The 230,686-nt window shown below is 29.6% G+C and carries 199 protein-coding genes, 1 tRNA gene, 1 pseudogene and 2 other annotated features (2 of these 203 cut by a window edge); of the genes and pseudogenes, 27 read left to right on the top strand and 174 right to left on the bottom strand.

All coding sequences use genetic code 11. The annotated features are described in order from the left end of the window. The 3 genes from ACTG45_RS04820 to ACTG45_RS04810 form a co-directional block, all read right to left on the bottom strand. Positions 1-1,307, bottom strand: partial view of a DUF6179 domain-containing protein gene (locus ACTG45_RS04820; RefSeq protein ID WP_479919935.1) — the 5' portion only. Its footprint begins 205 nt before the window's first position; only the first 1,307 of its 1,512 coding nucleotides appear in the window; its start codon is at positions 1,305-1,307; its stop codon lies beyond the left edge, outside the window. Between the two features lie 22 nt (positions 1,308-1,329). Continuing rightward, the gene (locus tag ACTG45_RS04815) at positions 1,330-1,764 is read right to left on the bottom strand and encodes a DUF6323 family protein (protein WP_021383637.1); all 435 of its coding nucleotides are present in this window, start codon (positions 1,762-1,764) and stop codon (positions 1,330-1,332) included. A 253-nt stretch (positions 1,765-2,017) separates the two neighbouring features. After that, a complete protein-coding gene (locus tag ACTG45_RS04810; protein WP_479918275.1) occupies positions 2,018-2,929 on the bottom strand; it encodes a CGNR zinc finger domain-containing protein in 912 nt (303 codons plus the stop codon). A gap of 278 nt (positions 2,930-3,207) precedes the next feature. Between ACTG45_RS04810 and ACTG45_RS04805 the strand changes: the two genes are divergently transcribed. Further along, a complete protein-coding gene (locus ACTG45_RS04805; RefSeq protein ID WP_021383576.1) occupies positions 3,208-3,561 on the top strand; it encodes a GIY-YIG nuclease family protein in 354 nt (117 codons plus the stop codon). Between the two features lie 220 nt (positions 3,562-3,781). On the opposite strand, the gene ACTG45_RS04800 is transcribed toward ACTG45_RS04805, so the two are convergent. From ACTG45_RS04800 to treC, 10 genes are all read right to left on the bottom strand, one after another. Continuing rightward, entirely contained in the window at positions 3,782-4,723 is a 942-nt protein-coding gene (locus tag ACTG45_RS04800) for a cell wall-binding protein Cwp25 (RefSeq protein WP_479919934.1), read from the bottom strand. Positions 4,724-4,823: 100 nt separating this feature from the next. Continuing rightward, on the bottom strand, positions 4,824-6,059 hold the full coding sequence (locus ACTG45_RS04795; RefSeq protein ID WP_479919933.1) for a glycosyltransferase family 4 protein: 1,236 nt from the start codon (positions 6,057-6,059) through the stop codon (positions 4,824-4,826). Positions 6,060-6,102: 43 nt separating this feature from the next. Next, positions 6,103-6,957, bottom strand: a complete 855-nt coding sequence (locus ACTG45_RS04790) for a hypothetical protein (protein ID WP_479919932.1) — start codon at positions 6,955-6,957, stop codon at positions 6,103-6,105. Positions 6,958-7,075: 118 nt separating this feature from the next. Further along, positions 7,076-8,251 carry a phosphoribosylaminoimidazolecarboxamide formyltransferase gene (locus tag ACTG45_RS04785; RefSeq protein ID WP_479919931.1) on the bottom strand — a complete coding sequence of 392 codons (1,176 nt, stop codon included), beginning with the start codon at positions 8,249-8,251 and terminating at the stop codon, positions 7,076-7,078. 98 nt (positions 8,252-8,349) lie between these two features. After that, complete coding sequence (locus ACTG45_RS04780; RefSeq protein WP_479919930.1) at positions 8,350-9,234, bottom strand: fumarylacetoacetate hydrolase family protein; 885 nt, start codon at positions 9,232-9,234, stop codon at positions 8,350-8,352. 231 nt (positions 9,235-9,465) lie between these two features. Then, the gene (locus tag ACTG45_RS04775) at positions 9,466-9,603 is read right to left on the bottom strand and encodes a PTS sugar transporter subunit IIA (protein WP_021383557.1); all 138 of its coding nucleotides are present in this window, start codon (positions 9,601-9,603) and stop codon (positions 9,466-9,468) included. Next, a complete protein-coding gene (locus tag ACTG45_RS04770) occupies positions 9,600-10,379 on the bottom strand; it encodes a sulfite exporter TauE/SafE family protein (RefSeq protein WP_479919929.1) in 780 nt (259 codons plus the stop codon). The genes ACTG45_RS04775 and ACTG45_RS04770 overlap by 4 nt, the downstream gene beginning before the upstream one ends. A gap of 90 nt (positions 10,380-10,469) precedes the next feature. Continuing rightward, positions 10,470-11,591, bottom strand: a complete 1,122-nt coding sequence (locus tag ACTG45_RS04765) for an SPASM domain-containing protein (protein ID WP_479919928.1) — start codon at positions 11,589-11,591, stop codon at positions 10,470-10,472. Between the two features lie 26 nt (positions 11,592-11,617). Next, positions 11,618-12,982, bottom strand: coding sequence for a sulfatase family protein (locus ACTG45_RS04760; protein ID WP_479919927.1), 1,365 nt, complete (start codon positions 12,980-12,982; stop codon positions 11,618-11,620). Positions 12,983-12,987: 5 nt separating this feature from the next. Next, the gene (treC, locus tag ACTG45_RS04755; protein ID WP_479919926.1) at positions 12,988-14,658 is read right to left on the bottom strand and encodes an alpha,alpha-phosphotrehalase; all 1,671 of its coding nucleotides are present in this window, start codon (positions 14,656-14,658) and stop codon (positions 12,988-12,990) included. A gap of 270 nt (positions 14,659-14,928) precedes the next feature. Between treC and treB the strand changes: the two genes are divergently transcribed. Beyond that, on the top strand, positions 14,929-16,368 hold the full coding sequence (gene treB, locus ACTG45_RS04750) for a PTS trehalose transporter subunit IIBC (RefSeq protein WP_479919925.1): 1,440 nt from the start codon (positions 14,929-14,931) through the stop codon (positions 16,366-16,368). 152 nt (positions 16,369-16,520) lie between these two features. Here the strand turns inward: treB and treR are convergent, their stop codons facing one another. From treR to nifV, 9 genes are all read right to left on the bottom strand, one after another. Beyond that, the gene (treR, locus tag ACTG45_RS04745) at positions 16,521-17,234 is read right to left on the bottom strand and encodes a trehalose operon repressor (RefSeq protein ID WP_479918266.1); all 714 of its coding nucleotides are present in this window, start codon (positions 17,232-17,234) and stop codon (positions 16,521-16,523) included. Between the two features lie 315 nt (positions 17,235-17,549). Next, entirely contained in the window at positions 17,550-18,245 is a 696-nt protein-coding gene (locus ACTG45_RS04740; protein ID WP_479918265.1) for a CPBP family intramembrane glutamic endopeptidase, read from the bottom strand. 27 nt (positions 18,246-18,272) lie between these two features. Next, positions 18,273-18,584: a helix-turn-helix domain-containing protein gene (locus ACTG45_RS04735; protein WP_021383670.1), complete on the bottom strand. Its 312-nt coding sequence runs from the start codon at positions 18,582-18,584 to the stop codon at positions 18,273-18,275. A 188-nt stretch (positions 18,585-18,772) separates the two neighbouring features. Next, positions 18,773-19,294, bottom strand: coding sequence for a nitroreductase family protein (locus ACTG45_RS04730; RefSeq protein ID WP_479918263.1), 522 nt, complete (start codon positions 19,292-19,294; stop codon positions 18,773-18,775). A 97-nt stretch (positions 19,295-19,391) separates the two neighbouring features. Further along, entirely contained in the window at positions 19,392-19,886 is a 495-nt protein-coding gene (locus ACTG45_RS04725; RefSeq protein WP_021383676.1) for a GNAT family N-acetyltransferase, read from the bottom strand. Between the two features lie 25 nt (positions 19,887-19,911). Next, positions 19,912-20,361 (bottom strand): MarR family winged helix-turn-helix transcriptional regulator, encoded by a 450-nt coding sequence (locus ACTG45_RS04720; protein ID WP_021383602.1) that lies wholly within the window; start codon positions 20,359-20,361, stop codon positions 19,912-19,914. Between the two features lie 213 nt (positions 20,362-20,574). After that, on the bottom strand, positions 20,575-21,570 hold the full coding sequence (locus tag ACTG45_RS04715) for an isocitrate/isopropylmalate dehydrogenase family protein (RefSeq protein WP_021383587.1): 996 nt from the start codon (positions 21,568-21,570) through the stop codon (positions 20,575-20,577). Between the two features lie 21 nt (positions 21,571-21,591). After that, on the bottom strand, positions 21,592-23,517 hold the full coding sequence (locus tag ACTG45_RS04710; RefSeq protein WP_479919924.1) for an aconitate hydratase: 1,926 nt from the start codon (positions 23,515-23,517) through the stop codon (positions 21,592-21,594). A 24-nt stretch (positions 23,518-23,541) separates the two neighbouring features. Next, complete coding sequence (gene nifV / locus ACTG45_RS04705) at positions 23,542-24,735, bottom strand: homocitrate synthase (RefSeq protein WP_021383551.1); 1,194 nt, start codon at positions 24,733-24,735, stop codon at positions 23,542-23,544. A gap of 445 nt (positions 24,736-25,180) precedes the next feature. Here nifV and ACTG45_RS04700 point away from each other — a divergent pair, with 445 nt between their 5' ends. Next, a complete protein-coding gene (locus ACTG45_RS04700; RefSeq protein ID WP_479919923.1) occupies positions 25,181-26,308 on the top strand; it encodes a DEAD/DEAH box helicase in 1,128 nt (375 codons plus the stop codon). Positions 26,309-26,669: 361 nt separating this feature from the next. Here the strand turns inward: ACTG45_RS04700 and ACTG45_RS04695 are convergent, their stop codons facing one another. From ACTG45_RS04695 to ACTG45_RS04630, 14 genes are all read right to left on the bottom strand, one after another. Then, entirely contained in the window at positions 26,670-27,860 is a 1,191-nt protein-coding gene (locus ACTG45_RS04695) for a YkvI family membrane protein (protein ID WP_021383591.1), read from the bottom strand. Between the two features lie 602 nt (positions 27,861-28,462). Next, positions 28,463-29,278: an MBL fold metallo-hydrolase gene (locus ACTG45_RS04690; RefSeq protein ID WP_021383566.1), complete on the bottom strand. Its 816-nt coding sequence runs from the start codon at positions 29,276-29,278 to the stop codon at positions 28,463-28,465. A gap of 183 nt (positions 29,279-29,461) precedes the next feature. Further along, the gene (locus ACTG45_RS04685; protein WP_021383583.1) at positions 29,462-30,904 is read right to left on the bottom strand and encodes a glutamate synthase-related protein; all 1,443 of its coding nucleotides are present in this window, start codon (positions 30,902-30,904) and stop codon (positions 29,462-29,464) included. Between the two features lie 125 nt (positions 30,905-31,029). Then, a complete protein-coding gene (locus tag ACTG45_RS04680; protein WP_021383667.1) occupies positions 31,030-31,416 on the bottom strand; it encodes a desulfoferrodoxin family protein in 387 nt (128 codons plus the stop codon). A 38-nt stretch (positions 31,417-31,454) separates the two neighbouring features. Continuing rightward, positions 31,455-31,844, bottom strand: a complete 390-nt coding sequence (locus ACTG45_RS04675; RefSeq protein ID WP_021383669.1) for a Fur family transcriptional regulator — start codon at positions 31,842-31,844, stop codon at positions 31,455-31,457. A 31-nt stretch (positions 31,845-31,875) separates the two neighbouring features. Further along, on the bottom strand, positions 31,876-32,412 hold the full coding sequence (rbr, locus tag ACTG45_RS04670) for a rubrerythrin (RefSeq protein ID WP_021383568.1): 537 nt from the start codon (positions 32,410-32,412) through the stop codon (positions 31,876-31,878). A gap of 373 nt (positions 32,413-32,785) precedes the next feature. Continuing rightward, positions 32,786-33,568 carry an ABC transporter permease gene (locus ACTG45_RS04665; RefSeq protein ID WP_479919922.1) on the bottom strand — a complete coding sequence of 261 codons (783 nt, stop codon included), beginning with the start codon at positions 33,566-33,568 and terminating at the stop codon, positions 32,786-32,788. A 9-nt stretch (positions 33,569-33,577) separates the two neighbouring features. Then, positions 33,578-34,348 (bottom strand): ABC transporter permease, encoded by a 771-nt coding sequence (locus ACTG45_RS04660; RefSeq protein ID WP_479919921.1) that lies wholly within the window; start codon positions 34,346-34,348, stop codon positions 33,578-33,580. Then, positions 34,332-35,255: an ABC transporter ATP-binding protein gene (locus ACTG45_RS04655; protein WP_479919920.1), complete on the bottom strand. Its 924-nt coding sequence runs from the start codon at positions 35,253-35,255 to the stop codon at positions 34,332-34,334. The genes ACTG45_RS04660 and ACTG45_RS04655 overlap by 17 nt, the downstream gene beginning before the upstream one ends. 146 nt (positions 35,256-35,401) lie before the next feature. After that, positions 35,402-36,331, bottom strand: coding sequence for a sensor histidine kinase (locus tag ACTG45_RS04650; protein WP_479919919.1), 930 nt, complete (start codon positions 36,329-36,331; stop codon positions 35,402-35,404). Positions 36,332-36,333: 2 nt separating this feature from the next. Then, positions 36,334-37,026, bottom strand: a complete 693-nt coding sequence (locus ACTG45_RS04645) for a response regulator transcription factor (RefSeq protein ID WP_479919918.1) — start codon at positions 37,024-37,026, stop codon at positions 36,334-36,336. A 454-nt stretch (positions 37,027-37,480) separates the two neighbouring features. Further along, entirely contained in the window at positions 37,481-38,329 is an 849-nt protein-coding gene (locus ACTG45_RS04640) for a PRD domain-containing protein (protein ID WP_021383556.1), read from the bottom strand. A 27-nt stretch (positions 38,330-38,356) separates the two neighbouring features. Beyond that, positions 38,357-39,763, bottom strand: coding sequence for a glycoside hydrolase family 1 protein (locus ACTG45_RS04635; protein ID WP_479919917.1), 1,407 nt, complete (start codon positions 39,761-39,763; stop codon positions 38,357-38,359). A gap of 114 nt (positions 39,764-39,877) precedes the next feature. Continuing rightward, complete coding sequence (locus ACTG45_RS04630) at positions 39,878-41,755, bottom strand: beta-glucoside-specific PTS transporter subunit IIABC (protein WP_021383656.1); 1,878 nt, start codon at positions 41,753-41,755, stop codon at positions 39,878-39,880. Between the two features lie 338 nt (positions 41,756-42,093). Between ACTG45_RS04630 and ACTG45_RS04625 the strand changes: the two genes are divergently transcribed. Together ACTG45_RS04625 and ACTG45_RS04620 are read left to right on the top strand one after the other, a co-directional pair. Continuing rightward, complete coding sequence (locus ACTG45_RS04625; RefSeq protein WP_479918257.1) at positions 42,094-43,281, top strand: MFS transporter; 1,188 nt, start codon at positions 42,094-42,096, stop codon at positions 43,279-43,281. A 25-nt stretch (positions 43,282-43,306) separates the two neighbouring features. Beyond that, complete coding sequence (locus ACTG45_RS04620; RefSeq protein WP_479918256.1) at positions 43,307-43,999, top strand: FadR/GntR family transcriptional regulator; 693 nt, start codon at positions 43,307-43,309, stop codon at positions 43,997-43,999. Between the two features lie 120 nt (positions 44,000-44,119). On the opposite strand, the gene ACTG45_RS04615 is transcribed toward ACTG45_RS04620, so the two are convergent. From ACTG45_RS04615 to ACTG45_RS04595, 5 genes are all read right to left on the bottom strand, one after another. Further along, complete coding sequence (locus ACTG45_RS04615) at positions 44,120-44,422, bottom strand: PTS Lactose/Cellobiose specific IIB subunit (protein WP_021383628.1); 303 nt, start codon at positions 44,420-44,422, stop codon at positions 44,120-44,122. 21 nt (positions 44,423-44,443) lie between these two features. Continuing rightward, positions 44,444-44,854, bottom strand: coding sequence for a universal stress protein (locus ACTG45_RS04610; protein WP_021383594.1), 411 nt, complete (start codon positions 44,852-44,854; stop codon positions 44,444-44,446). Positions 44,855-45,051: 197 nt separating this feature from the next. Continuing rightward, positions 45,052-46,980: an EAL domain-containing protein gene (locus tag ACTG45_RS04605; RefSeq protein WP_021383662.1), complete on the bottom strand. Its 1,929-nt coding sequence runs from the start codon at positions 46,978-46,980 to the stop codon at positions 45,052-45,054. 164 nt (positions 46,981-47,144) lie between these two features. Further along, positions 47,145-47,633, bottom strand: coding sequence for a flavodoxin family protein (locus ACTG45_RS04600; protein ID WP_021383614.1), 489 nt, complete (start codon positions 47,631-47,633; stop codon positions 47,145-47,147). Between the two features lie 135 nt (positions 47,634-47,768). Next, positions 47,769-48,779: a DUF4116 domain-containing protein gene (locus tag ACTG45_RS04595; protein WP_021383621.1), complete on the bottom strand. Its 1,011-nt coding sequence runs from the start codon at positions 48,777-48,779 to the stop codon at positions 47,769-47,771. A 490-nt stretch (positions 48,780-49,269) separates the two neighbouring features. On the opposite strand from ACTG45_RS04595, the gene ACTG45_RS04590 reads away from it, so the two are divergent. Further along, entirely contained in the window at positions 49,270-49,617 is a 348-nt protein-coding gene (locus ACTG45_RS04590; protein ID WP_234781094.1) for a hypothetical protein, read from the top strand. Between the two features lie 151 nt (positions 49,618-49,768). Here ACTG45_RS04590 and ACTG45_RS04585 read toward each other — a convergent pair whose 3' ends face one another. The 10 genes from ACTG45_RS04585 to ACTG45_RS04540 all read right to left on the bottom strand — a co-directional run bounded on the left by ACTG45_RS04585 (position 49,769) and on the right by ACTG45_RS04540 (position 61,912). Then, positions 49,769-51,145 carry a sigma-54 interaction domain-containing protein gene (locus ACTG45_RS04585; RefSeq protein ID WP_021383613.1) on the bottom strand — a complete coding sequence of 459 codons (1,377 nt, stop codon included), beginning with the start codon at positions 51,143-51,145 and terminating at the stop codon, positions 49,769-49,771. A 98-nt stretch (positions 51,146-51,243) separates the two neighbouring features. After that, positions 51,244-52,263, bottom strand: coding sequence for an electron transfer flavoprotein subunit alpha/FixB family protein (locus ACTG45_RS04580; RefSeq protein ID WP_479920281.1), 1,020 nt, complete (start codon positions 52,261-52,263; stop codon positions 51,244-51,246). Positions 52,264-52,276: 13 nt separating this feature from the next. Continuing rightward, positions 52,277-53,071: an electron transfer flavoprotein subunit beta/FixA family protein gene (locus ACTG45_RS04575; RefSeq protein WP_021383678.1), complete on the bottom strand. Its 795-nt coding sequence runs from the start codon at positions 53,069-53,071 to the stop codon at positions 52,277-52,279. 10 nt (positions 53,072-53,081) lie between these two features. Beyond that, positions 53,082-54,224, bottom strand: a complete 1,143-nt coding sequence (gene acrC / locus ACTG45_RS04570) for an acryloyl-CoA reductase (protein WP_479918254.1) — start codon at positions 54,222-54,224, stop codon at positions 53,082-53,084. A 15-nt stretch (positions 54,225-54,239) separates the two neighbouring features. Further along, positions 54,240-55,475 (bottom strand): CaiB/BaiF CoA transferase family protein, encoded by a 1,236-nt coding sequence (locus ACTG45_RS04565; RefSeq protein WP_021383553.1) that lies wholly within the window; start codon positions 55,473-55,475, stop codon positions 54,240-54,242. Positions 55,476-55,612: 137 nt separating this feature from the next. Then, positions 55,613-56,953 carry a GntP family permease gene (locus ACTG45_RS04560; protein WP_021383672.1) on the bottom strand — a complete coding sequence of 447 codons (1,341 nt, stop codon included), beginning with the start codon at positions 56,951-56,953 and terminating at the stop codon, positions 55,613-55,615. Between the two features lie 94 nt (positions 56,954-57,047). Then, positions 57,048-57,842 carry an enoyl-CoA hydratase-related protein gene (locus tag ACTG45_RS04555; protein ID WP_479918253.1) on the bottom strand — a complete coding sequence of 265 codons (795 nt, stop codon included), beginning with the start codon at positions 57,840-57,842 and terminating at the stop codon, positions 57,048-57,050. A gap of 600 nt (positions 57,843-58,442) precedes the next feature. Continuing rightward, positions 58,443-59,636 carry a CaiB/BaiF CoA transferase family protein gene (locus ACTG45_RS04550; protein WP_479918252.1) on the bottom strand — a complete coding sequence of 398 codons (1,194 nt, stop codon included), beginning with the start codon at positions 59,634-59,636 and terminating at the stop codon, positions 58,443-58,445. Positions 59,637-59,712: 76 nt separating this feature from the next. Further along, entirely contained in the window at positions 59,713-60,975 is a 1,263-nt protein-coding gene (locus tag ACTG45_RS04545) for an SLC13 family permease (protein ID WP_479919916.1), read from the bottom strand. Between the two features lie 31 nt (positions 60,976-61,006). Beyond that, on the bottom strand, positions 61,007-61,912 hold the full coding sequence (locus ACTG45_RS04540) for a hydroxymethylglutaryl-CoA lyase (protein ID WP_021383600.1): 906 nt from the start codon (positions 61,910-61,912) through the stop codon (positions 61,007-61,009). 270 nt (positions 61,913-62,182) lie between these two features. Here ACTG45_RS04540 and ACTG45_RS04535 point away from each other — a divergent pair, with 270 nt between their 5' ends. Further along, positions 62,183-63,187 (top strand): substrate-binding domain-containing protein, encoded by a 1,005-nt coding sequence (locus tag ACTG45_RS04535; RefSeq protein WP_479918250.1) that lies wholly within the window; start codon positions 62,183-62,185, stop codon positions 63,185-63,187. Between the two features lie 138 nt (positions 63,188-63,325). Here ACTG45_RS04535 and ACTG45_RS04530 read toward each other — a convergent pair whose 3' ends face one another. Together ACTG45_RS04530 and nadE are read right to left on the bottom strand one after the other, a co-directional pair. Next, positions 63,326-64,048 carry a YebC/PmpR family DNA-binding transcriptional regulator gene (locus ACTG45_RS04530; protein ID WP_021383652.1) on the bottom strand — a complete coding sequence of 241 codons (723 nt, stop codon included), beginning with the start codon at positions 64,046-64,048 and terminating at the stop codon, positions 63,326-63,328. An 82-nt stretch (positions 64,049-64,130) separates the two neighbouring features. Next, positions 64,131-64,886: an NAD(+) synthase gene (nadE, locus tag ACTG45_RS04525; RefSeq protein WP_021383617.1), complete on the bottom strand. Its 756-nt coding sequence runs from the start codon at positions 64,884-64,886 to the stop codon at positions 64,131-64,133. Positions 64,887-65,064: 178 nt separating this feature from the next. On the opposite strand from nadE, the gene ACTG45_RS04520 reads away from it, so the two are divergent. Together ACTG45_RS04520 and ACTG45_RS04515 are read left to right on the top strand one after the other, a co-directional pair. Next, positions 65,065-65,451, top strand: coding sequence for a sulfite exporter TauE/SafE family protein (locus ACTG45_RS04520; RefSeq protein ID WP_227821561.1), 387 nt, complete (start codon positions 65,065-65,067; stop codon positions 65,449-65,451). Continuing rightward, entirely contained in the window at positions 65,451-65,828 is a 378-nt protein-coding gene (locus ACTG45_RS04515) for a sulfite exporter TauE/SafE family protein (protein ID WP_021383663.1), read from the top strand. Before ACTG45_RS04520 ends, ACTG45_RS04515 begins: the two co-directional genes overlap by 1 nt. An 84-nt stretch (positions 65,829-65,912) precedes the next feature. Here the strand turns inward: ACTG45_RS04515 and ACTG45_RS04510 are convergent, their stop codons facing one another. From ACTG45_RS04510 to hflX, 4 genes are all read right to left on the bottom strand, one after another. After that, a complete protein-coding gene (locus ACTG45_RS04510; protein WP_479918249.1) occupies positions 65,913-66,557 on the bottom strand; it encodes a YigZ family protein in 645 nt (214 codons plus the stop codon). Between the two features lie 307 nt (positions 66,558-66,864). After that, on the bottom strand, positions 66,865-67,308 hold the full coding sequence (locus ACTG45_RS04505) for an NUDIX domain-containing protein (RefSeq protein WP_003437525.1): 444 nt from the start codon (positions 67,306-67,308) through the stop codon (positions 66,865-66,867). Between the two features lie 85 nt (positions 67,309-67,393). Next, positions 67,394-68,071, bottom strand: coding sequence for a HEAT repeat domain-containing protein (locus ACTG45_RS04500; RefSeq protein WP_479918248.1), 678 nt, complete (start codon positions 68,069-68,071; stop codon positions 67,394-67,396). Positions 68,072-68,078: 7 nt separating this feature from the next. Beyond that, positions 68,079-69,362, bottom strand: a complete 1,284-nt coding sequence (hflX, locus tag ACTG45_RS04495; protein ID WP_479918247.1) for a GTPase HflX — start codon at positions 69,360-69,362, stop codon at positions 68,079-68,081. 207 nt (positions 69,363-69,569) lie between these two features. Here hflX and ACTG45_RS04490 point away from each other — a divergent pair, with 207 nt between their 5' ends. After that, the gene (locus ACTG45_RS04490; protein WP_003418451.1) at positions 69,570-69,830 is read left to right on the top strand and encodes a cysteine-rich small domain-containing protein; all 261 of its coding nucleotides are present in this window, start codon (positions 69,570-69,572) and stop codon (positions 69,828-69,830) included. A gap of 91 nt (positions 69,831-69,921) precedes the next feature. Here ACTG45_RS04490 and ACTG45_RS04485 read toward each other — a convergent pair whose 3' ends face one another. The 5 genes from ACTG45_RS04485 to ACTG45_RS04465 all read right to left on the bottom strand — a co-directional run bounded on the left by ACTG45_RS04485 (position 69,922) and on the right by ACTG45_RS04465 (position 75,105). Further along, entirely contained in the window at positions 69,922-70,563 is a 642-nt protein-coding gene (locus tag ACTG45_RS04485; RefSeq protein WP_479919915.1) for a TIGR01906 family membrane protein, read from the bottom strand. Between the two features lie 28 nt (positions 70,564-70,591). Next, on the bottom strand, positions 70,592-72,142 hold the full coding sequence (locus ACTG45_RS04480) for an ABC-F family ATP-binding cassette domain-containing protein (protein ID WP_021383633.1): 1,551 nt from the start codon (positions 72,140-72,142) through the stop codon (positions 70,592-70,594). Between the two features lie 333 nt (positions 72,143-72,475). Next, positions 72,476-73,282: an alpha/beta fold hydrolase gene (locus tag ACTG45_RS04475; RefSeq protein ID WP_479919914.1), complete on the bottom strand. Its 807-nt coding sequence runs from the start codon at positions 73,280-73,282 to the stop codon at positions 72,476-72,478. Between the two features lie 15 nt (positions 73,283-73,297). Then, entirely contained in the window at positions 73,298-73,921 is a 624-nt protein-coding gene (locus ACTG45_RS04470) for a TetR/AcrR family transcriptional regulator (protein WP_479919913.1), read from the bottom strand. A 299-nt stretch (positions 73,922-74,220) separates the two neighbouring features. Beyond that, on the bottom strand, positions 74,221-75,105 hold the full coding sequence (locus tag ACTG45_RS04465; protein ID WP_021383605.1) for an N-acetylmuramoyl-L-alanine amidase: 885 nt from the start codon (positions 75,103-75,105) through the stop codon (positions 74,221-74,223). Positions 75,106-75,332: 227 nt separating this feature from the next. On the opposite strand from ACTG45_RS04465, the gene ACTG45_RS04460 reads away from it, so the two are divergent. After that, positions 75,333-76,340, top strand: coding sequence for a SpoIVB peptidase S55 domain-containing protein (locus ACTG45_RS04460; protein ID WP_479919912.1), 1,008 nt, complete (start codon positions 75,333-75,335; stop codon positions 76,338-76,340). 227 nt (positions 76,341-76,567) lie between these two features. On the opposite strand, the gene yunB is transcribed toward ACTG45_RS04460, so the two are convergent. Next, positions 76,568-77,266: a sporulation protein YunB gene (yunB, locus tag ACTG45_RS04455; protein ID WP_021383616.1), complete on the bottom strand. Its 699-nt coding sequence runs from the start codon at positions 77,264-77,266 to the stop codon at positions 76,568-76,570. 215 nt (positions 77,267-77,481) lie between these two features. Here yunB and ACTG45_RS04450 point away from each other — a divergent pair, with 215 nt between their 5' ends. Beyond that, complete coding sequence (locus ACTG45_RS04450; RefSeq protein ID WP_479919911.1) at positions 77,482-80,169, top strand: transglycosylase domain-containing protein; 2,688 nt, start codon at positions 77,482-77,484, stop codon at positions 80,167-80,169. A gap of 165 nt (positions 80,170-80,334) precedes the next feature. On the opposite strand, the gene ACTG45_RS04445 is transcribed toward ACTG45_RS04450, so the two are convergent. From ACTG45_RS04445 to ACTG45_RS04345, 21 genes and pseudogenes are all read right to left on the bottom strand, one after another. Beyond that, positions 80,335-81,270 carry a DUF1177 domain-containing protein gene (locus ACTG45_RS04445; RefSeq protein ID WP_479919910.1) on the bottom strand — a complete coding sequence of 312 codons (936 nt, stop codon included), beginning with the start codon at positions 81,268-81,270 and terminating at the stop codon, positions 80,335-80,337. A 27-nt stretch (positions 81,271-81,297) separates the two neighbouring features. Continuing rightward, on the bottom strand, positions 81,298-82,440 hold the full coding sequence (locus tag ACTG45_RS04440; protein WP_021383627.1) for a M20 family metallopeptidase: 1,143 nt from the start codon (positions 82,438-82,440) through the stop codon (positions 81,298-81,300). Between the two features lie 14 nt (positions 82,441-82,454). After that, complete coding sequence (locus ACTG45_RS04435) at positions 82,455-82,919, bottom strand: putative membrane protein (protein ID WP_021383661.1); 465 nt, start codon at positions 82,917-82,919, stop codon at positions 82,455-82,457. A 14-nt stretch (positions 82,920-82,933) separates the two neighbouring features. Beyond that, positions 82,934-83,773: a DUF3100 domain-containing protein gene (locus tag ACTG45_RS04430; protein WP_479919909.1), complete on the bottom strand. Its 840-nt coding sequence runs from the start codon at positions 83,771-83,773 to the stop codon at positions 82,934-82,936. A 375-nt stretch (positions 83,774-84,148) separates the two neighbouring features. Next, complete coding sequence (locus ACTG45_RS04425; RefSeq protein ID WP_021383596.1) at positions 84,149-85,165, bottom strand: LacI family DNA-binding transcriptional regulator; 1,017 nt, start codon at positions 85,163-85,165, stop codon at positions 84,149-84,151. A 181-nt stretch (positions 85,166-85,346) separates the two neighbouring features. Next, positions 85,347-85,709 (bottom strand): stage V sporulation protein AE, encoded by a 363-nt coding sequence (spoVAE, locus tag ACTG45_RS04420; RefSeq protein WP_021383580.1) that lies wholly within the window; start codon positions 85,707-85,709, stop codon positions 85,347-85,349. 12 nt (positions 85,710-85,721) lie between these two features. After that, entirely contained in the window at positions 85,722-86,735 is a 1,014-nt protein-coding gene (gene spoVAD / locus ACTG45_RS04415; RefSeq protein WP_479919908.1) for a stage V sporulation protein AD, read from the bottom strand. Positions 86,736-86,890: 155 nt separating this feature from the next. Further along, entirely contained in the window at positions 86,891-87,328 is a 438-nt protein-coding gene (gene spoVAC / locus ACTG45_RS04410) for a stage V sporulation protein AC (RefSeq protein ID WP_003418420.1), read from the bottom strand. Positions 87,329-87,600: 272 nt separating this feature from the next. Further along, complete coding sequence (sigF, locus tag ACTG45_RS04405; RefSeq protein WP_021383657.1) at positions 87,601-88,365, bottom strand: RNA polymerase sporulation sigma factor SigF; 765 nt, start codon at positions 88,363-88,365, stop codon at positions 87,601-87,603. 22 nt (positions 88,366-88,387) lie between these two features. Further along, the gene (gene spoIIAB / locus ACTG45_RS04400) at positions 88,388-88,816 is read right to left on the bottom strand and encodes an anti-sigma F factor (protein ID WP_021383646.1); all 429 of its coding nucleotides are present in this window, start codon (positions 88,814-88,816) and stop codon (positions 88,388-88,390) included. Between the two features lie 13 nt (positions 88,817-88,829). After that, positions 88,830-89,165: an anti-sigma F factor antagonist gene (spoIIAA, locus tag ACTG45_RS04395; RefSeq protein WP_021383577.1), complete on the bottom strand. Its 336-nt coding sequence runs from the start codon at positions 89,163-89,165 to the stop codon at positions 88,830-88,832. Positions 89,166-89,251: 86 nt separating this feature from the next. Then, complete coding sequence (locus tag ACTG45_RS04390) at positions 89,252-91,339, bottom strand: molybdopterin-dependent oxidoreductase (RefSeq protein WP_479919907.1); 2,088 nt, start codon at positions 91,337-91,339, stop codon at positions 89,252-89,254. A gap of 267 nt (positions 91,340-91,606) precedes the next feature. Continuing rightward, entirely contained in the window at positions 91,607-92,380 is a 774-nt protein-coding gene (gene srlD, locus ACTG45_RS04385) for a sorbitol-6-phosphate dehydrogenase (protein ID WP_479919906.1), read from the bottom strand. A gap of 100 nt (positions 92,381-92,480) precedes the next feature. Further along, positions 92,481-92,846 (bottom strand): PTS glucitol/sorbitol transporter subunit IIA, encoded by a 366-nt coding sequence (locus tag ACTG45_RS04380; RefSeq protein WP_021383629.1) that lies wholly within the window; start codon positions 92,844-92,846, stop codon positions 92,481-92,483. A gap of 40 nt (positions 92,847-92,886) precedes the next feature. Beyond that, a complete protein-coding gene (locus ACTG45_RS04375) occupies positions 92,887-93,306 on the bottom strand; it encodes a PTS glucitol/sorbitol transporter subunit IIB (RefSeq protein WP_407813854.1) in 420 nt (139 codons plus the stop codon). Positions 93,307-93,393: 87 nt separating this feature from the next. After that, positions 93,394-93,846, bottom strand: a pseudogene (locus ACTG45_RS04370) (PTS glucitol/sorbitol transporter subunit IIB); the annotation flags it as partial. A gap of 237 nt (positions 93,847-94,083) precedes the next feature. Beyond that, positions 94,084-94,644, bottom strand: a complete 561-nt coding sequence (gene srlA / locus ACTG45_RS04365; protein ID WP_021383626.1) for a PTS glucitol/sorbitol transporter subunit IIC — start codon at positions 94,642-94,644, stop codon at positions 94,084-94,086. Between the two features lie 28 nt (positions 94,645-94,672). Beyond that, positions 94,673-95,107 (bottom strand): transcriptional regulator GutM, encoded by a 435-nt coding sequence (locus ACTG45_RS04360; RefSeq protein ID WP_021383624.1) that lies wholly within the window; start codon positions 95,105-95,107, stop codon positions 94,673-94,675. A 4-nt stretch (positions 95,108-95,111) separates the two neighbouring features. Further along, positions 95,112-97,097 (bottom strand): BglG family transcription antiterminator, encoded by a 1,986-nt coding sequence (locus ACTG45_RS04355; RefSeq protein ID WP_479919905.1) that lies wholly within the window; start codon positions 97,095-97,097, stop codon positions 95,112-95,114. 402 nt (positions 97,098-97,499) lie between these two features. Then, the gene (locus ACTG45_RS04350) at positions 97,500-99,122 is read right to left on the bottom strand and encodes a DEAD/DEAH box helicase (protein ID WP_021383561.1); all 1,623 of its coding nucleotides are present in this window, start codon (positions 99,120-99,122) and stop codon (positions 97,500-97,502) included. Positions 99,123-99,212: 90 nt separating this feature from the next. Next, entirely contained in the window at positions 99,213-100,205 is a 993-nt protein-coding gene (locus ACTG45_RS04345) for a calcium/sodium antiporter (RefSeq protein WP_021383562.1), read from the bottom strand. A gap of 360 nt (positions 100,206-100,565) precedes the next feature. On the opposite strand from ACTG45_RS04345, the gene pflB reads away from it, so the two are divergent. Then, the gene (gene pflB / locus ACTG45_RS04340; protein ID WP_021383554.1) at positions 100,566-102,797 is read left to right on the top strand and encodes a formate C-acetyltransferase; all 2,232 of its coding nucleotides are present in this window, start codon (positions 100,566-100,568) and stop codon (positions 102,795-102,797) included. Between the two features lie 159 nt (positions 102,798-102,956). Next, positions 102,957-103,691 (top strand): pyruvate formate-lyase-activating protein, encoded by a 735-nt coding sequence (pflA, locus tag ACTG45_RS04335; protein ID WP_479919904.1) that lies wholly within the window; start codon positions 102,957-102,959, stop codon positions 103,689-103,691. Between the two features lie 108 nt (positions 103,692-103,799). Here pflA and ACTG45_RS04330 read toward each other — a convergent pair whose 3' ends face one another. The 16 genes from ACTG45_RS04330 to ACTG45_RS04255 form a co-directional block, all read right to left on the bottom strand. Next, positions 103,800-105,470 carry a bifunctional diguanylate cyclase/phosphodiesterase gene (locus ACTG45_RS04330; RefSeq protein WP_479918230.1) on the bottom strand — a complete coding sequence of 557 codons (1,671 nt, stop codon included), beginning with the start codon at positions 105,468-105,470 and terminating at the stop codon, positions 103,800-103,802. Between the two features lie 930 nt (positions 105,471-106,400). Then, on the bottom strand, positions 106,401-107,039 hold the full coding sequence (locus ACTG45_RS04325; protein WP_021383564.1) for a nitroreductase: 639 nt from the start codon (positions 107,037-107,039) through the stop codon (positions 106,401-106,403). 244 nt (positions 107,040-107,283) lie between these two features. After that, the gene (locus ACTG45_RS04320) at positions 107,284-108,066 is read right to left on the bottom strand and encodes a prepilin-type N-terminal cleavage/methylation domain-containing protein (protein ID WP_021383608.1); all 783 of its coding nucleotides are present in this window, start codon (positions 108,064-108,066) and stop codon (positions 107,284-107,286) included. Positions 108,067-108,112: 46 nt separating this feature from the next. Beyond that, the gene (gene crcB / locus ACTG45_RS04315; protein ID WP_479918228.1) at positions 108,113-108,487 is read right to left on the bottom strand and encodes a fluoride efflux transporter CrcB; all 375 of its coding nucleotides are present in this window, start codon (positions 108,485-108,487) and stop codon (positions 108,113-108,115) included. A gap of 36 nt (positions 108,488-108,523) precedes the next feature. Beyond that, a complete protein-coding gene (thiI, locus tag ACTG45_RS04310) occupies positions 108,524-109,696 on the bottom strand; it encodes a tRNA uracil 4-sulfurtransferase ThiI (protein WP_021383643.1) in 1,173 nt (390 codons plus the stop codon). Positions 109,697-109,744: 48 nt separating this feature from the next. Further along, complete coding sequence (locus ACTG45_RS04305; protein WP_479919903.1) at positions 109,745-110,896, bottom strand: cysteine desulfurase family protein; 1,152 nt, start codon at positions 110,894-110,896, stop codon at positions 109,745-109,747. A gap of 641 nt (positions 110,897-111,537) precedes the next feature. Then, positions 111,538-112,260: an amino acid ABC transporter ATP-binding protein gene (locus ACTG45_RS04300; RefSeq protein WP_479919902.1), complete on the bottom strand. Its 723-nt coding sequence runs from the start codon at positions 112,258-112,260 to the stop codon at positions 111,538-111,540. A gap of 58 nt (positions 112,261-112,318) precedes the next feature. Then, complete coding sequence (locus tag ACTG45_RS04295) at positions 112,319-112,996, bottom strand: amino acid ABC transporter permease (RefSeq protein ID WP_021383538.1); 678 nt, start codon at positions 112,994-112,996, stop codon at positions 112,319-112,321. 27 nt (positions 112,997-113,023) lie between these two features. After that, a complete protein-coding gene (locus ACTG45_RS04290) occupies positions 113,024-113,839 on the bottom strand; it encodes a transporter substrate-binding domain-containing protein (RefSeq protein ID WP_021383550.1) in 816 nt (271 codons plus the stop codon). Positions 113,840-114,064: 225 nt separating this feature from the next. Further along, positions 114,065-114,275 (bottom strand) — a binding site (T-box leader). Positions 114,276-114,599: 324 nt separating this feature from the next. Next, on the bottom strand, positions 114,600-116,666 hold the full coding sequence (locus ACTG45_RS04285; RefSeq protein ID WP_479919901.1) for an ATP-dependent helicase: 2,067 nt from the start codon (positions 116,664-116,666) through the stop codon (positions 114,600-114,602). A gap of 76 nt (positions 116,667-116,742) precedes the next feature. Then, positions 116,743-119,769, bottom strand: a complete 3,027-nt coding sequence (locus tag ACTG45_RS04280; protein WP_021383539.1) for an EAL domain-containing protein — start codon at positions 119,767-119,769, stop codon at positions 116,743-116,745. A gap of 53 nt (positions 119,770-119,822) precedes the next feature. Beyond that, on the bottom strand, positions 119,823-121,283 hold the full coding sequence (locus ACTG45_RS04275; protein ID WP_021383537.1) for an extracellular solute-binding protein: 1,461 nt from the start codon (positions 121,281-121,283) through the stop codon (positions 119,823-119,825). 91 nt (positions 121,284-121,374) lie between these two features. Then, positions 121,375-121,749 (bottom strand): hypothetical protein, encoded by a 375-nt coding sequence (locus tag ACTG45_RS04270; protein ID WP_021383549.1) that lies wholly within the window; start codon positions 121,747-121,749, stop codon positions 121,375-121,377. 178 nt (positions 121,750-121,927) lie between these two features. Next, positions 121,928-122,668, bottom strand: coding sequence for a flagellar motor protein MotB (locus tag ACTG45_RS04265; RefSeq protein WP_021383541.1), 741 nt, complete (start codon positions 122,666-122,668; stop codon positions 121,928-121,930). 20 nt (positions 122,669-122,688) lie between these two features. After that, complete coding sequence (locus tag ACTG45_RS04260) at positions 122,689-123,477, bottom strand: motility protein A (protein ID WP_479918224.1); 789 nt, start codon at positions 123,475-123,477, stop codon at positions 122,689-122,691. Between the two features lie 93 nt (positions 123,478-123,570). Beyond that, a tRNA-Ser gene (locus ACTG45_RS04255) sits at positions 123,571-123,661 on the bottom strand. Between the two features lie 260 nt (positions 123,662-123,921). Here ACTG45_RS04255 and ACTG45_RS04250 point away from each other — a divergent pair. Continuing rightward, positions 123,922-124,686 carry a DeoR/GlpR family DNA-binding transcription regulator gene (locus tag ACTG45_RS04250; protein WP_021383536.1) on the top strand — a complete coding sequence of 255 codons (765 nt, stop codon included), beginning with the start codon at positions 123,922-123,924 and terminating at the stop codon, positions 124,684-124,686. 254 nt (positions 124,687-124,940) lie between these two features. Here ACTG45_RS04250 and ACTG45_RS04245 read toward each other — a convergent pair whose 3' ends face one another. Continuing rightward, the gene (locus tag ACTG45_RS04245) at positions 124,941-126,056 is read right to left on the bottom strand and encodes an ethanolamine utilization protein EutH (RefSeq protein ID WP_021383547.1); all 1,116 of its coding nucleotides are present in this window, start codon (positions 126,054-126,056) and stop codon (positions 124,941-124,943) included. A gap of 40 nt (positions 126,057-126,096) precedes the next feature. After that, positions 126,097-127,623, bottom strand: a complete 1,527-nt coding sequence (glpK, locus tag ACTG45_RS04240; protein WP_021383544.1) for a glycerol kinase GlpK — start codon at positions 127,621-127,623, stop codon at positions 126,097-126,099. A 290-nt stretch (positions 127,624-127,913) separates the two neighbouring features. Between glpK and ACTG45_RS04235 the strand changes: the two genes are divergently transcribed. After that, positions 127,914-129,011 carry a pyridoxal-phosphate-dependent aminotransferase family protein gene (locus tag ACTG45_RS04235; RefSeq protein WP_479919900.1) on the top strand — a complete coding sequence of 366 codons (1,098 nt, stop codon included), beginning with the start codon at positions 127,914-127,916 and terminating at the stop codon, positions 129,009-129,011. Positions 129,012-129,489: 478 nt separating this feature from the next. Here ACTG45_RS04235 and ACTG45_RS04230 read toward each other — a convergent pair whose 3' ends face one another. Beyond that, positions 129,490-130,002, bottom strand: a complete 513-nt coding sequence (locus tag ACTG45_RS04230) for a hypothetical protein (RefSeq protein WP_479919899.1) — start codon at positions 130,000-130,002, stop codon at positions 129,490-129,492. 542 nt (positions 130,003-130,544) lie between these two features. Here ACTG45_RS04230 and ACTG45_RS04225 point away from each other — a divergent pair. Further along, complete coding sequence (locus ACTG45_RS04225; RefSeq protein WP_479919898.1) at positions 130,545-131,420, top strand: DUF4300 family protein; 876 nt, start codon at positions 130,545-130,547, stop codon at positions 131,418-131,420. Between the two features lie 170 nt (positions 131,421-131,590). Here ACTG45_RS04225 and hisJ read toward each other — a convergent pair whose 3' ends face one another. From hisJ to ACTG45_RS04105, 24 genes are all read right to left on the bottom strand, one after another. Next, a complete protein-coding gene (gene hisJ / locus ACTG45_RS04220) occupies positions 131,591-132,370 on the bottom strand; it encodes a histidinol-phosphatase HisJ (protein ID WP_479919897.1) in 780 nt (259 codons plus the stop codon). A gap of 320 nt (positions 132,371-132,690) precedes the next feature. Then, a complete protein-coding gene (locus ACTG45_RS04215; protein ID WP_479919896.1) occupies positions 132,691-133,041 on the bottom strand; it encodes a DUF8180 domain-containing protein in 351 nt (116 codons plus the stop codon). A gap of 15 nt (positions 133,042-133,056) precedes the next feature. Continuing rightward, positions 133,057-133,473 carry a DUF3842 family protein gene (locus ACTG45_RS04210; RefSeq protein ID WP_021383528.1) on the bottom strand — a complete coding sequence of 139 codons (417 nt, stop codon included), beginning with the start codon at positions 133,471-133,473 and terminating at the stop codon, positions 133,057-133,059. Between the two features lie 18 nt (positions 133,474-133,491). Further along, on the bottom strand, positions 133,492-133,683 hold the full coding sequence (locus ACTG45_RS04205) for a CooT family nickel-binding protein (RefSeq protein WP_003418375.1): 192 nt from the start codon (positions 133,681-133,683) through the stop codon (positions 133,492-133,494). 150 nt (positions 133,684-133,833) lie between these two features. Further along, positions 133,834-134,649, bottom strand: a complete 816-nt coding sequence (locus ACTG45_RS04200) for a lipoate--protein ligase family protein (RefSeq protein WP_479918220.1) — start codon at positions 134,647-134,649, stop codon at positions 133,834-133,836. A 46-nt stretch (positions 134,650-134,695) separates the two neighbouring features. Then, a complete protein-coding gene (gene lipS2, locus ACTG45_RS04195; protein ID WP_479919895.1) occupies positions 134,696-135,634 on the bottom strand; it encodes a LipS2 family lipoyl synthase in 939 nt (312 codons plus the stop codon). Beyond that, the gene (gene lipS1, locus ACTG45_RS04190; protein ID WP_479919894.1) at positions 135,631-136,503 is read right to left on the bottom strand and encodes a LipS1 family lipoyl synthase; all 873 of its coding nucleotides are present in this window, start codon (positions 136,501-136,503) and stop codon (positions 135,631-135,633) included. The genes lipS2 and lipS1 overlap by 4 nt, the downstream gene beginning before the upstream one ends. 24 nt (positions 136,504-136,527) lie before the next feature. Further along, positions 136,528-138,456, bottom strand: a complete 1,929-nt coding sequence (gene acsV / locus ACTG45_RS04185) for a corrinoid activation/regeneration protein AcsV (protein WP_021383466.1) — start codon at positions 138,454-138,456, stop codon at positions 136,528-136,530. A 111-nt stretch (positions 138,457-138,567) separates the two neighbouring features. After that, a complete protein-coding gene (gcvH, locus tag ACTG45_RS04180; protein WP_003418363.1) occupies positions 138,568-138,945 on the bottom strand; it encodes a glycine cleavage system protein GcvH in 378 nt (125 codons plus the stop codon). Positions 138,946-139,031: 86 nt separating this feature from the next. Further along, on the bottom strand, positions 139,032-141,158 hold the full coding sequence (acsB, locus tag ACTG45_RS04175; RefSeq protein ID WP_021383474.1) for an acetyl-CoA decarbonylase/synthase complex subunit alpha/beta: 2,127 nt from the start codon (positions 141,156-141,158) through the stop codon (positions 139,032-139,034). A gap of 56 nt (positions 141,159-141,214) precedes the next feature. Further along, positions 141,215-142,021 carry a carbon monoxide dehydrogenase/acetyl-CoA synthase methytransferase subunit gene (gene acsE, locus ACTG45_RS04170; protein WP_021383485.1) on the bottom strand — a complete coding sequence of 269 codons (807 nt, stop codon included), beginning with the start codon at positions 142,019-142,021 and terminating at the stop codon, positions 141,215-141,217. Between the two features lie 49 nt (positions 142,022-142,070). After that, a complete protein-coding gene (gene acsC / locus ACTG45_RS04165) occupies positions 142,071-143,438 on the bottom strand; it encodes an acetyl-CoA decarbonylase/synthase complex subunit gamma (protein ID WP_021383529.1) in 1,368 nt (455 codons plus the stop codon). 30 nt (positions 143,439-143,468) lie between these two features. After that, entirely contained in the window at positions 143,469-144,413 is a 945-nt protein-coding gene (gene acsD, locus ACTG45_RS04160) for an acetyl-CoA decarbonylase/synthase complex subunit delta (protein WP_021383503.1), read from the bottom strand. A gap of 19 nt (positions 144,414-144,432) precedes the next feature. Next, positions 144,433-145,203: a carbon monoxide dehydrogenase accessory protein CooC gene (locus ACTG45_RS04155; RefSeq protein WP_021383511.1), complete on the bottom strand. Its 771-nt coding sequence runs from the start codon at positions 145,201-145,203 to the stop codon at positions 144,433-144,435. A gap of 54 nt (positions 145,204-145,257) precedes the next feature. Then, positions 145,258-146,643 carry a dihydrolipoyl dehydrogenase gene (lpdA, locus tag ACTG45_RS04150; RefSeq protein ID WP_021383534.1) on the bottom strand — a complete coding sequence of 462 codons (1,386 nt, stop codon included), beginning with the start codon at positions 146,641-146,643 and terminating at the stop codon, positions 145,258-145,260. A 43-nt stretch (positions 146,644-146,686) separates the two neighbouring features. Then, positions 146,687-147,568: a methylenetetrahydrofolate reductase gene (locus ACTG45_RS04145; protein WP_021383473.1), complete on the bottom strand. Its 882-nt coding sequence runs from the start codon at positions 147,566-147,568 to the stop codon at positions 146,687-146,689. 35 nt (positions 147,569-147,603) lie between these two features. Next, on the bottom strand, positions 147,604-148,278 hold the full coding sequence (locus ACTG45_RS04140; RefSeq protein ID WP_021383443.1) for a methylenetetrahydrofolate reductase C-terminal domain-containing protein: 675 nt from the start codon (positions 148,276-148,278) through the stop codon (positions 147,604-147,606). Between the two features lie 36 nt (positions 148,279-148,314). Next, on the bottom strand, positions 148,315-149,187 hold the full coding sequence (locus ACTG45_RS04135) for a bifunctional 5,10-methylenetetrahydrofolate dehydrogenase/5,10-methenyltetrahydrofolate cyclohydrolase (RefSeq protein WP_021383453.1): 873 nt from the start codon (positions 149,185-149,187) through the stop codon (positions 148,315-148,317). Positions 149,188-149,278: 91 nt separating this feature from the next. Further along, complete coding sequence (locus ACTG45_RS04130; RefSeq protein ID WP_479919893.1) at positions 149,279-149,911, bottom strand: cyclodeaminase/cyclohydrolase family protein; 633 nt, start codon at positions 149,909-149,911, stop codon at positions 149,279-149,281. Positions 149,912-150,003: 92 nt separating this feature from the next. Beyond that, positions 150,004-151,680, bottom strand: coding sequence for a formate--tetrahydrofolate ligase (locus ACTG45_RS04125; RefSeq protein WP_021383446.1), 1,677 nt, complete (start codon positions 151,678-151,680; stop codon positions 150,004-150,006). 239 nt (positions 151,681-151,919) lie between these two features. Next, positions 151,920-152,699 (bottom strand): ATP-binding protein, encoded by a 780-nt coding sequence (locus ACTG45_RS04120; RefSeq protein ID WP_021383484.1) that lies wholly within the window; start codon positions 152,697-152,699, stop codon positions 151,920-151,922. A gap of 289 nt (positions 152,700-152,988) precedes the next feature. After that, on the bottom strand, positions 152,989-154,908 hold the full coding sequence (gene cooS, locus ACTG45_RS04115) for an anaerobic carbon-monoxide dehydrogenase catalytic subunit (RefSeq protein ID WP_021383498.1): 1,920 nt from the start codon (positions 154,906-154,908) through the stop codon (positions 152,989-152,991). A gap of 605 nt (positions 154,909-155,513) precedes the next feature. After that, positions 155,514-156,425, bottom strand: coding sequence for a bifunctional enoyl-CoA hydratase/phosphate acetyltransferase (locus tag ACTG45_RS04110; RefSeq protein WP_021383475.1), 912 nt, complete (start codon positions 156,423-156,425; stop codon positions 155,514-155,516). A 127-nt stretch (positions 156,426-156,552) separates the two neighbouring features. Beyond that, positions 156,553-157,119 (bottom strand): DapH/DapD/GlmU-related protein, encoded by a 567-nt coding sequence (locus ACTG45_RS04105; RefSeq protein ID WP_021383465.1) that lies wholly within the window; start codon positions 157,117-157,119, stop codon positions 156,553-156,555. Positions 157,120-157,343: 224 nt separating this feature from the next. On the opposite strand from ACTG45_RS04105, the gene ACTG45_RS04100 reads away from it, so the two are divergent. Beyond that, positions 157,344-158,252 (top strand): LysR family transcriptional regulator, encoded by a 909-nt coding sequence (locus ACTG45_RS04100; RefSeq protein WP_021383500.1) that lies wholly within the window; start codon positions 157,344-157,346, stop codon positions 158,250-158,252. Between the two features lie 79 nt (positions 158,253-158,331). Here the strand turns inward: ACTG45_RS04100 and ACTG45_RS04095 are convergent, their stop codons facing one another. Both ACTG45_RS04095 and ACTG45_RS04090 read right to left on the bottom strand, forming a co-directional pair. Continuing rightward, a complete protein-coding gene (locus ACTG45_RS04095) occupies positions 158,332-159,474 on the bottom strand; it encodes a tetratricopeptide repeat protein (RefSeq protein WP_021383467.1) in 1,143 nt (380 codons plus the stop codon). 17 nt (positions 159,475-159,491) lie between these two features. After that, on the bottom strand, positions 159,492-161,246 hold the full coding sequence (locus ACTG45_RS04090) for a B12-binding domain-containing radical SAM protein (protein WP_479919892.1): 1,755 nt from the start codon (positions 161,244-161,246) through the stop codon (positions 159,492-159,494). A gap of 135 nt (positions 161,247-161,381) precedes the next feature. Here ACTG45_RS04090 and ACTG45_RS04085 point away from each other — a divergent pair, with 135 nt between their 5' ends. Then, the gene (locus tag ACTG45_RS04085; RefSeq protein WP_003418305.1) at positions 161,382-161,588 is read left to right on the top strand and encodes a hypothetical protein; all 207 of its coding nucleotides are present in this window, start codon (positions 161,382-161,384) and stop codon (positions 161,586-161,588) included. A gap of 4 nt (positions 161,589-161,592) precedes the next feature. Here ACTG45_RS04085 and ACTG45_RS04080 read toward each other — a convergent pair whose 3' ends face one another. The 4 genes from ACTG45_RS04080 to ACTG45_RS04065 form a co-directional block, all read right to left on the bottom strand. Then, complete coding sequence (locus ACTG45_RS04080; protein WP_021383463.1) at positions 161,593-162,516, bottom strand: hypothetical protein; 924 nt, start codon at positions 162,514-162,516, stop codon at positions 161,593-161,595. 253 nt (positions 162,517-162,769) lie between these two features. Then, positions 162,770-164,470: an arginine--tRNA ligase gene (gene argS, locus ACTG45_RS04075; RefSeq protein WP_479919891.1), complete on the bottom strand. Its 1,701-nt coding sequence runs from the start codon at positions 164,468-164,470 to the stop codon at positions 162,770-162,772. A gap of 340 nt (positions 164,471-164,810) precedes the next feature. Further along, entirely contained in the window at positions 164,811-165,224 is a 414-nt protein-coding gene (locus tag ACTG45_RS04070) for a 2-thiouracil desulfurase family protein (protein WP_479919890.1), read from the bottom strand. A 21-nt stretch (positions 165,225-165,245) separates the two neighbouring features. After that, positions 165,246-167,624, bottom strand: coding sequence for an endonuclease MutS2 (locus ACTG45_RS04065; protein WP_479918212.1), 2,379 nt, complete (start codon positions 167,622-167,624; stop codon positions 165,246-165,248). A 320-nt stretch (positions 167,625-167,944) separates the two neighbouring features. Here ACTG45_RS04065 and ACTG45_RS04060 point away from each other — a divergent pair, with 320 nt between their 5' ends. Next, positions 167,945-169,396, top strand: coding sequence for an aminoacyl-histidine dipeptidase (locus ACTG45_RS04060; protein ID WP_021383476.1), 1,452 nt, complete (start codon positions 167,945-167,947; stop codon positions 169,394-169,396). A gap of 349 nt (positions 169,397-169,745) precedes the next feature. Here ACTG45_RS04060 and ACTG45_RS04055 read toward each other — a convergent pair whose 3' ends face one another. The 12 genes from ACTG45_RS04055 to ACTG45_RS04000 all read right to left on the bottom strand — a co-directional run bounded on the left by ACTG45_RS04055 (position 169,746) and on the right by ACTG45_RS04000 (position 186,178). Then, positions 169,746-172,220 (bottom strand): diguanylate cyclase domain-containing protein, encoded by a 2,475-nt coding sequence (locus ACTG45_RS04055; protein WP_479919889.1) that lies wholly within the window; start codon positions 172,218-172,220, stop codon positions 169,746-169,748. A 232-nt stretch (positions 172,221-172,452) separates the two neighbouring features. Then, the gene (locus ACTG45_RS04050) at positions 172,453-173,274 is read right to left on the bottom strand and encodes a nitroreductase family protein (RefSeq protein WP_021383532.1); all 822 of its coding nucleotides are present in this window, start codon (positions 173,272-173,274) and stop codon (positions 172,453-172,455) included. A 113-nt stretch (positions 173,275-173,387) separates the two neighbouring features. Further along, positions 173,388-173,864 (bottom strand): NUDIX hydrolase, encoded by a 477-nt coding sequence (locus tag ACTG45_RS04045; RefSeq protein ID WP_021383488.1) that lies wholly within the window; start codon positions 173,862-173,864, stop codon positions 173,388-173,390. A gap of 215 nt (positions 173,865-174,079) precedes the next feature. Beyond that, entirely contained in the window at positions 174,080-174,664 is a 585-nt protein-coding gene (locus ACTG45_RS04040) for an HD domain-containing protein (protein WP_044212816.1), read from the bottom strand. A gap of 97 nt (positions 174,665-174,761) precedes the next feature. Further along, positions 174,762-177,263, bottom strand: coding sequence for a U32 family peptidase (locus ACTG45_RS04035; RefSeq protein ID WP_479919888.1), 2,502 nt, complete (start codon positions 177,261-177,263; stop codon positions 174,762-174,764). Between the two features lie 294 nt (positions 177,264-177,557). Next, positions 177,558-178,238: a YoaK family protein gene (locus tag ACTG45_RS04030; RefSeq protein ID WP_044212786.1), complete on the bottom strand. Its 681-nt coding sequence runs from the start codon at positions 178,236-178,238 to the stop codon at positions 177,558-177,560. A 160-nt stretch (positions 178,239-178,398) separates the two neighbouring features. Then, positions 178,399-178,989: a cell division protein ZapA gene (locus tag ACTG45_RS04025; RefSeq protein WP_021383456.1), complete on the bottom strand. Its 591-nt coding sequence runs from the start codon at positions 178,987-178,989 to the stop codon at positions 178,399-178,401. Between the two features lie 24 nt (positions 178,990-179,013). Next, entirely contained in the window at positions 179,014-181,407 is a 2,394-nt protein-coding gene (gene pheT, locus ACTG45_RS04020) for a phenylalanine--tRNA ligase subunit beta (RefSeq protein ID WP_479919887.1), read from the bottom strand. A 16-nt stretch (positions 181,408-181,423) separates the two neighbouring features. After that, the gene (gene pheS / locus ACTG45_RS04015; RefSeq protein WP_021383457.1) at positions 181,424-182,443 is read right to left on the bottom strand and encodes a phenylalanine--tRNA ligase subunit alpha; all 1,020 of its coding nucleotides are present in this window, start codon (positions 182,441-182,443) and stop codon (positions 181,424-181,426) included. A gap of 49 nt (positions 182,444-182,492) precedes the next feature. Continuing rightward, positions 182,493-182,727: a binding site (T-box leader), on the bottom strand. A 174-nt stretch (positions 182,728-182,901) separates the two neighbouring features. Next, entirely contained in the window at positions 182,902-183,699 is a 798-nt protein-coding gene (locus ACTG45_RS04010) for a TrmH family RNA methyltransferase (RefSeq protein WP_479919886.1), read from the bottom strand. Between the two features lie 171 nt (positions 183,700-183,870). Continuing rightward, positions 183,871-184,542, bottom strand: coding sequence for a potassium channel family protein (locus tag ACTG45_RS04005; RefSeq protein WP_021383523.1), 672 nt, complete (start codon positions 184,540-184,542; stop codon positions 183,871-183,873). Between the two features lie 259 nt (positions 184,543-184,801). Next, the gene (locus ACTG45_RS04000; protein ID WP_479918211.1) at positions 184,802-186,178 is read right to left on the bottom strand and encodes a TrkH family potassium uptake protein; all 1,377 of its coding nucleotides are present in this window, start codon (positions 186,176-186,178) and stop codon (positions 184,802-184,804) included. Between the two features lie 428 nt (positions 186,179-186,606). Here ACTG45_RS04000 and ACTG45_RS03995 point away from each other — a divergent pair, with 428 nt between their 5' ends. Together ACTG45_RS03995 and ACTG45_RS03990 are read left to right on the top strand one after the other, a co-directional pair. Further along, positions 186,607-188,349, top strand: a complete 1,743-nt coding sequence (locus tag ACTG45_RS03995) for a gluzincin family metallopeptidase (RefSeq protein WP_479919885.1) — start codon at positions 186,607-186,609, stop codon at positions 188,347-188,349. 611 nt (positions 188,350-188,960) lie between these two features. After that, on the top strand, positions 188,961-189,779 hold the full coding sequence (locus ACTG45_RS03990; RefSeq protein ID WP_479919884.1) for a MerR family transcriptional regulator: 819 nt from the start codon (positions 188,961-188,963) through the stop codon (positions 189,777-189,779). Between the two features lie 140 nt (positions 189,780-189,919). On the opposite strand, the gene ACTG45_RS03985 is transcribed toward ACTG45_RS03990, so the two are convergent. Further along, positions 189,920-190,699: an SDR family NAD(P)-dependent oxidoreductase gene (locus ACTG45_RS03985; protein ID WP_479919883.1), complete on the bottom strand. Its 780-nt coding sequence runs from the start codon at positions 190,697-190,699 to the stop codon at positions 189,920-189,922. 577 nt (positions 190,700-191,276) lie between these two features. On the opposite strand from ACTG45_RS03985, the gene ACTG45_RS03980 reads away from it, so the two are divergent. Next, positions 191,277-191,510 (top strand): AbrB/MazE/SpoVT family DNA-binding domain-containing protein, encoded by a 234-nt coding sequence (locus ACTG45_RS03980; protein WP_479920280.1) that lies wholly within the window; start codon positions 191,277-191,279, stop codon positions 191,508-191,510. Further along, positions 191,497-192,114, top strand: coding sequence for a DUF998 domain-containing protein (locus tag ACTG45_RS03975; protein WP_479919882.1), 618 nt, complete (start codon positions 191,497-191,499; stop codon positions 192,112-192,114). The genes ACTG45_RS03980 and ACTG45_RS03975 overlap by 14 nt, the downstream gene beginning before the upstream one ends. A 153-nt stretch (positions 192,115-192,267) precedes the next feature. Here the strand turns inward: ACTG45_RS03975 and ACTG45_RS03970 are convergent, their stop codons facing one another. From ACTG45_RS03970 to ACTG45_RS03945, 6 genes are all read right to left on the bottom strand, one after another. Beyond that, a complete protein-coding gene (locus ACTG45_RS03970; RefSeq protein WP_479919881.1) occupies positions 192,268-192,852 on the bottom strand; it encodes a TetR/AcrR family transcriptional regulator in 585 nt (194 codons plus the stop codon). A 113-nt stretch (positions 192,853-192,965) separates the two neighbouring features. After that, positions 192,966-193,694 carry a DNA alkylation repair protein gene (locus tag ACTG45_RS03965; RefSeq protein WP_479919880.1) on the bottom strand — a complete coding sequence of 243 codons (729 nt, stop codon included), beginning with the start codon at positions 193,692-193,694 and terminating at the stop codon, positions 192,966-192,968. Between the two features lie 270 nt (positions 193,695-193,964). Next, positions 193,965-195,326, bottom strand: coding sequence for an MATE family efflux transporter (locus ACTG45_RS03960; RefSeq protein ID WP_479919879.1), 1,362 nt, complete (start codon positions 195,324-195,326; stop codon positions 193,965-193,967). Positions 195,327-195,347: 21 nt separating this feature from the next. Further along, positions 195,348-196,241, bottom strand: a complete 894-nt coding sequence (locus ACTG45_RS03955; RefSeq protein WP_479919878.1) for a helix-turn-helix domain-containing protein — start codon at positions 196,239-196,241, stop codon at positions 195,348-195,350. Positions 196,242-196,529: 288 nt separating this feature from the next. Further along, the gene (locus ACTG45_RS03950) at positions 196,530-198,392 is read right to left on the bottom strand and encodes a heavy metal translocating P-type ATPase (RefSeq protein ID WP_479919877.1); all 1,863 of its coding nucleotides are present in this window, start codon (positions 198,390-198,392) and stop codon (positions 196,530-196,532) included. 21 nt (positions 198,393-198,413) lie between these two features. Then, positions 198,414-198,635, bottom strand: coding sequence for a cation transporter (locus ACTG45_RS03945; protein ID WP_479919876.1), 222 nt, complete (start codon positions 198,633-198,635; stop codon positions 198,414-198,416). 183 nt (positions 198,636-198,818) lie between these two features. Between ACTG45_RS03945 and ACTG45_RS03940 the strand changes: the two genes are divergently transcribed. After that, positions 198,819-199,172: an ArsR/SmtB family transcription factor gene (locus ACTG45_RS03940; RefSeq protein ID WP_021383444.1), complete on the top strand. Its 354-nt coding sequence runs from the start codon at positions 198,819-198,821 to the stop codon at positions 199,170-199,172. Positions 199,173-199,432: 260 nt separating this feature from the next. Here the strand turns inward: ACTG45_RS03940 and ACTG45_RS03935 are convergent, their stop codons facing one another. The 3 genes from ACTG45_RS03935 to ACTG45_RS03925 all read right to left on the bottom strand — a co-directional run bounded on the left by ACTG45_RS03935 (position 199,433) and on the right by ACTG45_RS03925 (position 204,400). Further along, positions 199,433-200,521, bottom strand: a complete 1,089-nt coding sequence (locus ACTG45_RS03935) for a GGDEF domain-containing protein (RefSeq protein WP_021383495.1) — start codon at positions 200,519-200,521, stop codon at positions 199,433-199,435. A gap of 283 nt (positions 200,522-200,804) precedes the next feature. Continuing rightward, on the bottom strand, positions 200,805-202,664 hold the full coding sequence (locus ACTG45_RS03930) for an ABC transporter ATP-binding protein (RefSeq protein ID WP_479919875.1): 1,860 nt from the start codon (positions 202,662-202,664) through the stop codon (positions 200,805-200,807). After that, positions 202,664-204,400, bottom strand: coding sequence for an ABC transporter ATP-binding protein (locus tag ACTG45_RS03925; RefSeq protein ID WP_479918202.1), 1,737 nt, complete (start codon positions 204,398-204,400; stop codon positions 202,664-202,666). The genes ACTG45_RS03930 and ACTG45_RS03925 overlap by 1 nt, the downstream gene beginning before the upstream one ends. 268 nt (positions 204,401-204,668) lie before the next feature. On the opposite strand from ACTG45_RS03925, the gene ACTG45_RS03920 reads away from it, so the two are divergent. Next, on the top strand, positions 204,669-205,547 hold the full coding sequence (locus tag ACTG45_RS03920) for a LysR family transcriptional regulator (RefSeq protein ID WP_479919874.1): 879 nt from the start codon (positions 204,669-204,671) through the stop codon (positions 205,545-205,547). 113 nt (positions 205,548-205,660) lie between these two features. Here the strand turns inward: ACTG45_RS03920 and ACTG45_RS03915 are convergent, their stop codons facing one another. The 7 genes from ACTG45_RS03915 to infC form a co-directional block, all read right to left on the bottom strand. Further along, complete coding sequence (locus ACTG45_RS03915; protein ID WP_479919873.1) at positions 205,661-207,559, bottom strand: metallophosphoesterase; 1,899 nt, start codon at positions 207,557-207,559, stop codon at positions 205,661-205,663. Between the two features lie 308 nt (positions 207,560-207,867). Then, positions 207,868-209,793, bottom strand: a complete 1,926-nt coding sequence (locus ACTG45_RS03910; protein ID WP_479919872.1) for a metallophosphoesterase — start codon at positions 209,791-209,793, stop codon at positions 207,868-207,870. A gap of 441 nt (positions 209,794-210,234) precedes the next feature. Further along, positions 210,235-211,152, bottom strand: a complete 918-nt coding sequence (locus ACTG45_RS03905) for a DHH family phosphoesterase (protein WP_021383513.1) — start codon at positions 211,150-211,152, stop codon at positions 210,235-210,237. Between the two features lie 171 nt (positions 211,153-211,323). Further along, positions 211,324-211,860 carry a helix-turn-helix domain-containing protein gene (locus ACTG45_RS03900; protein ID WP_021383450.1) on the bottom strand — a complete coding sequence of 179 codons (537 nt, stop codon included), beginning with the start codon at positions 211,858-211,860 and terminating at the stop codon, positions 211,324-211,326. Positions 211,861-212,076: 216 nt separating this feature from the next. Then, positions 212,077-212,433, bottom strand: a complete 357-nt coding sequence (gene rplT, locus ACTG45_RS03895; RefSeq protein WP_021383519.1) for a 50S ribosomal protein L20 — start codon at positions 212,431-212,433, stop codon at positions 212,077-212,079. 55 nt (positions 212,434-212,488) lie between these two features. Beyond that, positions 212,489-212,683, bottom strand: coding sequence for a 50S ribosomal protein L35 (gene rpmI / locus ACTG45_RS03890; protein WP_003429729.1), 195 nt, complete (start codon positions 212,681-212,683; stop codon positions 212,489-212,491). Between the two features lie 27 nt (positions 212,684-212,710). Beyond that, entirely contained in the window at positions 212,711-213,202 is a 492-nt protein-coding gene (infC, locus tag ACTG45_RS03885) for a translation initiation factor IF-3 (RefSeq protein WP_479918773.1), read from the bottom strand. Positions 213,203-214,171: 969 nt separating this feature from the next. Between infC and ACTG45_RS03880 the strand changes: the two genes are divergently transcribed. Continuing rightward, positions 214,172-215,575 (top strand): ATP-dependent metallopeptidase FtsH/Yme1/Tma family protein, encoded by a 1,404-nt coding sequence (locus ACTG45_RS03880; protein ID WP_479919871.1) that lies wholly within the window; start codon positions 214,172-214,174, stop codon positions 215,573-215,575. Between the two features lie 204 nt (positions 215,576-215,779). Here ACTG45_RS03880 and ACTG45_RS03875 read toward each other — a convergent pair whose 3' ends face one another. The 12 genes from ACTG45_RS03875 to ACTG45_RS03820 form a co-directional block, all read right to left on the bottom strand. After that, on the bottom strand, positions 215,780-216,802 hold the full coding sequence (locus ACTG45_RS03875) for a LacI family DNA-binding transcriptional regulator (RefSeq protein WP_479919870.1): 1,023 nt from the start codon (positions 216,800-216,802) through the stop codon (positions 215,780-215,782). A 34-nt stretch (positions 216,803-216,836) separates the two neighbouring features. Next, on the bottom strand, positions 216,837-218,435 hold the full coding sequence (locus tag ACTG45_RS03870; RefSeq protein WP_479919869.1) for a sodium:solute symporter family protein: 1,599 nt from the start codon (positions 218,433-218,435) through the stop codon (positions 216,837-216,839). A 41-nt stretch (positions 218,436-218,476) separates the two neighbouring features. Beyond that, on the bottom strand, positions 218,477-219,742 hold the full coding sequence (locus tag ACTG45_RS03865; protein WP_479919868.1) for an MFS transporter: 1,266 nt from the start codon (positions 219,740-219,742) through the stop codon (positions 218,477-218,479). Positions 219,743-219,925: 183 nt separating this feature from the next. Further along, positions 219,926-221,641: an ester cyclase gene (locus ACTG45_RS03860; protein WP_479919867.1), complete on the bottom strand. Its 1,716-nt coding sequence runs from the start codon at positions 221,639-221,641 to the stop codon at positions 219,926-219,928. Between the two features lie 39 nt (positions 221,642-221,680). Then, a complete protein-coding gene (locus ACTG45_RS03855; protein ID WP_479918194.1) occupies positions 221,681-222,688 on the bottom strand; it encodes a nuclear transport factor 2 family protein in 1,008 nt (335 codons plus the stop codon). A gap of 598 nt (positions 222,689-223,286) precedes the next feature. After that, the gene (locus tag ACTG45_RS03850) at positions 223,287-223,850 is read right to left on the bottom strand and encodes a hypothetical protein (protein ID WP_479919866.1); all 564 of its coding nucleotides are present in this window, start codon (positions 223,848-223,850) and stop codon (positions 223,287-223,289) included. Positions 223,851-224,012: 162 nt separating this feature from the next. Next, positions 224,013-225,122 carry an IS200/IS605 family element RNA-guided endonuclease TnpB gene (gene tnpB, locus ACTG45_RS03845; RefSeq protein WP_479919865.1) on the bottom strand — a complete coding sequence of 370 codons (1,110 nt, stop codon included), beginning with the start codon at positions 225,120-225,122 and terminating at the stop codon, positions 224,013-224,015. 621 nt (positions 225,123-225,743) lie between these two features. Beyond that, on the bottom strand, positions 225,744-226,469 hold the full coding sequence (locus ACTG45_RS03840; RefSeq protein ID WP_479919864.1) for a hypothetical protein: 726 nt from the start codon (positions 226,467-226,469) through the stop codon (positions 225,744-225,746). A gap of 289 nt (positions 226,470-226,758) precedes the next feature. Then, the gene (locus ACTG45_RS03835; protein WP_479919863.1) at positions 226,759-228,399 is read right to left on the bottom strand and encodes an N-acyl-D-amino-acid deacylase family protein; all 1,641 of its coding nucleotides are present in this window, start codon (positions 228,397-228,399) and stop codon (positions 226,759-226,761) included. Between the two features lie 52 nt (positions 228,400-228,451). Further along, positions 228,452-229,108 (bottom strand): hypothetical protein, encoded by a 657-nt coding sequence (locus ACTG45_RS03830; protein WP_021383510.1) that lies wholly within the window; start codon positions 229,106-229,108, stop codon positions 228,452-228,454. A gap of 25 nt (positions 229,109-229,133) precedes the next feature. After that, on the bottom strand, positions 229,134-229,835 hold the full coding sequence (locus ACTG45_RS03825) for a DUF5058 family protein (RefSeq protein ID WP_479919862.1): 702 nt from the start codon (positions 229,833-229,835) through the stop codon (positions 229,134-229,136). A 751-nt stretch (positions 229,836-230,586) separates the two neighbouring features. Next, a protein-coding gene (locus ACTG45_RS03820; protein ID WP_479919861.1) for a hypothetical protein crosses the window boundary here: on the bottom strand, positions 230,587-230,686 show its end. It continues 776 nt past the right edge of the window; the window shows 100 of its 876 coding nt (coding positions 777-876); its start codon lies beyond the right edge, outside the window; its stop codon occupies positions 230,587-230,589.

The raw sequence follows: 230,686 nt of genomic DNA, 5'->3' as shown, positions 1-230,686 counted from the left end.
GCAAACAACATTAAATACTCTTCTCCGAATAAACATTCCGCTTCAAGAATATCAACAAAATCTTTTTTAGCATTGATATTTTCCTTTATTATTCTTATTTTTTCAACTATAGATGTACTATCTAATATTTGATTGAATATCTCTCTAAATGATTCATCGTCTAGTTTACGTTCATCATCAATAATGTAATTCTCTAAAGACTCATTTGCACTACTACTTACAGTTATCATACTTTTAAAAGTATCATTTTTTATTGAACTCAGCACAGATTCAATAAATATATTTTCATATCTTTTAATATATCTTATCATTACTTCATCTTCTATACTTAATCTTTTTATTAATACTTCAATTGCTTGCATAAGTAATGAGGTTATCTTTTTATTTCTTCTAATTTTTCTATTAACTTCTTCAAAATCACTATAATTTAAATTATTATCTGCATCAATCAATTCAACTATATTATTTTCCTCATAATCCCTAACTTCATCTTCAACATTATTATTGTATATGTTTTTAAACTGTTTTTCTAAAAACTCATATTCATATTCTGAGATTTCTAGATTAGTTACTTCATTTCCTAAAATCGTAGAAAAAATACAATTATTTATAATAAGTTCAAATAAATTTATAAGTATGACATCACAATCTATTTTATAAGTCACTCCATAATCATAAAATAATTTTTCTCTATCTTTCTTCTTAAATAAATTACAAAACCTATTTTCTATGTCTATACTCTCGATATAATTCTTTACATAATAGATACCTTGAACATCCATATCGTCTAATGCCAATGGATAATCTATACTCACTGGAATGTCATAAGCTTCAAATTTTATAACATAATTTTTAAAGAAGCTTGATAATTCTACCAAAGTATCATTATAGGCTATTGAGTTGGTATCTAACTTTCTATTTATCATTAATTTATAAAAACTCTCTAACTCAATTAAATCATTTTCTAATATTTTAATACCTTCTAGATACATGTTTTTTATATTTTTAGCAGTCAGCTCTACAACTCTCTTTTCTAAATTTTCTAGCTTATTTATATATGCATCAATAGCATACCATAATGAAATCAACAACTTTTCAGCAACTTCTGTCCTTACTGATGTACTTTGACCATTTGTATATTTTTTAATTAAATCTATGAGTATTAGAGATATTTCTTGCTGTATGCTATATACTTCTCTTTCATCTATTACTTTACAGTCTAGACATTCCTTGAGCAAAGATATTGAATATTGATTTTTTATTAAATTTTTTTCATTTATATTAATATTGCTTAGATTATTTGACATAGCTACTCTCTCCTATCATATATTAAACTTCTCCAAACTTAAACTTCTTTGCGAATTCATCTGCTTCTCCTCTTACATTATCGAGATTTCCTGAAAATTTTTCATAAAGTTCATCTAGCATTTCTATAATCTCATCATCACATATCTTATCATCCGTTTCATTTTTTAAATAATAAAAAAGTTCTTGCATATCATTAATAGTTTCTAAATAATCATCCATATTTGTAAACTGTGATGTATATATATATTCTATCAATTGTTTTGTAACTTTTATATCCAACTCTATCCTGCCATACCCCTTTAAAGTATAATTTCTTGAAGTTATTATATCTTTTACATCAGATTCTGAAAGGGTTAAACCATATGCCTTAGATTCTCTATTAGTATCAAGCAATTCATTCCTTTCTATTTCTTTTAAACCTTGATGCATAGAACTCAAAATAATAGGTGATATCATTTAAAATTCTCCTTTTTTTATTTTTTCTATTGACTTTTTTATATTTTTATGTTATATTTAAATTAGTATATTTATTTTTTTCTAACTACTTATAATAATATTATCATAAGTAGTTTTTGTCAACTCAAAATTAGTATCTTAATTAAATTTCTCAATAAAAAAATACCATCACCTAGACATATAATTTTATATAACTTCTTTTTATTCCACAGTTATTTACAATTAAAATCTAAACAATGATATCCTTATTAATTTATTTATCTTTTTTAGCTCTACTTCTACTTTTCTTTACATTTGAACAATTTCTACAAGAAGGTGAACAATATTGAGATTTGGAATTTGTAGGAATATAAATCTTACCACAATACTTACATTTATTTAAAGAAGGAGGTTCACTTGTAATTGCAAACGCATATATAGTCTCAATCGCTGTCTTTAGAGAGTCAAACTCCCATGCAATAGTTGGTTTATCCAATTGACTTATAGAAAAACCTATCTTTTGAGGATTAAACCCTCCAGACATAATAGTAACACTTTCAGTTAATAGATTTGATGTATTTTTATATACACAAACTTGATTAAAGTGTCTACACATATCCTTAGCAAAACTTACAATCCAGTCTAATTGTTCAGTATAAAATCTTGAAAACACTAAATCTAAAATTAATGGTCTTTTTCCAAAAAACTTAGGCGATTCCTCTCTTTTTGATACATCTATACCTCGTCTATATTTTTTAAAATACACATCGTCATCACTTGCAAATGGTATAAACATATTTACATATTCATCAGTACTCAATATATTATCTTTTGTAATATAGTTCTTTTCAATCATCAGCACTCTTTCTTCTCCAACTATGTCTCTATTATATACACTTGAATAAATTAAACCCAACAATCCATATTTTTTTACAAATTCAAGTACTTCTTTTTTTAATCTCATTTCTTTCGTCTCTTTTGGTATATCTTGCAATGCTTCTTGTCCTATACAGATTATATCTACTATTATATCATCTACAACATCAAATGGATTGTACATAGTGAATACAGCATCTTCAGTTGGTACTATATACAATTCATCGTCTTCAGTAATTTTATATTCATAATCACTATATCTAATCCAATCACTTGCAAAATTTCCTATTAATTCTATTTTTTTATTCATAATAATTGTGCGCTCCTCCCAATGTAATAATTAAATATTTTTTACTATTACATTTTTAGTTTATTCTATAATTTCTACCATGTCAACTATTCTTTTTATATTTATATCACATCAAAATATACTAAGTCTGTCAGCCTAATATTCTTATATTATAGATTAATTCATAATTAAATTTATAAAAACTATTTACATCTGAAATTAATCTCTTTATAATTAATATGTAATATATTTTTAATTTTACATATTACATACAAATTATGAAAAGAGGAATCTAAAACATGGATAGAAAACGTGAATTAAAACAACTATATAAAGAAATGAAATTTGACATTGGTGTATTTATAATAAAAAGTGATATTACCAAAAAGATTTACTTCGGAAAGAGCAACGATATAAAAAGCAAATTTAACTCCCTCAAATTCCAGCTTAGTGCTGGGTCCTGTATGATAAAAGATTTAAATAACGATTGGAAAAAACATGGAGAAAAAGCTTTTACATTCGAAATCTTAGAACTTATAAAACATGATGATAATAAAACTGAAAAAGACTACTTAGAAGAACTAGATATTTTAGAAATGGTTTGGTTGGAAAAGTTAAAAGAAGATAATTCTTATGAAATTTATTCTATATAAAAGTTGTGTAACATAAGTAAAGAAGAGGGTGTCTCAAAATGAACTGTTTAGTTAATGAGGCACTCTTTTTTGTATTAAATCAAATATATTTTTATCATTTCAACAACGAAAAAGAGGCCTATCTCTATTCTGAGACAGCCCCTTCTTATAGAATCTATGCCACTATAAATGAATATACTAATTTTTCAAGATGCATATTTATTTTGCTAATAACACTCTATTACTTTTTTACAGCATTCAAACACTGCTCTATAATATTCTTATCACTTATACCTATTGCTGTTACTTTATTAGCTCCCTCTAATATACTCTTATCACTTTTACTTGAAACTAAAGCAACAGGAGCATTTTTTGCAAGTGGTGATGCAACTAGAGCATAAACCAAATCATCTCCACTTGTTACATAAAATTCTTTTGCTCCATTATAGAACTTTTCAATCACGTTTTTATTAGTTTGGTATCTATCAACACCACCAATTCTAGTCGCTCTATATCTATTCACTATGTAATCGCTTAATGTAGACTCTCCTCCAATAGCATATACTGGAACAGGAGAAACACCGAATAATGGGTCTAAATCCGTATCTTCTTCCGCTGAAGCTATATCTTTTGTCAATATTATAGGAGACCCATCTCTATAGGCAACAGATGCAACACTTACTGCATCAGCTTCATCTTTAAATCCATTTACTAAAAACATCTTATCACTATTTTTAATTTTTTCTATTTCACCTGCAATCTTATAACTTGTATCTACTCTATCTACTCCATCAATTCTTATAACTTGCATTCTTCTCATAAGTAACATTTTTTCTACATCTTTACTTATAGTATTTTCTCCACCTATTACATATATCTTAGTAACTCTATTTAATCTTTGCAATGTTGCTTCTGGTATATCATTCTTATTAGTTAATAAAATAGCTGCATTATTTACTCCTGCAAGACCACTAGCCGCAATACCATCTACCATTGTAGAATCAGAGTTAATTAAAACTGCTGTTGTAAAATCTTGCTTATCTGAAATAAGCCCAGCTGTCTCATATTTATCTACCCCTTGAATATTTTCAATCTTATCTAGCGCATTTATTGATACTGGAAAACTAGCACTTAATAATAATGCTGAAATACCTAACGCTAATATCTTTTTACTAAACCTCATAAATTACCTCCCTAAAAACAAATATATTTAGTACTAGTATAATATAAAATCGCCTAAAAGTAGTATAAAAATAGTTACATTTTTTATAAATTAAATAATTTTAAACCAAGCATACTTCATCCATTAAAATAACTTCATTCATCCTATATACTAAACCATCCCAAGTTTTTTTAGACATATCTACAGATGTCCTTTCATTTGAGTTGTTTAATAAAGATTGTATTTTAGTATCTATGGAATTATACAAGTTCTTCTCAAAGGTATACAACTCTTCCTCTTTTGGAATACCTTCATTCTGCATAAAAGGTAGAGGTACGTACTCTATCTTTCCAGAGTTATTAATCTCGCTCCCAATCCATTCTTTAACACCAAGAATATCAGTAGTAATCACGTCTGTACCACAGGATAAAGCTTCTAAAACAACAACTGGTAATCCTTCATAGAATGATGGTAACACAAATATTTGTGACATATTAAACAACTCAGCTAAGTCTCTTTGCTCTAATTTCCCTAGAAAATTCATCTTAAATGGAGACTTGTTTGCAAGTTTAACTATCTCACTATATGATTCAATATCACTTCCAGTACCTGCAAAATTAACTTCTATTAAATCTTTATGATATTCTAACTTAGACATAGCTTTTATAAATGGAATTAGTCCCTTTGACTTGCATATCTTACCTGCAAATACTATTTTTATTTTATCATCTTTTCTTTTATAATGTTTGTTATAAAATATATCATCATTATAACCACTACCAATTACAACTACTTTACTTTCACTTACACCAAAAGTCTTTATAATATCATATTTTTGATTTTCATGAAGAGCAAATATTAAGTCTAGTTTCTTTATGTTTGATATTATGTACTCTTTCTCTAAATCAATAGTATTTAATTGTCTTAAACAAGTCCCATGGCAGATAGACATTACCTTTATACCTTTTACAATCTCTCTAACAAATGCAGTTAAGAGATATAAATGGTGGCATATTATAATGTCTGGCTTAAAATCATTCATAACCTTATCTATATTTACTCTAAATTGATGCTTTAATCTGTTTATCATATCTATATTTAAATCTCTATATCTTGTACTTTCATACGGCATAGAATCACTCATGCCTACAACAGGAAAATTTAATTCTCCACAATTATACTTTACTGGGTAAAAACTTACATCATTTGAGAAACAGTTTACATCGTCATTCACATCTATTCCTGCAATTACAACCTGCTCATAACCTACCTTTTCAAAACCTTTTATCATACCAGATAAATATATACCACTACCTGTACTATTTGGTTTTTGTGTTATTATATGAAGAATTTTCATTTTTTACTTACCTCCCTTCTAAATTTAAATAATTTCATACAGTCTAATCATTATATATGTCTAAATACAAACAAGACGAATCGTCTTTCACTTTAAATCTTGGAACTTTAACTGCTTTATAATCGTTATCCTCAAAATCTCTTACCTTATTGTGTATATATCCTATACCAAATTTTTCTGCTATATGTATTAATTCTTCTTCTTTTATGAGATTATATCTGTCACATGCACTTGTAAAACCATCACTTGTCAACATCAGTTGAAAATCTTTTTTTATTTCAAGATATCCATATATGGAATTTTTCACAGCTTCCTCATCAAAATCCAATATCCAATATCCATCTTTTGTATTTTTCTTCAATCTATTGCTCACTATTGTATCCATAACACTAGCTTTAATCTCATCAAATGTCATTTCTTCCAAATTAGAAAGTTTACTCATTTCATCAAATACAATATTATCAAATTTACAAATACTTCTATCCTTTATAATTTTTGAATCTCCATTTTTAATAAACAAAGCACAATCTCCTAATAAAAAATACTCCACTTTATTTTCATGAAATTTTACAATAACTATAGAACTCGATGGTAAATCTAATTTTTCTACTTTAATTCCATTTAGCCTTAGCTCATACTCTTTTTTCACTTCTACTATTCCACTATTAACAATACTTTTTAATGATTCTTCTCTATTTATATTTTTATATAGATACTTATTCCACCATTGAACATACCATCTAGCATCACTTTCATTTGATATTAAGTTTTTTCCATTAAGTCCTGTAGCACCATCTAAAACCCATGCGCCAAATGGATTTATACCAACCACATCTTCATTAAACTTAGCTGTTCCTTGACTACATAATAGGCTATAGTCTCTTATATTTAAAGCCATATCAACCTCCAAATTGAATATCTAAAAATAAAGTTCTATTTAAAATTATACAGTAAATAAAAAAATCTACAACAAAACTTGTTGTAGATTTTAACTTAATCTATATTTACTTTATATTTTAATGATGGAATAATCTATTTTTAGTAAAAGCCATAACTATATTATATTTATTACAAGTTAATATAACATTATCATCACGAATAGAACCACCTGGCTGTGCTATAAAGCTTACCCCACTTCTTTTTGCACGTTCTATATTGTCTCCAAATGGGAAAAATGCATCTGAACCAAGTGCTACTCCTGTTAAAGTTTTAAGCCACGCTCTTTTTCCTTCTCCAGTTAGAGGCTCTGGCTTTTCTTCAAATAAGTTTTGCCATATACCATCAGCAAGAACATCCATATAATCATCAGAAAGATATACATCAATAGTATTGTCTCTATCTGGACGACCTATATCTTTTTTAAATTTTAAGTTTAATACTTTAGGATGTTGACGAAGATACCAAATATCAGCTTTATTACCTGCAAGTCTAGTACAATGAATACGTGATTGTTGACCTGCACCTACTCCTATAACTTGTCCATCTTTAGCATAACAAACAGAATTTGATTGTGTATACTTTAATGTTATTAAGGCTATAATTAAATCACGTTTTGCATTATCTGTAAAAATTTTATTATCAGTTGGAATGTCTTTTAATAGGTCTTCATTTATTAGTATTTCATTTCTACCTTGTTCAAAAGTAATTCCATAAACATCCTTTGTCTCAATAGGCTCAGGAGTATAATTTTCATCTATTTTTACAATGTTATAGTTTCCTTTACGCTTTCCTTTTAATATTTCGAGAGCTTCATCTGTATACCCTGGAGCTATTACACCATCAGAGACTTCTCTTGCTATAATAGTTGCAGTCTCTTTATCACATATATCTGAAAGTGCTATAAAATCACCATAAGAAGACATTCTATCTGCTCCTCTTGCCATTGCATAAGCACAAGCTAATGGAGAAAGCTCTAAATCATCAACAAAATATATTTGCTTTAAAGTATCTGATAAAGGTACTCCTACTGCTGCACCTGCTGGACTAACATGTTTAAATGAAGTCGCCGCTGGAAGACCTGTGGCTTCTTTTAATTCTTTTACAAGTTGCCAACTATTAAATGCATCTAAAAAGTTTATGTATCCAGGTTTTCCATTTAATACTTCTATAGGAAGTTCTCCATTTTTCATATAAATCTTTGATGGTTTTTGATTTGGATTACAGCCATATTTTAGTTCTAGTTCTCTTGCCATATACTCATCCCTCTCTATAATAAATTAATCATAAATTTGATTAATTCCATATTAATTAAATTATTCGTACTAATAAAATTATATGGCATATTTATCCATTAATCAACTATATTTTTTAAAACTCCTATACCTTCAACTTTACATTCAACTACATCACCATGTTTTAAATATACTTGTGGATTCATCCCCATAGCTACACCAGCTGGAGTTCCAGTTGAAATTATATCTCCTGGCTTTAGAGTCATTCCTCTTGATAAGTCACTTATTACAGTAGGTATATCAAATATAAAGTATTGTGTATTAGAATTCTGTCTTACTTCTCCATTTACTACACTACTTATATCTAATTTTAAAGGATGTTCAAATTCTTCTTTATGTACTATGCAAGGTCCCATAGATGTATGTGTATCTAAACTTTTACCTCTAAACCATTGAACATGTTTATCTTGAAGTGCTCTTTCACTTATATCATTCACTATTGTATATCCAAATATATATTCATAAGCATCTTCTTTTGATATGTTTATGCCCTCCTTGCCTATAATTACTGCAAGTTCTGATTCATAATCTAACTTTTCAACCAAATCACCATGTAAGCTTATCTTATCATCCACTCCAATGATTTTATCTGCTCTCTTAGAAAAATAAATTGGATAATCAGGCATAACTACATTTTTTATAACTCCATCTGGGATTTCATTAACATGGTCTCTATAATTAAGACCTAAACATATTATATCTTTCTTAGGTCTTACAATTGGAGAACATAATTTAACTTCTTCTAATTTATAACACTTAGCACTTTCAAATGAATTCTTCTTTATTTTTTCTAACTCTTCTGTAGATATATTTTCAATAAAATCATTCATATCCATATAGATTCTACTTAACCCCAAACTATTTATTTCATATATACTATTTGTTTCTGAATTAAATACACCTATTTTTTCTTCACTACTACTACAAAAAGTCACAAATTTCATTTTTATTCCTCCATTCAATAAGTTGATTAATATTATTTTATTTTTATTAGTTTATATAAATTGTAATAGATAATATTTATATGTCAATATATATCTGTAAATAGAGTTCTAAAAAGTGTAATAATTCATAAATATTAGAATTTATAAAAGATAGTATAATTAATCAGTAGTAATTCTAATAGGCGTTATTATATAGATAGAATTTTATGAGAAATAAAATATAAAAATTATTTACATATAAACTTTAATTAAGTCTTCATTAGCATGGATATTACCTATTTTTAAAACTTCAATTTTATCTATATCATAAGAATTTGTTATAACTACAGGAGTTATAATAGATTTAGCATTCTCTTTAATCTTTTTCAAATCAAATACAACACTTGAAATATACTGTATATATTTATTCCAGTAATCACTATGGTCATATACGAAAACATATATTTAACTTTACTATCATCAACCATTTTACTAATAAAAGAACCTATAAATCCGCCCAAAACTGCTCCTATTATCATAAATGGTAATCCAGACAAATCATATACTCCAAATCCAGTATTCATCAAAACTGTAACCAACTTGGAAATATTAGAAAATAAAATAGTTATAATGGAATTAAAAGCAGCTTCTTTAGCTGATAAACCAAATAACATTGTAAATGCAACCACATTTATAGGTCCTCCCCCTATTCCTAAGAAAGAAGATATAATCCCTAAAAAAATGCCAATACTAAAATAAGTAATATTAGTATTGAGTTTTATATTTAAACTTTTATTTCTGTATAAATAAACCATTATCAACAAAATAATCATTATAATATTTTGAGTTATTTTTATTATAACTGGATTATTTACATATAAAATTGATAAATCTAGTAATCTTTGACCAATAGTCCCACCTAGTATTGATGCTCCAGCAATTAAAATAATTCTCAAATCTATTTTAAAAATTTTCAACTTAATTTGTTTATATGTAGAAATAACTGCCATTGATAACACAGTAAATGATGACAATACACTTATTGTAGACACATCAAATACTCCAATCAAGTCTAACACTGGTTTTATTATTACGCCTCCACCAATACCTGTTATTGCTCCTATAGTTGTTGCAAATATAGCTATTACAAATAAAATTATATTCATTTAAATCATCCTAACTAAATTTATTATATTTTAAATCCCTTAATCATACGTAATCCTCAATAACTTAATCTAGAATTCTCAATACTAAAATTATTTAGGCATTTGATTTTTATACATTAACTCTGCTATTTTTTTTAAATCATTAAAGTTATCCATTAGAAAATCTTTATATCCACAATAATTACTATTAGAATCAATATACATAAAGTTTTTCATTCTTTTACAACCACCACCACATATTCTATAGAAATCGCAGTTTATACAAATACTTTCTTTTTGTATATTTTCATGTAAAAATTTGTGCATTATAGGCTTTCTCAAAATATCCAATAAAGTATTGTCCTTTATATTACCTAAATTATAGTTATCTAGAACATAAAAGTCACATGGATATACACTTCCATCAGCCTCTATTACAAACTGTGGTTGACATTTTCCAATTATCCCACATGTACTTGGTGTTCCTGTAATTAAAAGAGATATAATATTGTCAAACAAATTAATACTTATGTAATTTCCATTATCTAACTCATCTTTCCAAAGTTTAAATACTATTTTATAAAAATTTGCAAAATGTTTAGGTTCCAAAGAATACTCTGATTTATTCTCACAATCTAAATCATCTAAGCAAGGAATAAACTGAATATACTTTATACCAGTTTCTTTTATAAAGTTAAAAACTTTATTGGGATTACATGCAATCTGATTTGTCAAAACACATAATATGTTAAACTCTATTTTATATTTTTCTAATAGCTTTTTTGTGTTTATTATATCTTCATAAGTTCCTTCATTACTTAAATATATACGATTCTCATCATGTAGGTCTTTTAATAAGTCTAATGATAATCCTACTAGAAAATTATTTTTCTTTATAAATTCACACCATTGATTATCTATAAGTGTTCCATTAGTTTGAATAGAGTAATTTACTATTATATTTTTTTTCGTTTTTTCAATGTACTCAATAAAATATTGAAAAAATTTTAAGCCTGCCAAAGTTGGTTCTCCACCTTGAAAAGCAAACATAACTCTATCTCCAACGTTCAAAACTTTAAATGTATTATCTACTATATTTTTTATAGTATCTTCTTGCATAATACCATATGATTTTATTTCTCTTAAATCACTTACATTAGCATAAAAACAGTATCTACATCTCAAATTACATAATGATGATACAGGTTTAATTAAAACTGATATACTCTTCATTATAAAACCTTCTTTTTTGATATTTTCTACTTATTAGATAAGAGTCTATAATACTCATCCCTTCCTGGATAAGCTCTACCTTCTTCTATTTCTGTTTTCCATCTACTTGAACCAATTCCTTTTACAGGACCTTTTAAGAGTGGGTCTTTTGTTTCTATCATCCAAGTATCCACTTTCTTTCTCAATTCATTTGCTATATCTTGATAGTTCAAATCATTTATTACATTATTTTCTTCTAATGGGTCTTTTCTTAAATCATAAAGTTCTTCTTTTTCATTAGGAACATAGAATTTATCTCTTACAGCTTTACCTGATAAACTTAAATGTGAATCGACTGTAATATATATTTTAGGTCCATCTTCAAAGTTTCTAACATAACTATATTCATTAGTTCTTATGCCTCTCATTGGTCTATACTGGTCATGCCATGTCATTTCTGTAAAGAATGAATCTCTTCCTATATCTTCATTTGTCTTTAATAACTTAACAAAACTTTCTCCATCTATATTTTTAGGTATTTCAGCTTCAATTAAATCTAGTATGGTTGGAAGTAAATCAATATTACATAACAGTGCTTCTTTTTTAATGTTTTTTTGAGAAGAATTAGGTAAGACAATTATAAATGCTGTCTCTAATCCCGCTTCTTTTAACATACCTTTAGCTCCTGGAAATGCAACACCATGGTCTGTTGTGAATATAACAATTGTGTTTTTATCTAGCCCTGTTTCTTCCAATTTATTATATATTTTTCCGATTGCATCATCTAATACTTTTGCTGAACCATTGTATAGAGCTATATCTCTCCTTACATCCTCTGTATCAGGTAAAAATTTAAATACCTCTACCTCATCTAATCCATCTGCATATGGTTCATATTCATCAAAATCTCTATGAGTCTCAAAAAATCCTACATTTAAATAAAATGGTTTTTCTTGATTTTTTTTATGCTCTTCCAAAAACTTAATCACTTCTTTAGCAACTTTTGGAGCCCTGTCCCCTGGCACAGATATGAAGTTATCATATCCTAAGTCATAAGTTGAAGAAAATACTCTATCTTCTATTGGTGGAGCTTCATTTATAGTTTCATGACTTAATCCTATTAAAGTTGTCTTATACCCATTTTTTTGTAACTCCATAGGAAGTGTTGTATGCTTAGAATCTATACAAAAACCTAGATGTGCAAGCCCAATTAATCCATTATTATGAGGGTACAATCCAGTTAATATGCTTCCTCTACTAGGACTACACTGAGGTGCTGCACAAAAATAATTATCAAATTGAATTCCTTTTTGAGCTAATTTATTTATACAAGGAGTATCTACATTATATCCATAGCTATTAAATTTTCTCCCACTATCATGAGAAATCATAAGTAAAATATTTGGTTTCATAAATATTACCTCTTTCTATTATTGTCTATTTCTTTACTATAAAATGATACCGTTTCATAAGGTTTTAATCTTAACTTAGGTTCTAAATCTCTTTCTGTATAATTTCCTATTAAATATGTAAATGGTTTTTCTAAAAATTCCTCACTAACATCAACTTCAACTTCATGGTCATAGAAATTATTAAATACTATTAGCTGTTCATTTTCTAAGTTTCTTACATAGGCATAAACTTTATCATTATCTAGTAAAATACCTCTATAACTTCCTTCAGATATAATGTCTAATTTTTTTCTTAAAGATATCAGCCTTTGATAGAATTTAAAAATCGACCCGTCTTTAAGTTCTTTTTCAACATTTATCTCTTTATAATTTTCAGCTATTTTAATCCATGGCGTTCCATTTGTAAATCCAGCATTTAACTCATTTGACCACTGCATAGGTGTACGACTATTATCTCTAGACTTAGATTTTACAATATTCATTATTTCTTCTTTTTTAATTTTATTTTTTAGCAATTCATTATACGCATTATGAGTCTCAACATCCAAATAATCATTGATTTCTTCAAACCTTGGATTTATCATACCAATTTCTTCACCTTGATATATATATGGTGTTCCTCTTAGTAAATGTATTGTAGCAGCTAACATTTTTGATGCTTCTACTCTATATTCTTCCTTACAAAATCTACTGACAGCTCTTGGCTGGTCATGATTATTCCAAAACAATGCATTCCATCCACCACCCTTTTCTACCTCTGTTTGCCATTCATTTAAAATATTTTTTAACATTATAAAATCAAAAGGTATGTCACTCCACTTTTCTCCATTTTCATAGTCTACTTTTAAATGATGAAAATTAAATGTCATTGAAAGTTCTTTTTCTTTTGGATTAGAATATAATATACAATTTTCAATAGTTGTTGAAGACATTTCTCCAACAGTTGTTATCCCTTTAAACTTTCCAAATGTTTCTTTGTTCATTTCTTTAATGAACTCATGAACAATAGGTTTATCTGTATACATTTCTTTTCCTACATTATTTGTAGAGTCCTTCAAATCTTCATCTTTACCAATTACATTTATTACATCAAATCTAAACCCTTTAACACCTTTATCCAGCCAAAAATTTATAACTTTATATAATTCTTCTCTAACTTCAGGGTTACGCCAATTTAAGTCAGCTTGGGTAATATCATATAAATGCAAGTAATATTTATCTGTATCTCCAAATTTATCCCAAGTACTCCCACCAAATTTAGATTTCCAATTTGTTGGTGGTAGATTATCTTCTTTTCCATCTCTAATAAAATAAAAATCTTGATATTTTTTATCTCCATCTAAAGCTTTTTTAAACCATTTATGTTCTGTTGATGTGTGATTTAATACCATATCTAGCATTAATTCTATATTATACCTTTTGGCTTCATTTACTAATCTTTCAAAATCTTCCATAGTACCAAACATAGGGTCTATTGATGTATAATCAGCGATATCATATCCATTATCTTTTTGAGGTGACACAAAAAATGGGTTAATCCAAATTATATCTACACCTAATTTATATAAATAAGACAATTTATCTATAATTCCCTTTAAATCCCCTATTCCATCATCATTGGAATCATTAAATGACTTTGGATATATCTGATAAATAACTTTTTTCTTAAAATCCATGTACAAATCTCCTTTTTGTCTAGACAAATTTTATATATTTATGATAAACCTTTTCGTTATCAAAATCAATATTTAGACTAAATAAAAAATGTAATCTCCATATTTTTTTATTAACTTGCTTATATTTCTGATTTTTCAAGGATATTCAATCTATATTATGATATTAATATTAAAAAACACTTAGGATAACGTTGACATTAAAAAATGTCTATGGTATATTAATTTCAAGATTTGTCTATACAACATTATATTTTAGAGGGAGGTAATTTTATGAGTACACAAAAAGAGAGTGCACACCATAAAGAGCAGGTTGAACAAATTCTTGAAGCAATTGGTGGAATAGAAAATATAATATCTGCAACACACTGTATTACTAGGTTAAGATTTGCTCTACATTCGGAAAGTAAAGTTGATGTAAAACAGTTAGAAAAAATAGATATAGTAAAGGGAAGTTTTACTTCAAATGGTCAATTTCAAGTTATTATAGGTCCAGGGCTTGTAAACAAAGTTTATTCTACACTATTAGAGATTACTGGACTTAAAGAAGCAACAAAGTCTGAGGTTAAAGAGATTTCTGCTAAAAAATTAAATCCAATTCAAAAAGCTATAAAGATACTGGCAGATATATTTATTCCTATACTTCCTGCTATAGTTGCCTCTGGTTTATTAATGGGTATAAACAATCTACTTGCAAACCCAGGAATTTTTTATAAGCAACCTTTTTTAGAGGTTCATAGTAATTGGGCTGGCATATCTAATATGATTAACCTTATAGCAAATACTTCATTTGCATTTTTATCAGCACTAATAGGTTGGTCAGCTGTCAAGAAGTTTGGAGGAAATCCTGTACTTGGTATTGTATTAGGTCTTATTTTAATTAATCCAGATTTAATGCCTGGTGCACAATACTCTAAAACACCTGAAGCTGTTACTTATTGGAATATATTAGGATTTAATATTGCTAAAATAGGTTATCAGGGACAAGTAATCCCTGTTCTATGTTCTTCTTATATTTTAGCAACAATAGAAAAGTTTCTGACTAAAAAAATTCCTGAGATGGTTCAACTTATTTTTGTTGCTCCTCTTACATTATTAATAACGGGTTTTTTAACTTTTTCTATTATAGGACCTATAACAATGTCTTTTGCTAACTTAATTACAAATGGAATCCTTGGATTATTTGAAATTAATGCGATACTTGCAGGTGCATTATTCGGATTTATATTATCTCCATTGGTTATAACAGGAATGCATCATTTATTCTTAGGTATAAACTTACAAATGATAGGTACCTTAGGATTTGCAACATTATGGCCAATACAAGTTATGGCTAGTCTTGGACAAGGTGCAGCAGCTTTAACTATGTTCTTCATATTAAAAAATAAGAAAATCAAGGGTGTTGCATTAACAGCTGCAATTTCAGCTTGGTTGGGTATTACTGAGCCAGCTATATTTGGTATAAACTTACGTTATCGTTTTCCTTTTATAGCATCTATGATAGGCGCAGGTATCTCTGGAGGAATTGTATCTTACTTTAATATTAAAGCAGGTTCTATAGGCATATCAGGACTTCCAGCATTCTTATCTATATTTACAGAACAATGGAGTGTCTATTTCTTAGCGATGGGCCTTTCTATAATGATTACTTGTATACTTACATACCTATTCTCAAAGAGTAAATATTTTAATAAAGAATATATAGAAAATTAAAAGAATATACAAATTAAATAAAAAAGAGGGTGTCTCAAAATGAACTATTTAGTTAATGAGGCACTCTTTTTTGTATTAAATCAAATATATTTTTATCATTTCGACAACGGAAAAGAGGCTTATCTCTATTCTGGGACAGCCCCTTTTTAGTATTAAAGATTTCTTCTTCTTGCAAAATCTACAAATCTAAATGTGTCAACTCTATGTCTAGATTCATGATATTGGAATAATCTTGTGTCTTCTAAATATACTTCACTTCGTATCACCACAACATGTGTATCTGCTCCAATATCTAGCAACAACTTATCCTCTTCTGTAACGGGGTTTACTGTTACCTCTTTATTTGCATAACCTATTTTTAATTCTAAGTTTTTCTCTATATAATTAAATATTGAACTTTGAACTGCCATTAATGGTATTTCTGGTATTATTTCAAACATAAAGTAATCTTTATCTAAAATAACAGCTTCTCCATTAATTTTTCTAAGTCGTTCAACTGATATAACCTTAGTTTTCGTGTCTATATCCAACTTTTTACAAATTTCTAAAGGCATAATTTCCTTTTTGTTTTTAAGTACATTTATTTCTGTATCCAAATTTTTATTTCTTTGTAATTCGTCAAAACTAATTAGCCCTGCCCCTTCTATTTCAAACTTATTTATATCTAAAACAATAGCACCTTTACCTTGCTTTTTTTGTATAAAACCCTTTTCTAACAAGAGAGCTTCTGCTTTTCTAATAGTTTCTCTTGATACTTGATATTTTTGAGCAAGCCTTACTTCTGTTGGCAAAAATTCTCCTATTGCATATACATTATTTCTTATATCTTTCTCTAAATCTAAATATATTTCATAAAATTTTTTCAAGTAAATCACTCTCATTCATAATTAGTTTTCATACTTATCCCATTTTATATAAATATCATATTATAGACTAAACTGTCAAATATTATTAAATTTCATAAAAATAAATTACTTCAATGAGATAATTGAGTTATTGGTTATTATGAAAAATATATTTATGTCTCATTTATTTTTACAATATTTTATTAAGTTTTTATATAGATTACTTAAAATAAGTATGTACAAAAAAATAAACTCCAAATATTAGAGTTTATTTTTTATTTATAACTATTCCTAATTATTTTGAAATACAGATTACAAAATAAACACTCTATTTAATTATATTATCTGCCTAATAAAAATAGAAAATAGACTCCTCAACAATATGCAAAAACCTACGTCTTTGAATCTTGATTTAACAATTCCAAGCACAATACCCAAAACAGTACCTATCATGATTTTTGAAATAATTACTTCAAATGTATAGCTAGAATTGTTATACAAAGTTATGTAATTTCTTATAACATCTATATATCCTATATTATAAATACCAGATAATATAGATGTTATACATATAATTTTACTCTTTGACTTTATAAAATTACTTAAATAGTTCCATAGATACTCTCTAAAAAATAACTCTTCAAATATAGGAACTATCAATGCAGACAAAATCATCATTGTTATGTTAAAAAATACATAACCTTCTCTGCAATAAGTTGAGACTATTGCTAAAGCTAAAACCACTATAAAAAGTATCAACTTACATTTTTTAGTAAGTATATTGTTTTTATTTTCTTTAAATGCTTCTGTGATTTTTCTATTTTTAACCCTGTTATACAAAGAATTATCTTTTAAAAATAAAATTAATGATAAGCCAACTAATGTAAAAGAAATTAAGTTTATAATATTAAAATTTTCAAGAGTAAATTCAAATTGACTTAGAAGTATATAATTCAAAATCATCCTCAAGATTTGAACTATAAGCATCAATAAAATAGAATCTATAATACATTTTTTATAACTATACTTCATCCCAATTTAAATCACCCCATGTATATGCTAATCGTAAAGTCCATTTAATACTCTACTTACAGTTGCCTTACTCCAACTTGTTTCATTCGAAATTTCTTTATAGCTTAAGCCATCTCTTCTTAAATTTTTTATATTGTTTATATCATCATCCGTAATTTGTTTTTCTTTTGGCTTAAGACTATTTTTATAACTTCTTAGTCTATCTAATTCTGATTTCAAACTATCTACTTCAAACTGCTTTTTTTGAAGCTTACTCTCATAAGAATCTCTCATTTCATTAAATTCTTTAATATAGTTTACTTTCCAGTCCTCATCAATTTTTGTTTTAAATATACCCATACTTTAACCTCCTTAAATTTTGTTACTCAAGTTATGTATCGATTATAAACATTAATTTCTATATTTATCTTTAAAACCCTTGTACATAACCACTAGATAAGTTAGTAAAATTCAGATATATTTTTACAATTTTAAGTATATATTAACAATATAAAAAAATATAATGTCTTAATACAACATATTATATATTAAAAGTTGTTAAAATGAACCTTTTCATATTCCAAATCAGAGTCACTATATGCTTTCTTTTCTTCATCAGGATATCCTATAGAAATTATACATTCTACACTGTACTTATCAGGTACTTTAAGCTCTTCTCTAATATACTTATCAGCTTCTATATCATCATTATGCATCCTGTTTCTAACTTGTACCCAACAAGAACCTAATCCTAGTTCATGAGCTTGAAGTTGTATATAGGAAGCAGCAATACTCGCATCCTCTATCCAAACATCATTTTTTTCTTTGTCTCCAATAATTACAATAGCTAAAGGTGCGTTTTTTAAGAAAAACCCACCCCCTTTAGTTCTACATTGAGATAAGTTAATAAGTTTTTCTTTATTATCTACCACTACAAATTCCCATGTTCTAAGCCCCTTTGATGATGGTGCCAAAAGAGCAGCTTTTAGTATTTTATCTAGTTTTTCTTTTTCTACTTCAATATTTTTATACTTCCTAATACTTCTTCTTTTCTTTAAAAATTCAATCATCTAAACCATCCCTTTCATAATATCATTCAATAAGTCTATATAACACGTCTACTAACATTAAAAATATATTATTTACCCTTTGTATGATAAATACCTTTTACAATATTTTATCATAACAATAAAAAGATTTCTCCTTTCCTAAAAAACTCATTTCTCCAATTTTGATAAAACCACATTTTGTAAGAAGTGCATTCATTTTTGAATTTATTGAATATGTATCACTCTTTAAATATGATACACTATTTTTTTCAGCCAATTTTTCCGCAAAATCAACTAACTTAGATGCTATTCCTTTCTTTCTAAAGTTTGGATTTACGGCCATTCTATGTATTACCATAGCTTTTTTATTAGAAGACCAATTTAGACCTACATATTCTTCTGGTTCTTCATAATTAAGACATATAAACCCAGCTATTTCTCCATCCATTTCTTCTACATATAAATCTTGTTTCTTAATATCTGAAACAAAGTCTTCGTCTGATGGATAATTCTCATCCCATTGTGTATTATTATAATCCTTCATTTCTTCTACTGTTGATTTTATAATTTTCATAATTTTTTCTAAATCATTCATATTGGCTTTTCTAATCATAAAAATATCTCCTTATATTAATTTACTATCTCTTCACTTTAAACCATTCTTTTTCAGCATTTTTGCTCATTTTTTCTAATACTTTAGTTGCAACCTGCTTTTCTTCATCTGTAAAATTCTCAAAACACATCTCTATACTTCTATTCTCTTCTTCAATTATCAACTCATAAACTTCTAAAGATTTATCAGTTGGAGTTAAATTATATCCTCTTTTATCAGACTCATCCTGCTTTTTATCTACATATCCTGCTTTTATTAATTTCTGTATGGCTTTGGTTGCTGTAGCCTTATCTACCTTCAACATATTTGATAATTCCACAAGGTTTATACCAGGATTTTCACAAACTCGTGTCAAAAATGTAAACTGTCCTTTTTGCAACTTTAACTCCTTGTACTTAATATCATTTATCGAATTTACTGCTCTAGATAAAGTACCGACTTCTCTTAATATATTACTGTCTAATGCCTTAATCAAACACACCTCCAATTAATATGTTGATTTTTAGTTGAAAGTTCAACTTTATTCAGATATTACCATATATTGGTTGAAAGTTCAATTAAAAAACAAAATTTTTAATATTACTCTTTCCCTTTACTAAATACTGTTAAAATTAAAAGCTGTTAATTGTATCTACAACAATTAACAGCTTTCCTTTAATATACATTATATTTTTACTATAAACACTATCTATACGATATATTTACATACTTCATCTGCAAACTCTGTAGTTGATGCTGAACCACCTAAATCCACAGTTAATTTACTTCCCTCAAGAAATACCTTCTCTAAAGCTGTTTCTATCTTTTGTGCATTTTCATACTCACCTAAGTATCTAAGCATCATTACTGATGATTGAATAAGTGCTGTAGGGTTAGCTTTATTTTGACCAGCTATTTGTGGCGCACTTCCATGAACAGCTTCAAATATAGCACAATCTTTACCAATATTTGCACTTGGAATTATACCTAGCCCTCCAACAAGACCAGCTCCTAAATCAGATAGTATATCCCCATAAAGATTTGGCATTACCATTACATCATAATTTTCTGGATTTAAAACTAAGTTCATAGCTGCTGCATCTACAATTAAATCATCATACTCTACATCATGTTTTGACGCTACTTCCCTAAATACATCTAAGAACAATCCATCAGACATTTTCATTATATTTGCCTTATGTATGGCTGTAACCTTTTTTCTCTTATTGTCTTTAACATAGTTACATGCAAAATCAACTATTCTTTCACTTGCACCTCTTGTTATTATCTTTATACTTTCAGCTGCATAGTCACCTATTTTATGCTCTATTCCAGCATACAAGTCTTCTGTATTTTCTCTTACAACTACTAAATCAACATCTTCATATCTTGATTTTATACCTTTAAAACTTTTAATCGGTCTTAAATTAACATACAAATCTAATGCCTGTCTTAAAGTTACATTTACACTTCTAAATCCTTTCCCTACAGGAGTAGTGATTGGACCTTTTATAGCTATTTTGTTCTTTTTTATACTATCTATAATATATTCAGGAAGAGGAGTACCATATTCTTCAATAACTGCCTCTCCTGCATTAACTTCTTCCCATTCTATCTCTACCCCAGTAGCTTCTACTACCTTTTTCATAGCTTTCGCAACTTCTGGTCCTATTCCATCTCCTGGTATAAGTGTCACTTTATACATTAAATATTCCCTCTTTTCATACTAATTAGCTTGATTTTTAGTGTAATTTAATTTTCCACCAGCTTTTAATACATCAACTTCTTTTGCTGATAATTCTACTTTAACTTTAAAAGAAGTTCCTTTAGTTGTGTTCTTAACTTCCAAGATTCCATTATCTAAATTATCCAAAATATTTGGTATCTCAAGATTATCTAAAAGAGATAAGTTTTCATAATCTTTCTCATCATAAAACTCCATTGGAATTATACCACTATTTATTAAATTAGCTTTATGGATTCTTGCAAAGCTCTTTACTATTACCCCTTTAACGCCTAAGTATAGTGGTGCTAAAGCTGCATGCTCTCTACTTGAACCTTGCCCATAATTATCTCCACCAACTATAAATCCACCACTATTGTCTTTTGCTCTTTGAGGAAACTCTGTATCTACAGTGTTGAAACAATAGTTTGCAAGATATGGTATATTACTTCTAAAAGGAAGTAACTTAGCATTTGATGGCATTATATGGTCAGTAGTTATATTATCTTCTGTCTTTAATATAATTTTTCCATCTATAGACTGACTTAGCTCTGTATTAAGAGGGAAAGGTTTTATATTAGGTCCTCTAACTACTTCTACATCACTACCTACATCAGCAGGTTTTATTATCATGCTATCATCTATCAAAAACTCATTTACATCTAAGTCTGTAAATTTAATATCAAATTCTCTTGGGTCTGTAAGTTCTCCTTTTATTGCACTTACTGCTGCTACTTCTGGGCTCACTAAGTACACTTGTGCTGATAGAGTTCCACTTCTTCCATAGAAGTTTCTATTGAAAGTTCTTAAAGACACAGAATCAGTACCTGGAGATTGCCCCATACCTATACATGGACCACAAGAATTTTCTAGTATTCTGGCTCCAGCACTTATTATATCTGCTAAAGCTCCATTTCTAGCAATCATCTCCATAACTTGTCTTGAACCTGGTGCTATTACCAAACTCACATTCTTATGCACCTTATTTCCTTTTAGAATTTGAGCAACTTTCATTAAGTCTTCATAAGAAGAATTTGTACAACTTCCTATCGCAACTTGGTCTATTTTAATTTTTCCTATATTTTCAACTTCATCTACATTGTCTGGACTATGAGGTTTCGCAGCTAATGGTTTTAATTCATCCAAGTTTATAGTAATCTCTTCATCATAAACTGCATCTTCATCTGATTTTAACTCTATCCATGCATCTTCTCTTCCTTGACTCTTGAAGAATTCTAGTGTTTTTTCATCACTTGGGAAGATTGAAGTAGTTGCTCCAAGTTCAGCTCCCATATTTGTTATTGTAGCTCTTTGTGGAACAGATAAACTTTTAACACCTTCTCCACCATACTCATAAACTTTACCTACTCCACCTTTTACAGTTTGTTTTCTTAACACTTCTAATATTATATCTTTTGAAGATACCATATTATTTAATTTTCCAACTAGATTTACTTTACAGACTTTTGGTGCTTTTATATAGTACGCTCCTCCTGCCATAGCTAAAGCAACATCTAATCCACCAGCTCCAATAGCCATCATGCCCACACCTCCAGCTGTAGGTGTGTGGCTATCAGAACCCAAAAGTGTATCTCCTGGTGTTGAAAATCTTTCTAAAAACACTTGGTGACAAATACCATTTCCTGGTTTAGAGAAATAAACTCCATATCTATCTGCCACTGTTTGTATATATTTATGGTCATCTGCATTTTCAAATCCTTGTTGTAACATATTATGGTCTACAAATGCTACACTTCTTTTAGTTTTTACTTTATCTATACCCATAGCTTCTAATTGAAGATATGTCATTGTTCCAGTAGAATCTTGTGTTAAAGTCTGGTCTATCTTTATACCAATTGAGTTTCCAGCAACAGCTTCTCCATCTACTATATGTTTTTTAATTATTTTATAAACTATATTATCTCCCATATTTTCCTCCTAAACAATTATACCTTAAATATATGAACCTCTAACTGCTTCTTCCTCTGTTGTTTCCTTCTCATGTGCTAGTATATCACAATATAATTGAAGAATTTCTTTATCCATTAAACTTCTTTTTAATCTTATTGATGTAGCTCTTATAGCATTTAATAGCTTGGTAGCGTTTTCTGGAGAAATATACATTTCATATTCACTCAACTTATTTATAACTGCAGCTCTTCCTGAATGTTTACCTATTACTATTTTTCTCTCAAGATTTACTTCACTTGGGTCAAATGGTTCATAGTTATGTGGGTCTTTTAAAGCTCCATCTGCATGTATACCAGATTCATGGATAAACATATTATCTCCAACTACTGGTTTCCATGTAGGAAGAATTCTTCCTGATGCTTGTGCAACATACTCACATATTCCTCTAAATTTTCTAGTATCTATATTATTTAAATCACATTTATAGACGCACTTAAGAGCCATTAAAACTTCTTCTAATGCTGCATTTCCTGCTCTTTCACCTAATCCATTTACTGTAACTCCAACATAATTTGCTCCTGCTGCTATTCCTGCAAGTGCATTTGCAGTTGCCATTCCAAAGTCATTATGTGTGTGCATTTCTATGTCAAAATTAGTTCTTTCATAAAGAGTCTCTATCGCATTCTTTATAGAAAAAGGATTCATAACTCCTACTGTATCACAATATCTAAATCTATCTGCCCCTGCTTGTTTTCCAACTTTTATAAATTCAGTTAAGAAGTCTATATCTGCTCTTGAAGCATCTTCTCCATTTACTGAAACATATAATCCATTTTGCTTTGCAAATTCAACTGTTTTAGCCATATTTTCTAAAACCCAACCTCTAGAAGTTCTCAATTTATTCTCTATATGAATGTCAGATACTGATATTGATATAGCTACTGCATCAACACCACAAGAAATAGATTCTTCTACATCTTTTATTACTGCTCTATTCCAAGCCATTATATCTGATTTTAAGTTTCTACTACATATGTGCTTTATTACGTTTTTTTCATCTCCACCCATAGTAGGTATACCAACTTCGATTTGGTCAACACCTAGGTCGCTTAACATTTCAGCAATCATTATTTTTTCTCTATTTGCAAATACAACCCCAGCTGTTTGCTCTCCATCTCTTAAAGTAGTATCTACTATTTTTATTTCCTTTGCTCTATCTTTTGATATAATGCACATATTAATGCCCCCCTTAGTATACTTTTAATTTTAAAAATATTCGATTTTATTTTTCATTGATACCTCTAACTTATGATTATTTTTTTATTTTTTATTCATTTTAATTTCATTTGCAATTTATTTTTTTGCCTTTTCATATCTTGTAATCTATTATATTACTTTATATCATTTATTGCACTATATTTTTTCTTTTTTGTGAAAACTTCTTAAAAATGAAAGTTATTATGTTTTTCTTGCATTTTAATTTAATCTTTAAATAGATTTATTTTCAAAAAACCTTTAAAAATAAACCTCTAAAATTCCTCCTAAAATTTAATTTAATCTACATTTTATTTTAAGGTATCTTCATATATTTCTAAACTATATAAATAATAATCAAAAAAATTACTAAAAATACTTACAAATATGATATTATTAATTGATTAATAAAAAAAGAAAATTTTTCATGAAAGGTAAGATAATAATGGATTTTAAAAGCTTAGGGATTAGTGAAAATACAATAAATATTCTAGGAAAATCAGGAATAATAACACCTACACCTATACAAAACGAAAGTATCAAATTGATAAAAGAAGGAAAAGATGTAATAGCAGAAGCTCAAACTGGTACAGGAAAAACACTTGCTTTTTTGCTTCCGATATTTGAAAACATATCATTAGATATAAATGATATACAAGTGCTTATACTTTCTCCTACAAGAGAACTAGCTATTCAAATAACAGAAGAAGCAATAAAACTTAAAGAGTCTAAAGATGTAAATATCCTAGCTGCATACGGAGGAAAGGATATTGGTTCTCAAATAAAGAAATTAAAAGGAAATATTCATATGATTATAGCTACACCAGGTAGACTTTTAGACCATCTAAATAGAAAAACGATTGACCTTAGTAAGTTAAAAACTTTTGTTTTAGATGAAGCAGACCAAATGTTACTTATGGGATTTAAAAATGAAGTTGAAGCTATTTTAAAAGATACTTCAAACAAAAAGCAAACATTATGTTTTTCTGCAACTATGAATTCTCAAGTAAAAAAATTAGCTTATAGATATACAAAAAATCCAGTTATAGTTTCTATCCAAAAAGAAGAAATTACTCTTAATAATATAAAACAAGAAGTAGTGGAAACTACAGATAGAAAAAAATTGGATGCCCTGTGTAAAGTTTTAGATGAAGATAATCCTTTTATGGCTATAATATTTTGTAGAACTAAAAGAAGAGTTGACAATCTTGAAGAAGCTCTCGCTATAAGAGGATACAATTGTCAAAAACTGCATAGTGATATTGCTCAGTCAAAACGAGAAAGAATAATGAAATCATTTAGAAATTTAGATATACAATACTTGATAGCTACAGATGTGGCTTCTCGTGGTCTTGATATATCTGGAGTAAGTCATATATATAATTACGACTTACCAGAAACATCTGAAGACTATATTCATCGTATTGGTAGAACTGGTAGAGCTGGTGAGGAAGGCTATACATGTGCTTTTATTGACCCTAAAAATGAACGAATGTTAAGTGAAATAGAGACAGCTATTGAATCTAAAATTAGTAGAAGAATTATAGAATTGTAATTTATAAACTAATTAAAATTCCAATAGTATATAAACACTATAATCTACAGAAAGTAGGTATTAACCTTTTCTTTATTATAATACTATTTTACATTGAATAAAAAAGCTGTAACCTTTATGATTACAGCTTTTTCTGTCTATTCTTAGTTTTATATTAACTGTTTCAAAGTTGTTTAATATTAAGCTTTGCAAATAATCTCAATAAATATATTATGTTCATTATATCTGCCAAATTTTAATTTATCAATTTATTTTTTAACCCTATTTTATCATATCTAAATAGTAATATACTCTATTTTTATTTGACTATATTTTCGTCTTATTAATTAAATTATCTCTTTTATTTAAAGTACTACTCATTTTATAAATTTTCAATATTTTCGTTTAATTCGGCTGGCCATTTAGCCTCTGGATGTTCCTTTGCAAATTTCTTATTCTTATAATGCCCTAATGTAAGGAAAGGAATTACTATAGTAAATAGACCAAGATAACCACAATATCCATATCCATATTTAACGATATTACTTAATCCTGTAAGTGATATAAGCATTGACACTACCATTATTGCACACGCCGTAAATACCCTTCTTTTCATTTTTGAGGAAAGGAAAGAAAGAGCTTTATGGTCTTCAAATCTATTTACAAGACCAAATATAGTAGTTACTCCTGTAGACATCAAACAAAGGAATAATGCCACATTATAAATTATATATATAGTATGATTTCCAGATTGACCTGCTACATAAAGAGTAGGAAGTGTTGTTTGCCCAGCAGCAATAATTTCTTTATACCAACCCATTAACATAGTTACAGCAAGCCCTAATGCAACTGCATTCATAATAAATGAAATTACCATTGCCTTAGTAGCCTCTTTTGAATTCTTAAGAAGTGGTCTTGAACATCCTGCAAGTGTAGGTATAACAACTGATTGAAATCCTGCATAAATAAAAGTATTTAGTATTGGCTTAATATAGCCAGGTGTAAAGCTCGTTCTATTTGATAATATTCCAGTTATTTCTGGCACCTTAGCTTTTATACCTACTATAAAAATAGTAAGTGTGCATACTAATATAGCTATGGTCATTGCTGTAGCAGCTTTAGATACAAGCATAGCTCCAAATATAGTAAATACAAGAAGTACAATCCCAATAATAAATACAGCTATAAAGTAATTCACCCCTATACTTTGGAATACTGCTGCTGCACCCGCTATTACAGCACTTACAGCTATTAAAACCATAAGATAATAATATATTTCCCATATTATTTCAAGTTTTGGATATGGACTCCAAAGCTCACAAAATAAATCCTTATAATTCCTACAATCATTATTATTATACATTATAATAACTTCTCTCATGGTAGCAGTAAGTATAATCATTGCTAAAACTGCCATGAATGGTGCTGTCCATCCATACTGCACATAATACTGAGTTTCTTGGTTACCGGTTGCAAATCCCCCTCCTGCATGCGAACTAAAAAGAACGCTTGCAACTCCAAAAATAGCTAGCATAGAGCCAGTTACTTTTGCTTTCTTTACATTTTTTTGCATGAAACCATCCTCCCCTAAAAATGATAATGAAAGTTTATATTTTAACACTTTCTTGATAAAACAATAACATTTTTGTTTGTTAAATTCAACCAGCTATTTTTAATAAAATTATATTTTTAACTCCTTTTTCCTTATATATTAAATATTTTAAACATATTCATTTTATTTTTTAGCTTTTTTTAAATCTATTTTGTTTTTTACTTTTATGAAATTTCTTTCTTAATGTTAAATTTTATACAAAATATTGTTTATTATTAAATAAGTATTATTAAATAATTATTTAATAATACTTATAATATATGAATTTTGCTATAGTATCATATTTATTGGAATTATTAAGCCTAATAATAATCAATGTAATTTTTTTAACAGTGCATGTATAAATAAATAAACTTGCTTTATTTATTCTATCATTATTAATACATGATAAAATTGTTTATTAATGAAAATATTTTCTCGTTAAAAATAATTTTTTTATAATATTTCATGTAATACTACATTAATTTTTTTTAAAATAAATATAATAAAAAGGAGTTATCTCAAAATTGATTTTTTTCTAATCAAATTTTAAGTTAAACTCCTTTTAAATATCATCTCAAAACTTATACACTTATAGTCAGCCCTACTCCAACTTCATTTACACTTAGTATTTCATTCATCTTAGCTTTTACCTTAAAAGAAACACAATGACAAGGGTACAACATTCTTATTCTTTCTTTATCTAAATATTTGATTGTGCTATCTAGTCTATTATCCAATTCAAAAAGATGAAAACCACCTAATATACCAATAATTCTGTCATCTTCACATACCTTTTTAGCATACTCCACTATATTACAAATTCCACTATGAGAACATCCTGTAATAATAAAAAGCCCTTTATCCGTTTTACAAGCTATGGCAGAATCATCTAAAACATAATCATCTTCCCATAAGTCTCCTGCTTTATATTTGCCCATTTTAGCTCTTTTTTCAAAATTATGTATAGAAGGTATTTCACCTAAAAATATACAGTTCTCACTTATATTAAAAGGTTTCTCTTGAGGATTATACATGAAAATTTGTTTAATTTCATCAACAGAAAACGGAGCACCTATATTCTCCTCGCCTTCTTTTTTAGTTATAAAACAATTAGGATGTGCGACAAGTTCAACCTTAGACAAATCATATTTATTTTTCAGATACTTTACACCTTTTGTATGGTCATTATGTCCATGAGAAAAAGCAATATGAGTTAAATTGCTTAAATCTATATCTAGTTTTTCGGCATTTGATATAAATATATCTGAATATCCCGCATCAAATAAAATCCTATTTCCATCAATTTCAATATAATAGCTTACTGCTGGTTCTCCAACAAAGTACCTATCAATATATGTATTATTATCAGCGAGAACTTGTATCTTTAACCTTTCCATGATAATCACTCCTTAAATTATTATTTAGTTTAATAGTACGATATTACAAAATATTTTACAATTTAATATCTTTAATTTTCACAATAAAAGGAGAACTTTACAAAGTAAAATTCTCCTTTCATAAACTGTCTTCACTATTTATTTTTACAAATATTTATCAATAAATAGCCCCAAACTTAAAATCTATACATGTTGTATATTTGTATAATTTGATATTTCAGAGTTAACTGTATACAAATCATCAATACTTAAATCATGTATATCCTTATGACCAGAAACTCTAGCAAAAGTCTTAAGTTCTTCTAAACTCACATTTAAGAAGTTTGCCACTCTGTTAGCACTATTTTCTATATGTAATCTTTTTCTTAATCCCTCATCTTGAGTAGCTACCCCCACAGGGCACTTACCAGAACCACATATACGATACTGTTGACATGCCGCTGCCATAAGAGCAGAACTTGCAATGGCAATTGCATCAGCTCCCATAGCTATTGCCTTAGCAAAATCAGTAGATATACGAAGTCCACCTGTTATAACTAAGTCTATATCTAATTCATGTGTATCTATATATTTTCTAGCACGGTGAAGAGCAAATATTGTTGGGATTGAAGTTGCATCTTTAAGCAATTTTGGACTTGCTCCAGTAGCTCCACCACGACCATCAATAGTCACAAAATCAGGCTTAGCATAAGCTATAAATTCCATATCTTTTTCAATATGTCCTGCTGAAATTTTAACACCAATTGGGCGACCTTCTGAAACTTCTCTAAGCTCATCTACAAGTTTCTTTAAATCTTCTTTAGACTGTATTTCTTCAAAACAAGATGGACTTATTACATCTTGACCTACAGGCTTATTTCTCACCTTTGCTATTTCTTCAGTAACTTTTTCACCAGGAAGATGGCCTCCCATACCAGGTTTTGTACCTTGACCAATTTTTATCTCTATGGCATCAGAATTTCTAAGGTTTTCTTCAGTAACACTGTACTTGTTCGGTACATATTCAAAAATATACTTGTATGAAGCTTCTTTTTCTTCTGGCAGTATACCACCTTCTCCACTACACATAGCTGTCTTATTTTTAGCTGCACCCTTTGCTAAAGCTATTTTTAACTCTTTAGATAAAGCTCCAAATGACATGTGAGAAATATAAACTGGATTTTCTATAACCATAGGTTTTTTTGCTCTTTTTCCTATTATTGTTGTTGTATTTACTTCATCATGTTCATTTAAAGGTAATGGATTTAATTGAGCACCCATAATTAAAATATCATCCCAAGAAATTACTGGAAGTTTAGTTCTCATAGGTTCTATTATAGACTTTCCTGTAACAGCCATTTCGTGAATTATGTCCATATGTTTCTCAACTTCATCATCTCTTCTTAAATATGTATTTAGGTAATTTAAATCACCTGCTTTTTCACTAGTTACTTTAGCTTCCTCATTGCTTTCATCTTCTGCTTCCTTTTCATCTTCCTCATAGTAAACAGTACTTATTTTTCCAAAATAACTGCGACCTTTTGTACATACAGGGCATTCCCAGTCTTCACTTAATTCATCCCATGTTTTATCATTTTTAGATTCATCGTAAATATATCCACAAACACTACATTTATAAATTGACATATTATTTTCTCCTTATGTTATATTGACATTAAATATAATTAAAACTTGAATTTATATAAATTTATAGGAGGCTATTTGTATAAAATACATTTATAGCCTCCTCTTTAATTCACTTTATTTAAATATTACAGTTCAGCCTTCCATAATCCATGTAAATTACAGTAAGCATATGCAGAAATTACTTTATCATCATCATTCAAAGCAAATTTAACTACAGGTTCTCCATCTACTGCTAGACATTTACGTTGACCACCTTGCTCAGTCATAAGATATACCCATGCTATATGATGCTCTTTAGTCATCGGATGAGCAACACTACTTATTTTAACAGTAACAATATTTCCTTCTACTTCAATAACAGGTACATGTTTTTCAACTGCTGCATCTGTTGTATTAGGAACAAGTTCCTTCATAGGCTTTCCACAACAGAAAACAGGTACACCACTATTTTGTATCATTCCTATAAGGTTTCCACAAGTCTCACATATAAAAAATTTTTGTTCACTACACATAAACTCACCTCATTAATTATTTTTTAGAATTTGAAAGCTTAGCCTACTTGACTACACTTTTCACAGTTATTACAAATCCCTTTAAAACTTATGTTATAAGATGTTATTTTTATGTCTGTTTCATCTGCTATTGATTCTTTTAAATTATTAAGAACTTCAGATTCTAAGTCGTACACCTCTCCACATACTTCACATATTATATGATAGTGATTATCCATTCTACCATCAAATCTATCTGGATTTCCTGGAATACTAACCTTTCTTATAAAGCCATGTTCTGTTAGCTGGGCTAAATTTCTATACACAGTTCCTAAGCTTAAATTTGGATTATCTTTTTTTAAATTTTCATATAGATAATCCGCAGTAGGGTGAACCGGATTATTTAATATTTCATTTAAAATCAGTTCTCTTTGTTTAGAAAATTTCATAGTTAACATTCCTTTTTAATTATAATAATTTTTAATAGTTTTCAGCTTTTATATTGAAGTATGCCTTTGGATGATCACATACTGGGCATTTTTCTGGTGCTTCAGTACCTACATACACATGACCACAGTTTTGACATTGCCAAACAACCTCTTCTTCTCTTTTAAAGATTTTTCCTTCATTTAAGTTTTCTAAAAGTTTTAAGTATCTTTCTTCATGCTCTTTTTCTATTTTTCCAACAGCTTCAAATAAATAAGCTATCTTATCAAATCCTTCTTCTTTAGCTTCTTTAGCAAATTTTGCATACATGTCAGTCCATTCATAGTTTTCACCTGCTGCTGCATCTTTTAAATTTTCCTCTGTTGAAGGCATTCCATCGTGTAAAAGTTTAAACCATAACTTAGCATGTTCTTTTTCATTGTTAGCAGTTTCCTCAAATATAGCAGCTATTTGATTATAACCTTCTTTTTTAGCTTTTGAAGCATAGTATGTATATTTGTTTCTTGCCTCTGATTCTCCTGCAAATCCTGCCATTAAATTTTTTTCTGTTTTAGTTCCTTTTAAGTTCATAATTAATTCCTCCCTTTTCAATAATAGTAATGATTACTATTTCTATATTTATATAATATATCAATTTCCACTTTTTGTCAACTATATATAATATTCTTTTTTTTATTTAAATATTCTTATTTTCAGATATTTTATTTAAAGCATGTATTTTAGAATATACTTAATATAATATATAAACACACATGACAGTCTCCTCTCTTGCTACTATACCTATCGCAAGTATTAAAATAATCGTGATTTAATAAATACAAAAAGAAACGACAGATTGAAAAATCAAAACTGTCGCTTCTTGGACACATGGATATATATACTGTACGACAGATTTTTTCTTTGTCACCATCTGTCAGCTTAAGTAAAAGAAATACCATTTATGTTATTTGTGAGAATTCTTTTTATGTTTTGTCCCTTTTTTCTTAGATATGGTCATAACTTTATCGTAATTGGGCGTAAATGCAAGTAGAATAGCTGTCAGAATTAGAATTACTGCCAAAGTTATAACGCCAATAAGAGGCTGATAAATAGTACTAGTACCATTGTCATATCCAATGAGACCAAGACCTGCCGTAATCGGATAAAAGTCTGTGAGATTTCTTCCTGCAACAAACACACCACAAAATCCATACACAAATGCAATCCCTACGCCTGTCATAAAGGCATTTTGTTTACGGCTAAAATAAACAATAATCGGCAAAACAGCAATATAACAACACAGATTAACAACTAAAATCTGAGCTAAGGATTTTACGACAAGTGTAATGGATATATCTATATTGCAAAATATTAATCCAAAAATAACTGTGCATAAGAAGCTGAAAAGACTTAGCAATACAGTAAGACTTCCAGCCATAATTAATTTTCCCACTAATAATTTGCGTAATGAAACGGGGGCAGTCAAGATGTTCTTTAAGGTTTGGTCTGTATATTCGCGGTTAATAAGATAGCCTCCAATGAGCGTAATTCCAAATGGAAAAGTAAGGCTGAAATTGTTCCAGATAACCCCATTTGCAAAACTCTCATACGTTAGAGAGTCGCTTCCGTTGGAACTAACAATTTGAAAAACCGCCAGTAATACTGAAAACAGAACAGCAACAACACCAACCCATAGAATATTATATCGCTTTATTTTTTGAAATTCCGTAGTAATTATATCAATCATAGATACCTCCTAATTCTCTTGCTTCTTATATATCACACAGATTAGCAGAGTTGCCATAATTGCTATTAAGCATAAAATGCCTACACATGCATGGGTTGATAGTAGATATGGCTGTCTAAGTGCTGTATATTCACCAGTTGGATCTCCCCAAGATGCCATCCACCAGCGCATAATAATGGGCGCAGGTAATATGCTTAATAGCGGGTTATTTGGTTCAAAATTAATAAGATTTAAGGATATACCAAAATTGAAAATAGTATATACAAAAGAAAGTATAATAGAAAAAATATAGCTACGATTGAAATATACAATGAGTACCACAACAGGAAGTGCAGTAATAAAAAACATAGCTCCAAAAGTAATGCTCATTCCTAATTTTATAGCAATCACCTCTACTGTTCCAACAATGAAACCTCCAACGATAGTAGCACCTAACCCGACAACAGAGTAGCAAAGTGATATCACCATAAGCACAGCCAATTTTGCCAGAGCCAGTTTTCCTCTTGGCACTGGCACTGTTGCGAGATTTTTTAATACGTCGTTATCTCTTTCTGTGAAAAATAGTTGACTGGCAACAATACTCAATACAATTGGTAGTAACAAAAAATATCCAAAATTGATAACTAATTTGAACAATTGCTCAAATGGCAAGTTGTCCTTTGCAATCAAGACAGTTGCAGGAATTGGGAATAAGCAAGCACCTAAAATAGAAGTCAAGATAAATTTTAATCGCTTGATTTTTGAAAATTCACATAAAATTAGATCAAGCAATTCCTTCACCCCCTGTTACTTTTTTAAAGTAATCTTCAAGAGTATCCTCACACAAATGAGATTCAGATACATCAATGTTGTTTTGAATAAAAGCACGATTTATTGATGCAACCGAAACATCTGTATCATAAAGCATAATATTGTGATTATCTGCTACTTTGAAATTTTTCATGTTAAGTTGAATTTCCAAAAGCCTTGCTGCCTGTGCTGCATCAGATACAGCAAAATGTATGTATTTATTGTTTTTTTCTTCCAGTTGGGCAATACTTTCTTCCTCCAACAAAATGCCATGGCCAATAATGCCTATGTCATCTGCCAACAAGGAAATTTCAGAAAGAATGTGACTGGATATCAAAATGGTTTTACCTCGTTCTGTGCAGAGGTCACGAATAAACTTTCTTACTTCTGCAATACCAATAGGGTCAAGTCCATTGATAGGCTCATCCAAAATCAGCAGTTCTGGGTCATGCATAATGGCGAGAGCAATCGCCAGCCTCTGTTTCATACCAAGAGAATATTGAGAAAATAACTTTTTATCATTGTTAGGTAAACCGACTACTTCCAGTGCTGATTCCACTGCATTTTTTTTTGGTATCCCCCTAAGCCTTGCAAAGATTTTGAGATTTTCTGTTCCTGTAAGATTAGGATAAAAACCTGGTGATTCAATCAAACATCCAATTCGAGGAAGAAGTTTCTTTTCGTTCTTCTGAATATATTGACCAAAGATTTTAATTTCGCCAGTGGTTGGTTTTGTTAGACCTAACAGCATTTTCATAGTGGTCGTTTTACCAGCACCGTTTCTTCCCAGCAAGCCGTAAATGCGACCTTTCTGAACGTGAATATTCAAATTAGAAACACTCTTTTGAGTGCCATACTGTTTAGTTAGATTTTTTGTTTCAACAATTAAATTATTCATAGATAATAAAAGCCTCCTTTGTTTATCAAAGTAATCATACCACTTCAATCTTGCATTAACCTTACAACAACCTTGTATTAACCTTGCAACTTTAGAACTTACAAAAAATCCCCATGTGGACACATGCCACATGGGGAAAAATAACGTTATATTAATGGTAGTCTCACTGTAAATACGGTGTACTTTCCAATTTCGCTTTCTACTGAAATCTTACCACTCATTCGCTCCACCATCTGACTGACGATAGATAAGCCAAGACCACTGCCTTTTTCTGAACGACCCTTGTCACACTTGTACAGTCTCTCAAAAATGTGATGTAAATTTTCTTTGGCAATCCCAACACCATTATCCTCAACACAGAATAATACCATTTTGGAATCCTCACTCATGGTAATCTTGATTTGACTAGCCTGACTGTGATCAAGAGCATTCTGAACCAGATTATTCACCACACGTGAATATCCATCTGAATCGAGATTTACCATGAGTTGCTTTTCTGGGATATCAATTTCAAAATCCAGTTTCTTTTCATAGAATATGGGAATCCAGTCTTTCAGAATATTCCGTGACAGCTCTGCAATTTCCACAGATTCTATTGATAGTGTAAATTCATCAGAGTTCAAGCGGAACCAGTCAAAAAGAACATCAATATAATCCTTGAGGTCGTAAGCTCTGCGCCGAGCAATTTCAATATATTCCTCACGTTCATTCCCGATGACGATGCCACTGTGTGCGGCATCCAGATAGCCAATCAAAGTTGTTAATGGTGTACGAACATCATGAGATAGACTGGTCATGAGTTGCTTACTAGCTTTATCCGCCTTTTTCAGAGAAATCAGCTTATTTTCATAGTCGTATACAATCTCATTAAACTGATAAACCAATGGAGCCATAACATCACGTGGCTTAACTAGTACCTTGCGATTTTCATTTCCACTTTGTACATCAGCAAGTGTTTCTTCTATATCTTTTAGTCGACGCCTAATATTCCCAAGCTTGGAAAAAGCGAATATAGAAAATAGAAGTAGACCAATTGACAACAAGAGCAATAGGAAAATTATCGTTTGCGAATCCATTTTCATACCTCCCCGTTGAATTGATACCCAATACCTTTTACTGTTTGTAAATATACGGGTGATGAGGGGTCTAGTTCAATTTTTTTTCGCAGACGACTTATAATAGCCATGATATTGCTGTCGTCATAGACATATGGTTCACCCCACACTGCTTCATAAATCTGCTGTTTCGTTAGAATCTTCCCCTGATGCCTTGCACAGAAAAGAAGTACACCAAACTCCTTCGGTGGAAGCAACATAGGTTCTCCATTGGTAATTACTGTATGCTGGTCAAGATTAATCAACAAGCCTTTAAAAGAGAGTTGCTGTGGTTCTTCATTATTTGGATTAAAACGGGTATAGCGTCGGATTAAAGACAGGACACGAGCAGTAAATTCGGCAATCTCAAATGGCTTGGTCAGATAGTCATCTGCACCAGCTCGCAAGCCATGCACTTTACTGTAATTATCGCTTTTTGATGTCAGCATTAAGATGGGAATACTGCTGTATTTTCGTATTTGTTCCATAGTTTCAAAACCATCCATACCTGGCATCATCACATCGAGAACCACTAACTGATAGTCTTGTTTTGAAAGTTCAGTAAGTCCATCTTTCCCAGAATGACAATAGTTAGCTTCAATCTGTTCAATGGAAATACTCTTTTTTAGCAAAATACAAAGATCTTTATCATCATCTATAATTAAAACTTTATTCATATAAATCCCCCTTTCTACATCTATTGGTAGGCTTTTTTATCTCTCTAGGGATTAGCCATACTGTAGCATTAGCACTTAGGATGCACCCCACAACATGGTATTAATCTATCCATATGAGGAGTTATACCTCATTTTTCACTCACTTATTTAAGTGTAATTCATATTTATACTTCTAACACCCATTAGTATATTTCATCATCTTGAAAAAATCAAGCGTATTATAAGTGTGTTTGAACAAAGCAAACACAATAATCCATCTACTATAAACATATAAAGCACAGACGTATAAATGTCGAAGATATAATGATATAAAAATTCAAAAAGGGAGTTGAGCTTAAAATTTGATTAGAAAAAAATCAATCTTGAGACAACTCCCTTAAATAATTCTATTATTCAGATTTAAAGTTTAGTTAATCTTTAGTTTTTTATAAAATTACTAACATATTAAGATATTCTAACTATTTTCATCTAATTCTCCTAAAATCTTATGAATATGAATCATCAAATACAATTCTTCTTGTCTTGGTAATTCTCTAGAGTACTCCTTATATATATAAGCTCCTATTTTTTTTACACATTCATATTCTTCCTTACAATTTTTTTGAACTTGCTCATATATAAAATCTATTTTTTCTTTTGATGGTTCATTAGCTAGAAATCTTTGTGAAAAAGCCTTTAGATGCATTACAAATCTCCTATAATAAAATGACTCTTTATTATATACAATAGAAAAGTGATAATGAACTATTTGTAAAATAGCATTTACAATTTTAGTACTTCTCTTATTTCTATCACTATAAGGATTATCTTGTTGTGCATTTATAAAATGACCTGCTATATTACCAATTTCCTCTTCTGGTAGCTCTAAGCCAAGAACCTCCTTAAAAGCAGTAATCGCATATCTTCCTATATCATATTCTTTTGGGTTAAACTCCTTAATTTCAAACAAATAGTGATTCTCAATCATTATACCTTCTTTAAAACGTCTCACTGCAAAGGCTATGTGGTCAGTTAAAGCCAAATATATATGGTTCATAAGTTTTAAGTTATATTTTTCTATTCCATATGTGATTATCATTTGAGCTATACCAAAATATTCTGCATCTATTTCTGATGCAAGTTGTATGATACTCTTTTTTATATTTTCATCATGAAGAACAAAAGTTTTTTCTATATCTTCTTTATTTAACTCAGACCCAACCTTATAATTGTGACCAATACCTTTCCCCATCAATATTATTTCTTCGTCATTATCATCCTTTGCAAGTAGCAATGAATTGTTCAATACCTTTGTAATATACATACTAAAACCCTCAATATATGTTTATGTTTATTTTGTTATTCCATTGTTCTCTATAACTTCTTTATACCAATAAAAACTATCTTTCTTTATTCTTTTTAAATCTAAAACTTCATGGTCTGTTCTGTTTATATAAACAAGTCCATAACGTTTATTGAAACCTTGTGAAGAACTTAAAAGGTCTGTAAATGACCATGGACAATATCCTATCATCTCTACACCATCTTCAATAGCTAATTTACATGCATTTATATGACTTCTTAGATAATCTATACGATAGTCATCATGAATTTGTCCTTCTTCTAGTATATCTTTTGCTCCAAGCCCATTTTCTGTTATTATAACAGGTAAGTGGTACCTTTGCCAATATTCGTTTAGAGCTACTCTAAGACCTGATGGGTCTATTGCTGCTCCATATTCTGAAGCATTTAGATTAGGATTCATCGACATTTTAAATAATCCATACATACTAAAATCAACAGTTCCTTCTCTTAATCCAAATGGATGTTGTGAATCCTCATATAAAGCTTCTGCACAGTTTGTTCTATAGTAATTTACAGCTATAAAATCCATTTTAGATTTTTTAAGTATTTCTTTATCCCCCTCTTCCATATGAGGAATTATATTTCTTTTTTCAAGATAATTCATATAATACCCTGGATATTCTCCATAATGATGCATATCAAGCATATAGTACACTTTGAAGTTATCATTCATTCTAGCGGCATACACATCTTCTGGTTTAGATGTAAGAGGATATGTTACAGATGATGATACAGCTGCTCCAATTTTACTTTCTTCTATCATTTCATGGCATGCATTAACTGCTAAGGCATGTGCTAAACAAAGATTATAATCCATCTGTGCTCGCATCTTATCTATCTTCCATGAGTCTGTTTCATCATATATATTAATTCTCTCCTCCACTCTAACAATTAGATTCTGTTCATTATGTGGTTGCCAATACTTTACTCTATCTCCAAAATACTTAAAACATATTTTAGCAAATCTTTCAAAAGCATAGACAGTCTCTCTGCTTTCCCACCCATTATATTTCTCTACTAGTACAAATGGAAGGTCAAAATGGTATAAAGTTACGAATGGCTCAATATCACATTCTATTAGTTTATCTATTATCTTGTTATAAAAATCTATACCTTTTTGATTTATCTCTCCCTCACCATCTGGAATTACTCTTGCCCATGAAATTGAAAAACGATAGGTCTTCATACCTAACTCTTTCATTAATTCAATATCTTCTTCATAATTATGATAAAAATCCGATGCTATTTTAGTATCTGCTTGTAAATGAGATTTTTTAAAAGAATTGTAGTCAGCTACTGTTCTTCCTTTATTGTCTTCATTCCAAGCCCCTTCTACTTGAAATGCAGAAGATGATGCTCCCCATAAAAAGTCCTTTGGAAATCCTGTATTCATAAATATTTCTCCTTTTACATTAATTATTTTCTTCATTAATTCATTGCCATAAGTTCACTTTTTGAATATACTTGCCTGATTATTTATTTTTTACTTATTTCTAGTTAAATTAACTTAGTTATTAGCTAATACCAATGAAATTATATTATCATTAGTTGAAACATAACTAGGCTTGCAAGAAATTACTTGTCCAAAATCAAACGTATTATTTACTATAACTGGTGTAGTTACATCATAACCAGCCTTTTTTATTTTATCTATATCGAAGGATATAAGTTTATCACCTTTCTTAACTAAATCTCCTTGATTAACGTGTTTTGTAAAATATTTACCATTTAATTCTACTGTATTAATTCCAACATGTATTAACATCTCTGCTCCATTATCCAGTTTTAATCCTATCGCATGTAATGTTGGAAATAAAGAGGCTACTTCACAGTCAGTAGGTGCTGTTATTACTCCTTTTTTAGGTAATACAGCTATCCCTTCTCCCATAGCTTTTGATGCAAATACATCATCCTTTACTTCTGACAACTCTATACATTCTCCCTCAACAGGTGAAGTTATATCAATAACGCCATCTTGTGTTTCTACTTTTATAACTGAATTTTCTTCTTTAGAAGATTCTTCTAAATCTTCAAACCCTACTAGATAAGTTGAAATAGCTGAACCAAAAAACGCTATAGCACAACCACCTAAATAACTTAAAAAACCTAGTGCCCCTGCCTCAGCATATACAGGTATAGTTAAAACACCTTGGTTTGCAAATGCATTACCATAAGCTCCACCCATTCCCATTATGGCACCTCCAATTGCACCACATATTACAGCACATACCATAGGTTTTTTCAATCTAAGATTAGCGCCATATATTGCAGGTTCAGTTATACCAAATAGAGCTGTTATAGTTGCAGACATAGAGATTGTTTTTAAACCTTGGTTTTTTGTTTTGAAAAATACCCCTAGAGCAGCTCCTGCTTGTGAAAAGTTAGCAGCTCCTGCAAATGCCAATAAATTTTGTCTTCCAGTCTGAGCCACATCACTTATACCTATTGGTAACAGTGCTCTATGTGCTCCAAATATAACTAAAACACACCATAATCCTCCTACAAATGCTCCACACAATGCAGGGCTTAGTTCATAAATATACTTGTAAGAAAAGTTTATGATATTTCCTATATAGATACCAATTGGTCCAAATAAAAATAATGTTGCAGGTAACATTATAACTAATGATAATGTAGGAACCATTATTATTTTTATTACTTCAGGAATATACTTTTCTAATACTTTTTCAACATATGAAAGAGCCCATATAGCAATAATTATTGGAATAACAGATGATGTATATGTAGCTTTGGTTACCACCAACCCTAAAAATCTAACAGTCTCTTCACCTGCCATCAAAGTCGTAAAAGCTGGATAGCAAAGTGTGGCTCCTAGTACCATTGATATTATTTTATTTGCATTGAACACTTTAGCCGCAGTATATCCTAGTATAATTGGCATAAAGTAGAATATAGAATCAGCCATAGCATTTAAAATGATATAACTTTGAGTTTCTTTTATATCTACCCCATGTTTATTCATATAATACATGGCAAGAACTGATAAAATACCTTTAATCATACCAACACCTGCTATAGCAGGTATTGTAGGTGTAAATATACCAGCTACTGCGGATAATATAGAATTCATTATACCTTGTTTTTCTTCATTTTCATTTTTTTTACTTACTTCATTTGATTGAGGCACCATTTTTATAACCTCATCATACACTTTTTTTACTTTATTACCAATTACAACTTGTATTTGACCCATACTCTCAACAACAGTTATTACTCCTTCAGTTTTGGATAACTTATCTTTATTCACTTTAGAAGAACTTTTAACCTTAAATCTGAGTCTTGTCATACAATGAGTCACTTCATTTATATTCTCTTTTCCTCCTACGTTTAGTAGAATTTCTTGAGCTATATTTTTATAATCCATAAAAAAATCCTCCATTTTCAATTATAGGCTTTTTGTTTTATGGCCATTTAAACAAAAAAAACGAACCAAATAAATAGATTATACCCATAGTACTCTATAGATAATCTATAAAAATTGATTCGATCTTGCCTGCATTACCAGTAACACGTCTACTGTTATAATATTCAAATTTGTTAATTTAATAGTAACACAAGCGTTTTCTTAATTCAACTATAAAATATAATTTTTTAGTAAATAATAATTATATATTTAATTTATTTTTTTCAATAGAAAGTACTTGATTAAAATTTTTAAATGGTATATTATTTGCATTATAAAAATACCATTCGGAGGATAATATGAAAAAAACATCTAATCAAGAACTACTTTTACTTACTATTGTTGCATTTTTCTGGTTTTCGCAATATGTATACATACCTTTCCAAAATCCATATTTAAGTGCCTGTAATGTATCTACAAATATGATTGGCATAATAATAGGTGCCTATGGAGTTTCACAATGTTTGCTAAGACTTCCTGTTGGAGTCTTTGCTGATAATATAAATAAACACAAAATATTTATATTATCAGGAATTTTTTTTGCTGGTTTAGCATCTCTTATAAGAATCTTTTCTCCTGGAGGCAATGGTTTTCTTATAGCTAATATTTTATCTGGAATATCATCATCAACTTGGATTTCTTACATGGTTCATTACACCAACTTTTTTTCTGTAGAACATCAACAAAAAGCTACGAGTATGATAATATTAGTAAACAATCTAGGAATGTTAATTGGATTTGTTATGAGTACTTTATTTTATGAAAGGTTAGGAATGACAACTTTATGTATCATGAGTGTCTTATCTTCAGTTATTGGCACAATTCTAGCTTTAAATATAAAAGAACATAATTTAAATAATATACACAAAAAAACATCAATTAAAAACCATTTATCTATATGTATGGATAAAAGACTTATATTTTTTTCTTTTATGGCATTGATTCAACAAGGTATTCAAATGTCCACAACAATGTCGTTTACTACTCAAATTCTTAAAAATTTAGGCTCTAGCTCTACCCTTATAGGCTTATCTTCCATATTTTACATGCTGTGTGCTGTTGCTTCTTCTGGCTTTGCTTCTACTAAATTTTGCACCAAATATGGACCAAAATTTTGGATTCCTTTAGTATTTCTTTTAATTTCAGCCTATTGCTTTTTAGTTCCAACAATAAAAAATATTACCATAGTATTTAGCTTACAATTGCTACCAGGTATATCTACAGGTATACTTCTTTCTTACCTTACTAGTGAGTCTATGAAAAACGTACCAAAACATCAGAAATCTACTGCAATGGGTTTTTTTCAAGCAATTTATGCTATAGGAATGTCTATATTTCCAATGCTAGTTGGTAAAATATCAGATTATATTTCAATTCAATATGGCTATTTTACCTTAGCTATTATAGCTATAATAGCTTCTATATTATCTTATACATATTATAAAAAAGTAGATTTAACTCTTAACTATGATATAATACAATCATAAAAAAATTATATGTTTAGGAGTTTTTATGAAAAACTTAAATGCCACTGAAAAAATTATTGATTATATTAAATTAAATATTCTAAATGGAACTTTTAAAATTAATAGTAAATTGCCCAGTGAGAGAAAGATTGCTGACCTGTTTAATATAAGCAGAATCCCTGTAAGAAATGCTATAGATATACTTTGTAAAGAAGGAATACTTAGGGCTGTACCTTACTCAAGTCCTGTAGTTGAAGGATTTAAAAAAATTGACCTGTTTGATGATAATGAAGTATATAAAAATCACAATATACAAGAATTTTACGTTGAATCTTTAAGAGCAAGACAACTTATAGAAAGTGAAGCTACAAGATTGGCAATTTTAAATGCTACTACTAAAGAACTTCAAAAAATAAGACATGCTTATTTGAAGTCAGTAGAAGAACTAGATAAGGTTTCTCAAGGTTTTATAGAAGAATGTTATGATGCTGACTTACAATTTCATAAGGAAATAATATTGGCTTCTCATAATCCAATTTTTATAAAATATTATGAGTTAATACCTAAAACAATTTCTTCTAACCAATACTTTGGGTTTAAATATAGAAATTCTCTACAGGATATGATTAGTCATCATAACGAGATAATGATGGCATTTGATAATAAAGACTCTGACTTAGGTTATACAGCAATGTACAATCATTTGGAAGATGTCATTCAGTTATTTCAACATGATTAAACTTCTACTTTATCTTAAATCTATTTATAATAAAAAAATCTCAAATTTAAATAAATTGGGATTTTTTTATTATAAAATACGTAAAAAGGCGTCGCCCTATTCTTAGCACGACACCCACGATTAATTTAAGTCTATTAAAATTTCACTTACTATAGATTTTGCATCTTCTATTATATACTTTGGGTCAACTTCATAAAATTCTCTATCTATAAATCTGTCAATCTTATCTATACTTTCTATAGAATCACTTGTAACAAATAATACAATAGATGCATCTTCTATATCATAAATTGAAAGTTCATTTTTTATATTATCATTCTCTTGAATTTCATAAACTAAATCAAATCCTAAATCATTTGCAGCTTCCTTAAGAGAATTTAAACTTCTTTCACTTTCACAAACTGCTACTATCTTTTTATTCATATTTCAAATACCTCACTAATTCTACTCCGGTACAATCATTACTATACATTTGGCTTGTTTAACCACACTTGCTGTTACTGAACCTATCATTCTTGTAAGACCTTTTTTAGTAGATTTTGTCATAACTATAATATCTACATTATCTTCTTTTGCTTTTCTAATTATCTCATCTCCTGGATATCCAAAAGTAAAGTGTACTTTAACATCATACTCACCCATTATCTCTGCTGCTTTATCCAGGATTCTTCTTCCTAAGTTCTCAGAATTCTTTATTTCTTCAGCCAGGGATATGCCATCAATAAATACTAGTTCTTTTACATTCATTATCTCTACTTCGACTTCATCTTTTTTGAATATTCCTTGTATAAATTCCAAAGAATGCATACTTCTCTCTGTCCCATCAATTGGTACTAATATTTTCTTTCTATTCATGTCACATCTTCCTTTCTTACTTTAGAATAATTAAGTAAAATATATATTCTAAGTTATAAAATATATAATAAATCTTTACTTTAGGAATTAATATTAATAATATGTATAATAATTTTAATATTTGTTATTGTGTTAATTTTATAATATATAACTAACAGTGTCAATGAACAAAATTGTAATTAAAAAAATAAAGGTTATTAGTCTACAAATACATTTCTTTTTAATAAATTTTTCAAAACGTCTTCTGGAACTGGTTTAGAAAAATAATAACCTTGTAAATATTCACACTCCATATCCGCTAATTCTTCAGCACATTCGGCAGTCTCAACACCTTCTGCTACAGCCTTCATATTCAATTTATTTATAAGAGCTATAATAGTTTCAACTGTAAGTTTGTGCCTACTATCTTCATTCATAGACCAAATCAAACTCTTATCCAACTTAATTATTGAAAATGGTAAAGAAAGCATATTAGTAACTCCAGAATAAGCAATTCCAAAGTCATCAAGTGAAAACTTAACCCCTAAATCAATTAATCTTTCCATTGTTTCTTTAATTATATTAAAAGAACCCAATGCCACAGTCTCTGTAATTTCAAGTTTAAACTTAGTTGGTGATACATTGTATTTATCCATAATGTAAAGTAAATCATCAGCCAAATTTTTTTGCATACATTGCACTACAGAAAGATTAACAGCTATATTATCTAATTTCAAATCCTCAAAATCATCACTAGCTATAAATTTACATACTTTCTCAAAAGCTACTAATCCAATTAAGTTAATCAACCCTGTTTGTTCTGCAATTGTTATAAATTCATCAGGAGGTATAAACCCTAAGTCTTTATGTTCCATCCTAAGTAATGCTTCAGCTGAGGTAAATCTACCTCTACTATTAGAAAATATTGGCTGATAATAAACTTCAAATCCATCATTTTCTAATGCCTCTTTTAAACAATTTTTAATCATATGTTTCTTCTTTATCTTTTCCCTTATAGATGCATCTGCATAAATAACATGTTTTGAGTCAGAACGCTTTGCTTCATGTATAGAGAAATCTATAGCAACTATAACATCTTCTGTTGTTTCAGCATTTTCTGGATAATAAACTACAGCAATACTAGTTGCTAAATTAAAGTTTATCTCTTCTACTAACCAAGGTTTTTTGAATCTTTCTTCTATTTTTTTAATAATCTCTTCTGGCTCTATACCTAGTTGACTATTTACAACAATAGAAAATATATCTCCTCCTATTCTGTATACATGATTTACATCATGTATATGAATCAAATATTTTCCAACTTCTTTTAATGCAATATCTCCATTTTTAGTCCCAAAAGTTTCATTCATAAATTTAAAGTCATCAAGTGCAATTGTGATGATAAATCCTGATTGTTCAGTATTGATATTCAAATCTAACTCTTGAATAAAAGATTGTCTATTGAGTACACCAGTAAGGTCATCAATAATAAGACCTCGATTCTGCATAGAAAGATATGTCAAAAGTAAACTACATGCACATGCAGCTCCTGTAAGAAGATATTGTAAAAAAACCGCCTGTAATATAATTGCTACAACTGAAACTATAAGAAAACCTCTAATAGCCCATATTTTTGATTCATGCATTGCTTTTCTATATTTAAAAGATAAAAATGCTGAATATATTGCATAAAAGAAAAAAGATGCAAAAGTTGCAACATATCCATAACCCCGTATATAACCTGTTTCTTTTGACAATCCAAATAGAATATTTGTAAAAGGATTTGTAATAGATAAGATTATACAAACTATGAGTGGTATAGATAAAAATAATAACCTTTTTTTCATATACCTTATATCTTGATAAATAATAGCCATCACATAAAACGATACAAGTGCTGCTGGTATTGGCAATAATAATAAATATACTTGATTCAATAAAATAGTAATAAAAATTGGAATTTCATCTACGTTGTTTAGACAAAATGAGCCTAAAATATTTGAAATTATAAATAAAAATGAGAATACTAAAAGTGCACAATATATTTTGTTTTGTAATGTAGGTATAAATTTACTTCTAAAAAAGTATACCATTAAAAAGATAACTATAACTGCAGAAAAAATCTCATATTCTATATGCCATACCATAAACTTCCCTCACTATTAATGTTTAATTTTAATTATTTTAATAATATAATTATTTTATAATTCATCTTGAGTAATTTTATGGAAAAATTTTTATTTTATAACTTTTACATCAAATCCCCACTAAAAATCTAAATTTATTATAATTCTTAATACACATATAGAAATTAAGCGAATAGCTCTTTTGCTTTAGTAGCAATTCTTTCACCAAATATTATAGCCTTCTCATTTTGTACTTCTGGTCCTTCAACTGAATGTACATGTCCCAAATGTATAAATGGCTTTCCTAAAGAGCCTCCTCCAGAGTAAACAAGCATACCTTTGACCATCAAGTGACCTACTATAGTAAGTATTGCAACATCTGGACCTCCACAGACATAGTCGCATGTAGCAAAAACAGCGCCTAATTTTCCAGCTAAGTTGATTTTCTTTGAATCTTCATCAAACCATTTTTTTACTTCCCAAGTTGTATTTGCTAAATAAGTTGGTGTTCCAAATATTACTGCCTTACTTTCACTTAAATACTCTGAATCAATATTGTCAAATCTCATAAGTTTAACATCTATTCCATCCACTTTTTTAGCCCCATCTTCTATCAGCTTAGCTACCTTTTCTGTGTTTCCACTTCTTGTTTGATATAATATCGTAATCTTCAACTTAAATTCCCCCTTATTTAATAAAAATAATTTATTATATGTAAAATTATAGCATTAATTTTGATATACTACAAAGAACTAGTCGATTATTTTTTTATTAACTATTCACTTAAAAAAATCCCTAAATTTATTACTTTAAAAGACTCCTAAACTCACTTTTAATTTGCTTATTTCAATTTCAACTATATCTGATATTTCTTCAAAAGACATTCCTCTGTCATAAAGTTTTCCTGCAATTTTGATTTTTGCATTTTCTTCACCCTTTTTAATCAATGCTCTGTTTTCTTTTTCTATTACATTTCTAACATAGCGTTTTGCAAATGGCTCATTATTATCATATAAAACTTTATATTTTTCCTTATTTTCTTTTACAAAACTAAGAGCTCTTTTATCTTGTTTTATAGCTTCTGTACAAATTTCTTCTGTCTGCTCTTTTACAAATTTTAATGCCATTCCATATTGTCTTACTGCCTTTAAGCATATACCAATAGTTTGTTCCTTTACAAATTCTAGTGCCATTCCATTTTGTCTTACTGCTCTTAAACAAATTGTTTCTGTTTGATTTTTTACAAACTTCAAATCAAGCCCATTCTGTCTCACTGCTTCCATACAGATTTCTTCTGTTTGATTTTCTACCCATTTTAGATTATAACTACAATGCTTAACTGCTTCCATGCATATTTTTTCTGTTTGTTTTTTTACCCTTGCTAACCCAAACTCGCTGTTTCTCACTGCTTCTATACAGATTTCTTCTGTCTGCTCTTTTACATATTCCAATGCAGCACCATTTTTTTCAACAGCTCTTAGGCATAATTCCTCTGTTTGATTTTCTATGTATTTTAATGCTGTTCCATCTTGATTAATGGCCACCATGCAAATTTCTTCTGTTGGCTCTTCCACAAATTCTAACATTCTCCAGTCTTGTTTAACTGCCTCTAGGCATATTTTTTCTGTTTGATTCTGAACACATTTTATTGCATTACAATTTTGTCTAACAGCTTCTAGACATATATCTTCCGTTTGATTTTTTATGTATATTAAATTTAATCCGTTTTTTCTTACTATTTCTAAATATTCATCTTCTGTCTTATTATCAAAATCATCATTATCTATTGATTCAAATATATCATTTTTATTTTCTTGCATATCTTATACTCACCCCTTATAAATTTTATAAAATTCAATAAATTTACTCTCATTTTTATTCTATCAAAGAATATAAAATTTTTTGAGTCTTGTTTTTTTTTACATAATCATTTGTATGTTAAAAAATAAATTAATTGCTCTAATTCCAGTATACAATACCCAAAATATGTGGTATATTTTAACTATAATATATTTTTATATATTATTGTCAGAATATTTAAAGTTAAATTTATATAGAATATTTTTATTTATATATCACTTATGTTTGGATATATTTTTCTTTTTTCTTTTTTAGTTTTCGGGTTAGTAAGGGGTTAGTAATTTAGGTTTTCATAGGATATTATTTTTACAATTAGTTTTAATCAATCTAATTTATATATCTTGTAATTAATAAAACTAAATATGATTTAAATAATTCCTTGAGATAAATTTAATAAAACTTAGAATCCTTGTCTAAGCTTAAAATACTAAAATTATTGGGAGGATGTAAATGATGGACCAAATTAAACGCTTACATGAATTGCAACAAAAATCATACTTGACTAAAGAAGAATTTGAGGAATTAAAAAACAGCACATATATTGAAAAATTTGAATTAAGAGATGAATGTGATAACTCTTATATTTATACATTTTATGCTAATGACAAATGTAATGATATAAAATTTATAAAGTCTCAATTTATTGTTACACTTATAAAAAGCGGTTTCTTATGTGAATGTGGTGGTGTATTTAGACAAAAGAAAATAGTTGATGAATATGATTACGGATATAATGCTATATATAAATGTGATTCTTGTGGAAAAGAACTTGATAAAGAAGTAGAAAATTATGACTAAATAACAGAAGAACTATTAAAACATTTTTGGCAAATGATAAGTAAAAGTAATTCTGAATTTGAACTATACCCCTCTTAGCAGACAGTTAAAATATGTAAAACTGTCTAAAAGCTAGGAGGGTTTTGTTATTTCCAATTAAATTCAATTCACCTTAATTATTTAATTCAATTTCATACTTTTTTATTTTCTTATATAAAAGACTTTTGTGTATTCCCATAACCTCTGCTGCTTTGGAACATTTCCAATTGTACTTCTTCAAAACATCAATAATTAAACTCTTCTCATAATTCTCAACCATTTCATGAATTGAACAATTACTATCCACATTACATTGAGCTACTCTGCTGATATTATCCATCTTAGATGGAAGGTCACACATCATAATGACCATATCATCACTTACAGCATAGGCGCTTTTTATTACGTTTTCTAGTTCTCTTATATTTCCTGGCCAAATATAGTTAATAAAACAATTTTTAACATTATCACTTAGAACTTTCAATTTCTTATATTCAACATTTAATTTATTTAGTATATAATTTGCTAGCAATAAAATATCATCTTGTCTGTCCTTTAATTCCATCATATGAATATTTATTACATTTAACCTATAGTATAAGTCTTCTCTAAACAATCCCTCTTCAACCATTTTACTTAAATTCTTTCTTGTAGCAGAGATTACCCTTACATCTATCTTTATAGTCTTAAGACCTCCAACTGGTTCTATCTCACTTTCCTGAAGAACTCTTAAAAGTTTTGCTTGCATGGTCAAAGGCATGTCGCCTATTTCATCTAAGAAGATTGTACCATTATTCGCAACTAAAAACTTACCTTTTTTACCTCCCTTTTTTGCTCCTGTAAAAGCTCCTTCATCATACCCAAATAGCTCTGATTCTAGTAGTTCTTCTGGTATTGCAGCACAGTTTATACTAACCATAGGTTTGTCTGCTCTACTGCTATTATTGTGAATTGCTCTAGCAAAGACTTCTTTCCCTGTACCTGTCTCACCCGTTAAAAGTACTGAGAAGTTGGTTTTAGAAGCTTTCATACCTGTTTTCTTAAGTTCTATGAAATCTCTATTTTCACCTATGAGCTTGTCAAAGCTACATTTATCCTTGAACTGTTCTTTATAATATTGTAGCTCCATATATTCTGACATTAACTTTTTAGCTACATCAAAGGATTGCAGTCTAAATTTAACTTGAGCTACCCCTGCAACTACTTCTCCATTCTCATTTTCCACATAAGATCTACTTACTATTACACTTTTTTCTTTTGTTTTTCCACCTAAATAATGATGTATGGCTCCTTCTTCACAATATTTATCTCTCATAATATCTAACATTTTTGTATTTGGTATAATACTTTGTATATTATGTTCTATTATATCTTCTCTTTCTTTCCCTAAGAAATCACAATATTTATCATTAATATCTATGATTACTCCATCTTTATTTACAACAATAAAGCCATCATCAGTCATGGATAACACTCTTGCAAATATATCCTTATACCAGTGCTCTTTCATTGTCTCATCCCTCCACTATCACCTTCAGCAAAAATAATAAGTCTTACAATACAATATTATAAGACTTACCATTCTATGTATTCAATGTTTTCTAGAAGTTACCTATTTAATGACTCTATCATCTCAGGTAGAATTTCATATAAATCCCCTACAATTCCATAGTCACATATATCGAAAATAGGAGCTTTGGAATCTTTATTTATAGCAACTATATATTTAGAATCACTCATCCCTGCTAGATGCTGTATTGCTCCAGATATTCCACATGCAATGTATAACTCTGGTCTAACAGTAGTTCCTGTTTGTCCAACTTGATGAGAATGTTCTATCCACCCTGAATCTACTGCCGCTCTTGAAGCACCAATTTCTGCCCCCAATTTATCTGCCAATTCTTTTATTAGTTCAAATCCTTCTGCTCTCTTTAATCCTCTTCCTGCTGATACTATTATTCTAGCATCAGTTAGATTTATGGATTTCTTTTCTTGTGGAAGCATTTCTACTAGTCTAGTTCTAATCATTTTTTCAGTAAGTTTTGGAGTAACAACCTCTAAAACTCCACTCTCTGATTCAGTTCTTACAGCTTTTGACATAACACCTGGACGAACTGTTGACATCTGTGGTCTATTTTTTGGACAAACAATAGTAGCCATTAAATTTCCACCAAATGCTGGTCTTGTTTGTAATAACTTATTATCTGTTGAATCTATTTCAAGTTTTGTACAATCAGCAGTTAGACCTGTCCCAACTTTTCCTGCAATTCTAGGTGCGATATCTCTTCCTATAGAAGTAGCTCCAACTAGTACAACCTCTGGCTTTTTCTCTTCAATTAAACCTGCAATTGAAATTGCATATCCATCAGTTGTGAAATCTTTAAGAAGAGGGTCATTGATATAATATGTTTTATCAACACTATAGTGAAGTAAATCCTTTACTTCTTTCTCTACTTCATATCCAGCTATTACAACTGCAAGTTCTTTCCCTAGTTGGTCAGCAAGCTTTCTTCCCTCACCAATAAGTTCTATAGTAACAGGATTAATTTTGCCTTCCCTTTGCTCTCCTATTACCCAAACTCCATTATAATCATTTAAATTTATACCTTGATTAACTTTTGCTCTCATCATCTTAACACTCCTATACTAGTTTCAAATCGAATAGTATTTCTATTAATTTATCAGCTTTTTCCTTTTTATTTATACCTTCGATTATTTCATTATGCTTGTCTTTAACTGGTACAAAAGACTTGTAAACATTTGTAGGTGAACCTTTTAATCCAATTTGAGTTGTATCAATATCTAAATCTGCAAGTGTTAACACAGTAATCTTTTCATCCCCATTATTGTAAGCTTCTAAGATTCCTTTGACACTTGGATATCTTGGACTATTCAACTCTTTTATAGCAGTTAGTAATACTGGCATCTTTGCTTCTATTAAATAATCTCCTGTTTCTGTATAACGAGTTACTAGTAATTTATCACCTTGAACCTTTACTTCTTTTGCATAGGTAACTTGTGCCACTCCCAAGAATTCTGCAACCTCTGGTCCAACCTGAGCTGTATCTCCGTCTATAGCTTGTCTTCCACAGAATATTACATCATACTTTCCAACCTTCTCTATAGCAGCAGCAATAATTGTTGATGTAGCCCAAGTATCTGAACCACCAAAAGCTCTATCTGAAATTAAATATGCTTCGTCAGCTCCCATTGCCAAAGCTTCTTTTAAAGCACTTTTAGCTTGAGGAGGTCCCATGCTTACAACCTTAATCACTGCTCCTAGTTCATCTTTTATTTTTAACGCTTCTTCTAAAGCATTTCTATCATCTGGATTAATTATACTTGGTACACCATCTCTTATTAGAGTACCTGTCTCTTTATTTATTTTAACTTCATTAGTATCTGGAACTTGCTTTAAGCAAACAACTATATTCATTCTCTTCCTCCTATCCTAGTACTGCTCTTGAAATAACAACCTTGTGTATTTCTGAAGTACCTTCGTAAATTTCTGTTATCTTGGCATCTCTGTACATTCTCTCTAATGGATAATCTTTCATATATCCATATCCTCCATGGATTTGAAGAGCTAGATTTGTAACTTCTCTTGCAGTGCGTGAGGCATTGTATTTTGCCATGGCAGCTTCTTTAGTGTGTTTTTCTCCTCTAGCTTTCAAGTCTGCCGCATAGTATACTAACAACTTTGCTGATTCTACCATAGTAGCCATATCTGCTATATACCATTGAATACCTTGCAAAGCTGAAATTGGCTTGCCAAACTGAACTCTTTCTTTAGAATATTTTATACTTTCTTCTAAGGCACCTTCAGCAATTCCTACAGCTTGAGCTCCAACTCCAATTCTTGCTCCATCTAGACAAGTCATAGCTATGTTAAAGCCTTTTCCTTCTTTTCCTAATAGATTAGATTTTGGAACTCTACAGTTATCAAAGATTAACTCTGCAGTTTCTGAACCATGGATACCCATTTTTTCTTCAATTTTTCCTATTGAAAAACCTGGAGTACCTTTGTCAACGATGATAGCAGACATTCCCTTTATCCCCTTTGATGGGTCTGTCAATGCAAATATTATTAACGATTCTGCTTGACCTCCACCAGAAATAAAGCACTTAGTCCCATTTAAAACATATTCATCAGTTGCTTCATCAATGATTGCAGTTGTTGCAGCTCTTGCTGCATCTGAACCAGCATTAGGTTCAGTTAATGCAAAAGCACCTACACACCCACCTTCAGCCATCATAGGAAGGTATTTTTTCTTCTGTTCCTCAGTACCAAATTTCAAAATAGCTTGAGCATATATTGTGTGTATTGATAGTATTGCTGCAGATGCTGCACATTTTTTTGCAACCTCAGTAACAACAATTACCTTTTCTATATCCGCTCCACCAGAGCCACCATACTCTACAGGCGTCCCAATACCATTAAATCCTATTTTAGCCATTTTGCTAAAAAGCTCTCTTGGGAAAATACCCGTTTTATCTGTTTCAGCAGCTATTGGTGCTATTTCATTCTCTGCAAATTCTTTTGCTACTCTTTGAAGCATTAATTGTGCTTCTGTTAATCTAAAATCCATAAAATTTCCTCCTATTTATTGACATACTTCACATGTTTCTTTATTCATTGCTACAATTCCAGACTCAATTAGAGCTTCTATATCAGAATCACTGTATCCAAGTTCTCTTAATATCTCATCTGAATGTTCTCCTATAAGTGGTGCATCACAGGTCATGTTAACTTCAATATTTCCAAACTTAACTGGAGTGGATGCAAGCATCGTCTTATTTCCATTTTTGCTTGTATGTTCATATATATAGTTATTAGCAATAGCCTGTTCATCAGTTACTACATCGTTAACATGTTGAATTCTTTCATGGGCTATATCCGCAGTAGTAAGCTTTTCGACCATCTCATTTTGAGTGAATTTTGCAAATTCACCATCCAAAATATTAATAAGTTCTGTAGCATTTTTCTTACTTTCTACTGAAGATGCAAATTTCTCTTCTTTTATTAAATCTTCTCTTCCAAATAATCTACAAAGTGCCTCAAAATATCTCTCATGCTCTAGGATACTTAAGAATATCCATTTTCCATCTTTACAACGATAAGAGTTTATTACTGGAGAAATAGCATTCTTTCTAGTTTTTGGGTACTCGTCGCTAAACTGTGTAGATGCTAATAAAGATGATGCATTCCATATTGCTTGTCCGAATAAAGAGGCCATTACTTTTTGCCCTTTTCCAGTCTTAGCTTGTTGGTATAAAGCTGCACATATACCTCCAGATAAACTACAAGAAGTTGTGGCATCTCCAAAAGCTATAGGTGGATTTATTGGACTTGTATCCTTCTCTGCGATATCAAGCATAGCTCCACTTCTTGCCCAAAATGCAACTGTATCAAAACCTGCATTATCCTTAGCAGGTCCAAAATCACCAAAACCATTTATTTGTCCCCAGATAAGATGTGGATGCTTTTCACTTAATGATTCATAGTCAAGACCTAGCCTTTTTAATGCTCCTGTTCTATAGCTTGAAACAAATACGTTGGCTTCACTTAAAAGCTTATCCATAATTTCAATTCCTGCTTCGCTCTTAAGATTTATAGACAAACCTCTTTTATTTGAATTATATGTACTGTAAAAAGGATTATTATCATCATCTATTGGCATTGTCATTGTTGCCCCTGTCTTTCTTCCTGGGTCTCCAAAACTCGGCTCTACCTTAATAACATCAGCACCCCAGTCAGCTAATATTTTAGAAGTACCTGGACCTGCTACAAAATATGTTAAGTCAATTACCTTAACTCCTTCTAATGGTTTATTTAACACTTTCAATTCCTCCTTATACTGTCAACTTGGTATTTTAAATATGGTATTCATGTTACTAAAACATAAAATTTATTATATATATTTTGAAAATTGATTTTACATATCAAAATATAATTTATACTTTTTTATCTTTTCTGTTATGGTAATCCTGGGAACATTGTAAAGAGAAGAACTGCTACTACAGTTCCAATAATTGGGGTTAAAACAGTTACCCAAAATATTGGCATATAGGCATCCTTATGTGATTCTTTACATAGACCATTTGTTACAGTAACTATATATCCGTTGTGTGGAAGTGAATCTAATGCTGCTGATGAAATTGCCATAGTTCTAGTTAACGCTGCAGCAGAAACACCTTTAGCTAAAAATACTGGTCCAAGAAGTGGAGCGGCAATTCCAAGTCCACCTGAAGCTGACCCACAGATACCTGCAATAACTGTAGTCCCAACCGCAGCCCCTGCAATAGGAGGTCCAGGAATATTAGTCATAGCATTAACTATAAAGTCAAAACCAACTGCTGATTTTACAACTGAACCAAACGCAACTACAGCACAAGTATTACATATTGCTACTACTGTAGTTTTACATGCATCACCAACATGTCCAACTATTTTGCTATTATCTTGATATTTATTTAACAATAAATACACTAATAAAGCTCCTATAAACACTCCCACCTCAATTGGTACTATTGCTTGTCCATTAATTTTTACATTGATTATTAGGATTGATACTATTAATGGAATTAATGCAATTAGACCATTAGGACCATTTTCTCTCTTAGAATTAGTTGTTGCTACTTCATCAAATATATCTGATTCATGTGCTATAAAATGTCCACCATTAGCCTTTTCCTTTGAAACCATTTTGTATAAAATGATACTTCCAACTACAAACATTACTGCACATGATATAAATCCATTTACTGCTCCAGCCATAATATCTGTCCCTAAGGTTGAAGCTGGAACAATATTATGAATCTGTGGTGCTCCTGGTGCAACCATAGCAAAAGTTGAACAGCCAAAAGTCAAAGCTGCTGGTATGAATCTTCGTGGTAAATCAGCTTCTTTAAAAATTTCTAAAGCTATCGGAAACACTGCAAAACTTACAACGAAAACACTCACTCCCCCATAGGCCAATATTCCACATGCTATTGGAATAGAAAGCAATGCTTTATCCTTACCAATCCATCTTACAATCATCTTAGCAATAGATTTTGCCCCGCCAGTAATCTCCATTATTTTTCCCATTAAAGTACCCGTTAGGAAAATAAAGAAATTTGCCTGAAGAAATCCAACAAATCCTGTCATATAATCCACCTTAAGTGCATTATATACATTTAAATTTCCTGTTATAGCAACTAGTAGTGAACATACAATTGCTATTATAAAAATATTTACTCCCTTCATAACCATTACAACTAGAAGGGATAGGGCTATGATAATTCCTACTAAACTTATAATTACTCCCGTATTCATAAATTAACTCCTTTTAAAATTAAACTATATGTATTTTTTCACGAAATTTAGATTTTTAATATGTTCTACATTTCTTCCAATTTAATTATAATAGCTACTTATTTTCAAAAATCGGTTTTCTCTTTTCTATAAATGCATCCATTCCTTCTTGTTTATCTCTTGTAGCAAAAGTTAAACCTGCAATATCTTTCTCTAGTTCAAGAGCATTTTTTAAATCCATATCTATTCCTTTATTAATAACTACTTTTGCATATCTTATTGCTATTGGTGCTTTTTCAACTATTTGATTCATCATCTTCATTGCCTCTTCTAAAAGCACATCACTTGGAACTACTTTATTAATAAGACCAATAGATTTAGCTTCTTCTGCATTTACTTGCCTTCCTGTAAAAATTAATTCTTTAGCTATCCCAGTTCCAACAAGTCTTGATAATCTTTGAGTTCCGCCAAAACATGGAATGACTCCTAAATTAACTTCAGGCTGTCCAAATATAGCCTTTTCTGATGCAATTCTAATGTCACAACTCATAGCAAGTTCACATCCACCACCTAATGCATATCCATTAACTGCTGCTATTACTGTTTTCTCAAGAGCTTCAATTTTATCAAAAATCCCTTGGGCATAACCTGCATATTTTCTTCCTTCTTCACTTTTATAGTTTTGCATCTGACGTATGTCAGCTCCAGCTACAAAAACTTTACCTTCTCCAGTAATAATAACTCCTAATATTTCCTCCCTTTCTGATACTACATCAACAACTTGAGATAATTCTCTAAGGGTGTCATTGTCAAGAGCATTTAAAGCTTTAGGTCTATTTATAGTAATAACACAGACTTTATCCTTAACTTCCACCTTAAGATTTTTTAAATTTTCCATTACAAATCCCATCATATTCCCCCCATTATTCATTGTTATTTTTTCTACACTTTCTTGTTAATATATATTAGCAAGTTCTAAGCCAACTTATATTTAATTTCTTTATTTTCATTAAAAAATTGTTTTTTTTTGATAAAATAAACAAAATATACATAAATTTCACTTAATTTCTAATAATTTTTAACTTTAGAATTGATTAAATTGTAATTCACTAAAGAATTTTTATCCAATAAAACCCATAAAACAATATTTTTGTCTCATTTTAGAGAAAATACTTAAAAAACACAGTCTCATTTTTGAGAATGCGGTCTCATTTTTGATATTTTCATTAAAATAATTTAAGTAACATGCCCATAAGCCTCTTTACAGTCTAATAAAGAATCTTTAGAACATATAGGTAACTTATTTTCTATCAATTTAAATTGTTAATACTTTAGTTTAGTATATCTATATATCTGTTCCAATAGTATAAATTTTTAACGAAAATAGGAAAATCCACAAAGACTTAATGTCTAAATAGATTTTCCTATCTTAAATGCTTATGATAATTTTAGATTTGATTTACAATTCTTAGGAGAGAATAAATATTATATTTATACTTTTTCTCTAAAATCAAATAACTCCATTTTCTTTTAAATCATTTATTTTATCACTATCAAAACCAAGCCAACTACTATAAATCTCCTCATTATTTTCTCCTAAAGATGGTGCTGGTACATTAATTTGGGCTTTTGTTGCCATCAACTTAACTGGATTTCCATTGACTCTCATATCTCCTATAATAGGATGTCTCATATCTACAATCATTTCCCTTGCTTTTGCAATGTGTTCATCTGTTGTAACACTACCAAGATTATAAATAGGTGCAGCAGGAACGCCAGCTTCTGATATTAAATCAACTGCTTCTTTTATTGTATGCTTAACAGACCATTTTTCTATTTCTGGTTTAAGAGCCTTATGATGTTCACAACGCTTAAGATTTGTTTTAAATCTTTCATCTTCTAAAAGTTCCTCTCTAAAAAGTACTTTTTTACACAATTTTTCAAACAATTTATCATTACCACAACCTATTACAAAATTACCATCACTTGCCTTAAAAGAGTCATAAGGGTAAGCAGAAGCGTATCTATTCCCCATAAGTTCAGGCTGACCAGAATCAAAATATCTTTGTATGCCAGTTTCAAGAGATGATACAACTGAATCAACGAGGGAAATATCTACTCTTTGTCCTTTTCCAAATATCTTTCTAGCATTAAGTGCCATAAGTATGCCAATAGTTAAATTCATACCTCCCAATACATCTCCCATAGCATTTCCTACTCTTGTTGGTTCTCCTCCTTCAGTTCCTGTTATACTCATAAGTCCACCCATTGCTTGTGCAATAATATCATATCCTGGACGCTCTGAATATGGTCCATAACAGCCAAAACCTGACACAGCTCCATAAATTATTTGATTATTAACTTTAGATAATTCATCATAACCAAGCCCTAACTTTTCCATTACACCTGGTCTATAATTTTCTACAACAACATCAGCCTCTTTTACCATTTCTAAGAATATGTTTTTACCTTCTTCTGATTTAAGATTTAAAGTTATACCTTTCTTATTTCTATTTATATTTGCATAGTATAAACTTTCTCCATTTACAAAAGGTCCAAATTTTCTTGTATCATCACCTTTTTCTGGCACTTCTATTTTTATAACCTGTGCCCCAAAATCAGCCAACATCATTGTGCAATATGGACCTGCAAGAACTCTAGTAAGGTCAAGTACTTTTATATCGCTTAATGCTCCTTTTTTCATATCTATACCTCCAATTTATATTATATTACTCAATATTAAAAGTTGAGTTTAATGACAAATTCCTCAATTATCGAAATTAATGCATTATATGTGCTATTCCATTAAAGAATAAAACTGATACTACTGCAATAACTAATAATCCAACTGCACTCATAATGAAAAGTTGAATAAATACCTTATTTTGTTCTTCTTTATTAAAGTCTTTCTTACTTGACCCCATAGCTGCCAAAATCAATGCACCACCAGTAGAAAGTGGACTTACACCAGCAAGAGAACCTCCTACACCAACTGCTGCAATAAGTGCTAGTGGGTCTACTCCTCCAACTGACTTAGCTATATCAACACACATAGGCATCATAGTTGGATACACTACTGCTAATGCCGAACTTACCATAGACATAAGTCCTGCTGAAATACTCATAATTGGAGTAGCAGTTTTACTATTCATTAGTGATGATAATGCATTACTCATCAAGTCAATCCCTCCTGCTGCATCCACAATTGTCATCATTGCTCCCACCCCAAGGACCATTACTATTGTACTCCATGGGATTGCCTTGATACATTCTCCATCTTCAGCAATATTGAAAAGAAGAAGTATAGCCGAAACTGAAAAGGCAGCAAGTCCAACATTCATATCGAAAAATATAATAAAAGCAATCATGACTAATATACTTATAAGAGAAATTATTTGCTTTACATTAAACTTTTCTATATTCTTACTATCTATAATATTTATAGGTTTTTTAAGTTTATATCCTTTAAAAATTATGAACAATACTATTGAAAATACAATCGTTGATAAGGTTTGACATGCTAAAATAGCAGGCATAACATTTTCAATCCCAACACTCTCTGCAACAGTTGTTATAATTTGACCTTCTGGAGTAATAGGTGTCATACGACCTGCCATTAATCCACATTCGCCTATAAGTGCAAGCATTACAGGATTATAACCAACAGTTATTGCTACGGGAACAGCCATTGCTGGAATTATCGCAAGTGCTGGAATTGCACCTGGACCAACACCTGCAACAATAAATCCTGCAATAAAAACTGCTATTGGAATAAGCCAAACTCGCTTACCAGAAACAGCTACTATTTTTTCTGCAACTAACTTTAATGCTCCAGTTGAATTTACTATTGCAAAAAGTAATGTTATTCCAACAAGTGTTGTAAACATTGAGTTACTTATAGCTCCATAAAGCTCTTTTTCATCCATGCCAAATATTCTAACTGCTATGACACCAACAGCTAAAGCTAAAATCCCTGCATTATTCTTACGTACAAAAGCTAGAACAATAACACCTAAAAATAAAATTAAAGCTATAATATCCATATTGACCTCCCCAAATCATTTATTTTTTTAATCAAGACAATTGACAACTAGAAATTTCAGATTTTATATTTACATGATGACCACTATATACACCCTCTATCAAACTCTTTTGGTATTTAGATAATTCGAGAAGTTTATTAAAATCTACTCCTGTATCATATCCCATACGTTCAAGCATATACACCAAATCCTCAGTCGCAGTATTACCAGATGCACCAGGTGCAAAAGGACACCCTCCTAAACCTCCAAGTGTAGATTGAACAGTAGTAATACCAGACTCAATAGCTACAAGAGTATTAACCATCCCCATATTTCTAGTATCATGTATATGTACCTGCCATCTACATTCTGGTAATGCTTCAACTAATGCACTAATAGTCTCTCTAACTTGTTTAGGGTCAGCAATACCTATTGTATCTGCTAAGTTAATCTCTCTGATACCGTTTTCCCAAAGGCATTTACTAAATGCTACCGCATCCTCTATCTTTGGTATCCCTTCAAAAGGACAGCCAAACACTGTGGCTATTCCAACACATATATTCATTTCAGGATAAGAATCTATTATTTTTTTTAGTTCAGTAATGGATTCTTCATGAGTTCTATTTATATTTTTCTTATTGTGAGTTTCACTTAAGGAAATAACATAAGATATATCTCTTATTCCACAATCCCATGCAAGCTTAGCACCGTATAAATTTGGAACTAATGCATAAAGCTTTACATCAGGATAATTTTTTACACAGTAGGTTGCTATTTCCTTTGCATCTTTCATCTGAGGAATGGCTTTTGGACTTACAAATGAACCAATTTCTAATTCTTTAATACCAGAATCAATAAGACCATCAATAATTTTTAGTTTTTTATCTGTATCTACGAATTCTTTTAGATTTTGAAATCCATCTCTTGGACCAACTTCAAGTATATTTATCTTACTCATCTCTTTGCCCCCTTTATTTACAGTGACATAACAAGCTAGCATTGTTATATTACTGCTTAATATTGCTTAATATTAACTTATTAATAAGCTTATTTAAGCACATTATAGTATTATCTGTTAAGTTTTGTCAACACAATAAATATATTTTAAGATTTATTTATTTTCACTCATTAGGATTTGCAGATTGTAGAATATTGTTCTTTGATTGGATATATGTTAAGATAATAAATGTAAGCAAGTTTAAGCAACTATTCAAGGAGGATTTTTATCATGGCAACAATCAAAGATATTGCAAAAGATTGTGGTCTTTCTTCAGCAACAGTCTCCTATGTTTTAAGTGGTAAGGGAAATGAACGAAGAATTCCACTACATACACAAGATATAGTTTTAAATTCAGCAGATAAGCTTGGATATAAACGCTCTACTCCTAGAGTACATAATCATATTCAAATAGCATTTTATTGGCAAGATTCTGGTTTTGAATTGGCATCAACCAACATATTTCAAGCAATAAACCATGTCATTTCTTTAGAGCATTTAGATATAAATATTATCATACGACCTTATACTGTTGGCCATTTATGCGATGATGAATATCTTTTTTCAAACAATTATTATGATGGTGTTGTTTTGACAGGTATTAATGCTGATGATATAGAGTACCTATTAAAAAATAAACCTAAAATTCCTGTAGTTGTTGTAAATCGTGAAATAGAAGGTTTTTCGAGTGTATCTATTGATAATGAAGAAACTGGTCGTATAGCAGCATTACATGCTATTCAAAATGGTAAAAATGACATAGCTGTTGTATTTAACCCGTCTTCATTTACATGTATGACTTTACGGGGCAAATCTTTTTTAAAGACATGTGAGGAACATGGAATATATTTACCAGATTCTATATATTATTGTTCTAACAAAATAGATAGTGGGTATGATATTGCTAAAAAAATGATTGCAAAGAACTCAATAAAAAAAGTAATCTTTTGTAACCATGATGTAGTAGCTCTTGGTATAATGAATGCATTTAATGAGTCAGGGATTTCAATTGGAAATGATGTTCAGATATTTGCAGCAAGTAATGGACCTTCAAGGCTAATGGCAAGAAGTACACCACCATTAACAGTTATAGACTTGAAAATGGAGGAAACAGCAGAACGTAGCCTTCGAATGATTATCGATATTGTTACTGGAAGAATGAGTGGTATTCAACGTCAAGTAATATACCCATCCATCATCTATAGACAATCGAGTCCTGTTCAAAACCTTTTATAATATTATTAGTTTTACAGGATATGTTTTTAGTATTTATAAAACAATTTTTACAAATATAAAAACACCTCTGAATCATATTTACATATTATTATGTAAACATGGTTTAGAGGTGTATACATTTCTAAGATATTAAAATATTTACTCTTCCATTTCCCAGTTATGATATATATCTTGAACATCATCATCTTCTTCAAGCATATCAACTAATTTATTCATCATTTTTAAATGAGCTTCTTCAGTTAGTACAGTTGTAGTTTGAGGTATCATCTTTACATCAGCAGATATAAACTCATACCCTTTAGCTTTCAACTCATCACGAACACTAGAAAAATCTTCTGGTGTAGTTATTATTTCATAACCATCTTCTTCTGTTATAAAATCTTCAGCTCCTGCTTCTAATGCAACATCCATCAATTCTTCTTCTGAAATTCCATCTCCTGAACCAACTAATATCTGTCCTTTTTTATCAAACATAAAAGAAACACATCCACTAGTTCCTAAGTTTCCTCCATTTTTATCGAAGTAGTATCTTACATTACCAGCAGTTCTGTTTTTGTTGTCAGTTAAAGTTTCTACTATAACTGCAACTCCGCCAGGTCCATAACCTTCATAAACTATAGTTTCATAGTCATCACCAGCACCTGCTCCAGCACCTTTAGCGATAGCTCTATCTATATTATCATTTGGCATATTATCTGCCTTAGCTTTTTCTATAGCTGTCTTTAAAGCTGCATTATATTCTGGGTCTGCTCCACCTTCTTTGGCAGCAACTGCTATTGCTCTAGCATGTTTAGTAAATATTTTTGCTCTTTGAGCATCTTGTTTACCTTTTCTATTAATTATATTACCTATACGTCCCATATTTCCACTCCTTAATACGTACAATTAGTTATTCTAATTTTTATCACTTGTAAATTTTATCACAAATCTTTAAAATAGTAAATTAGAACTTAGGAGGTTGCGCAGGCGTTTTTCTCTTATGCTCGCTTATTCTATGAAGTCTTTCAATTATCTCTTGGTCTCTTTGAGGAACTTCATCTAATCTACCTTGTAACACAGCATCTATCATATCGTAAGTAGTTCCCATTTCATTTTCATCTGTTTGACCTTCCCAAAGACCTGCAGAAGGAGCTTTGTTTATTAAATCTTCATGAACACCAAGTTCTTTTGCCCATTCATACACCTCTCCTTTAGTCAAATTTGCAATTGGTAAAATATCAACTCCACCATCACCAAATTTAGTAAAGTATCCTGTGTGTATTTCTGCAGCATTATCTGTACCAACAACTAGATATCCTAGATTGTTAGCAATTGTATAAATAGTACTCATTCTTACTCTTGCTCTTAAATTTGCATCTGTCATCTTTAAATATTCTGCTCTATATAAATGTTTCTCTTTTAAATTTCCTACTACCATGTCTAATATAGCACTTTGTGGCTCTATAAGGTCTAAATCAAGATATTCTATATCACATCCTTCTATAACCTTAAGTGCATCTTCTCTATCTTGAGGATTACTTTTTATGCTCATTATAACTCCCATAGAGTTTTCTGGAAATGCCTTTTTAATTAAATTAGCAACTACTGCTGAATCAATTCCCCCAGATACACCGACAATCAATCCTTTTGCATTTGCTTCATTAACCTTATTTATAAGCCATTCTACAGTTTTGTCTATTTGTATTTTTATATTTGACATTGTTATCTCCTCTCAAATTTGCTACTTTGTTTTAATATATTATACCATATATTAATATATTGTTTTAATATGTTTTTTTTTATGCAAAATTAAGTAAACATGAAAGATTATATTTAATCTTATTTTATATAAATATAATTTGCCTATTTTGGTAAAACTATTTCAGAAGGTGATTTTTATGAAAAAAACTGATGATTTGAAGAAAAAATATTTTGATTTTAATTTAAAAAATACGATAATTGGAGTTTTTACAGGATTTATAAATGGAGTTTTTGGGTCTGGAGGAGGTACTCTTTTAGTTCCGATATTAAATGACATCGTTAAGGTAGAAGAACATAAATCTCATGCAACTGCTCTTTCTATAATAATTTTCTTAACGACAGCAAGCTCTGTCTTATATGTATCTAAAGGTACTTACGACATTAATTTGACAATAAAAGTTGCAGTTGGAAGTATTCTTGGCGGTATCATAGGGGCTAAGCTACTAAATAAGGTTACTGGAAAGTTTCTTAGGATTTCTTTTGGAATAATCATGATAATTGCAGCATTAAGGATGGTGTTCTAATGTTATTTGCTTTAATTGGATTTTTTGCAGGGATTATCGGAGGAATGGGAATGGGTGGAGGAACCATCCTTATACCTGCACTCGTTTTACTTGCTGGTATCGACACTAAAATAGCTCAAAGTGTAAATTTACTTTCATCTATTCCTATGACACTTATAGCATTGGCTATACATATAAAAAATAAAAATGTAGTTTTTAAATTGGTTATACCCATAGCTGTATTTGGGGTTTTAGGTGCCATATTTGGTTCACTGTTAGCTAATTATCTATCTTCAGATATATTAAAAAAAATATTTGGGATATTTCTACTTTTAGTTGGTTTATTTGAAGTAAAAAAAGGATTCTGTGCAAAGTCTAATAAAAAGCCATTAAATTGATTTAGATTAAAACAATTTAATGGCTTTTCATTTTAAGATAAAATTTGACTGTTTAATATAATTAACTCTTTTAATCTTTTTAGATTACAATAATATTTCTCCGTTTTGTTCAGATAAATAGAATTCTTCTCCTAAAACTATTTTTCCTGTTCCATTTGTTATATCAATCATTTTTTCTGATACTTTTTCTACATCCTCTAACTTTGAATACACTATTATCTCGACATTATCTTCATATATGGTATCTTTTATGAAATACCCTAAATTCATTAATTCATTTTGTACTTTTCCAAGTTGAGTATAATCTATTTTAATCTTAACTTCTTGATACATTACCTTATAAATTATCTTACCTGCTTCCAATCCCAACTTAGCACCTTTTGTATAAGCTCTAACTAAACCACCTGCACCTAATTTTGTGCCTCCAAAATACCTAGTAACAACAACTGCTACATCTCTCAAATCTTCTTTTTTTATAACCTCTAATGTAGGTATACCTGCTGTTCCTTGTGGCTCTCCATCATCACTATATCTTTGTATATTCATATTTTGTCCAACTGTATAAGCCCATACATTATGAGTTGCATCTTTGTGCTTTTTCTTTATTTCATTTATAAATTCTAATGCTTCCTCTTCGCTCTTTATAGGTTTAGCATATCCAATAAAAACAGACTTTTCAATTGTTATTTCATCAGTTCCAAATTCATGTAATGTCCTGTAATTGCTCATTATATTTCCTCCTATTTTAATTATTTTTTAAGGTATACATCAAACATGTATTTATATATAAAATTATTCTACTAAAAAATAAATAGATTTTTATCATTTCTTTAATAACTGTTATAAAACAATTATATAATAAAATTGTATACTTTTTAATTTTTATTTCAAATATAAGTTACTAATTTTAGATATAAATCACTAAAAATTTAGATTTTTAAATCACAATCTAAATAAACTATATAATTTATGTTTAAAATATTTTCAATTAAAAAAGGAAGGGGCTACCCTTCCTCAGAATTCTCTAGATTCACTATTAATTTGCTGGAACATCATCGCCCTCTGAAACTAATTTCTTTAATTCTTTAAACTTTTTATAAGATACTTCTACTAAAGCTTGCTCTTTGTGATGTGACAACATTTCTAAAGCATCCTTAACTTTATAAAATCCACCTTCTTGGAATTCAGGAGCAAGTACACAATCAGTGTTACAAGCTTCCATAACATACCACATTATTGCATTACAAACTTCTTGTTGTCTACTTCTTGAGAAAAATTCATACATAGTGTCGCCAGCTACATCTATCATTTTAGCATCTATGCCAGTTTCTACTTTTACTCTTTGAACAGCACTCTCATATGGAAGTCCCCCTCCAAGTATCTTACCTTTTGGAAGTGTCCATTCACCTCTATCATTTTTTACAATAAGTACTTTATTAGCATAAAAAACTACTCCACCTGCACAACGTCTTACTATCATTTGAAACCCCTCCCATTAATTTATTTATTACCTTGTTAAACTCTAGAAATACATCATTAAGTAAACAAATTGCTTTAATAAAAAATTACTTTTTCAAATTTTTCGCATCTTCCAATGCTTTAATGGCTTCGTCATAAGCTCTAAGCACATACTCTTTTTCAAAATTCTTATTCTTGTCTTTCAACTGATGTAAAATCTTTAAACTGTTTTCATCTCCTAATTTTGAAAGAGCTTTTGCACAATACTGCCTAGTTTGTGCATTTTTATCGTAGAGACCTTTTTGTAATACTTCTCTACTAATTGGTGATTCAATCTTTCTTATTGCTGAATAAGTTATCCTTCTAATATCTGAGTGTCTGTGGTTTGTGAGCTGATGAAGTAATTTCAAGAATCTATCATCTTTTAGCTCACCTGTCGCCCAAATTAAAACAATTAAATCTTCAGCATTTTTTTCCACAAGGATTCTTTTGAAAACCTTTCTCTTAAAGTATACCATTTTTTCGTCATCTAAGCTATCCATAAAATCAAGTCTCTTGATTTTATCTAATTCTAAAAATTTATCCAAAATATCCTTAGATGCCTCAAAATCCTCTTTTTGCATTTCTTTTATTTTCAATTTTGCTTGTATAAGTTGCTCGCTTGCCTCAGTATTTGAAATATTTCTAATCTTACTAATTTGAGATACTGTTTTAGATTCTTTATAAAGAAGATAGGTTATAAAATAATCTTCAAGATTATCTATATTTTCCCAATTAATATCCATATTCAACCTATTTTTCTAATATGTACTCTCTATAGATATTAAAATCTTCTTCATCCAAGTTTACGTCTAATGCTATACCATTTTCCCCATACTCAAAATTCTCCACATTATATTTATCTTTTATTCTACTAAATATATCACCTCTCTCATAAGGTAACATCAAGCTTACCGAATAGGTATTTTCCATTAAAGCACTTTCTATCATATTTAATAGCTTATCCATATTTATGCCTTGTTTAGCAGAAATATACACAATATCTTCTTGACTTTTAGGATATATATCCAATTCTAGCTTATCGACCTTATTATATACAAGTATATGTTTTTTATCATTTACACCAAGTTCTTTTAACACACCTTCAGTTGTACTTTTTTGCAATTCATAACTAGTATTTGTTGCATCAATTACATGCAAAATTAAGTCTGCATATTGTACTTCTTCCAATGTTGCTTTAAATGCCTCTACTAAATCATGGGGAAGTTTGCTTACAAATCCAACAGTATCTACTACTAAAAATTCTTTTTTATTTGGCAAAAGTGCCTTTCTTAAAGTTACATCTAGAGTTGCAAAAAGCATATCTTTTACAAAAACTTCTTTTTCTTGTTCATAATCCTTGTGTGTCTTTATTAATTCGTTTAGTAGGGTAGATTTTCCTGCATTTGTATACCCAACAAGTGCTACAATCGGTATATTTGATTTTAAACGCTTAACTCTCTGTGTCTCTCTATTCTTTTTTACTTCTCTAAGTTCACGTCTTATGTCTGCTGCTTTATTAAGTATATGTCTTTTATCTATTTCTAGTTTTTGTTCTCCAGGACCTCTAGTTCCAATTCCTGCACCTGTTCTACTCATCTCACCACCCATTCCATAAAGTCGTGGTAATCTATATTTTAATTGTGCTAATTCAACCTGCAATTTTCCTTCTTTACTAAGTGCCCTTTGAGCAAATATATCTAGAATCAAGGTCGTTCTATCTATTACCTTTCTTCCAACAACATTTTCTATATTTCTGATTTGAGCACCAGATAATTCGTCATTGAAAATTACTAAAGTAGCATCCAATGAGTCACTATACGCTCTTATTTCTTCCACCTTGCCTTTTCCTATATAATAAGCTGCATCTATGGAGTGCTTATTTTGAATTAAGCTAGCCACAACCTCTGCACCAGCAGCTTTTGTTAATTCTTTTAATTCTTCCATGGATTCACTAGTGTCTATATCATCACTTTTTTTCACTATTGTTGTCAAATTCAGACCTACAAGAAGTGCTCTTTCTTGAATTTCTTTCACTTAATCACCTCATTTTTTGTTATAAAACATATTCTAATTACAAAATACATTTACATTATTTTTCTGTTGACTAATTATACCATTAATACTATGATTAATAGTACTATATTATCAACTATTAATAAAAATATTTAGTATAATTATATTATCACCAAAATCTTATATAGTTATAAAAGATTTAAATTTTATTTAATTTAGGAGGAAAATATGGGCGAAAATTATAAGTTTTTTAATCACAAAGATTGTGAATTTTTCCCTTGTCATAAAACTAATAAACCAGAGGAATTTAACTGTTTATTTTGCTATTGTCCTTTGTATGCTTTAGGAGAAAATTGTGGTGGAAACTTCAAGTATACAGATAAAGGTATCAAGGATTGCAGTAGTTGCATGCTACCTCATAAAAAAGATAATTATAATTATATTATGGGAAAATTTCAAGATTTAGTTAAAATTACTAGTAAAAAATAATTTTTCATTAGAAATAGCTATGCATAAATATTTATTAACTACTTTTAGTCTAAATATTATTACATAGCTATTTTTATTGTATACTTTTAATCTATCTTGTTTTTATTTTAGACGATTTGCATAACTTATATATTACAAGAAGCAATATGCTTACTAATAAAATCAACATTAAAATCATCACACCAGCATGAAAAAAGAACTCTTCTGGCAACATATTTATAACTGGGTCTAAATCTGGACTAAATATCCAATAATCGTTTCTAAATAATAATTTATGAAAAATAATAAATGATTTTTCAAAGTTCAATAAAACTGGAATGGCCAATAATAATGGCATAATTATAAGCGTTATTGATGTAGTTTTTAAAATTTTTATATTTTTATTTTTTGCATTCAATATAATTCCTACTAAAGATACTATCATTAGTACTTTAGCTAGTTTATTGATATTTTGAAATATATTTCTCACCTCTTCAAAATGTATCTTTCCTTCTGGAGAAGATTTTAATGTAGGCAACTTAAACTCAGACACATTCTTATTTAAATTATAATCAATCAGATAATCGTAGTTTAATTTTATATCATCTTTAGACAAACCAGACAAATCCGATATATTTAAATAATCAATGTCAAAATAATATAGTTGTTTAAACCCAACAGTAAAATTGATAACTCCTACGATTATAACCACACTTATACATGTTGAAAAAAGTATATTTAGAAACTTTTTCATGAAATCCCCCCAGTAATAAATTAAATCACTACACTATTTTAGTTGTAAAATCTTCTATATTCCATACATCATCAACAATGTCTGAATAGAATTCTGGTTCATGACATACCAAAAGAACTGTTCCCTTAAATTCTTTTATGGCTTTCTTCAATTCGTCTTTTGCTTCAACATCTAAGTGATTTGTAGGCTCATCTAGTACTAAGAAATTTATATTTTTTAGCATTACTTTACAAAGTCTAACCTTTGCAGCTTCTCCACCACTTAGCACTCTCATTTGACTAGTTATGTGTTCATTTGTAAGTCCACATTTTGCAAGAGCTTGTCTAACCTCAAAGTTTGTAAATCCTGGGAATTCACTCCAAATTTCATCCATAGGTGTGTTGCTATTTTCTCTTGAACTCTCTTGTTCAAAATATCCAACTTCCAGATAGTCACCTAACTTAACACTTCCTTCAAATGGTTTTATTATTCCAAGTAAAGTCTTTAATAAAGTAGATTTTCCAATACCATTCATTCCTTTTAAAGCTATCTTCTTCCCTCTTTCTAGATGGAAATTAAGTGGCTTTGTCAATGCTTCATCATATCCTAAAATTAAACTTTCTGTTTCAAAAATTATCTTACTTGCTGCTCTAGCATCTTTAAAAGAGAAAGTAGGCTTTATTTTTTCTTTTGGCCTTTCTAATATTTCCATCTTATCAAGTTGCTTTTGTCTACTGTTAGCCATTCCTCTAGTTGCTACTCTAGCCTTATTTCTAGCTACAAAGTCCTCTAGTCTCTTTCTTTCTTCAACTTGTTTGTCATAAGCTTGTTCTTCTTGACGTTTCTTTATATCGTTAAGTCTTACAAACTCATCATAGTTTCCTTTATATCTATTTAGTTCTCCATTTTCCATATGATATATTACATTACAAGTATTATTTATAAATTCAATATCATGAGAAACTAGGACAAAACTATTTTCATACTCTTGAAGATATCTAGTAAGCCATGTTATATGTTCTTCATCTAAATAGTTTGTAGGCTCATCCAATATAAGAATAGTTGGATTTTCAAGTAGAAGTTTAGTAAGAAGTACTTTCGTTCTCTGTCCCCCACTTAAGTCAGTTACATCTTTATCTAGACCAATCTCTCCAAGACCAAGACCATTTGCAACCTCTTGTATCTTCGCATCTATCATATAAAAACCACTATTTTCAAGTATAGTTTGTATTTCAGCTGTTTCTTCAAGAAGCTTACTCATCTCATCATCATCAGCTTCTCCCATCTTGTCGTACATAGCAATCATTTCTTGCTCTAAATCAAACATATGCTTAAAAGCTTCTCTAAGTACTTCTCTTATACTTTTACCTTTACTTAGTACTGTATGTTGGTCTAAGTAACCTACTGTAGCTCTTGAAGACCACTTTATATTTCCAGCATCTGGCATAAGCTTTTTTGTTATTATATTTAAAAAACTCGATTTTCCTTCTCCATTAGCGCCAACTAGTGCAATATGTTCACCTTTTCTAAGTCTAAAAGATACATTTTCTAATATTGTTCTTGCACCAAATCCGTGACTTACGTTTTCTACTACTAGCATTTTAACACCTCTCAAAAAAATTTTACACATTCTATACTATAATATATTCTTTTTAAACTTAAATCAAGTATTACCAATATTTTTAGTTATATTTACAGCAATTTAACTTAATGTAAATTTTATCATTATATTATTTATAATAAAAAGTAGTAGAAAAATCTATTCTAGTCAATCATGATTTTGAACAAGACACTTATTTATGAGGCATCTCTTTTCGTCTTTCGATGTAAGTTCTGAAAAAGTTGCCTTGCATAGTTGATGACGCTTTTTTCTCCCTGCTTTATTGTTACATACAGAACGGCATATCAACTCTATTTTCATAATACTTTATTTTTATTTTGATAAAAATGTTAAAACTCTATTATTAAAATCTTTTGCTTCCTCATATGCTGCATGCCCAAGACCTTTATATATAAACAATTCGTTGTCCTTAATTTTATCAGCTAATTCAAGCAAAGATGTCTCTCCAACAATTTTGTCGCTATTGCCCCCAATTATCAGAGTAGGACATACAATATTCTCCAACTCTACATATGCATCATGCTGAATACAAGAAGTCGCTTGTATGAGAAATCGACTAAAATCTTTAGGCTTACCTATTCTCCCAAGTAGATGGTAAAGTAAACGATATTTTCTTAAGTAGTTCTCTGAATAGGATTTTTCTGCTATATCAATCATTAGACCTTTGTAATTTTCTTGCTCTGCTAACTTAATCCAATTTTCAACCACTCCTTGAATATTTTCATTCTGCTTCGATAATGTAACAGCCAATACAAGTTTCTCAACTAAATCAGGGTAATCAATCGCAAGATATTGTGCTATCATTCCACCTTGAGAAATTCCTAAAACTTTAGCCTTATATATACCAAGTATTTTCATAGCTTCAGCTTGGTCTTTAGCCATATCTCTTGTAGAGTAGCCCTCTTTCAAATGATTTTTCCTGCTGAAAACATATACTTTGTAGTCTTTTGCATACATTCTGTATGTTATAGCCATAGTTACAGCCATTCTCTTAACTGTCTTTAATCCGTCTCCTAGACCGGGAAGCATGATTAAAATGTCACTTCCATTTCCAAAAGAGATATAGTCCATATCTGTATCATCAATACTGACACTTCCTTCTTTTGCTCTCCAAAACATAGCTGCCACCTCCTTTTATCTCAAAAGCCCAATTTTTAATATTTCCATGTAATCTGTTAGTCTCTTTATATACTCATTTTGTATATGTTCAAATGAATAATTATCAATTTCAACACTTCCTAAAAATTCTTCATTAAAACCTTTTAGAAACCACTTCAAAAGATTGATTGTTTTCTGCTTATCCCAACGTAGATTACTCAAATCAATATCTTCAAGTAGCTTGTAATACACATTTATCTCTTTGATTTTATATCGTTCCATAGTCTTTCGATAAATCACAGTATCATTTTTTTTGAAAGCTCCTATTACCAATTTTGCTTTTTCGAGATTATGAATATACCAAGTAAATTCTAAAATGGAATACTCGATTACTCTTTGAAATAACTCAGGTGGAAGGCTAGATGTCATTTTTTCTAGATTTTCAATAAGTTCTGCTGTAACAATATCAAGAATGAAGAAATACAATTCTTCTTTATTAGAAAAATATTTAAAAAGACTACCTTTACTGATGCCAGAGTTTTTAACCATTCTATTCGTGGAACTATTTGTGTAACCATATGTTGCAAATTCAGATGTTACCACATTAATGATTTTCATTTGTTTATCTTCATTAAGCTCAAAAAATAATTTTGTAGGCATAACCTGTTCTCCTCGCATAGTGACCACTCGGTCATTTTATTTGTTGAATAATAGTGACCATGTGGTCACTATTATTAGTATATCTATTAGCTTTATACTTGTCAATGGGATTCACAGAAAAGATACAAACAGCAACGCAAAATAATATTAGCTATTTTCATCAATACTATAATGTATGTACTTCACTTTGCGAGATACCTACAAAGACCTATAAGACTTTTTAGAGGCTTTTAATAAATAAAAAATAGAGATAAAAATCAGGAACATAATACCATCCCAACTTTTTCTCTATTTATACTTTATTTAAAATACTCATCTAATCCATCTGCTACACATTGCATCATTTTTCTTTGATACTCTGGATTTGACATCATTTGGTCTTCATTGTAGTTACTCATAAATCCCATTTCTACTAACACAGCTGGTACTTTTGACCAGTTAAATCCAGTCAAATCGCCTCTTTGAACGATTCCATTAATTTGTATTCCAGCTTGTTCCATATTCTGTTTAATAAATTCAGCACATTTATTACTATCTTCATATATAGGAGCTGTATATTTTCCATCCTTTTCAGGAATTAATATGGATGCACCAGTCTTTGAAGAATTATTTAAACTATCTGCATGTATTCTTACAACCATATCTGCATTTTTATCATTAGCAAGTATCGCTCTTTCTGAATTACTTATATTTATATCATGAGTCTCTCTAGTCATTATTACATTATAACCTTTAGATTCTAATATATGTTTTAAAACAAGAGATGCTTCTAAATTTAAAACATATTCTGGTTTTTTTGTGGCAATACCCTCTGTTCCTGAAGATACTCTCGCTTTTTGAGAGGAAGAACCTGGAGCTACTGGTTCTAGATTGCTATCTCCTTTTCCTTGATGTCCTGGGTCTATACAAATTAAAAACTTTTTATTTTTTTGAGTTTCGTTTTTATTATCTGATGATTTATTTTCTGATGACTTTTCTTTATTGCTTTTTGAATTTGATTTATCTTCATCTTTATCTTTTGTATTTTTATTTGAGTTTTTATCTTTATCTGCTTTTTCATTTGTAGTGTTTCCTGAACTAATCAAATTTGTAGTCTTGTAAAAATTGCTAACAGGATTTGATGTTCCTATAATTATAATTCCCATGGCAATTATACAAGTAACTAACAATCTATATTTTTTCATGTTTTGCTCCTTTCTAATGATATACAGTTATTATTTATTTTAACTTATATGAATATGTATCTATTTTATCATATACGCTCTTTATTTTATTTATTTTTATGAAAACTAAGGAGTTATTGCGTCAGTTTTCCAAGCATCAAAAACTAATTCTTGCACAACATAATACAGAAGCAGCGAGAAAACTTCAATTCTATTATTAAAATAATTTAATAAGAAAGAGGTGTTTTATGCAATTTAAAAATTTTTATTTTAAAGATAAAGCTTTAAATAAAAGAACCAACTTAGCTAAGTCTAAATTTACAATTGTTTTAACTTTTTTATTTTTATTATATTTTTTCTCAAATAATTTAATTTATGCACAAAATTTACAAAAAAGTGAACCTGAATATTTAATACCGATTGGAAACGTACTTCAAATCGATGCAGAACTAAAAAACATCATTGTTAGAAATCCTGGAGAAGCATCTCCACTTAGGTTAGGTGATGCAATAGTAAAGATAAATAATGCTGAAGTTGATGGATATAGCGACTTTGCAAACACATTAAATGCTTTACCAGAAGAAAAACCAGTATCTATTTTATTAAATAGAGGTGGTCAACTGATAACAATGAAAACTACTAAACACATATTAGAAAAAATTAGTTTTAATAACTTACTTTCTGGATTTGCTACTTTAACATATATTAATCCAGAAACATCAGAGTTTGGTGCTGTAGGTCACCCAATAAGTGTTGGTAATGCTAGAAAGATACTTATTAAATCAGGTTCAATTTCTACAACTAAACATCTTAATATAGAAAAATCTTATAAAGGTAGTGTTGGATGTATAAATGCAAAAAGAGAAAATATTATTGGTAGTTTTACAGACAATACTGATTTTGGAATAAGAGGTCAAATTAACAACTTTGATATTTCTAATTTAAAAAAATATAAAGTAGCTTCTTTAGATGAAGTTAAATTAGGAAAGGCTCAAATAATTCTACAAGATAATTGTAATGAATGTAAAAAATATAATATTGAAATTATAGATATAGAAAATCAAAAACATCCAGAAAGCAAAAGTTTTAAAATTAAAATTACAGATAAAAAACTTTTAGCTCAAACTGGTGGTATTGTACAAGGTATGAGTGGTACTCCAATAGTTCAGAATGATAAAATAATTGGAGCAGTATCTCATGCTATCGAAAATGACCCAGCTGTAGGCTATGCTGTATTTATTAAATGGATGTTGTAAATAATATAGTTTTAAATAATACAAATAAACAATAATTTAAATATTAAACAGATAATTAATAATATATTTGGTCTAAAGGTATCTCTACTTACCTTAAGAGACCAAATATATTAGATATTTTACATAGTATAAAATATAATTTTTATTGAAATTATATTAATATTATTTACAAAATTTTTATTTATAAACTACTTTTTCAAATTTATTTAAAAATATATAACTTTATATTACTTATTAGCATTTTTTCCAGTGTTAGGTAAAACATTTCCTAGATTTTTTTCTGGTATATTTACATAACTTTCTGGAACATCTCCTACTATTATAGTCTCACAAATAGGTATCTGTGCTTTAATTTGTTTTGTTGAAGTTATAAGTGGTATTACTACTTTAACTTGTGTTTGAGCTTCTAGATATATTCTGTGTCTTGTTTGATTTATACCAGACGACTCAAATTCTGTTTTAAAGTTTACTGATACTGTTCCTATAGGTTCAATAGAAACTTCAAGTCTAGGACCGTATTTGGCTAATATAGGACTTCCTAATGCTGTTCCTATAGGTATGTAAGAACTAGCTGTCTTAGCTTTTTTTAATTCATCTTGTATTTCTAAAGCTATTGCAGAGGCAATCTCATTCATCATTATAGTATTTGCTTGTATCATTGTTATTTTTCCATTATTATCAAGCTGTATATCCATTAAATCTTCATAATTTATTTTTCCTTCTACCATTTCAGCAACAGCTTTATTTATTGACCTATTTGCTAATTCAAGAGCTTTAGTTTCTGCCAATACTGTTATTGTTGGTCTTAAAGTTTTATCTATATATATAAAACTGCCTATAAATACAGACAAGAAAAGAATTAACAAAAAAATAGCTACAATTTTTCTAAATTCAGTTTTCTTTTTTCTATCTACTATTCTATTCAAAATTATCCCCTCCTATTTATTTATATGTAGCTTTAGCATAATTTTTATAATATTTGTCAAAAATAAATAAAATAAAAATATGGACTTTTTAATACATTATGTTTATACATATTTACAATGTACAGAATATTATAGCAAATTCATTTTTTCTATTAATTACAAAATTACTCCTATTTGTGTTATAATATTGCATTAAGTAAGGAGGTTAAAATCTTATGAATAACGATAATGATAAAAATGGAAATAAAATTAGAAGAAAAAAAGTTAGTTCCTCTAGTAATACAAACAAACCAATTAATAGAGGTTCATCTAACAAAACTCGTTCAACAAAAAACAAGAAAAAATCTAAAAAAAGCGATAAATTTAAAAAACTAAGAGTATTTGGGATAGTATTTTTAGTTTTACTAGTTGTTGGTACTGCTGGTACTGCTGGTTTAGTATTTGCATCACTAAGAGATGTTACTCCAGTTACAGAAGCCGTCTTGGATAAGCAAACAAACCAAACAACTACAATTAAATACGCTAATGGAAAAACATTATCTACAGCTCCAAGTGTAAATAAAAAGACACCTGTTCCATTAGATAAGATTTCAACACATCTTCAACATGCTGTAATTGCAATAGAAGATGAACGTTTTTATGAACATAAGGGTGTCGACATTAAAGGTTTATTTAGGTCAGTATTAAAGACCCTTACAGGTACTAAACAAGGTGGTAGTACTATTCCTATGCAGGTATCCAAAATGTTGTTAACAACTGAACAACAAACTCTGCCTCGTAAAATAAAGGATATTTACTATGCATATGAGATGAGTAAAACAGTAAGTAAAGATAAAATACTAGAAACTTATTTAAATAACTTTTTCGTTGGTAGAGGTCTAGCAGGTGCTGAGGCTGGTGCACGTGGTTATTTTGACAAGTCTGCCGCTGACCTTACTATAGCTGAGTCAGCACTTCTTGCTGGTTCAACTAAAAATCCATCAAAGTTTTCGGCCTATAAAACTTCTAAACTAGATGGAAGCGAAACTAAAGGTGATTTAGAAAATAAGTTATTATTTTTTGTTAACACAACTGATGATGATTTAGATGACCCTACAAAGGTAGACTTTGATATGATTGAAAAAATAAAGTCTTGGGAACTTATATCTAATGATACTTATAGACAATTAAAGGCAGGTACATTAGTTGTCAGAAAAGCTGTAAGTAACCCAGAAGCTAAAAAAAGACAAGAAGTTGTTCTAAAGAAAATGTTAGAATTAGGGTATATAAAGCAAAACGAATATGATGAAGCAATCAAAGCTAAAATAGAAATAAAATTACCTAAATCATCAGACAAAGTTTCTTCATCTGTAGAAGACCTTATTGAAAGCGAAGTTATAAATGCTTTAATGGAACAAGGACATACAAATGATGAAGCACAAAACTTATTCTACAATGGAGGTCTAATTGTAAATACAACTATAGACCCTAAAATGCAGGATGCTTTAGAAGAAGAATATGATAGAAATAGCAATTTCCCAGGACATATGGTTGGTCCTGATGGAGTTAGTCAACCGCAATCTGCAATGGTAATCTTAGATTATAAAAATGGTGAAATAAGGGCACTAGCTGGAGGAAGAAATATAAGTGGTAGAAAAACTTTAAACCGTGCTACTAACCCTCATCAGCCTGGTTCTGCTATAAAACCTCTAGCAATTTATACACCAGCTATTGATACTTTAAAACTTACACAAGCAACTTCTCTAAGTGATACCAGAGGAGGCTATAAGTTTGAAGAGAATACTAAGTGGAATCCAAGAACTACTACTGCTGGGCATGGTTCTATGAGTTTACGTAGAGCACTTGCTAAATCTTCAAATACAATAGCTGTCAAAACTGCTGAGATGCTTGGAGATTCTTATGATGAATGTATAGATATAATGATGGACTACTTAAAGAACTTTGGTATAACGACTGTAAAAAATAGTCAGTCAGGAGCAACTGATAGACAATTCCCATCATTAACACTAGGTGGTATGGCAAATGGTATTACTCCACTTCAAATGGCTGCTGCTTATGGTACATTGGCAAATCAAGGAGTTTATGTAGAACCATCAATTTTCACTACTATAACTACTTTTGATGGTCAATTATTAGTTAAAAATGCTCCTGAAGAACATAAAGTTGTAGAACCTGAAGTAGCTTATGTCGTTACAGACATGTTGGAAAGTGTAATTACTGAAGGTACTGGTAGCATAGCATCACTTTCAAATGGAATGCCTGTTGCAGGTAAAACAGGTACTACAAATAGTGCATATGATGCTTGGTTTGTTGGTTACACACCTTATTATGTTGGAGCAACTTATATTGGAGATGATGCTGGTAGAAAAGATGATTCTGGCAATACCATAAAGCGTAGAGAAGTTCCACATGGAAGTACTAGTACTGCAAAACTATGGGAAAAAGTTATGACAAAAATACATGCTAACTTAACAGTAACTGAATTTGAAGTTCCTAAAAACGTGTATTTTACAAAAATCAATTTAGAAGATGGAGGAAAGCAATCTTCTGGCTCTAAAGCAGCATTTATTGAAGGTACTGCTCCTACTAGAGTAAGCTCTCAACCATCATCTGAAGATACAAAGAAACCAGATAATAATCAACAAGATGAAAATGACAACAATAACAATAATTCAGGTGATAATGGTGGTGGCTCTACTCCTCCTAATAATAGTGGAAACAATAATGGTGGTGGCTCTACTACTCCTCCTGATAATGGTGGAAACAACAATGGTGGTGGCTCCACTCCTCCTGATAATGGTGGAAATAACAATGGTGGTGGCTCTACTCCTCCTGATAACGGCGGAAACAGTGATGGTGGCTCTACTGCTACTCCTGATGGTGGTGGCACTCCTGCAACTTAAGCTAACAAAAATTAAAATATAAATACAAAGAGTGTCTCATAGATGATTTTTTAAATTATCTATGAGACACTCTTTTTCTATAATTACATCATATTATTTATTCCTAGTTGTTTAAATATTCAAAACAGTTATATCATAAATTATATAAACCTAATATTATTCTAATTACTGTATACCAAATGTCTGAAATCTATTTAATTTACCATATCTTTTAATAAGCATTTCCCATTCTTCTTTATCATAAAACTCACACTTATTTCTGCCAAATAGCTTAGCCACTTCAATTGCAAATCTACCTGCTGAATCTAAATCAGCAAAATTAGTTGCACCTGTGGCACATCCAGCAACAGGCATCTCTGTAGTAATAGCTACTCCTACTACTGGTGCATCTATAGCAACTGCTGGCTGTAAAATACTATTTAAGTGATATAGATTATTTCCATATGGTGTTATATCTTGAATTGATAAAGGGAATACAAATGGAGCCTTTCCAGTAACAGTCTGCATAATATCCAAAAGATTATCACTAATTTTTAATATGTAACCTTCCTTAACAGTTGGTGATATTGCAAATCCTCTATTGTTGATTACTCTATTACCTTTGGTAGTATCTATTGAAAGTATTGCATCACAACTATTATCAACTTCATTTTCATTCATAGTCATCATATCTATTGGTGAATCCATAAAAGGTGTAGGATAATGCTCTCTAGTTGGTGCATCTGGACAAATATGAGTTGAGATTACAATATCACCATCTAATATATCTCCTTTTCGTTGCATATCCAACAGTCTTGCTGCAACTGCAATTGCTACTAATGCTCCATCACCATCTGATACAAAACCTGTTACTTCTGGTCTTGCTCCAATACCTCCTAATCTACCTAAAATTCCAAGAGTAGGGGCATCTCCACCATTTAGCTTTCCATTCTTACCAGGTATTGTAAGCTTAACTAAATCAGTTGAACCTTTACTTGAAGATAATTCTTTGACTGTTACATCTACTTCACCATAACTTTGTAAATAAGACTTTACTTCTTCTCCATTAGCATTTGCTTTATCTAAAATGTCATAAACCTCTATTACTTGTTTTAATATCATGTCTAATCTAATTTCCTTTCTTATATATTATTTACTATATAAAACATCTACTCCACACATTGCTAGCACCTTAATTGCTTTCATAAGTGCTATTTTACCTTCTTTACCACCAGCTGCAACAGCAAATTCATCAGTATGAGTTGCAGTGTCTTCTTTTAATTTAATATATGCTTGTATTGCAGGTATTTCATGAGTTAGATTTCCAGTATCAGTTGACCCAATACCTTGACTTAAATCTCTTTCAATATAGTCCTCACCTAACACTTCAAAATTACTTCTAACTATATTCACTAATTCTGAATCATTCTTAATTTCTTTGTATACTTCATCTAATTGAACTATTTCTACGCTAGTTCCAGTAGAAATTGCAGCTCCTTTAGCACAGTTTTTAAGCATATCACAAATCTCATTTAAGTACTCTATACTTAAAGCTCTTACATTAAATATTGCTGTAGATTTTTCAGGAATTATATTATGTATGCTACCTCCATCAGTTATAATTCCATGTACTCTTGCATAATCTTTAAGATGCAATCTCATACTATTTACACTGTTAAACAATGCTATTACTCCACTTAAGGCACTTTTTCCTTCCCAAGGATAGGCAGCTGCATGTGATGCCTTACCACTAAAGTCAAATTTTAAATTAACTTGAGCAAATGATATATCATCAGGCATTGAGGCATCACTTGGATGTAAAATTAATGCAGCATCTACATCTTTAAATACACCCTCTTTAATCATAGTTATTTTTCCGCCTACTCTTTCCTCTGCAGGTGTTCCAAAAACTTTTACAGTTCCTTCTATATTATGTTTTTCCATTATTTCTTTTAATATGATACCAGCACCAACAGAGCTTGTTCCTATAATATTATGACCACATGCATGTCCCATCCCTGGAAGGGCATCATATTCAGCTAAAAAAGCTACTGTTTTTCCAGTCCCATTTGAATAAATAGCCTCAAAAGATGTCTCCAATCCTCCTACACCTTTAGTTACATTAAATCCATTTTCTTCTAACAAATCACACAATGCTTTTTGTGACTTATATTCTTCAAATGCCAATTCTGGATTTGCAAATAAGTAATCAGATACATTTTCAAATGATGTCTTTTTTTCTTCAGATAATACCTTTATTTCCTCTTTGATTTTCACTTTTAATTCATTCATATTTACCTACCTCCTTAAAGCATTCCATTTAATCTTAAAACTGTTTGAGATATAAAAGCAGAACCAAAGTAAGTAGATGTCATAACTATAAATGATATAACCACTAACTTCCAGCTCAAAGTCTTTAATATATCCAATTGGTTACCTACAGAAATTCCTGCAAAAGCTAACAATGGTGTCACTGTAGACATAAAATTGATTTTTCCCACATTAGTTGCTATAATATCCCCCACTGGTGATATTGGAAGTGATAAAACGAATGCAACTAATGTAGCCCATGCAAAACCTGGCAAATTAGGTCTTTTAACAAAATTCTTGATTATAATAGCAACTATAACTAACAAGAAACCAAATATACTTCCTATTAATAAATCCTTAGCCTGAGTCTTAAGTGCTATCATTTGCCCAAAGCAAATAATAATATATATAAACAGTACTATTTTTATCTGTTCCATAATAGTCTTAAAAGTTTTTTCCATATAGACACCCTCCTTTATAAGTCATTACTTGTTTTTGTTTTTCTTCCTCTAAATCTTTCAATAATTGGAGCTACTTTACCATAATAATAATTGGCTACTGGCAAAGATAAAAATAACTCTATGTATATTCCAGTAACAGCTGTAATCAAACCACTAGTTGCTGAATATGCTAAAATCTGTTCCGACATCTGTGGAACCGTATTCATTAATGATGCTGTTGCAGCTCCCATCATTGAACCACTACCCATTCCTGATGCCATTGCTAAAGCATATGGATGAAATCCTAAAAGCACTCCTACTGGTGCTAAAAATGAGAATAATAATGTTCCAAATATACTACCACTTATGTAAGTTCCTAATGTACCTATACCTTCTGGTGAATTTAATCCATACTTATCTCCAATAATTCCTAGTGCTGTGTCACGACATAATGAAAAAGTACCTCCTAATGCACTTCTTCCAAGACCTAATGCAACTCCAACAGGTAATGCAATCAACATTGTACCCATATGACCAAATTCTTGTAATAAAAGTGCTGGCCCTGCTTGAAGTAATATACCAACTTTAGGACCTGCATTGATTCCAAACATTATTCCTAATGGATATAGTGTTAAAGATAGCAAATATGGAGATACATTTATTTCATTATCCCCTATAAACTTTTTTAGAGCTGGTATAACTCGTCCTAATAAATGAGGCGAAACAGCCATTCCTATAAAGATAGCCCATAGTATACTAAGTAAAGTTATATTAATGCCCATAACTTTAAATGAAATAGGACCGATTAATTCCGCCAATATTGTGATTATAAAGGCTGCTATTATGGCATTTCTAATCCCTGCTTTTTCTTTCATTTCTATACCTCCTTGTAATTTTTATAATTTTCTTATAATATAATTGTTAGTGATTTTATTATATAACCTATCATTGATAATGTATAATATATATTATTCATCATTTTTATATACTTTTAGTTATGAATCAAAATAAGGCATTACAAATTCATGATATAAAACACAAATAATTTATTAGATTACATTATATAGATAGTAAATTATTACCTAAGCTGACAAAATTATTTACTGATTTTATAAAAATTACCTAAATAAATAAAGGAGTACAATGTACTTATATACACTTACTCCTCTTAATCTCAATTCATATTATTTTTTAGATTAATTTATACAAAGTATAATACTTCTAATACATTTATTATACTTAAAAACTTACTACTTTATTCTTTTAACACTATTTCGTATTATTAACCTTGGATATAGTTTTCTTGGAATATGCTCTGTTCCCTTTTTATTTATTATATTTACTAAACTGTCTACTCCATTTTTTATAACTTGCTCTCTTGGGTCATCTATCGTTGATAAATGCGACCTAAAATATGATATTAATTCAATATTATTATATCCTATTATAGAAATATCTTCTGGTACATTTATACCATAAGTAGTTTTTAATTCTTGTATTATAGAAATTGCTGGTACATCTTGCTGTACAAATATGGCTGATGCTTTTTTTATTTTATCGATATGTTTTTCTAACAACTCAACTTGAGACTCAAAATCCATTTTAGATTCAATAACCTCAGTCTTTAAATTTGCCTCTTCCATAGCATTCAAATATCCCTTGGTTCTATCTTCATGCATTTTTGAGCTCTTATCATCTGAAGTTACTGTTATTATATCTTTATGACCATGGTCAATTAAATGCTTAGTAGCTATATAACCACCATACACATTATCATCCCAAAAGAAATTGTCTACTTCTCCTACAAAAGATGGTTTAAAATATATAAATACATGTGGAAAATTATTATCTTTTAAAAATTCATACTCTTCTTTTTTTATTGATTGAGACACAATTACTAATCCATCTACCATTTGTCCATTAACCATTTTATATACATTACTGTCACCACTAATGTTATTATTAGGTTGTATTATAAAATCGTATTTATTAGTCTCAATAGAATTTATAGAACTGTCCATTATATCACTAAAAAACTTTCTAGTATCTTGGTGATTAAAATTATTTGAAAAGATTACCCCGATTCTGCCTGTTTCTTTTTTGGCCAGATTTCTTGCATTTACATTAAAATGGAACCCTAGTCTATTAGCCTCTTCTACTACCTTCTTTTTTGTTTTTTCAGATACATTAGGATTATTATTTAAGCACCTAGAAACGGTTGAATAACTGATACCTAGATTCCTTGCAATATCTTTAATAGTTACCATCTTTATCCCCTACTTCACTTCATTTTATTTTGATAATATAATACTACACTATGTTGTAAATAATTGTCAACTTCAATTATGTAAACGCTTCTTTATATAAAAAATAGACAGAATCTAAAAGATATCTGCCTATTTTATAAAAAGTTATTATTTTAAAATTTATTATTCTCTTAAGTAATATTTATGGTTTCGCTTTTGGTGTAAACACTACTGACATAAGATATCCAAAGAATATAGCAGCTGCTATTCCACCAGCTGTAGCAGTTGTACCACCTAAAAAGATACCTAAAAAACCATCACTTTGAATTGATTTTATTACCCCTGTAGCAAGTGAATATCCAAATCCTATTATAGGAACTGTTGCACCTGCTGCTGCAAACTTAACCAATGGTTCATAAAGACCTAGAAAAGTTAAAACTACACCAGTTGTTACATATGTTACCATAACATATGGAGTTTGCATTTTAAAATAATCCATCATTACTTGGGCTATTAAACATATAATTCCACCTACAATAAATACTCTTACATAGTCCATTAACATATATATCACTTCCTACTCATTTACTATTACTACTGCATGTGCAACACATGGTATTGTCTGCTTTTGTAGTGTACTTGTTGGTGATAGTAATGCTCCTGTTGATACAAGCATTACTTTATTAAATTCTTTTTTTCTCAACTTCTCATATATATATCCTGCAAATACTGTAGCTGAACATCCACATCCACTTCCACCACAATGGACATCTTGTTCTTTAAGATTAAACATTTCTATACCACAGTCAGTGTAACATTTTGATATATCTACACCTTTTTCTTTCAAAAAGTCTTCTGTTATCTGTTTTCCAAGAGTACCTAAATCCCCAGTTGAAATTATATCAAAGCTATTTGGGTCATCATTAGTATCTTCAAAATAAGAATATATTGTATCTATTGCTGCTGGAGCCATAGCTGGTCCCATATTATTACCATCATCAATACCTTCATCTATTACTTTACCAACTGTAACGTATTTTACCTTAGGACCATCTCCATTAGGAGCTAATAATACACTTCCTGCTCCTGTAACTGTCCATTGAGCTGTCATTGGCTTTTGATTTCCAAGCTCTAGAGGAAATCTAAACTGTCTTTCTGCTGTACAATAATGACTTGATGTACCTGATAGTACTAAATCTGCAAAACCACCATCTATAAGCATAGAACCTATACAAAGACCTTCTGCCATTGTAGAACAAGCTCCATATATACCTAAAAATGGAATTGCTAATTCCCTTGCTGCGAATGATGCTGGGACTATTTGATTTATTAAATCTCCACCTAACATATAATTTACATCCGTTAGTTTTTTCCCTGCCTTTTGTATAGCTTTCTGAGATGCAGTCTCTACCATCTTACTTTCAGCTAATTCCCAAGTTTTTTCACCATACAAATCATCAGTCATAATCATATCAAAATAGTCCTTTAGCGGTCCTTCACCTTCTTTAGAGCCTACTATAGTTCCAGTTGATATTATTGTTGGTTTATTTTCTAATTTTACTGTTCTTTTTCCAATTCTTTTATTTTTCATATTTTCACACCTTTTTAATTTTGCATTTTAATATTTAATTTTTTAATATCAATTGAAATCTTCATAACTATTTTCTAACTAACAAGCTTCATAGTTAATTTTCAACTTTCATAGCTATTTTGCAATTAATAGAGTTTAAATTAAATAAAAACCATCTAAAACATCTTAAAGATATAATAAATAATCCCACATAAAATAGAAGAACCTATCCCATAAACTAGAACTGGCCCTGCAATTTTAAATAAGTTTGCACCTACACCTAATACATAACCTTCTCTTTTATATTCCATTGCTGGAGATACTATTGAGTTTGCAAAACCTGTTATTGGAATTATAGAACCAGCTCCAGCCCTTTTTCCTATTAGGTCATAAACTCCTAACCCAGTTAAAAATGCCCCTATAAATATTAGTGTTATTGATGTTGCAGAACTAGCACCTAATTTATCAAGACCTCCAACTTTCATGTATAAATCATTTATTGCTTGCCCTATCATACAAATAATTCCACCTACAATAAATGCAAGCGTATAGTTTTTTAAATATGTAGGTTTTGGGCTTATTTGGTCTACATATTTTTTATAATTTTTATCCATACTAAACACCTCTCTAAAGTATTATTTGTTAATTTTAAAAAAATAAACCTATTATTTATTTTGACAGCTTAAAGTTTCATCAAAAAATAAAAAAGATGCCTAATAAAGAAAATAATTTATTTTCTTTCATAAAGACACCTTATTTTTTAATATTTTTTATTGTAATTTAGAAACTTTTAATAATAGTTTAAAAGTTTAATATAACAATCTATTACAGTTTATTTTAGTAATATTCTTATTATATTTTATGGTTTTATATATCATAAATATTCTCATGATATATATTCTTTTAATTTAGACAACACCTTTTTCTCTATCCTAGACACTTGAACCTGTGATATATTAAGCATTTCTCCTATTTCACTTTGAGTCATATCTTCAAAATATCTGAGAACTATTATTTGACGTTCTCTCTTATCTAATTTTCCAAGTATGTCTTTTAATAGTATGTTATCTACTACTTTTTCTTCCTCACTTTCTCCTTTCATGCTTATTTTATCAATAAGACATATTGGAGAACCTTCCTCTTCATGAATAACACCTTGCAAATATTCAACGTTGAAATTAGCTTCCATAGCCATTACTAAATCTTCTTTTTCTACATCAATTGCTTTAGACAATTCTTCTATACTCGGTTCTCTACCCAACTTTTTGGTCAATGATTCACTTTCCATCTTAGCCTTTATAGCTATTTGCTTTAATGACCTTGATACTTTTATCATACCATCATCTCTTAAGTACCTCTTTATTTCACCTAAAATCATAGGTACCGCATAAGTAGAGAATTTTACATTAAATTTTGGGTCAAATTTATATATTGATTTTATTAAGCCTATAGAACCTAACTGAAATAAATCCTCTCTATCATATCCTATATTTAAAAATCTAGATACAACGCTCCTAACTAGACCTAAATTGCTTGATATTAATATTTCTTTTGCCTCTTCATCTCCATTTTGAACTTTGTCAATAAGTTCTAGAGTCTCCTCATGACTAAGAAGAGGTTTTTTTTCTTCTCTGGCAACAGTTACTTCCATAATAAAACCTCACTTTTGGACTTTATTTAGGCACATTTATTTTTTTAGTCATTTCAATTCTAGTACCATTATCTTTTACAGAACTTACCTCTACATCGTCCATAAAGCTTTTCATTACTGTGAATCCCATTCCTGATCTATCAAGTTCTGGTTTTGATGTATAAAGTGGTTCCATTGCCTTCTCCACATTTTCTATTCCATACCCTTCATCTTCAACTATAATTTTTATAATATTTCCTTCTATCTCACATCTTAAAAAAACAAACTTAGAACTATCTTCTTCATATCCATGTATTATAGCATTTGTAACAGCCTCAGAGACAGCAGTTTTTATATCCACTAATTCATCTACTGTTGGGTCTAATTTAGCTGCAAAGGATGCTACTATAACTCTTGCTAAACTTTCATTTTCAGATATTGCCGAAAATTTAACTTCCATAATATTATTCATCACATACTCCTCCCTACAAAGAACTTAGAGCTTCTTCATACGTATCATAAATGCCAATAATTTTATTTAACCCAGATAAATCAAAAATTTTCTTAACTCGTGAACCTATATTAATTACTGAAACTCGTCCCCCTTCATTAGAAATCTTTTTATATCTACCTATGATGACACCTATACCTGAAGAATCCATAAAATTAATATTTTCAAAATTAAATACAACATTTCTAACTTGATTTACACTTAATAAGTTATCTATTTCTTCCCTTATTTCATTGGCTACATGGTGGTCTAGTTCTGAGCACATAAATTCTATGTATAGATTCTTATGTTCTAAGGAATAATTTACCATCAAAATCCCTCCTTCAATAGTTTTGTAAAAATAGTAACTTTTAATCAATTCTATAATTCTATTTTTATTCCTTCAATGAAATTTAACTAGTTTTGTCGTATTATTTCTACCATGCTTTCATTATATGTTACCTGACCACCAAAGTCTGATATACCAGAGTCTGTCAAACTGTTTGGATTCCCATGTTTCTTCCACCAACCAACATACATTTTTACTATATAATTACCTACTCCATCATCTATATTTATTTGTACATCTATTTTTGCTTTTTTTGAGTTTAAAGTCACAATATCTCTATCCTTAATGCCTAATTGTTTAGCCATACTTTTATTTATATATGCTTGCGATATAGAAGTCTTGTCCATAAAGTGTTGACTAAACAAAGTATCTGCATGATGATTAGTCAATAATCTAAAATAAGTATTTTCATTTTTTTCTTTTATATTTTTAGATTTATGACTCATATACACAGGTATTGGGCTTATTCCTAAGCTTTTTATTCGTTCTGAATAAAGCTCATACTTTCCAGATGGAGTTTCAAATCTCTTATCTTCCCAAGCAACAGGTCTATGTATGGTAAAGTAACTGTTTTTAAGTTTTTCTATATCTATATTTTTATCGAATTGTTTGAGTGGTTCAATCACTTTCTCTAGATATTCTCTTTTTTTCACAAATGGATACTCTTTAAGTTCCATCTTTTTAGCTAACTCCATAAAGAAATAGTATTCATCCATCAGCTTATGTTTTGGCTTTACTGCCCTTTCATTATAAGTTATATATGGATTAGTCATTGAACTATAGATTATATCTTCACTTTCTAGTGTATTTGTACAAGGTATAAACAAGTCACATAACGTAGCTGTATCAGTCATAAACATGTCAAAGCATACTTTAAATTCAATCTTTGAAAACACTCTTTCTAATTCTACTAAATCTGGCAATTGATTTAACATATTACTTTTAGTTATAACAGCCATCTTTATAGGAATATTAGCTTTTATTGATTTACTCGACGAGTAATTTAATTCATTCGATATACAATTTGCTTTATATTGTGTATCATCAAGACCCTTAGATGTATCTTTTAAAGATTCTTCTATAAACTTACTAATGTTACTTACATAAAATTCTCTATCTTCTCCATATGATTGGCTATTATAAGGGTCAGAGTTTATAATGTTTGGATAAACCTTATTTGCATAGTTTATACCTCCACCACTAAAACCTATTTGACCTGTTATAGCTCCTAAAGCATCTATGGCTCTTATTGTATTTCCTCCATTTTTATATTTCTGAAGTCCATACCCAAGGTTTATAGTTGAATATTTGTTGGTATATAAATCAACTAGCTCTCTTATCTCATTCTCTTTAACTCCACATTCATTAATTAAAAAGCTTAATTCCAATGAATGTAAATATTTTTTGTACTCCTCAAAACCAATAACGTATGAGTTTATATATTCTTCATCGTATAATTTATCTTCTACTATAACTTTTGCCATAGCTATAGCTAAAGCTCCATCTGTTCCAGGATTTACTTTTATGTATTTATCTGCTATTTGAGCTGTTTTTGTATATATGGGGTCAATTACTACTATCTGTATTCCTTTATCTTTAACCTTTTTAATTATTTGCATAGTATGAATTGTAGTATATGCTGGATTTTTTCCCCATACAAATATGCTTTTACTATTTAACATATCTTCTATAGCGTGACTTTTAGCTTCTCCAAAATCATACTTTTGAGCATGCATTCCTGCACTCCAACATGGACCACCCTTGTGCCTACTAACTCCTCCATAAAAATTAAAAAATATATCTCCTATGTATTTTAGTACAGACCCACTTCCATATTGGTCATAATGCATAACAGACTTTGATGTGTACTTTTCTTTATAGTCTATAAGCTTTTCTGACATTATTTCTATAGCTTTATCAAAAGAAATTTCCTTCCATACTCCATTAACTTTAAGCATTGGTGTCTCTATCCTCTCTTTATGATTTAGTCTATCTAAATGAGCCAGTCCTTTTTTACATATAAATCCTTTTGTGTAAGGATGGTTTTTATCTCCTTCAATTTTTATTATGTTATTTCCTTTAATATAAACATTAAATTTACAACAATCATGGCAATCTAGTGTACATCCATGACTTAATTTCTTTACTATATCCATAAAATATCCTTCTTTCCTTATTAAAAACTATCCTATTTCCTATAATTTATTAAATTGTATATACTCAAAACTACTTTTATATGAAACATAAATACATTTTATCAAATTAAATTTAAAAATACTTCATAAATATAATATTATTGTAAAATTCTCTTTTAAAAACTTACTATCTTATAATTTTGATTGCATACTATAGTTGTTAAATATAAAAATAACCTCTCAATTAATATATCTTTGATATACATAAATTGAAAGGCTATAAAAATTTTACATAACTTGTCCACCAGTAATATTTATAGATTGACCTGTACAGTATTCAGCTTCCTTAGAAGCATAAAATGTAAGCATATTTGCAACATCTATAAATCTACAACCTCTTTTTAGAGGTACTTTATCTATATAAACTTGCTTAACTTCTGATTCAGGTATCCCCAATTTTACTGCATATTGAGGAATTAAACTTTCAAACATATCAGAATCAAGTAAATTTCCAAGCATCAATGCATTTACAGTTATCTTATACTCTGCCAAATCTAATGCTAAACTTTGAGTAAGACCTACTCCAGCAAATTTACCTGCTGAATATCCTGAATTATGCTTACTACCTACTCTACCTGATTTTGAATTTATCTGTATTATTCTACCTTCAATACCTTTTGATATCATGACTTTAGATGATTCCCTTGCAAATAGAAAATACCCATTTAAATTTACATCTACAATAAATTTAAAATCTCTATATCCAAAGTCGGTTATTTTTTTACTTACAGCTACTCCTGCATTGTATACCAATAAATCAATCCTATCAAAATCATTTTCAATCTTTTTAACAGTACTTATAACCTGTTCTTCATCAGTAGCATTACAGCCATATCCTATGGATTTACAATCAAATTCTTTTTCTATTTCTTCAGCTACTTTTTTTGCATTATCTTCATTTAAATCTGCAATAGCAACATTATAACCTACTTTAGCTAGATGTTTAGATAAAAATTCTCCTAAACTTCTTCCGCCTCCAACTACTAAAGCTACTTTTCTCATTTTAATTTCCCCTTTTATATCACATTAAAAGTTAACCCGATTAGCTAAATTGACTTTTATCTATAATTTACTTATAATATGATTAGATTAGTTTTAAATTTTATTTTCTAATTATTTTTAGTATAGTACCTACGCCAATAGGTGCTATTTCTTTTTCTTCAAGATATAAGGTCCCTCCAATTGCTCCTTCTTTCTCACCTGTAAACTTAAATGTTATATGACCTAATTCTGAAAGATTTTGATTTACTAACTCACCAACAGAAGTAATTTTATAATCAACATTATTTATTGATAACACATCATTCGTAAGTATTTCTTTTACTAAATTATTTTCAGAATGTATATAACAGTAATTTTCTAATTCTTGAGGAGCATTATCCTTGAAAGTTACAAACATATTATGTTCTAAAAATTCATTTGCATTGTCTCCTATTTTATTTATTCGGGTACTGTATATTAATTCCATATCAACTGAACCTCTCTCTAATTATTTATAAAGTATTCTTTTATTTATATAATCCAAAGCTTGCTAACCATGCCAGTAGAACAGTTGGCGCACCTGTTAAAAATCTAGAATATAAAACTGACGGAACTCCTACTTGAACTGTATCAGGTTCAGCTTCTGCAAGACCAAGCCCTACTGGTATAAAGTCACATGCTGCCTGCGAATTTATTGCAAACAATGCTGGTAATGCTAAACTTGGTGGAATATTTCCCTTTCCTATCTCTGTACCAACCAACACCCCTACTATCTGAGCTATAACGGCTCCTGGTCCAAGAAATGGTGATAGCAACGGAAATGAACATATTATTGATAAAACAACTAGTCCTCCAACATTTCCTATTAGTGGAGTAAGTAAGTTGGCCACCCAATTTCCTACACCTGATTGATTTATTATACCTATTAGTACGGCAACGAAAGCCATAAAAGGCAATATAGTATGTATTAATGTATCTATAGTATCTCTACCAGCTTGAAAAAGAGTGCTTGTCACATTACCTAGTGCTATACCTATTTTTGCGACAATTCCTTGACTCTGTTCACTTATCTTCTTTTTAGTATCATAAGCCATATTTTTTCCCTCCTACATCCACGATTATACTTGCTCTACATTGTTTGGTTTTACCCCTGAAACATATATATCTTCTTTTATAAACATTGCTAATGGTCCACTTTTACCTGTTTTCATTATGTTTATAGTTGGTATTTTCTTTTGAGGATATATACCACATCTCAATGTACCACCACAATTTATTATTACACATGCTATTTCATCATCTTTGACACCTTGTGAAAATCCATCTATTAATTCACACCCTGTAAGTTCAGCTATTCTTACTGCAGTTTCTGGTTTTGCTCCTCCAGTTACATACACTACCTTATTTTTCTTTTCTGTTGGCTCTATTATCAATGGTCCACCCCATCCTCCAGAACCTTTTACTATTTTAACTTTATTAAATGACATACAAATTCTCCTCCTATATACACTTATTTTTGTATTTAATTCATTCTCTTCATCTAAATTGTATCTATTTCTTTTTTAATGCCCTTATTTTAAATTCTTTAATACTATTATTTATTTTCTTCCACCTGATAATAATTTTCTTATCTTAATTAATTCAGTTACTACTCAAAATAGTTTGCTTGTTATATACGATAATTTACTTACCACTTAGAATAATTTAATTATTCCTTAAAATAATTATCCAATATTTATATCTGAATTTAGTGATATTCCTTGTTGCTTCTCTACAAATTTTGTTGTATAGTCAGTAACCACACCTTTAATAAAGTTTGCAATTATACCAACCAACAAATATCTAACTGCTAAATCTGCTGTTGAAAATCCTAAAGTTGTTATACCATTTGCAATTCCTAGATATATAAATAGCTCCCCTGGATTAATGTGTGGGAATAATCCATTCATTGTATGGCATGAAAAACTCGCTGCTGCAAAATAACTAGGTTTAAACTTCTCTGGTAAAAATCTTCCAAGTGATAATGTCATTGGATTTGCAAATACAAATGTACCAAGTACTGGTAATATTAAATATCTAGTAAATATATTTGCAGAACATTTTTTTGCAAGCTTCTCGACTCTATCTGTACCTATAAAGTTGATAATTGCATTCATTGTAACCAATAAAGCTACTAAAAGTGGAACTATATCTGTTACAAATCCTACAAATTGTTGACCACCTGCCCTAAATAAATTCATAAAACTGTCTGCACCACTTGCTAATACTTGAAAAAATTGTGTCATATTAACTCCTCCTTATAAATATATATTTTTAAACTACTTCCATCTTACATTCTTCATCAGTACTAATATTATTTGTGTTCTCACATCTATTTTTCTCAAATGTTGTGTACTGTTTGACTGCATCTAGTATTGCCTTTTTAAGTAGTTTATTATAATCAACTAAATCTGATTCCTTTAGGTCTCCTAAGTCTTTTCCTAAAAGTCCTTCAAATACTTTTACTCTTGCTAATACTGTAACACCTTGCATTTTTCTAGTTTCAACAATCACACCATCCTCATCTATGAGTATTAGTACAATTGTACCTGATGATATTCTTCCTTTTTTTCTTCCTATTGCAACTCTACCTCTTCTTTTTAGTTCAATATAATTTTTATTAAAATCTTTAAGCTGTAAGTATCCAAGAAAAATGTTTAATAAATAAACTGCAATAAGTGATACTATAATAAAAATTACTGGGTCCATATTATTACCTCCTCTTAGTAATTATTTTATAAAATTCATCAAATGATTTTACTTTAGCAAGAGCTTCTACCATTTTCTTGTCTCTCCCTATTTCAAGTACCTCTTCATAACTTTTTATTATCAAATCTGTACTTTCTACATTCCTATCTGGAATTATCATTAATATTATTATTCTAATTTCCTTTGTATCCCAAACTACTGGCTTTTCTAATATACCAAATGCCAGATAAAGATTTTCTCCATTAGAACTAACTGAATGAGGTAATGCTATGTAATTATCTAATGCTGTAGAAGACTTCTTTTCTCTTTTTAATACATTTTCCTTAAACTCCAAATCAATAATTCCTTTATGTACTAGCTTTACTAACATCTCTTCTAAATTTTCCATAAATGTGTCCTTATTCAGTATAAAAAACTTATCTTCTTCAACTAACTTACCTATAAAAGGAATGTTCTTTTCAATATGCTTTATAGATTTAAGATTTATACTATTTTTCAAGAGTATGGCATTCTCTATTTCTTTTTTTATACTTTCTTCATTAAATAAGGCATTTACTCTGAAAATTGGAACATTTAAGTCCGTCTTAAAATCTACTGTTGTAAATACTAGGTCATAGTACTTTAATAACTCCAGATTGGATTTAGCTTCTATGTCAGAAAAGGTATTTACTTCAACACTTTCTCCAAGAATTTTTCCTATTTTTATCCTAATAAGTTGTGCAGTTCCAAGACCTGTACCACAAACAACAGCTACTCTGTTTACATTCAAAATTTTCCTTGAATTTTTTTCAAAATAACTTCCAAAGTGTAATGCTATGTATCCTATTTCATGGTCACATATCTTTAAATCAAACTTTTCTTCAATTATCATTGCAGCTATCTTTGCAACACTATATGGAAATGTATATCTTTCCTTTATTTCTTGCAATAATGGATTTTTTACTCGTATGTTAAATCTCATTCTATTAAGTGCAAAATACAAATGATATTCTAAATTTTCTATAAGCTTCTTATCTTCTTTAAAATCAATTCCAGATGTCTCCAATAGAAAACTAGTTACTTCATCTACAACTTCTTTTACACTATCATTTATCTTTATGCTGCTAAGTGCTAACTTTGTACTAGGAGCTTTTCTACCTATTAATGGCATTGTTAAAAATATGGTTTCTTTTTCATTTAAAACTATATTAAATATATTTTCCAACAAAGATTTAAGTTTTAATCCTAAAATATATTCATCTGAACATCTTATGACTTCAAACCTCTTATCTATCTTTTCAAATTTATATCCATTTAGATTTCTTAATACAGATATTATTATGTATCTTTCAACATCCTTTAAGACCTGCTCTGTTATATAGAGTTCTTCTTGATTAAATAAATTTTTTAATCCATCTCTAAGACATTCAATATCACTATCTTTAATAACACTTATGTGATTAACGTTTTCCAGTATATCAATATAATTTTCATATAACCTATCAAGGACTAGTAACCTTATATCCATTTCTTCGCCAACTAAAATCATTCCTATATTGGGCTTTCTTTTTAGCTCCAAATCGTACTCAGCTAAAATCTTATCTGCCTTTTTTAAATCCTTTATTAATGTTGTTCTCCCTATACATATCTCTTCAGCCAAGTCATCTATAGTAATTGGATTGTTAGTCATAGTTAAAATATCAAGAACATAATTTATTCTTTCTTCAGGTGAATTTAAATTTATAAAATTTGATGCCTTTCCTCTATTGAAATTTACAATTTCAATTAATTTACTTTCATCTTCAATTCTTATACTATATGTACCTTTTTCATTTTTAACTATTTTAGCAATGCCATCTTTTAGTTCTCGATTAATCTGGTTTATATAATTTCTGATAGTCCTAGTACTAACACCTATAACATTTGAAAACTGTTCTAGAGTATTTGTATCTTCTTCCAACACCATTTCCAAAATCAAAAAAACCCTAGGGTCCATATAAGTCATTGACATCTTTTTCTCCCCTTTGTTATCTTACATTTTTTATTATAATCTAAACCATATAGATAATTAATATTCTCTTTTTCAAATAAGATTTGAAAAAGAGGAACTAATATACATTTTTTCACAACACTCTGGAAAAGTGTATATTAACATGTTAAATCTCATTCTCAAATGAAAATCATATATCAATTTTTATTTTGTTATAGATTTTATTTTTTTCTTATATCTATTAAGTTAAGTCATAAATTAATTTTAAAATGCTCCTCACAATAATATTATATAAAACAATAAAAGCCTTATGTTGTTAACTATCACAGATTCCACACATCTGTTTTGAAAACACATTAGGCTTTTTAAATATTCAATATATTATTTTATATATTTTCTAATTATATTTTTACATGCTATAAATTATTTTTTCTTTTTATTTGCTTTTTCTATATTAATCTTATTACCTTTTATCTTAATATCTTTCATCTTTTCAATTACTGTCTTAGCATCTTTTTTAGGTATTTCAACAAAAGTATACTTATCATATATATCTATAGTTCCTACTACTTTACCTGGTATTCCAACTTCTCCAGCTATAGCACCAACTATATCCTTAGCTTGTACTCTTTGATTTCTACCAATATTGATAAATAATCTAATCATACCATCTTTAGCTCCAGTACCACCTTTTCTATCTCCGCGTTCTCCACGCTCTCTTCTAGGTTTTTCTTCTATTATTTCTTCCTTCATTTCTTCACCTAGAGATAACTTAACAAGTGCAGCAGCTATATCAACCATTGCATAGTCTTCATCATTACAGAAGCTTTCTAACCATTGTAACTGTTTAGTTAAATGTCCTTCTTCGATAGTTTGTTTAACTTGTGCAAAGAAAGTACCTACTTTTTTCTCTTCAACATCAGTTATTGTTGGTATGTTATGCTTTATCAATTTAGATTTAGTATATCTTTCTATATCTTTCATCTTTCTCATTTCTTTTCCAAATACAAAAGTAAATGACATACCTTCTCTACCAGCACGACCAGTTCTACCAATTCTATGAACATAGTACTCTTCATCTTGTGGTAAATCATAATTGAATACACATTCAACATCATCAACATCTATACCTCTAGCTGCAACATCAGTAGCAACAAGTATATCTATTGTACCATTTCTAAACTTATCCATTACTATATCTCTTTGAGTCTGCTTTAAATCACCATGTAATGCATCTGCAAAATATCCTCTTGCTTGTAAATCTCCTACTAATTCATCTGCTTTTCTCTTAGTATTACAGAAAACAACAGATAATTTAGGGTCATATACATCAACTAATCTACATAATACTTCTAATTTATTTGATGACCTAGTTTCTATATAGTATTGTTTTGTATTTGAAACTGTAAGTTCTTTTCTAACAACTTTTATGTGTTCTGGGTCTTTTTGATATCTCTTAGTTAATTCCAAAATTCCTCTTGGCATAGTAGCTGAAAAGAAAGTTGTTTGTCTTTCTTCTGGAATCTTACTTAAAATCATTTCTATATCTTCTCTAAATCCCATATCTAGCATTTCATCTGCTTCATCTAATATAATCATTTTTACATTATCCATCTTTAATGTCTTACGATTGATATGGTCTATTGTACGTCCTGGTGTACCTATTACAACTTGTACTCCACTCTTTAGAGATTTTATTTGTCTATCTATTGGTTGTCCACCATATATAGGTAATGTCTTTATTCCGTGCGAATATTTAGCTAGTTTTCTTATTTCTGTTGATACTTGTATTGCAAGCTCTCTTGTTGGACAAAGTACTACAGCTTGTAAACTTCTATTATTTGGGTCTATTGTTTCTAGTATAGGTATACTAAAAGCTGCTGTTTTCCCCGTACCAGTTTGTGCTTGTCCTATAACGTCTTTACCTGACAAAATCGCAGGTATAGACTGTGCTTGTATAGGAGATGGCTCTTCAAACCCCATTTCAGCTATAGCTTTTTTTATTCCTTCACTTATTGGTAAATCTTCAAACTTTGTTATATTCATATATTATTCCTCTCCGTTATCAATTAATCTTAACCTATCCATTATATACTTTTTTAGGATATTCTGCAATTAATATTTTTAACAGTATTATTAAATAATATACATGAAATACAAAATTGATATGTATAGAAAATATGTAAATAACATCAATATCCCTTGTATTCTACTAAGTCTGTTTGATTTAAGCGTTGGTACTATTACTATTAATAATAACAATATCATAAATGGTATATCCAACTGCCTATTTTGAGATAATATTGGTATGTTATTTGGTATTGCTGATACAGCTATTACTGATACTATGTTCAATATGTTTGCACCTAAAATATTTCCTACTGATATTTCATGATGATTTTTTCTTATAGCAGTAATTGATGAAACTATCTCTGGCAGAGAAGTTCCAAGTGCTATTATAGTTAAACTTACTATACCTTGAGGTATATTTAAAAAACTAGCTATTCTTACTCCACTCTCTATAAGTATTTGTGAACCAATTATCATCATTATCAAACCAGTAGCAAAAACTAATAGTATTTTTACAATTTCTGCTACAGAAAAACCTCTAAAATTCTTACTCTTTTTAGCAGGTATATCTTTAATAGTATTATTTTTAATATTTCTATTTTTAGTAGATTTTCCAACTACACTTCTATAATTATTAACCATATAAAAGATTAATATTATTATAAGTAATAACGAATCACCTCTTGTTATAACTCCATCTAACCCCAATAAAATTAAAACTATTACAGATACTATTAATAGTAAAGACTTAGAAAAAAACATTTTTTTATCTACATTATATGGACTTATAAAAACAACCAATCCTAATGCTAACCCTGTATTACATATTATAGAACCAACTGCATTTCCTAAACTCATTGTAGTATGACCATCAATAGAAGCAAGTAAAGATACTGTAAACTCAGGTAATGTTGTTGCAAAACTAACGATAGTTGCTCCAAGTATAATTTCTGATATGTTCGTTTTTCTACCTATCTCTACAGTACAATTTATAAAGATATCTGCGCCTTTAGTAATTAATAGGAAACCTACTAAAAATAATATCACTGTGATAAACAATATATCACCTCCCCCTATTAAATAAATATTCAAATTGTGAAGATGTATGCTTTTCTTTTTTTCATAATAAAATTTATTTATTTCGAATTTGGAATTGGAAAAATATATTATTGTTAATTAGTCATTTATCTGTTTCATTTTATTTATATATGGGTATAATTTCATCACATTAATAACATATAATTTGTTTTATACTTTAAAACGACAATTTTTTATTTTTTTGTGTATACAGGATACGTATAATATGTTATTATTATATTAGAAAATATATTTTTTAAAAAATATATAAAATAAATTAAGTATATAAAAATTAATTTTAATAGTATTATTTATCATTTAAATCTAAGGAGGAAATACTTAATGAATGCATGGCAAGGATTTAAAACAGGAAGATGGACTAAAGAAGTAAATGTTAGAGAGTTTATACAATTAAACTATTCTCCATATGAAGGAAATGACTCTTTCTTAGCTGGCGCTACTGAAAACACTAAAAAGCTATGGGATAAAGCAATGGTTTTATTTAAAAAAGAAAGAGAAAATGGTGGTACTTTAGATGTTGATACAAAAACTGTTTCTGGAATAGCAGCATATGCTCCAGGATATTTAGATAAAGGATTAGAAACAATAGTTGGGTTACAAACGGATGCCCCTTTAAAAAGAGCTGTTATGCCATATGGTGGTATAAAAATGGTTGAGAATTCATGCGATGCTTTTGGATATGAATTAGACCCAGAAATAAAAGATATATTCACTAAATACAGAAAAACACACAATCAAGGAGTTTTTGATGTTTACACTCCAGAAATGAGAGCTGCTAGAAAATCTGGTATAATAACAGGTCTTCCAGATGCTTATGGTAGAGGTAGAATAATTGGTGACTATAGAAGAGTTGCTTTATACGGTATTGATGCCTTAATAGAAGATAAAAATAAGCAAAAGGAATCATTAGAAGTTTCTTGCATGGATGAGGAAGTTATCAGACTAAGAGAGGAAATAACTGAGCAAATATCAGCTTTAAATGAACTTAAAAAGATGGCTCAGTCTTATGGATTTGATATATCAAAACCAGCGACTAACTCAAAAGAAGCTGTACAATGGTTATACTTTGGTTATTTAGGTGCTGTTAAAGACCAAAATGGTGCTGCAATGTCTTTAGGTAGAACATCTACTTTCTTAGATATATATTTTGAAAGAGACTTAAAAGCTGGAATAGTAACAGAAGAAGAATTACAAGAATATATGGACCATTTTGTTATGAAATTAAGAATGGTTAAATTCCTAAGAACTCCTGATTACAATAATCTATTCTCTGGAGACCCAACTTGGGTAACTGAGTGTATAGGAGGTATGGGAATAGATGGTAGAACATTAGTTACTAAAAACTCATTTAGAATGTTAAATACTCTATATACATTAGGACCATCTCCAGAACCAAACTTAACAGTATTATGGTCAACTAAGTTGCCTCAAGGATTCAAAGATTTCTGTTCTAAAGTATCTATAGATACAAGTTCAGTACAGTATGAAAATGATGACTTAATGAGAGCATACTGGGGAGATGACTATGGTATAGCTTGTTGTGTATCTGCAATGAAAATTGGTAAACAAATGCAGTTCTTTGGAGCTAGAGTTAACTTAGCAAAAACTTTATTATATGCTATAAATGGTGGTATAGATGAGAAATCTGGTGCTCAAGTTGGACCAAGATTTGAGCCTATAACTTCTGAGTACTTAGATTATGATGAAGTTATAAGTAAATTTGAACCATTCACTGATTGGTTAGCAACATTATATGTAAATACTTTAAATGTAATACACTACATGCATGATAAATATTCTTATGAAGCATTAGAAATGGCATTACATGATAGAGATATATTTAGAACTATGGCTTGTGGTATGGCTGGATTATCAGTTTGTGCAGACTCATTATCTGCTATAAAACATGCTAAAGTTAAAACTATTAGAAATGAGCAAGGAATAGCTGTTGATTTTGAAATAGAAGGAGATTATCCAAAATACGGAAACAATGATGACAGAGTTGATAGTATAGCTGTAGAGTTAGTTGAAAGCTTTATGAACAAAATAAGAAAAAATAAAACTTATAGAAATTCTTATCCAACTCAATCTATACTTACAATAACTTCAAATGTTGTTTATGGTAAGAAAACTGGTAATACACCAGATGGTAGAAGAGCTGGTGCTCCATTTGCTCCTGGTGCTAACCCAATGCATGGTAGAGATACTAATGGTGCCTTAGCTTCATTATCTTCAGTTGCTAAATTGCCATATGAGCATGCTCAAGACGGTATATCTAATACTTTCTCTATAGTACCAGCTGCTTTAGGAAAAGATATGAATGAAAGAATAAACAATCTTTCTGCAATGATGGATGGATACTTCTCTCAAAATGCTCATCACTTAAATGTAAATGTATTTGATAGAGCTACTTTAGAAGATGCTATGGAACATCCAGAAGAATATCCACAGTTAACTATAAGAGTATCTGGATATGCTGTTAACTTCATAAAATTAACAAAAGAGCAACAATTAGATGTTATAAACAGAACATTCCACGGTAAAATGGCTTAGTCTTTAAATTTTTATACTTTAACTAAGATTACTACTGTGTAGAAAATAAAAATAAAAGGCCGTCTTATATTTGAATTATTTCTGGTATAGGATGGCCTTTTTTAGACAAATATTATAACTATTAATAAAGTCATTAAAATATATTGTGAGGTGAACTCTATGATTAAGGGAAAGATACACTCTATAGAAACGTTTGGTACTGTAGATGGACCAGGAATAAGATATATATTATTTTTTCAGGGATGTCCACTTAGATGCAAGTACTGCCATAACAGAGATACATGGGATACTAAATCAGGGAAAGAATATACAGTTGATGAGATAATAACTGATGCTCTTAAATATACTTCTTTTATGAAGTTTTCTGGTGGAGGTATAACTGCTTCTGGTGGAGAATCTACTCTTCAGCCAGAATTTTTGAGTGAATTATTTAAAAAAGCAAAAGAAAATGATATACACACTTGTTTGGATACATCTGGATTTGTAGATATAAAAACTATAGACCCAATTTTAGATAATACTGATTTAGTTTTACTTGATTTAAAACATATGGTTGAAGAAAAATCTATTGATTTGACTGGTGTTGGTATGGATAAAGCTCTAAAACTTGCTAGACACTTAGACTCAAGAAATATCCCTGTATGGATAAGACATGTTTTAGTTCCTGGTATTACTAATGATACAGATAACCTAGAAAAACTAGGTCAATTTGTAGCTACATTAAAAAATGTAGAAAGATTTGAATTACTACCATACCATTCTATGGGAATACACAAATGGGAAAATTTAGGCATTGATTATGAACTAAAAGATGTTCCTGATGCTACTAAGGAAGATATAAAAAAAGCAAGTGAGACAATCTCTAAATTTGGAGTAAAAGTATATAATAGTTAATATATATTAATATCTATAGATAACACAATAAAATAGGGTAAAGTATAAGTTTCTTAAGAATTTATACCTTATCCTATTTTAATATATTATTATATTGTTTTCTGTATACTACTTTAATAATTGAAGTCTATAAAATTCAGATGCACTTACAGGTCTTCCAAATAAAAATCCTTGAATAATATCTACACCTAGACCCTTTACTATATCATACTCTTCATAAGACTCTATACCCTCAACACAAACTTTTAAGTTGATTATATGAGCCAATTTAATAATATATTCAAGGAAAGTATGTTCATAACTATTATATGTAATATTCTTAACAAAACTTCTTTCAATCTTTATTATATTAACAGACAGTTCTTTAAGGTAATTTAAAGATGAATACCCAGTACCAAAATCATCAATTGCAATATGTACTCCTATGCTCTTTAAACTAATAAACTTATCATTTAGTAAATTTATATCTGGTATCCAACAATTCTCTGTCAATTCCAAAATTAAAAATTCAGGTCTTAATTGATACTCTATTAGACATTCAACTATAAAATCTCTAAAAAAATCTTCTTTTAATTGAATGTATGATACATTTACAGATATCTTGAAATCTGGATTTATTTTATGCCATTCTTTACACTGTTTTACAGCTTCTTTTATAATCCACTTCCCCACCGGTATAATCAAATTGCTTTGTTCCAAGATTGGTATAAATTCAATAGGAGATACTTCTCCATAAGTACTTGAATGCCATCTTAAAAGTGCTTCTGCTCCTATCACTTCTCTTGTAGTTGCATCTATTTGTGGCTGAAAAAATAGTTCAAGGTCATTAAAGTTATTTTCAATACATTCTCTTAGCTTATGTTGCATTGAAATTACTTTTAGTTTATTTTCATATAGTTCTGGTGAAAAAAACTTAATTCTGTTTTTACCATTTATTTTTGCTATATCTAGTGCGATATCAGCATGTTTAAATAAATCCAAATAATTATCTCCATCTTCTGGATACATAGCAACCCCCGCAGTTACTGTGCAATAATACTTATTTGATTCAATCTCATGTTGAGTATTCGTATACATCTGTATCTTTTCATAGATTTTATTTATAGTTTCTTTAGTACACATAGGGTAAAAAAATGCAAATTCATCTCCATCTAATCTATACAATCGAACATCTTTTGGTAGATATTCTAACACTTCAGTAGCAATTGCACGCAAGACCTTGTCACCATAAGAGTGTCCATATTTTTCATTTATATTTTTGAAATTATCTATATCCATAATAAATATAGCTCCACTTTCATAGGTCTTATCTTTTATGATATAATTCATCCAGTACTCAAACTGTTCTCTATTCCATGTCCCAGTGATAGAATCAAACTTATTTTTTTCACCAATATTCTTTATTCTTCCAACCAAAACTATAGTTTTTTTATCTTCTGATATGTAAGCCTTCCCTCTACAAGAAATCCATACTACTTCTTCATATTTATTAATTAATCTATATTCTAAATTATGTTCATCTTTTTTTCTATCTACTAAAGCTTGTATATCATCTTTCCACATTTGAACATCGTCTGGATAAACAATTTTACTCCAACAATTTACTACATCAGAATCTATATCTCTACTTAAGTTAAATTCATCAAAAACTGCTGAAGAAATTTTAAATTTATTTCTATTTATATCCCAAAAAAATATATAGTCTTCTGTACTTTGAGACAAAAGTTCAAAGAAAATTTCTATATGATTTAAATTTAAATAGTTCGATTCTTCACTCATCTTTTCCCCCTACAATATAAGTAATATAGTAATATTATAACCCTACTTATAATAAAAATAATTTTAAAGTAGGGTTATAGTTTACAGTTGGTGTAATTTATCAATAAAATATTATTATCTAAATTATTCTATTTTTCTATTTCTTTTATCTCATTGTTTCTATAGTAAATACATTCATAAGCTATCATAATAGTATTAACTTATATCAAAATATTTTTCTAAATAAGTCTAGTAAGAATATTATTTAAATCACATTTATATGTTCTAAGATACTTACTATTAATTATTATTTATTCTTACTGATTTAATAAAAAATAGCTTAGAATATGACTATAAAATATACTTAAAGCATCAATATTTTTTAATTAAAATCATATTTTTATTATAATTACCATTATTTTTTACTTCCAATAGTTTCCATTTGTTATAAAAGGGTTTTTTTTTATGCTTCGAAAAAACAAAAAATATTATATCTACAAACCAATCTAAAAAATTTTTCATTTCTAATAAATAAGTATAAATCAAAAAAATGAAATTAAACTTAAAAACAATAAAATATTTACAAATTTGATTGTTAATTAAGAACATTTTCTTTGAAAAATTCTGTATAAAATAGAAAAAAACTGCTAGTTTTTTCAATAGTAACTTTTTTATAACTAAGGGTTACTTTCATCTTATTTTAACATTCTTTTTTCTTCATTTCAATATTTTGCTATTTATTTCCAAAATATTATAAATCGTTTATTTACATTTTTCGTCTTTATAATTTTTATTTTATATGCTTAAACTAATAAATTTACATTACCATTTCTTCATTTATAAATATAAAATAATAAAAAATAAGACTAAAAATAATTTTTTTTATTTTCAGCCTTATGTTATCTTTTTTAATCATATAAATTTATATAGCTATTTAATTAATCAAATAGTCTAAACTCTAGAAACTTTATAAATTACATCTCTAGCCTTTGGTAGATTTCCATTTGGAACACCTACAGCAATAGCAAATGGTACAGAATATCCTTCTGGTATATCTAGTAATTCTCTATATTTTTTATTTGTATCAAACTTCATCTTTATTGAGTCTGATTCTTTTACATCATTGTCATCCAATACACTAACAAGACCTACAATATCCCCTTGTTCAACAGGTGTAAATAGTCCCCTAACCATTCCTATTATACAGCTTCCTAGTCCTAATGCTTGTGCAGCTGTTGTTATATTCCCTGTAAGTATTCCTACATCATATGGAGCCCATGAATTTTCTTCATCATAAGAGATAAATAAAACTGTTGGTGCACCATAAAATAATTTAAAATTCTTATTTATCTCAACATTACTAACTTCATGAATTCTAGATAGAGTATCATCACTAATCTCTTTTAAAAGTTTCTGTTCTTGCACAACACTTATATGCCAAGGTTGCTTATTACATCCTGAAGGTGCTGCAAATGCACAATGTAACAATGTATCTAATTGTTTGTCTGTAATTTGGTCTGTTGTAAATTTTCGTATACTTCTACGGCTTTGTATCAAGTTTATTGTTTGATTATCTTGAAAATTATTCATATATCTATTCCCCTTTTTATGTATTTCTTAGTATAAATACTAAATCTTATAAAAATTCACTCTATAACTAATATTATTTATATTCTTATTATAATTATTTTTAGTTTATATGTGAAGACTTTAAAATAGTAAATTTTTAATAATCATCCTATACCAATAAAATATTTAAAATAAAAATCTGGCATTAACTAACTATAGAAAATATTATTCTATAGTCTGATTAATACCAGTAAAATATGCTATATTAATTTAAAGGAGCCCAATCAGATTTAGTATGGATTTCTTCTTTTAAAGCTTCCCATGTTTTATTTGCTACAGAAATACCACCTTTACCTTTATACCATTTAGCTTCATCATAATCATAAATTAGAGAAGCATACCAGTTACCTTTAGTTGAAGTATTTGCAAATACAACTACACTAGCTTCATTTGTGTTAGGCTTATTTGCATATGGTTGTATATACAATGGTTCTTTCCCTAAATCATACTTTTTCTTAAATTCATCTGGAATTGTAGGCCAATTACCTTTATACTTATTATCCAACAAATATTTTCTAAACTCATCATTATTTTTTGAATTTCCTGGTATTATAGAAGGATCTTCTGCAAATGATGCAATTAAATCTGTCATACTTTGATATACATCTCTAGCCATCTCAACACCATCTGGATGTTCTGTACAAGTAACATACACCTTTGCAATACTTTCATCTCCAGTTATTCCATCATAACCATCATCAAATTCTGCTGAATATGTTCCACCTGATTTACACTTTGGCTCTGTTTCAAAATATTTTCCATCTTTATTTTTTAACACATCTTTTATAATTTCATTCTTGTCTTTACTTGGTTCCTCAGCCATTGCAATAACAATTTGAGTCTTTATATTTTCTCTATTTGAAAGACATGTAACTGCCTTACTTTTTTCTATATTTCTAAATAGTGCCGGAACTGCGACTATAACTAAAATTCCTATTATAGATATAACTACCAATAATTCAATTAGTGTAAAACCCTTTTTATTCATAATAATCATTCCCATTAAATAAAATTATAGTACTTACTTTAAAATACTACATATTAACAAATTGTCTACATAGAGTTCTTCCAACAAAAACTCCTAAAATACTTAATGTTAAATTTAAGAATATATTTAATCCAAATAACATATAATTGCCACTATCAAAAAACTTTACATTCTCAAAACTAAATGTAGAAAATGTAGTAAGACCTCCCATTAGACCAGTTACTAAGAACAATTTCAAACTATCAGAAATATAATTTGTTCTTATACTCATTTCCATGATAAAACCAATTAAAACTCCACCCATGACATTGACAATTAGAGTCCCAAATGGAAACTTAGCTACTGCAAATCTTAAAGATATTAAATATCTTAATATAGCACCCAAAAATCCACCAATACCAACACACAATATATTAATCATATATAACCCTCCCCCAAGAGGCTAATCACTTATACATTAAAACTCTATGTCTTCAACCTCTATTTTATCAATCGCATCCTGTACTAATCCTTCAATGTCAAGTGCTGTTTCAGATTTTTCTATCTTTTCTAACCTAGGCTTAGTAACAGGTTTTCTAGGAGAAAATACGCTACAACAATCTTCTTCAGGAATTATAGATGTTTCAAAAGTTCCTATTTTTTTAGCTATATCAACTATATCTGATTTATCCATTGCTATAAGTGGTCTAAATACTGGTAAATCTACAACAGCATTAGTACAAGTAAGCCCTTGTATAGTTTGAGATGCAACCTGACCAATACTTTCGCCTGTAATTAAAGCATCACAATGTCTTTTTTCAGAAAGCCTCTGTGCTATTCTCATCATAAATCTTCTTGAAAGAATAGTAGCTTCTTCTTCATTACAATTCTCACCGATTGCCTTTTGTATTTCTAATATGTTAACTTTATGAAGTCTTACTCTACCACAATACTTTGCTAATATTTTGGCTAAATCCTTAACTTTTTCCTGTGACCTTTCACTTGTAAATGGATAACTATGGAAGTGTACTGCTTCTACTTCCATACCTCTTTTTGCAACCATCCATGTTGCTACTGGACTATCTATACCTCCTGATAAGAGAGACATTGCTCTACCATTCGTTCCAAGCGGTAATCCACCATATCCAGGTATAGTATCACTATAGACCATGGTATGGAACTCTCTGTATTCGCATTTTATTTTAACTTCTGGATTTCTTACATCAACATCAATCTTATCTCCTACCTTTGATAATAAGTATCCACCTATATCCATACTCATTTCTTGAGAAGTCAATCTAAAAGATTTATCTCCTCTTCTTGACTCTACTTTAAAAGTTTTATATCCAGCTTCTATTTTTTCTTCTAACATTTCTAAAGCTATTTCTTTCAATGTATCATAATCTTTTTTAGCTCTTACTCCAGGACATACTCCCACTATACCAAACACTTTTCTAACTTCTTCAATTACTTCTTCATAATCATAATCTTCTAAATCAACATATATTCTTCCATATTCTTTATATACATTAAATTTGCCAATTGGCTTTAACATATTTCTTATATTCCTTATAAGTCTATTTTCAAATATATATCTATTTTTTCCTTTTACTCCAATTTCGCCATACTTCACTATTAATATATTATACACTATTTCACCTCTTAAACTAATTTATTATCATTATTTATACTGTATTCTTTACTTCCTTTTCATTATTGACCTTAAGTCGCAAATTGATTCTTTCAATACTTCTACCGCTTCTGATATTTCTTCTTCTGTATTCATATCAGATAAGCTAAATCTTATTGTCCCATTTATTTCTTCATTTGTAAGACCTATGGCATTTAAAACATGGCTACCCTTCTTCTTAGACGAGCATGCAGAGCCAGTTGATACATAAATACCTTTTTGCTCTAAATAATGAAGTAACACCTCTCCTTTTGTCCCTCTAAATGATATATTTAATATATGACATACACCATCTTCTGGAGAATTAATTTTTATATCTTCTATATTATCAATTATTTTATTTTTAAATGTATCTTTTAAGTTATTTACTTTTAAAATAACTGCATCTAAATCTTTATTTAGTATTCTGACAGCTTCTCCAAGCCCATATATCCCAGGTACATTTTCTGTTCCAGACCTAATACCAATCTCTTGTCCTCCACCTGTTAGCATAGGTTTAAGACGATTATTTTCTTTTATATACATAAATCCAATTCCTTTTGGACCATGAAATTTATGTGCACTCACACTCATAAAATCTATATTGTATTTAGATGGTCTAAAATTGATTTTCCCATATGACTGAATAGCATCTACATGAAAATATATCTTTTCTTTTAAAGATTTCAAATACTTTCCGACTTCATCTATTGGCTGTATAGTTCCTATTTCATTGTTAACATGCATCATACTTACTAAACATGTAGTTAACTTTATTGCATTCTTTAAATCTTCTATATTTATCTTTCCATCTTTTCCGACCTCTAAGTAAGTTACTTCAAAACCATCTTCTTCTAAATCTTTCAATGTATTCAAAACAGAAGGATGTTCTATATTAGTAGATATTATATGATTTTTTCGCTTTTTATTTAGATTTGCAATTCCTCTTATTATAGTATTATTACATTCTGTACCACCTGATGTAAAATAAATCTCCTTTTCTTTCGCTCCTAGAGATTTCGCTATAACTTTTCTTACTTCTTTTATTCCTTTTTCAACTTCTACACCTTTTCTATGAACAGAAGAAGGATTTCCATAATCCGTACTAAGTGCATAAACCATTTTATCTATAACTTCTTGATAAGGTTTTGTAGTTGCGCTATTGTCTAAGTATATTTCCAACTTAATTACACCTACCTTTATTTAAAATCTTCAACTCTAACTATTATACCACTAATTATAGTATTTTTTTTGTTAATCTTTATTAAAAAGACAATCTTAAATTTACAAAATATTCTTTCATAAAAAATTAGTTTTTTCACTTTATTATAAAATTTTATAGTAAAATATAATATACTTATACTATATCCTACAAAAATACGTTATAAAATACAATATATGATAAAATAATATATTATATAAAATAAATATATTATATTATACATATGCTTATTTTTACTATAAAAGTTATTTTTATAAGCTTACTTGTTATAAAAATAACTTTTATAATTTATATCAAAAAAAATATTGATTTTTGTGTCGCATTTTGTTATAATAAATTAAGGTTATCCCCCTGGTAACCCTAGTTAGTTAATATATCTATTCCCAATACCCTTTCATAAGGATATATTTTATATTTATTAAAAATCGGATTGATAACGGAAATTGATTCGGTGGAAAAAAAGAGCTTACCCCGAGCTCTTTTTTTCTGCGAAAATTTAGCAAAATGAGATTAATATTAATTTTATTTTAAACTTATATTAATAATCATAAAAAAAGGATGTATTGAGTTTCTAATATCAATAACATCCTTTTTTTGTATATTATAACACTTTTGCTAAGAATGATTTAGTTCTTTCATGTTTTGGATTTCCAAAAACTTCTTCTGGAGTATTATCTTCTAGTACACTTCCTCCATCTATAAAAATAACTCTATCTGCAACTTCCTTTGCAAATCCCATTTCATGGGTTACAATCGCCATTGTCATCCCTTCTTTGGCAAGCTCTTTTATAACATCCAAAACCTCGTTTACCATTTCTGGGTCAAGAGCCGATGTTGGCTCATCAAATAACATCATATCTGGTTCCATAGCAAGAGCTCTAGCTATTGCTATTCTCTGCTTTTGTCCTCCAGATAATTGTGATGGATAGGAATCTTTTTTATCTAAAAGACCAACTCTACTTAACAAAACTTCTGCTTTTTTTTCTGCTTCTTCTTTTGTCATCTTTTTTAATTTAATTGGTGCCAATGTTATATTATCTAAAATAGTCTTATGTGGGAATAAATTAAAGTTTTGAAACACCATACCTATATTTTGTCTAATTTCATCAATATTAGTTTTTTTATCAACCAAATTTTTTCCTTCAAATATTATCTCTCCACCTGTAGGTACTTCTAGTAAATTCATACATCTAAGAAGTGTACTTTTACCAGAACCACTAGGACCTACTATAACCATTATTTCACCTTTAGCGATTTCTAAGTCTATATTTTTTAATACATTTAAATCTCCAAAAGATTTACTTAAATTTTCTATTGTAATCATATTATCACTTTCCTTTTTACTATTCTATGTTTTCCCTAAATGCTAAACATGCTCTCATCTAGTTAGACACAGATAGTTTCTTTTCTAATAATCCAACTAATCTTGATAGAGTAAATGTTATAACAAAGTAAATTGCTGCCGCTACTATTAATGGCTCTAATGCTTTAAACGCTGCATTTTTTACTATGTCAGCAGTACGCATTATTTCAACAACTCCTATTACAGATATTATTGAAGATTCTTTTACAAGTGTAATAAACTCATTTGCTAATGAAGGTAGTATATTCTTTATAGCCTGAGGTATTATTATATATCTCATAGTTGACCAGTAATTTAATCCTAATGATCTACTTGCTTCCATTTGTCCATTATCAACTGATTGTATACCTGATCTAAGTATCTCTGCCACATACGCTCCAGAGTTTACTGATAATGCAAATGCACTAGCTACAAATTCACTTGGTATACCAAATAACATAGGGAATCTTATTCCTAATTGAGGTAATCCAAACCATACTATATATATCTGTACTAATAATGGTGTCCCTCTTAAAATCTCAATATAGATTGATGATATTGCTCTTAATACTTTACTCTTTGATATTTTTGCCATACAGATGATTATACCTATTATAAATCCAAAGCATAATGCCACAAGAGAAATTCCTACTGTCACACCTGTTCCTTCCAGAAAAGAAGTTCCAAATCTACTTAAAAAACTAAAATCTAAACTCATAATTTCATCTCCCACATAACTTTCTTACTAATTTGAAGCAGCTTCAGTAGATGCTTCATTTAAAAATTCGTCTATTTTTTTACCATCTTGTAATTCTTTTATCTTTTTATTTAATAATTCTATAAAGTCTTTGTTATTATCAGCTTTTTTGATTGCTGCTGCCATACCTTCTGTTACATCTTTACCAACTTCAGTATTTGCCATTTTGATTCCATCATATTTTTTAACATTTATTAAAGAAACTGCTTCATTAGTAACAACTGCATCTATGTTTCCATTTTTTAATTCTGTAATTAAATCAGGTATTGCTTTTAAAGATTTTGTAGTTGTCATTTTTAGAGTGTTAACCACATATTCTTCTTGGATACTTCCCGCTTGTACTCCAACTCTAAGTTTTTTTAAATCATCTTCACTTTTTACTTTGTCTATATCTGCATCTTTAACTATAACTGCATTTCTGCTTAAATAATATAATTCTGAGAAATCAACACTCTTTTCTCTTTCTGGTGTTGGAGACATACCTGCAAGAACTATATCAACTTGGTCTGCATTTAAAGCACCTATTAATCCGTCAAACGACATATCTTTAATTTCAACCTTTACACCAAGCTCTTTTGCAAATTCTTCAGCCAACATCATATCGAATCCTTTTATTGAGTCTTTACCATCTACTACTTTATGGAATTCAAATGGTGGGAATTCTGCACTAGTACCTACAACCAATTTTCCATTCTCTTTTATTTGTTCTAATTTTGTTTTTTCTTCTCCACCACTACATCCTACTAGTGATAATGTTAATCCTAATACTAATCCTAAACTTAATAATTTTTTAAATGCTTTCATTTTAATTACCCCTCTCTTTTAATTATAATTTCCCTCAGATTTTAATACTTTAATGTTTCAAGTTACAAAAAAAGTCCCTCAGTCTTTAATGACTAAGAGACGACTTTACCGCGTTACCACTCTTATTGATAAATACTTTTACAACTTTCAAAATTTGTGAATGTTAGCTTGTAAGCTATGTGGATATTTTGATTTTTAAATCAAAAAAGTCCCTTAGCTTTACAGCTAAGAGACGAATTATATCCGCGTTACCACTCTTTTTGATAAGTAAGTACTTATCCTCTCAATCCCTTAAGGCGGGCAAACCAATTATCATACTAAAACTTCTGATAATCTCCTCCAGAGCTCTCTTCACATAGACTTCATTGCTAGGCTTACACCAACCCCTAACTCGCTGTAAATCCATATATGCTACTTTCTCTATCACTGGATTTGTTTCCTTAAATTGTTAATACAATTGTACTTCCTTATAATATTTTTGTCAATAAGTTTTTTATTTTTTTAATAATTTTATTTGTAAATTATTTAAACACTACGATGTATATTTAGCTCTACTCTTTAGATAATCATAAATAGCATCTTTTAGATTTATTTATATTCTTTAGATATTAATAAATAACATTTTTCATATTTTGAGCTATTTTTTTAATAATATATTTTTTATCTATATCTTTGCCTTAAATATCATACATAAATAATATAATTCTTTCTTACCTATATAAATAATACATTTTCTATCTATCTAAGTTTGGCTTCTAAATTAAATAATATAAATTATATTCTTCAATAAGCAAGTTTTCAGGTCTAAAATTCGCTCCCTATCTTTAAACTTTATTGTAAACATAATTCCATCTTTTTTAATTATTTCTCCTTCATGAAATTTTTTATGGTGCACTTTATCACCTACGCCAATACTATCAATTTCTTTTTTGGTTGGAGATTTTATATCGTCAATAAACAATGATTTATCAACTTTTTTACCATATTTATTTAAAGTAGAACTTATACACAATTTCTCTTCAGCTCTTGTAATAGCAACATACATAAGTCGCCTTTCTTCTTCTAACTGTTCTTCTTTTTTCTCTTCCTTACAAATATCATATGACTTTTCATGAGGTATTGTTCCTTCATTTACACCTATAATATAAACATTTCTAAATTCTAATCCTTTTGCACTGTGCATAGTTGTAAATATGACACCATCAGTCTGCTTATTCTTATTGTTTTCCATTAACTCAGTCTTTACTCTATCAATATGCTCTAAAAACTCTGTCACAGTATTAAAATTTGTAGCCGAACTCTCAAGTTCATTTAATATCTCTACAAGACCATTAGTCTTTATTTTTCTGTTACTACAATAATCTAATACATATCTATCATAATCAAGACTGGTTCTAATATAAGATATTGCATTTTTAGGATTTAAAGTGTTTAAATAACTTAGGTCTATTTCTAAATCAGTTATGGTTTTGACTTGTTTAGGATGGAGATTACATTTATTTATTAGTGCAGTTATAAAATCTTTTTCATCCTTAACCATATTTACATTATCCTTAGATATATATCTAAATGGCTTATTTATGATTCTTAACCAATCTTTATTTGACTTTGGATTAATACCTATTCTTAAATATGCTAGTATATCTTGACTTGCCCAATGGTCATATATTGTAATTACTGAGTCTTTCACTACAAATGGAATCCTCATATCCATAAATACATCTACTAATGCTCTTGACTGTATATTAGTTCTATAAATCACTGCAAAATCAGAATACTCTACATAATCTTTTTTTATTTCGTCAATTATTTCCTTGGCAATATATAAAGCTTCCTCTTCTGAATCATGTGGACAAATATAACTCACACTTCCTCCAGTGCCTTGACTACATTTAATAATTTTCTCATATCTATTTTTATTTTTTTCTATAAGCCTATTTGCAATATGTACTATCTCACTTTTAGACCTATAATTTACGTCTAATATTATTTTTTTAGTATTATTGAAATATCTTTCAAATTCAAGTAAAAAGTCTGGTCTTGCTCCTCTAAAACCATATATACTCTGGTCCTCATCTCCAACAGCAAATATGTTATTTAGTGGATTAGAAATTAACTTTAAAACTTCAAACTGTACTTTATTTATATCCTGAAATTCATCTATCAATATATATTTATATACATTTCTAACCATCTCTAATGCAGACTTATCATTTAAGAGTAAATAGTAAGTCTTTATAAGCATGTCATCAAAGTCAATTTTATTAACTTTAGATTTTTGCTCTTCATATAAATTATATACCTTCAAAAACTCATCTTTTGTCAGTACCTCTGAACTAAATTCATTCTTATCCATAAGTTCATTTTTTACATAAGAAATTTCATTTATAACTTGTCCTATATTCTCATCATCATCAGCATTCTCTATATTTAAGCTTTTTAGTATTGCCTTGATTGTTATTCGCTTTGATTTTTCATCAAATATACTATCTAGATTATACCTTTCAAAATACCTTAGAATTTTAAAAAATACAGAGTGAAAAGTTCCATAGGTTACTTTGTTAAGCCTTATATCATCACTTAAACTTAAAGCTCTATTTTTCATTTCTATTGAAGATGCTTTGGTAAAACTTATTGCTAAGATTCTCGTTGGTGCTATATTTTTATTTACTACCATATTGGCTATTCTATATGTAATTACTCTAGTCTTACCTGAACCAGGCCCTGCAAGTATCATGCAAGGCCCATCTATATGTTCAACTGCTTCTAATTGATTTTCATTTAACTTTCTTATATCTATATTTGTTGTGATTATTAGCTCCACCACCCTAATTTATAATTATATTATTTTCTTTTTAATTATAAACCAAAAGTTCATAAAAATACATGTAATTTTTCCTCTATTAAATCACATCATTCCTATTTTCATGACACATCTTGAGCTCTTTTTTAATTTTATCACTTATATCTTCAGGGATAAATGATGGTTTACTAATATAATATCCCTGCATATAATCTATTCCAAGATTAATTAATGTTTCCATCTCACTTTTAGTTTCTACACCTTCTGCTATTACTTTAATATTTCTTTCATTAGAGTATGAAATAAGATTTTTTAATATTTTCTGTCTGTCTTCATCTTTATCAATCCCTCTTACAATAGACATATCAATCTTTACGTAATTTGGCATTATATATAATAGTACAGCATCTCCATTGTAGCCTGTTCCAAAGTCATCCAAAGCAATCTCTATATTCCAATGGTTTATATAAGATTTCTTTTTCTCAATAAAATCTTCATTAATTTTATCATTTTCTGTTATTTCTAATACAACTCTATTCAAATAATTACCATATAAATCCTCAATTTCTTCAAAATCCACTTTTGATAGGTTATTATTTGGAATAGAATTTAAAAACAATTTACAATCTCCAAACTTCTCTCTGTATTTTTTAAATGATTTAAGTGCTTTAAACCAAGTAATACGCTCAATTTGATACAATTTAGATTGTGAACGAGCCAATCTAATAACATCCACTGGAGAACTGAAAGTTTTTATTTTAGGTCTCATGAGTGCCTCATATGCAAAAACTTTTCCTTCACAGTCTACAATAGCTTGAAATGCATACTCAACAAGTTGACCATCAATCAATTTATTTAACTCTTCTCTGTTACTCAATAAGAATGAATCCTTATTATATATATTGATATCAAACTCACTGACTTCACCCTTGATTGTGTTTTTAATTTGATACATAGCAAAATCTGCATATCTCATTAATTCATCATAGTTACTTGAATCGTAAGGATACCAAGAAATTCCTGCTGATGCTCTTATTTTAAATTCTGTTCCATCATGAAGTTTTAGTAATGTATTACTCATCTGTATCTTAACAGAATTAATAATAGCTCTTATACTCTCTTTACTTTCATATCCATATATAAATACATAAAACTCATCACCTGAAAGCCTAGAAACTATACCATTCCATGATATAAACTTTTTAAGTATTCCTGCTGCACATCTAATGTATTCATCTCCAGTATCATGTCCATATGTATCATTGATATATTTTAAATTATCTAAATCCCACATAACAAATGCTGCTACCTTAAGTTCATCTTTGTTTTTGAATTTCTCTTGTATCTGTGAGTAAAATGCTCTCCTATTTAAAAGATTAGTTAAAATATCAAAATCTCTTTCGTACTCTATTTTTCTTTTCTCAACGAACTCTTTTGTGACATCAACAACAACACCGAGAACCTTTATCTCATCTTCAACAAGGTTTAATCTTACCCACTTAGACCTCTTATCTTCAGATTCAAATTTATATATATATGTATTTTCTGTTTCATAACCTTTTTGTAAATATTTATCTAGCTTTTTCATTTTTTTAAGGAACTTATCTTTTTGCATATAACCATATTCTCGGAATCCCTTTTCTGTAATAAATACATTAAAAAATCCTTTTGTACAAAAAACATTATCTGTATTTTTGTACAATTCGAAAGCTCCAATAGGCATATCTACCATCTCTATAATCTGTGATAATTTTGAAGAAGAATCTGCAACATTTGCACTAAGTAGCTCTATAGCTGAAGATAATTCATCTATTTCAGATATATTTATTTTATCAAGATTTACTGGTTTTGATGGATTACTATTTCTAACCTTTTTGGCTAGAAGAACAATTGGTTTTGTAAACAGTCTTGATGCTATATAAATACCTATAAGTCCTATTACTAAAGAAATTGCTATAGATACTATAACCAAACGCTCCACTCTTTTTGAAAAAGATAAAAGGCTTTTTTCTTCAATAATCCCCAAAAGAGCCCAACGTTCATTTTCAAATGGAGTATTGGAATTATATAAATCTAGATATTGCACACTAGCATAAATATTCCCACTACTATAATCATTATCTTCATTTTTAATCTTATATACATTCTTATAAGATTCTTTCTGTTCTAAATTAGAATGTAAACCATCCCAAAATTTTTCTTTTAGTGAATATCCATTTGAAACTACATTTTCAAATGCCATATCATCATTTCTGTCCACACCTAAAATATAATTACCTTTTTTGTTTCCATTTATCTCTGCATATGGTAGTAATTCACTTAAATAGTTTATACTTAAATCTATTCCAAGTACTCCATATACAGTTCCATCCTCATAAATAAGAGGAACTGAATATGTCATAACCTTATCGCCTGCATTTGTTAATAGAAACTTACTTCCCCAATATCCTAAATTAGAACTTGATACATTTGGATTATCAATTGCCGCTCTAAATGGTTTGTAAAAAAAATTATCTCCTTTTCGCTTGTTTTCACTTTTAAATGAAAATTTTGGAGCCCAATAACTATCCATAGATATTCCAAAGTCTCTTGCTATATCTGATGAACCTCTCTCAATTAACAAATCAGAATTATCATTTGGACTAAATTTAGGGTCTAAATCTCTTATATACAGTCCCGTCTTGCTTATTTCACCTTTACTCATGGAATCATCTTCAATGTTTTTATTACTTAATATTACAAAAGAGCCTGTAACAGAATTTTTTCTTAAAAGATATATCAAATTACTAGATATATTTTTTATAATCTCCTTGTTAATTTCTTCATTCTCACCTACATCTTTGATTGAAACATTATTTTCATCTAAAACCTTTTTTACAGATGAATTAATTGCGGCTTCCGTTTCACTTGTCTTTGACCATCTTTGCAACATCTCATTTTGTATATAATTTTTGCGATTAATTACTCTTTCATTTAAAATATCAAATGAATTGTCATTTAACTTCTTAATAGTTCCTCCCCATAAAATTGTGGCACAAAATAAACTTGTTTGAATTAGCATAACAATAATTAGGGGAAATATCATCTTTTTCATTATTGAATTATTTTTTCTTAGATTGTTTTCCATACTTAATTCCACCTATACCTTTGTGCATGTTGACACACTAACCGCCAATTCATCTACTCTTTTGTAGCATTTTCAAGCTCAGTCTTAAAATCATTAAACCAAGTTTCAAAATTCTTGTCATTATTAAATTGTGCTACTGCATCCTTTTTAGAAGTTCCATTTTTTATTAATTCATTTATTTTATTTAAATCTTCTTTAGCCTTATCAAGCATCGAATATTCAAGAATTTGTCTAGCTTTAGTTCCACCATCGAATGCTTTATTAGTATATAAATTACAGCTTTTAATTTGTGCAATAGATGAAACTATTGATTCTTCAACTTTATTTAATACATTTAAATCGTCTTTCTTCATAACTTCTTTTATAACATCTAAATCATTTGTTTTTTTCTTTACTGGCAAGTATCCAGAAGCAATAGAAAATTTTATATTAGGTTCTTTATCTGTAAACCATTTTAAAAATTCTACTGATGCATATTCTTCTTCTTTAGTGGATTTTGTTACAGCCATTCCTGCACCTTGTTGTACAGCATACTTTTCTTTTCCTTTAAAACGAGGAGCTTCAAAAACAGATGTTTCAATCTTATAACTCTCGTTGTCATTTGACACTACTCTATCTGGGAAGTATGCTGCTCCTGAACTAGAACCCACAAGAGCTAATATATCTCCTGTTTTTGCATCATCAGAACGAAATTTACCATAAGATGCAAAATATCCATTTATATATGGTACATAAAAATTATCCCATAATTTTCTCATAACTTTTTCATCAATATTTAATGTAACTTTTCCATCTTTAACAGAAAAAAGTTCTACTCCTAATTGCTTACTTCCTATAATAATATAATTTGCTAAAGCATCTCTTCCAAAAAACGCTTTACCATCATTAGGCTCTTTTGTTAAACTATCTGTCCATTCATAATATTTTTTTGATATTTCTGTTAATCCCTCTATTGTTTGTATATCATTGATATTTGAATTTGTAGCTTTGGCAAATTTATCCCAATCAGTCTTATTTATCATCAAAATCTCAGTAGATTTTGCAATTGGAAAAAGTTTAAACTCCTCATTAGAATTTATTCTGCCCTCTTCTACATATTCATCTATATACTCATTTAGTTCATCTTTGCTTATATACTTGTCCATATCCACTAGTAATCCTAATTTATCCATTTCATAAGCAGTATCTGAATATGCCGCAAATATATTTGGTACATCTTCAGAACCAACCTTTTTATTTGCAGAATCTAAAACCTTTTCTGATAAATCAACAACATTACCTTGACTAAACGCTTCAACAATAATTCCTTTTTCAGCACCTACAGTGTCATTGAATTCCTTAACAAGCTTGTCAAAAGCTATTTTTTGCTGTCCATTATAATAATGCCAAATTTCTATTGATGTTGGATTCTCTGGGTCCAGCTTATAATTATCTTCCTTTTTCAAACTACACCCTGTAAGTAATAAAACAATCATTGATGTGATAATTAATTTTGCAAACTTACACCTATTCATAAAATCTACTCCTTCAAATTTATAAAATTATAATAGCATTAAAACTACAACTTCACTATTTATATTAATTATAGAACGTTTATTGATATATTTAAACAGGATTAACAACATATTTAAAAGCAATTAAGAAGCATATAATTACAAATACTGAAAATAGGGCTTTTGCATAATTTTTATTTCTAAATGCTCCAAACGATACCAAACCTTGTTGAATAGCCACTGTAATCACTAAAAGCGTCATTATTACATTAAGTTGAACTAACTTAAACAAATAAAGTAAAGAAAATATTACTAAAAGAATACATAATACAATACTAGATTTATTAATAATATCATCAACCTTATCTACATTTTTAGATTTTTTGTTAGTTTCCTTTAGCTTCTCTTTATTTAAAGTATCAACTTTTTTATTATACCTTTCTCTTGTTTTATCTTTATACTTCGTGTTTTTATTCTTATTACTCATTTGTTTCCTCACCCTCTATAAAAATTTTAAAATTGAGTTTTTTATCGTTTAAACATTATATATTTAAGATACCATATATTCTTCCAAAAAGGTAACTTACTGTTCATCTATTTTTAATTTTTACATAAAAAAACTATCTCTTTTTAGAAATAATTCTGCCTTGAGATAGTTTGTTTAACTATTTATTTTCACCAACATTTTCTACATTATCATATTTACTATCAACTAAGACTATATCAACTCGTCTATTTTTTGACATACCATCTTGAGATGAATTTTCTGCTATTGGTCTAAATTCGCCATATCCTACAGCAGATAATTTATCTGGTGCTATACCTGCATTGTCAATAAGAAGTTGAACAACATTGGTTGCTCTCATAACTGATAAATCCCAATTTGACTTAAACTCAGAATTTTTTATAAACATGTTGTCTGTATGACCTTCTACCCTTATGTAACTATTCATTTCATTTAACATCTTACCTATTTGAATAATTTTATCTCTAGAATTATTCTTTACAACTGCTTTTCCAGTATCAAATAGTATGGTATCTTTAAGACTTATTACTAATCCTCTATCCTGAGCTTTTAATGATACTGAATTCGCCATACCATTTTCATTTAAATACTTCTGAATTTCCTCACCAACTTTTTTGAACTCAGCATTTTGTAAACTATCTAAATTATTACTTCCTGGTTCAACTACTGGCTCCATTTGGCTCTTACCACCTTCAATAACCCCAGAAGAATCACCAAATGCAGAATTTAGAGATTCAGATAATTGTTTATATTTCTCTGCATCAACATTACTCATAGAATACATTATGACAAAGAAAATCATAAGTAGTGTTATGAGGTCTGAATAAGTTAAAAGCCATCGCTCATTGTTTTCTTCTTTTTCATCTTCATCATGTAACATAAATATTCCATCCTTTTATATTATTCAGCTCTACTATCTGTTCCTTCAAGTTCGATTAATTCTTTTGAATTTAAAAATATTTTTAATTTTTCTGTCATTAAATTAGAATTATCCCCCTCAAGTATAGATAATATTGCTTCTATCACCAAAAGTCTTTCATTTATTTCTTGTTGGTTTATAGCTTTAAGTTTTGATGCTACTGGTATCCATATTAAATTGGCAGAACCAACACCATATAATGTAGCTAAAAATGCAACGGATATTTGAGGACCCAGTGCATCTGGATTACTCGAAAGATTACCTAAAATATGTACTAATCCCATAACGGTACCTATTATCCCCAGTGTAGGTGCAAATCCCCCTGCTGAATCAAATATTGATATACCCTCTTTATGTCGTTTTGATGTTATCTGTATCTGTGATTCCAAGATATTTCTTATAGTAGCTGCATCAACTCCATCTACCATAAGTTCAAGCCCTTTTTTAATAAAAGGGTCTAAATCATTATTGTCATTTATTTCCTTATCAATGCTTAGAAGCCCCTCTTTTCTAGCTTTTATTGCAATTTCTTTAAAATAGATTATATTTTCTATGTTGTTAGGTTTTTTATTTTTAAAAGCTAACAACATTATCTTTATAGATTTTTTAAACACGGGAAATGGCGTTGAAGCTCCAACAGCTCCTATAGTCCCACCAAAGACAACAAGTGCTGATGAAAACACAAATAGTGCTCCAATATGTCCTCCATCAATAACGAAAGCAACCACTAAAGATGCTATTCCCACTATGAAAAAAATTAAAGTTGTCATCTATTCCCTCCTTTCTTTAGTTCTGCTTAGTAAATTACTTTTATTAAAGACACTACAAAAAGACTACCTTTAACAAGAATAGCCTTTAATAATTGGCGGAGAAGGAGGGATTCGAACCCTCGCACCGGTTACCCAGCCTAATCCCTTAGCAGGGGATCCTCTTGAGCCACTTGAGTACTTCTCCAGATTGTCTTTACTAGTAAATTATATAATAAAATTATATTTTAGTCAATTATTTTATAAAATTTAAGTTATTTTGAATTATTAAATATCTATTTTTACTTTTTTGCTTAAATGTAAGTTTCAAATATGGTAAAATTATCTTGCATAATACTTATAATATTATTTGATAAATATACATACATTAACAAATATACATAAATCCTGACTTAATCATAAGTTATGCTCAAAGCTAAAATAATATTAATCCAAGGAGGATATTCTATGTTACCACAGGAAAGATACGAGAAAATTTTAAGTATTCTCGAATCAGATAATATAATTAAAATAAATGACATAGTTCAAATGTTTGACATATCAATAGAGACAGCACGAAGAGATTTAGCCCATATGGAGAGTATTGGACTTTTAAAAAGAGTCTATGGTGGTGCTATACCAGTTATAGCAAGTAGTGTAGAACTCAACTATGTTAAAAGAAAAAAAATAAACTCAAATGATAAAAAACAAATTGCAATCAAATGCAGTGAGTTTATAAATACAAATGATACTATTTTTATGGATACTGGAACTACTGTTCTTGAAGTTTCAAAAAATTTAAAAGACAAAAAAAATTTAACTGTAATAACCAACTCAATTTTAGTGGCAAATGAACTTATGAATACTAATATAAAAGTATATGTACTTGGTGGTTATCTTAGAGAAACTGAAGGTTCTTTTTCTGGCCCACTCACACTATCAGCTATTGAACAATTTAATGTTGATAAGGCTATTTTAGGTGCTGGAGGTATCACTCTTGAAAATGGTATTTCTGACTATCATTTGGAAGAAGCACTTGTTCGAAAAAAAATGATTGAAAGGTCTAGAAAATCTATAGTGGTTGTTGAACCTCCTAAGTTTGGTATAAATTCATTTGCATCAGTGGCTCCTATAGAACATATAGATACTATTATTACATCCTCTAATATAGACCATGATATAATAATAGAATTTTCTCAGAGAGGAATACCTTTAGTCATAGCAGATAATTAGTTCATATGATTGGTTTTTAATTCCTTGGCATAATAAATTAAACTTAAGGAGCCAAATAATTATTTATTTAGCTCCATTTATATCTAAATAATACTTTATATTTTTTATTATGTTACTATTTTGAGATTAGTTTAATACTCTCAATTACTTCAATGTTTTATGCTACTTTATTATTTTGAACTATTTAATTATATTCTTAGTCATTTGATTTTTTAATTTAAAGTAACTTAAATTCTGTTTAAGTACTACTCATTTCATACAACATCTTTCTTAACTCTAACACTTTGTTCTTCTTCTAAAGTTAAGTCTTTTGTCATGACCATAGCAAGTGCAATTGCCAATACTCCACCAACCAACTTTCCAATTACAACAGGCGTAATCATCTCTGGCACTACTCCTGCTGTAAATCCTAAATGGTCTCCTAGAGCTGCTGTAGCACAAACCAACCATGCAGTATTTACTACTTTTCCCTTTGGTCTCATATCCTTCATCATTTTATATACTGGAATACTATTAGCTAAAGTAAATACTAACCCTGCTGCACTGGTCGCATCCATACCTAATTTACCTCCCACCATTGTAAGTGGTTTATTAAGAACTTTAACTAGCAAATGCAATATTGGAAAAGTACCTAATAATACTATTGCAATACTTCCAATTACTTGAATTCCTTCTCTTATTGGTGTCATTCCTTTTATAAGCACTATTCCTGTTATTTCTTGAAATGCAGCGGCTCCCAATCCTATTGTTATTAATATGGATATAAATTTCCCAAAAATTAATGACCCATTTATCATAAGTGTAGAATTCAATTTTAATCCTACTGCTAATATTACTGCCAATATTATCACTGGTATCATATTTATAATTACCATTGATAAGTTAAATCCTGCTATTAAGCCTCCTACAATACCTCCAAAAGGTATAGTTATCAATCCTATCAGTAAGCCTTTTGCAAAAAATGGTCTATCTTCATATTCTATAAGCCCTAATCCTACTGGTATTGAAAATACCAATGTACACCCAAGCATGGACGACACAACTAATCCTGCAAGCATTCCTGCCTCTTTATTATGTGCAAGTTCCATGGCTAATGGATACCCTCCCATATCATTGGCTAAAATAGTAGCAAACATAGATGGGTCTGCTCCACAAAGGTTGAAGATTGGTATTATCACAGGTCCTAACACATCTGAAATGACTGGAGCTAAACAAACTATACCAACCATTCCTAATGCTAATGGCCCCATTGAATTAAATCCTTCTTCAAACTGCTCTCCAAGCCCAAACTTATTCCCAATTATCCTATCTAATGCTCCTAAAAGCACACCCACAGCCATTATGTATAATATAATTTTATCAAAGGGCATATTTATTTCCTCCTGTATATGTAAAATTCTCTATTGTACTTTAATTAGCACACATTTTTTTGGTATCGTTTTCCCAATTCATAGCTCTTTTTACTGCTTGATTCCATCCAATTAGTATCTCTTCTCTTTTTTGATTAGTCATATTTGGGATATATTTTTTACTTACTGTAAATTCACTTCTAATTTCATCAATACTATTCCAAACACCACAAGAAAGACCTGCCATATACCCTACCCCAAGCACTGTTGTTTCAGGATTTTCTGCAATTTCAATTGGTATATCTAATATGTCAGCTTGAAACTGCATTGTAAAGTTATTTTTAGTAATTCCACCATCCACTCTCAACATTTTTATATCTTTACCTGAAGCTAAATTCATAGAATCAACAACATCTTTAACTTGAAGTGCAACAGATTCAAGAGTTGCCCTTACTATATGCTCTTTTTTAGTACTTCCGGTTATCCCAACCATTGTACCTCTAGCATATTGGTCCCAATAAGGTGCTGCTATCCCTGCAAATGCTGGTACAAAATACACACCACCAGTACTTGATATGGAGTTTGCCATATCATCAGTTTCCGAATAATTTTTTATAACTCCAATTCCATCTCTAAGCCATTGTATTGCAGCACCTGCTATATACACACCTCCATCATAAGCATAAGTAACTTTATCTCCTATCTTCCAAGCAACAGTTGTCAATATACCATTACCTGCTATATTTAGCTCCTCACCTATGTTCATATATAAGAAACAACCTGTACCATAAGTATTTTTGACCATCCCTGGTTCAAAACATCCATTACCAAACAAGGCTGCTGGTTGGTCAACCATTGAGGCAGTGATTTTTATAGAAACACCACAAAATGCCTCTTTATCTGTAGTTCCAAAATCACCACTAGTAGGCATTATATCTGCTAAAATACTTCTAGGTATTCCTATAATATCAAGTAACTCTCTATCCCAATCCATATCTCTTATATTAAAAAGCATCGTTCTTGCTGCTGTGGATACATCTGTTAAAAAGGATTTTCCTCCTGTCATTTTCCAAATTAACCAACTATCTAATGTTCCTGCAAGCACTTCTCCATTTTTTATTTTTTCCTTTACACCTTTTACATTATCTATTACCCATTTAATTTTTGTACCTGAGAAATACGGGTCTATAATTAATCCAGTCTTATCTATTATTTTATTTTCTAGACCTGGCACCCTCTTTAAATTTTCCACATAATCGTAAGTTCTCCTGCACTGCCATACAATAGCATTGTAAAGTGGCATCCCTGTATTTTTATCCCATAGCATTACTGTTTCACCTTGATTATCTATACCAATTCCTTTTATATCACTTTCATTAATTCCACTTTCAAAAGCTTGTTGTAATACATTATTACTTACAGTTTTTGTATTATTCCAAATTTCTATAGGGTCATGTTCGACGTATCCAGATTGCGGATATATTTGAGTATGTTCCATATAATCACTAAAAACAAACTCTGATTTTTCATTTATTAATACTGCTCTTGTTCCTGTTGTTCCTTGGTCAATTGCTAATACATATTTCACTTTAAACGTCCCCCTTTATTTTCAGAATTAATTAATTCTTCTTTATTTTTTGAATATAAAATCTATTCAAGTTATTTATATTTTATATCATTCTGTGGATTTATACAATATTTATTACGATATTTTTTGTATTTTTTAATTTAAATGATTTTAAAAGTATTTTAATTAAAATATTATTGCAATATTTACTATTTTATTCTATAATCTAGTTAAAATAACACATAATATCATAATATTTACACATAAACAGTCATCACAAATTTTAAATTAAACTTTAAGGAGGATTTACAATGAAAAAAACATATCTATTTAGTCCTGGACCAGTAATGGTTACAGATAGGGTTAGAAACGCACTTCTTCACTATGATATATGCCATAGAGGAGATGAGTTTATGGATTTATTCAAGGATACTCAACAGAAAATCAATAAACTATATAATGCAACTTCTGATTATTACTCATTAGTTGTATCTGGTTCTGGAACATCTGTAAATGAATGTGTACTGTCTTCTATATTCGATAAAGAAGATGCTGCTTTATTAGTTAGTAATGGTGTTTTTGGAGAAAGGCTAGAAGAAATATTATCTGCTTATAACGTAAAAACATACAAGCCCAATTTTGAATGGGCAGAATATCCAGACTTAGACATTTTAGAAAAATATATAATTGAAAATCCTGATATAAAAGTAATTGCTATGGTATTTCATGAAACTAGCTCAGGAATGATAAATCCAATACCTGAACTAGGAAAACTTGCTAAAAAGTATAATAAAATATTCTTTGTAGATGCAATAAGTGCCTCTGCTGGAGAATATATTGATGTGGATGAGTTTGATATAGATATAATAACTGGTGTTGGTGGTAAAGCTCTTGGTGCATTCCCAGGCTCTGCATATCTTTGTGCTAAAGAAAACATTTTACAAAATATTAAAGAAAATCAATGTAAAAATGTGTACCTTAGTCTTTATAAACACTACAAACTTGCAAAATCGTCCTCTCAAACACCAAATACACCTAATGTCACTTTAATATTTGCTCTTAATGAAGCTTTAACTGAGTTTTTAGAAGATGACAATAAAATAGAAAGATATAGAGAATGTTCTGCTATTTTAAGAAATGGAATGGAAGAACTAGGTCTAACATTTTTACTTCCAGATAAGTATATGTCTAATACGGTTACCTCTGTGTTTTTGCCTAAAGAAATAGATATAAATGAGTTTATATCGGATTTAGAAAGGGAAAATGGTTATGTAGTATATCCTGGAAAGGGCAAATTCTTAGATGCTAATATCTTCCAAGTTGCAAACATGGGAGAAATATATCCAGAAGATTGTTACAAATTTTTAGATGTCTTAAAATCAAAACTAGAAATTAAAAAAGCTATGTAAATATTTATAAAATTGACTTATATTACTGTTTAGAATTATTGCAAAATCCTGTTTTATCATAATAGAAAAATTTATTTCAGCATGGAGTAAACATTTAATACCCTTTCTTTCTAATACTCTTTAATCTTTATTGATTAAATTCTGTAGAATATTAGTATAAATTAAATAGACTGACTTTTTAAAATATTCATTTAATAAATTAGATTTTATATTTTCTATAAGGGTGAACTCTAAATATATAAAGTTCACCCTCATATTAAATTTTATATTGATGCAATTTTTTATATTTAATTATTTTATATTTTTAATACAATCGTGTTTACATTTAATTATCTTACATTTTAATACAATCATTTTTAGATTTAGTTATCTTATGTTTTTAATACAATTGTTTTAGATTTAGTCATCCTATATTTTTGATACAACTTTTTACATTTAATTATTTTATATTTTAATACAATCGTGTTTACATTTAGTATTATTTTTCAAGCTCATCAAAGTAATTATATACAACAACTTCGCCTGTTTCTTTATCTGTTGTCTTTATAATCCCTTTAGCTCCATTTACTTCTTCTTTTGTAAATTCATCATCTAACACAACTTTAAATTTATCTTCATTCCCATATCCTTGTTGGAATTCTTCTCTTAAAATTGCATTTTTTTCTTCTTTTGGCTTCAATTCAAATTCAATTCCAGATTTCATCTCATCGAAATAATTTAAGATTACAACTTCATTATTCACCTTATTAGTTGTCTTTATAATCCCCTTTGCTCCATTCACTTCTTCTTTTGTAAATTCATCATCTAATGTTATATTGAATTTGTCTTCGTTTCCATACTCCTCTTGAAAATCTCTTTTTATCTCATTGTATTTAGTTTCAAATTCCTTGCTCTCATTTAATTCCATAGCTGATACATTTGTCAATGATACTCCTATCATCATAATTGTTAATGCTGAGACTACACCAGTTTTAAATTTTTTTACTTTCATATCTTACCTCCTAAATTAAATATTCTCAATGCAATTATATAAATAAAATCCTAAGTTTTACAGTTTCATTCTTGTAACTAAAATTACTGTTATGTAACCAAACTTTTCATTTCAACTATTCCTTAAAAATCGCTTTTTTGAGGAATAGTTGAATTTAAATAATAATATTTTTATACTTATTAATAGCTTTAAAATCAAACTAAGCAAATAATTTTTTGATAAAATAAAAGTTTTTAGATACTTCAATCCTACTTATTTACTTAAAGTCTTATAATAATCAAATTAAAAATCTCTCCCTATTCTAGCAATAATCTATTTATTTTTACTATACAAAGTATCTCAAAATATCAAGAGTATTTTTCTTAATATTAAAAAAATATATACCCCATATTCGTATATATATTTAAATATTAAAAAAAAGTTTTAAATAAAGTTATATTTTTTACAACAGTTTTGTAATTAAAAACATATTGAAGATAAAATTAAATGTACTATATACTATAAATATGTCGACACAATAAATTTAAAAAGGAGAGATATAAGTGAAAAAAAAATTATCAATAGTAATATTATCCATTGCTTTAGTGTTATCAAGTATACTTACTATCTTTGCATATTCAGCTGTTAAAAATAATAAATTAATATACTCTAATATGATAGATAAAAAAATTCAAAATGATGTAAAAAAAGTTTTAGAAAAAAATAAGGTTGATAAAAAAGATGTAGATGCATTTATTAAAGCAATTAATAGTTATAACAAACAGCAAGTTAAAATACTGCAAAATAATATAAGTTTATCTAAATCTGGATATTCTTCAACTAATGCAAAACAAGTTCCATATGACATAGAAAAATTACAAGATAATTGGATGAAAAAATTTCCTGATTATATGGATGTAAATTGTAGAATAACAGCCTTTAGACTTTTTAAAGATTTTATAAATTCAAACAAGAAATTTACTGGAGATTCCATTGATTTAAGTATAGATTTAGATACTATATCAAACAATAAAGATGCTAAATTTAGCCCCAAAGATGTAGAGAAATTTATCAACTTTTTTTCTGCAATACCGGCTAAAGATACAAATGATATAAATAAAAATGCAGAACAAATAAAAAAGGAATGGAAAAAGAGAAAGATATCTTTTAAAGATAATAAAAATATGTCCATTATAAGTGGTTTTCTTCGTTATCCAGAAACTAAAAATGTATTTATAGGTCATACAGGTATATGTATTAAGACTGACAAGGATATTTTATTTATAGAAAAGTATGGAGTTACATCGCCTTATCAAATTACCAAATTTAAAAGTAAAAAAGATGTGAAAAATTATATGTTTAATAGATTGAAAATGACAGAAGGTGGAGGAGAATTACTTGACCCGATAATAATGGAAAATGATAAACTTATGAAGTAATCACTTTAAGCACAAAATAAGCTTTCTAAGTTTTAAATTAATACAAGAGCATACAAATAAAATATATTAGTTTTAAATTCTATTATTGTTTTAAATTAGCCAAATTTACAAAAGACTGTAGATAAATTTATTTTATACAAACTTATCTACAGTCTTTTATGTGAACATATCTAAAAAATATTATAGTTATTTATTTCCTCTGCACAATGAGAATCTGAGCCTAAAACTAGTGGAATGTCATATTTTTTTACTAACTTTAATAAGTATCCATCTATATATGGTTCTTTACAATACTCTTTTCTATTACCAGATACATTGTAGTCAAGTTCATAACCTTTTTCTTTAACTAACTTTATTAACTCTTCAAGAATTTTATTTCCTTTATAATCATATGGAAATGCCTGATTGAACTTTCTAACTAAATTTAAATGACCTATTCTTCTTGGCTTATGTATTCCTAAGTCTGAATTTACAGCTTTTATCAAGGTTTCATAATACTTATTATAAACAGCTTCAATACTACCTAGCTTATCAATTAAATTTTGAAACTCTTCCACACTGTAATCTACACAATAATAAGTATCGTCAATCTTAATTATATGTACTGACAAAAGAGAATCTTCTAATTCATCTCCATATTTATCTAAGTTTTGCTTTATTCCCTCTTCATAACCTTCTATAAAGTCTACTTCTGACCCCACATTTATCTTAATTTTACCCTTATATTTTTCCTTCAGTCTCTTAACATCATTGAGATACTTTGGTAAGTCTTCAATACTCATACAACTATCATTTTCAGGAGCAGGGTCTTTAAATCCATCTGCATATGGAAAATGCTCTGTAAATGTCATTTCTGTTATGCCAACATCAATTGCTCTTTGTATGTATTTTTCAAAATCATCCTTACTTCCATGAGGACAATAAGGTGAATGTATATGACCGTCTTTCATAAATAGTTCATCCCCTTCTTTAAATAAAAAATTTAATATAAACATAAAAATTCTTTAAACTCTAAAATAAAATCTTTTAACCATACTAAACTTTATTATATCTAATATTAAAGTAATTTTAAACAGTCTTAATGCTATCTTAACATTAGTACTATCTTTTAATAGTAATACTCCAATATGTCAATACTAAGTATCACATAACCCAATTTTATAATAAAATTTACTCATTAAAGTATATTACATACCTCCTAGAAATTTCAATAATTAAATATCAAAAACATAAAAATCGCTTATATCAAACATATAAGCGATTAATTATATTACATATGTTTTTTAGCCTCTAATAACATCTTATTAGCCTCTTCCATACACTCTATAGCTTTTTCGATACTCTTTGCTGTCTCTTCTTTTCCAATAGCTCTAGCTTTTTCAACCCACTCTCTAAATCCTTCTTCATGAGTTTCATTGTGATTTATCCAGTGTACTAAAAGTATTTTTAAAGTTTTTTCATCTTTAGACTCTGATGATTCCTCATGGCTATGTTCGTGGTCATGGTCATGAGCATGGTCATGCGGATGTTCATGACACATATCTCCATGAGTATGTTCGTGGCAGTGGTCATGGTCATGATTACCATGATGATATCTTACAATCTCTCTATCAAAAATCATTAGTTATTCCCCCTGTTATTTTATATTAAATTCTTTTTTTATAAGATTTACAGAATCTTTTACAAGTAGTGCTAATGGTTTACCTTCTAATCCAACTAATTCTATATTTTCTGGCATAATAGGTAACAGTATCTTTAGTGCCTCACTGTCTGAAATAGCTTCACTTATATTACAAGTAACTTCTCCCATCATAGAATTAGGTATTATTACAGAAATAGGTGCAACTACTATATTTGCTTTTTTAGCTGACACTACTATAGCATTTTCCCCTGTAGCCCCTTTATTAGCATGAGCCTTCATCATAGAACTAGTTGCTATAGAATTAGTCCCTAGTGCATAAATTTCTACATATGTAGGTAATTCTTCTCTCAAAGAAGAAACTATCTGGGCTCCAATACCTCCACCCATTCCATCTATCACTGCTATTATCATATGAAATTCCCCTATTAATTAATTTTCTTGTATTATTATCTTATGGTCCATCAATCTTATTTCTTTAATTATCCCATCTATTATCTTTTGCTCTCCTAGTAAATCAGTTAAATAAATCTTTCCATCACAAGGGTCTATATTAACCACATTTTCCATAACCTTTTCTAACTCATTATTACTTTTACAAATGAAAGCTGATGATTCACACATATAAATCTCCTCCTAATATGATTTTTATTAAAAATCAAAAAAAGATTCCCTTAGGTATTTCAATACACCAAAGAAATCTTCATGATTTCAATTTTCGTATATTATTATACCTTAAGTATAGCACTTTAATTTACATAAAGTCAATTAAAGTTAACGCTTTTTATTGTACTCTTCATTCTTATATTTTTCATATAATTCTTTAGCTAATTGCTTCTCATAATCAGTCAAATCGCCTTCTACAAACTCAACATTAAATTGGTCAGCTAATCCTTTTACTATATTTTCTTGCAGAATATCTATGTCTATTTTTTTGCCAAGTTCATTTTCTATTCCACTAGCCTTCTTAGCTGTAAATTTCATAGCCCTTTCCTTAAATTCTGGTGTTTTAGTTTTTATTAATTCAAATAATTTTTCTACATCGAAATTCAATATTATTGAACCATGTTGCAATAAAACTCCATCTTTTCTGCTTTGAGCACTCCCAATAACCTTCTTATTATTAATAGTAACTTCATATGATGCATGTGCATTAAAACATGCAGCTGATAGATTTTCCCTACTTATTCTTTCACCTCTATTTAAATTATCTGTTTCTACTCCACTTAAATTTAATCCTTTAACTAGACCTTCACTTATATATCTATAAGATAGATTAATACTCTTGTCAATCAAAGGATTCTCTTCTCCTATAATTATACTATAAGTTAGCTCATTATCATGTAATACAGCTCTTCCCCCTGTAATTCTTCGAGTATAATCTATATTCATGCATCTACATTTATCCAAATCTATCTCATCTTCCAATTTCTGAAAATATCCTATACTTAAACAAGCTGGCTCCCATGTATAAAATCTAAGTGTCGGCTTATTGTGTCCTTTCTTATATGCAGTAAATATAGCTTCATCAATTGCCATATTCATTGCACCATCATATGATTTATTATGTATAACTCTCCACTGATTCATGATTATTACGCCCCCATCTTTAGTATAAATATATCCTAGAAATCATTTATAAATTTATTTCTCTTATAGCTAAATCTATCTCACTTTGATTTAAAGGTCTTGAATAGTTGTATATAGTACTTCCTGGTCTTTCATTATAATATGGTCTATTACAATCCTTACATCCTCTTATTTCAAAAGGATATCCTTTATTTATGTCTTTTATAATATCCTTATCAAGTTTTATACTATCTAAATATCCATTTTTAAATTCAAAACATTCTTTTGAGTAGCCTTTATTTATCATATAAGACATTAATTGTGCCCTTCTATAACTTTCAATCTTTGGCTGACTTATTTTTTCCATTTTAGTTCCTCTAACTGGAGTAAATGCAAATAAGCTAATCGTTATATTATTTTCCTTTAAATAATTATATAAGTTATATATATCCTCATGACTCTCACCCATACCAACTATTATATGAGTACTTATTTTATTAGGATATGATTTTGACATCTCAGTTATAAATTTTAACTTTTCATCATAATTATTTCCTTTTATTTTTTCATACAATTCTTTATTTGCTACGTCTATAGCTATTCCTATTTTATCTACTCCTGCTGAAAAAAACTTATTTATTTCTTCATCACTCTCTAATTTTGCAGATAATGAAATCGGCATATCTATTTTACCATTTATATAATTTATAAAATCTAAAACAGACTTATGTGCTTCTTCACTTGCCATTGATTGAATACATATTCTCTTTATATTTTTCCCTTTATAAATTCTTAAAGCATCCAATATTTCTTCTTTAGAAAACTCTGGCCAAACTACTCTCGATAACTTATCTTTTCTAGTACTACTTTCTATTGATTGAGAACAAAAACTACATTTGTTTATACATTTTTCTCCAATCATTATATATGCTGTAGTAGGAGGTATATCGCTTTTTTTGTTTAATATTCCAAGTTCTATTGCAGTCCCAGATGATAGTCTAATCATAAAACGCAACACTCCTTACACTCAGTTATTGTCATATTCATTTCTATAGCCTTATTCTTAGCAGACTTTGATGGTAATACTATTCTATTGATTCCACACATTATAGATAGCTGGTCTAGCTCTTTTCTATACGTTCCTCTTGGTCTCATACAGCCTAGATTAATTTCAGTATATGGTAAATTAATTCTAGCTTCACATAAGATATCTGCTACACCTTCTAGCTCAGGTGGTTCTACATTCTCATACTCAGTTCCTTTTGTTGGAATAAGTACTATAAATGTAAGTTTATTAGGAGGATTTTTTTGTAGATATTCTATAATTTCATATTCACCCTTTATTTGTCCTCCCTTTAAACCAATACATATATGTGGTGCTACTTCTGTATTTTCTCTTATTGTATTATAAACTTCGATATAATCGTCTTTACTTTTTTCCATCTTATAAACTTCTCTTATTGTTTCTTTATCAAATACTAAATCAAAAGAAACTATATCTAAATACTTACACAACTCTATAATGCTATCTCTATCCATAAGCCCTAAATGAGCATTCAATCTATATCCTTGTTTTTTTAAGTCTTTAATAGTCTTGATATGTGTATTTATTGGAACATCTCCCTCATAGCTACAACCACCACTTAATAAAAAACTAGTTATATTTCTTGACTGTACTTTTTCTTTATAATTCTCGATTGGCACCATATTGTTTAAGTAGTGACCATTACAATGAGCACACTTTAAACTACATTTATTACTTGTAGTACTAAGTGCTAGTGTCTGATTAGGATAAGCAAATTCTATTTTATTCCCAAAATTATTTAGTCTAACATCAAAAGCCATTTTCATTTTTTCAGATAAATTTTTATTCATAATTTATTCCTTTTAAGTTATGTTTTACTCTTCAAGTAATCTTTTTGCTGTTGGGAACTGCTCTATATTTGTATGTGGTAAGAAGCATGCAGATATAAATTCATCCATATAACTTGGATATACACTAAGTTCAACATAAGTCATCTGATTACCTATTTCTTCAAGCTTATTTTTTGCATCTTTACTTATAAGAGCTAAGTAAGAACCCACAAGAGAACTATTTCCAATATAAGTGAATTTTTCTCTCTCAATATCAGGAAGTAATCCTATAATTATTGAATTTTCTATGTCTAAGTTATTTCCTATACCACCTGCTATATAAACTCTATCTAATATGCTAAAGTCCATACCTAAGCTATCTACAAGAGTATATGCACCTGAATATATAGCTCCTTTAGCTCTGATGAAGTTATCTATATCAACTTCATTGACTACTATATCATTTTCTAAATCAAATTCTTCTTTAAATGCTAATACATATTCTCCTATCTCATGCTCATTAAATCTAACTCTCTTATTATCTAAATCTCTGTATATCTTACCTCTTCTATCTATTACACCTTTAGTAATCATTTGGCAAATTAAATCAATTATACCAGAACCACATATACCAACTGGAGCACATTCATCAATAATCTTTAAAGTTGGCTCTAAAGTTTCTTTATCAATAGTTACTTTTTCTATTGCTCCTGCTGATGCTCTCATTCCACAGCTTATACCTCCACCTTCAAAGGCAGGTCCTGCTGAACATGCACAACTCATCATATAATCTTGATTACCAAATACTATCTCTCCATTAGTTCCTAAATCTATAAATAAAACATTTTCTTCACTTGACCATATACCTGCTGATAATACACCTGCTGTTATATCTCCTCCTACATAACTTGCAACAGATGGAGCTAAGTACACATATGCACTGTCATTTACAAAAAGACCTACATTTTCACCCATAAGTTTTGGAGATTTTAAAAATGGAGGTATGTAAGGCTCTTGTCTTAAGAAGTCTGTATACACACCTAAGAATAAACTTGTCATGGTTGTATTTCCAGCAGCTACTAATGTAACTACATCCTCTTTATTTATGCCATTTCTTTCGTATATTGTTTTCAATAGAGGATTTATAGTTTCTTCAACTATAGCTTTATTAAGTGTCTCTAATCCATTTTTCTTAGTTGAATATATAATTCTATTTATAACATCTGCTCCGTATTTTATCTGTGCATTTCCAGAAGATGCTTTGTCTACTACTTCTTTTGAATATAAGTCAACTAGGCATACAACTACTGAAGTTGTACCAATATCTATTGCAACTCCATACAATGAATTTTCTTTGTTGCCTTCTTCTATATTTATAATTGTAAGCTTCTTTTGTTTTTGGACGTATGTTATTGTAACTTTAAAATCGCTCTTTCTAAATACTGTTGGCATCTTTCTAAGTATATCTAGTCTAAAATCTATTTCATTATATCCTAGATTATTTCTAACGTATCTCTCTAATCTATCTACATCACTTATATTATCATCTAAGTTTGGCTCTTCCATTTCTATGTATTTCTTTTTTATATTTGTTTTAAATTGAAGATTATGCTCTTCAATTATCTTTTTAGCTCTTTCAAATATTTCTCTATCTTCTTTTTTATTACTACCTTCTATCTTCATACCATGCATAGAAGATGATAGTTTAGAAGGAACTTCAATTTCTATATCTGAGACTACTTTTGTACAACAAGCTAATATATAACCTTGCTCCCACTCGTCATCCGTTATATGTCTTGTTTTTTCTGTGTCAACTTTCCCGTTCAATAATTTTACCTTACATTTACCACAGGATACATTTCCATTACAAGGAGCATCTATAAATACATCTGCATTTCTTGCAACTTCTAATAATACGTCCCCTTCATTGCAATAAACTTCTTTATTGTTTGGTGTAAAAGTTACTTTTATCATACTATCCCTCCCAATTTGTTCTATATATTATAAAAGGAAAGTATAGCTAAATTTGCGTGCACTCAAATTTTACTATACTTTCCCCAATTATAATAATATACTAATCTTTAATTATTCTAATCCAGCCTCGTATTCTTTATCACTTAATAACGTATCAAGTTCAGCAACATCAGCTAGCTTTACTTTTAATATCCAGTTTTCGTATGGGTCTTCATTTATACATTCTGGCTCATCTTCTAATTTTTCATTAACTTCTAATACCTCACCATTAACAGGAGATATTAAATCAGAAGCTACTTTAGAAGATTCAACTACTCCAAAATCTACTCCCTTAGTTACAGTATCTTCTACTTCTGGTGTTTCAACAAATAATATTTCTCCTAATTGATCTTGAGCATAATCTGTTATACCTATATATACAACATCTCCATCAATTACTTTCACCCACTCATGATCTTTAGAGTATTTTAATTCTGGTAATAATTTCATTTCGATAGACCCCCAATATTATATTATTGATTAAATTATTTAAATCATATTAATATTATATCACACTATTTTAAATTTTCCATCAATTACATTACACTTTCCATAGCTAATGCTGGATGACCTTTTTCTTCTAAGAAAGCTAATACGCCTTCAGAATCGTCAGCTATAGTTTCATCACAAACCATATCACAGAAGTTTTCTATTCCAGTCATTTCTTTAACTGTAGCATTTAATTTATCAGCTACATAATCTTTTAATTCTTTTGGCATCCAAACTATTCTTTCTGGCCCACCTTCTGCATAAGCAAACTTTTTAGAAGATATGAAATGTCTTCCATGTCCCATGAATCCTGGAGTTTGAACTCCTCCACCTGTCATAGAAGCAAGTTCTCCGAAAGTCATACCAACTGGAGTAACACTTGGGAACTCTCTATTAACTACAACAAATCCGTTTGCTTCTGGCATTATACCACAGATACACTCGAAGCATCCACAAGAAGTCATAGGGTCTTCTAATATAGAGTATAATGTAACAGCTTCAACTGCACCTTGAGATATTTGGTTTACAGTTTCATTTACTGAATTCCATACACCTGTTCTATCGTCTAAGCACTCGCCTTTTTCTATTGGTTGACAAGGACCTGTTGGGTCTAGTTCTTTAGTAGCTTTAGCATCTAACCAACTAACTGCTCCACAAAGACCAAGTCTTTCAGGAGTAACAACACAAACGTGAGCTGGTGCAAATGATTGACATAAGTTACAAGAATAGAAAGTATCAACACTTTCATCAACTAGTGAAGCTAATCTTTCATCTCTAGCATTGTACTTAGCTATTGCTTCACCTTTTAATTCAGAAACTTTTTCAGCATCTGTAATTATAGTTATTTCACACTTATCAACTACTGATTCAAATTCATCTAACATCTTAGCATATAAAACTTCTCCTATATGCTCAAGTCTAAATCCTTTATCAAATGCATCTTTAGAGATTCTTACCCAAGCCATATCTCTTTGTCCAACGTGCATTACACCTTCTATATAGTTTAAGAAGTAGTGGAAACGTCTTTCAAGTACTGGCTCGAAATCATCTTGCATGTTTTTACCAGCTATCTTAACTATTACAGCAAGTGGTAATCTCAATACACCATCTGCTTCAACTTCATCTATATTTGGTCCTATTATTTCTATCTTATGGTCTTCAACTTCTGCTGCTTCTTTCTTAACAACAAGTTCCCAAGCTTCAGTTCTATTTCCACCAAACTCAGCAAACATATCACTCTTTCTAATTCTCTCACCTTCAAATGCTGCTGCAAATGAAACTGGGATAGGTATTTCAGTAACTTTTATTTTTATTCCTCTAGCTTCTAATGAAGTAGCTACTATCTTATCATAATCTTTTTGAGTTAATAAGTTCATTGGAACTTCAAGAACTGTTTGGTCAGTTACAACTGGGAATCCTAAAGCTATTGCTCCAGCACCTGCAGATACAACTAATTCACTTAATGGTCCAAATGCATTAACAAATGCAGGAACTCTATTAGCTGTGTACTCTAATAATCCGTTTAAATCACCAGGAGTTAATCCACCGAATATTAATGCTGCTCTTACTGCAACAGATACAACGTGGATAACAGAAGTTACATCGTATCCTAGAGGTATAACTCTTAGTTCAAGACCCATTTTTACTCCAGCTTCTATCGCTTGGTCTATAACTTTACCAACTAAGAAAGTTAATAAACCTTTAGATTGGTAATCTTTTATAACTTTTGCTGCTGATTCAGCATCAGGACATTCACCAAGAACAACTGCAACACCAGGTATATCTCCTGTAACTAGTGGTACACCAAGTGATCTGATTATAGGGTCAGTTATATGACCTGCACATGGCTCACTATATGGAGCATCCATAGTTGAGTATTTTAATGCTTCAATTACTTCTGCAGCTAAAGCTGTAGCCAAACCAGCATTAAAAGCATGTTCTAATAAATGAGTTCTGTTTATTAAAGATTTTACTACTTCTAAAGCAGCTTCTAAGTCCCCTAAAGTGTTCATTTTTTGTCCTGTTGCAGCATATATACAAGGTAATGAATATGCTGTGTCAGGGAATGCAACTTTATGTTCTTTTCCATTTTTTTCTATAGCTTCAGCTAGCATAGCTTGAGCTGCACCTAAAGCTTGTTCTGACCCTGTAAAGATTATATTATATAGATTCATTCTATTTCCCCCTTTAATATTTATACCTATTTTTTATTAACTATACCCTAAAAACCCTAGAAAGCAAATCCACCTTCATTTAACTCTAAGAAAGAGTCTGCATATAAAGATGCCCCATTGATTATGTCACAAGATTTTACAGTTTTCATTAATTCTGGGTCACATGGATTCATTATAGCTGAACTAAATCCATTGGCCATTGCCATTGCTAAGAATGCACTATCTAAAACAGGTCTAACATGTTTAGGACATCCATTAGATACGTTAGATAATCCTCCTGTAGTTAAAAGTCCCATTTCAGTCATCATTTTTATAGCTTCTAAAACTTCTACTTGTTTTTCTTGCATACCTTTTATAACTAAGCATAATGGGTCGAATAGTATATCAGTTGGTTCCATTCCTAACATTAAGCCTTTTTCTAATATTTCTTGGCAGTAAGCCATACGCTCATCATTATCTCTTGGGATACCTTCTTTTGCACATAAGCCTATAACCATTGATTCATATTCAGCTGCTATATCTATTAAATCAAATCTTGAACCAGCATCAGCAGAGTTTATTATTGGTTTTGCATTAGTTCTATCATAAACTTTAAGTCCAGCTTCAATAGCTTTTTTATTAGCTGTATCTAGTGCTATAGGAACATTGTTAAACTCAGATTGAAGTAATTTGATTCCCCATGTCATTATTTCTTCGCCATCTCTTTCAGCAGGTCCGATATTGAAATCTATATAATGTGCTCCTGCTTCTAATTGTTCTTTCGCTCTTTTTAATATTGGAGCTGGATCTCTTTCTGCTAATGCCTTTCTTATTGAAGGTGAGATACAGTGTATTCTTTCACCTATAATCATAAATTTTTCCATTTATAATGTCCCCCTTTAAATTTAATATTAATAGTTAGTTAATATTTTATTAGTTTGTTTGGCATGCTTTTTCTTGGTATCCTTTTAAGAACTTAGGTAATTCCATAGATTCTTCTGGTCCTATAACTACACTCCATCCTGGTAAATTGTCTTCTATATCACCTTTAAGTACTGCAACTTTTCCTGGAATGATAAGGTCTTTACAATTAGTTACTTCTTCTACTTTACTTTCTTTAATGAAAGCAGAGATTGAATTTCCACCAAATTTACCAGCAGCCCAAGATGTAAGAACTGAATATCCACCTGCATCTGGTATTACTAACCATACTGGAACTTTTGATCTTTCTATGTCTCCAGCAACTATGAAGTAAGTTAATGCAAAGTCAACAGTAACTAATACTGGAGAATTTTCATCTGGGTTATTGATTGGGTAAATCTTTGGTTCAACTCTCATTGGTCTTTGTGGGTCAGTGTATATATTTTGTCTTAATGCAAATAATGGTAATGCCTTAGCGTAACTGATATCATCTATTACTATTATAGAACCGTATTTTATAGTAAACATTGATGATAAAGCAATTTCCATCATAGGGTTAGAATTAGATAATCTATTTGCAAATACTATTGAAGGATATCCAAATGTTCTATCTTGCTCTTTTAAAGCTATTCTTCTAACTTGTATAGCATTAGTGTAAGTATCTTTTATGTTTTCTCCAGTTACATCTAATACTAATTCTTTATATCCAGCAGCTTGAACTAATTCAACTGTTTCATATAATTCTTCTAGGCTACCAGCTTTTACACCTAATGGTAAACTTGCTCCTTTAACTACTTCTATCATATCTTTGTAGTTCTCTTTAGTTGCTCCATATACCATTGGTCTAGCATCTTTTAATACTTCAACAGCTTCTTTAACTGCTTGTGCATCATCACAAGCTAAAATGTAAGCTACTTCTAATCCACTGCCTTTTATTTTATCTATTAATTTTAAATATGCGTCTTTGTCTCCACAGTACTCTAAAACAACCATTTCAACTTTCATTTGTTCACCAATTCTTACATAGTCAACTTTTTTCATGTTAGCTATTTTAGAATCTACTGCTTCATCACTCATACAAGTACAGAATGAAACTGCATATCTATTTCTACTTACTAATGTTTTTTCATGTCTAAATAATACTGTTTCCCCACCTAGTTCATATTCAGATGCACCAGTACCAACTTTTAAAGCTTTCATTAAAGGTGCTGTAGCTTCTGACAATTTCGCTATAGCGTCATCAGACATGTGTGGGCATTTACCTACTTCTACAGCTCCTGAAGCAACCTTCATAGAGAAAGCCATACAAGTTGGGAATCCACAATCCTTACAATTTTTCTTTGGTGTTAATTTAAATATATCTAAAGCTTTTAATGCCATTATTTTTTCCCCCTAACCTTAACAATTTAATTAAGCTAATGCGTTAACCAATTCTTTTATAGTTTCTATTGATTTTGGATGACGAAGTATAACTGCGTTTGAACCACCTACTAAAACACTTGCTGCAGTTGAAACTTCCATTGCTATAGTTCTTTCCTCTGGACAACCCCAATCTGGCTCATCTTCTATTGGAGCTATAGCTTCTTTAACATGACCTACTTCAAAAGCTACTGGTGTTATGATAGGCATTTGTAATGTCTTATCATTTTGACCAAATGCTGCAAGTCTAATTCTATCCATAGTAGATGCAACATACTCATATCCATAACCAACTGCTGAACATCCAACATTCATAACTATATTTTCGCCTTTAACGCCTAATTGAGTTAACAGTACGTTTAATTGTTTCGCTAGGTTTATATCAACAGAAGACTCAGCTCCAACTTTGTGTGCATAAGCCATACCAGCTGATGCTCCTACTCCTTTGTAGTTATCTTCTACCGCTGACATAAATAAGCAGTTATGTCCATCTAATGTTTGAGCTAATTTTTCAAACAATTTACCATCTTTTTCATGATTTCCTGAACCAGCTACAACTAAAGGTAATTCTATTGCTTCAACTACTGCTTTAGCTACATCAGCACATTCATCAACTGACTTATCTAATCCATTTGGGTCAGAACCATCAAATTTTAAACAAATAAAATCTGCTTGTGTATTAGCTTCAACATATTTAGCCCATTCTACTGGACAATTAGCTACATCTTTGTATAACTCTTTATATGAATCAGTCCAGCTTTCAGGGTAAACGTCTGATATTTGTATACCTATTTTTGGAGAATTCCCTACTTCTCCATCAAAACTATAAAAAGGTAATACATTTTCCCCACCTAATTTAATTGCTTTTTCCCCTATTCCTACTTCAACTTCTGATATTTTTCCAGAATATTTTTGAGTAGACATTTTAAATGCCATATTTTTTTCCCCCTTAAACCTATTTTAATTCTAATTTAGCAAAAATCTCTTTCATAGCCACTTTAGATTTTGAATCTTCAGGTAAATTAACTAAAGGAATACCTGTAGAGTCATATTCATATATCAATTCATCCATAGGTACAACACCGATTAACTCTAGGTTATGTTTTTCAATTTCTTCTTTAACACCATCATTCATAACCCCATTTGGAACTTTATTTACAATTAGAAGTATTCTTCCAACATTTAACTTTAGTTCCTCAGCTAAATCTCTTATTCTAGCAACAGCTTGTATGCTACGTCTTGAGCAATCACTAACCAATAAAAGTGTGTCAACATGTCTAGTGACTTTTCTACTTAGATGTTCCATACCAGCTTCGTTGTCCATGACTAAGTATTTGTAATGACCAGATATTTTGTTTACTTGTTCTCTAAGTATTCCATTTACAAAACAATAACATCCTTCACCTTCTGATCTACCCATTACTAATAAGTCATATCCTTCGCCTTCTTCAATTATAGAGTTCAATCTAAATTGTAGATATTGTGCTTTTGTCATACCACCAGGGAATGCATTGCCTAACTTTTCTCTTTGATTTACTTCTTCTCTTATTTCTCCTATCGTTGCTTCAACTTCGATACCTAATACTTCATTTATATTAGCATTGGCATCAGCATCTACAACTAATACTGGTCCCTTATTGTCCTTAACCAAATAATCAATCAAAAGCCCTGTGAGACTTGTTTTACCAGTTCCACCTTTTCCTGCAACAGCTATATTGTATCCCATTTTAAGACTTCCCCCTTAAATCAGCCACAGAGCCTTATGTACTCTGTTTACGTATTATAATTTAGGTACAGAATGAACACATTCACCATGTACATCATGAAGAGCTTCCATTAGTCCTTCTGATAAACTTGGATGTGGATGTATTGCATCCCCTACTTGTTCTACTGTTAATCCTAGATGAACAGCTAGTGATAACTCTGTTAATAAATCTGTAGCATGAGGTCCTACTACTGCTGCACCTATTATTTTATCTGTTTCTTTATCAGCTATAATCTTTACAAATCCTTGGAAATGTCCTATAGCTTGTGCTTTTCCAAGACCTCTAAAGTCAAATTGACCTACATTGTATTCTACACCTTCAGCTTCAAGTTGTTTTTCAGTTTTTCCAACACCAGCAACTTCAGGCTCTGTATAAACACATCTTGGAATTGCTCTGTAATCTACTACCTTAGTCTTACCTAAAGCATTTTCAACTGCTACGATACCTTCTTTAGAAGCAACATGTGCTAAGAAAGGAGTATCTATTATATCTCCTATTGCGTATATACCTTCTACATTAGTTTCAAGATGCTCATTAACTACTACTTTTCCTCTTTCCATTTCAATTCCTATATCTTCTACTCCAGAATTATCAAGGTTAGGTCTTCTACCAACACATACTAGTGCATATTGTGCTTCTATAACCTTTCCATTAGAAAGAGTTGCAACAGCTTTACCATCAACTACTTCACAAGTTTGTACTCCAATACCTGTGATAACTTTAATCTTATCTTTCTTAAATTGTCTAAGTAGTTGTTTAGCTACATCTTTATCTTCATTTAATAGTATTTGGTCAACCATCTCAACTATAGTTACTTCTGTTCCTAAGGCTCTAAAGAACTGCCCTATCTCACATCCTATAACTCCACCACCTACTATTAACATAGACTCAGGTATCTCTTCAAGTCCAAGAACTTCATCACTAGTTATTACTATTTTTCCATCATATGGGAACATTCTTGGTACAACTGGAACAGAACCATTTGCTAGTATTATCTTGTCAGCTTTTATAGTTTCTACTGTTCCATCTTCTTTTGTTACTTCTATAGTATTCTTATCAATCAATTTTCCAAAACCATTAACTAGTTTCACGCCTCTTTTTTCAAATAGGAATTCTATCCCACTTATTAATTGATTTACAACTTTATTTTTTCTTTCCATTATGGCAGTGAAGTTTGGTGTAACTGTTCCATCTATTTCTATACCAAAATCTTTTGCTTCTCTTACAGTGTTTAATACTCCAGAAGAAGCAAGAAGTGCTTTAGTTGGTATACATCCTGCATTTAAGCAAGTTCCTCCAACTCTTCTTTTTTCAATAACTGTTACCTCTGCACCAAGCATAGAAGCTTTTATAGCTGCTACATATCCACCTGGTCCACCACCTACTACTACTATCTTCATCCTTAATTCCCCCAAACCTTATATAATCTACAATATTAAAATACTATAAACCTGCGGCATCTAGTATAGCAGGTATGTTCTCTTCTGCCCCAATTGCCATTATATGAACACCATCACATAAATCTTCTTCTTTTAATTGTTTGATAAGTTCTCCTGCCATTTTTATTCCTTCGCTTACCCAGTTTTCTTTTCCAACTGCTCTTAATCTTTCGATTTGTTCATCTGGAACAAATATTCCTGGTACATTTGCAGTCATAAATTTGGCCATTCCTGGTGATTTCAAAGGTACTATCCCTGCTAATACCTTGCAATCCATATCCCTTGTTAATTCTCTAAACTTTCTCATTGTATTTATGTCATAAAGTGCTTGAGTTTGGAAAAATTTAGCCCCCGCTTTTATTTTCTTTTGCATTTTTAATAATTGAACTTCTATTGGAGAATATTCTGGAGTTACTGATGCTCCTAAATAAAAATCTGGAGAACCTTTTAATTTATTACCAGCCATGTCCGTACCTGCCATTAAAGTCTCAGCAGTTTGAAGTATCCCAACAGAATCTAAATCAAAGACTCCTTTAGCTTGTGGATGGTCTCCTACGCTAGTATGGTCTCCTGTTAGTGCCAACAGATTGTTTATCCCAAATACACCTGCTGACAACATTTCTCCTTGTATAGCTATCCTATTTCTATCTCTCCCTGTTATTTGAATAACTGGCTCTAATCCAGCATCTTTTAGTAATTTACATGTAGCAAGAGAAGTTGCTCTCATAACTGCTGATTGAAAGTCTGTTACATTTGCTGCATGAACCCTTCCAACTAATGGCTTTGCACATTCTATTAAATGTGAAAGGTCAGTCCCTTTTGGAGGAGCCATCTCAGTAGTAACTGCAAATTTTCCACTTTCTAATGTTTCTCTTAATAAGCTCATCTCTAATCCCCCTTTTAACCTTCTAAAAAAAACTTTTATGAATTTGCTGCTGCTTCTTTCTTTTTCTTTGCACTTAAACTTCTTGGATTATTTTGCTTAGAGTAGTCTTTTGGTGGTCTTATTTCTGCTAAGTTGCCTAATTGTCCTATAGCTTCTAATCTTTCATATATCTTTATCCAAGCACAATCATTCTCTGCATTTACTTCACACTTACCATTTTTAGCTCCACCACAAGCTCCATTCATAAGACCTTTAGCACACATAGTTACTGGACATATCCCACCTGTCCAACCAAGTTCACAGTCTCCACAAGCTTTACAAGCTTCTTCATATTCTCCAACCCTTTGTACTTCCCCTATGAACAAAGTATTGTTTGCTGGATAAACTGGCTTATCTTTTAGGTTCTTAACTATTGTCTGTGTACCATCTCCACATGCTAAAGATAAAACTGCATCAGCTTCTTTAGTCTCCTCTTTTAGAGCCTTTAAATCCTTTTTAGACTTTAAAAGGTTACAAGCAGGGTCAAGCATTACATATCCTAAGATTTTTTTGCCTTCGCCTTCAAGAGTTTCTTTCATTTTTAAAACTTCTTCTTCTCCACCACTTTTACAAGTTGCTGCACATTGATTACAACCAACTAAAACTAGCTTGTCAAAATTCTTTAAGTACCCTAGTACTTCTTCTAATGGTTTATTTTCAGAAATTATCATATCTACTTCCCCCCTAAACCTTCCACTTATATATATCTATTTATTATTTTGTAATTTACAAGCTTTAACTACATGTTTTGCAAGTATAGATGTTGTAACTGAACCAACCCCCGCTGGAACTGGAGTTATCATTGATACTTTATCTAAAACTGCATTTGTATCAACATCTCCACATAAATTTCCTTCTTCATCAACATTTATACCAACGTCTATAACTACTGCCCCATCTTTAACAAAAGTTTCATCAACCATCTTAGCTCTACCAATAGCTGCTATTAATACATCCGCGTCTGCTGCTACACCTGATAAATTTTTAGTCTTTGAGTGACATATTGTAACAGTTGCATGTTCACTTAATAAAAGCATTGATACTGGCTTCCCAACAACCATTGATCTTCCAAGAACTGTTACCTTACTTCCTTTTAAATCAACATTATAATGTTTTAATATTTCCACTACTGCTGTAGGAGTACATGGTGGGAATCCACTCTTATCACCTTCCATGACTTTAGCAGAGTTTATTGGACTAAAACAGTCTACATCTTTTTCTGGTGCAATAACATATTTTATAACTTCTTCATTTAAGTGTTTTGGAAGAGGTCTAAAACATAATATACCATTAACATTTTTGTCATCATTAACTCTCTTTAATACATCAATGTATTCTTCTTGAGTTATATCTTCAGCTAACTCTAACACTTCTGTTGTTATACCAATGTTTTGACATCTTTTTAGTGCGCCTCTTTCGTATGATAAATCGTCACTTCTTGCTCCAACTCTAACTATTGTTAGTTTAGGACTTATACCTTCTTTAACTAATAACTCAACTTCTTTTATTAACTCTTCACTAATTTTATCAGCTACAGGTTTTCCTTTTATAATTTGTCCTTTAGTTGACATTCCTTCCATATATTCACAACTCCCCTACAAGCAAACTTAAATTCATTTATTCTATATACCACATATTAACAACATAGTATTTACTTTCGTCATTTAAAAATTATTTTCCAAGAGCTTTTTCAACTTTAGCATAAACTTCATCACAAGTCTTTACGCCTTCTTCAACTAATTTATCTACCTCTGTTTTTACCTTATTAACATATTCTTTATCTTGTATAGAATTTATATTTATAACTACATTTAATTGTCCACCAAGTATAGCAGCTCTTAAACATTGAACTCCTACACCAACATCGCTTATAGCAAGTCTTGAACCTTTATCAACTAAATCTTCATGTAACTTAATAGCTTCATAGCAAACTCTTACTATATTTAATGGTACTTCACAAGCAACTTTAAGTGCTTTTTCCATTGTTTCTGCTTTTATTCTTTTTTCTTCTTCTGTTTCTTTAGGAAGCCCATAAGCTTTCGATAATGGTAAGAAACATTCTGCATCATCATCTATCATTTTTAATAAATCTTTTTCTAGTTTTCCAGCTTTACTTAATATCTCTTTTACACTTTCTTCATACTCAGCATACTTTTTCTTTCCTATTGTAAGATTACAGACCATACTACCTAGGGCCATACCAATTGCACCAACTAGTGCAGCTGCTCCACCGCCACCTGGTACTGCTTCTTTAGAAGATAGTACTTCTACAAAATCAACACAAGTTTTATCTGCTATTTTCATTATAATCCTCCTTGAAAGGATGTAGGAAAATATCTCAAATTATTCGAGCTATTTTAAGATATTTCCTACTCTTTATTTATAAATTAATGTGCTTAGAATAATCCAGCTATTACTCCGTTTTCATCAACATCTATTTTTTCTGCTGCTGGAACTTTTGGTAATCCTGGCATCTTCATGATTTCTCCAGTAAGTGCAACTATAAATCCAGCTCCTGCTGAAATTGCTGCTTGTCTTACAGTTATTCTAAATCCTGTTGGTCTACCTAATTTAGTTTGGTCATCAGTTAAAGAATACTGAGTCTTAGCCATACATACTGGAACCTTAGTAAATCCAAGTTTTTCTAAGTTAGCTATTTCTTTATCAGCTTCTGGAGTATAATCTACACCATCTGCTCCATAAATCTTAGTAGCTATAGCATTTATCTTGTCTTTTATAGATAAATCATCTTCATAGCAGAATCTAAAGTTATTTTCTTCTTCATCTAATAATCTTAAAACTTCTTTAGCTACTGCAACTCCACCTTCTCCACCTTTTGCCCATACTTCAGAAAGAGCAACATTTACACCTAATTCTTTACACTTGTCTTCAACAAGTTTAAGTTCAGCTTCAGTGTCAAGTGGGAATCTGTTTATTGCAACAACTGCTGGTAATCCATATACTTGAGTTATATTTTCAACATGTTTTAATAAGTTTGGAAGTCCTTTTTCAAGAGCTTCTAGGTTTTCGTTATTTAAGTCTGCTTTAGCAACTCCACCATTGTATTTTAATGCTCTTACAGTAGCAACTATTATAACAGCATCTGGTTTTAAGTTTGCCATTCTACATTTTATATCTAAGAATTTTTCTGCTCCAAGGTCAGCACCGAATCCAGCTTCAGTTATTACATAATCAGCAAAGTGCATAGCCATTCTTGTAGCTATAACAGAGTTACATCCATGAGCTATATTTGCGAATGGTCCACCGTGTACAAATGATGGTGTTCCTTCAAGAGTTTGAACTAAGTTTGGTTTTAAAGCATCTTTTAATAATGCAGCCATTGCACCATTAGCTTTTAATTGTCTAGCTGTTACAGGGTCACCCTCGTAGCTATATCCAACTATTATGTTTCCTAATCTTTCTTTTAAGTCAGATATATCACTTGCCAAACAGAATGCTGCCATTATCTCAGAAGCAACAGTTATATCAAATCCGTCTTGTCTAACTGCTCCATCACCTTTTTTACCCATACCATCAACGATATTTCTAAGTTGTCTATCGTTCATGTCTACACATCTTCTCCAAGTTATTTTCTTAGGGTCTATTCTAAGAGCATTTCCTTGGTGAATATGGTTATCAAGCATAGCAGCTAAAAGGTTATTAGCAGCTCCTATAGCATGGAAATCGCCTGTGAAGTGTAAGTTTATATCTTCCATAGGAACAACTTGTGCATATCCTCCACCAGCTGCTCCACCTTTAACACCAAATACTGGTCCTAGAGATGGTTCTCTTAAAGCAACTAGTACATTTTTGTCTAACTTAGCAAATGCATCAGCAACACCTATAGTAGTAGTAGTTTTTCCTTCACCTGCTGGAGTTGGGTTTATAGCTGTAGTTAATATTAACTTAGCTTTTTTACCAGTGTCTCTTTTTAGTAGATTGTAGTCAACTTTGGCTTTATATTTACCATAAAGTTCTACATCATCTTCACCTAGTCCTAATTTTTTTGCAACCTCTCTAATATCTTGAGGTTTAGCTTCTTGAGCTATTTCAATATCAGATTTAAATCCCATAACTGAATCTCCTCCCACAACCTAAATAGATTTAAAATATAATTTTTTCTAAAAATTGTATTAATATGTAAAAATTATATTTTATAAGATAATTATACATGTAAAATTGCTTAAAAACTAGCTACTAAGCTATTAAAATATTCAAACTTAATAGCTAGTTATTTATCTAATTACTTATTTATTACCTATCTATTACCTATGTCTAACCTTTAACCAACCTAAAATCCCAAATCAAAATTCTATTTATCTTTAAATGACATTAATTTATCTTTTATTGCTTTAATTTGTGCTTTTGTTGTTTCACTAGAATCATATGGAGATTGATTAGCTCTATCAGAGTCTATAACATCTTGATTATAATAAATAAATCCTAAAGATTCTCCATCTTCTAAGTTTTTGATTATAAATTCTTCATCTTCTTTATTCCTAATTTTATTTCCTACAACAAATACCTTATTTACTCCTATATCATGTCCAAGTTTTTTTACTTTTCTATATGTTTGCAGACTTCTTTCTCCTGGTTCTACAACTACTATAAAAGCATCTACTCCTTGGGCTGTTCCTCTTCCTAAATGTTCAATTCCTGCTTCCATATCCATAACAACTACATCTTTATTTTGTAGTATTAAATGTGAACATAATCTTTTTAAAAGAACATGCTCTGGACATACACATCCAGTGCCACCAGAATCTACTGTTCCTAATGTAAGTAATCTTACTCCATTATATTCTTTACAGAAATTTTCAGGGATATCGTCCACTTTAGGATTCATCTTAAACATTTTTCCAAATGAACCTACAGAAGCAGCTGTTCTATCTGAAACTAATTTCTTCATTTCTGATATAGGTACTATTGATTCATATACTTCTTTTGGAAAACCTAGTGCTAAAGCTAAATTAGCATCCGGGTCGGCGTCAACAGCAACAACTCTGTATCCGTCTTCAGCAAACATCCTAGAGAGCATTGAAGAAAAAGTCGTTTTACCTACTCCACCTTTACCTGTTATTGCTATCTTCATAATCCTTACCACCTTTATTTCTATTTGCTTTTTATGTAGTCAATTTTTATAGTTAATTATTTTTTTATACACTAAAAATAAACTACAGCTAGTTCTTACAGGAACCAATTACATTTACCTTACTAGCTTTTCAAAGCAGCATGTATAGTTTTATTATTCTTCATTATATTGTTTATATTTTATTTATTCAGTATATTCATTGTATTTTGATACTCTTTACTTTAATATTTGACTTTATTCAACCATAAACTTGTTTATAAAATCGTTTTTTCTATGATTTTTTTATTTCTTAAGCTTCAGCTTTTTCTGCCATTTTTTCTTCAACTAATGCTTCAAAGTGAACACGTTTCTTCTCTATATCTTCTATTATTGTAGCTGCTAATTCTTTTGGATTTGTGTTTACAGTAAATGTTGCACCAACTTTATCTTTTAATTCACTAGTTAAGATATCTACTGCTCTTGAAGAACCAGTTATTGGAGGCATTATTCCTAGATAAGTATCTATACCAGAAGCCACAACATAACATCCTATAGCAACTGCTTTTTCTGACATCCACTCTGGAGCTATACCTACAACTGGAAGGTCACACATATCCATATCTAAGTAATTAGCTGCTGCTCCAACTAAATCTAGTATACGGCTTATATCAACGCAAGAACCCATATGTAGTACTGGTGGGATTCCTACTAATTTACAGACAGTTGCAAGACCTTTACCTGCATATTTTTCAGCTGCATCAGTTTCCATTAAACCAAATTTAGCTGCTGCTGAAGCACCACATCCTGTAGTAACTACTATTATGTCATTTTTGATTAATTCTTTCATTATTGTTACATGAGCCTCATTTGAAACTCCTTTAGCATTGTTACATCCAACTACACCAGCTGCTCCTCTTAATACTCCAGATTTTAAACAGTCTGTTAATGGCTTAACTGTTCCTGCTGGGTCTATATGAGAGTTTACAACTCTATCTAATTGGTTTACTACTGCTTCTACACTATACCCAACTGTTGCTCCTGATTTTAATTCAGGTATAAGTACTTTTGATTTATCTCTATTTTTAAAGTTTAAAATAGCTTCTTTAACTATTGCTTTAGCATCATCAAGTGCTTGTTCTTCTCTAAATTCAATATAAGTTGAACCTGTTATTTTAGCTTTTGGAGAAGTTGTTACAAATTTAGTATGGTAACAATCTGCAACTCTAGCTAATGCAGGGAATATACATTGAACGTCAACTATTACAGCTTCAACTGCTCCAGTTATTATTGCAAGTTCTTGTTGATGGAAGTCTCCTGCTATTCTTACACCATGTCTCATTGTAATCTCATTACCTGTACAACACATACCAGCTAAGTTTATTCCATCTGCTCCAACCTCTTTAGCTAAAGCTACTAAGTCTGGCTCTTCTGAAGCTAAAACTATCATTTCTGATAATGCTGGCTCATGTCCATGCAATATTATGTTAACTTTATTTTCTTCTAATACTGCTAAGTTAGCCTCTGTTCTTCTTGGCACTGGAGTTCCAAATAAGATATCGCTTAGACGAGTACCTATCATAGAACCACCCCAACCATCAGCCATAGAAGTTCTAAGACTCATGTGTATTAAACTGTCTATATCACCAGTACATCCTATATGAGTAGAGTGCATTATTGTTGCAATTTCTCTATCTATAGCTCTTGGTTCTATAGCATATTCTTTCCATATTTTTTGTCTTGGCTCTGGCGCATTTTTTATAAATCTTAATGTCCCAAAAGGTTTTCCAAATTCCATTAATGCAATTTCTGCCACTTCATGTGCTACATCATAGATATCTCTACCTTCTGTTTCTACATCCCATTCTTTAGCTAAAGTTATTAACTTAGCTTCATCTCTTATTTTATAGTTTCCATTTGGATCAGCTAATGCTAATGTATGTGCTATATCTCTAGCATGGTCTGAATGGGCAGCTGTCCCACCAGCAACCATTCTTGCAAAGTTTCTACCTACTATAGTGTGTTCATCTGCTCCACATAACCCTCTTGGAGTCTTTGGACTTATTCTACATGGTCCCATTCCACATATTCTACAACAAACACCTTGAAGACCAAAACCACATTGTGCCTTAAAGCCTTCTTTTCTATCATACATTGTTTCTACGCCTTCTTCTCTAGCTTTTGCTATCATCTTCTGGCTGTTTAAATCAATTGTTAACATTTTTTCATCCATATTCCTATCCCCTTTTTTTGATTTTTAAAATCCCCCAGGTGACTGACTTCATGTCATAAAATAATAAAATAAATGCTTTCTAAGTTGATTATATACTAATTTTCAGTACTTTGCTTTAGATTTAAATATTTTTTTAACAAAATTAGATAATACATAAAAATTTAATTTTTGGTACCTAATTTAAGTTAATTTTACTGCCTGTTTTAGGCTATTTTTTAATACCTAAACCTATTTTTTGATACTTTAGTTTAATTAAATTACGTTTTGATTTTTTTTAAATCAAGTTTGAATTATTTCTAGTCATTTTTTGTTTTTATATATTGATTGTGTATTTATTATTTTTCATTACTTTTTGGACTTGTTACAGATTTTTACTCCCTAAACTTAATTAGTAAAAACTTCTTAGAATAGCATTTTTTGGACTAATTTTTTTGAATTTTTTCATTTTTCCTACTTTAATATTAATTATAGCTTCAAATTGAACATTTGTATATATTCATTTGAAGCTATAATTATTTTTTATATAAAATTTTTTTAATATCGCATTAATTTAGACATTTTGACTGCTTTTTCTATTTTTATTCATTTATTTCATACTCTTGATTTTATTTCATACTCTTAGCCACAATAGCACCATATGCAATAGAATATAATTTAGATTCATGTGAATCGGCTCTTGATACTAAAACTATAGGAGCTTTTGCGCCCATAATTATACCTGCTGATTTAGAGTCTGCCATATATGTAAAGGCTTTCCCTATTCCATTACCAACCTCTATTGTTGGAACCAACATAATATCTACATCACCAGATACTTCACTCTTAAATCCTTTTATTTCACTAGCTTCTTTTGAAACAGCTAAATCAAAAGCTAAAGGTCCTTCTACGATTACATTGTCTCCAAACTCTCCTTCTTTACAAGCTTTTGCTAACATATCTGCATCTACAGTAGCCTGCATCTTAGGATTTACTTTTTCTTTAGCTGCTAAGCATGCAACTTTTACAGTTTCCATACCTAAAGCTTTTGCAGCTTTTATTGAATTTTTTAATATTTTTGCCTTTTGTTCATAATCAGGTGCTATGTTCATTCCTCCATCTGTAGTTATAAGTAATTTATGGTATTTTTCTAGCTCATATACCATAACATGACTTAATAAACTATCAGTTCTAAGACCATAGTCTTTGTTTAACACTTCTTTTAAGATAACTGATGTATCTAACAATCCTTTCATTACAAAATCAGCTTCTTTACTTGATACTAATTTAACTGCTATTTCTGCACAGTCTTTGATATCATCCTTATCCACTATTTTGATACCATTTAAATCAAATCCTATTTCTTTTGATATTTCTCTTATTTTTGCTTCATTTCCAACTAATATAGGAGTAATTATATTTCTTTCTACAGCATCCTTTATTGCCATCAAAACCTCTTTGTCATGAGCTGCTGCCACAGAGAGAACTATTTTCTCTCCTCCTTTAAGTTGCTCTAAAATATCATCTAATTTTTTTATCAAAAGTAACCCCTCCCTTATATATATTTAACTAAATAATACCATATTTGCTATACCTTTTCTCAATTTATTTTTTATGTTATAAAAAATTTGTATAACTAAAAGATAGTTTAATATTTTATTCTGCGATTTAATCAATAACGCTTAAAATCTTTGCAGGAACACCGCCTACAATAGTATTTTCTGCAACATTTTTGGTTACAACTGCTCCAGCAGCAATAATTGCATTATCACCAATAGTAACTCCAGAAACAATAGTTACATTAGCACCAATCCATACATTTTTTCCTATTATAATTGGAGAAGGATAAGTTGTACTACGTTTCTCTGGTGCAATACCATGGTTAAGTGTAGCTAATACCACATTATGACCAATTTGTGTATTATCTCCAATCTCAATACCACCTTGGTCTTGAAAATGACAACTGCTGTTTATAAAAACATTCTTTCCTATAGTAATATTTTTTCCACAATCTGTATAGAATGGTGGAAACATAAAAAATGATTCATCTACTTTCTTACCAATTAACTCAGAAAACAAACTACGCACTTCTTCTGGTTCATGATAAGAAGAATTTAACTTACTTGTTATTTTCATTGCCTCATTACTTAACTTAACCATAAATTCATGTATTTCTGATTCACTAGAAACAGGTTTTCTTTGATTGACATGCGTTAAAAATTCATTGATATTCATTTTATACATCCTTTCAATATAAACTTTAATTTATTTGTATTTTCTAAATAACATTTCAATAAAAATTAGTTTATTTAACTTTATAAGTAATATGATTACTTCTTTTAGTGTAATATACAACTTCTCCTATATCAAATACCTATATTAAATACTTAAATATACGTAAAAAGCATAAAAGTTGATATAATTATATTAATAAATAAGTTAGTAAAGGAGGATTAACTATGGAATTAAGAGTATTAAGATATTTTTTAGCAATTGCAAGAGAGGAAAGTATATCTGGTGCAGCAACCTTTTTACATATAACACAGCCAACACTTTCTAGACAGATTATAGAACTTGAAGAAGAGTTGGGAGTCAAATTATTAGTTCGAGGAAATAGAAAAGTTTCCTTAACGAATGAAGGTAGACTTTTACATAAAAGAGCAGAGGAAATTATATCATTAGTTGATAAAGTAGAATTGGAATTTGACAATCCCAATGAAATTATTAGTGGTGATATATATATAGGTGGTGGAGAAACTGAAGCTATGCGACTTATAGCTAGAGCTGCACATCATTTTCATCAAAAATACCCTAATGTAAGATACCACATTTTTAGCGGAAATGCTGATGATGTAACTGAAAAATTAGACAAAGGACTTCTTGACTTTGGGATTTTAATTGAACCTGCAAACATACAGAAGTATGATTATACACAAATTCCTGCTACTGATGTTTGGGGGTTACTAATGCGTAAAGACAGTATCCTTGCTTCACAAAATACGATAAATCCAAAAGATTTATGTAATATACCACTTATTATTTCAAGACAGACACTAGTTGATAAAGCAATTTCTAAATGGCTTGAATATAGTACTGAAAAGCTAAATATTGTTGCTACATATAATTTAGTTTATAATGCTTCTCTTCTGGTAGAAGAGGGATTAGGTTATGCTTTATGTTTAGATAGACTCATTAATACTACAGAAAATAGTAATCTTTGCTTTAGACCTCTATCTCCCCCTTTAGAAGCTAAATTAAATATCATATGGAAAAAACATCAAATATTTTCAAAAGCAGCTGAAAAATTTTTACTTCAAATACAAAAAGACTTTTCTTATATCATGTTGAACTCATCTGAAGAAAAATAAGTAAAAAATAAAAAACGGTATAACATGATAAATGTTATACCGCCTAACCAATAAAATTAAATACAACTTAACAATATACTTACTTATTTATTCCAAGCTCTTTTAAACAAGCAATTGTAATCTCATCTTGTGGATTCAATTCATAAGCTCTTTCTATATAATAAGTTGCATCATCAATATCACCATTATTTAAATAAGCCATACCTAAATTACAAAGTATCTCTGGGTCTTCCTTTATCTTAGCAGCCTGTTCAAAATATTCTATTGCTTTATCTAAATTATTTTTATAAGCCTCACAAAGCCCTAATTCCACTATAGCATCCACTTGCTTAGGCTTTATTATCAATATCTTCTCCAAATACATCTCAGCCTGTTCTATCTCGCCCATACCCTTATATCCAAGAGCTATCATGAACAACAAGTTCCACCAATCCATATGTTCTTCTTCTAATGGAAGTAGTTTCTCTAATCCTTCTTTAAATTTGCCTTGGAATACAAGCGTATATCCTTCTTCGTATTGAACTTTAAAGTCCATCTTTCCTAGATTATCTTGTATCTCAGCTACTAAATCAGCATCTAGCCCCAGTCTTAACGCATCTTCCCAAGTTAGCTTGGTCTTTAGATATTGACCTTGATTATAGTAATGGTAGCCTAAGTGATAATAACCTAATGCAAAATTCTCATCAACACCAATTATCTTTTCAAGCTTGGCCATTGCTTCAAGTAAAAATGCATTCATTGCCTTCTCATCCATGTCTTTTTGATACTGTTTTGCTATCTCTTGGCAAACAATTGCATAATTATACATTGCATCTAAATCATCTGGATACATTGTTATAAATGCTTTTATATATATTAAAGAATCTGTATGCTCACCAATCTCAAAGTATTTTCTTGACATATATCCCATATATGCCTTCAAATCCAGATTAATATCTTTAGCTAAAGCATTTAAAAACTTTTCATATTCTCCATTGTTTTTAAATTTACTATCTATCCCAATTATATATATCATAGCATCTGCTATAGACATTGAATTTAACTTATCTTGGGCAGTCTTTTCTTTTATTCCTTTTACCAATACCTCATTTTTTATAGGTACATCTAATCCATCTTTTGGCACATCATAGCTCTTTAATTTAAACTCTCCACCATGCTTTATAGTAATAAAAGCTAGTTCCTCTGCCTTTTTCAGCAAATATTTTTCTATTTTAAAATCCATTTTCTCCTCCTAAATATTTAAATCTCTACTTTATGAGTTTTAGATTTCTCAAATATTTTTTTATCATCATATTCAAATAAGACTACATTTTCTTCTTCTCTTATTTCTGTATTTATATCATTTTTTAAATCCACAACATTGAATTTAAATGGCTCAAAATGAACATATTTTATTATATGTTTAGCTGGCTTATCAACAAAACTAGGTAAATATGTTGATAAATTATCATTATCCTGTAAAAATACATGGCATCTATTCTTAAAATCATCCACATCTAACTTATTAAAAAACTGTGGTATATTCGATGTTTTACCCAGTGATATATAGTCATACTTTAATATATCATTGAATACATTATTATCTATATTTATTTTTTCATTATAGAAATCCATCAATATTTTGTAAAGTTGATTCTTTCCTTGTGCCAAATCAAAATATCCATTTTCATCAAAATACTTGGCAAAAGTCTCAAAGAATTTAAAAGGACTTTGTTTATAAAACTTGCCTATAATATATCTCATAGACAACACAAAGTTTTTAGAATTATAATATCTCTCCAATATATCTTCTATATCCTTTAGTTTCAATGTTTCCTCATAACTTATATAATTATTATATAAAAATTCATATGGAGCATAATCTTTATATTTAAAACCATGCTCGTCTGCCACTTTTCTCATGCCTGTACCTTTAATCATCTTTAAAAAACCTAATTGTAGATGCTCTATACCTAAATTAAATACATCATTAAAGGAATTCTCAAAACTCTTATAATCTTCATAAGGAAGCCCTGCAATTAAGTCTAAGTGCTGATGTATATTTCTATAAGATGCTACAGTCTGCACAACATGAGACAACTTTTTAAAATCATCCCTTCTACCTACTGCATCAAGTGTTTTTTCATTTGTCGATTGTACACCTATTTCAAACTGAAAAAGACCTTCTTTACAATCAGCTAAAAATTCAAGCATCTTATCATCTATCAAATACGCTGTAACTTCAAAATGATAAGTAGTATATCCATTATCATTTTTCATAAGAAAATCCATAATTTCCATAGCCACTTTTTTATTTGCATTAAATGTTCTGTCAATAAATTTTATCTGTGATACCTTTGCATCTATTAAAGCTTTTAAATCACTCTTTATCCTATCTAAACTAAAATATCTTAGACCTGGAATAGTAGATGATAAGCAGTACTGACAGTTAAATGGACAACCTCTTGATGATTCATAATACACTATTCTATTTTCATATTCCTTTGGATTTAAATTCTCATAAGGACTAGGAATCTCGTCCAAGTTTTTAAGTAATTCCATTGGTTTATTCACTATTATCTCATTGCCTTGTCTATATACAAGTCCATTTACATCGTTTATGTTTTTTTCACCTTGTAAGTGAAGTATTAAGTCTTTAAAAATTAATTCTCCTTCTCCATAAAGTATATAGTCCACAAAGTCATACTTTTTCATCGCCTCATAGCTATCATAACTAACTTCTGGTCCGCCCAAAGCTATTTTAGTATTAGGTCTAATTTTTTTTAGATTATCACAAAGCTTAACTATATCTCCCACATTCCAAATATATGTGGAGAATAATATTATATCATACTCGTTTTTGTATATATCCTTCAAAATATAGTCCAAATCATTATTTATCGTATATTCTTTCATATCAACTTCTATCAAATCTCTTACAAATTCTTTTAGATATCTTATAGCTAAATTTGTATGAATAAACTTAGAATTTAATGTTGTTAATAAAATTTTCAAATATTTCTCACCTCTTTTTAAGATTATACTGTCTTTTTGTACCCCTTATAGGTTAAAATAGTATATGTAAAGTTTTAATAATATCTATATAATTAATTTATTAATTTCAAGTAATGTGAGGAAAGGAAGTTTTTTATGGAATTAATTGAAAAAGTATCTATCAACTCTTTATCAAAAAGAGATTTACTACTTATTATAAAGTCTCTTGAATACACTAATGAAAATACTCAAATTAGTGATTTTATTGACCTTAGAAATAATATTGTAAAGGAATTATGTTTTTTAACTGACACTAAGGAAAAAGATTTTTTGGATTATCTAGAAAAAAATAGCACGCTCTAATAACCTAAACCTTTTTAAATTTCAATATATAAATACCTGATTTAGAATTTATTTTTATGCTTAATATATTATCATTAAAGGTTTTCGACATAACTGTTATTTGATTAAATATGGGGTCTATTATAGTATTACCTTCTTCAAGTCTTATAAGACTTCTTGGGTCTATCTTTTTATTGTAAGCTTTAACTCCAATTTTATATTTTCTCAATTTAACAACATATTCCGACATAGAAAAAATGAAATCTATATTATCTTCATTTAATTCACTATCTTCACCCAAAATGGATAATATAGATTTTTTTATGCTCTTAATTCCTTCATTTTCTACAATCCTATCTTCCATATATACATCATATAAGATGTTTAACACATTTAATAGAATACTTTCTTCATCATAATCTTCAAACTTCGAATCAATATATTTATCAATTAATTGTATTGCTTTAATCCTTGCCATCTGAAACTTTACAATATCAGATTTGTCTAATTCTATAGAAAATCCTATTATCTTGTCTTTAATACTTTGTAGTAATTCGACATATTCTATTTTACTATTATTTATAAGATTGTGCATAACAGAATTATAAGCTACAGAACCTAACAAATAATCAAATAAAGATTCTTCTTTTTTAAAATAATTTACATATTTTTTTATTAGTCTAATAACCTCATCTTCACTTTTTTGGATATTAGTATTTGATAAAATTAATGGTAATAAAATATTTAAAAAATTAATAGTACCTATTTTCTCTCCATAAAATCTATAGTAAACAAGTTCATCTCTCAGTCTATTTTCGTCTATATATACACATCTTTGCACTTTATCATCTATTAAGGATTTTGTATTTATTATAATCAAATCTTTAAGAGCCCTACTTGCACTATTAAAAGAAGATGTGTAGACTTTTTTTAGTAATTCGTCATTCATAAATATATCCTTTCTAAAAAATTGAATCTAAATATCTTGTCATTAAAAAAAAAGAGACAGCCCGTTTAAGAAGCTGTCATATATAGGGGGATAGTAGTGTACAAAAATCATTGTAATCTACTATCTATATATTATTATACGATACTACTTTTTTATATGTAAAGTATCAGTTTTCGACATCCCTATATTTTACAGTTATACAAATTGCGTACTAAGTTCAATTTTATTCTTTTTATTTCAACATTTTATCGTGTTACATTCTTTCTGGAGCGTGCATTCCCAACAGCTTCAGAGAATTCTCTAAAGTTTGTTTTGTAGCTAGAACTAATGCAAGTCTCGCTTTTCTAATTTCCAAATTTTCTACTAAAATTGGATTGTCATGATAAAATTTATTAAACGCTTGAGCCAAATCTAACATAAATCTAGTCACTATATGTGGTTCATTTTTCTTTAGAGCAAGTAAAATATTTTTGTTAAATGATTCTATAACTCTAAGAACTTCTGCACTATCTTCGTCAGCTAATAGACTATAATCTATATCAGAAGTTACTTCTTCTTCTGATTTTCTTAAAACTGCACAACATCTAGCATGTGTATATTGAACATATGGTCCAGTCTCACCATCAAAACTCAATGTTCTTTCCCATGAGAATGTGTAGTCTTTTATTCTACTATTAGATAATTCTTGGAATACTACTGCACCAACACCTACTTGCTTAGATATTTCATCTACATTTTTAGCATTTGGATTTTTAGCTAGTATAATATCCTTAGTCTTATCTATAGCTTGATTTAAAGCATCTTCTAAAAATACTACTCTTCCTTTTCTAGTTGACATAGTACCTTCTTCAAGAGCTACCATACCAAATCCAACATGAGTTAAATCTTTTGCCCAATCGTATCCCATAAGCTCAATTACCTTAAACCATTGTTGGAAATGTAAGTTTTGTTGAGAGCCAACTACATATATACACTTGTCAAAATCGTAAGTTTCTTTTCTATATATTGCAGCAGCTAAATCTCTTGTCATATATAGTGTTGAACCATCATTCTTAGTAATAAGTGCTGGTGGCATCTTATATTCTTCTAAATCAACAATCTTTGCACCTTTAGACTCTTTTAAAAGATTTTTCTCTTCTAATAACTCAATTACTTTACCCATCTTATCAGAATAGAAACTTTCACCCGCCAAAGAATCAAATTCTATATCTAAAAGTTTATACACTCTGTTAAATTCTTTTAAACTCTCATCTCTAAACCATTGCCATAATTCTTTTGCTTCTTCGTCACCATTTTCTAACTTAGTAAACCATGCTCTTGCTTCATCTTCCATTTCTGGATATTGTTCAGCCTCATCATGGAATCTTACATATAATTTTAGTAATTCTGGAATTGGATTAGATTCTACTACCGTCTTTTCTCCCCATTTTTTAAAGGCCACTATTAACTTACCAAATTGAGTTCCATAGTCACCTAAATGATTTATTCTTATAGTCTTGTATCCTTGTGAATCATATATCTTATATAAAGCATTCCCTATAACTGTAGTTCTTATATGCCCTATATGGAAAGGTTTTGCTATATTTGGAGAAGAATACTCAACTATTACAGTTTTATCTTTACCAAAATCACTATGACCGTAGTTTTCTTTTTCCTCTAATACTTTTTTGATTACAGTTTCTGCTAATTGAGATTTATTTACAAAGAAGTTTACATATCCGCCTAATTGTATTACCTTTGTTATCTCTCCACTTGGTTCTATACTTTCTGCTAATTCATTTGCTATCATGTTTGGAGCTTTTCTAAATACTTTAGCTAATTTAAAGCATGGAAAAGCATAGTCACCCATATCCTTATTTGGTGGTACTTCTATAAGTGCCTCTATCTCTTCTTTCGATAAATCTTCTATTTTTTCTTTAAGGCAATTTGATATTGCTACCTTGAAATCTTGCATCTTGTTGCTCCTCTCTACATTGTACCTGGTTTATATTGTGCTTATCTCTTTATGTTAAATCAAATTTCGTGTTTTTTCAAGTATTTCATTATGTGACAAAGTACTTAAAAAAATGTACCCTTTGTATGAATTCTGCATACGTTAAAAATGCTCTAATTACAATTTTAATTTATACCATTTTATTAATCTGTATAAGATTTTTTCAACCTTACATTTACTTTTTATACAACTTTTCTACTTTTTATGATGTTTTATAAATTTGGTTAATTCTTATAACTATCTTTATACACATGCTTGTAACTATCTTTATATACAACTTTTTTATTCTTGTATTGATTTTCTACAAATCTTTTTCACTTTTAACTCTTATTCCTGCTTCTTCAAGTAGTTTTGCTGTGACACCTTTTCCTGAGATTTTTTTACCAGAAAAACTACCGTCATAAATTAAATTACACCCACAAGATGGACTGCCTTCTTTTAATATTGCTTCGCTACATACATATAAATTTGCTATTTTTAGAGTCTCTTTTGCACCCTTTACGAAGTTTTCTGTCACATCCTTATTATCTTTGGTAATTACCTTATTATCAACTATTTCAGCAGGTGGTCTTGGTGTAGATAGACCACCTAACTGTTCTGGACATACAAGTGTAAATTCTTTGCCTTTTAAATATTCCTTAACTTTTTCATTTTCATTATTATCGCCACTATATTTACAATTTATTCCTATTAAACATGCAGATACTAATATCATAAAAATGTGCTCCCATACAAATTATTTTAGTTTAACAATTGTTACTCCTGCTCCACCTTCTCCGTATTGACCACCTCTTTGTGATTTTACATGTCTATTTCTTCTTAAGACGTCTTGTAGTCCTGCTTTCAATACTCCTGTACCTATTCCATGTATTACTGTTACAGATTCTAATCCTGCCACATATGCATCATCAAGATATTTTTCGACTTCCATTATAGCTTCTTCTAAATTTAATCCTCTAAGGTCAACTTCATTTTTTATATTACCAGATTTTGACCTTATGATATTTCTTGTTGATTTAGTTACATTTGTTGAAACATCTTTGCGAGTTTTTTGTAAAGACTTAAAAGGTAGAGTCATCTTCATTATACCAATTTGCACTACTGCTTCTTTTCTCTTTTTATCCACTGAAACTACACTACCATTTTGATTTAAAGTTATTACCTTAACTTCTTCACCTGGTTTTAGGTCTTTTATCTCCTTATTTGAAACCTTTGGAACTATCATACTTTTTACTGTTGGTTGAAGACTTCCCATGGAGCTAGTCAATTCTTTTCTAAGCTCTTCTATCTTACGATTCTTTTCTTTTGAAGCTCTTTCCTGTTCAAGATTTCTAAGTTCCTTTATTATTAGGTCTACTTCTTCTTTAGCTTGTCTTATAATTGAAAAGGCTTCTGATTTAGCTTTTTCAACCATCTTATCTCTTTGGCTAATCAATTTTTCAAGCTTTTCATCATACTCTACTTTTAGTCTTTCAATCTCTTCTTTTAATCTTTCAGCTTCTTCTCTGTCTTCTACTGCTTTGATTCTATTCTTTTCAACATTCTGTAATACATCTTCTAATGCTATATTATCTGTATTTATATATTCTTTAGCACGTGAAATTACATAATCACTTAGTCCAAGTTTTCTAGAAATCTCAAAAGCATTCGATTTTCCAGGAACACCTATAAGTAGTTTATATGTCGGACTTAATGTTTCTATATCAAATTCAACTGCTGCATTTTCTACACCAGATTTAGTAAGAGCATAGTTTTTAAGCTCACTATAGTGAGTAGTTGCTATACATTTAGCTCCTACAGAGTTTATATCTTCTAATACTGCTATTGCAAGGGCAGCTCCTTCAACAGGGTCTGTTCCTGCTCCTAATTCGTCAAATATAACTAAAGAGTCTGCTGTTACACTTTGTAGTATTGATACTATATTCGTCATATGCGATGAAAATGTTGATAAACTCTGCTCAATACTTTGTTCATCTCCTATATCTGCAAATACATTATCATATACACACATACTACTTCCATAATCAGCAGGTATATGAAGTCCACTTTGTGTCATAAGTGCAAATAGACCTACAGTTTTTATTGTAACAGTTTTACCACCTGTATTTGGACCTGTTATTACCAATGTGTGGAAGTCTCTTCCTAAATAAATCGTATTTGCTACTACTTTCTTCTTATCCAACAATGGATGTCTTCCATTTTTTATATTTAAATATTTATCCTCATTTAAAGTTGGTTCTATACCTCTCATTTGTATAGAAAGTTTTCCCTTTGAAAATGCAAAATCCAATCTTCCTAGTATCTCCTGATTAGAAATCAAATGTTCACTCACTTCTCCAACCATAGCAGAAAGCTCTGATAAAATTCTTTCTATCTCTTCTTGTTCTCCTAATTTCAACTGTCTCAACTCATTATTCATCTCTACTATAGTCATTGGCTCTATAAAAAGTGTCGCACCAGAAGATGACTGGTCATGTACTATACCAGCTACTTGCGACCTATATTCAGCTTTTACAGGCACTACAAATCTATCACCTCTTAGAGAAATTATGGCATCTTGTAAGTATTTTTGATACGTAGTCGAACTTATTATTGAATTTAGTTTTGACCTAATGGATTGATTTTTTTGAGATATTCTTCTTCTGATATCTCTAAGTGTACTTGAAGCATTGTCAGATATTTCTACTTCACTAATTATCGCAGTGTATATCTGGTCTTCTATGTCTTTATACACGTATAGAGAATTTGATAGAGATTGTATTATTGGATAATTGAAATCTTCTTCATCACTACTAGATAGACTATTTTTTAATCTCCTAGCTACTCTTAAAGTATCTGCTATCATAATTAGACTTCCTGGGTCAAGAGATGCTCCTATATATGCTCTCTTTACCTTGTCTTCTATATCATGAATACCTTCCAAAGCTACTGAACCTCTCTTTATAATAATTGATTGAGCTTCACTAGTTTCTTCTAGCATGGATTTTACTTCTACAAAATCAGTATTTGGGACTAAACTTTCTATATATTTTAGACCTAAAGAAGATGAGGCTTTCTTCTTTAATAAGTCTATTATTTTGTTGTATTCTAGAACTCTTAACGATTTCTCATTCATTTTCTATATTCACCATCCTCGATATTTTAACTTTTTTATTTAATTTTAAAAATGTATGCTTTTCAAGCATTTCCAATAAAAACTGCAAGTTTTATTTCTTTTTCATTTCTAAAATTATTATATTTTTTCTCTTTTAGATATATTTTACGCATATTTTGTATTATACTATGTATGTAGCTATCTATATATTATACATAAACATGCTTTATTTGTAATATAATCTGTTAAAAAATCTTCTTTAATATTTTTAAAGAAGTTTATTTTAGCTTGTTTTTTTAAAATAGCTACTTATATAGATAAATTAAGGAGGAACATAAGTCATGGGAAACGTATTAGAAGGATTAAAACCAGAGAATGTTTTTAAAAACTTTGAGAAAATATCTCAAATTCCTAGAGGTTCTGGAAATGAAAAAGGTATAAGTGATTTTTTACTTAACTTTGGTAAAGATTTAGGTCTTGAAACTATTCAAGATGAAAGCTTAAACATAATAATAAGAAAGCCTGCTACAAAAGGATATGAAAATTGTCCAGGCGTAGTTCTTCAAGGACACATGGATATGGTTTGTGAAAAAGAAAAGAATGTTGAACATGATTTTCTTAAAGACCCTATAAAATTAAGAATTGATGGTGACATGATATATGCTACTGGAACTACTCTAGGAGCTGACAATGGTATAGCTGTTGCTATGGGTATGGCTATATTAGAAGATAACACTTTAGAGCATCCAGCATTAGAAGTTTTAGTTACTGTTAATGAAGAAGATGGTATGAATGGTGCTGATGCATTAGAACCTAGCTTAATTAAAGGTCAATATATCCTAAATATGGACTCCGAGGAGGAAGGATACTTATTAGTTAGTTGTGCTGGTGGTAAAACTTGTGTTGTTAGTTTACCTGTTGAGTACAAAGAAGTTGAAGCTGATAAGCAAGGTTTATTAGTTGAAGTTACTGGACTATTAGGTGGACACTCTGGTATGGAAATTGTTTTACAAAGAGCAAATGCTAACAAAGCAATAGCTAGAGTATTAAGTGTATTAGATGTTGACTATGATTTGGCTTCAGTTGATGGCGGAACTAAACACAATGCTATACCTCGTGAAGCTAAGTGTGTAATAGCTGTCAATAAAGCTGATGTTGAAGTTGCTAAAAAACAAATAAATGATATTTTAACTGCATTTAAACATGAGTTCACTACTTCTGACCCTGGTATGACTTATTCAGTTGCTGAAACTTCTGTAGAAAAAGTTCTTGCTAAAGATTGTAAAGAAAAAGTTATTCAAATGTCAAGCTTAACTCCTCATGGTGTTCAATCTGTAAGCCTTGATATAGAAGGATTAGTTGAAAGTTCTACTAACTTCGCTATAATTGAAACTAAAGAATCTACTATTGAATTCTTAACTTCTGTTAGAAGTTCTGTTATGTCTATTAGAGATGAAATAGCTGATAGAATAAGACTTTTAGCTCAAGCTTTAGGTGCTGATTATGGTCTTACTTCTCAATATCCAGCTTGGGAGTTCAAAAAAGGTTCTAAATTAGAAAAAATATGTAGTGAGACTTATGAAAAATTAACTGGTAAAGTTCCTACTGTTATGGCTCTACATGCTGGTCTTGAGTGTGGATTATTACTTGATAAACTTCCTCATGCTGAAGCTATCTCTATAGGACCAGATATGTTTGATGTTCATACTCCAAATGAGCATGTTAGTATCCCTTCTATAGCTAATGTTTGGGATTATGTTATAGAAATATTAAAATCTATGAACCAATATTAAATCTAAATTTTATTTAGATTAACTCTTGGATACAATTATAGATTATAAATAAATCTATATAAAACTCATTCTATAAATTAACATTATAAAAGTTTATAGGAATAAAGCCTAATGATGCATTTTTATATTTATCATTAGGCTTTATTATTTCATTACATATTTTTATTTAATATATTTTTATTATTTAAACTTATATAATTACCTATAATCAAGATATTAAATTACCCCACTTAGTAATTTTTACATATGTAAATTGATTCACTTCATTTTTTCTAGAAAACATATACTTATATGTTTTTTCATGTTTTCATTATGTATAGATTATATAAAGTATATAAAGAAAATTTTTCTATTCAACAATTTTAAAGCAATTTCTACCTTGCTTTTTCGAATTATAAAGAGCATCATCTGCCATTTTGTATATATCATCATATGTTTGTCCTTGTTTTGACATTACACCACCCATACTTACAGATATACTCTTACCATTTGGTAATTTAATACCATGGATTTTATCATATAAAATATTACATTTTTCTACAAGGCTTTCCATATCCTCTACACTTTTAACATATATGCTAAATTCGTCCCCTCCTAGGCGACCTACTATGTCACATTCCTCAAAAGATTTAGTAAGAATATTTGCAACTGCAATCAGCATCTTATCTCCAATAAGATGACCATAATTGTCATTTATCTCTTTAAAATGGTCAATATCTAAAATAAGTAAAGCTCCTCTTTCATTATTCGATAAATCATCCAAACTCTTTGTAGCCATCTCCCTTATAGAAGCTGCATTAAAAATATTTGTTAAACTGTCTTTTTGTGCTTTATCTAACAGTCTCATTTTTTCCTCTTTTTCACAATCAACATTGTGCAATTTGCCTATTGAATAAACAGGTACATTCTTTTCATTATAAATTATCTTTGATGTAATTCTAATCCAATGAAACTCCCTATCAGGGCAAATACAATAAATTTCTGTTGAACCATTTTCTTGTTCCATAATCAACTTAAAAAATTGTTCTCTGTACTCTTTTTCAATTTCATTTCCAGATGTGTCTTTACAATGACTTAGACCTCCAAAGACATTAACACCATTTTCTTGCATCGCAATCGTAATTTTATCTGCTTGATAATCATATTCAAAAAAGTATTCACTTGCCATCTCATATACTTCAGTATGTTTTTTAAGCTCTAAAGAAATTCTCTGATTCATGCTTGTACGAGTACGAAGACTCCAAGCCATAATTATAATAATACATAATGATATGCTAAATACTACAAGAATAGTTTGAATTGGATTTTCCTGCATAATTTGAACTAGAGAAAAATCTGATATATATGTAGTATTATTATAAATAATTGATTGCATCTCTTCAGTCTGTATACTAATTACAGCCTTATTTAATATACTAAATAATTCCTGTTCATTCTGTTTAGCTACACCAAAACAGAAGAGATGTTGTTCGTAGTTTTGTTGAATTAAACGAACATACTTATACTTAGGTTGATTTACATAATACTGTATGGAATAACCTTCACCATATGTATAATCTGCTTTTCCACTATTCACAGCATCAATACATTCTTCTAGCGTATCATACCAAATTATATTTTTAGCAGAATAGCCTTTATAAGAAGTACCTTTTTCAAGAGCTAAACGTTTATTTTCTAAGCTATCTTCGTTTACCTTATTGTTAATCATCATCATATACTGTGTAGAAATAAATGGCCGAGTCATAGCTACATGCTGTTTACGTGCCTTTTCATAATCGTATGTCATGCCTGCTACAATATCAACCTTAGAATTTTTTATCATATTTTCTAAATCCTTCTGAGATTCTACAGGCACCATATCTAATTTCAAACCAGTCTTCTTTGCCAGGTAATTCAATAAATCTATTGAAATACCTTTTAATTTTCCTGTTTTATCATCTACATATTGAAATGGCGGATTGTTTAGTAAAACACCTGCTTTTAAAGTTTTTGTATTTTTAATGTACTCAGATTCTTTCTTAGATAAAATCATCTCTTTATTCTCTGGTGTAAAATATTTCTCATATAATGTAGGTGAAAAATAAGGGTCTGTTTGCTCAATGTTAGATATCGCTGAATTAAGCTTTTTAGATAATTCTGTATTGCCTTTGCTTGTAACAAAATAAAATGGCTTAGGAGAAAACTTAGCTATAGTGCGCAAATCATCTCTAGGATTCATACTGACATTAAGCATTGCGTCTGCTTTTTCATCCTTTAGAGCTTGTATTTGTTCTTCCATTGTTTTACAAGGTATCAATTCAGAGGATATTTGATTCATTTCACAGTATCTATCTAACTCTTTAATTTTACTAGTAGAATTTTCTATTACAGCAATACGCATGTTCTTTGTCACTTGTGAGCTTACACTGTCAATATCTGCATTATCATGAAGTACTTGTAATACTGTATTTACAGTTCCATAACTATATCCGACATAATCATACACTTTCTCTAATGGTTCATCATACAACAAGCCACCCATTAAATCAATCTCACCATTTTTTAACATATCCATTAACTTAATAAGAGATTCATTTATATCTCCTTCGACTTGAACAAACTCATAATTCCACCCAGTATATTGGGCAATTTCTTGTAAATATTCATAGGTATACCCAGAGTATCTACCTTTTTCATCTATCTCACTTAAACCTTTTTGAATGGGATAAGCAACACGTATGGTACGATTATCATTATTCATAGCATTACTCTTAAAGGGAAATATGCAGAAAGTGAATATGGACATAATTACAAAAACTAATGAAAGTAATTTTTTCAAATTCACTATAAAATCCTCCATATAATAATATTTACAGTATAGTATACTGTATAAATTCTTAGACTTGAAAAATAGATTAGTACAAAAAAGGACATAAAATTTTTGTAAAAATTTAACATCCTCATTCATACATAATATATTTTGATTATACTCTATTTACCTTGTGTTTACAATAAATTTGATGTATTAATTATATAGCATTATCTATTTTGATTTAGCATAGAACACAATCCGAGTACTACTTTATATCAAATTTAGCAACATTTCGATTTACAGTTCTCTTATATTTTACATTTGGATAGCCTAATATAAATGAAGTTATAACTGCTTCGTTATCATTCATTCCTAATAGCTCTTTTATCTTTGGTTCTACATTTGATGCCATAACGAAAAATCCATTATAGCACATTCCCAATCCTTGAGAGTAAGCCATAAGTTCCATATTAGATGCAGCCAATCCTCCATCTACATATACACTTCCACCTAAAGAAATATCACCAACAACTACCATAAGTAGTGGTGCATCATAAAATAAAGAGTCAATTCCTTTTTCTTTATATCCTTTATACATTCTCTTAAACGTGTTTTTATATATAGAGCGAACAGAGTCTTCATCATCAGTATTTAATGCTAAATTATAAAGCCCTTCTATTGCCAATTCTTTTACTTCTTTTAACTTATCTTTTACTAATATGTATCTTAGAGGCTGTCTATTTCCACCTGTTGGTGTATATCTACCAGCTTCTACTATGTTTCTTATTTTCTCTTCTTCTACCTCTATATCTTTGTAGTCTCTTATACTTCTTCTAAATTTTATGAAATTCATCAAGTTTTCAGACTCTAAGTCAAAAGTTTCATGATTGTATTCTAATACCTCACCTTTATCAAATCCCTGCATTTCTATAGAGTCTGTTGGGCAAATTGCCATACAATGACCACAATTAATACAGAGAACATTTTTTACCTTTGCTTTATTTTCTCTAACTTTTATTGCATTTACAAGGCAGTCTGACTCACACAAGCCACAACCTACGCATGTTTCTAAATTTATGTCTATCATCCTAAATTTTCCTCCATTTAAAAATTTTACTTTAGTATAAAGCAAATAGTTGTCTAAGTCAATTTTTATTTTTTTAACAATATATGAGTTTAAATTGAAAATTTTTATAGAAATCAAGTTAAGAAACTTACACTATAATCTTCCAATTCTCCATTATTGTATATTATCTTTGCACTAAAAATTTTCCCAGTCTTAGCCCAATTCAAAAATAATCTGTCACCTTCCCACATATTTAAGTCAAATATTTTATCATTGTCTACCCAAAGTAATTTACCTTCTTTGCAATCATCCAAATCTTTTTCGGACAAACTACCTTCAAAGTCATCTGAAAAATATAGGAACATGTACCAGTCTTCTTCATTCTTAAATTTTGGAAAAGTTATAAGACCTTTATATGTTAGTGATTTAAGCGTAAGTCCAGTTTCTTCTTTAACTTCTCTGATTATACACTCTTCAGGAGTCTCTCCTTGCTCAAACTTTCCTCCAACTCCTACATATTTACCTTCATGTATATCATCTTTCTTTTTATTTCTATATAACATTAAAGTCTTATCATCTTTTTCTATATAACAAATAGTCGTAAGCTTCATATATCCCGCCTTACTTTCTTTTTCTGTTTTTTATTTGTACACTATTGATACTCTATTTCTTAAATATACTTATCACCATAATTAACTGGTTCTTAGTGATTTGTTAAACCAAGTATTAATAGCTTAATTAAGCATCAATTATTTAATCTCTTATTAGTAATCTGTTTTATAAATTATTAATAAATTAGACAATTAAATTTATTATCTCTTTTACATTATTCATTTTCATTACTTTCAAGAACATCACTTATATTCTTCATTGCATTAAGAGAAAGCTCTGCAAATTCATCAAATGGAATCCCTATATCTTCTATACTTCTCATTGCATCTCTATTTACATTTGAAGCAAATCTCGTTTCTTTCATTCTTTTAATTACAGACTTTGTTTTTACACTAGTAAGTTTTTTATCTGGATAAACCAAAGCTATAGCAGTTATAAACCCAGTTATAGGGTCTGCTGCATATATAGCTTTTTCCATAAGGCTAGTTCTTGTAACGCCCATTCCATCGTGATGACCAAGTATCGCTCTATACATCTCTTCATCACCAAAGTTTTCTTTTTTAAGAAGCTCTACTGTTGTTGTAGCATGCCCTTCACAGATTTCCCCTGGTTTTCTTCCAACTATATCTGAATCTAAATCATGTAAAAGACCTGCAACTGCCCACTCTTCTTCTTTTTCTGGCTCTAATCTTTTGGCTAAATCTTTCATAACCGCTTCAACAGCATAGCAATGTTTTCTCATTCTGTCAGTCTCTAAATACTTAAATAAAATTTCTAAAGCTTCTTCTCTCATTTTCATTAATCCCCCTGTTTTTTCATATATATGATATTTTTGTATATTAATACACATAAATCCAAGTTTATTTATATATTTATGTATATTTTTCATATTATATTTATTCTACACCTTTATAGTAGTGTCCTGCAACTGTTCCAACTTTATCCAACTGCTTATATAGGTTAGTAGCCTTTTCTCCAAGCTTATAATCATTACTCAAAACCTCAATATGAGCATCTATAATCTTTTTAACCATTTCGCCATTTTCCACTGTAAAATCTATTCTAAACACATCTATTCCAATTTCATCTAACTCATATAGATTATCTAACATACAAGTAACCTTTGAGTTGTAAATCGTGCTTCTACAGAATATATCTTGTGTTATCCTATAACTTGCATCTGTAAAATCTCTTAAAGCATAACTGCTTTCTTTACATTTAGCAACTCTCTTATCCTTTTTACAATCCCTAACAACAACTCCCATAGGACAGTATTCTGTAATCATCATAGGAGTATATCCATATATTACTGCTTCGATTTCTACATCTGTATATTTTAAAGTTTGTTTAATTTCATTTAGATTTAATTCTTGTGATAAACAAACTGTACTAGCTCCCTCATCTTTAAAGTGATTTATACTTTCACTGTTAAATGCATTTAAATAGCAATCTATATTCATGTCCTTTCCTTTAAAATATTCCATAGAACCCCAGTTACCAATTTGAATCTTATTGACACCTTTTATGTTATCTAATAATTCAAATTGTTTATATTCTTTATTTCTAATAATTCTTGGTACTGAATATATCAATCTGCTTTCACTATTTTCAGCATTAAAACTCTTTTCATCAGAAGTATTTATGTTATTTACATTTGAAACTATTGATTCTTTAGAAATATTTGATACCATTTCTAGAGCTTTTGATAGTGTATTTATATCTTCATAATAAATTAAATCTACATTATATTTTAATACAGCTTCTAATTGCTCTAAGTTTTTGACTTTAACTCTAATTTTAGGGACTGTATTAAGTTTTTTCTGTTTACTTACTCTATTTGGCTGGTATTTTAATCTATTATTCTTAAATTTTCTATCTTTTATCTTTATTCTTTCTTTATCTAAAAGCTCAATACAATCTCTTCTCATTTGATTTAGCATACTTATAGGCATACTTACACCTTCATCCAAATCAATTTCTATACCTTTTAGTGTATAAGGTGTATTTCCAAGCTTTTGAATTTGTGTCTCTATTTTTTCTTTACTTAAAGCTACTTTTATAGCTTTTTCAACTACCTTTTCTCCCTCTACAACCGATTTATTCCCACAAAAATCACTCATAGAAAGTACTGGTTTTTTACCTAATTTAATACTTACTTTTGCTTTTATATTAGTTTTTATTAACTCTTTATCTTGCTGGAATGTAGCTTGTACTCTATCCATCAACTCACTATCTGAGGTCTTAAATATAAGCTGATTTCTCTTTGCTTCTCCAACAAAATCCAATTCTATTAAGTACCCTTTATGTGCTATTGTAGTTATCTCTCCATCTTTTATTATCCTTCCAATAGTGCCTCCACCTAGGTTAATTCCATCACCTTTTTTAAGGGTATTTTCTAACATAACTCTAAGTCTTTTGCTTTTTCTATTATAATCTAAAACTTTTCCAACATAGAGACCTTGATTATTAGGTCTATTTGAGTTCATTATATCCTTACCAACTTCACCTAATATATATCCTTTTGTAAACTTTCTATTGAATATAGTGTACAAATTATTTATTATTTCCTCAGAAATACTTATTTTATTCTTATCTACAAATTCATTAATTGCTTCTCTATATCCTGAAACTACAGTAGCTACATATTCTGGCTTTTTCATTCTTCCTTCTATTTTTAAAGATAATACACCTGCTTCAATTATTTTGTCTAAATCTTCTATAGTGCTTAAATCCCTAGGACTCAACAAATAATCTCCATCGCTCTTTACTACTTCACCTGTATTTATATCTATCAACTCATATTTTTGTCTACATGGTTGTGCACATCTACCTCTGTTTCCAGACCTATTTCCTATCATACTACTCATAAGGCACTGACCTGAGTAACACACACATAAAGCCCCATGTACAAAAACTTCTATATCTACAGTTGTATTTTCACAAATCCATTTTATCTCATCGACATTTAATTCTCTTGCCAAAACAACTCTATCAAACCCAATACTTTGAAGATATTTAACATCTTCTAACGAATGAGCTACCATTTGAGTACTTGCATGTAGTTCAAAATCAGGCAATAGTTTTTTTATAAGCCTTGCCATTCCTATATCTTGTACTATTAAAGCATCTATATCTATATCATATAAAAATTTTACATACTCTACAAAATCTTCTATCTCATATTGTTTTATCAATGTATTCACAGTAACAAAGACTTGCACTCCTCTTATATGAGAGTATTTAACAGCATCAATTAGCTCATTTCTATCAAAGTTATTTGCAGATGCTCTTGCACTAAAGTCTTTACCACCTAAATACACAGCATTTGCTCCATTTTGTACTGCTGCTTTTAATGAATCAAAAGAGCCAACTGGTGCAAGTAATTCTATTTTTTTCATATTTTTCTCCTCTATTTATACTTATTAGGTTAATATAATTATCTATAACATAAATATTTACATTAAATTTATACACTATTTACTATATCTAAAATACATCAAATAATTTATACCTTATTTATTATATTTAATGTATTTAAAATAACTTATTTACTACTTATTATATTTAAGATATCTCAAACAATTTATACGCTACTTACTATATTTAACTTGATATGTCTCAAACAATTTATACACTATTTACTGTATAAAGTATATCAAATAATAACTCATTTTTTATCAATTTATACTAAGTTAGTTTTCATTAAATGAATCATCCTTATTGATAAACATAACTCCAAAGACTACTGCCAAAATAAAGAAACATACTAAGATTGACTTTTCCACAAAAATCTTTGTAAAAAATGTTCCTAAAATAGCCCCAGATATAAAGAATACTATAATAGCATAATACTGCAAACTCTTTTTTATCATAAAAATATTCTTAGTCTGTATATAATGAAATAATGTTTCTGTGGCGCTTCTTAAGTTTCCAGTACACATTGTCGTTGCAAAGCTATTTCCATTTACCTTTCTAAAACTCTCTACTTGCATTGAACAAATAAAAGAGATAGCAACATTTACAAACATATTAAATTGTCCTCTAGGTACAAAAGAAACAACAAGTATAGTAATCATTTCGATTATAATGATAATTTGACGCCAATGAATCTTAGAATTATTTTTGAAGTACTTTCTTATCTTCTCTGCTATAAAGACACCTAACATAAATGCCAAAATAGGAATCAAGTAATAAAAAGATTTTTTTATGTTCCCTTCTGCTATATTAAGCCCTAATAAAACTATGTTTCCAGTCTGTGCATTAGCAAAGACCTTACCTCTTACTACATAAGTATAAATATCTAAAAATCCTCCTGTTATTGCCAATAAAGAGCATAAGAAGAATGATTCAGACATCTGACTCTGGTTTGTCATATATAAAACATCTCACTTTCTAATGATAGATACCAAATCAAAATTATTTTAGATACTATTTTTTATTAATATTAAAAAACTTTTATATTTACACATATTTGTATTTATACATTAAAAGAAGCTGTCTCAAAAAACAATAGAGACAGCAAATCTTCTAATTTTATTTCACATTTTTTTCATCATTATTTAACCCTGTACATTTTAGCTGTAAATCATAAGCTTTGTTTTGAAACTCTGAAGCCAAATTCTCGGCTATCGTAGCTCTTTCATTTGCCTCTTCAAGTTGAGCACTTAATTCCTCAATCTTGCTTTTATAAGCATCTAACTCAGCTCTAGAACCTTCTGTCGTATTACTAAGTTCGAATATTTCTTGCTTTTTATTTTCTATAATATCAATTAACTCTTTCATCTTAGCCTCAGTTTCACGACTCTCTGCCTCTTTTTCTGCTATTGTAAGCTTTAAAGACTTAATTTCTAATTGAAGCTCTTCATTAGAAGACCCAACCTTTTTACTCAATTCTTCATTAGCTTTAATCAACTTCTCATTCTCATCTGAACATTCAAATAAAAGGTCTGATATATTTAATGCAGTTAATATCGCAGCAACTGATAAGCTTAATTTCGGGTTTTGACGTGTTATTTTATCCATTTCTTTGTCAACAAAATCAGCAATACTAATCATAAACTTCTCTGACTTATCTCCAACCATTGGATATTCAGCGCCATGGATTTTAACCATTACTTTGTTCATCCTAACCTCCCCCGACATTAGTTGTTAATTTGATCTTAAGTTAGCATTCAATTTTTCGCTTAATTCACTTAATATCTTATCATGCACCTTAGCTACATCTTCGTCTGTTAGAGTTTTATCTTTACTTCTATAAGTTATTGAATATGCAATTGACTTGTATCCAGCCTCTATTTGAGAACCTTTGTAAACGTCAAATAACTTGTAACTTTCTACTAATCCTTGACCATTTTCCTTTATTATATCTTCTATTTGTTTTACAAATACATCCTCTTTAACAATAAGAGCTATATCTCTTGATGTAGATGGATATTTTGGTAATGGTACATAATTCTTTGTTCTATCAGAATTATCAAATACAAAGTCAATATCTATTTCAGCGACATAAACTCTTTGACCTAGATTGTAATTTTCTATAACATCTGGATGCAATTCACCTAATGTACCTACATATTTATTATTATACACTATTTTAGCACATCTACCAGGGTGGAAGGTAGTATTATTATCTTGAGGTTCAATTTCATACTCTTTAAATCCTACATTTACAAGTATTGTTTCTATAGCACCTTTTAATGCAAAGAAATCAACATCTTTACCATACATACCTACACACATTCTATTTTCTTCTTTAGGCAACTCTGAATCCTGTGGTATGAATATATGTCCACACTCAAATGCAGATACTTCTTCTATTTTATGAGATACATTAGTTGATAAAACATCTAACATATTTGGTATTAAAGTAGTTCTCATTACAGAAGTTTCTTCTCCCAATGGGTTAAGTAATTTAACAAAGTTTCTCTTAGCATTACCTTCTGGTACTCTTATTTTGTCTACTCCCTTAGGGCTTACAAATGAATATGTTAATATTTCGTTTAACCCTACAGCAGTTGAATTATCTTTTAAAGCATCCATGAATTTTTGTTTTGAAGTTTTAATTCCTGCTGTTGTATTTCCTTCTAATTGTACAGAAGGTATGTTTTCGAATCCATAGATTCTAGCTATTTCTTCCCATACATCAGCTTCTTGCTCCATATCTGATCTAAAACTTGGTACATCTATTTCTAGTTTATCATTAGCTATTAAATTACATTTAAATTCTAATGATTCTAAAATTCCTACAAACTGTTCCATTGGTACATCTACACCTAGAAGATGGTTAATTCTTTGAGGATTTACTACCAATTTTTTAGGTTCTGGTTTATTTGGGTATACATCTACAACACCTTTTAAAACTTTTCCTGCTCCTAACATCTCAACAAGTTGTACAGCTCTATTTGCTGCTATCTCTGCAAGATTAGGGTCTAAATCTTTTTCATTTCTTGAAGATGCTTCTGATCTAATTCCAACTTTTTTAGCTGTAGTTCTTATGTTTTCTGGTTTGAAATTGGCACTTTCAAAAAGCACAGTCTTTGTATAGTCAGTTATTTCTGAGTTAGCACCACCCATTACACCAGCTAAACCAAGTGATTTTTCTCCATTTGTTATAACTAGCATATCTTTATCTAATGTTCTCTCAACATCATCTAATGTTACAAGTTTCTCTCCATCTTTAGCAGTTCTTACTACTATTCTTCCAGTCTCTACTTGATTTATATCAAAAGCATGAAGTGGTTGACCAAGCTCTAACATTACGAAGTTTGTTATATCAACTATGTTACTTATAGGTCTTACACCTGCTTCTGTAAGTCTTCTTTGCATCCAATATGGAGAAGGCTCTATTTTTACATCAGTAACCATTCTAGCAAAATATCTTCTACATAAGTCTGGATTGTCTATTTCAACTTTGAAGTCTATCTCTTCATCACTTTCTTTTACTTCAATTTTAGGATATTTTACTTTTGTTCCTATAGTTGCAGCCGCTTCTCTAGCTATACCTATCATACATTTGCAGTCAGGTCTGTTTGAAGTTAATTCAAAGTCTATTAAAGCATCTTTTAATCCTAAAACATCTTTTATATCTTTTCCTAATTCATAAGAATCTTCGTGGTCTAAAATATATATACCACCTCTTTTATACTCTTCAATGTAATGTTCATCTATACCTAATTCAGCTGCTGAACACATCATACCATCTGATAATTCACCTCTGAAGTCAGTTTGATTGATTTCAACTCCTCCAGGTAATTTAGAACCATTTACAGCTACTGGAATATAATCTCCTTCTGATATGTTCGTAGCTCCTGTAACTATTTGAACAACTTTATCTCCAATATCTACCTTAGTTACAACTAACTTATCAGCATTTGGGTGTTGTTTTATTTCTAAAATCTTTCCAACCAATATATTTTCTATTTCTTCACCATAATAATCTATTGTTTCAACTTTAGTTCCTGTCATTGTCATTTTGTCAGCGAACTCTTTTACATCCATGTCTATATCAACATAGTCTCTAAGCCATTTTAAAGATACTAACATCTACATACCCTCCTAATTAAAATTGATTTAAGAATCTCATATCATTTTCGAATAATAATCTAATATCGTCTATTTCATATTTAAGCATTGCAAGTCTTTCAACCCCAACCCCAAATGCAAATCCACTGTAAACCTCTGGGTCTATTCCACAATTTCTAAGAACGTTTGGATGAACCATACCTGAACCTAATATTTCTATCCAACCTTCATATTTACACATTGGGCAACCTTTACCACCACATTTGAAACAAGTAACATCAACTTCTGCACTTGGCTCTGTAAATGGGAAGTTGTGAGGTCTAAACTTCGTTTTGATATCAGAACCAAACAATTTTTCAACGAAGATATCCATAGTTCCTTTAAATTCTGCCATAGTAACATCTTTACCAACAACAAGCCCTTCTATCTGATGGAACATTGGTGAATGTGTTGCATCTGGCGAATCTGACCTAAAACATCTACCTGGTGCAATTACTTTTATCGGTAACTCTTGGCTTCTCATAGTTCTTACTTGAACTGGAGATGTTTGAGTTCTAAGTAATACACCATCATTCATATAGAATGTATCACTCATATCTCTTGAAGGATGGTCTTTAGGAGCATTTAAAGCATCAAAGTTATTATCAACAGTCTCAACTTCTGGACCTTCTGCCACAGAGAATCCCATTCCAATAAATATATCTGTTACTTCATCTATGATTTGAGTTATTGGATGTCTCTTTCCAACCTTTAGAATTTTTCCTGGTTGAGTAACATCTATTACTTCTTCTTTTAATTTTCTTTCTTTTTCAATAGCATTTAATTCTTCTTTCTTAGAATTTATGCTAAGTTCAATATTCTCTCTTACATCATTAGCAACCTTACCAACTACTGGTCTTTCTTCAGCAGATAATTTTCCCATCTCTTTAAGTATGGCAGTTATCTCACCTTTTTTTCCTAAGTACTTAACTCTTAAACTTTCTACACTTTCTATGCTTTGTGCCTCTTTTATTTCAGCTAAAGCTGCTTCACGTAAAGCAAGTAATTTTTCTTGCACACATATCACCCTTTCGTTTTTTTGTATAAAAAAAGCCCCTCAATCCCTGTCTAGGGACGAAAGGCTATAGTTTCGCGGTACCACCCTAGTAGTTTAACAATTAAAAAATCATCAAACCACCTCTAACAAACTTAACGCGTTTTTCACGTCAAAGCCTACTATCAAATTTCAGCTCTGTTACTCCAGAGGGAACTTCTCCTGACCTCTTAGAAAACACTCCCAGCCTAGGTGTTTATCTCTTTACTAAGTTTAATCAAAATACTTTCCTCTTTCATTGCATCTACAATATTATATTGTTTATTTTAGTATTATATCATTTCCATTCAAATTATGTGACTATTTTTAATATACATCTAATACATAATTAATTCAATTATTTTTTTAAATATATTGACTGTTTTTGATATGCTACTATTTAATTCAAGATTATAACATGACATTATATTTATTACAATACATTAAATCAAGTATTTTTTTATTTCATACATCAGTATAGCAGAGCTTATTGCAGCATTTAATGACTCAGCTTTACCATATATAGGTATCTTAACCAAAATATCAGACTTTGATACAAGTTCTTCATTTATTCCATTAGCTTCATTTCCTATCACCAAAGCAACTTTTGAGCCATAATCTATTTTGTCATAAAAATTATCTGTGTTTAGATAGCTTGAAACTATATTAAAATCCAATGATTTAAGCATGTCCACAGTATCATCTTGAGAAGCATTAATTATATTCATGTCAAAAATAGAACCCATAGTCGACCTAATTACTTTTGGATTATATATATCGACGCATCCCTTTAGTGCTATTATGGCATCTACTCCAGCAGAATCAGCAGTTCTTATTATAGTTCCCATATTTCCTGGGTCCTGTATTCTGTCCAAAATCAATACGAATTTATCTTTGGCATTTATATTTTCTTTTAAATTTTTTTCCTTAAATGAAACCACACCTATTATACCTTGAGTATTTTCTGTATCTACAAGTTCTTTAAAGTTTTTGTTAGTAGTCTTATATATCTTTGTGTTTTTTTTATCTAAAGCTTCTAATAGTTCCACATGTTCCTTCTTATTTTCAAAATCCTCATTGATAAACACATAATCAAGATTTGCACTACATTCAAGTGCAAGTACTACTATTCTATAACCTTCTATTATGAATTTTAATTCTTTATTCCTATTTTTTGACTTCAATAGTGCTTTTGTATACTTTAATTTTTCATTATCCTTACTGCTTATATTCGTAATCATTTTATCTAAATGCTAAAATTATCTTAGCATAACCTCCTTACCTTACTTTTAATTAAAATCATATTTATCTAAATCCTACTTTTGATTAAATAAAAATAGTATCATATAACTATTCATAATTATATGATACTATCTACTTTTATTGCAATTAAATATATATTAAATAATAAATTATCTTCTTCTAATTATCCCCTTATCTCCAGATGTTATGGCTGTTATACTAGTATTTTGACCAATTATGACTAGAATACTTCCAGCTGTAAGTTCCTCGTCTGGAGAAGGTGTAACATTTATATTTTTACCTGTTTTTATAGCAAGTACAGTTATCTCATATCTAGCTCTTAATTCAAGCTCTACTAGAGTCTTTCCAACCCAAATATTTGGAGTTACGATTTCAACAATTGAATACTCTGGGTCAAGCTCTATATGGTCTAATATGTTATCAGAAACTAAATTGTGTGCAACTCTTACTCCCATATCTCTTTCTGGGAATACAACTCTGTCTGCACCAATTTTATAAAGTACTTTAGCTTGCAGTTCATCCTTTGCCTTACATATTATCAACTCTACACCCATTTCTTTAGCTATAAGAGTCGCCATTATAGATGCTCTTATATCAGAACCTATTGCAACTACTGCCACATCAAAGTTACCTAAGCCTAGTGATCTTAATGCTTGTTCATCAGTAACATCTACTATAAGTGAGTGAGTTACCTTATCAGATACACTTTGAACTGAATCTTCGTTTTTGTCTATTGCCATTACTTGATGTCCTAAAAGATGCATAGTAGATGCAACGGAACTTCCAAATCTCCCACACCCAATGACTATATATTGCTTCATCTCGAAACTTCCTCCCTAATACACGATTTGTATAATATCTTTTAAATTAATTTTTATACATATAAATTTTATATATAATATATGATTTATATATATACATAGATTAGTTTAATTTTTACTTACCATTTTTATTTATATTTTATTTATTAATCAAATTTATTTGTTCATATGATTATACCTAAGTTCATCTACTTTATTAATAAATTTGTAGTACTAGTTTCTATACATCATTAATAAATTTATACTACTAATTTATATCTTAACCAACCATAATCTTGCCTTCTGCATATCTAACTGGTTGACTCTTTCTTCTACCTCCAGAAAGTATCGCCATAAATAAAGTAAGAGAACCAACTCTACCCATAAACATAAAGATTATAATTATTATCTTTCCTAAAGCATTTAGGTTTGGACTTCCAGCTAAACTTGAACCAACTGTAGCAAGTGCTGATGTAACCTCAAATGCAGATTGAACTAGTGTAAAATTAGGCTGAGTTATTGAAATAATCAAAGTTCCAAAAATAACTGCTGATATACTAATTACAAATATACCTAGCGATTTTTTTATAGTTGCTGGAGCTAATCTTCTTTCAAAAGCTTCTATATCTGATTTTCCTGATATAAAGCTTCTAACAGTAATTATTAAAACAGCCAGTGTCGTAGTTTTTATACCTCCACCAGTAGATGCAGGTGATGCTCCAATAAACATCAAAATTATCATTATAAATATACTACTTTCTTGTAAAGTAGCTAAATCAAGTGTATTAAAACCAGCGGTTCTTGCCGTTACTGATTGAAATATTGCTGACAATACTTTTCCTTTTAAAGGCAAGTCCGCCATAGTAGCTTTTTGATTAAATTCTATAAGAAAAATAAATAATGCACCGACTATAATAAGTGTCGCAGTTGAAAATAAGACAACTTTAGAATGCACATTTAATTTTGATAATCTTCTTTTTCTTACAATATCAAGTACAACTGGGAATCCTAGCCCTCCAAGCACTATAAGTGAAGAAATAGTCATTGATACTGTAAAGTTATTTACATAAGAATTTAGCGATGTAAATGGTCCGCTTACACTTCCCATCAAATCAAATCCGGCATTACAAAACGCTGATATTGCGTGAAATACACTATACCATATACCTCTAGATAAACCAAATTGCGGAATAAAGACAGTTGACAAAATCAATGCTCCTATTCCTTCTATTGTTATAGTTATTATTAATACAAATCTTGTAAGTTTTACAAGACCCGACAAATCAGCTTGATTTAACGATTCTTGTATTAATAACCTTTCTCTTAATTGTATTTTTTTTCGTGCCATAAGTGAAAACATTGTGGCTACGGTCATAAATCCAAGTCCACCAATTTGTATCAATGTTATTATAACTATCTGTCCAAATAAACTCCAATAAGTTGCTGTATCTACCATAACTAGACCAGTGACACAAACCGCTGAGGTAGCCGTAAATAGAGCATTCAATAACCCTATACTTTCTCTACTCTGTGACGCTATCGGGAGTGTCAACAACAATGCTCCAATTACAATAATAGCAGCAAACCCAGATACCATTATTTGAGTAGGTCGCATTCCATCTGCGTAGAGAATAAGTCTTCTAACTATTGTTTTCAACTTTCTTTATACCTCCTTAACATAAAATCACTACTGTTAAGACCCTTAATTTGTTTATTTTTAGAGCTTTCCTCTAAATTATTATTCTATTATAGTATAAATATTGTATAAAGACAATGATATGAATTTTTATAATTTCCGTTTAGAATATTGCAAATTTTTATATATATCTTTTAATTTAAATTATACCAAAAACATCTATATTTTTTACATGTAAGAGGTCTAAAACTATCATAGCTTTTACTTTTTTGTACTTAAAATTTATTTATCATTTTATCAGTGTAAATTTCATATACTTTTTTGAAGTTAAATTTTTTATATTATCTATAATCTTGTATATATTTTTATGTTAAATTTTCTTAACATGCATTTTTTATATTTAATATAGTAAAATAATTAATAACTATATCCATGATTGGAGGATTTTTATGGTTAAATCCAAGAAAAAAATACTTGTTTCCCTAATTTTAATTGCAGTTTTTATTATATTTGCATCATACATAAGAAATTATACTAATAACTCAAAAAAAGATTCAGTTAGAGGAACTATTCCCTTTGAAAAAATGGAATATAAGCGTCCAGATATAAAATCAATTTGCGAAAATATTAACACATATAACGACAAACTTTTAACATCTAAAACTGCTAAAGAACAATTAAATTTATTTAACGATGTTGATAAGATTTATCAGGATTTTTACAGTACACTTACTATAGCAAAAATCAGAAATAATATAGACTCATCAGATGAATTTTACTCTAAAGAATATAAATATCTTATGAGTAAATCAGTAGATGTTGACATGGCGTACAAAGATTTTCAAGATATATTTGTAACTTCTAAGTTTTCTAAAGAACTAGAAAAAGAACTTGGGAAAGATACGTTCAATTATCTAAAAAATATTGGAAAACTTAATTCTAAAGAAGTTGAAAGTCTGCTTAAAAAAGAACAAGACCTAGTTGTAAAATATGAAGACTTGCTATCTAAGTCAACAGTACCAATAGATGGTATAGAGACAGATTTTGAAGAAGCCTTATCAACACCAAACCTTAACCCAGAAGAATATGTAAAGATTTATTCAGATTACTTAAAAAAATACAACCCTATATTTGGCAATATTTATTTAGAACTTATCCAGACAAGAACTGAAATAGCAAGTAAACTAGGATTTAAAAATTATATAGATTATGCTTACATGAACTTAAATAAAGACTACTCTCAGGAAGAAGCGAAAAATTTCAGAAAAGATGTAAAAGAGTACATAGTTCCATTATATAGAGAGATTTCATCAAGACCTTCTGATCCTTCTATCTACACTAAAGTATATAAAAATCGTTCATTTAGGAAATTTGACAAGATACTTGAAGATATATCACCAAAATTAAAAGATGGTTTCAGCTATATGAAAAAATATGACTTGTATGATTATTCTTCTGGAAAGAATAAATCTCCTGGAGGATACACTACTTATATAACTAAGTATAAAGCACCTTTTTTATTTAATACATGGGACAATTCTTTTTTAGGTGTCACTAGTTTTGCTCATGAGTTTGGTCATTTTTATAATTACTACAACAGTATTAACCTTAATAACAAGATACAGCCAAGTATAGATATATGCGAAGTTCATTCAACATCTTTAGAAATTTTATTTTACAAGTATTTTGATGATTTTTTTGGTGAAAAATCTGAGGCTATAAAAAAAGAACACTTATCAATTGTTCTAAACACTATTATTGATGCTTGCCTTTATGATGAATTTCAAGAGATTATATACAAAAACCCATACATGAGCTTAAATGATATAAATAAGTTATTTTTTGACTTAGAAGAAGAATATGGAGTATCCAACAATGTACTTAAAGAAAGGAATGCTCCTTTTTGGATACTTGTATCTCACAACTTCCAAGTTCCATTTTACTACCTGAGCTATGGTCTTGCATCTGATATATCACTTCAGATATGGCAATTGTCACAAGATGATTATAGAAAAGCAGTTGATGTGTACATGGATTTTTTAAATCAAAATACAGATGCTGGATTTAAAGATGTAGTAGAAAAGGTAAATTTACAATTACCATTCCAAAATGGAAATTTAGAAGAAATAAGTTCTGCTTTATATGATTATTTTGGCATAGATAATCCACTTGAACTAAAAAATGCGTCTTAATCTATGGTACTAAATTTACAACACTAAATATAATACTAATTTTGATACTCATTAATACTAACTACACAATTACTATTTAATAATTAATACTAACCACATAATTACTGTTTAATAAAATACGCTAATAAAGCATCAGAAATTCTAAAAGCTCTAGTCTTTAGAATTTCTGACGTTTTATCTATTAATAATGATTGATTGTATTATTTATTTTTAATGATACTATTATTTTTTTGCATACATAATTAAAAGAACTATTGAAATCACTAAAAATACACCTGTAAAATTGTCCTTAGTTTTAAAATGATAATTTATTAGACCAACCCCGACATTTGCACGCTCAACAATTTGTCAAACTGTAACCTTCTCAATATCATCTACCTCATCCAAAATATTCAATGTAACTTCAATTATGCGTTCTCTTGCATCTTTATCATTACTTTTGATAACAGCCTCCAGCATATACCTCCAATACATGTATCATTTTTAATTCTGAACATGTTCAGTATAGTATTTTTTAAGATATGTCAACATGATTTTAGTTGACTCTAACATTATGACATGGTTTATATTAATAGTAAGACAAAAACACCTTTATAAAAGGAGGCTTAGACATGTTTAAGATAGGAGACTTCTCAAAACTAAGTAAAATTAGTATTCGTATGCTACGTCATTATGATGAAATTGGACTTTTGACACCAAGTCATACAAATAAAGCTAATGGATATAGATACTATAGTGCAGACCAGCTTTCAACTGCAAATAGAATCCACGCACTAAAAGATATGGGTTTTAGCTTGTATTCTATAAAAGAAATTTTAACAGAATACAACGATAAAAAAAGCCTAATAAAATATCTAAATATCCATCACTCACAAGTGAAAGAACAATTAGAAGATATACAGAAAAAGATACTTAAAATAGAAACTACTATTAAAAGAATTGAAGGAAATGATAGTATGAACAGTTATGATGTAACTATAAAGAACTTTTCACCAAAATATATGATGACACTTAGAAAAATAATATCAACTTACAAAGATGAAGGACTCTTATGGCATCAATCATTCTCAGAGACAAAAGAGCAAAATATTCAAATTGAATCTCCTAATCATTCTAGAGCTGTCTTTTATGATACAGGATATCAGGAAGATTATGTCGATGTTGAAGTACAAGTTGCTGTATCTGGAAAGTATAAAGACACTGAGCATGTTAGATTTAAGACTGTACCAAGCGTGACTGCGGCAACTGCCATAGTCAAAGGAAACTTCAATCAACTTATAGATACTTCCGAGGCTATTGGTAATTGGATATCAGACAATAATTATGAGATGGATGGCTCTATGTTTAATATTTATCATATAGGACCTGGTAATGATAATAATCCTGATAATTGGGTAACAGAGGTATGCTTTCCAGTTAAAAAAATATAACTTTAGCTTATATAATTGGACAATATTTTAAAAAGTAAGGTACAAACAATCGCTTTGTACTCTACTCTTTTTTAAGCTAAATAGAGCTAGATAATCTTTTAATTTTAACAAAAATATATAATTAACAAAAAACAAGCTTCTTATTCCTTGATATGCTGTTGTTTTAACCAAACCTTCATCACCATCTTTTGTGGCAATAGTTTTGCTAGTAAATGGCTGGACTTTGTATTGATACCATATACAGAAATATCTTTATTTTTCTTTGTATCCTTCAAAGCTTTTACAGCAACAACATCTGGTGTTACTATACCTGAGAATTTTTTTGTCCCTTTTTTAGCTTTAACTATCCCTCTTTCAAATAGATTGGTACTCATCCACCCTGGACATACAGCAATTGCATTTATTCCTTTATCTTTAAGTTCAACATTCAATGCCCTTGTATAATTTCTTACAAATGCTTTAGTTGAACTATAAATGTTTTGATATGGTAATGGTTGAAATGATGTTTGAGAAGAAACATTTATGATATGACTACCCTTTTTCATATATGGGATACATATAAGACCCATTGCCACAACAGCTGTAATGTTTAAATCAATCATATTAACAGATTCATCTATGCTCAAATCATTGTATGAACAGAATTTTGCAAAACCTGCATTATTTACAAGGTATTTTATGCATATGTCTTCTTTATTTAAAAATGTACCAATTTTTTTCACTTCTTCTAGTTTAGATAAATCTTTTGAAAAAATTTTTACCTTACTTCCAAATTCATCTATTAATTGATTTAATCGCTCTTTGTTTCTTGCAATTGCCCATATTTCTGTTATTTCCTCTTCATTCACTAATAATTTAAGAAACTCTTTGCCAAAACCACTATTCGCACCAGTTACAATTGCGATGTTCTTATGACTCATAATTTGTCTCCTTTGTCATTAAGTTTATATGTTTAGACTTATATTTTGCAAATTAAACTTACTCTATTCAAGAATGATATTCATATGTATTTTAGTAAAGAAATGAATCCCACTATAAGGATTCATTTCTTTATGCTATTTACAACATATTTTAAGAAGTGTATTTATAATAATATACAGTTTCTTTTCCAATAAGCTCAGAGCCAATGTTCACCCATTTTTCTCTGTAGGTAGATTTTATCTGAGAAATGTCTGAATCTGTTGATTTAACAACAAGACCAGAAGCAGGTTTAAAAGGGCTTAATTCTTTATTTTCACTTTTGAAGTATAATTTGTTTCTATATAGTCTTAATATATTTTCATCCTTTTCCCATTTTAAGTTAATACCATTAACATTATATATTCAGATAAGTCAACAAATATATAACGATACTCTTAGTAGATAAAATGAATGAATGTATTTATATACTATTCTCAATGAAAACTTGACAACTCTTGTTATCATAGTCATACTTTACATATAAGTATGAAAAGTATGACTATGACAAAAAATATGATAGGAGAAATAAGTATGGAAATGAAAAAAGGGCAACATATATTTGGAACTGTAAAAGTTGGAGAAAAAGGGCAAATAGTTATTCCAAAGGAAGCAAGACAGATTTTTGATATTAAATCAGGAGATACACTTTTGGTACTTGGCGACGAAGAACAAGGAATAGCTATTGTAAAAGCTGATGTGATGAAAGAATTAGCTGTCAAAATTTTAAAAGGGGTTGGTGGATTAAGTGGTGCAATAGATGATGAAAAATAGTTTACTGATATTCTTACCAATTGCTTTATTACTTGATTTAGCTATTCCATTCATTATAGCACCAACCTATAAGGGATATAATCATTTAACACAGGTTATGAGTGTCTTAGGAAATAATAAAGCACCATTACATACTGTTTATAATATATGGTTGGTTGTTTGTGGTATTACCCTTTTGGTAAGTAATTTTAAAATTTATATGATTGTTTCAAAATCTTCAAGTATAATTGCGATAGTATTATTTATTGTGATAATTACATATGCTGTTGGTGGTTGTATTCTTTCTGGTTTATTTTCTGTTGGAGAAGTAAAAAGCCTCAATACTATTTCAGAAAAGATACACGGCTTTGGTTCTGTTATTGGATTTGTGACCTTGACTATTGCCCCACTTTTGATAGGTATTTATGCCTTTAAAAGTGAAAGAATGGGATTTGCTATTTTTTCGATTTGTTGTTTTATTTTCGCAGTCATATTCTTTACACTATTTATTATGGCAGATAAACAGAGTTATAAAAATACGATTGTATCTTTGGAGGGATTGTGGCAAAGATTATCACTATTATGTATGTATCTGCCACTAGGCTATCTTGCATTGATTCGATAGTTAATATTATGTAAAAATTAGGATAGTAAGTATATTACGTCTAATTATAAGAAACTATCAAAAAATTTTTAACACACAATCAAAAACGTATTGTAATTCTTTAAATACTATTTTCGAGTAACTTCGAGCCAAATGGCTCGAAGTTATTTTTATTTATTTTTTTCTAAATCCACTAACCATGTGAGATATAGTGAAGCTTATTTCATTATTAATTTCTACTTCTTCATTTGATGAATAATTTAAGGCTAATTCATTTAATGCCCCAGAAATACAATATGTCATTAATTTTGTATCAACATCTCTTTCTAAATAGCCTTGTTCATTTAAGTCATCAATATGTTCTTGTAAAACATTCATTGAATTTTCTTGGTCAGCTTTTCTCCACGCATCCCAACCAACTACTACTGGAGCATCTACCAGCAATATCCTCCTACATTCTTTTGCATTGGCACCTTTTATAAAGCCCAGACATCCCAATATTAATTGTTGCCAAGGGTCATCGCTTTTCAGTGCTTCTCTCTCTATTTGTTTAGCAATATCTTTTTGCACATTATCTAGCACAGCAAGAAAAAGCCCTTTTTTATTCTTGAAATGGTGGTATATAGCTCCTCTTGTTACATTACTTTCTTCTGCAATTTTTTCTAGTGATACATCAAAATATCCAAGTTTTGTAAAATGCTTTCTTGATATTTTCAACAAAGCAGATGTTGTCTTTTGTGTAGCTTCTTCATTTTTCATGATAATGTCTCTCCCACTTTATAGTTATCTCGAAATTTTTCGCTGACATGTATTGATTCAATAATATCAATCATCACACCTTTAGGGTCTTGCACTATACTAAAAACTCCTCTCTATTTTTGATTCCTCATACCATGCTTGATAATCCATTCTTGCATGTCACTTGAAGATGATTTTCGCCACTGCTCAATAATGTATTCTGCCTTCTCTGGTGATTCCTTATACAAGTCATTTAAATTATTACCAACGCTCTTTTGAACAAATCTTTCTGGGTCATCTTTAAGGTTAGTAAGAATTTCTACATATCGTTCAAACTCTTCTAATGCTACAAGCAATTTTTCTGACCATGGCAAACGAATCCTAACTCCTTCACTTGCCAGCCTACGCACATGCACATTATCATCATGTGTCCATACAATCAACTCGTCCATCACTTCTCTTGGATGTTCTTTTAGCAAGGAGCGAATGGCATACTCACCTGTAAACCGTTTTGTCAATTCTTTCAAAAATGATAAAGATATTTTCCAATTTTCATTTCCATAACGTTCGACATATCTGCCAATAGGCCACAACCACCAGCCAAAGCTAAACATTCCTTCTGGTTTAGTTAACTCTGGCCCTAGCATGCTGTAAAAAGCATTAATACTATTTGAGTAATCAATCCCCATATTTTTTTGCATTGAGTCTACTATACAATCAAATCGCGCAAATAATTCCTTGTCATCAAGTTGACCGATTAAGTCACCAGAAAAGTCTTTTGAGTTAAAACTTGGCACTACAGAGGATAGTTTTTCAGAAATTTCTAAAATATAATGGTCATCATAGTGTTCTTTATGCTTCATAATGTTTTACTCCCATAAAGTTTATTTTTATAGTAACATACGTACAGCATGTATGTCAATTAGCTTTTATTCATCTTTATACTCAAAATGGGAAGCAATATATTGGTGTCATAAAGTGCTGTTTTTTCTTTCTTGGAAGCCTATTATTTTTCTCTTGTAGCTCTTTTTTAACTTTCCATAGTATTTTAATATTATTAAATGTGTAATTGAGATGAAAACTCTCTTCTAATGTTTATTCAAATACTTCATATCAAGCCTTCCATATTAGTTTTATGCTAATTTTTTTAATTTCCTAAATTCCTTAAACATCATGAACAAGCATAATATACCCACAAAACCATCAACCAGTGCAATAGCAAGCCACACTCCAGCTTCTCCTAAATTTGCTATCATAGGAAATAAAATAACAGCAGGAATGAATAAAATTATTTGTCTTAACATCACAAGCATACTCGCTTTACTAGCTGTACCTAAAGACTGAAATAATGTAACAATCATGATGAAAACTGCTAATGCACTGTATGTGGAGAACATAAGTCTAAAGTTGCTAACACCTTGTGCAACAATATCATTATCTGTAATAAATAAAGAAAGGATTTTCTCAGGAATAATTTGTATTGGTAAGAAGAAGCATAATGATAATACAATTGCACTAAGTACAAATACTTTTGTTAATTTAATTGTTCTACTATAATTTTTAGCACCATAATTTGTACCTGCAACTGGTTGGAAACCTTGACTCATCCCCCATAATGGAACAAATGCAAAATTTTGTACACGCAGTGCAGCTCCTAATAAAATATATGTGCTTTCTCCACCGTATCGTGAGCCTATATTAAATATAACTGTTTGTTGCACTAATGTCATTACTTGCATTAACATAGCAGAAATACCAACAGAACAGATTTCAGGAATAATATCCCATTCTAGTTTCAATCTTTTTATTTTTATACCTTCACTTTTTCTTGTAAAGTACAACATGCTGATACAGAACTGTACAATTTGAGACACTAAAGTAGCATAGGCAGCACCTTGAATTCCCATTCCATATTGATTAAAATAAGTAATGAAAATAGGGTCTAAAATGATATTCAAAATTGAACCACTTGCAATTATTACCATTGCTTTTTTCAATAACCCTTGTCCACGCATAACCATATTAGAACTTTGAGTGAAATTGATAAACAATGAACCAGCAAAAATGATTTTCAAATAACTTTCAGCCTGAGTAAGCATCTCTCCCTCTACACGGCTAAATTGCAATAATTGACGTGTAAAACACATACCTATAATAGTTATAATGATTGATAAAATTGTAATCATCATAACAAGATTTCCCATTATCTTATTTAATATCGCTTTATCTTTCTTACCAATTGCTCTTGATAATATAGAAGCCGAACCCACTCCTACAAGTGTAGAGACACCTCCATTGATTAATGTAAGTGGGTAAGAAACACTTACAGCTCCCATTGCAGTTGAACTCACTAGCTGTCCAACAAATATAGCATCCATCATATTGTACAAAGCAACTACCACCATACCAATAATGCCAGGAATACTTAGTGAAAACATTAATTTTAATGGACTTTCTGTAAGTAGTCGTGTACGTGTGTCATTTTTTTCATTCATAAATATATCCTCCTTTTTATTTTAGTCCAGTTCCAATAGAACCTTTCTTCTATACTCCAAAGGACTCATTCCATAGACTTCTTTGAATGTTATTGCAAATTTACTTTGACTTTCATAGCTGACTGCAAGTGCTACGACGGAAATTGAACTACTTGTATCTTTTAGTAATTCTGTAGCCTTTTTCATTCTGTAATTTTTCATGTATTTCACAATTGTCATTCCATAAACTTCCTTAAAGTACACTTTTAAGGTTGTTAGACTAATAAAATACTTTTTAGATAATTCATCAATAGTATATCGCTCTGCATAATTTTTCGTTATATAATCTTGTATCTGTTTAATGGTTTTTACATGATATTTATAATAATTTTCTTTTTTCTCATCAGGTGGTTTATTTAAAACACTCATAGACAAAAGTAGTTCTATAACCTTTATTTTCAAATGTGCTTCTTTAATATCATCAAGAATTTTGTATAATTCATAAAATATATGTCCTATCTGTTCTGTAGCTCTCATAACAAAACATCCATCATCCATACAAAATTTATCCTTGATGCTATAAATATCTACAGAATCATTTTCTAATATTTCAGGAAAATTTTTACTCAAAGTATCTAAGTATAAATTTACAGATATTCCCTCATAATATTCTAGTGGAAAATTCATAGCTGCTACAGGATTATCCAACATGTTAATTCCCAAATCTCCTTCACCTAAATATAAATAAGTTCCATCTTTAAGTTCACATTCAACTCTACCTTTAAGACAATAGCTTATTTCTAATACATTGTTTTTATCTTGACTATCCAAATTAAAATTGGATACATTGTAATTGTTATATATAAGTTCGATACCTGGAAAGACTTTATAAATCACCGTTTCATTCATACTACTTGAATATCTATTTTTATCCATTTCCTCATCTCTTTCTTACATATTGTATTATACTTTTTTAGCTTAACCATAACTATTATATAGAGTATGTTCATAGAAATTAATTACACACCTACATTAAATATGCCTAAAAAAGGCATCAATTTTTTACTGTAAAAGAGAGCAAGACATATCATAAGGATACGCCCTGCTAATTACTTCGTCATCATGTTGATAAGTAATATAATTTCCTTGTTTTTGTCTTCTTTATCAGAAGTTCATACAACATCTTTTACATAATGTTCACAAGCCATTCATTCAATATTAGTTTTAATTTTTAAAGTTATTAACTCTCAATGCTCTCATTGAATTAAGTATTGCAATGAAAGAAACACCAACATCAGCAAATACAGCTTCCATCATTTCAGCCATCCCAAAAGCACCTAGAATTAATACAATTGCTTTAATTCCTAAAGCAAAGATAATATTCTGTTTCACAATTTTTAGTGTTCTCTTTGAGATATAGATTGCAGAATTGATTTTTGTGATTTTATCATCCATAATGACAATATCTGCTGCTTCAATAGCAGCATCTGAACCTAATCCCCCCATAGCGATACCTATATCAGCACGAGTAAGCACTGGTGCATCATTTATTCCATCTCCTACAAATGCAAGAGAAGTATTATCTACTTTATTGTTTAAAAGATGTTCAACTTGTTTTACCTTGTCTGCTGGTAACAACTGAGAATAAACAGTATCAATACCTAATTTATTGGCAACAGATTCAGCAACAGCCTTATTGTCACCAGTCAGCATAACAGTTTGACTTACCTTATTAATTTCTTTTAAATCGTGAATAGCTTGCTTTGCTTCTTCTTTGATTTCATCTGCAATAAGGATATAACCAATATATTTTCCATTAAGAGCAACATGAACAACAGTGCCAACAGGTTTTGAAACTGGTATTTTAATTTTAGCTTTCCTCATAAGTTTTTCATTACCAGCATACACTTCTGCACCATCAAATTTAATAAATACTCCATTACCTGAAATTTCCAAAGCATCACTAATTCTTGTTGATACAATTTCTTTTCCATATGCTTTCTTTAGAGATTCAGCAATTGGATGATTTGAGTAACTTTCAGCATATGCGGCTATTTCAAGTAGGGTAGCTTTTTCAACATCCACAGAAACTATCTCTGTCACTTCAAATGAACCCTTTGTCAACGTGCCAGTCTTATCAAATACTATTGTTCCAGTCTTTGATAAAGTTTCAAGATAATTGCTACCCTTAATCAAAATACCATGCTTAGATGCTCCACCTATCCCACCAAAAAATCCTAGTGGTACAGAAATAACCAATGCGCAAGGGCATGAAATTACTAAGAATGAACAAGCCCTATGAATATAATCTGCAAATTCTGCACCCTCAATAAATAAAGGTGGTAAGAATGCAAGACACACAGCCGCAACAACAACGATAGGTGTATAGTATCTAGCAAATTTAGTAATGAAATTTTCAGTCTTTGCTTTTTTACTACTTGCATTTTCTACAAGTTGTAGTATTTTTGACACTGTTGATTCACCAAATTCTTTTGTTACTTTTATGGTAATTAATCCTGTTTTATTTATACAACCACTTAATATTTCAGTTCCTATCTCTACTTCTCTAGGAACTGATTCTCCTGTCAAAGCAGATGTATCAACTAAGCTATTTCCTTTTACTATGATTCCATCAAGTGGTATTTTTTCACCTGGCTTAATTACAATCAATTCTCCTAAAGAAACATCCTCTGGGTCTACTTTAACTAAAGAACCATTTTTTTCAACATTTGCATAATCAGGACGAATATTCATTAATTCTGTAATTGATTCTCTTGAACGACCAACCGCATATTGTTGAAACCATTCTCCAATTTGATATAGCCACATTACCATAAAAGCTTCTGGATAGTCTTTGGTTACAAATGCTCCAATTGTTGCTAATACCATTAAGAAATTTTCATCGAATACTTGACCATGCCCTATATTGGTAACAGCTTTCTTTATAATATCGCCACCAACAATTAAATAAGCTACCAAGAATAATACAAACTGAATTGTATTATTCATTGGCATAGTAATAGCACCTAAGAAAACGATGAAACTTATGAATATTCGGCAACGTAAATTCTTTAACTTCTTACTCATATGTTTCCTCCCAATAGCTGATTACTTGATTACAATTTCGCAATCAGGTTCAACTTTTTTACACACTTTAATGATTTTCTGTAGAATCTCATCAAAACTTGCATCTTCTGCATCGAGTGTCATTTTTTGTGTCATAAAACTAAAATTCACAGAATTAACACCCTCAATCTTTGAAGCAGCATTTTCCATTTTAGCTGCACAGTTAGCACAGTCTAAATCAATTAAATCAAATTTCTTCTTCATCAGAAACTCCTCCTTTCAAAATCAAATAGTTGTTCAACCATTCAACTATTAATTAAATTATAGTTGAACATGTATTCAATCGTCAAGTCCCGATTAGACATTTTAAATGTTCTTGAAGACAGCCTATTTATTTGACAATTGAACAAGTAATCAATTATAATTACAACTATGGAGGTACATGCTATGGAAAGAAAATGTGATTGTGAAGCCATACACACCGATTTAGTAGAAAAAACATCAAAAAAAATGCCAAAATTGAATTTACTATATGATTTATCTGATTTTTTTAAAATTATGGGAGATGGAACAAGAATTCAATTATTGTGGGCACTTTTAGAAAATGAAATGTGTGTAGGAGATCTTGCGTCTCTCTTAAATATGACAAAATCAGCGGTTTCTCATCAGTTAAAAACACTTAAAACTGCTAAATTAATTAAATCAAGAAAATCAGGTAAACTTGTTTTTTATTCATTAGATGATAGCCACATCAAAGGAATACTTGAGGTATCCTTAGAACATATATGTGAAAAAGAATAATGTTCAATAAAACAGACTTAAAATACTTAAGTATTAGAATATTTTTATAAAAGTCATCTATTTTCAAAGAAAGTAGATGGCTTTTACTTATATTATGTGGCAATTTTCATCTTTATTTAAAATCATATAGAATTGTTATATTTAAAATAAATAAAACTATTAAAAAATAAACAAAAAAATAGCCACTTCAAGTGGCATAAGTTTTCCGAATATAAGTCATAAGCACATATATATATCTATAGTAAGTAATGACTACATAATTATTCAAAGACAATTCTATTCTTTCCATTATTTTTAGCTATATAAAGTTTCTTATCAGCTCCATTTACTAGCTTATCAATAGTCATATCTCTGGTATACTCTTCTAATCCACCACTTACTGTAATCTTATTTACTAGTTCTATCAATCTTTTATCACTATAAACTCTAACACGAATACGTTCAGCAACTTCAATAGCTCTATCTTTTGTAAAATTAGGCATTGCAATAATAAACTCTTCTCCTCCATACCTTGAAGCAATTCCGTCTTTTCCAATTTCTTCAGTTAAAATTTGACCAAATCTAATCAATACCTTATTTCCACAAAGATGACCATATTTATCATTTACTTTTTTAAAATCATCTATATCAAATAATACAATGGATAAAATCCTATCTTCTACTGGTTTTTCTAATATACTAGTTATATATTGTATCAAATACCTTCTATTATATAAATTCGTCAAATCATCTACAATTGCTTGTCTTTTAAGTTTCTCATTTAATTTATATACTTTATCACGTTCATAAGAATATTCTTGCAAGACTATTATCATTATTACACTTAAAAACAATGAAACAATAATAAAACTACTTATTGTGTCTGATATACGAGACTCCCCTATAGATATAATTAGGTTAGGATAATTAAATGCTAGAAATATAGATACTCCATACACAATTATAGATATAAACAGCATAACTATTCTCTTATATCCATCAAGTGTCAATGATATTACACATATCCCCAATAAGAAATAAAGTATCATCCCACTATTTACTCCCCCACTTATAAAAAAGAGTGTCGGAAATAAAAATAGATTAAGCCCTATATTAATTACTACACGTCCTACATTAACATATCTTGTTTTAAAAGAATAGATTGCCAATATTGACATTATACAAAAACAAAAAAAACTACCCCATACTGATATACTAGGAAGACTACTAAAAAGAGCTGCAACAAAAGCTAAAAATGAACAAATAACACCAGCAAAACAAAAAAGATAAAAAAGCCTTTCTTGTAAGTTTAATTCTTTATTGAAATACTTATACATATATTTTTTAATATACTGTTGTATAGATGCCAAATATTTAATCTCCTCCTTTATTAAGATATTTTCACTTAATTATATTTATAATATTATATCATAAAACAAGTAGGTTTAAATAATGACTTATATATCCAATATATAACAGTACTCTTATTTAATAAGTGTATATAGTAAAAATATATAAGAAAACATTAAAAATAAAACTTCTAAAAAATAATAGACAATTACATACATAAAATAATAAAACAAAGCACACATATTATGACTTAAGGTGCCTTGCTTTATCTATATATTTTATGAAAATTTATACACCATAATCCTATTCCAACTCAAATGCCCCTGTATAAAGACTATAATAAACACCTTTTTGATTTATCAAATCATCATGTGTGCCTCTTTCTATTATACGTCCCTGTTCAAGAACTATAATCGCATCTGAATTCCTAACAGTAGACAATCTATGTGCTATTACAAAGACAGTTCTACCTTTCATAAGATTATCCATACCTTGCTGTACCAGTGCTTCTGTACGTGTATCAATAGAAGATGTTGCTTCATCAAGAATCATTACTGGTGGATTTGCAACTGCTGCACGAGCAATAGAGATTAGTTGTCGTTGACCTTGTGAAAGACTAGCTCCATTTTGCGTCAATATAGTCTGATACCCGTTTGGTAGTCTAGTAATAAAATCATGTGCATTTGATAATTTAGATGCCTCAATACACTCCTTATCTGTAGCATCCATTTTACCATATCTTATATTATCCATAATTGTCCCTGTGAATAGATTTACATCTTGTAAAACAACACCCAATGAATGGCGTAAATCTGTCTTTTTAATTTTATTGATGTTAATACCATCATATCTAATTTTTCCATCTGCTAAATCATAAAAACGGTTAATCAAATTTGTGATGGTAGTTTTTCCAGCTCCAGTTGCACCAACAAATGCTATTTTTTCTCCTGCTGTTGCTTCTAGAACTATGTTTTTTAGTACTAATTTCTTTTCTGTATATCCAAAATCAACATCAGAAAACTGAATATCACCTTTTAAAGGAGTATACGTTATTGTACCATCATGATGAGGATGTTTCCATGCCCACATACCTGTATTATCAGTCGTTTCTATTACTTCACCATTATTAAATCTAGCATGTACTAATGTAACATATCCATTATCTTGTTCAGGTTCTTCATCAATTAATTCAAATATACGTTCTGCTCCTGCAAATGCCATAGCCATCATACTAATCTGTTGTGCAATCTGTGAGACAGGCATACAAAATGTTTTTGACAAGTTTAAGAAAGCCACAATCATTCCAACTGTAATAGAGCCTACACCATGCAATGCCATAAGACCTCCAAAAAGAGCAATTAACACGTATTGCAGATTCCCAAGTTGCATAATAACTGGCATAAGTATATTACCGTATTTATTTGCTTGCGTAGAATCTAAACATAAATCTTTATTCTTTCTATCAAATTGTTGTTTTGCATCTTCTTCATGACAGAATACTTTAATAACTTTTTGACCATTTATCATTTCTTCAATATAACCTGTAATATTTCCTAATGTCTCCTGTTGCTTTATAAAATATTTTGCACTTGCACCACCTATTTTTTTAGTAGTTATACTCATGATGACTGTAACTATTAAAACTAAAATTGTCAAAGGTACGTTACTTATAAACATAGAAATCAATATAACGACTACTGTAATAATAGCTGAAATAAATTGTGGCAATGCCTGTGAAATAAACTGACGCAACGTGTCTGTATCATTCGTATAATGACTCATAACATCTCCATGTGTATGAGTGTCAAAATAACTAATAGGAAGCTTTTGCATATGTACAAACATATCATCTCTGATTTCTTTCAAAGTTCCTTGAGAAATCTTTACCATAATTCTATTATAGAGAAATGTTGCGACAACACCTAAGATATAAATACATGCCATTAAAATAATAGTATATAATAACCCACTAAATGATGGATTATCCTCAAGTAAAAGTGGAGTGATATAATCGTCAATTAATGTTTGTAAAAACAAAGAACTTATAACAATCGTACAAGAACTAAAAAGGATACATACAACAACTGTACTAAATAAAACTTTATGTCTTCCTACAATATAAGATAACAGTCGTTTGCATACACTGAATACTTTTGTTTCCATCACTTATCATCTCCCTTCGTTTGTGAATCATAGATTTCCCTATAGATTACATTCGTTTTTAGCAGTTCCTCATGTGTTCCATACCCATTGATTTTACCGCCTTCCATGACAATAATATAATCAGCATCTTCTACTGAAGAAATACGTTGTGCAATAATAATTTTTGTAGTCTCTGGTATTTCCTCACTAAATGATTTTCTAATCATTGAATCAGTCTTTGTATCGACTGCACTTGTAGAATCATCAAGTATTAAAATTTTTGGTTTTTTTAACAAAGCTCTTGCAATGCACAGTCTTTGCTTTTGACCACCAGAAACATTTGTCCCTCCCTGTTCAATATACGTGTCATATTTATCTGGAAATGTTTCAATAAAAGGATTTGCCTGTGCCAATTTACAAGCATGTATCATTTCTTCTTCACTAGCATATTTATTTCCCCAAAGTAAATTTTCTTTAATTGTCCCAGAAAACAACTCATTTTTTTGAAGAACCATTGCTACTTCATTACGAAGCGTAAATAAATCATAATCTTTTACATTTACACCTCCTATTGTAATTTTCCCCTCTGTAACATCATAAAGACGTGGTATTAATTGAACCAACGAACTTTTCCCACTTCCAGTTCCACCTATAATCCCTAATGTTGAACCAGCTTCTATATGAAATGAAATATTTTTTAGGCACTCTTTTTCTTTATCATCTACGTAACTAAACGATACATTATCAAAACTTATTTCTCCATTTTCCATATGATATACAGGATTATCACCATTTTTCAAGGAACTTTCTTCATCTACTATTTCTATAATTCGTTCAGAAGAAGCTCTTGCCATATTAATCATAACCATAACCATAGATAACATCATAAGACAATTAAGAATATTCATGGCATATGCAATTAAGCTCGAAAGTTCCCCTGTAGTCATTGTAGTTGCGTTGCTTGAAACTATCATCTTTGAACCAAACCAGCAAAGTAGTAGTGTGCAACAATATACTGAAAACTGCATTAATGGCATATTATATGCAACAATTCCTTCAGCTTTTCCAAACGTCTTGTATATTTTTTCTGAGATATTTTTAAACTTCTTGATTTCAAATTTTTCTCTTACAAAAGATTTAACTACTCGTATACCTGTGAGATTCTCTTGCACAACTCCATTTAAATCATCATAAGTATTAAACACTCTTTCAAAATATGGATGGGAACGGTTTACAATGAAATACAAACCAACGCCAAGAATTGGGATTGCAATTAAAAATATAGATGATAAACTCGCATTAACCATAAATACAGCAACCAATGAAAATACAAGCATAAGTGGAGCACGAACAGCCACACGAATAATCATCATATAAGCATTTTGGACATTTGTAACATCAGTAGTTAATCTTGTTACAATACTGGAAGTTGAAAATTTATCAATATTAGCAAAGGAATAGTCCTGTATTTTATAATACATATCCTTCCTTAAATTTTGTGCAAATCCAGCAGATGCAGTAGCACAAAAGCTTCCAGACAGGATTCCAAAAAATAACCCTAAAAATACACAAACAATTAAAATCGTTCCAAATCGTACTAGGGTCTGTGTATTGTTTCCACTGATTCCCACATCAATCATTTCTGCCATAATCAGAGGAATCAAAATTTCCATTAAGACTTCCAATATAACAAATACTGATGTTAGTATAGAAGCCTTTTTATACTCTTTAATAGAACAAGCTAATTTTTTAATCATACTCTATCTCCTTTTCTAACTAATTTTTAAGATGTTGACTTATTCTAAGTTTTATCAGACAGCTTCAATTATCTATAATTTTCTTACTTAAATTTTATTTATTTTGTTGTAGAAATGGTTATACTTAGATGTCTGATATTTAAAATTTTATCATTATCTGTTTTGAATGAGAATTTCAAAAAACGCAATAATATTAGATAAAATCTAATGTTATATTGAAATTATAATATCTTCCAGTTATACTTTTAATATGGAAGGAAGGTGCTCTATGAATACTCAACAATTAAAATGTTTCGTATGTGTTGCTGACAGGCTAAATTTCACAAAAGCTGCAGAAGAACTTTTTTTATCTACTCCTACAGTCACCCACCATATCAAAAATCTAGAAGAAGAATTAGGAGCGAAATTATTTATACGAAACTCAAAGATGGTTAGATTGACGGAAATGGGAAATATTTTTTACAACGATGCCAAAGATATACTCAACAAAATAGAGATGTCACAAAAAAGGATAGCAAAAGCTACTTCTCAGAACACTTCTTTTTTACGTATTGGATGTTCTAGTCATGCTGAACTCAATAAATTAAAAGGTATCTTGTCAGACTTACGAATCGTCTTTCCACAGGTATACCCTTTAATCTTTATGGAAGATTATTTTAAACTTAAAAATTTATTCAATAATAAACATTTAGACATTATGCTTTCGACAAGAGAAATGATTAGAGATATGAAAGAATGTTCTTTTAAAAAATTAAAAGATGCTAAAAATTATGCTATTATGTCCTCACAATCCATACTTGCTGAGAAAGATAGTGTATCTTTTGATGATTTAAAGACAAATTGCTTAATTATATTGAATCCTAAATTTATACCATTTCAACATGGGAATGTATTGCAGGAAAAAATATCATTACATTCTCAAAGCCACTTTAATATTGTATGTGAAAACGACCAAGCAAGTATCCTACTTGCAAATTGTGGATATGGTATAACAATATTACCTGAGCATTGCATACCAGCGGAAAGTGATGGCTTTATTATTCGCCCAATCACTGAACAAGCTCTCATTGAATACGGTATTGCATATCAAAAAAATGTAAAGGAAAAATATATTCGATTCTTTATAGATAATTTTACTTGTCTGTAAATAAAAGAGAAGAACCTCAGATATAAAGGTTCTTCTTTTGTGTTTTAATATACAATTCTTTAATCTTTTAACTATATCTAGGCCTATTTTTGTCTAAATTAAATTTTATTGACTTACTTCATTTTTATTGACTTACTGTACTTATTGATGACATTCCATTTACCATTTTCTTTTCTTAATTCAAGGCTTATTTTAGAATAACACTCTTCTCCAGATTGTGTTACTATAACCTTATCCCCAAACTCATTCTTATAACTATGTTCTTCAATTTTATTTTTCGTATGACCTACCACAATAGCATCTATTCCATCTACTGACATAGCAAGTTTTTTTATTTCATTGCTTGGATTTTTTAGGGCCATATTATTATCTGAATGAACAACTGCAACGATTACGTCTGGATTTTCCTTTTGCATAACCCTTATCCATTCTTCTGCATCTTTTACCAAATTGTTTGTATATAATTTTTCTGTTTCTTCATGAATCTTTAAATTCTTTGAATCTTTATTTGAACCTGAATCACTTGAATCTTTTTCATCCTTATCTACAGTAAGACCCAATACTCCAACCTTTATACTCCCCTCCCTAGTTTCCACTTTATGCATTATATATGGTTTTACATAATTTTCTCCAGACTCATTGTATATATTAGCCGACAAAACTGGTATCTTCATTTCCTCAAAATTTTCTATAATAGAATCCAATGTAGATTTTTTTTCTTTAAAATTCTTTTTATCTGATGTAAGCTCATGGCCACCAAGTACTACTGCATCATAACCAAGGTATACAATTGGCCATTCATTTATTTTTTTATGGATACCTTTCTTTGCATTGTACTGCCACTCTTTAGACCATTTAGTCATTTCTTTTGCGTTGGTATCCAGAAAATCTCCAGTATCAATAAATATAGGTTGAACATCTCTATCTCTTTCATTAAACAGGCTGACTGCCATTTCATCTGAAAAATTTTGATGCAGACCAGATGTTGTGATTATATTTACTTCCTTTCCAAATATTTTTAACTCACTGTACTTATCTTTTACAGACCACTTCTCATTTTTCTTATCTAACTTAAAATTAATTTTTGATACACTATTACCATGAGCTCCAGGTTGTGTTACTATTACTTCTTCACCAGACTTATTTTTATATGTATGCTGTTCTATTTTTTCATGTGTATGCCCTGCTACAATAGCATCTATACCATCTACAGTGGTTGCTAATTCTTTTATTCTATTTCCTGGGTTTTTAGGGTTTTTTGGTTCTTCACCTGAATGTACGATGGCAATTATTATGTCTGGCTTTTCCTTTTTCATAACCTTTACCCACTTCTTAGCATCTTCTACTAAATCATTTGCATATAGTTTTCCTTTATACTGTGCTTGTTCCCCAAGTTCTCTAGCTTTTTTATCTTCCTCAAAATTTTTAAATCTTGACCGTTCACCGACTTCCTTTATAGTTAGACCTAATATTCCAACCTTTACATTTCCCTTATCAGTCTTTACACTTTTCATTACATATGGCTCTACATAGTTTTCTCCAGATTGTTTATATACATTTGCTGACACCAATGGTATGTTATTATTTTTAAAATCAGAAACCAACCTATCAAGGCTTTGTTTATCATTAGAAACAAATTCATGATTTCCAAATGTAACTGCATCATATTTCAGCTTTGCCATTTCTTTAGCTAAAGGAACCTCCCCTTCACGTGGTTCAGCTATTTTTTTGTACTCTGGTATACCATCTTTAAATCTCACCAGTTTTTGTCCAGTAAACCACTTGTTCATTTCACCACTTTGCATATCAAAAAAATCTCCTGCATCTACCATAAGTAAATTCTCATCGTATTTTCTTTCTTCCTCAACATAGGAAACCAAATTATCTGGAATGATTGAATGTAAATCACTTGTAGCAAGTACATTGATTTCTGTATCTTTGGTACTTTGACACCCTACGATTAATACTATTAAAAATATTATTGATGCCATTATAATAAATTTTATTTTCATAAAAGCCTCCCCCTTAGATTTTTGGATGATAATAAAATTTAATATCATGCTTTATCTTTACTATATAAGTTTGTACTATTTATTATACTAAAAGAACTATACGTAAATTCCTTTTTAATTAAATCTACATATAGTTCTCAATATTTTTTATTAGTAAAACAAAACTTACTCTAGTACACTCAGATTATCAATTAAGATTTATCCTAGTATACTCACAATATATTTACCACATTGAAATACTCTTATCTATTCATCTTATCTATACTGCTAATATTAGATATTTTGCTGTATCTATAAATTTTATAAAATTATTCGACTGCAACTGTTTTACTAAATTTATCATTGATAACCCATGAACCTTTTTCTTTATTTACTTTAAAAGTAATTTTAGAATAATATTTACCATGTTCTCCTGGTTGTGTCACTATAACTTTATCTCCAGCTTTATTTTTATAGTTATGTTCATCTATTTTTTCATGAGTATGACTAGCTACAATTGCATCAATTCCATCTACTGTAGTTGCTAGTTCCTTTATTCTATTGCCTGGATGCTTTGGATTTTTAGGTTCTTCTCCTGAGTGTACTACTGCAACTATTATATCTGGCTTTTCTTTTTTCATCACTTTTACCCACTTTTTTGCATCTTCCACTAAATCATTTGCGTACAATTTATCTTTGTATTGAAATTGCTCTTGTAAATTTACATTTTTAAGACCTTTACCCACTTCTTTTATAGTAAGACCCAATATTCCTACTTTTACATTTCCCTCATTCGTCTCTACATCTTTTATGAGATATGGCTTAACATAATTTTCACCAGATTGCCTATATATATTTGCTGATAATACAGAAATTGAATCCTGTTCAAAATCCTCTATAACCTCATCTAAAAGACGCTCATCTGACCAAAACTCATCTTTTTCAGATACAAACTCATGATTTCCAAGTACTACTGCATCATACATACCCTGATTCATAGATTTAACCATTGGACATCTACTAATCTTTTTGCCTGTATTCTTATCTCTTATATTTTTCCACTCTTTATACCACTGAGTCATTACCTCTGTTTGAGGATCTAAAAAGTCACCTGCATCTACTACTACAGGTTCAATCGGATTACTTCGTTCATTAATAAGGTCAACAGTTAATTTGTCAGAGAAATGTGAATGTAAATCTGCAGTAGCAACTATACTTACTTCTTTATCAATTACTTTTAATTTACTATACTTTCCCTTTATTTCCCACTTATCATCTTTCTTATTTAATTTAAAATTAATCTGTGACACACTATCTGCATGTGACCCTGGTTGTGTCACTATTACTTCTTCGCCAGACTTATTTTTATATTTATGCTCATCTATTTTTTCATGAGTATGACCAGCTACAATTGCATCTATCCCGTCAACTGTAGTTGCTAATTCCTTTATTCTATTACCTGGATCCCTATTTGTTTTAGGTTCTTCCCCTGAATGGACAACTGCAACTATTATATCTGGACTTTCTTTTTGCATTACTTTTACCCATTTTTTTGCATCTTCTATTAAATCATTTGAATATAATTTTCCCTTGTACTCAGGTTGTTCTCCAAGTTCTCTTGCCTTTTTTTCTTTTTCAAAATCTTCAAGACCATGATTTTCCCCTACTTCTTTTATAGTAAGACCTAGTATTCCGACTTTTACATTTCCAGCATCTGTCTTAACATTTTTCATCACATATGGTTGTACATAATTTTCTCCAGATTGTTCATATATATTTGCCGATACCAATGGCATATTATTATTTTTAAAATCAGAAACTAGTTTATCAAGATTTTGCTTATCATTTGAAATAAATTCATTATCTCCAAATACTACAGCATCATATTTCAATGGTGACATATCTTTGACTATAGGTACCTCATCTTTACTTGTCTTAATTATATCTTCATATTTTGCCCTACCATTTCTTCTAATAACTAGCTTTTTTCCAAAAGTCCACTCCCACATTTCTTTACTTTGTGTACCAAAAAAATCTCCTGCATCTACCATGAGTAAATTTTCATTCTTTGCTCTTTCTTCTTTTACATATGAAACCAAAGAATCTGTCACAATTGAATGTAAGTCAGCTGTACCTAGTATTTTAATTTCTGCATCTGGTGTTTCCTCTTCTAAATTTTCAGTACTTTGACACGCCACAAGTAGTGATACTATTAAAAATATCATAGATGTCATTATAAAAAATTTTATTTTCATAAAATCCTCCCTCTTAAATCTTTAGATTATAATAAAATTTAACATCATACTTTATTTTAAACTATAGCAGTTTATATGATTATGAGCAACATTCATTTAGGCATCAGATTTTATATTCAAATATATACATTTTATCCCTTATATTATTTGTATTTAATCATATTTTAAGTTGTTATATTAAATAGAACGATTACGAGTCATGTTTTGGTATGCAGGTATATTTAGTGCATTTAAAGCTGTACAATAATGAATATGATTTAAGACGAGATATGGGAGAATCCTGATACTAAGCTCAGTTTCTACTATAGGTATGATAATATGGGCATTTCAATTAGTAAAATATTAAAGAACTGCATTGTACCACTTCACAACCTTATGTGAAAGGGTACAAAGAAGTTCGATTTTATTTATATTAGCTTTTATAATTTATAAATTCATTTATTATTTTTTAGGATTTACAAGTTCATCAAGTAACTTTGGAAGTAGTTCCTCTATTTGCTCATCATTGAACTGGCAAGTTCCAACAGCTTTATGTCCGCCACCACCATACTTAAGCATTAGACTACCAACATCAACATTAGAAGTTCTATTTAAAATACTATATCCAACAGCTACAGAACACCCTTTTCCACCTTTACCATTTACAATCCAAGCAGATATGTTTTGTTCTGGATACATACTGTAAATCATAAAACGATTCCCTGTGTAGATTGTCTCAACTCCACGTAAATCAGAAATGATAACATCTCCTTCTACATGTGTATATTGAGCAATCATCTCTTTAAATTTACTTGTTTGCTCAAAATAAACATCTATACGTTCTTTTACATCTGGTAATTCTAAAATTTCTTCTGTACTTAAAGTTCTACATGCATCAATTAGCTTTTCCATTAATTGATAGTTAGATATGGTAAAGTTTCTCCAACGACCAAGACCAGTCCTTGGGTCCATAAGGTAACCAATTAAAATCCATCCAGTTGGATTTTGTACTTCTTCTATTGTAAGATTTCCAGAATCAACTTTGTCTACTGCCTCTAACATCTCATTAAAATGAGGAAATCTTTCACTTCCACCATAATACTCATAAATAATTCTTGCACAAGAAGGAGCCATACGACTTTCACCTTTATACTTTCCTAGAAGCTCATTTCTCTCAAACTCACTAGAGTGATGGTCAAACCAAAGACCACAACCCTCAACAAATGGTACATTTGCAAGACAATCATCTTCTGTTACCTCAACTAATCCATCCTGTAAGTCCTTAGGATGAGCAAATTTCCAATTATCAATAATACCTGCTTCTTTTAATAATGCACCACATACTAATCCATCAAAATCAGAACGTGTAATTAACCTCATAAGTTTCATCCCCTTTACTTTAAATATGTCATATATATACAATCTTTTCCTTAAATATATCATATCATTTTATATGTCAGCTTGATATACATTTTATTACATACATTGAAATAAAAATACTAAAAAAGCAACAGCTTTATATGAAAATCAAACTGTTACTTTTTATTACTATTAATATTCTTTAGGTGGTGTAATTATTAATCCTATAGAGTGCAATCTTCTTCCCTCTCCATGTAAATTATTTTTAAGAGGTTCCAGTATATTAGCAATCTTTTTATTCGCTTCAACTATCTCGTCAACACTAGCATACACTGGACAGACAGAAAATCCCGAACCATCTTTTAAGATATCCTTTTCCCCTTTTTCAGCATACTCATAAAACTCTTTTAAAAATACCATCATATATTGAGTAAATAGCTGTGCATATGCTTCTCCAGAATTCTCATTTATAATATTCTTTACATCATCAGCGATATCCAACTTCATAGCATATACTTTTTCAACAGTTCCTCTTATTTTATTTTCTTCAATCACTTTTATAATGTCATCTTCTAGCATTTTATTAAGATAGCGATAGAGTGTAGCTTTTGATATGTCTTGAAATTTTTCGCCTAACTGTTTTGCTGTAGTTCTGTTATTTGAAAAAATCTCAAGTAGCAACTTACATTTAGTTGGGTTTACAAAACAATCCATCAACTTATCATTCATATTGCATTACCTCCCCTAATATTCTTAATAAGATAATATTATCATGTTGATAATATCAATTCAAGATTACTTGGAAAATTTATACATTGGGTAATATCATTTTCTATAGTTAAATAATAACAGTAAAATTTTTTAATAACTAATTACTTTTCAAAAAATAAAAAAGCCCTTGAATTATTTGTATAACTCAAAGACTTTACATTTCATGATTCAATACTAAGCTAATTTTGCTTTAGCAGCTTCTGCTAATTTTGCAAATCCTTCTGGGTCTTGTATAGCCATTTCAGATAACATCTTTCTGTTAACTTCAATACCAGATAATTTTAATCCATTCATTAATCTTGAATAAGATATTCCATTCATTCTAGCAGCTGCATTTATTCTTTGTATCCAAAGTTTTCTGAAGTCTCTCTTCTTTAACTTTCTTCCTATATAAGCATTTTTTAATGCTTTCATTACGAATGTATTTGCTGGTCTATATAATTTGCTTCTAGATCCTCTGAATCCTTTTGCAAGTTTTAATATTTTCTTGTGCTTTTTACGAGCGTTCATAGCTTTTTTAACTCTTGCCATCGTTATGACCTCCTTTTATATCCCTCTTCTATAGTTATTATTTATAATCTGTATCCTAGTATGGTAATAATTGTGCTATTCTCTTAGCATCTCCATCACTTACTAAAGTTGATTTTCTTAAGTTCATTTTAGTTTTTGCAGATTTTTTAGTTAATATATGTTTTTTAAAAGCTTTAGCTCTCTTTAACTTTCCAGTTCCTGTTTTCTTTAATCTCTTTGCTGCACCTCTATGAGTTTTCATTTTAGGCATGACAAATTCCTCCTCTCAGTTAATCATCTATTTTTTTGGATCTATAATTACAACCATATTATTACCCTCAAATGCAGGGGCTTTTGTTGGTTCTCCAAACTCTTTTATTATATCTAAAAACTTAAGCATAACTTCTTTGCCTATGTCTTTATGTCCTAATTCTCTTCCTCTAAATCTAAGTTCAACTTTGACTTTATCTCCCTTTTTAAGGAATTTTATAGCATTATTAGCTTTCGTATTTAAATCATTTTGTTCAATACCTGGTCTAAGTCTTACTTCTTTTACAACTATATTTTTTTGCTTTTTCTTAGCTTCTTTGTCTTTTCTCGTTTGTTCATATCTAAACTTTCCATAATCCATTATCTTACATACTGGTGGATTTGCGTTTGGCGAGATTTGAACCAAATCTAAGTTTTTGCTAGTAGCCATTGCTTGAGCTTCTTTAGTAGGCATTACTCCAAGTTGTTCACCTGTTGATGAAAGGACTCTTATTTCCTTATCTTTTATTTGTTCATTGATTGCTAATTCTTTGCTAATTGTAGGACACCTCCAAATTTTTTATAAAATAAAAAGCGAATGATATAATCATCCGCCATATAAGTTACCAAATTTAAACAAGCTTAAACTAAAATTAAGCTTTAACTTATATTTACCTTACTAACCTTCGTTGTAAGGTGAGAAGCGGACTTCTTCTTTGTTTTATTCTTACCTTATTTACTATATCACTTAATCAAACTATTTGCAACTACTTTTTTTAATTTATCAAAATTTAATTACTTCTTCCTAATAATAATTATATGTCCATGCTATCTATTTTGCTATTAATTTTTAGATTTCTACTATAAAAATTTTTATATCTGTGTATTCTACATAACAAATTCTATATTGGATTCTAATATACTACATACTTATTATTCTATACGATACTCTAATAAGTTATCTATTTATACAATTTGTATAATAGTATAGATAGATATTTCCTTAAATCTTATTTAACAACTAAATTTTATTTAAAAGCTATTTTATTTAACAGTTATTTTATTTAACAGCTATATAGTTCACTTTTTTATATCTAGCTAACATACTCAGTAGTTCCACCTTTTAATACTTATTTAACAGTTATTCCTTTTATTTATATTACTTTTTTTGTTTATGATAAAGATATAGTAATCCTAAAGCGATATTATTTTAAAACTATAACTAAAAAACTTCCTTAGCTAATTTTATACATAATACTATGCTTCATATCCCTTAATCTATACAATATAACATTTTTTATCATTTTTATTTTATCTTGATTTGTCGCATTTTATTCAACACATAAAAACAATCTATATATACACACAAATTCACTTTTTCATACATTTCACAAATTTATTTTTATTTAGATAACATGTATATTTTTTCCATGAAAAATAAATAATAAAAAATAGTAAATATGGAAAATATAAAATTGATTAACAATAATTAATTACCTGAGGTGTGAATATGAAAATGCTAAACAACTTTTTTAAGAAAATCAACAATCCAGTTCCTGTCTTTGCACAAACAAAAATGGAAAGAGAAAATCAAACAGACGATTCACTTTCTACAAAACCAAAGACTACATTTAGAGACGTTGCTGGATTAGACGAAGTAAAAGAAGAACTATTTGAAATAGTTGATTTTATGAAGTCACCACAAAAATATCAAAAAATGGGTGCAAAGATACCTAAAGGGGTATTATTTTATGGCCCTCCAGGAACAGGGAAAACTTTACTTGCATCTGCTGTAGCTGGTGAAACAAATTCATCATTTTTCAATGTTACAGGTTCAGAGTTCGTTGAAAAATATGTAGGTGTAGGAGCAAAAAGGGTTAGAACTTTATTTGAAAAAGCTAGAAAAGAAGCTCCAAGTATAATATTTATAGACGAAATAGATGCTGTAGGAGCAAAAAGACATCTTGAGAGTAACAACGAAAAGGACCAAACATTAAACCAACTTTTAGTTGAAATGGATGGATTTAATAAAGATTCCAATGTATTAATAATAGGTGCTACCAATAGACTTGACTTATTAGATGAAGCTTTACTTAGACCAGGAAGATTTGACAGACACATTCATATAGGTGCACCAAATTATCATACTAGATTTGAAATTCTAAAGGTACATACAGATGACAAGCCTATAGACAAATCTGTAAATCTAGAACTTTTAGCTAAGAAAACTCATGGTTTCAATGGAGCCCATCTTTCAAATATAGCAAATGAAGCAGCTATATTTGCAGTTAGAGATGACAGTGAATACATTACATCAGAACACTTTGACAAGGCACTTGAAAGAGTCATTGCAGGATTAGAATCTAAAAACTCTGCATTGGTTGAAAAAGAGAAAAAAATAGTAGCTTATCATGAAGCTGGACATGCTCTTGTAAGTGATATAGTAGGAATTTGTCCTATACAAAAAATATCTATAGTTCCTAGAGGACAAGCATTGGGTTATGTTCTTCAATTACCTGATGAAGATAGATATATCTATACTAAGGATGAGTTGATTGGAAAAATAAAAATACTACTTGCAGGAAAAGCGTCAGAAGAATTAATATTTAACCATAAATCTACTGGAGCGAAAGATGACTTAAAGAAAGTTACTGAGATAGCTAACCAAATGGTTTGTGAATATGGTATGAGTAACTTAGGGTTTATGACTATTGATGGAAATGATAAAACTTTCTTATGTGATAAAATTCAAAAGGAAGCAAATCGTATAGTTGAAGTTTGTTATAAGGAAACTTTAGAGATATTAAAGGATAACCTTGAAGATTTACATTCTGTTTCTAAATTCCTATTTGAAAAAGAAACTATGACTCATGAAGAGTTAAAAGATTTAATAGGAAAAGAAGCTGTAAACTAATATAAATTTAAAAAGATGAGTCTTATCAACTTTAAGACTCATCTTTTAATTTTATCTGTTAATATAAATATTACTCCTACATAAATACATTAAAGTTTATTATCAGCCAATGTCAACCAATAATAATTATAAAAATCCTATTCTTTTACTTACTAAGATTCCTTTACAAAAATTATCATTAGCATATATTTAGATATATATCACTTAAACTGTAGAACCTCTTTCAATCAATTCAGGTTTTAGCATTTCAACTACTGATTCATGATTTTCTTCATTTAATAAAGCTTTAAGTATGTTAATTGTTTTTTCAATTAATAAATCTAGTGGCTGTCTAATTGTTGTTAAATTATAACTTTTCCATGAGGCCATCTGAATATCATCATACCCTATAACTGATAAATCTTCTGGTATCCTTAATTTATACTCAAATCTTGCAGCATCCATTACCCCAATAGCTATCAAGTCACTTGTGCAAAAAATCGCTGTTGGTGGGCTTGGTAATGATAACATTCTTTTCCCTGCTTCATATCCAGAATCATAATCATAGCTTGCAGATTCTTCTTTAAGGTTATGAATTCCATTTTGTCTTAGCTTAGAATAAAATCCAATTTTCTTTTCCATTTCCTCGCTTGTTTCTCTAGTAAATTGAATGTATCCTATATTTTTGTGTCCCCTATCAAGCAGATATTCAGCAGCCATTCCTCCACCTTCAATTGGGTCTACGTAGACTGTACTTATTTTTATACCAGGTATAAAACGATTAAAAAGAATAACAGGAATATTATTTTCTTCACAGGTCTCAGCCATAACCTTATTCATAGCTGAAGCTGTAATAATTACAGCTTCTACTTGAAACTGAATCACTTTTGAAATTATACTGTCTATACTTTCTTGTCTAGGAACTTTAAAAACAAGACATTGTTTACCTATCTCTTGAATTTTTTCTACAAATAAGTTGATAATTCTATTGTAAAATGGACCTAGATTATCACCAACTATCAATCCTATAACATTTGTTTTGCCACTAATCATTCCTCTTGCAACTAAATTAGGAACATATCCTATTTCATTTGCTACACGAAAAATTTTTTCCCTTACCTCAGGTTTTACACCCTTTCCATTTGCACTACCAAATGCTCTTGAAACAGATGATTGAGATACTCCTGCCAATCTCGCAACATCTTTTGATGTAGCCGATTTATTATAATGAACTTTTTTTTGATTCATTTAGTATTTCTCCTTAAACATCTAGTATTTCTTCTTAAAATTGTATTAAAAATAAGATAATATATTGGATGATGAAAAAAGCTAACACAATTAATTCTTGCTTCCCTAAAGAAAATGGTAGTATAGACACTCCATCTACTTTATCCATCTCTTTGTAAATAAGGTCTCTTCTCATACCAAATGCAGTATATTTTTTAATATCGTCTACATTATTATTGTTTTTTAAGATGATACTAAAAATATATCCAAATATCAATGTTATTGTAGCACCTATTGCTGGATTCCACAACCAACTCATGTTATATTTATTAGAAATAAAAAATCCTAAAACTAATCCTGCAATAAAGCCAATAGATACGCCTTTATCATGAGCTTTATATGTAAACATTGCTAGTACAAATGCACCTGTAGCTGGTCCAGCAAAGTATGAGATATAGTTACCAACAAGGTCAAGAATTGACTTAATGCTTCCTCCAAATGCCATAATAATGAAACCTGTCATAACAACACCTATAACGATTGTTATAATCATCGTTACTCTTAATGATGATTCTTTACCATCTTTTTTAAAATAAAACTCATAAATATCTTTTGTAAAAACAGTTGTCATACTATTTAGTATAGAGTCAATACTAGACATTGCTGCTGCAAATACACCTGCAATAATAATTCCAATTGCTCCTACTGGGAGTTCATTCAAAATAAAAGTAATCATTATTTCATTTGAAGTTTCAAATGCTCTTCCATCGTAGAAAACAAATAAAATCACTCCTACCAATAACATAAAGTAATAAACTAAATTCATAACAAATGCACTAACTACAAAAGAATTTTTTGCACTGTTTAAAGATTTAGATGTTAAAACTCTTTGTACTTGAGCTTGGTCAAAACAGAAATATCTTATCCACATTATAGTCCCACCAATTAAAGTAGCCCAAAAAGTATTTGTAATTGAGATATCTGTGCTAAAATCAAATGTATTTAATTTACCACTCTGTTGTGCAATTTGTAATGTATCAAAAAAACTGAGATTCATTCCTTTTAAAGCTGTAATAATTACTATAAATACAGCACTTATTACTACTAGCATTTGAATACTATCAGTCCATATAACTGCTTTAATTCCTCCTAATAATGTATATATGATTGATACAAGTACAACGATTGGAACTAAAACATAAAGTGGCCAACCAGTAATCATCTGAATAATAAGTACTGGTATATATACCATAGAACTCGCTTGAATCAATGAATTAATAAAAAATTGAATAATAGTTAATCCTCTTGAATAATTTCCCAATCGAAATCCCATATATTCATATACAGATGTTATCTTTAATCTATAAATAACTGGGGTGGTAACGCTCAGTGCAAAAAATATTGCTAAAGGTACTGTAATATTAACCATTACTGGATACATCCCATCCATATATGACCATCCAGGACCACCTATAAAGCCATTTGCACTAATCATAGTAGCTGCAACTGATAAAGCAATTGGAATCCATGGCATTGACCTACCTGCTAAGAAATAATCTTCTTGATTTTTATTATCTTTTCCTGAATAATAACCAATAACTAACATTAACAGCAAATATCCTGTTATAATACATACGTCAATTGATGAAATCATAAGCCACCCCTTTCTAAGTGATAAAAGAATTTTTCATTATTTTATTGCTTCTTGTTTAATGTTTCTGGTAAGAATAACCATACAATAGCACCTGCTACAAATACTGCTATTGATATATAAAAGATAGTTATCATACCTAAAGTACCAGAAGCTGTACCAGCTATGGCAGGTATTGCAAAGGTAGATATAATTCTTCCTCCATTAAACGAAATCCCAGATGACAATGAGCGATATTTGCTTGGAAATAGTTCTGTATAGTATGCTCCCCATGCTCCAGAATATCCAACAGCAAGACCTAACAATACTGATATCATGTAGAATGTTGTTATATTGTCTCCTCCTAATTTTGTATATATAAAAACAAACACTGCTGCTAACGCCATCCCTATAAAAGGTACTTTTCTCCCAAATTTATCTGCTATAAAACCCCAAAATAAATATCCTACTAATTGACCAATTCCTTGTAAACTATATATAGAACCAGCTACTGCTGCTGTCATTCCAATTCCTGTTACTAAGTATGTAGTTGCATTATTTGAAAATGCTGAATATGCTGTAAAATTAGCACCTGATAAAAGAATTGTTCCCAGACCAATCCATAAGTATTTTCCCTTGTACATACTTATATAGCTAATTTTTTCACCAGTTTCTTTTCCTTTTTTAACTAATTCTTTTGTGTACTCCAAATCATCTGGTACAAAGAAAATTGCCAAGATAGCTCCAACTATAGGTGGTACAATCGCAGTATACATCAATATTTGCCAATTTGCATCACCCAAAATTCCATACACCTTCCCACCAAAAATCATAGCTAACGAAAATAAGGCAGTTAATATAGCCGCTAATTTACCACGATATTTACTTGGAAACATATCTGCAACCAAAGGCATAGCTGTTCCAAATACTCCACCTAGTACTACTCCTGTACACAAACGTGCAATTTTCCATAATATAATATTTGTAGGAGACAACATTGGTATAAATGTTGTCAGTCCAATTAATAAAGCAACACTAATCAAAGTCCTCTTTTTTCCAATTTTTGTAGAAATCACTCCAAAAATAAACGTACCTGGAATTGTCCCAAAAGACATAACAGCAAATATTTCTTCTGTTTGTTTTAATGAAAAACCAAATCCACCCTCTGTTATGGCATAAATCATTGTTGGTTTAATAAAGGTACCTACCATAAAGTTATAGCAATAAAAAAAGTATATTAAAGCAATTGAAAAAAATGCAATTCCTCTTTTTAGGTTTGAATAGTCCTTTCCTAATATGATATCATTTTCTATCTCAACTGTTGTTTTCATATTCTTTATAAATCCCCCTTTTTAATATTAATCATAGTTTATCTAAGAATTTATCCTGTTATTCGTTTTATACCATAGTCCATCTAAGAATTTATCTGTTATTTGTTATATACATCTATTTCTCAAATTTTATAAAAAAATACTCATTATATAGATTTCAAGATTGTTTATACTCTAATAAACTTACTCTTCCACACCCATATACATTTGCTTTAGAACATCCATGCCATCAAAAGTTATCCATTCTTCCTTTACTTTACCTTGTAATACATGATAATGATTAATTCCCATTACCTCCACATGCTTTCCAGAAGGTTGTCCAAAAAAACCTATCCCCTCATTTATTCCACGTAATCTCCATCTTACAGATACATCATATCCTTCATTTTTTTCCCTTTGATTACAGGTTACTCTTTCTACTTCATAACTTCCATTTGGAATTGATGCAAGTAAACTTACAATCATACCCTGTATCTCATCATATCCATTTAAATCTTTATCACATATAAAATGGACTACTGCATTATCATGATAGTGTTTTTTAACTTCATTTATATATTTGTAATTATAAATACGACTTGTCATCTCAAGCATCATTTCACCAACTGAATCATCTTTCGCTTGGTATTTAACTGGCATAAATTGACCATCCATAGATTCACAGATACCATATGTTGATTGCAAACTAAGTACTTTAGATGCACTTGCTTTTGCCATATCTTTTGCTACTTCCTGAGGATTTAATCCTAATTGAGTAACAATCCATAAATTATCTCTAACTAACCACTCTTCATGAATTCTATTGTTTGTTGTAGCACAATCAATTACAGTTCTAAAGTTTATTTTTCGACCTGTTGCTGGTCCAAAATTACTATCACCTAGATTAGTTGCTGTAGATAAAACACGATGAGAAGATAAAAAACCATCAGCACCAAAGTTAGACCATATTACATTTTGTCCAATTAATCTTCTATCAGGAAACGCATGTAATGTCTGAAGAGTATTGGAAATAACGTCTTTAATACCAACTAAATTAGAAGAACCACAGTGCATTGTAACATTGTTGTGATATGTATCATAAATAACTCCTATACCTTTTTCTTCCCAAATATTATGTGTTATTTTCATAATATAATCTACAAAATCCCTATACTTAGAATCAAATCCTGGTATTTCCTGCTCCCTTTTTGTCTGTTTTGAAAAATCATTGTAATCCGTCACTCCAACAGGTGTTACTTCTAGTGAATCTCCATAGTAAATTTTTGTAGACTCCATATTATATTCCCCCTTAAATACAACTTTTTCATTTTTTTCAGTAGTAATATTTATATTAGATTTATCTTCATCAGTTTTATGTATGCCTGTTTCATTATCAGTAATTTGATTTTTAGTAATTTCATTATCAGTAGTTCCATTATTAGTAATTTGATTTTTAGTAATTTCATTATCAATGGTTTTATTATCAGTGATTTCATTATTAGTAATTTGATTTTTAGTAATTTCGTTATCAATAGTTTCATTATTAGTAGTTTCATTATTAGTAATTTGATTTTTAGTAATTTCGTTATCAATAGTTTCATTATCAGTAATTTCATTATTAGTAATTTGATTTTTAGTAATTTCGTTATCAATAGTTTCATTATTAGTAGTTTCATTATTAGTAATTTGATTTTTAGTAATTTCGTTATCAATAGTTTCATTATTAGTAATTTCATTATCAATAGTTCCATTATTAGTAGTTTCATTATTAGTAATTTGATTTTTATCTGTATTGCTAAAATTAGTTTGATTTACTTTAGATTTATGTCTTTCCTTAACTTTGTCTGATTCAAGCTCACTTATAGAACTTTCTTTTTCTTGCTCTTTTACTATTCCATCATTTTTATTATTGGATATCATTTTATATTCCTCCATCTTTTTAAGAATACGTATGCATAATTAGGCATTAAAAATACTTTTAGTTCTCTCAAGAATATCAAGACCTTGTTGTTTCAGCCAATAAGGAATATCAATTAGTACCCAGTTCTCTTGAAGCTTATCCCCTTTACGATAATAAACATCAACAACCTGCATGTCTGCTTTAATCTCACCACCTGGCAATCCTAAAAAACCTCCACATGGTATATTAGTCAGATTAGGCCACCCAAAGAAACAAGCAAAGTTCCCTTCTGCGAATCTGCATACATGTCCATTAAAAGTCTTTCCTTTTAAATTATTTCTAAATGGTAATTGGTGTTGCTCTTGATATCTAGGTATAGTATAAGAAGCACCAATCCCTCCTGGACCATACCAAATCATATCTTTAGCCCATGATTTTTCAAGTACTTCTGGAGGGCATCCCATAGAACCACTTTCATTTAATTTAGATAAATCATCTACCATTTTATTCACTAGTTCCAAAGTTTTTACTCCTTCAATTTCATCTGCATCTTCAAAAAGTAATCCATTATGGTCAATTGGTCCTGGATATACAAAATATGAACCAGTTTGTGGAGGTAATGGATTGACTCCTGCTTGAATCATAAATCCAATTATGTCTACAAATAATCCAGTTTTAGAAATTTTTCCATCCTGAACACAATTAAATTCTGCATATCTTAAACTAATCATTTTACGAGTATGTTTGATACCAAGCCAATCGTTATCAAAAAGTCCCATAAAATGTCCCATACTCATTACCCACTCACTATTGTCAATTTCATTAGTCCCTGCAATAAAAATATCTTGTCTTCTTTGCATATTACTTAATGAATTTTTTAAAGGTTTCCAAAATACATCTGCTACATTTTCTATTCCTTCTTGTTCATGAAATGGATATACACCTTTCCAATTATAGTCCGATTTCATGTGTTGCTTTAAAACATTTTTAACTCCATCCCCATTGGCATTTTCTAATGCTTCAAAGTAATTTCTTACAACTTTTTTTGAATTTTGATATTTTCCCATATTTATATCCTCCCATATTTGTTTAAGTTATAATTTAACTTTCTCATTCTAACTGCATACGTTATCTTTTTAAGCACTTTTTTCCCTGTTTAAAGTGTTATTTATGAATACATATGCATTTTTCTAAATATTAACATATATCTAAAAATTTGTAAAGAAAATGTTATCATAAAAATATAATTTGTGACTCATATCTAATCAAATTGATATAATTCTATAAATAAATTAATATATTAAATGACTACTGCAAATCAATAAACCATTGCCTAAAATTAGTCCCCTCAACTTTACACTTTATAGAAATCTAAATATATACCATTTAAAATTAGAATAAAATTAAAAAGTGTTGGTCTTTAAAAAATTAAGGCTGTAAGTAGATTCATTTAAAAATAAATCTACCTACAGCCTCATATCTTTCTAAAAGTAGTATAAATAAATCCTCAATATAGAATATCTCACCACAATTCAAGAGGGTAATCTAATTAACATTTTTATCACATGTACGATTTATTGAAAAATTTCATTACTTAATATGATAACTTTTTTCAAACAATCACATAAATTATTCTAATATCTAGTTAAGTTTTACACATTTATATTAAAATAATAAAAAAGGCTTAAAACGTAATATTCTACTAGGTCTGCCATACTTACTCATAAGTTGTTCACTTACTACCTCACAATATCCAGCATCACACAATTTAAGTATTATTCTGTCCATAGTCCTGATACTTACACCACATATAGTAGCTAACTCTTTTGATGTAAATTCAGTTTTTCCACTATTTATTATACTACTGAATACTTTATATACAATATTAGCACTGAGACCTGTCTCTGTGGCTATTTGATAAAATCGTTCATCAAAGCTATTCTTCTTTTTAACAGTAGGATTCGATTCTAGTGGTCCCATAACTTCTCCATTTTCAAAAACTACATATGCTGCATCATTTTTTTGAATCTGAGCCATCTTAATACTCTCATAAGCATTAAATTTAGCTTCATTTGCTGTTTTTCCATAACCAATTCCTATGTAAGAATTTATAACTGAAACCTCACGAATCATATCCAACAAGTAAATATCCCTATACTTCTTTGTTTCTAACTCTAGTATTTTTTTAGTTGTAAAAATCATAAATTCACTTCTACTCTGCTCTACCAAAACACCCTCTATACGACTATTGAAATGGTATAGTTTCTGAACCTCCCATGACTAAAGTCACAGGGTTCCTGCTTCATAGAATTTTGCATACTAAAATATGTCTTACCAATTCTCCACAGGCTATCCCCGTAGTTCCTACGGTTCTTACATAAGTTATCTATTTTAAACTCTTATTAGTCTTAATCCTTCTTTCAGTATATTTATACTTGCATTTATATCTCTATCGTGAGTTTCATTACAACAAGGACAAATCCATTCTCTTATACTTAAATTCTTCATTTCCTTGTTTTTGTACCCACATTTATTGCATATTTGTGAACTTGCAAAGAATTTACCTACCTTTACAATTTGTCTACCATACCAATTAGCCTTATATTCTAATTGACGAATAAATTCTGACCATGACACATCAGAAATTAAGCGAGATAGTTTACTATTTCTAGTCATATTCTTTACTTGTAAATCTTCTATGCAAATAATATCATTCTCTCGTATTAATTTAGTAGATAGTTTTTGTAGAAAATCCTTCCTTTTATTAGCTATATATTCTTGAAGTCTTGCAACTTTTAATCTTGCTTTATTTCTATTTAAACTACCAATTGTTTTTCTCGATAGTTCTCTTTGTAATTTAGCAAGTTTGTTTAATGACTTTAGAAGATACTTAGGATTTTCTATAAATTGTCCACAACTTGAGATACAAAATTCTTTAATTCCTAAATCTAAACCTATCTGACTATTAGTATTTTCAAATGCTTCAATCTCTATATCAGTGCAGCATAGTGATACATAATATTTACCACTTGGTTCTTTGGATATAGTAGCATTAAGTATTCTCCCTTGAGGTACTTGTTTATCTCTTACTTTAACCATACCAATTTTAGGTAATTTTATATATTGACTACAGTACATAATATTTCCATTTGTAAAGTTAGTTCTATATGAAAATCTATTAGTTTTCTTTGATTTAAATTTAGGAAATCCTGCATTTTCTTTAAAGAATTTTTTATATGCGTTTTCTAAATCTTTTAAGATATTTTGTAGTGAAAATTTGTCAGGTTCTTTAAGCCACTCTAATTCTTTTTTTAAATTGGTCAAATCAGAACTGCACTGTTTATAAGTAAAAGTTTCTTTATTGTTTTCATAAACTTCTATTTTTTTAGCAAGATACTTATTATATACAAATCTACAACATCCAAAAGTTTTGTTAATTAACTCTTGCTGTTTTTTATTTGGATACATTCTAAACTTATAAGCTTTTTCCACTACTATCACCTCACTTTAATTGTTTTTTATGATTATTAATATACATATCCGAGTAACTTCTATTTTTCATCACCCATTATAATATTAACAAACGTAATTATTTAAAACAATTATTTGGAAGGTTTTTATATTTATTTTTAAATAACATATGCAAGGACCATAAGTCTTAACTTTTATCATTTTTGAGGTTGTCGTTCACATAAGTTCGCTACTACCTATGCAGTTCTCTTATGAACTTCTTACACTTTCATGCAAGCACAGACTATATCTTATCCTTCGGCATTATCCGTTAAGGTCTACCCACTTCCACTACCGATAGCTTGTAGTGTACTTCCCTCAAGAGGAATAGTCGTTGAAGTTTCTCCTACTTAGGAGCTTACCTGCTGATTGCCCATTTTAAAGTACTTAGGGTTTAACCTTATACCATCTAACCAATTTTTTCTACTTTCGTAACTTTCACACTTAGGTTTATTTCATCCTTATGTTTTAGTTTGGTTAGCTTTAGGGGTTTCCAGCAATTCAAGTAGTATTGGATAGGTTCTATCCTATCTCTACATATAAGTTTCCCTATATGCTGACTATTTTAGCTACTAACTCATGACTAAAGTCACAAGTGTGCGTAGCTATTTTTTAATCAAGTATCTTAATCCTTTGTGAAAGATAAGCGTACTCATCTTCTTTCATCAATGAATATTCTGAAGGCATATTTAGTTTGATAGCAAGAACAACAATCTGATTCTCATTGTTTTTCTTTGCAATATAACGCATCTGAATATTTTTTATACTTTGCACCATCACATCTTCAGAAGGCAAAGCTAAAACTACTGGAATATCATTTTTTTTCATTATATGATAAGCTTCTTCAAGACCTGTAATACAGCAACATATATTATTATTTTGATAATTATATTTGTGAAATTCGAGCACAAACTTTATGTAATCATCTTCTAGATATTTTTGGTCTGCAAAAAACATTTGTTCATCCTTAAATTCGACTCCAATTTCTTTATACAATCTCTTCACCATTGCCTTATCATAAGTGTCTATACTAAGTCTATTAATATCACATTTAAGTAAATATGTAATTTCAAGCAATACTCTGTATAGTGTTGTTTCATGTCTAGGAAGATAATCAGACAGCATAAAATCTTTTTGTCTTTTTTCAAAAAATTTAAATGGTGATTTTCCTGTAAAAAGCACTGCATCTACTCTGCCTTTATACTGTTCTAATAAGTCAGGCGCTTCAACATATCTATCATATCTAACAAAATCTGTTTCAATATTCGGAAAATTTCTTTTGCTTACTGCTAATATTTTGTCGATTACCATATCTGGTCCTACATAAAGTATTTTCATTATGTTTCTCCTTTCTTATGATATTATTGACCTTTAAAACAATTTATCAATTATTCACCATACAAAAATCTACTTGAAGTTTTTTTACTTATCATTATTTGTTGAAATATTTTTGTCTTTAAATTTTATCCAGTAATATTAATTACATTTTACAATTAATCTTATGTTTTTTCTACTTAAAGTTAAATCCTTTTAAAAACGCAAGTAGAACAAACTTTATTAATTTAACAAAAATAGCCTTCCTTATATTTTAAAGAAAGGCTATTTTTATAAAAATTTCTAATGTGTTTTATTTTGCTCTGCTAAGAGGATTTGTAATTACACGTCCAGCACATATGTCAGTTTGTTTTCCTTCTGCCAACGCAATTTTACCATTTACCAATACATATTCTACTCCCACTGTATACTTTTTAGAGTCATTGTAAGTTGCTTTGTCTTGTATTGTATCTGGGTCAAACACCACTACATCTGCAAAATAATTTTCCTTAAGTAGACCTCTTTCTTCACAAATCCCTAAGCGTTTTGCTGAAAGATAGGTCATCTTTTTAACTGCTTCCTCAAAAGTCAACATACCCTTCTCTCTAACATAGTAAGAGAAAATTCGTCCAAATGTACCAAATGCACGAGGATGAGGTTTTCCAAGAGATAGCAAACCTTCTGTAGAAAGATCCATACTATCAGAACCTATACATGATTTTGGATGACAAACAACTTTATCTGTATCTTCTTCACCTTGTGTATGAACAACCACTTGAATTTTACTTTTTTCTTCAATCAGAAGTCTGAAGAATGTATCAAATGGGTCTTCATTGTTGATTTCGGCTACTTCCATTAAAGTTTTACCCTCCACATATTTATTAGCTTCAGTCATTACAGAAGCTAATACAACACCTGCCCATCCACCTGCTAACTGGTAAAAACATTGCCATCCAGGAATACCTTCTTCTAACTCTTTTATTATTCTCTCCCTGTTTTCTTGTACTTCTAATCGCTTTATCATATCTTCTACACCACCTTCAAATACCCAAGTAGGTAAAAGTGCACCTAAAGATGTCATTCCAGCTGTATATGGGTAACAATCAAAAGTTACTTCTAAACCATCCTCCTCAGCTTTATCTAGCTTTTCAAATATTTTATCTATAGTCCCAAAATTCTTATGACCCATGATTTTTAAGTGAGAAATATGCAGAGGAACTCCTGCTGTCTTAGCTATATAAATTGCTTCATCAAGAGCTTCCATTTCTTCGTCGCCTTCATCTCTAATATGAGATATATAGTATCCATTGTATGGTATCAATTCCTTACATAGTTCAGCTATTTCTTCCTTCTTTGTATATGCTCCTGGCAGATAAACTAACCCTGATGAGAGAGCTACACATCCAGCTTCCATAGCTTTTCTAACTTCCAACTTCATATTTTTAAGTTGCTCTGGAGTAGCAGGGTTCTTTGAAAACCCCATTTCATTAATACGTACAGGACCTTGTGCTACATAAGCTACAACATTGACTGCTGGAGAATTTTCAGTTAAGTAATCAAAGTATTCCTGCATTGTATTCCAATGAAGCTCCAATTTTGTTGGAATTGTACCAATTATCCTAGTTCCAAGATAGTCAATTAGCTCTTGCTTCTTCTCTTCTCTTATAGGAGCAACTCCTATACCACAGTTTGCAATAACATCTGTTGTTACACCAGTATAGATACGGCTTCTTGTATATTTATCATATACAAGAGATAAATCGGAATGAGTGTGGAAATCTATGAAACCAGGAGATACAAATTTTCCAGTTGCATCTATAGTCTTTTTCGCCTCTTCTTGACTTAAATCTCCAATAGCTATGATTTTATCTCCTACAATTCCTACATCACTTTTATATCTTGAATCTCCTGTACCATCAACGATTATCCCATTGATAATTTTAATATCAAACATATTTCTTCTCCTTTCAAAACTAATTTATATTCATATTTTTTAATAAACACTTTTATTCTGTTGTTTTATTCATATCAACTACAAAGAAAACTCTTGTGATAAGTATACCCCCTACTACAATAAACAAAGTTAGTAACCCTCCTGGTATACCAATTTTTTCACCAAAATACATAATAGCTAATGCTGCAGCAATCGTACATCCACCAGCTCTAATATCCTTACGTGCAATGTCAACGTAAATTGCTCCAAATAGTGCTGGAAGTATATAATTAAATGAATCAGTAATAAATTCAGGTAACAAAGGAATTACTTTATACCCTACAATTGTAAAAATGGTAATCATGGAAGCTGATACAAATATTGAGCAACATGTGCCAATTGTTCCAACAACTTCACCCTCATGTGTCCCTGATTCTACACCTGCGATTTTCTGTGCCATTGATGCTGCAGGCATACGTATGTCTCCAACAGACCCTGCAAGCCAACCGATATAAGAACCTGGAGCTCCCAAAGTTGGGTAATAAGCGATAGGTTGAACAATCCAACTGATTCCATAAGTTGTGGCAACTAGCCCCCAAATTTGGAATATAACAGAAAGCATTGGCATCTGCCCAAAACGAAGACCTACATAGATAGCTGGAATAAAGTTTGCAATAATTGCAAGACCTATAGAAATTCTTCCTATTTTAATCATCTTTTTATCATACATAACTATCACCTCTTATCTGTTTTAATCACGATAATATAATCTGTGTACCAAACATTCCAATCAACATAGCAATACCCAGGGACAATTCTTGAAGACGTTGATTCTTTTTAAATAAAGTCGTAAATACTAGCATAACAATAGCTGAAATAATTGCTGGAGTCATTTTTGGTATTTCAAATGTTTTTATTTGGTTTGAAAGAAGGTAAGCAAATAATCCAACAGTAGCTCCTGCAAGTAGTTTTTTAACCCAAGCAGGATTATATTTCATGTTCATTTTTTCAACAATTCCACGCATTCTATGTCCCAAAATAAATACAATGAACAACCAACCTAAGTTATTTAAAGCCATCCCCCATAGTGCATATGAAAAAGCTTGTGCTCCAAATGCAGCACTACCTACTTCAACCCCAGACAAATTGGATGTGAGAGATATTACTCCAAGTTCTGTTCTGGCCGCTCCTACATCACAAAGCCTCATCCAAGTCGTAGGAGCACCAATTATAGCTACAAGCGATAATAATGTAATAACAGGAGATAGAGAAGGTCCAATAGCTGTAATACTAGCTGAACGAATTGCTGCTTTAATTCCTTTTCTTTCAATACCAATAGCTGAGGCCTCTTTTAGTGCTGCCCTCATAAATACGATTGCTTGAACAACTGAAATAATTACTAAAAAACTAGAGACAATCCAAAGACCTGGACTATTAATCATTTCTTGAAACTCCATACTTTATTCCCCCTTAAAATAAATTTTTTGATGTTTCATGATTTACTTTCTTTTTAATCTTCTTCTATTTTTGTTTTGTTTTAATTTATTTTATCTAAGATAGGTTATCTTTAATAGGGTATTATCTGTCTTAAAGTCTTGTTAAAAATATTAAGATTTGGATAATATATTGATAACTGATAAATATCAGAAAATTCCTACATATCCTTTTTCCTCATAATTAACTTATAAAGCATTTCTTTATTTTGACATTTCAATATAAAAATTTTAGTCAAAAAACTTTACTATTTTATAAAAAGATTATTATTTTTATAATTTATGATTTCTAGTGTCATTTACAATTCTATTTATACAAAATGAGTTCATTTCTTATTTTTAATTCTTATTTAAATATCATTACTTTTTCTTAAAAACTTACTTTTAGTCAAAATGTAGTTGTCTTTAGGCACTGTTTAAAGAACTTGTATATGAAGTAAATTAATTTGAATAAAACTACATTTATAGTAAATAAATAATTGTTGCTATAAAGTAGAAATTATTTTTAAAAGCACAAATTAATTTACAGTATCTAAAAATGACAAAGGTAATAGTCTATTAAAAACTATCACCTTTGTCATTTCACTAGTATTATATATTTTAATTTATTTGTGAGATTTATTTTTAAATATTTATCTCTTAGCATCTCTCTTTAATACTATTTTTTAATTTTTATTTCTTTTATTTATCATTAATTTTTATTTGATTTATAATCTTACTTTTTATCAATATCTTTTTTTTCTTCTTTAGTATTACTTTTTTGACCTTCTTGTACTGACTCATTAATTACTGCCTTAGATTCAGTCATACTTTTA

This window comes from Clostridioides sp. LIBA-7602 (assembly GCF_056688945.1).
Note: the sequence above shows the minus strand (reverse complement) of the source record. Positions and strands in the feature narration are given on the sequence as shown.

What these genes read in the sequence shown, in the direction of transcription:
- ACTG45_RS04815 (WP_021383637.1), bottom strand. Translation starts at nt 1,764, where the DNA reads ATGATATCACCTATTATTTTGAGTTCTATGCATCAAGGTTTAAAAGAA.
- ACTG45_RS04810 (WP_479918275.1), bottom strand. Translation starts at nt 2,929, where the DNA reads ATGAATAAAAAAATAGAATTAATAGGAAATTTTGCAAGTGATTGGATT.
- ACTG45_RS04805 (WP_021383576.1), top strand. Translation starts at nt 3,208, where the DNA reads ATGGATAGAAAACGTGAATTAAAACAACTATATAAAGAAATGAAATTT.
- ACTG45_RS04800 (WP_479919934.1), bottom strand. Translation starts at nt 4,723, where the DNA reads ATGAGGTTTAGTAAAAAGATATTAGCGTTAGGTATTTCAGCATTATTA.
- ACTG45_RS04795 (WP_479919933.1), bottom strand. Translation starts at nt 6,059, where the DNA reads ATGAAAATTCTTCATATAATAACACAAAAACCAAATAGTACAGGTAGT.
- ACTG45_RS04790 (WP_479919932.1), bottom strand. Translation starts at nt 6,957, where the DNA reads ATGGCTTTAAATATAAGAGACTATAGCCTATTATGTAGTCAAGGAACA.
- ACTG45_RS04785 (WP_479919931.1), bottom strand. Translation starts at nt 8,251, where the DNA reads ATGGCAAGAGAACTAGAACTAAAATATGGCTGTAATCCAAATCAAAAA.
- ACTG45_RS04780 (WP_479919930.1), bottom strand. Translation starts at nt 9,234, where the DNA reads ATGAAATTTGTGACTTTTTGTAGTAGTAGTGAAGAAAAAATAGGTGTA.
- ACTG45_RS04770 (WP_479919929.1), bottom strand. Translation starts at nt 10,379, where the DNA reads ATGAATATAATTTTATTTGTAATAGCTATATTTGCAACAACTATAGGA.
- ACTG45_RS04765 (WP_479919928.1), bottom strand. Translation starts at nt 11,591, where the DNA reads ATGAAGAGTATATCAGTTTTAATTAAACCTGTATCATCATTATGTAAT.
- ACTG45_RS04760 (WP_479919927.1), bottom strand. Translation starts at nt 12,982, where the DNA reads ATGAAACCAAATATTTTACTTATGATTTCTCATGATAGTGGGAGAAAA.
- treC (WP_479919926.1), bottom strand. Translation starts at nt 14,658, where the DNA reads ATGGATTTTAAGAAAAAAGTTATTTATCAGATATATCCAAAGTCATTT.
- treB (WP_479919925.1), top strand. Translation starts at nt 14,929, where the DNA reads ATGAGTACACAAAAAGAGAGTGCACACCATAAAGAGCAGGTTGAACAA.
- ACTG45_RS04740 (WP_479918265.1), bottom strand. Translation starts at nt 18,245, where the DNA reads ATGAAGTATAGTTATAAAAAATGTATTATAGATTCTATTTTATTGATG.
- ACTG45_RS04735 (WP_021383670.1), bottom strand. Translation starts at nt 18,584, where the DNA reads ATGGGTATATTTAAAACAAAAATTGATGAGGACTGGAAAGTAAACTAT.
- ACTG45_RS04730 (WP_479918263.1), bottom strand. Translation starts at nt 19,294, where the DNA reads ATGATTGAATTTTTAAAGAAAAGAAGAAGTATTAGGAAGTATAAAAAT.
- ACTG45_RS04725 (WP_021383676.1), bottom strand. Translation starts at nt 19,886, where the DNA reads ATGATTAGAAAAGCCAATATGAATGATTTAGAAAAAATTATGAAAATT.
- ACTG45_RS04715 (WP_021383587.1), bottom strand. Translation starts at nt 21,570, where the DNA reads ATGTATAAAGTGACACTTATACCAGGAGATGGAATAGGACCAGAAGTT.
- ACTG45_RS04710 (WP_479919924.1), bottom strand. Translation starts at nt 23,517, where the DNA reads ATGGGAGATAATATAGTTTATAAAATAATTAAAAAACATATAGTAGAT.
- nifV (WP_021383551.1), bottom strand. Translation starts at nt 24,735, where the DNA reads ATGTGCATTATATCAAAAGATAGAGCAAAGGAAATAAAAATAGTAGAT.
- ACTG45_RS04700 (WP_479919923.1), top strand. Translation starts at nt 25,181, where the DNA reads ATGAAAGGTAAGATAATAATGGATTTTAAAAGCTTAGGGATTAGTGAA.
- ACTG45_RS04695 (WP_021383591.1), bottom strand. Translation starts at nt 27,860, where the DNA reads ATGCAAAAAAATGTAAAGAAAGCAAAAGTAACTGGCTCTATGCTAGCT.
- ACTG45_RS04690 (WP_021383566.1), bottom strand. Translation starts at nt 29,278, where the DNA reads ATGGAAAGGTTAAAGATACAAGTTCTCGCTGATAATAATACATATATT.
- ACTG45_RS04685 (WP_021383583.1), bottom strand. Translation starts at nt 30,904, where the DNA reads ATGTCAATTTATAAATGTAGTGTTTGTGGATATATTTACGATGAATCT.
- ACTG45_RS04680 (WP_021383667.1), bottom strand. Translation starts at nt 31,416, where the DNA reads ATGTGTAGTGAACAAAAATTTTTTATATGTGAGACTTGTGGAAACCTT.
- ACTG45_RS04675 (WP_021383669.1), bottom strand. Translation starts at nt 31,844, where the DNA reads ATGAAATTTTCTAAACAAAGAGAACTGATTTTAAATGAAATATTAAAT.
- rbr (WP_021383568.1), bottom strand. Translation starts at nt 32,412, where the DNA reads ATGAACTTAAAAGGAACTAAAACAGAAAAAAATTTAATGGCAGGATTT.
- ACTG45_RS04665 (WP_479919922.1), bottom strand. Translation starts at nt 33,568, where the DNA reads ATGATTGATATAATTACTACGGAATTTCAAAAAATAAAGCGATATAAT.
- ACTG45_RS04655 (WP_479919920.1), bottom strand. Translation starts at nt 35,255, where the DNA reads ATGAATAATTTAATTGTTGAAACAAAAAATCTAACTAAACAGTATGGC.
- ACTG45_RS04650 (WP_479919919.1), bottom strand. Translation starts at nt 36,331, where the DNA reads ATGGATTCGCAAACGATAATTTTCCTATTGCTCTTGTTGTCAATTGGT.
- ACTG45_RS04645 (WP_479919918.1), bottom strand. Translation starts at nt 37,026, where the DNA reads ATGAATAAAGTTTTAATTATAGATGATGATAAAGATCTTTGTATTTTG.
- ACTG45_RS04640 (WP_021383556.1), bottom strand. Translation starts at nt 38,329, where the DNA reads ATGTATATTACAAAGGTATTGAACAATTCATTGCTACTTGCAAAGGAT.
- ACTG45_RS04635 (WP_479919917.1), bottom strand. Translation starts at nt 39,763, where the DNA reads ATGAATACAGGATTTCCAAAGGACTTTTTATGGGGAGCATCATCTTCT.
- ACTG45_RS04630 (WP_021383656.1), bottom strand. Translation starts at nt 41,755, where the DNA reads ATGGATTATAAAAATATAGCTCAAGAAATTCTACTAAACGTAGGAGGA.
- ACTG45_RS04625 (WP_479918257.1), top strand. Translation starts at nt 42,094, where the DNA reads ATGAAAAAAACATCTAATCAAGAACTACTTTTACTTACTATTGTTGCA.
- ACTG45_RS04620 (WP_479918256.1), top strand. Translation starts at nt 43,307, where the DNA reads ATGAAAAACTTAAATGCCACTGAAAAAATTATTGATTATATTAAATTA.
- ACTG45_RS04615 (WP_021383628.1), bottom strand. Translation starts at nt 44,422, where the DNA reads ATGAATAAAAAGATAGTAGCAGTTTGTGAAAGTGAAAGAAGTTTAAAT.
- ACTG45_RS04610 (WP_021383594.1), bottom strand. Translation starts at nt 44,854, where the DNA reads ATGAATAGAAAGAAAATATTAGTACCAATTGATGGGACAGAGAGAAGT.
- ACTG45_RS04605 (WP_021383662.1), bottom strand. Translation starts at nt 46,980, where the DNA reads ATGGTATGGCATATAGAATATGAGATTTTTTCTGCAGTTATAGTTATC.
- ACTG45_RS04595 (WP_021383621.1), bottom strand. Translation starts at nt 48,779, where the DNA reads ATGCAAGAAAATAAAAATGATATATTTGAATCAATAGATAATGATGAT.
- ACTG45_RS04590 (WP_234781094.1), top strand. Translation starts at nt 49,270, where the DNA reads ATGATGGACCAAATTAAACGCTTACATGAATTGCAACAAAAATCATAC.
- ACTG45_RS04585 (WP_021383613.1), bottom strand. Translation starts at nt 51,145, where the DNA reads ATGAAAGAGCACTGGTATAAGGATATATTTGCAAGAGTGTTATCCATG.
- ACTG45_RS04580 (WP_479920281.1), bottom strand. Translation starts at nt 52,263, where the DNA reads ATGAGAGCAAAAGTTAATCAAGGTATAAATTTAAATGATTATAATGGA.
- ACTG45_RS04575 (WP_021383678.1), bottom strand. Translation starts at nt 53,071, where the DNA reads ATGAATATAGTTGTTTGCTTAAAGCAAGTTCCAGATACTAATGAAGTT.
- acrC (WP_479918254.1), bottom strand. Translation starts at nt 54,224, where the DNA reads ATGGATTTTAGATTAACAGAAGCACAATTAATGCTTCAAAGAGTAGCA.
- ACTG45_RS04560 (WP_021383672.1), bottom strand. Translation starts at nt 56,953, where the DNA reads ATGAATACGGGAGTAATTATAAGTTTAGTAGGAATTATCATAGCCCTA.
- ACTG45_RS04555 (WP_479918253.1), bottom strand. Translation starts at nt 57,842, where the DNA reads ATGGGATTTGTAATGGAAAATTTAAAAAATCTTAAGGTGGAAGTTAAG.
- ACTG45_RS04550 (WP_479918252.1), bottom strand. Translation starts at nt 59,636, where the DNA reads ATGAAAAAAGGAGCATTAAGCGATATAAAAGTACTTGACCTTACTAGA.
- ACTG45_RS04545 (WP_479919916.1), bottom strand. Translation starts at nt 60,975, where the DNA reads ATGGATATTATAGCTTTAATTTTATTTTTAGGTGTTATTGTTCTAGCT.
- ACTG45_RS04540 (WP_021383600.1), bottom strand. Translation starts at nt 61,912, where the DNA reads ATGAGTAAGATAAATATACTTGAAGTTGGTCCAAGAGATGGATTTCAA.
- ACTG45_RS04535 (WP_479918250.1), top strand. Translation starts at nt 62,183, where the DNA reads ATGGCAACAATCAAAGATATTGCAAAAGATTGTGGTCTTTCTTCAGCA.
- ACTG45_RS04530 (WP_021383652.1), bottom strand. Translation starts at nt 64,048, where the DNA reads ATGGGACGTATAGGTAATATAATTAATAGAAAAGGTAAACAAGATGCT.
- nadE (WP_021383617.1), bottom strand. Translation starts at nt 64,886, where the DNA reads ATGTCAAATATAAAAATACAAATAGACAAAACTGTAGAATGGCTTATA.
- ACTG45_RS04520 (WP_227821561.1), top strand. Translation starts at nt 65,065, where the DNA reads ATGAAAAAAACTGATGATTTGAAGAAAAAATATTTTGATTTTAATTTA.
- ACTG45_RS04515 (WP_021383663.1), top strand. Translation starts at nt 65,451, where the DNA reads ATGTTATTTGCTTTAATTGGATTTTTTGCAGGGATTATCGGAGGAATG.
- ACTG45_RS04510 (WP_479918249.1), bottom strand. Translation starts at nt 66,557, where the DNA reads ATGAGCAATTACAGGACATTACATGAATTTGGAACTGATGAAATAACA.
- ACTG45_RS04505 (WP_003437525.1), bottom strand. Translation starts at nt 67,308, where the DNA reads ATGATAGTAAGACGTTGTGCAGGTGGAGTAGTTTTTTATGCTAATAAA.
- ACTG45_RS04500 (WP_479918248.1), bottom strand. Translation starts at nt 68,071, where the DNA reads ATGGATATTAATTGGGAAAATATAGATAATCTTGAAGATTATTTTATA.
- ACTG45_RS04490 (WP_003418451.1), top strand. Translation starts at nt 69,570, where the DNA reads ATGGGCGAAAATTATAAGTTTTTTAATCACAAAGATTGTGAATTTTTC.
- ACTG45_RS04485 (WP_479919915.1), bottom strand. Translation starts at nt 70,563, where the DNA reads ATGAAAAAGTTTCTAAATATACTTTTTTCAACATGTATAAGTGTGGTT.
- ACTG45_RS04480 (WP_021383633.1), bottom strand. Translation starts at nt 72,142, where the DNA reads ATGCTAGTAGTAGAAAACGTAAGTCACGGATTTGGTGCAAGAACAATA.
- ACTG45_RS04475 (WP_479919914.1), bottom strand. Translation starts at nt 73,282, where the DNA reads ATGTTTTGGAGAGCAAAAGAAGGAAGTGTCAGTATTGATGATACAGAT.
- ACTG45_RS04470 (WP_479919913.1), bottom strand. Translation starts at nt 73,921, where the DNA reads ATGCCTACAAAATTATTTTTTGAGCTTAATGAAGATAAACAAATGAAA.
- ACTG45_RS04465 (WP_021383605.1), bottom strand. Translation starts at nt 75,105, where the DNA reads ATGAAAAAATATAGATTGTTAGTTACTTGTATAATTGCCATGGGAATT.
- ACTG45_RS04460 (WP_479919912.1), top strand. Translation starts at nt 75,333, where the DNA reads ATGCAATTTAAAAATTTTTATTTTAAAGATAAAGCTTTAAATAAAAGA.
- ACTG45_RS04450 (WP_479919911.1), top strand. Translation starts at nt 77,482, where the DNA reads ATGAATAACGATAATGATAAAAATGGAAATAAAATTAGAAGAAAAAAA.
- ACTG45_RS04445 (WP_479919910.1), bottom strand. Translation starts at nt 81,270, where the DNA reads ATGATATTAAAACAAGTAATAGAGGTTTATGACATTTTAGATAAAGCA.
- ACTG45_RS04440 (WP_021383627.1), bottom strand. Translation starts at nt 82,440, where the DNA reads ATGAATGAATTAAAAGTGAAAATCAAAGAGGAAATAAAGGTATTATCT.
- ACTG45_RS04435 (WP_021383661.1), bottom strand. Translation starts at nt 82,919, where the DNA reads ATGGAAAAAACTTTTAAGACTATTATGGAACAGATAAAAATAGTACTG.
- ACTG45_RS04430 (WP_479919909.1), bottom strand. Translation starts at nt 83,773, where the DNA reads ATGAAAGAAAAAGCAGGGATTAGAAATGCCATAATAGCAGCCTTTATA.
- ACTG45_RS04425 (WP_021383596.1), bottom strand. Translation starts at nt 85,165, where the DNA reads ATGGTAACTATTAAAGATATTGCAAGGAATCTAGGTATCAGTTATTCA.
- spoVAE (WP_021383580.1), bottom strand. Translation starts at nt 85,709, where the DNA reads ATGTTAATGGACTATGTAAGAGTATTTATTGTAGGTGGAATTATATGT.
- spoVAD (WP_479919908.1), bottom strand. Translation starts at nt 86,735, where the DNA reads ATGAAAAATAAAAGAATTGGAAAAAGAACAGTAAAATTAGAAAATAAA.
- spoVAC (WP_003418420.1), bottom strand. Translation starts at nt 87,328, where the DNA reads ATGGATAAAAATTATAAAAAATATGTAGACCAAATAAGCCCAAAACCT.
- sigF (WP_021383657.1), bottom strand. Translation starts at nt 88,365, where the DNA reads ATGGAAGTAACTGTTGCCAGAGAAGAAAAAAAACCTCTTCTTAGTCAT.
- spoIIAB (WP_021383646.1), bottom strand. Translation starts at nt 88,816, where the DNA reads ATGAATAATATTATGGAAGTTAAATTTTCGGCAATATCTGAAAATGAA.
- spoIIAA (WP_021383577.1), bottom strand. Translation starts at nt 89,165, where the DNA reads ATGGTAAATTATTCCTTAGAACATAAGAATCTATACATAGAATTTATG.
- ACTG45_RS04390 (WP_479919907.1), bottom strand. Translation starts at nt 91,339, where the DNA reads ATGGATATAGTAAAGAAATTAAGTCATGGATGTACACTAGATTGCCAT.
- srlD (WP_479919906.1), bottom strand. Translation starts at nt 92,380, where the DNA reads ATGAGAAAAGTAGCTTTAGTAGTTGGAGGCGGAAGAAGTTTAGGAGAA.
- ACTG45_RS04380 (WP_021383629.1), bottom strand. Translation starts at nt 92,846, where the DNA reads ATGGAATTAATATACAGTACCCGAATAAATAAAATAGGAGACAATGCA.
- ACTG45_RS04375 (WP_407813854.1), bottom strand. Translation starts at nt 93,306, where the DNA reads ATGGCTTTCGTTGCCGTACTAATAGGTATAATAAATCAATCAGGTGTA.
- srlA (WP_021383626.1), bottom strand. Translation starts at nt 94,644, where the DNA reads ATGACACAATTTTTTCAAGTATTAGCAAGTGGTGCAGACAGTTTTATG.
- ACTG45_RS04360 (WP_021383624.1), bottom strand. Translation starts at nt 95,107, where the DNA reads ATGGACCCAGTAATTTTTATTATAGTATCACTTATTGCAGTTTATTTA.
- ACTG45_RS04355 (WP_479919905.1), bottom strand. Translation starts at nt 97,097, where the DNA reads ATGTCAATGACTTATATGGACCCTAGGGTTTTTTTGATTTTGGAAATG.
- ACTG45_RS04350 (WP_021383561.1), bottom strand. Translation starts at nt 99,122, where the DNA reads ATGAATATAACAAAGTTTGAAGATTTACCAATAAGTGAAGGAATAAAA.
- pflB (WP_021383554.1), top strand. Translation starts at nt 100,566, where the DNA reads ATGAATGCATGGCAAGGATTTAAAACAGGAAGATGGACTAAAGAAGTA.
- pflA (WP_479919904.1), top strand. Translation starts at nt 102,957, where the DNA reads ATGATTAAGGGAAAGATACACTCTATAGAAACGTTTGGTACTGTAGAT.
- ACTG45_RS04330 (WP_479918230.1), bottom strand. Translation starts at nt 105,470, where the DNA reads ATGAGTGAAGAATCGAACTATTTAAATTTAAATCATATAGAAATTTTC.
- ACTG45_RS04325 (WP_021383564.1), bottom strand. Translation starts at nt 107,039, where the DNA reads ATGAATAATTTTCAAGATAATCAAACAATAAACTTGATACAAAGCCGT.
- ACTG45_RS04320 (WP_021383608.1), bottom strand. Translation starts at nt 108,066, where the DNA reads ATGAATAAAAAGGGTTTTACACTAATTGAATTATTGGTAGTTATATCT.
- crcB (WP_479918228.1), bottom strand. Translation starts at nt 108,487, where the DNA reads ATGATTAATATATTGTGTGTTGGTATTGGTGGATTTTTGGGTGCTATA.
- ACTG45_RS04300 (WP_479919902.1), bottom strand. Translation starts at nt 112,260, where the DNA reads ATGATTACAATAGAAAATTTAAGTAAATCTTTTGGAGATTTAAATGTA.
- ACTG45_RS04295 (WP_021383538.1), bottom strand. Translation starts at nt 112,996, where the DNA reads ATGAGTTTAGATTTTAGTTTTTTAAGTAGATTTGGAACTTCTTTTCTG.
- ACTG45_RS04290 (WP_021383550.1), bottom strand. Translation starts at nt 113,839, where the DNA reads ATGAAAGCATTTAAAAAATTATTAAGTTTAGGATTAGTATTAGGATTA.
- ACTG45_RS04280 (WP_021383539.1), bottom strand. Translation starts at nt 119,769, where the DNA reads ATGGAAAACAATCTAAGAAAAAATAATTCAATAATGAAAAAGATGATA.
- ACTG45_RS04275 (WP_021383537.1), bottom strand. Translation starts at nt 121,283, where the DNA reads ATGAATAGGTGTAAGTTTGCAAAATTAATTATCACATCAATGATTGTT.
- ACTG45_RS04270 (WP_021383549.1), bottom strand. Translation starts at nt 121,749, where the DNA reads ATGAGTAATAAGAATAAAAACACGAAGTATAAAGATAAAACAAGAGAA.
- ACTG45_RS04265 (WP_021383541.1), bottom strand. Translation starts at nt 122,668, where the DNA reads ATGTTACATGATGAAGATGAAAAAGAAGAAAACAATGAGCGATGGCTT.
- ACTG45_RS04260 (WP_479918224.1), bottom strand. Translation starts at nt 123,477, where the DNA reads ATGACAACTTTAATTTTTTTCATAGTGGGAATAGCATCTTTAGTGGTT.
- ACTG45_RS04250 (WP_021383536.1), top strand. Translation starts at nt 123,922, where the DNA reads ATGTTACCACAGGAAAGATACGAGAAAATTTTAAGTATTCTCGAATCA.
- ACTG45_RS04245 (WP_021383547.1), bottom strand. Translation starts at nt 126,056, where the DNA reads ATGCCCTTTGATAAAATTATATTATACATAATGGCTGTGGGTGTGCTT.
- ACTG45_RS04235 (WP_479919900.1), top strand. Translation starts at nt 127,914, where the DNA reads ATGAAAAAAACATATCTATTTAGTCCTGGACCAGTAATGGTTACAGAT.
- ACTG45_RS04230 (WP_479919899.1), bottom strand. Translation starts at nt 130,002, where the DNA reads ATGAAAGTAAAAAAATTTAAAACTGGTGTAGTCTCAGCATTAACAATT.
- hisJ (WP_479919897.1), bottom strand. Translation starts at nt 132,370, where the DNA reads ATGAAAGACGGTCATATACATTCACCTTATTGTCCTCATGGAAGTAAG.
- ACTG45_RS04215 (WP_479919896.1), bottom strand. Translation starts at nt 133,041, where the DNA reads ATGATTTTTGATAGAGAGATTGTAAGATATCATCATGGTAATCATGAC.
- ACTG45_RS04210 (WP_021383528.1), bottom strand. Translation starts at nt 133,473, where the DNA reads ATGATAATAGCAGTGATAGATGGAATGGGTGGAGGTATTGGAGCCCAG.
- ACTG45_RS04205 (WP_003418375.1), bottom strand. Translation starts at nt 133,683, where the DNA reads ATGTGTGAATCATCAGCTTTCATTTGTAAAAGTAATAATGAGTTAGAA.
- ACTG45_RS04200 (WP_479918220.1), bottom strand. Translation starts at nt 134,649, where the DNA reads ATGAATCAGTGGAGAGTTATACATAATAAATCATATGATGGTGCAATG.
- lipS2 (WP_479919895.1), bottom strand. Translation starts at nt 135,634, where the DNA reads ATGATTAGACTATCATCTGGGACTGCAATAGAACTTGGAATATTAAAC.
- lipS1 (WP_479919894.1), bottom strand. Translation starts at nt 136,503, where the DNA reads ATGAATAAAAATTTATCTGAAAAAATGAAAATGGCTTTTGATGTTAGA.
- acsV (WP_021383466.1), bottom strand. Translation starts at nt 138,456, where the DNA reads ATGATAAAAGTAACTTTTACACCAAACAATAAAGAAGTTTATTGCAAT.
- gcvH (WP_003418363.1), bottom strand. Translation starts at nt 138,945, where the DNA reads ATGAAATTATTACCAGAATTAAAATACTCTAAAGATCATGAGTGGGTG.
- acsB (WP_021383474.1), bottom strand. Translation starts at nt 141,158, where the DNA reads ATGAATCTATATAATATAATCTTTACAGGGTCAGAACAAGCTTTAGGT.
- acsE (WP_021383485.1), bottom strand. Translation starts at nt 142,021, where the DNA reads ATGGAAAAATTTATGATTATAGGTGAAAGAATACACTGTATCTCACCT.
- acsC (WP_021383529.1), bottom strand. Translation starts at nt 143,438, where the DNA reads ATGGCATTAAAAGCTTTAGATATATTTAAATTAACACCAAAGAAAAAT.
- acsD (WP_021383503.1), bottom strand. Translation starts at nt 144,413, where the DNA reads ATGGCATTTAAAATGTCTACTCAAAAATATTCTGGAAAAATATCAGAA.
- ACTG45_RS04155 (WP_021383511.1), bottom strand. Translation starts at nt 145,203, where the DNA reads ATGGGATACAATATAGCTGTTGCAGGAAAAGGTGGAACTGGTAAAACA.
- lpdA (WP_021383534.1), bottom strand. Translation starts at nt 146,643, where the DNA reads ATGAAGATAGTAGTAGTAGGTGGTGGACCAGGTGGATATGTAGCAGCT.
- ACTG45_RS04145 (WP_021383473.1), bottom strand. Translation starts at nt 147,568, where the DNA reads ATGAGCTTATTAAGAGAAACATTAGAAAGTGGAAAATTTGCAGTTACT.
- ACTG45_RS04140 (WP_021383443.1), bottom strand. Translation starts at nt 148,278, where the DNA reads ATGATAATTTCTGAAAATAAACCATTAGAAGAAGTACTAGGGTACTTA.
- ACTG45_RS04135 (WP_021383453.1), bottom strand. Translation starts at nt 149,187, where the DNA reads ATGGAAGGAATGTCAACTAAAGGACAAATTATAAAAGGAAAACCTGTA.
- ACTG45_RS04130 (WP_479919893.1), bottom strand. Translation starts at nt 149,911, where the DNA reads ATGAAAATAGCAGATAAAACTTGTGTTGATTTTGTAGAAGTACTATCT.
- ACTG45_RS04125 (WP_021383446.1), bottom strand. Translation starts at nt 151,680, where the DNA reads ATGGGATTTAAATCTGATATTGAAATAGCTCAAGAAGCTAAACCTCAA.
- ACTG45_RS04120 (WP_021383484.1), bottom strand. Translation starts at nt 152,699, where the DNA reads ATGAAGATAGCAATAACAGGTAAAGGTGGAGTAGGTAAAACGACTTTT.
- cooS (WP_021383498.1), bottom strand. Translation starts at nt 154,908, where the DNA reads ATGGATGAAAAAATGTTAACAATTGATTTAAACAGCCAGAAGATGATA.
- ACTG45_RS04105 (WP_021383465.1), bottom strand. Translation starts at nt 157,119, where the DNA reads ATGAATATCAATGAATTTTTAACGCATGTCAATCAAAGAAAACCTGTT.
- ACTG45_RS04100 (WP_021383500.1), top strand. Translation starts at nt 157,344, where the DNA reads ATGGAATTAAGAGTATTAAGATATTTTTTAGCAATTGCAAGAGAGGAA.
- ACTG45_RS04095 (WP_021383467.1), bottom strand. Translation starts at nt 159,474, where the DNA reads ATGGATTTTAAAATAGAAAAATATTTGCTGAAAAAGGCAGAGGAACTA.
- ACTG45_RS04085 (WP_003418305.1), top strand. Translation starts at nt 161,382, where the DNA reads ATGGAATTAATTGAAAAAGTATCTATCAACTCTTTATCAAAAAGAGAT.
- ACTG45_RS04080 (WP_021383463.1), bottom strand. Translation starts at nt 162,516, where the DNA reads ATGAATGACGAATTACTAAAAAAAGTCTACACATCTTCTTTTAATAGT.
- argS (WP_479919891.1), bottom strand. Translation starts at nt 164,470, where the DNA reads ATGCAAGATTTCAAGGTAGCAATATCAAATTGCCTTAAAGAAAAAATA.
- ACTG45_RS04070 (WP_479919890.1), bottom strand. Translation starts at nt 165,224, where the DNA reads ATGATATTAGTATCTGCATGTTTAATAGGAATAAATTGTAAATATAGT.
- ACTG45_RS04065 (WP_479918212.1), bottom strand. Translation starts at nt 167,624, where the DNA reads ATGAATGAGAAATCGTTAAGAGTTCTAGAATACAACAAAATAATAGAC.
- ACTG45_RS04060 (WP_021383476.1), top strand. Translation starts at nt 167,945, where the DNA reads ATGGGAAACGTATTAGAAGGATTAAAACCAGAGAATGTTTTTAAAAAC.
- ACTG45_RS04050 (WP_021383532.1), bottom strand. Translation starts at nt 173,274, where the DNA reads ATGATAGACATAAATTTAGAAACATGCGTAGGTTGTGGCTTGTGTGAG.
- ACTG45_RS04045 (WP_021383488.1), bottom strand. Translation starts at nt 173,864, where the DNA reads ATGAAGCTTACGACTATTTGTTATATAGAAAAAGATGATAAGACTTTA.
- ACTG45_RS04040 (WP_044212816.1), bottom strand. Translation starts at nt 174,664, where the DNA reads ATGAAAATGAGAGAAGAAGCTTTAGAAATTTTATTTAAGTATTTAGAG.
- ACTG45_RS04035 (WP_479919888.1), bottom strand. Translation starts at nt 177,263, where the DNA reads ATGAAAAAAATAGAATTACTTGCACCAGTTGGCTCTTTTGATTCATTA.
- ACTG45_RS04030 (WP_044212786.1), bottom strand. Translation starts at nt 178,238, where the DNA reads ATGACAAACCAGAGTCAGATGTCTGAATCATTCTTCTTATGCTCTTTA.
- ACTG45_RS04025 (WP_021383456.1), bottom strand. Translation starts at nt 178,989, where the DNA reads ATGAACAAAGTAATGGTTAAAATCCATGGCGCTGAATATCCAATGGTT.
- pheT (WP_479919887.1), bottom strand. Translation starts at nt 181,407, where the DNA reads ATGTTAGTATCTTTAAAATGGCTTAGAGACTATGTTGATATAGACATG.
- ACTG45_RS04010 (WP_479919886.1), bottom strand. Translation starts at nt 183,699, where the DNA reads ATGATTACGAATATAAGCAGTAAGGATAATGAAAAATTAAAGTATACA.
- ACTG45_RS04005 (WP_021383523.1), bottom strand. Translation starts at nt 184,542, where the DNA reads ATGAAGCAATATATAGTCATTGGGTGTGGGAGATTTGGAAGTTCCGTT.
- ACTG45_RS03995 (WP_479919885.1), top strand. Translation starts at nt 186,607, where the DNA reads ATGGTTAAATCCAAGAAAAAAATACTTGTTTCCCTAATTTTAATTGCA.
- ACTG45_RS03990 (WP_479919884.1), top strand. Translation starts at nt 188,961, where the DNA reads ATGTTTAAGATAGGAGACTTCTCAAAACTAAGTAAAATTAGTATTCGT.
- ACTG45_RS03985 (WP_479919883.1), bottom strand. Translation starts at nt 190,699, where the DNA reads ATGAGTCATAAGAACATCGCAATTGTAACTGGTGCGAATAGTGGTTTT.
- ACTG45_RS03980 (WP_479920280.1), top strand. Translation starts at nt 191,277, where the DNA reads ATGAAAAAAGGGCAACATATATTTGGAACTGTAAAAGTTGGAGAAAAA.
- ACTG45_RS03975 (WP_479919882.1), top strand. Translation starts at nt 191,497, where the DNA reads ATGATGAAAAATAGTTTACTGATATTCTTACCAATTGCTTTATTACTT.
- ACTG45_RS03970 (WP_479919881.1), bottom strand. Translation starts at nt 192,852, where the DNA reads ATGAAAAATGAAGAAGCTACACAAAAGACAACATCTGCTTTGTTGAAA.
- ACTG45_RS03965 (WP_479919880.1), bottom strand. Translation starts at nt 193,694, where the DNA reads ATGAAGCATAAAGAACACTATGATGACCATTATATTTTAGAAATTTCT.
- ACTG45_RS03960 (WP_479919879.1), bottom strand. Translation starts at nt 195,326, where the DNA reads ATGAATGAAAAAAATGACACACGTACACGACTACTTACAGAAAGTCCA.
- ACTG45_RS03955 (WP_479919878.1), bottom strand. Translation starts at nt 196,241, where the DNA reads ATGGATAAAAATAGATATTCAAGTAGTATGAATGAAACGGTGATTTAT.
- ACTG45_RS03950 (WP_479919877.1), bottom strand. Translation starts at nt 198,392, where the DNA reads ATGAGTAAGAAGTTAAAGAATTTACGTTGCCGAATATTCATAAGTTTC.
- ACTG45_RS03945 (WP_479919876.1), bottom strand. Translation starts at nt 198,635, where the DNA reads ATGAAGAAGAAATTTGATTTAATTGATTTAGACTGTGCTAACTGTGCA.
- ACTG45_RS03940 (WP_021383444.1), top strand. Translation starts at nt 198,819, where the DNA reads ATGGAAAGAAAATGTGATTGTGAAGCCATACACACCGATTTAGTAGAA.
- ACTG45_RS03930 (WP_479919875.1), bottom strand. Translation starts at nt 202,664, where the DNA reads ATGGAAACAAAAGTATTCAGTGTATGCAAACGACTGTTATCTTATATT.
- ACTG45_RS03925 (WP_479918202.1), bottom strand. Translation starts at nt 204,400, where the DNA reads ATGATTAAAAAATTAGCTTGTTCTATTAAAGAGTATAAAAAGGCTTCT.
- ACTG45_RS03920 (WP_479919874.1), top strand. Translation starts at nt 204,669, where the DNA reads ATGAATACTCAACAATTAAAATGTTTCGTATGTGTTGCTGACAGGCTA.
- ACTG45_RS03915 (WP_479919873.1), bottom strand. Translation starts at nt 207,559, where the DNA reads ATGAAAATAAAATTTATTATAATGGCATCAATAATATTTTTAATAGTA.
- ACTG45_RS03910 (WP_479919872.1), bottom strand. Translation starts at nt 209,793, where the DNA reads ATGAAAATAAAATTTTTTATAATGACATCTATGATATTTTTAATAGTA.
- ACTG45_RS03905 (WP_021383513.1), bottom strand. Translation starts at nt 211,152, where the DNA reads ATGAGGTTAATTACACGTTCTGATTTTGATGGATTAGTATGTGGTGCA.
- ACTG45_RS03900 (WP_021383450.1), bottom strand. Translation starts at nt 211,860, where the DNA reads ATGAATGATAAGTTGATGGATTGTTTTGTAAACCCAACTAAATGTAAG.
- rplT (WP_021383519.1), bottom strand. Translation starts at nt 212,433, where the DNA reads ATGGCAAGAGTTAAAAAAGCTATGAACGCTCGTAAAAAGCACAAGAAA.
- rpmI (WP_003429729.1), bottom strand. Translation starts at nt 212,683, where the DNA reads ATGCCTAAAATGAAAACTCATAGAGGTGCAGCAAAGAGATTAAAGAAA.
- ACTG45_RS03880 (WP_479919871.1), top strand. Translation starts at nt 214,172, where the DNA reads ATGAAAATGCTAAACAACTTTTTTAAGAAAATCAACAATCCAGTTCCT.
- ACTG45_RS03875 (WP_479919870.1), bottom strand. Translation starts at nt 216,802, where the DNA reads ATGAATCAAAAAAAAGTTCATTATAATAAATCGGCTACATCAAAAGAT.
- ACTG45_RS03870 (WP_479919869.1), bottom strand. Translation starts at nt 218,435, where the DNA reads ATGATTTCATCAATTGACGTATGTATTATAACAGGATATTTGCTGTTA.
- ACTG45_RS03865 (WP_479919868.1), bottom strand. Translation starts at nt 219,742, where the DNA reads ATGAAAACAACAGTTGAGATAGAAAATGATATCATATTAGGAAAGGAC.
- ACTG45_RS03860 (WP_479919867.1), bottom strand. Translation starts at nt 221,641, where the DNA reads ATGATATCCAATAATAAAAATGATGGAATAGTAAAAGAGCAAGAAAAA.
- ACTG45_RS03855 (WP_479918194.1), bottom strand. Translation starts at nt 222,688, where the DNA reads ATGGGAAAATATCAAAATTCAAAAAAAGTTGTAAGAAATTACTTTGAA.
- ACTG45_RS03840 (WP_479919864.1), bottom strand. Translation starts at nt 226,469, where the DNA reads ATGAAAATACTTTATGTAGGACCAGATATGGTAATCGACAAAATATTA.
- ACTG45_RS03835 (WP_479919863.1), bottom strand. Translation starts at nt 228,399, where the DNA reads ATGTTTGATATTAAAATTATCAATGGGATAATCGTTGATGGTACAGGA.
- ACTG45_RS03830 (WP_021383510.1), bottom strand. Translation starts at nt 229,108, where the DNA reads ATGTATGATAAAAAGATGATTAAAATAGGAAGAATTTCTATAGGTCTT.
- ACTG45_RS03825 (WP_479919862.1), bottom strand. Translation starts at nt 229,835, where the DNA reads ATGGAGTTTCAAGAAATGATTAATAGTCCAGGTCTTTGGATTGTCTCT.